Here is a 209,981-nt window from a genome sequence, read left to right on the forward strand (position 1 = left end):
AAGGCCTCAAGCTCGGCGACGGCCTGGTCGAAGGCACCAACCTCGGCCCGTTGGCCAACGCCCGCCGCCTCACGGCCATGGCCCATGTGCTGGAAGACGCGCGCAAGAAGGGCGCCACCATCGCCACCGGCGGCGAACGCGTCGGCGACACCGGCAACTTCTTCGCGCCCACCGTCATCACCGACGTGCCGCTGGACGCCGACGTGTTCAACAACGAACCCTTCGGCCCCATCGCTGCCATCCGCGGTTTCGACACGCTCGAAGAAGCCATCACCGAAGCCAACCGCCTGCCGTTCGGCCTGGCCGGCTATGCCTTCACCAAGTCGATCAAGAGCGCGCACCTGCTGAGCCAGAAGCTCGAGCTGGGCATGCTGTGGATCAACCAGCCCGCCACGCCCTCGCCGGAAATGCCGTTCGGCGGCGTGAAGGATTCGGGCTACGGTTCGGAAGGTGGCCCGGAAGCGATCGAGGCTTATCTCAACACCAAGGCTGTTTCGATCCTCGGCGTCTGAACTGGGCTCTCCCCCAGTCTTCGCGCACTTCGTGTCGCTTCGCCAACCCCCTCACCGGGGGCAACACCAGCGGCCCGGCAAAGCCGGTTCCGCGGTGTTCCTCGAACGGGCCGGAGGTCAATCCTCCGCGCTGGCGTTCCAGAAGGCTTGCTGGACGCCTTCCAGCGTTTCCAGCTCCGCGATCACCTGGTCGAGCTCTTCGGGCTCGACCGCGGTGGCGTACAGCGTTGCTGCAATCTCCGTGTCGGCCTGCCCGAAGGCGTGCTGGTCGATGTCGCGCACCGGGTAGTTCGCGGCTTCCAGCTGCACCAGCAGCTGGTCCATCACCTCGGGCCGCGCCGCGCGCGAACAGATCACACGCACCGTGTAGGTGGCCTCGCTCGATTCCTCGTGCACCGGGCGGCGGTTGATGCGGTTCACCACCGGCCGCAGCAGCGTGTTGCTCGCCAGCACGAAGAGCGCGGCGATCAACGCCTCGCCCAGCAAGTCGGCGCCCGCGCAGGCGCCCACCGCGGCCGACCCCCACAGCGTGGCGGCCGTGTTCAGGCCCGTGATGTTGGCGCCTTCCTTCATGATCGCGCCCGCGCCCAGAAAGCCGATACCCGAGACCACGTAGGCAACCACGCGCACCGCGCCGTCGGGGCCGCCCAGGCGGGCCGCCATGTCGACGAAAACGGCCGCGCCCACGGCCACCAGCGTGTTGGTGCGCAGCCCCGCGGTGCGCTGGCGCACCTGGCGCTCGAAGCCGATCAGCGAGCCCAGCAGAAAGGCCGCGCCCACGCTGACCAGGGTGTCCAGCAACGAAGGCAGGTTGATGTGGCGAATGGCTTCCATGCGTGATCCTCCTGATCCTCTGTGTGCGAAGCAGGGTAGCGGCCTTGTGTGACAGCCGCGACCCTGCGTCCGCCGGGTGGTTCTTGTCTTACTGCCAGCCGTACTTGCGCGCGTACCAGCCCTTCACGGCCTGCGTCAGCGTCGCGTAGCCGACCAGCATCAGCACCAGCCACGGGAAGTACGCGAGCGGCAGTGCCTGCAGCTTGAAGTAGTGCGCCAGCGGCCCCATCGGCAACCAGATGCCCACGGCCGCAATGGCCGCGCCCATGGCCAGCAGCGGCCAGGCCGCGCGGCTTTGCAGGAACGGAATCTTGCGGGTGCGGATCAGGTGCACGATCAGCGTCTGCGACAGCAGGCCCTCGATGAACCAGCCCGACTGGAACAGCGTCTGGTGCTCCACCGAATTGGCCGCGAACACGAACCACATCACGGTGTAGGTCAGGATGTCGAACACCGAGCTCAGCGGCCCGAAGAACACCATGAAGCGGCCCAGGTCGGCCGGGTTCCAGCGCTGCGGCGTCTTCAGGAATTCTTCGTCCACGTTGTCGAACGGGATCGCGATCTGCGACACGTCGTACAGCAGGTTCTGCACCAGCAGGTGCAGCGGCAGCATCGGCAGGAAGGGCAGGAAGGCACTGGCCACCAGCACCGAGAACACGTTGCCGAAGTTCGAGCTGGCCGTGATCTTGATGTACTTGAGCATGTTGGCGAAGGTGCGGCGGCCTTCGACCACGCCTTGCTCCAGCACCATGAGGCTCTTCTCGAGCAGGATGATGTCGGCCGATTCCTTGGCCACGTCCACTGCGCCGTCCACCGAGATGCCGATGTCGGCGGCGCGCAGCGCGGGCGCGTCGTTGATGCCGTCGCCCATGAAGCCGACCACGTGGCCGTTGGCATGCAGCGCCTGCACGATGCGTTCCTTGTGCGCGGGCGTGAGCTTGGCGAACACCTGGCGCATCTCCACCACCTGCCGCAGCTCGGCCTCGTTCATGCGCTCGACCTCATGGCCCAGCACCATGCGCCCGGCGTCGATGCCGACGTCGCCGCAGACCTTGCGCGTGACCAGTTCGTTGTCGCCGGTCAGCACCTTCACCGCCACGCCGTGCGCGGCCAGCGCCTGCAGCGCGGGCGCGGTCGATTCCTTCGGCGGATCGAGAAAGGCCACGTAGCCCAGCAGCGTAAGCCCGGCTTCGTCGGCCACGCCGTAGGCCGGCTTGCGCGCATCGGCGTGCAGCGTGCGGCTGGCCACGGCCACCACGCGCAGGCCCTGGGCATTGAGCTCCGAGGCCACGCGATGGATGCGCGCCATCACGTCGGCGTCGAGCGCGAGCACTTCGGCGCCGCGTTCGACCGAGGTGCACACCGACAGGATCTCTTCGAGCGCACCCTTGCAGATCAGCAGGTGCTCGTCCTCGCCGTGCGCCACCACCACCGACATGCGGCGGCGCGAGAAGTCGAAGGGCACTTCGTCGACCTTGCGCCAGCCGGTCTGCAGCTGCGTGTCGAGCTGCACCTCGGCGTGGCTGAGCACGGCCTTGTCGAGCAGGTTCTTCAGCCCCGTCTGGTGAAAGCTGTTGAGGTAGGCCTGCTGCAGCACGTGGTCGGAGTCTTCGCCCCAGGCGTTGGTGTGGCGTTCGAGCACGATGCGGTCCTGCGTGAGCGTGCCGGTCTTGTCGGTGCACAGCACGTCCATCGCGCCGAAGTTGTGGATGGCTTCGAGCCGCTTCACGATCACCTTGCGGCGCGACATCACGACCGCGCCCTTGGCCAGCGTGGCCGTCACGATCATCGGCAGCATCTCGGGCGTGAGGCCGACCGCGATCGACAGCGCGAACAGCGCCGCCTCCCACCAGTCGCCCTTGGTCACGCCGTTGATCACCAGCACCAGCGGCGCCATCACCAGCATGAAGCGGATCAGCAGCCAGCTCACGCGGTTGATGCCGGCCTGGAAGGCCGTGGTGCCGCGGTCGGTGGCGCTCACGCGCTGCGCCAGCGCGCCGAAGAAGGTGCGCTCGCCCGTGTGCACGATCACCGCGGTGGCGGTGCCGCTGATCACGTTGGTGCCCATGAACAGCAGGTTGTCGCGCTCCAGCACGCCGGCCTGGTGGTCGGCGGCGGTGGCTGCGAACTTCTCCACCGGCATCGATTCGCCGGTGAGCGCCGACTGGCTGATGAACAGGTCTTTCGCCGAGAGCAGGCGCGCGTCGGCCGGGATCATGTCGCCGGCCGACAGCGCGATCACATCGCCCGGAACGAGGTCGCGCATCGGCACTTCGATGCGTTGCGTGCCGGCGTGCGCGAGGTCGAAGCCGTCGTCACCCGCGCGGCCGGCCTTCTCGCCGGGCGCGGGGCGCAGCACTGTCGAGGTGTTGCTCACCATCGCCTTGAGCCGGTCGGCCGCCTTGTTGGAGCGCGACTCCTGCAGGAAGCGCAGCACGGTCGACAGCAGCACCATGCTGCCGATCACCACCGTGGCCTTTGTGTCCTCGGTGATGTAGGAGACCAGCGCCAGCACCGTCAGCAGCAGGTTGAAGGGGTTGCGGTAGCACTGCCACAGGTGGTTCCACCACGGCAGCGGCTGCTCGTGGCGCACCTCGTTGCTGCCCAGCCGCTTGCGCAGCGCCAGCGCGTGTGCCTCGGTCAGGCCTTGCGACGAGCTGTTCATGCGCACCAGCACCTCGCCCGCGTCGGTGTGCGAGGCGGCGGCCAGCGCCTTGGCGATCTCGGCCGGCATCGCGGCCGAGCCCAGGCTGCTGGGCTTGGCGCTCAGCAGCGTCTGCCAGCGCTCGAAGTGATGCCGCATATGGCGGCTGCGCAGGAAGCTTTCGAAAAAGGACTTCAGGACGTTCTTCATTGTTCTTCTCCTGTGTGAGGGCGCTCAGCGAGCGAACGCCCAGGTGAGGCCCAGCGTCCAGCCGCGCGGGCCGTCGTGGCGCAGGTCGCGGGCGTGGCTGAGATCGACGTTGACGGACGGCGTGGCCGTCCAGCGCAGGCCGGCGCGCCAGGCGTTGCGCCCGCCTTCGCGGAAGCGCTCGGCCACGAGCGACAGCGCGGGCAGGGCGGCCCATTCGAGCGCGGCGCCCGAGTGGCTGGTGCTCGGCTGCGCGCGATGGAAGTCGCGCCCCAGGTTCAGGTGGGCGCGCCAGGCGTCGTCGAACTGCCAGGTCACGGGGATCACCACGCTGCTGTCGGCCAGGCGCAGCGAGGCGTGGCCCGCGTCGCTGCGTTGCCACGAGGCCGAGGCGAGCACGCCGGTGCTCAGCGTGTCGGTGAGCGCGAAGGCCCACTTGATCTGCGGGCCGGCGCGCAGGGTGCGGCCGTCGGCGCTGCGCTCGCGTTCGAGGTTCAGGCCCAGCTCGATGGGGCCGACACGGCAGGCCGGGCCGAGGTGCACGAGGCGCTGGCCGCCCCAGGTCTCGATCTGGCACTGGCCCGGATCGAGGATGGCGGCGTCGTCCACCGAATGGTGTCCGCCGGCGGCGTGGGTCTGCGTGGCGGCCAGGCCGCAGAGGGTGGCCAGCCAGGCGCGGCTTGGCGCGGGGCGGCGAAAGGCAAAGGGGCGGGCGGTGGAACGGGCGGGCGTGGCCGTCCGCACGACACGCCGCAGGCGTTCGCGGGTCATGGGAGTTTCTCCTTCGGGTGCGGCGCGCCGCGAAGGAAGGAAACGCCCGTGACGACTTGCTTGCTTACTCAGCAGTCAGCCGGCGGGGCTCCTCCGCAGCGCGGCAGGCTGCGAGGTGAATGGGGGATCGATCGGGCAGTGAAGGCGGCGCACAGCGGCGCAAGCAAGGGTCCGGGTCCATGAGGGCCTCCTGTTCTGTGGGGGTGGCAGGGGCGGGCTTCAGCGGCGCGTGGTGCCGTGGCCGGGCTGTTCGAGCAGCAGGAAGAAGCTGCGGATGCGGCGCGTGGTCCACAGCGCGGCGGCGCGGTCCAGGGCCTGCTCGTCGTCGACGTGCGGGGCCGGGTTCACGCGCACAGGCGCACCGGCGTGCGCCGACGGGCGACCGTGCGACGGTTGCACCTGCGGATGCAGCGGACGAATCTGAAACTGGCGCATGACAAGGCTCCTTCACGCTGAAGGGCCTCGCGCACGGACGCACGCAAGCTGACTGACAAAGTCAGCGACGAAGAACAACGGGAATCGGTAGGGGGAGCCGCTTGCCCGAGGGGCAAGGGGTTCGCGCTGCGGACACGGCGGCCGCAAGCGCGGGAGCTGCCTGCGCTAGAGGGCCGGGGGTGTCACGCCTGCCGAGGCACGCGTCTTGTCACTGATCCAACTGGCACTGTCCACGCACGGGGCTCCGAAATGATGATTTCCGGATTGTTGCACCGCATCATTGGCAGCGTCAACCCTTGGCATGAAGCAACAGGCTGCGTCGGGGCTGCGTGGCGTGGAGCCGGGCCTCGTTCGCGCTGCGTTCGATAGGGGCCGGAAACCAGCGGAAGATGTTCGAGTCGCTGCGCCAGCCGTTGCTGAAGCGCACGAACAGGAAGCCCGACATCGCATTGCCCAGGTCGTCCACCGGAATGCCCGCGGCGCGCAGGGCCTCGACCTCTTGCGCGGCGCTCATGTCGAAGGGAAGTTTCAGCGTGATGCTCGCGCTGTGAAGACTGGGTCGGGGCATCGTGACCTCCTTTGCACTGACCATGGGCCGTAGTGAAGCGCAAGGAGTTGTGTCAGGCGATACCGAAGATATGGGAGCTGTCCATTGGAGAGGGGGTGCGATTCGCCCTCGCTCCCTCGTGGCATCCCCCGACCGGGGGATGCCAGGGGTAGGGTGGCCTATGCCGAATGCCTGCTCCTCGTGCCTATAGTCGACGCGCATGAAACCAAGCACCCCCGCCATCCTGTTCGTGTGCACCGGCAACATCTGCCGCTCGCCGACCGCGCACGCACTGCTGCTCCACAAGGCGCAGCGCGCGGGCTTCGCGGTGGAGGTCGACAGCGCCGCCATCTCCGACGAGGAGCGCGGCAATCCGCCCGATCCGCGCTCGGTGGCCGAGGCGCTGCGGCGCGGCATCGCGATGCCCGCGCACCGCGCACGCCAGGTGCATGTGGCCGACTTTGAACGCTTCGACTGGCTCATCGGCATGACGCAGCAGCACTGCGCCGCATTGCGCCGGCGTGCGCCCGCCGAGGCGGCGCGCAAGGTGCGCCTGCTCTCGGAGTTCGCCGATGCCATCGGCGGCGACGTGCCCGACCCCTGGTACGGCGGCCACCAGGCCTTCATCGAGGCCTTCGACCTGATCGACCTCGGCGTGGAAGGCCTGCTCGCGCAGCTGCGTCGCGACGCGGCCTGAGCCTGCAGGCGGTGGGGTTCAGCCCGTGCAGAGCGCGCGGATCGTCGGCGGAATCGGCACCGCGCGGATGCCGCCGCCTTCGCGCTTCGCCGCAAAGATGCGCACCTCTTCGCATTCGAGGATCAGGTCGTCGCCGCGCGTCACGCGGTAGGTCTGCACGAAGCTCTTGTCGCGCCATTCGGTGATGCGCACCGCGATCTGCAGCGTGTCGCCGTAGCTGGCCGCCTTGACGAAGCGCGTGTGCGTGTCGACCAGTGGCGTGCCGATCACGCCGAGCGTGCGGGCGGTGTCTTCCCAGCGCGGCACGCCGCACTCGGCGAAGAAGTGGCGCGAGGCCGCGTCGATCCAGCGGAAGAAGTTGGGAAACCAGACGATGCCGGCCGGGTCGCAGTCGCCGAACTCGACGCGTGCGGTGTAGACGACTTCCTTGCCGGAAGCGTCGGTGGGAGAGGGAGTGCTGCTCATCCGTCGATTGTCCCGGCTGCTCAGTCCGCCTTGATGCCGCGCTCGCGGATGAGTGCGCCGAAGCGTTGCGAATCGGCCGCCGCGCGGCGCTGGAAGTCGGCCGGCGTGCCCGGCGCCGGCTCGCCGCCGATGGCCGCGATGCGCTCCTTCACCGCCGGCAGCGCGAGCGCGCGGTTGACCTGCGTGTTGAGCTGCGCCACCACCTCGGGCGGCGTGCCGGCCGGTGCGTAGAAGCCGAAGACGGTGTCGGCGTCGAAGCCGCGCAGGCCGGCCTCGTCGAGCGTGGGCACGTCGGGGAACTGCGAGGAGCGGTGCGGGCTGCCCACGGCCAGCAGCTTGAGCTTGCCGGCGCGCACCTGGTTCAGGGCAATGCCGGGATCGAAGGCGTAGTCGATCTGGCCGGCCAGCAGGTCCTGCAACGCGGGCGCCGCGCCGCGGTAGGGCACGTGCAACGCGAACAGGCCGGCCTGGCTCTTGAACATCTCGCCCGCCAGGTGCGGCGAGCTGCCATTGCCCGGCGAGCCGTACGACAGCTTGCCGGGGTTGGCCTTGAGGTAGGCCATGAACGACTTCACGTCGGTCGGCGGCAGGGAAGGGCGCGTGACCAGGAACACCAGCACGCGCGCGGCGGCGGCCACGGGCACCAGGTCCTTGGCGGGGTCGAAGCTCATGCGCGCATACAGGTGCGGGTTCACCGACACCATGCCGCCCGAGCTCATGAGCAGCGTGTAGCCGTCGGCTGCCGCGCGCGCCACGGCCTCGCCGCCGACGTTGCCGTTGGCACCGCCGCGGTTCTCGATCACCACGGGCTGCTTCAGCGCCTCCTGCAGCGGCTGCGAGACGGCGCGCGCGAGCTGGTCGGCCGCGCCGCCGGCGGGGAAGTTGACGATCACCTTGATGGGCTTGGAGGGCCAGGTGTCGGCATGCACAGTGGGCGCGCACAAGGCGGTGCTGGCCAACGCGAGCGCCAGCAGCAGGCGGCGCGATGAAACGGGGGCGGAACGTGGGGTCATGGTTCTTTGTCTCCTCAGATCGTGGTCGTTGTCTTGGGCCGCTTCATCCAGCGGATGGGTTGCGCCTGCACCGGGCGCGGCGCGGCGCCGTGGCGCGTGAGCGCGGCGTCCAGTGCCTTGCCGCCTTCGTCTGCGAGCGCGGCCTCGCGGGCCGCGGCGATCGCCTCGGCGCGCGCGGCGGGCTGCAGCGTGGCGCGGCCCGCGAGCTCGTCGATCACGTGCAGCAGGTTGTGCTTGCCGCGTTCGTTGGTGCTGCCGTAGCCCTTGATGAGCCGGCCGCACAGCGCCAGCTCGCGGCCCAGCGCCCAGTGCGCGCGCGTGCCGGTCTCGACGGCGGCGAGCCAGCGTTCGATCAGCGCCTGTTCTTCGGCAAAGCGGCTGCCGCGCCGGCGCAGCCAGGTGAGCGAGGCCAGCAGCCGCAGCGAGGCCATGCCGAGCACCGAGTGGCTGCCCACCTGCAGCGGCAGCGCCCAGGGCGCAAGTCCGCGCGACTGGCGGGCGCGGTCCCAGGCGGTCACGCGGCGCGCGAGCGACGGCGGCAGCAGCGCCGCGAACTCGGGCGCGCCGGGCTTGAAGTGGTCGAAGACCTTCACGAGGTCGTCGTCGCCCGCGCGCACTTCCTGCCGCACGCGCTGCGCGCGGCTGGCGCGGCCCTTCAGCGCGGCCACGCGCACGATGTCGTCGAAGGCCATCCACAGCGCCAGCCAGCGCGCCATTTCGCGCGTGACCGCGAAGCCCTGTGCGCCCGACGGATCGGCGGCGCGCTCGGCCTCGAGAATTCGCGCGAGGCGATCGGCGTACAGCGCGGCGTAGGCGCTGTCCTGGTAGTCGCGCACCCGCGCATGACCGAGCGCCAGCATGTCGTGCACGGCCGGCGGAAAGCGGCGCGCCACGTCGTCGGGCAGGGCCTGCGGCGGCGGGGGCGCGTCGCGCGTGTCGTCGCCGGCCAGCACGCCCTGCACGAACGCGGCCTGGGCGCGCGGCGCGCGCACGGCCTCAAAGGCGGCAGCAAAGCCGCGCAGGCTGGCGGCGGCCATCTTGCCGAGCTTGTCGGGTGCGGCCTCGTCGCCGCCGCGCACCGCACGTTCGTAGGCCTCGCGCGGAAACGGGAACAGGCCGCTGCCCGCGATCGCGCCCAGCATCACGGCGCTGACCACCGTGCCGGCCTCGCGCGCCATCGCGCCCATGTCGAGCACGTGGTGCTCGCGGCTGAAGGCCTTGACCACGTCCAGCAGGCGCTGCGCGTCGGCGCGGCCGTCGCCGGGCACCATGCGCTCAGCCGTGGTGAGCACGCGCGCCGACGAGCTGATGACCAGCGTGCGCAGCGGCGCGCTCATGCCGTTGCCGATCTGGCGCGTGGTCTCCAGCAGCTCCGACGAGACGATCGCGTCGAGCGCGCCCGGCACCGGGCCCAGGCTGAACACCGGGCGCCGGCCGCCCAGCTGCGCCATCGGCACCGGGAACACTTCGAGGTAGTAGGTGGTCGCGCCGGTGCGCTGCGCCACGCCGGGGATCGACGTGCTCTGCGCCGCGTAGCCCGCATGCCGCGCGGCGTCGACCAGCCATTCGGTGAGCACGCCGCCGCCTTCGCCGCCGAGGGCGCACACGAGCAGGGTGGTGGGACGGTTCTGTTCCATGTCTCGGTTCTTTCTTCTCAGGCCGGCCGCAGGGCGCCGACGATCGCGCTGCGCAGGCCGTGCAGCAGGCGTTCGTGCCACTTCGGGTTCTGTACCACCTCGGCCCGGTAGAAGCTCGGGCACAGCGTGGCCGCGTGCGCATTGGCGCCGCACAGGCCACAGCCCACGCAGCCGTCGATGACCACGGCCACCGGGTCGACCTTCAGCGGATCGGGGTTGTCTTTCAGCGTGAGCGTGGGGCAGCCCGACAGGCGGATGCAGGCGTGGTCGCCGTTGCACACGTCCTCGTCGACGCCGTACTTCACGCGCACCACACGTTTGCCCTTTTTGAGCAGGCCGGCGATCCACGGCTTGATGCGGCGTTGCCGCTCCAGCTGGCACTCGCCCTCGGCGATCACCACCTTCAGGCCGTTGAAGTCGCTCGTGAGCGCCTCGGTGAGCGTCTTGCGCATGCGCTCCACGTCGTAGGTGGTGACGGTGCGCATCCACTGCACGCCCAGGCCCTTCAGCGTGGCCTCGATGGTCTGGTTCTTGTCGACCAGGCTCTGCTGCTTGTCGACGGCGCGTTCCTTGATCTCGTCGTCGGGCGTGGAGATGATGTCCTGCGTGCCGGTGGCCGAGGTGTAGCCGTTCTTGAAGATCAGAAGCACCGCGTCGTCGTCGTTGAACAGCGCGCTCTGCACGCCCGTGAGCAGGCCGTTGTGCCAGAAACCGCCGTCGCCCATGATCGACAGCGTGCGGCGGTTCATCATCGGCGCCACGCCCGCGCGGCTGGCCAGGCTCATGCCGTAGCCGAGGATCGAGTGGCCCATCGAAAAGGGCTCGAAGGTGCCGAAGGCATGGCAGCCGATATCGGCCGCGATGTGCACCGGCCCGGTTTCCTGCTGCGCCAGCTTGAGGGCCGAGAATACCGGCCGCTCGGGGCAGCCGACGCAGAAGCTCGGCGGGCGGTTGGGCAGCGGCGCGTCGAGCCGGCGCGCCACGGCCTCGCGGCGTTCGCGGTTGCCGGCCAGCCAGGCCTGCGCCGAGGCGGCCGCCTCGCTTGCGCCGAGGTAGCGTTCGGCAAAGGCCGCGAGGCCGCCCGACAGCACCTCCACGCCGTACTCGCCGGCCTGCGGCAGCAGGTCCTTGCCGTGCAGCGGCGTCTGGATGTCGCGGCGGCGCAGCAAGGTGGCGATGTCCTGCTCGATGTACTCGGGCTGGCCTTCTTCCACCACCAGCACCGCGCGCTTGCCCACGCAGAAGTCGGCCACCTGCTCGGGCACCAACGGGTAAGTCACGTTGAGCACCAGGATCGGGATGTCGGTGTCGCCGAAGGCATCGGCCAGGCCCTGCTGCTGCAGGCTGCGGATCAGCGCGTTGTACAGCCCGCCCTGCACCACGATGCCCAGGTCGGGGTGGCGCCGGCCGGGCATGAGCTCGTTGAGGCCGTTCGCCACGATGTGGCGGCGCGCGGCCGGCATGCGCTCGTCGCCCTTGAGCTTCTCGTGGCGGAAGGTGACGGGCGGGTGCGCCAGGCGCATGTAGTCGAAGCCCGCGGGCTCGTCCATCAGCGCGCGCGTGGACACGGCGGGCGCGATGTTGTCCTTGCAGTCGAAGCTGCCGCGCACGTGGCAGGTGCGGATGCGCAGCTCCATCAGGCAGGGCATGTTCGAGGCCTCCGACAGCTGGAAGCCCTGTTCGACCATGCGCACCATCACGCCCAGGTCGGGCCGCGGATCGAGCAGGCACATGCTCGACTTGAGCGCGTAGGCGTGCGTGCGCTCCTGGATCACGCTGGCGCCTTCGCCGTAGTCCTCGCCCACCACGATCAGCACGCCGCCGGTCACGCCCGGCGACGACAGGTTGGACAGCGCATCGGCCGCCACGTTGGTGCCGACGATCGACTTCCAGGTGACCGCGCCGCGCAGCGGGTAGTGGATGGACGCGCCGAGCATCGCCGCGGCCGAGGCCTCGTTGGAGCAGGCCTCGACGTGCACGCCCAGCTCGTCCATGTAGGCCTTGCCCTGCACCATCACGTCCAGCAGGTGCGACACCGGCGCGCCCTGGTAGCCGCCGACGTAGGCCACGCCCGACTGCAGCAGGCCCTTGGTGATCGCGAGGATGCCCTCGCCGTGGAAGGTGTCGCCCGCGCCCAGGCGCAGCATTTCCACTTCCTTGCTGAATGAAACTTCCATCGTGTCTCGTGCTTCTTGTCGTGGGGAGAACGCGGGAGTGTGGGCGGGCCTGCGTCATACTTCAATGCAATGAGCCAGCTATCGAATATGAATGGGGTGCATATTGATTCGGTCGACCTCAACCTGCTCCGGTTGTTCGACGCCGTCTACCGCACCCGCAACGTGAGCCGCGCCGCCGAGGCGCTGGGCCTCACGCAGCCGGCGGCCAGCCACGGCCTCACGCGGCTGCGCCTGCTGCTGGGCGACGCGCTGTTCACGCGCAGCCTCGGCGGCGTGGCGCCCACGCCGCGCGCCGAGCGGCTGGCGGTGCCCGTGCAGTCGGCGCTGGCCATGCTGCAGCAGGCACTGAGCGAGCCCGAGCGCTTCGACCCGGCCGCCTCGCGCAAGCTCTTTCGCATCCACATGAGCGACATCGGCGAGGGCCGCTTTCTGCCCGCGCTGATGGCGCGGCTGCGCGAGCTGGCACCGGGCGTGCGCGTGGAGACCATGCCGCTTGCGCCGGGCGAGATCGCCACCGCGCTGGACAGCGGCAGGGTCGACTTCGCCTTCGGCTTTTTGCCGCACGTGGAGGACACCCAGCGCACCCAGCTGCTGAAAGACCGCTACATCGTGCTGCTGCGCCACGACCACCCCTTCGTGAAGCGCCGGCGCAGCGGCCAGGCGTTGCTCGCCGCGCTGCACGAGCTCGACTACGTGGCCGTGCGCACCCACGCCGACACGCTGCGCATCCTGCAGTTGCTGAACCTCGAAGACCGGCTGCGCCTGACGACCGAGCACTTCATGGTGCTGCCGGCCATCGTGCGCGCCACCGACCTGGCGGTGGTGATGCCGCGCAACATCGCGCGCGGCTTCGCGGCCGAGGGCGGCTACGCCATCGTCGAGCCGCCGTTTCCGCTGCGCGACTTCACCGTGTCGCTGCACTGGAGCAAGCGCTTCGAGGCCGACCCGGGCAACCGGTGGCTCCGGCAGGTGATCGTGGCGTTGTTCTCGGAGAGAGGCTGACCGCGGCCGCCGAACACCCGCAGCGTGCCCCGTGACCAGGGCACTGGGGGCTTCCCGCAGCGAAATCAAGGAGGAGGGCGAAGCCCGGGGGACATTCGCGGAGGGAAGTACCCGGTGGCCTGGGCACGCCCCCCGGACACACGCGTTATTCTCAAACGTTCCCGCCTCGCGCCTAAGTCCCCCGATCCCCGTCCGCATGTCCGTCCCGCATCCCCTGTCCCCCGCCTTCCTTCAACGTCCTGCCAGCCTCGGCGCGCGCTGACAGCCTCCCGGTGCAAGCGATTCTTTCCGGGGCCGTCCCGGTCCTGATCTTCATGGCCTGCGTGGGCCTGGCCACCTACGCGCAGAACCTCACGGGCTTTGCGTTCAGCCTCATCCTGCTGGGCCTCGTGTCGGTGTTCGACATCGCCAGCGTGAACGACGCGGCCAATGCCGCGACCGTGCTGAGCCTCATCAACGCCTGGACCTACTTCCGCGCGCGCCCCGGCCCCGTGCCCTGGCAGCTGATGAAGCCCGCGCTCAACGGCAGCACTGTCGGCGTCATCGTCGGGCTCATGCTGCTCGTGTGGCTCAGCGGCAGCGCCGTGTCGTGGCTGCGGGGCCTGCTGGGCGTGTCGATCCTGATCTGCGCCGTGCTGCTGTTGCTGCAGGGCAAGCCGCTGCCGGCCGTGTCGGGCCGCACCAGCTTCGCCCTCATCGGCGGGCTCTCCGGCGTGCTGGGCGGGCTGTTCTCGGCCTCGGGCCCGCCCATCGTCTTCCACATGTACCGCCAGCCGCTGGACCGCGAACTCGTGCGCCGCGCGCTGCTGCTGATGTTCGCCTTCAACTCGCTCGTGCGGCTCGTCATCGTGGTGCCCACGGGCCACTTCTCGTGGCACTCGGCGCTGCTGGCCGGCTGCGCCATGCCCGTGGTCTACGCCGCGACGCGGCTGCACCACCGTCTGCCGAACAAGCTGCAGCCGCGCACCTTGCAATGGCTGGTCGCCGGGCTGCTTTTCGTGGCCGGCGTGACGCTGCTGGCCACCGCCTGGACCGCGATCGCACACGGCTGAAAAACGGCTGAAAACCCTCGGTTTCCGGCGTGGCCCGGGAATTGCAACGTCAATCCAAGGGTTTCCCCGGACGTGGCATACCGACCCTCACATACGCGTTATGGGCGTGCCCGTATGCAAGACCCCACGCAAGCCGCTAACGTCCATGACTGGCCCATGACGGGCCGCCCACGAGCCTGAAAAAGCATGAGCACCGAGAGCAGCAGTACACCGATTCAACCGATCCGTTTCTTCCATCGCGGAAAGATCGTCGACGTCAGCGGAGTCCATCCGACCCGCTCCGTTCTCGACTGGCTGCGCGAGGACGCGCGCTGCACCGGCACCAAGGAAGGCTGCAACGAAGGCGATTGCGGCGCCTGCACCGTCGTCATCGGCGAGCTGGCCACCGACGCCCACGCACCCGGCGCGGTCGACGGCCTGCAGTTGCAGACCGTCAACGCCTGCATCCAGTTTTTGCCCACGCTGCACGGCAAGGCGCTGTTCACGGTCGAAGACCTCAAGGGCCAGTGCGCGTCGCAGTGCAAGCCCAAGGCCGACGCCCCCGCCAAGCACGCCGTCCACCCGCTGCACCCCGTGCAGCAGGCCATGGTCGACTGCCACGGCTCGCAGTGCGGCTTCTGCACGCCGGGCTTCGTGATGTCGCTGTGGGCCACCTACGAACACCACCAGGCCGAGGGCACGCAGCCCACGCGCCAGCAGCTGGCCGACGACCTGTCGGGCAACCTGTGCCGCTGCACCGGCTACCGCCCCATCCTCGACGCCGGCCAGCGCATGTTCGACCTGCCGGCCGTGCGCCTGGACACCGCCCCCGTGGTGGCCGCGCTCACCGCGCTGAAGAACGACGGCCTGGACTACGCCGCCCCGCTGGGCGCCCGCATCGACCACTTCCACGCCCCCAAGACCATCGCTCAACTCGCCGCGCTGCGCGTGCAGAAGCCGCGCGCCCAGCTGCTGGCCGGCTCGACCGACGTCGGCCTGTGGGTCAACAAACAGTTCCGCGACCTCGGCGACATCATCTATGTCGGCGACGTGGCCGAGATGAAGACGGTGGAAGAGCGCGCCGACGAGCTCTACATCGGCGCCGGCGCCTCGCTCGAAGCCGCCTTCGGCGCGCTGGTGGCCCGCGTGCCCAGCCTGGCCGACGTGTGGCTGCGCTTTGCCTCGCCGCCGATCCGCCACGCCGGCACCATGGGCGGCAACGTTGCCAACGGCTCGCCCATCGGCGACTCGCCGCCGGTGCTGATGTCGCTGGACGCGCAAATCGAACTGCGCCGCGGCGACGTCGTGCGCCGCATGCCGCTGCCCGATTTCTACCTCGACTACATGAAGAACGAGCTGCAGCCCGGCGAGTTCGTGCAGGGCCTGGCCGTGCCGCTGGCCGCCATGCGCCGCCAGGTGCGCGCCTACAAGATCAGCAAGCGCTTCGACTGCGACATCTCCGCGCTGTGCGCGGGCTTCGCCATCGAACTGGAAGCCGGCAGCGACACGGTGAAGGCCGTGCGCCTGGCCTTCGGCGGCATGGCCGCCACCGTCAAGCGCGCCGCCAACGCCGAAGCCGCGCTCGTGGGCAAGCCCTGGACGCAGGCCAGCGTGGCCACCGCCAAGCTGGCGCTGGCGCAAGACTTCAAGCCGCTCTCCGACATGCGGGCCTCGGCCGATTACCGCCTGCAGGTGGCGCAGAACCTGATCCAGCGCCTGTGGCTCGAAACCCGCACGCAGGACGCGCTGTCCCTCGAGGAAACCAGCGTCTGGAGCGTGATGCCTCATGTCGTTGCCAAGGTGGCGGCGGAAGGACTCTGACCATGAACAAACCCATCGACGCCCGCCTGCTGCAGCCCGCCGAGGCCTTTGCCGACTACCTGAAGAACACTGCCGCCCGCATCGACGTGGGCGCCGAAGCGCTGGCGCACGACCGCGGCATGCGCGTGGGCATCAGCCGCCCGCACGAGTCGGCGCACCTGCATGTGGCCGGCGAAGCCACCTACATCGACGACATTCCCGAACTCGCCGGCACGCTGCACTGCGCGCTGGGCCTGTCGCCGGCCGCCAACGGCCGCGTGACGGCGCTGTCGCTCGACGCCATCCGCGCCATGCCCGGCGTGGTCGCGGTGCTCACCGCCGACGACATCCCCGGCACCAACGACTGCGGTTCGATCATTCACGACGACCCGATCCTGCTGCCCGTGAACGACGGCGGCCAGATCCGCTACCTCGGCCAGCCCGTGTTCGCCGTGATCGCAGAAACCCGCGATGCCGCGCGCCGCGCCGCCGCCAAGGCCAAGGACGCGATCACCCTCGAGGCGCAGCCGCCCGTCATCACGCCGCAGGACGCGCATGCGCGCGGCCAGTACGTGGTGCCGCCGATGCACATCGTGCGCAGCGGCGGGGCCGCCAACGAAGGCGACGAGGCCGCCGTGCGCGCCGCCATCGCGAAGGCACCGCACCGCCACCAGGCCACACTCGACGTGGGCGGGCAGGAACAGTTCTACCTCGAAGGCCAGATCAGCTACGCCATTCCGAAAGAGGGCGGCACGCTGCACATCCACTGCTCGACGCAGCACCCCAGCGAGATGCAGCACCTGGTGGCGCACGCGCTGCACCTGGCCTCGAACGAAGTGCATGTGGAATGCCGGCGCATGGGCGGCGGCTTCGGCGGCAAGGAATCGCAGTCGGCGCTGTTCGCCTGCGTGGCGGCCATTGCGGCGCGCCAGCTGCAGCGCCCCGTGAAGCTGCGCCTGGACCGCGACGACGACTTCATGATCACCGGCCGTCGCCACTGCTTCTGGTACGAGTACGACGTGGGCTACGACGACGAGGGCCGCATCCTCGGCGCCGAGATCACGATGGTGTCGCGCGCCGGCCACTCGGCCGACCTGTCGGGCCCGGTGATGACGCGCGCGCTGTGCCACTTCGACAACGCCTACTGGCTGCCCAACGTGAGCATGCACGGCTTCTCGGGCAAGACCAACACGCAGAGCAACACGGCCTTCCGCGGCTTCGGCGGCCCGCAGGGCGCCATCGCCATCGAGAACATCATGGACTCGGTGGCGCGCGAACTGAAGCGCGACCCGCTCGACGTGCGGCGCGTCAACTTCTACGGCAAGGGCGAGAACAACGTCACGCCGTACCGCCAGACCGTGACCGACAACATCGTCCACGAACTCGTGGCCGAGCTGGAGGAAACCAGCGACTACCGCCTGCGCCGCGAAGAGATCGCCGCCTTCAACGCGAAGAGCCCGGTGCTCAAGCGCGGCCTGGCGCTGGCGCCGCTGAAGTTCGGCATCTCGTTCAACGTGAAGCACTTCAACCAGGCCGGCGCGCTCGTGCACGTGTACACCGACGGCTCGATCCTCGTGAACCACGGCGGCACCGAGATGGGCCAGGGCCTGAACACCAAGGTGGCGCAGGTGGTGGCGCACGAGCTGGGCGTGAGCTTCGAGCGCGTGCGCGTCACCGCGACCGACACGACCAAGGTGGCCAACACCTCGGCCACGGCCGCCTCGACCGGCGCCGACCTGAACGGCAAGGCCGCGCAGGACGCCGCGCGCCAGATCCGCGAACGCCTGGCCGCCTGCGCCGCCGAGCGCCATGGCGGCAACGCCGCCGACGTGCGCTTTGCCAACGACCAGGTCGAAGTGAACGGCCGCACGCTGGCCTTCAGCACCGTGGTGGGCGAGGCCTACCTCGACCGCAAGCAGCTGTGGTCCGACGGCTTCTACGCCACGCCCGGCCTGAGCTGGGACAAGGACAAGATGCAGGGCCGCCCGTTCTACTACTACGCCTACGGCGCAGCGGTGAGCGAGGTGGTGGTCGACACGCTCACCGGCGAATGGAAGCTGCTGCGCGCCGACATCCTGCACGACGCGGGCAAGTCGCTGAACCCGGCCGTGGACATCGGCCAGGTCGAGGGCGCCTTCATCCAGGGCATGGGCTGGCTCACCACCGAAGAGCTGGTGTGGCATCCGCAAAGCGGCAAGCTCACCACGCACGCGCCCAGCACCTACAAGATCCCGACGGCCAACGACTGCCCGCCGGTGTTCAACGTGCGCCTGTTCGAGGGCCAGAACTTCGAAGACTCGATTCACCGCAGCAAGGCCGTGGGCGAACCGCCGCTGTTGCTGCCGTTCTCGGTGTTCTTCGCCATCCGCGATGCCGTGTCGGCCGCGGGCGGGCACCGGGTCGATCCGCCGCTGAAGGCGCCGGCCACGAGCGAATCCATCCTCCGCGCCCTGACCGCGGTGCAGGCAGCCTCTGGCGAATGAGCACCGGCCGTGCTCGCACGGTCCGAGCGTCCTTCCGTTCTCCAAATGCTGCGCTGTATAACTGTTCGCACAGACAAGAAAGGTGTGAACAGCCATGAGAGACCAGGCGCTTTTCGACAAGATCGACCTTCATCTGATTCGGGTGCTTCATACCGTGCTGACCGACCGCAGCGTCTCGCGCGCCGCCATCCGCCTGGGCATGTACCAGCCGGCCGTCTCGGCCGCGCTGAAGCGCCTGCGCGAGCTGTCGGGCGACCCGCTGCTGGTGCGTTCGGGCTCGGGCATGGTGCCCACCGACGCGGGGCTGCGCATGATCGAGCCCGCGGCCAGCATTCTTCGGGCGGCCGAGATGCTGTTCTCGGATGCGCGCGGCTTCGAGCCGCAGTCGGCGGCCACCACCTTCCGCATCGCGGCCAGCGACTACATGGACCCGCTGTTCCTGCCGATGCTGGTGGCGCAGGTCAAGCGCGAGGCGCCGCTGTGCCAGATCGAGATCCATGCGCTCTCGCCCGACTCGGACTACCACGGGCACCTGGCGCTCGGGCAGGTCGACCTGGTGATCGGCAACTGGCTCAAGCCGCCGGAAGACCTGCACATGGCGCGCCTCTTCGGCGACGAGGTGGTGTCGCTGGTCAACCAGGACCATCCGGCGGTGCGCCGCGGCTGGGATCTGGAAACCTGGCTGGCGGCCGAGCACATCGCGCCCACCCCCATGCACCCGGGCGGGCGCGGCATCATCGACCAGATGCTCGACGAGCTGGGTCGGCAGCGCAACATCACGGCGCGCTGCGCGCACTTCAGCCTCATCCCGGACATGGTGGCCTCGAGCCTGCTGGTGCTGACCACCGGGCGCCAGTACTGCGAGCGCTTTGCCGCGCGGCTGCCCGTGAAGATCCTCGAGTGCCCGGCCGCCTTGCCGCGCCTCATGTACTACCAGCTCTGGCACGAACGCACGCATTCGTCGAGCTCCGCGCGCTGGCTGCGCGAATGCATCAAGGGCGTGGCGGCGTCGCTGCGGCCCGGCTTCGATGCCGCGCCTGCCGCCACTGCCCGAGCCCTGCCGGCTGAGCCGCTTTCCGATCCTCCCTGAGCCCTCCGTCGCGCCGGCGTCGCGACCGAGGCAACGATGAACGAACCGCCACATACAACAGCTGGAGACAAGCGAAATGAACAGGTATGAAGAGGTGCCCAAGGCCACCACTCCCCGGGCCGCCGGGGCCACCGAGGCGGCGCCGTTGCGTGCGGCCACCGCACCGGCCAACGCCGGTCTGCTGGAACGCTTTTTCAAGCTGACCGAGCACAACACCACCGTGCGCACCGAAGTCATCGCAGGGCTGACCACCTTCCTGACGATGGCCTACATCATCTTCGTGAACCCCTCGATCCTCGGGGACGCGGGCATGCCCAAGGGCGCGGTCTTCGTCGCCACCTGCCTGATCGCGGCCATCGGCACGCTGATCATGGGCCTGTACGCCAACTACCCGATCGCCATGGCGCCGGGCATGGGCCTGAACGCCTACTTCGCCTACGTGGTCGTGCTCGGCATGGGCTACACGTGGCAGACCGCGCTGGGCGCGGTGTTCATCTCCGGATGCCTGTTCCTGATCGTGACGGTCACCGGGTTGCGGGAGCTGTTCATCGCGGGCATACCGCAGTCCTTGCGAACGGCGATCACCGTGGGCATCGGCATGTTCCTGGCGCTCATCGCGCTGAAGAGCGCGGGCGTGGTCGCGGCTTCGCCGGCCACCTTCGTCACGCTGGGCGACCTGCATTCGGCGCCCGTGATCCTGGCGACCATCGGCTTCCTCATGATCGTGGCGCTCGACCGGCTCAAGGTGCGCGGCGCCATCCTGATCGGCATCCTCACGGTGACGGTGCTGTCGTTCTTCTTCGGCGGCAACAAGTTCCACGGCGTGTTCGACGCACCGCCGTCCATCGCGCCCACCTTCATGCAACTGGACATCCTGAGCGCGCTCAAGGGCGGCATCCTGAACGTGGTGCTGGTGTTCTTCCTGGTCGAGATGTTCGACGCCACCGGCACGCTGATGGGCGTGGCCAAGCGCGCCGGCCTTCTGGTGCCCGGCAAGATGGAGCGCATGAACAAGGCGCTGCTGGCCGACAGCGGCGCGATCTTCGCGGGCTCGCTGCTGGGCACCTCGAGCACCACGGCCTACGTGGAAAGCGCGGCCGGCGTGCAAGCCGGTGGCCGCACCGGCCTCACGGCCGTGGTGGTGGCGGTGCTGTTCCTGGCCTGCCTGATGATCTCGCCGCTGGCGGGCTCGGTGCCGGCCTACGCCACCGCACCGGCGCTGCTCTTCGTGGGCTGCCTGATGCTGCGCGACCTGGTCGAGCTCGACTGGGAAGACACCACCGAGGTGATCCCGGCGGCCGTCACGGCGCTGGCCATGCCCTTCACCTACTCGATCGCCAACGGCCTGGCCTTCGGCTTCATCACCTACGCCGTGCTCAAGCTGTGCACCGGCCGGGCACGGGAAGTGCATGCAATGGTCTGGGTGATCGCGGCGATCTTCCTGTTCAAGTTCGCCTACATCGGCGGGCACTGAGAGGCTGAGTAGAGCGCCGTCGGGCGCCGATGGTCGCGGGGACGCTATTAAACTTATAGCTGTCCCCGCTTGTTGATGTTGAACGAGACAAACCCACGAAACCCGGCATGACAACCCCCAGACTCCAGCTGGCGCACATCACCAAGCGGTATCCCGCGGTGGTGGCCAACAGCGACATCTCCCTGGCCGTGCAGCCCGGCGAAATCCATGCCGTGCTCGGAGAGAACGGCGCGGGCAAATCGACCCTGATGAAGATCATCTACGGCTCGGTCAAGCCCGACGAAGGCACCGTCACCTTCGACGGCCAGGCGGTGAACCTGCGCAACCCGCAGCAGGCGCGCGCGCTGGGCATCAGCATGGTGTTCCAGCACTTCAGCCTGTTCGACACGCTCACCGTGGCCGAGAACGTCTGGCTGGGCCTGGACAAGTCGCTCGCGCTGGCCGAGGTGGCCCGCAGCATCACGGCCAAGGCGAGCGAGTACGGGCTGGACATCGACCCCTCGCGCCCCGTGCACACGCTGTCGGTGGGCGAGATGCAGCGGGTGGAGATCATCCGCGCGCTGCTCACCAACCCCAAGCTGCTGATCCTGGACGAGCCGACCTCGGTGCTCACGCCGCAGGCCGTGATCCGCCTGTTCGGCGTGCTGAACAAGCTGGCCTCGGAAGGCTGCAGCATCCTGTACATCAGCCACAAGCTGCACGAGATCCAAGAGCTGTGCACGGCCTGCACCGTGCTGCGCGGCGGCAAGGTCACGGGTGTGTGCAACCCGCGCAACGAGAGCACCGAATCGCTCTCGCGCCTGATGATCGGCAGCGAGCCGCCGCCGCTGCAGCACCGTCCGCTGCATGCCGGCGCGGTGGCGCTGCGCGTGCAGGGCCTGAAGCTGGCGCGCGAGGACCAGTTCGGCGTCGACCTGGACGGCATCTCGTTCGACGTGCGCGCCGGCGAGGTCGTCGGCATCGCCGGCGTCTCGGGCAACGGCCAGAAGGAACTGCTGTACACGCTCTCGGGCGAGGACGTGCGCGCCGAGCCTGCCATGGTGCGCGTGTTCGACCAGCCGGCCGGCCGGCTGCGCCCGCGCGCGCGGCGTGCGCTGGGCCTGCATTTCGTGCCCGAGGAACGGCTGGGGCGCGGTGCCGTGCCCACGCTGGGCCTGGCGCACAACCTGCTGCTCACGCGCAGCAACGCGGTGGGCAAGGGCGGGTGGATTCGCACCGCCGAGCTCGACAAGCAGGCGCGTTCCATCATCGATCGCTTCAAGGTGAAGGCCGGCGGCCCGGGCGCGGCGGCGCGCTCGCTGTCGGGCGGCAACCTGCAGAAGTTCATCGTCGGCCGCGAGATCGACGCCAACCCCAAGCTCTTCATCGTTTCGCAACCCACCTGGGGCGTGGACGTGGGCGCGGCGGCGCTCATCCACGCCGAGATCCTGGCGCTGCGCGATGCCGGCTGCGCCGTGCTCGTGATCAGCGAGGAACTGGACGAGCTGTTCAACATCTGCGACCGGCTGCACGTGATCGCCAAGGGGCGGCTGTCGCCCTCGATCGACCGCGCGGCGGCCACGCTGCCGCAGATCGGCGAGTGGATGAGCGGCCTGTGGCCGCAGGCACAGCCCCACCAGAACAACAACACGAAGGAGGGCGCGCATGCTCAAGCTTGAACCCCGCCCGGAGCTGTCGCGCTTCTGGAGCTATGGCTCGCCGATCCTGGCGCTGCTGATCACCGTGCTCATCGGCGTGGCGCTGTTCGCCGCGCTGGGCAAGGACCCGGTCAAGGGCCTGCAGGTGTTCTTCTACGAGCCGATCAAGAGCGGCTACGCCATCGGTGAGCTGATGGTGAAGGCCACGCCGCTGCTCATCATTGCGCTCGGCCTGGCCGTGTGCTTTCGCTCCAACGTCTGGAACATCGGCGCCGAAGGGCAGTTCGTCTGCGGCGCCATCGCGGCGGGCGGCGTGGCGCTGCTGGCCGACAAGAGCACCGGCAGCTGGATCGTCGTGGCCATTCTGCTGGCGGGCATTCTGGGCGGCATGGTGTGGGCGGGCATCGTCGCGTTCCTGCGCGACAAGTTCAACGCCAACGAAATCCTCGTGAGCCTGATGCTGGTCTACGTCGCCACGCTGATGCTGAGCTACCTGGTCTTCGGCCCCTGGAAAGATCCGCAGGGCTACAACTTTCCGCAGACCAAGACCTTCGAGGCGGTGACGCAGATCCCGCGGCTCATGAAGGGCTCGCGCGTGTCGATCGGGCTGATCATTGCGCTGGTCGGCGCGGGCGCGCTGTGGGTGTTCCTGTTCCGCACGCGCGCGGGCTTCGCGCAGCAGGTCGGCGGGCTGGCGCCCGCGGCGGCGCGCTATGCCGGCTTCTCGGCACGCCGCGCGGTGTGGATCGCGCTGCTCACCTCGGGCGGCGCGGCCGGCCTGGCCGGTGCGCTCGAAGTGGCGGGCCCCATCGGCCAGCTCACGCCGTACGTGCCGGCGGGCTACGGCTTCGCGGCCATCATCGTGGCCTTCGTCGGGCGGCTGCACCCGGTGGGCATGATCTTCTCGGCCATCCTGATGAGCATGTTCTACATCGGCGGCGAGCTCGCGCAGTCGCGCCTGGGCCTGCCCAAGTCGCTCACCGGCGTGTTCCAGGGCCTGCTGCTGTTCACGCTGCTGGCCTGCGATACGCTCATCGCCTACCGCATCCGCCGCAAGGCCGGCGCCAAGGCCGCGACGCTGACCACGAGTTCGCTGCAGGTCAGCACGCCGATCACCGCGCCGACCGCGCCCGTTGCGCCGACCGCGCGTGCCACCGAAGGAGGGCTCTGAACCATGGAAAGCTACGCACTCCTGCTGGGCTCGACCCTGAGCGCGGGCACCGTGCTCGCCATCGCGGCGCTGGGCCTGTTGATCAACGAGAAGGCCGGCGTCGTCAACCTCGGCGCCGAGGGCATGATGCTGTGCGCCGCCATCGCGGGCTTCGCGACGGTGGTCATCACGCACAACCCCTGGCTCGGCTTCCTGGCCGGCATGGCGGCCGGTGCCCTGCTCGCGGCCTTCTTCGGTGTGCTCGTGATCTGGCTCAACACCAACCAGTACGCGACGGGGCTCGCGCTGAGCCTGTTCGGCGTCGGCTTCTCGGCCTTCGCGGGCATCAGCTTCGTGCAGGCCAAGCTGCCCGAGAGCACGCCCTTCGCCATTCCCGTGCTGGCCGACATTCCGCTGGCCGGCCCGGCGCTGTTCCGTCACCACCCGATGGTGTACGTGGCCGTGCTGCTGACCATCGGGCTCATCTGGTTCTTGTACCGCACCCGCGCCGGCCTCGTGCTGCGCTCGGTGGGCGAGTCGCCCGAGTCGGCGCATGCGCTGGGCTACCCGGTGCGGCGCATCCGCTTCCTGGCGGTGATCGCGGGCGGCGCGTTGTGCGGGCTGGCGGGGGCGTACCTGTCGACCGTGTACACGCCGCTGTGGGTCGAGGGCATGGTCGCCGGCCGCGGCTGGATCGCGCTGGCGCTGACCACCTTCGCCACCTGGCGCCCGATCCGCGTGCTGCTCGGCGCCTACCTGTTCGGCGGCGTCTCGATGCTGGGTTTCCACCTGCAAAGCAGCGGCGTCGACGTGCCCTCGCAGTTCCTCAGCATGGCCCAGTACATCGCGCCGATCGTGGTGCTGGCGCTGATCTCGCGCAACCCCGCCTTCATCCGCATCAACATGCCGGCTTCGATGGGGAAACCGTTCTACCCCGGCTCATAATCGCGTTCTCGTTTTTTTGCCAACCCGTCCTTTTCTTCCGAGGATTTCGACAATGAATGATCTGAACAAGCGTTCCCTTCTCAAGCTCGCCGCCCTCACCGCTGTGGCTTCGGCGGCCCTCATCGGCTGCGGCAAGAAGGAAGAGGCGGCCGCCCCCGCAGCATCGCCGGCACCGGCCCCCGCGGCCGCCCCGGCCCCCGCACCGGCGGCCCCGCTGAACATCGCATTCGCCTATGTCGGTCCCGTGGGCGATGGCGGCTGGTCCTTCGCGCACGACAACGCCCGCAAGGCGCTCGAGAAGGAATTCGGCGACAAGATCAAGACCACCTTTGTCGAAAGCGTGCCCGAGTCGGCCGACGCCGAGCGCGTGTTCCGCGACTTCGTGGGCCAGGGCAACAAGCTGATCTTCGGCACCACCTTCGGCTACATGGAACCCATGCTCAAGGTCGCCAACGACAGCAAGGACGTGAAGTTCGAGCATGCCACCGGCTACAAGACCGCCGAGAACATGCGCACCTACGACAGCCGCACCTACGAAGGCGCGTACATGGCCGGCGTGATTGCCGGTTCGATGACCAAGAGCAACACGCTGGGCGTGGTCGGCTCGGTGCCGATTCCTGAAGTGCTGCGCAACATCAACAGCTTCACGCTGGGTGCGCAGTCGGTCAACCCGAAGATCACGACCAAGGTCGTGTGGGTGAACGAGTGGTTCAGCCCGCCCAAGGAAACCGAAGCCGCCACCGCCCTCATCAACGGCGGCGCCGACGTGCTGTTCCAGAACACCGATTCGCCGGCCGTGCTCAAGACCGCCCAAGAGAAGGGCAAGCGCGCCTTCGGCTGGGACTCCGACATGACCGCCTACGGCCCGAAGGCCCACCTGGGCTCGGCCATCATCAACTGGGCGCCGTACTACATCAAGACCACCCAAGACGCGCTGGACGGCAAGTGGGCCACCGGCCAGACCTGGTGGGGCGTGAAGGAAGGCGCGATCGACATCGTCTCGATCGCCGAAGACGTGCCCGCCGAAGCCAAGGCCAAGGTCGAGGAAATCAAGAAGGGCCTGAAGGACGGCAGCTTCTCGATCTGGAAGGGCCCGATCGTCGGCCAGGACGGCAAGGAGCTGATCGCCAAGGACGCGGTCGCCGACGACAAGTTCCTGTCGGGCGTGAACTTCTACGTCAAGGGCGTGGAAGGCAAGGTGCCGGGCGGCGACAAGAAGTAATCGGTCGATCGATCGCTTCGGCGATTGCCACGAGAAGGGTCGTCTGCGGACGGCCCTTTTTTCATTCAGGAAAAGGATTCACACCATGAAGCTGCAAGGGGTCATGGCGGCGGGCGTGGCACTGTTGGCCGTGTCGTTGTCGTCGGCCGCACCGCTGACGTTCTCGAAGGAGGAGCAGCGCCTGCGCAAGGCCGTGGACGACGCGGAAATGTGCTTTCACTTCGCCGGCGAATTCAACGGCGACGGCTCGGCGCACGACAAGGAAGTGGCGCGCCAGCAGCGCCAGCACTGCGGAAAGAAGAGCCAGGAACTGGTGCTGCGCGCCTACCGCAAGAACCCGCAGGATGCGCGCCTCTACCCGGCGGTGCTGCGGCTGGACGGACTGATGCCGGGGCTCACGTTGCCTGCGGCCGAGAAGGCCCGGCTGTGTGCCGTGGCCAGGACGGAACTGGCCTGCCCCTGAGCGCGTTTACTGCTGCGCAGCTGCCTGCAGCTGCGCAGCCATCTTCTGGTGGATCAGGTTCACCGCCTTCAACGGCCGCAGCATCACCTTGAACTCGGTGATCCGGCCTTCGGCGTTCCACTTCATCATGTCCACGCCGTTGATGGCGATGCCGTCCAGCTCGAGTTCGAACTCGAGCACGGCATCGGTCGGGCCCTGGAGTTCGCGCACGTAGCGGAAGCTCTCGTTGAAGAAGACCTGGAAGGCCGCGGCGAGGTACTGCTTCGTGATCGTCTTGCCGACCTGCGGCCGGTGCACCACGGGCGAGAGGAAGACGGCGTCGTCGGCCAGCAGGGCATCGAGGCCCGCCACGTCGCGTGTCTTGACGAGCCGGTGCCAGGTGGAAAGGGTGTCGATCGCCATGGGTCTCCTCGCGCGGTGGATGGATGGAAGAACGGAAAACCCAGTCTAGCGAAGCGCCCGCAGGCCCGTCGTCGCGGGCGCGACGGGGCCGGCAGGTGGCAGGCTTACGCGCCCTGCCAGCGCTTGAGCACCAGCGTGGCGTTGGTGCCGCCGAAGCCGAAGCTGTTGCTCATCACGGTGTCGACAGTGGCGTTCTCGCGCGTGGCGGTGAGGATCGGCATGTCGGCCACTTCGGGGTCGAGCGCCTCGATGTTGGCCGAGCCGGCCATGAAGTTGCCTTCCATCATCAGCAGGCAGTAGATCGCCTCGTGCACGCCGGCGGCGCCCAGCGAGTGGCCCGACAGGCTCTTGGTGGAGCTGATGGCCGGCGCCTTGTCGCCGAAGACTTCGCGCACGCCCTTCATTTCCATGACGTCGCCGACGGGTGTGGAGGTGCCGTGGGTGTTCAGGTAGTCGATGGGCGTGTCGACGGTCGACAGGGCCATCTGCATGCAGCGCACGGCGCCTTCGCCGCTGGGCGCGACCATGTCGTAGCCGTCGGAGGTGGCGCCGTAGCCGACGATCTCGGCGTAGATTTTTGCGCCGCGCGCCAGTGCATGGTCGAGCGACTCGACCACGACCATGCCGCCGCCGCCGGCGATGACGAAGCCGTCGCGCTCGGCGTCATAGGCACGCGAGGCCTTCTCGGGCGTGTCGTTGTACTTGGTGGACAGCGCGCCCATGGCGTCGAACAGGAACGACTGGGTCCAGTGCTCTTCTTCACCGCCGCCGGCGAACACGATGTCCTGCTTGCCCATCTGGATCTGCTCCATGGCGTTGCCGATGCAGTGCGCGCTGGTGGCGCAGGCCGAGGCGATGGAGTAGTTCAGGCCCTTGATCTTGAAGGGCGTGGCCAGGCAGGCGGACACCGTGCTGCTCATGGTCCGCGTCACGCGGTAGGGGCCGACGCGCTTGACGCCTTTTTCACGCAGCAGGTCGAGCGCTTCCATCTGGTTCAGCGTGGAGGCGCCGCCCGAGCCGGCGATGAGGCCGGTGCGCGGGTTCGACACCTGCTCGTCGGTCAGGCCGGCATCGGCAATGGCGTCCTTCATGGCCAGGTAGGCATAGGCCGCCGCGTGGCCGACAAAGCGGTAGAGCTTGCGGTCGATGAGGTCTTCGAGGGGAAGGTCGATGGAGCCGGCCACCTGGCTGCGCAGGCCCATTTCGGCGTAGGCCGGCTGGAACCGGATGCCGGGGCGGCTGGCGCGCAGGTTGGCGGAGACGGTCTCCTTGTCGTTGCCCAGGCACGAAACGATGCCCAGACCGGTGATGACGACGCGTCGCATGGCGAAACCCTCAGAAGTTGTCGGTGGAAGTGAACACGCCGACCCGCAGGCCCTCGGCGGTGTAGATCTGGCGGCCGTCGACGCTCACCGAGCCGTCGGCGATGGCCAGGTTCAGCTTGCCCTTGAGCACGCGCTTGATTTGGATGCTGTAGGTGACGAGCTTGGCGGTCGGCAGGACCTGGCCCGTGAACTTCACTTCGCCCGAGCCCAGGGCCCGGCCGCGGCCCGGCAGGCCCTGCCAGCCGAGGAAGAAGCCCACCAGCTGCCACATGGCGTCCAGGCCCAGGCAGCCCGGCATCACCGGGTCGCCTTCGAAGTGGCAGGCGAAAAACCACAGGTCGGGCGTGATGTCGAGTTCGGCCGTGAGTTCGCCCTTGCCGTAGGTACCGCCCTCGGCGCTGATGTGGGTGATGCGGTCCACCATCAGCATGTTCGGGGCGGGCAGCTGTGCGTTGCCGGGGCCGAACAGTTCGCCGCGGCTGCAGCGCAGCAGGTCTTCGCGGGTGAAGGCGTTTTGTAGGGTCATGCGAGTCGATCAAGGACGGCGCCAGGGGCACGAATGCACGCTGCGCGCGGATTGGAGGGAACACGCCCGATGCCGGGCCTGCCGGGGTCCAAGCCTAGCGCATCCGCCATGGCCCGATTTGACCCAGATCAGTTTGGGGGAAATGGGGCTGGCAGCGTATACGTTTTCGGGGATGCCGCGCAGGGTGTCTGCCCTTATGCTGTGCGCGATCACAACGTCGATTTTCCACGCCCCATGACCGATTCCAGCCGCCCCCTGTTCGACCCGAGCTTCGCGCAGCGCATTCCCGCCGAACGCCTGCCCGAGCTGCTGCGCGCCATGCCCAAGGCCGAACTGCACATGCACATCGAAGGCTCGCTCGAGCCCGAGCTGATCTTCGCGCTCGCGCAGCGAAACGGTGTCTCGATTCCGTATGCCAGCGTGGAAGAGCTGCGCAAGGCCTATGCCTTCACCAACCTGCAGACCTTTCTCGACATCTACTACGCCGGCGCCAGCGTGCTGCTCAAGGAGCAGGATTTCTACGACATGGCCTGGGCCTACCTGGAGCGCGCCGCCGCCGACCACGTGGTGCACACCGAGATGTTCTTCGACCCGCAGACGCACACGGCGCGCGGCGTGTCGATGGAAACGGTGGTGAACGGCCTGCACCGCGCCTGCGTCGATGCGCTGCCGAAGCTGGGCGTGAGCGCCTCGCTCATCCTGTGCTTCCTGCGCCACCTGAGCGAGGAAGAGGCCTTCGAGACGCTGGAGCAGGCACTGCCGTACCGTGACAAGTTCATCGGCGTGGGGCTCGACTCGAGCGAGGTCGGCCACCCGCCCGAGAAGTTCGCGCGCGTGTTCGCGCGCTGCCGTGAACTGGGCTTTCACCTCGTCGCGCACGCGGGTGAAGAAGGCCCGCCGGCCTACGTGTGGAGCGCGCTCGACGTGCTGAAGGTCGAGCGCGTCGACCACGGCGTGCAAAGCGCCAAGGACCCGGCGCTGATGAAGCGGCTGGCGCAGGACCGCATTCCGCTCACCGTGTGCCCGCTGTCGAATCTCAAGCTGTGCGTGTTCCCCGACCTGTCGCAGCACAACCTGGGCGCGCTGCTCGACGCGGGGCTGGTCGCCACCGTCAACTCGGACGACCCGGCCTACTTCGGCGGCTACATGAACCAGAACTTCACGCAGACCTTCGCCGCCACCGGCCTGGGCGTGCAGCAGGCCTGGCAGCTCGCGGCCAACAGCTTCGAGGGCAGCTTCATCGACGCGGCGGCCAAGCGCGCCTACGTCGACCGGCTCAACGCCGTCTTCGCGACCTTCTGAGCCAGCTCTGCCGTGCAGGCGCCGGGACCGGCGTCGCGGCGCGGCACGAGCAGCGGCATCGCCACCAGCGCACAGGCGCTGGCCGCCAGCCACACGACCGGCCAGCCCTGCAGCGCCAGCAGGTGCGGAATCGAGAAGGGCGTGACGAAGCACACGAGGAACACGCTGGTGTTCGCCATGCCCAGCGCGGTGCCGGCGCGCGCCGCGCCGGCCAGCGTGGCCAGCTCGGTGTACGCCACGCCGTGCCAGGCCGACACGCACACGCCGCTCACGGCCAGCAGCGCGATCAGCGCCAGGCGCAGCGGTGTGGAGGGCGCCTCGGTGCCCGCCGCCATCACCAGCGCGGCCAGGCCCGCGAACAGCAGCACGCTCAGTGCGCTGCAGGCGCGCAGGTAGGCCGGGCGGTTGCGGCGGCGGTCGGTCCAGCGGCCGCTCCACACGCGCATCGCCATCGCGCCGACCTGCACGAAGACCATGGCGGCGGTGATCGTGCCCAGGCCCACGTGGCCGAAGTCGTGCAGGAACACCGTGCCGAAGGACAGCACCGCGAACTGCGGCGCGCACAGGATGCCGATGCCGGCCACGATGCGCCACACGCGCACATCGCGCAGCGGGCCGGTCTTCGGCGCCGGCGTTTCCACGTTCGCATGGCGGGGCGCCACGGGCGGCTCGTGCACCCAGGCCCAGCTCATCGCCGCGCTCAGCGCGCACAGCAGCGCCAGCAGGCCGTACAGCGCGGCAAAGCCGAAGTGCAGCGCCACGAAGGGCAGCACCAGCGCGCCGATGCCGCCGCCCATCGGCACGGCGGTCTGGCGGATGCTCATGGCCAGGCCGCGCTCGCTGGCGTCGAACCAGGTCATCACTGCGCGCCCGCTGGCACCGTTCACGCTGCCGCCGAGCAGGCCCACCAGCAGCAGCCCCGCGCCCAGCACGCCGAGGCCCGGCACGTGTCCGGCGCCCGGCGCGGCCCACAGCGCCATCGCGACCAGGGCGATCGCCGTGCTGCCCAGCCCGCCCAGCAGCACGGGGCGGTCGCCCCAGCGGTCGGTCAGCAGGCCCCAGGGCAGCTCGCTCACGGCGATGCCCAGGCCCATGAGGCCGAGCACCAGGCCGAGCGCGGCGTTGTCCAGCTGGTAGCCGGTGCGCATGAGCACGGCGGTCATGGGGATGCCGCTGAAGGCGACCGAGAAGGCCGCGTTGGCGGCCACGCCGGCGGCGAGCACCTTCCAGCGGTGGCGGGGCGACAGCGGGGTGGAGGAGGGCGAATGGGTCATGTTGCAGCGCAGTGTCCGCCGCTGCAAAGGTTTTGAAAATCAGAAAATAATGAGTGGATCGTCCTGAAATTCAGGATGATCGAGAAGCCTCATGCAAGGACCCGCGATGACCCAGGTGATGTTCGATCTCGACGTGCTGCGCACTTTTTCCACCGGCATGGCGCTCGGCAGCTACGCGCGCGCGGCCGACAAGCTGGGCCGCTCGACCTCGGCCGTGAGCGCGCAGCTCAAGAAGCTGGAGTCGCAGGCCGGCACCGTGCTGTTCCGCAAGGAGGGCCGCGGCCTGGCGCTCACCGATGCGGGCGAGACGCTGCTGGCCTACGCGCACCGCATGCTCGAGCTCAACGACGAGGCCAGCGCCGCCCTGCGTGGCGCCGACCTGCAGGGCTGGGTGCGGCTGGGCCTGCAGGAAGACTTCGGCGAGACGCTGCTGCCGGCCGTGCTCGGCCGCTTCGCGCGCGCCCATCCCAAGGTGCGCATCGAGGCCAGCGTGGCGCGCAGCGGCGAGCTGCGCGAGCGGCTGGAGCTGGGCCAGCTCGACCTGGCCCTGGCATGGGACGCGGGCGACCAGCCGCTGTCGCCGCATGCCGAGCGCGTGGCGCGGATGCCGCTGCTGTGGATCGGCCCCACGGCGCCCGAGCGCGTCGATGCGCCCTGGTGGACCGAGCGCGAGCACCGCGCGGGCGTTCGCGCCGCGAAGAGCAAGGAGCCGCTGCCGCTCATCATGCTGGACGCTCCGTGCCCGCTGCGCGAGATCGTCATCACCGCGCTCGACCGCGCCGGCCTGCCGTGGCGCCGCGCCTTCGGCAGTGCCAGCCTGGCGGCGCTGTGGGCCGCGACCTCGGCCGGGCTGGGCCTGACCGTGCGCACGCCGTTCGGCTTGCCTGCGCAGGTGCGCGCGCTCGACCGTGCGGTGCTCTCGCTGCCGGCGCTGCCGCAGATCTCGCTCGTGCTGTACCGCGCGCAGGCGCGTGCCGAGGCCCCGGCGAGCCGGCTGGCCACGCTGCTGCTGGAGGCCGTGCGCCAGCATCTGCAGCTCGAGACCGTGCAACCCCGCTGAGCGCAGGCCCTTGCGCGGGCCGCCGCCGCGATGCGTGAGAATCCGCCGCTGGAGACAAGTACAAGAGACAAGACCCAAGCGAGACGGCATGACCACCACGCGGCACAACTCCCTGCACCTGTGGGACGACAGGTTCCTCTACATCACGCCGGCGATCCAGTCGGGGCTCACGGCGCGTTCGTCGGCCACGCTGCTGGCGTCGGTGAGCGGCCATCCCTTCACGCTGGAGGCGGTCGACGGCACGCGCGTGCGCTGCACCGCCGCGCTGGTGGGGCCGCACGTGTCGCGCCGGCTCGACGTCGACGGCTGCGGGCTGCTGTCGCTCAACCTCGACCCGGCCTCCAGCGCCTACCGCATGCTCTCGCGGCACCTGGGCGGCCACGGCATTCAGCCGCTCGACGCGCGCCGCTTCGGCCGTGCGCGCGACGACTTCGAACCGGCGCAGCACGGCGCGCTGTCCGACCGGCGCCTGCAGGTGCTGAGTTCGAAGCTGGTCACGTCGATCACCGAGTGCCCCGAGCTGCAGGCCGTCATCGACCCGCGCATCGACCGCGTGCTGCAGGCCATCCGCACGCATGCGGGGCAGATCCCGCTGCGCGAGCTGTCGGCGCTGGCCTTTCTTTCGCCCGACCGGCTCACGCACCTGTTCGCGCAGCAGGTGGGCGTGTCGATCAAGCGCTATGCGCTGTGGACCAAGGTGCGCCGCACGGTGCAGCAGTTCACCGCGCGCCGCCCGCTGACCGACGTGGCGTTGGTCAGCGGCTTCACCGACGCGGCGCACATGAGCCGCACCTTCCAGCGCTACTTCGGCCTGTCGCCGTCCTTCCTGTCGAACCAGGTGCGCGTGACGGCCGACGAGCAGGCCTCGCACGCGTGGGGGCGCGGGCTCGCGCACTGAGGCGCCTTCGAAGGTCTCCAGGCGCGGCGCAGGACAGCGGCTGCGTTCAAGCCCCGGCACGCCGGCGTGCCTAAGCTGTGCGGTGCTCCGCCAAGAGAGCGCCCATCCAACTGGAGACAGCATGAGACCTCGGACTTTCCTGCGCGGCGCAACGCCGCGATCACTCTGGCTTGCGCTCGTGGCCGCAGCCGCACTGACCGCCTGCGGTGGCGGCGGAGGCGGTGGCAGCAGCAGCTTTCCCTTCTTCCCCGGCACGGGCGGCAATCCGCCCGCAGAGAACAACGCCTACAAGGCCGAGATCCGCCGCACCACGATGGGCGTGCCGCACATCAAGGCCGCCGACTGGCCCGACCTGGGCTACGGCTACGGCTACGCGCAGGCCGAGGACAACCTGTGCACCATGGCCGACTCGTTCCTCACCTACCGCGGCGAGCGCTCGCAGTACTTCGGCGCCGACGCGAAGCTCGTGGCCGGCAGCACCATCGGCCTGCCGAAGAACATCGACGCCGACTTCTTCCACCGCCACGTCATCTCGCCCGACGTGCTGCAGCAGATGATCGGCGCGCAGGCCGATTACATGCAGCGACTGGTGGAAGGCTTCGCCGCCGGCTACAACCGCTACCTGCGCGACGTGAGGGCCGGCGGCAGCGCGCACGCCGCCTGCCGCACCGAAGCCTGGGTGAAGCCGATCACTGCCGAAGACATCTACCGCCGCATGTACGCGACCAACCTCGCGGGCGGCTACAGCAATTTCCTGGCGCACATCGCGAACGCGACCCCGCCCGTGCCCGCGGCGCCGACGAAGGTCGCGGCACGCAGCACCAGCAACAGCAAGAAGAAAGAGCCGCCGCTGCAGCTCGCCGCGCGCGATCTCGCCGTGCCCTTGCAGGTCGGCGGCGAAGAGGGCGTGGGCAGCAACATGATCGGCTTCGGCACCGCCGCCACCGGCGACGCGAGCCCGCTGCTGTTCGGCAACCCGCACTGGTACTGGCGCGGGCCCGACCGCTTCTACCAGGCGCAGCTCACCATTCCGGGCAAGCTCAACGTGAGCGGCACCTCGTTCCTGGGCATTCCGGTGACGCTGATCGGCTTCAACGACAACATCGCGTGGAGCCACACGGTCTCGACCGCCAAGCGCTTCGGCTTCTACGAACTGCAGCTGGCCTCGGGCGACCCCACCAGCTACATGCGCGACGGCAGCGCGGTGAAGATGCAGGCCCGCGAGATCACCGTGCAGGTGAAGCAGGCCGACGGCAGCGTGGTGCCGGTGACGCGCACGCTCTACAAGTCCGAGTACGGGCCGATCGTCAACCTGCAGTACCTCAGCGACAAGCTGCCGCCGTGGACCACCACCATGGCCTACGCGATGCGCGACATCAACGACCAGAACTTCCGCACCTTCCGCAACTGGCTGCGCTGGAGCCAGGCGAAGTCACTCGACGAGTTCATTGCCATCCAGCGCGAAGAAGCCGCCATTCCGTGGGTCAACACCGTGGCCGTGGGCCGGGGCAGCGCCAAGGCCTGGTATGCCGACATCGGCGCGGTGCCCAACGTGTCGGTGGACCAGATGGCGACCTGTTCGAGCAAGAGCCCGGTCGGCGGGGCGCTGCAGGCCGTGCCGGCCCTCGCACGCGTGCCGGTGCTCGACGGCTCGCGCAGCGCCTGCGACTGGCAGACCGATGCCGATTCGGCGCAGAAGGGCGCGCTGAGCGCCGCCCGCATGCCCAGCCTGCTGCGTGACGATTACGTGGCCAACATGAACGACAGCTACTGGCTGGCGAACCCGAAGGCGCCACTCACCGGCTTCCCGGAGATCATGGGACCGGCCGGCACCGACCCCGTGAGCTTCCGCACGCGACTGGGCCACCTGCTCGCGCAAGGCCGCATCGACGGCACCGACAGCCACGGCGCGCGGGGTGCCACGCCCGACACCGTGAAGCGCATGGTGCTCGACAGCCGCGCGCTGACGGCCGAACTCTTCAAGATGCAGGCGCTGCCGCTGGTGTGCGCGAAGTCGACCATCAACGTCGTCACCGATCCGCTGACCAGCGAGGCCATCGGCCGCGACATCGATGTCTCTGCAGCCTGCAGCGCGCTGCAGGACTGGAACGGCACCGGCGTTGCGGGTGCGCGCGGTGCGCATGTGTGGGACGAGTTCTGGAGCCGCGCCTCGCGCATTCCGGCGGCCGACCTGTACAGCGTGCCCTTCAACCCGGCCGACCCGGTCCGCACCCCGCGTGACCTGAAGCCCGCCGCCGCCCCCGCGCTGCAGCAGGCCTTCGGCGCCGCCGTGGCGCGCGTGCAGGCCAGCGGCTTCGCCGAGAACGCGGCGCGCGGCGACTACCTGTTCGCCACCCGCAGCGGCCAGAAGATCCCGCTGTACGGCGGCTGCGGCGGCCCGGGCTACTTCACCATCGCCTGTTCCGAGAACCGGCTCGACAAGGGCGGCTACACGATGGATCTCAACCCGAACGGCAACAGCTACATGCACATCGTGCGTTTCCCCGAGGGCGGCGTCGAGGCCCACACCTTCCTGACGTTCTCGCTGTCGGACGACCCGGCTTCGGCGCACAACGCCGACTACACCCGGGCCTACAGCGCGGGGCAGTGGCTGAAGGTGCCGTTCTCCGAAGCCGAGATCAAGGGCGACGCGGCCTACCGCAGCGCCGTCGTCAGCGAGTAGCCGACGACGAGGCCGCGCGCTGCGCGATCCAGTTCCACCCGGCACCTGCGGCCATGAGCACGCAGGTGCCGAGGAACACGGCGCGCATGCCGATGTGCCCGCCCGCGAAGCCGCCCAGCAGCGGGCCCGCCACCTGGCCCGCGTACTGTGCCGAGGTCGAGTAGCCGAGCATGTTGCCGGCCACGCGCTCGGGCACGTTGTGGCGGATCACGCTGGCGATGCAGGGCAGCAGCCCGCCGAGCGACAGCCCCATCAGGAAGCGCAGCACCACCAGCTGCCAGCCCGACGTGACGAAGGCCTGCGGAATCAGCAGCAGCGCCGACACCGCGAGGCAGCCGACGATCACGTTCCAGTGCCCCACGCGGTCGGCCAGCTTGCCCAGCCGCGAGGCCGAGAGGATGCTGCCGAGCGCGGCGGCCGACATCACGAGGCCGGCCATCATCGTCACGCGCTGCGGGTCGTCGATCAGCGTGGCGACGTAGACCGTGATGATCGGCTCGATCGACATGTTCGCGAGCATCAGCAGCATGCCGGTGAAGAGCATCGCGACCAGCGGGCGCTTGTCGGGCACGGCGGCCCAGCCGGTGTCGTCGGAGGCGCCGCGCTGCTTCGATGCGGAAGGCGCCTTCTTCTCTTCACGGATGAGAAAGGCCGTCGCGAGAAAGGCAACGAAGATCATCGCGCCCGCCGCGAAGAAGGTGTTGCGGATGCCGACCAGCGGCGGCAGCACCCCGCCCACCAGCGGCCCCACGAGGTTGCCCGCCATGATGGCCGACGACATCGTGCCCAGCGCCCAGCCGGTGCGGTCCTTGGGCGTCTGCGTGGCGACCAGCACCATCGAGCCCGAGGCGTACCCGCCGAGCAGCCCCGCCAGCAGCCGCAGGCCCACGAGCTGCCACACGTTGGCTGCCAGGCCGATCAGCGCCATCGCCACGGCCATGCCGAGGCTCGCGCGGATCAGCATCGGCTTGCGCCCGTAGCGATCGGCCAGCCGGCCCCACAGCGGCGCGACCAGCGCGGCGCTCAGGAAGGTGGCGCCATAAGCCGCGCCGGACCACTGCACGATGGCCGCGTGATCCTTCACGCCGAGCTGCTCGACGTACAGCGGCAGGAAGGGCAGCAGCAGTGTCATCGCGATGATGGTCGTGAAGGAGCCGAACATGCAGACGGCGAGGTTGCGCTGCCAGTGTGCGTGGGCGCCCGGTTCGGCTGCAGGGGCGCCGGCTGTCGTTGTCGTCGGGTTGGTCATGGTGGGAACGCCCATTGTGGGACGACCCGCGCGGGCTGGCGCTTGCCGATTGGTGGGGGCACCCATCGCGGCGCGGGAAGGGCGCAGGCCGTATCCCTCCCGCTGGCGCGGTGGGACGGGTTGGTCTAGCCTTGTGTCTGCTGCTTCAAACAACCCTCTTTTCAGGACATGGCCATGAAACGCATCGGCATGCTCGTCTTCCCCGGTTTCCAGATCCTCGACCTCGCTGCCATTGCCGCGTTCGAGCTCGCGAACATCCATGCCGGCAAGCCGGTCTACCAGGTCGAGCTGCTGTCGGAAGAGGGCGGCCCCGTGACCAGCTCGTCGGGCGTGGTCACCGACAGCAAGCGCTTCGGCACGGGGAAGTTCGACACGCTGGTGATGAGCGGCGCGCTCTTCATCGCGCCCACGTCCGAGAAGATGTGCCGCTTCCTGCGCGCGGGGCTGCGCAACGCGCGCCGCGTGACCAGCATCTGCACTGGCGCCTTCGGGCTGGCGGATGCGGGCCTGCTCGACGGACGCCGGGCGACCACGCACTGGTCCTTTGCGGGCGAACTGCAGAAGCGCCATCCCGCCGTCAAGGTGCAGCCCGACCGCATCTTCATCAACGACGGGCCGGTGTGGACCTCGGCCGGCATGACGGCGGGCATCGACCTCGTGCTGGCCCTGGTGGAAGAAGACCTCGGCGTGGAGGCGGCACGGTTCGCGGCGAGGAAGCTGGTCGTGTACCACCGCCGCGCGGGCGGGCAGTCGCAGCATTCCGCGCTGCTCGAACTGGCGCCCAAGTCCGACCGCATCCAGAAGGCGCTGGTGCATGCGCGCGCCAACCTGCGCGAGACGCTGTCGGTGGACGAACTGGCCGAGGTCGTGCACCTCAGCCCGCGCCAGTTCAGCCGCGCCTTCAAGGCCGAGACCGGGCAGTCGCCGGCGCATGCGGTCGAGAACCTGCGCGTGGAGGCGGCACGCGCGCTGATCGACGAGGGCAGCCTCGCGCTCGGCGTGGTCGCCCGCGAAACGGGCTTCGGCGACCCCGAGCGCATGCGCCGCGCCTTCCTGCGCACGCTGGGGCATCCGCCGCAGAGCGTGCGCCGCGTGGCCCGTCGGGAGGCCGCGACGGCTTGAGCAGCGCATGTCCTGAAAGGTGGCTTATATGACATTTACGCCATCGCCTTGCAGGAAGAGACTTCTCCCCACGGCCACACACCCGTGGCGACGAAGGAACTCCATGACTGCAACCCAAGCAAATCCGAACAAGGGCACGGCCCTCATCACCGGCGCGTCGTCGGGCATCGGCGCCGTGTACACGGACCGTCTCGCGCGACGCGGCTTCGACCTGATCCTGGTGGCGCGCAACCGCGAGCGCCTCGCCGCGCTGGCCGCGAAGCTCTCGGACGAGACCGGGCGCAAGGTCGAGGTCCTTCCGGCCGACCTGTCCGACCGGAAGGACATCGCGTCCGTGGAAGCCGTGCTGCGCACCCGCGGCGACATCACCCTGCTGGTGAACAACGCCGGCTTCGGCGCCGCCGGGCCGCTGCTCGGCTCGGACATCGACAAGATGGAGGACATGATCGAGCTCAACGTGAGCGCGCTCACGCGGCTCACCTATGCGGCCGTGCCGGGTTTCGTCGAACGTGGCGTCGGCACGCTGGTGAACATCGCCTCCATCGTGGCGATCTCGCCCGAGACGCTCAACGGCGTGTACGGCGGCACCAAGGCCTTCGTGCTGGCACTGAGCCAGTCGCTGCAGCACGAGCTGAAGGACAAAGGCGTGCGCGTGCAGGCGGTGCTGCCCGGTGCGACAGCCACCGAGTTCTGGGGCGTCGCGGGCGTGCCGATGGCGCACCTGCCCAAGGAGATCGTGATGACGGCGCAGGACATGGTCGACGCGGCCCTTGCGGGGCTCGACCAGGGCGAGCAGGTCACGATTCCGGCGTTGCCCGACCTCGCCGAGTGGAATGCGTTCGACGCGGCGCGGCGTGCGATGTCGGGCAGGTTGTCGAGCACGGCGCCGGCGGCGCGCTACCGGGCGAACGGGGCGGATGTGGCGGCGCGGGCATGACACCTGTGCCTGCGTGGCTGTGGGCGGCGAGCAGGGCTCGCTGAGCCCCGACGCTTAAAATCTCCACCCCGCAGCAGGGCGTCCCGGCCTGCTGCGGGGTTTTGCTTTTCCGGGGCCATGTAGAGGACCACCATGTACAAAAACCTCGCGGGCCGCGCCGTTCTGGCGCTGGCAGCCGCTTGCTTTTTATCTCCCGCCCTGTCCCAGACCGCGCCGCCGAAGCCTCCCCTGGCGAAGGATGCGCTGAAGGTCGGCTTTGTCTATGTCACGCCGGTCACCGATGCCGGGTGGGTGCGCCAGCATGAAGAAGGCCGCAAGGCCGTCGAGGCCGCGCTGGGCCCCCGCGTGAACACCGTCTTCGTCGAGAACGTGCCCGAAGGTGCCGACGCCGAACGCGTGATCCGCGACCTTGCGCAGCAGGGCAGCCAGCTGATCTTCACGCCCAGCTTCGGCTACATGGAGCCGACGCTGAAGGTCGCGAAGGACTTCCCCGGCGTGAAGTTCGAATCGATCACCGGCTACAAGACCGCGCCCAACGTCGCCACCGCCAACGCCCGCTACTACGAAGGCCGCTACCTCGCGGGCATCGCGGCCGGGCGCATGACGAAGACGAACGTGGCCGGCTACGTCGCGGGCTTTCCGATTCCCGAGGTGCTGCAGGGCATCAACGCCTTCACGCTCGGCATGCGCTCGGTGAACCCGAAGGCCAAGGTGATCGTGGTGTGGCTCAACGAGTGGTTCGATCCGCCCAAGGAGCGCGACGCGGCGATGGCGCTGTTCAACCAGAACGCCGACGTGCTCGCCTTCCACACCGGCTCCACCGCCGTGATGGCCGCCGCGCAGGAGCGCGGCAAGATGGCCGTGGCCTACCACTCCGACATGCGCAAGATCGCACCCGACGCGCAGATCGTCGCGGTCACGCACCAGTGGGGCGGCTACTACACGCAACGCGCGAAGGCCGTGCTCGACGGCACCTGGAAGAGCGGCAACCTCTGGGGCGGCGTGAAGGAAGGAATGATCCGCGTCGGCGACTTCGGCACGAAGGTGCCCAAGGCCGTGCAGGACGAAGTGCTGGCGCGCCAGCAGGACATCGCGGCGGGCAAGCTGCAGCCGTTCCGCGCGGTGGCGGCCGATGTGCGCGACAACGAGGGCCGCGTCGCGATCGCCAAGGGCACGCAGCTGACCGACGAACAGATCCTGCAGATGAACTGGCTGGCCGAGGGCGTGCAGGGGCGGGTGACGCGCTGAGCGCGGCCTCTTCCCCCCGCCTGAAGAGAGCGTTGCGCGTATAGCACTCATACGCGCAGGGCAATTCCCGCCGTCCGGGGCTGGATTACCCTCCGCATCCACGATGAAAAAAGCCTACCGCGCCTCCCTCCTGCGATTCGACGCCGCCGGCCTGCCTGTCTTCGACGAGGACGGCCTGCTGGTCGTCGCCCCCGACAGCACCGGCCGCCAGCGCGTGCTCGACGCCGGCAGCCATGCCGACGTGTCGCCGCGCCATGCCGGCGCCCACACCACCCACCTGCCGGGCCGCATCCTGGCGCCGGGCTTCGTGGACATGCACGTGCACTACCCGCAGACCGACATCATCGGCGCGCCCGCCGCCGGCCTGCTGCCCTGGCTCGAGAACTACACCTTCCCGGCCGAAAGCAAGTTCGCCGACCCCGCCCACTCGCGCGTGGTGGCCGACGTGTTCTTCGACGAGCTGCTGCGCAACGGCGTGACCACCTCGCTGACCTTCGCGACCTCGCACGTCGCCTCGGTCGACGCCTTCTTCGAGAGCGCGCAGCGCCGCCAGCTGCGCATGATCACCGGCAAGGTGCTGCAGGACCGCAACTCGCCCGACGGCGTGCGCGACGACACCGAGCAGAGCCTGGTCGACACCGAGGCGCTGATCCGCAAGTGGCACAACGTCGATCGCCTGGGCTACGCCATCACGCCGCGCTTCGCGCCCACCAGCACCGACGCGCAGATGCGCGGCGCCGGCGAGCTGGCCGCGAAGTACGGCGACACCTGGATCCAGTCGCACGTGGCCGAGAACCGCGACGAGGTGAAGTGGGCGCGCGAGCTGTACCCCAAGTCGCGCTCCTACCTGGACGTGTACGCCGACTTCGGCCTGCTGCGCGAGCGCGCCGTGTACGCCCACTGCATCTACCTGGACGACACCGACCGTGCGCTCATGCACGAGACCAAGACGGCCGCCGCCGTGAGCCCCACGAGCAACCTGTTCCTGGGCAGCGGCTTCTTCGACTTCGGCGCGGCCGACCGCCTCGAGCAGCCCTACGGCCTGGCCAGCGACGTGGGTGGCGGCACGAGCTTCAGCCCCTTCCACACCATGCTGGCCGCGTATTACGTCGGTCGCGAGGGTCAGACCAAGACCGGACTGAGCATCGCGCCCTCGCGGCTGTGGTGGCATCACACCGGCGGCGCCGCGCGCTCGCTGGGGCTCGACGGCGTGGTCGGCAACCTGCAGCCGGGCTGCGAGGCCGACTTCCTGGTGCTGAACCCGTCCGCCACGCCGCTCCTGGCGCGCAAGACCTCGCTGGCCAACAACCTCGAAGAGCTGCTGTTCGCGATGATCGTGCTGGGCGACGACCGGCTGGTCGAGCGCACGGTGATTTCGCAGGCGGGCTGAGCGGCGCTGGCGGGGGGAGGGCGCGCAGGGCGCCCATGCCACAATTCGGCCCCGATTTCCCCCGCAGCAGCATCAGCGAGCGCATATGAGCATCAAGAGCGACAAATGGATCCGGCGCATGGCCGAGAACGAAGGAATGATCGATCCCTTCGAACCGGGCCAGGTGCGCGAGAACGACGGCCACAAGATCATCAGCTACGGCACCTCGAGCTACGGCTACGACATCCGGTGCGCGCCCGAGTTCAAGGTCTTCACCAACATCCACAGCACCGTGGTCGACCCGAAGAACTTCGACGAGAAGAGCTTCGTCGACATGCACGGCGACTACTGCATCATTCCGCCCAACAGCTTCGCGCTGGCGCGCACCGTGGAGTACTTCCGCATCCCGCGCAACGTGCTGACCATCTGCCTGGGCAAGAGCACCTACGCGCGCTGCGGCATCATCGTCAACGTGACCCCGTTCGAGCCCGAGTGGGAAGGCTACGTGACGCTGGAGTTCAGCAACACCACGCCGCTGCCCGCCAAGATCTACGCGGGCGAAGGCTGCGCGCAGGTGCTGTTCTTCGAGAGCGACGAGGTCTGCGAGACCAGCTACAAGGACCGTGGCGGCAAGTACCAGGGCCAGCGCGGCGTCACGCTGCCCAAGACCTGACAGCCTGATACAGGCATCCTGACCGCCGGTTACGTTCCGGGCGGCCGGGCCAAGTACCATCCTGCGACGTTCCGGCAAATACACCGTTCAGCAAGCCGGCAAGGAGACTGCGATGAGATGGGAAGGCAACGAACAATCCGACAACGTCGAAGACCGCCGCGACGGCGGGGGCGGCGGCGGTGGTGGGGGCGGCCTGTTTGGCGGTCGCAGCATCGGCATCGGCACCATCGCGGTCGCGCTCATCGCAGGCTGGGTCTTCGGCATCAATCCGCTCACCGTGCTGGGCCTGCTCAGCGGTGGCGGCGATCCGGTCCAGGTGCAGCAACAGCAGCAAGGCCCGGCGCCCAAGCCGCCCACCGGCGATCGCGAGGCGGCCTTCGTCTCCACCGTGCTGAAGAACACCGAGGTGGTCTGGACCGATCTGTTCCGCAAGAACGGCGGCAACTACCAGGCACCCCGGCTCGTGCTGTTCCGCGGCGCCACGCCCACGGCCTGCGGCACCGGTCAATCGGCCATGGGGCCGTTCTACTGCCCGGGCGACAAGAAGGTCTACATCGACCTGGCGTTCTACGACACCCTCAAGAACCAGCTCGGTGCGCCCGGCGAGTTCGCGCAGGCGTACGTCATCGCGCACGAGGTCGGCCACCACGTGCAGGACGAACTGGGCATCACCGCCAAGGTCGACGGCATGCGCGGGCGCCTGAGCCAGTCGCAGAACAACGCCATCAGCGTGCGCGTCGAGCTGCAGGCCGACTGCTTCGCGGGCGTGTGGGCACACCATTCGCAGGAGTCGAAGAAGTGGCTCGACCCGGGCGACATCGAGGCCGCCATGAACGCCGCGCAGAAGATCGGCGACGACGCCCTGCAGCGCTCCGCGGGCCGCGCCGTGGTGCCCGACAGCTTCACCCACGGCTCCAGTGCACAGCGCCAACGCTGGTTCGGCACGGGCTACCAGACGGGTGAAATGAAGTCCTGCGACACCTTCAACGCGCGCAATCTGTAAAGATTGTCTCCCGAGAGCCCCGATTTCATTGAGGTCTTTGCTATTGAATAAATAGCAATTCGGCCTGCGCGGATGTTGTCGTTTCGTTGTCACTGCCGTTTTTTGCGGCAGTGCGACAATAGAAGGCTCAATGACAATGTCCTTCTCCAATCTTTCGCTGGCAGAACCGCTGGCCCGCGCCGTGGCCGAAATGGGCTACGAGACCATGACGCCCATCCAGGCACAGGCCATTCCGGTCGTGCTTTCAGGCCAGGACGTGATGGGCGCCGCGCAGACCGGCACCGGCAAGACGGCGGCGTTTTCGCTGCCCTTGCTGCAGCGCATGCTCAAGCACGAAAACGCCTCCACCTCGCCCGCGCGGCATCCGGTGCGTGCGCTGGTGCTGCTGCCCACGCGTGAGCTGGCCGACCAGGTCGCGCAACAGGTCAAGCTGTACGCCAAGTACACCAACCTGCGCAGCACGGTCGTGTTCGGCGGCATCGACATGAAGCCCCAGACGCTGGAGCTGAAGAAGGGCGTCGAAGTGCTCGTGGCCACGCCGGGCCGGCTGCTCGACCACATCGAGGCCAAGAACGCGGTCCTCAACCAGGTCGAATACGTCGTGCTCGACGAGGCCGACCGCATGCTCGACATCGGCTTCCTGCCCGACCTGCAGCGCATCCTGAGCTACCTGCCCAAGCAGCGCACCACGCTGCTGTTCTCGGCCACCTTCTCGCCCGAGATCAAGCGGCTGGCCAGCAGCTACCTGCAGAACCCGGTCACCATCGAAGTGGCACGGCCGAACGAAACGGCCTCCACCGTCGAACAGCACTTCTATAGCGTCTCCGACGACGACAAGCGCCGTGCGCTCAAGCAGATCGTCAAGCAGCGCGGCATTACGCAGGCCTTCGTGTTCGTCAACAGCAAGCTCGGCTGCGCGCGCCTCGCACGCTCGCTGGAGCGCGACGGTCTGCGTACCACCGCACTGCACGGTGACAAGAGCCAGGACGAACGCCTGAAGGCGCTCGCCTCGTTCAAGGCCGGCGAAGTCGACCTCTTGGTGTGCACCGACGTCGCGGCCCGCGGCCTCGACATCAAGGACGTGCCCGCCGTCTTCAACTTCGACATCCCGTTCAACGCCGAAGACTACGTGCACCGCATCGGCCGCACGGGCCGTGCCGGCGCTTCGGGCCTGGCCGTGAGCTTCGCCAGCGGCGGCAACGATGCGCGCCTGGTGGCCGACATCGAGAAGCTGATCAAGAAGAAGATCGAGCTCGAACCCGTCGAGTTCGAAGAAGACCGCCCGCGCGGTCGCATCAACGACGGACGCCGCCATTGGCGTGAAGAAGGCGAAGCCGGCGACGCACGCGACGTGCTCGACCAGCCGCGCGAACGCCGCGAAGCCGACACCCGCCGCAGCATGAGCGGTGGCGGCCGCCCGCACCGCGCGCCGTCCGCGCCGCGCGATCCGTTCTTCGACAAGCCCTACGAATCCGGCGAGCGCGAAGCCGCACCGGCCTGGGAAGCGTCGGCCAAGGCCGCGCCCGCACGCGGCATCTCGAGCAACATCAAGAGCAAGCGCAAGGTCGCGGCACTGTTCAAGGCGGCCGAGCCGGGTTGAGCCGGGGTCGCGCGACAGTGAAAGCAAAAAGCCGGGCATGCCCGGCTTTTTTTTGTCTGCGCTGCGCGCTCAGACCACGCGGAAGTGATGCGTGCCGTCGCGCCCCAGCTGCTCCACCAGCCCGAACTCCCAGTCCAGGTAGGCCTGCATGGCTTCTGCGGGCGCGTCGGTGCCCTCGTAGGGCCGGCGATAGCGGTCGGTGCGGGCGGTGGCCAGGCGGGTCTCGCCGGTCTCGGCTGGCAGCCCGGCGGCGAACCAGGCGGTGTTGCCGCCCGTGAGCACCTGCACCTCCACGTCGCGCTGGCCGCATGCGTCGAGCAGGGCGCGCAGGTCCGCGGCGGCGTAGCGCGCGAGCAGGCTGCTGCCGCAGGTCAGCACGTAGCGCGGCGCGGACGGAAGGGCCTGGCGGTCGATCGCCTGCGCCAGCTGCGCGCGGATCGCGTACCAGGCGCCGGGAATGTGGCGCTTCACGTAGTTGGCGCTCGTGGTCACGTCGATCACGGCGGTGGCGGGCTGCTGCTTCAGTAACTCGGCCAAGGCTTGCGGCGCGATCTCGGCGACCGTGGTCGCGACGGGCGGGTGGGCCGCCGTCGGCGTGCCGGTTTCGCTGTGCGCGGCGGCTGGCGGCACCGCATCGGGCACGTACACCTCCCAGCCCATCTGCGCGAGCCATGAGGCGCTCATCGACGCGCGCACGCCGTCGTCGTCGGCCAGCACGATGCGGGCGCCGCGCACCGGCACCTGGTGGTCGGTTTCCTGCACCAGCTGCCCGCCGGGCGCGCTCGCGAAGCCGGGCAGGTGGCCGGCGGTGTATTCCTCGGGCGTGCGCACGTCGAAGCGATACACGGTGCGGTTCGGGGCCTCGAGTGTGCCGAGCGCGTCGAGGGCGATGCGGTGCACGCCCGCGGCATCGGCCACGCGGCGCGCGTCGGCCTGTGCCTGCGCGCGGTTCGCGTCCGACACCGCGGCCGGTGCCTGCCGGCCCGCGCCGTGGTCGAGCACCTGGCCCGCGAGCTTCCACCCGATGGTGCCGTTGCGCAGCGCCGCGACCGGATTCGGGATGCCCGCGTTCACGAGCGACTGCGTGCCGATGATGCTGCGTGTGCGGCCCGCGCAGTTCACGATCACGCGCGTGGCCGGGTCGGGCGCGAGCTCGCGCACGCGCAGCACCAGCTCCGCGCCGGGCACGCTGGTGGCCGAGGGGATGCTCATGGTCTGGTATTCGTCGAAGCGACGCGCGTCGAGCACGACCACGTCGGCGCGGCTGTCGATGAGCGCCTTCACCTCGGGCGCCGACAGCGACGGCGTGTGCCGCTCGTGCTCGACCAGCTCGCCGAAGGACTTGCTCGGCACGTTGACGTCGCGGAACAGCTCGCCGCCCGCCGCGCGCCAGCCTTCGAGGCCGCCGTCGAGCAGATGCACGTTGGTGTAGCCGAGTGCGGCGAAGGTGCGTGCCGCGAGCGGCGCGAGATCGACACCGTCGTGCGCGCCGTACAGCACGATGAAGGTGTCGCGCCGCGGAATGCGCCGCCACGCTTCGATCTCGATGCGCGACAGCGGCAGGTTGGCGGCCCACAGCGGGTGCTCCTGCGCGAACGGGTCTTCCTCGCGCAGGTCGAGCAGCGCGGTCTCCTCGCGCGCGATCAGGCGTTCGCGCAGCGCGGCGAAGGGCAGCAGGGGGAAGGAAGCGGTCGTGGTCGTCGTCATGCGGCAGTGTTTCGGAGTTCGGCGGAGCGGTCCCACAGGTTGGGCAGCAGCGTGTTGGAGTAGCCGGAGACGAAGGGCTTGCGCCCGCCTTCGGCCGGATAGGTGTGGCGGCGCACGGCACCGATGTTGGCGCCGTACACGTGGATGCTGATCGACACGCGGTCGGCGTGCGCGTTGTGCACGCGGTGCAGGTCGCCCACGGTGGGCGACACGGCCTCGACATGGCCCGCATCGAGCCGCACCGGCTCGCCTTGGGGCCGCGCGGTGCCGTCGGCGTCGAGCGCGTAGGGCTGGCTGTACTCGGCGCCGCGCAGCATGCCGATGAGGCCCCACACCGTGTGGTCGTGGATCGGCGTGGCCTGGCCCGGCCCCCAGACGAAGCTCACGACCGAGAAGCGCTCGGTGCTGTCGGCATGCAGCAAAAACTGCTGGTAGTAGGTCGGGTCGGCCACGGCGAAGGCGTCGGGCAGCCAGTCGTCGCGCGCCACCAGCGTGCGCAGCAGCGCGCCGCCTTCGGACAGGATGCGCGGCTCGTCGGGCCGGCTGTCGAGCAGCCGGCCGAAGGCGCCGACGAAATCGCGCAGCGGAGCAATCATGCGGGGCGTTTCCAGAGTTGGGTGTCGGTGATCGCGCGCACATCCACGCGTGTGGGAAGGATACCGTCACGCGCCGAGCGGTCGGCCACAGTTTGTAGCGCGACGATGTCGGCCTCGCTCACGGGCCGCCCCGCCACCGAGGCGCGCGCCGTGATGAGCCGCGCCGAGGCGATCGGCAGCCGCGTGAGCTGGCTGTAGGCCTGCGCATAGGTCTCGGGGTTGGCCAGCGCCCAGTCGCCCGCGCGGGCGAGCCGCTCGAGAAACTGCACGATGGCCGCGCGCTTGGCCGCATCCGCCAGCGAATGCTCGCTCGCGGTGATGAAGCCCAGCGCCATGTTGATGCCGCGCCCGTCGCGCAGGATGCGCCCGCCCTGCTGCAGCGCGATGGCGTAGTAGGGGTCGAAGATGGCCCAGGCGTCGATCTGCTTCGACGCGAACGCGGCGGCCGCGTCCGTGGGCAGCACGAACTTCACCGTGACCTCGTCGCGCCGCACGCCGGCCTCTTCGAGCGCACCGTAGAGCTGGTACTGCGAGATGCTGCCGCGCGCCGACGAGACGACCACCGTCTGGCCGCGCAGGTCGGCCACGCGGCGCAGCGGCGAGTCGGGCTGCACCACGATGCCCAGCGACTCGGCCTTGCCCACGCGCGTGGCGACGATCTTCAGCGGCGTCTTGCCGACGGCCGCCGCGAGCACCGGCAGGTCGCCGGCCATCGCGGTGTCGACCGCGGCGCTGCGCTGCGCCTCGAACAGCGGCGCGGCGCCCTGGAAGTTGGCCCAGCGGTAGGCAAAAGGCGCGTCGTCGAGGGCCTTGGAGGCCTCGAACAGCGAGCGCAGGCCGCCGGCCTGGTCGCCGAGCACCAGCGTGGCCTGGGGTTGCGCCACCGCGCGCAGCGGGCCGGCCACGGCCAGCGACAGCGCGGCGCCTTGCGCGAGCCAGGCGCGGCGAGAAATTGGCAGCGCGCTCATGCCGCACCTCCGAAGGCCTGCAACGCACGCTGGCCCGCCGCGACCAGGATCGCGTCGTTCTGCGGCGTGTGGATGCGGCTGCACAGCACGTCGCGGTAGTGGCGTTCGAGCGGGTTCTGGCGCGTGAGGCCGTGGTTGCCGCTCAGCTGCAGCGCCAGCTCGACCACGCGGATGGCGTGCGTGGTCACGGTGTGCTTGAGCAGGCCGCTGTCGGCGGCGGGTGGCGTGTGGCCGCTGTCGACCGCGGCGGCCGCGTCGTCGAGCAGCACGCGGTTGGTGCGCAGCAGCGCCTCGATCTCGCCCAACTGCTCCTGCACGCGCGGCAGGCTGGCCAGCGGCGCGCCCAGGCTGCCGGGCGCGCGCCGGTTCAAAAAGTCGACCAGCCAGTCGCGCGCGGCGCGCGCCACGGCGTCGTAGAGGCTGCCCAGCAGCACGACCATCCAGGCCTGCTGCGCCGCATGGGCGTCGATGTCGGTCTGGCTGCCGGCGCCGGGCGCCCAGTCGGCGGGCGCGCGCAGATCGACGGCGTGGTCGGCGGCGATGGCGACGTCCTCGAACACCACCTCGTGACTGCCCGAGGCGCGCAGGCCCAGGTGGTCCCAGCTCGCGATCACGCGGATGCCAGGCGCGTCGCGCGGCACCAGGAACACGCCGGTGCGCGGCGCGGCCTCGTCGGTGCGCGCCCAGACCGCGAGCCACGACAGGCCCTCGATGCCGGTCGTGTAGAGCTTGTGGCCGTCGATGCGCCAGCCCTCGGGCGTGCGCCGCGCCACGGTGCCGGGCAGGCCGCCGCGCGCCGGCGAGCCCAGCGCGGGCTCCACGCGCAGCGCGTTGATGAGCGCGCCGTGCGCCACCGCGTCGCGTGTCACGCGCTCGCGCAGGTGCGCGGGCCAGCGGCTCTCGCGGCGCGCGAGTGCCTGGTGCTGCAGGTAGGTCATGGTGAGGATCAGGGCGGTGGCGGGCTCGCCACGCGCCACCGCCGCGATCACGCGGCGCGCCGTGGCCAGCGTGGCGCCGCCTCCGCCGTATGCGGCGGGCGCGACGAGGCCGATCAGGCCGTGGGCCTGCAGCGCCTCGAAGTTCTGGCGCGGAAAGGCGCCGCTGCGGTCGTGGTCTTCGGCCGTGGACGCGAACTGGTCCGACAGGCGGGCCAGCACGGCGGGATCGACGGAGGGCGGGGTGTCTGCTTCGGGAGCGGCCGGCGCGCGGCGCAAGGGGAGTGCACTCATGGTGCCCGCACGGTAAAGGCCCGCTGCCAGCGCGCGAAGGATGCATCGCGCATATCCAAATTCGTTTTTCTGCGTTCGTTTTCGGGGCCTGCCTCGGTACGGTCTCGCTTCTCCTCGTGAGTGAGTGAAGAAGAAAGAACACAAGGCATGACACCCGATTTCCCGCTGGACCGACGCCGCCTGCTGCAGGCCGCCGCCGCATGGGGCGTGGCGGCTTCGGGCGTGGCGCAGGCCGCCGCGCCCTCGCGCGACCTGTCGGGCGTGACGCTGCGCGTGGGCACCTACAAGGGCCTGTGGCGCCCGCTGCTCACGGCCTCGGGCCAGGCCGACACGCCCTACAAGATCGACTGGCGCGAACTCAACAACGGCGTGCTGCACATCGAGGCCATCAACGGCGATGCACTCGACCTGGGCTCGGGCAGCGAGATTCCGCCGGTGTTCGCGGCGCGGCAGAAGTCGAGCGTGCGGCTCGTGGCCGTGACGCACGAAGACCTCAACAACCAGGCCACGCTGGCGCGCAAGGACTCGGCCATCCGCAGCATCGCCGACCTCAAGGGCAAGCGCGTGGGCTACGTGCGTGCCACCACCTCGCACTACTACCTGGCCAAGCAGCTGGCCGAAGCGGGCCTGTCGTTCGCCGACATCCAGCCCGTGAGCCTCACGCCGGCCGACGGCCTCTCGGCCTTTGCGCGCGGCGACCTCGATGCCTGGGCCATCTACGGCTACAACGGCCAGCTCGCGCGCACCCAGTACGGCGCGCGCACGCTCAAGACCGGCGTGGGCTACCTGTCGGGCAACTTCCCCATCTACGCCAACCCGCGCGCGCTCGACGACACGCTGCGCCGCGCGGCGCTGGGCGACCTGCTGCAGCGCCTGCAGCGCGCGTTCGCCTGGATCAACGGCAACTTCCTGGCCTACGCCCGCGCGCAGTCGGCCGAGACGCGCGTGCCCGTGGGCGACCTGGTCGAGCTGTTCAACGGCCGCAGCGGCGACTACAGCCTGGGCCCGGTCACCGACGCCGTGGTGCGCAGCCACCAGGACGTGGCCGACACCTTCCAGAAGATCGGCGTGCTCGACGGCCCGGCCGACGTGAAGCCGCTGTGGGACCGCCGCTTCGAAAACCTGCTGCGGCTGCCCGCCGCCTGACCCCTTCATTCCATCCGCATCCACGAGGACACCATGAGCCAGAACGACGTTGAATTCATCGGCATGATCCAGGGCCAGAAGGTCTCGGAGATCCATGCCGCCAAGGGCCCGGCCATCGACCGCGACTATGTGCGCGCTTTCGCGCAGGCACACGAGAACGCCGGCTTCGACCGCGTGCTGGTGCCGCACCATTCGACCAGCCCCGACGCCACGCTCACGGTGGCCTATGCGGCCTCGGTGACCGAGCGCATCCACTTCATGCTCGCGCACCGCCCCGGTTTCGTGGCCCCCACGCTCGCGGCGCGCCAGTTCGCCTCGCTCGACCAGTTCAGCGGCGGGCGGCTCGGCGTGCACTACATCTCGGGCGGCTCCGACGAAGAGCAGAAGCGCGACGGCGACTGGCTCGACCACGACCAGCGCTACGCCCGCACCGACGAATACCTCGAGGTGCTGCACAAGGTGTGGACGGCCGAGAAGCCCTTCGACCATGAAGGCGCGCACTACCGCTTCCAGAACGCGTTCTCCGAAGTGAAGCCGGTGCAGACCCGCCACGGCAAGCCGCACGTGCCCGTGTACTTCGGCGGCGCGTCGGAGGCCGCGATCCCGGTCGCGGGCAAGTACGCCGACGTGTACGCGCTGTGGGGCGAATCGCTCGACCAGGCGCGCGAACTCACGACGCGCGTGCGCGCCGAAGCCGCGAAGCACGGGCGCAGCGTGCGCTTCTCGGTGTCGTTCCGCCCGATCCTGGCGGACACCGAAGAAGCCGCATGGGCGCGCGCCGAGAACATCCTGGCCGAGACGAAACGCCTGCGCGTGGTGCAGGGCTACAACCGCGGCGGCCCGCAGCAGAGCGAAGGCGCCAAGCGCCTGCTGGCCGCGGCCGAGAAGGGCTCGCGCCTGGACAAGCGGCTGTGGACCGCGGTCGCGCAGGAGATCGGCGGGCGCTCCAACAGCACCGCGCTGGTCGGCACGCCCGAGCAGGTGGCCGACGCACTGCTCGACTACTACGACCTGGGCGTGACCACCTTCCTGATCCGCGGCTTCGATCCGCTCGAAGACGCGACGGACTACGGCCGCGCGCTGATTCCGCGCACGCGCGAACTCGTCGCGCAGCGCCTGCAATCGCAGCGCAAGGCGGCCTGAGTCATGAGTGCCGTCCTGTCCATCGACCGCAGCGCGGCCCAGCCGCTGAAGCTGCACGCGAACCCGCAGCAGAAGCACTGGTTCGACCCCATCCCGCCGCGCCCCACCGTGCAGGCCGAGCGCCGCCACCGGCAGGAGCGCCTGGCGGGTGCCTTCCGCCTGTTCGCGCGCTTCGGCTTCGCGCAGGGCCTGGCCGGCCACATCACGGCGCGCGACCCCGAGTTGACCGACCACTTCTGGGTCAACCCGCTGGGCGTGCACTTCTCGCGCATCAAGGTGTCCGACCTGCTGCTCGTCAATTCGAAAGGCGAGACCGTCGTCGGCGACCGGCCGCTCAACAAGGCCGCCTTCGCCATCCACGCCGCGATCCACGAGCACAACCCGAACATCGTGGCAGCCGCCCACACGCACTCGACCTACGGCAAGGCCTGGTCCACGCTGGGCCGCAAGCTCGACACCCTCACGCAAGACAGCTGCGTGTTCCACGACGACGTGGCGCTGTTCGACGACTTCACCGGCATGGTGGTCGACACCAGCGAGGGCGAGCGCATCGCCCGCGCGCTGGGCGACAAGAAGGGCGCCATTCTCAAGAACCACGGCATCCTGACGGCCGGCCCCACCGTGGAGGCCGCCGCGTGGTGGTACATCGCGCTGGACAACGCCTGCCACACGCAATTGCTAGCCGAGGCGGCGGGCACGCCGCAGCCGATCGACGAGGCCACCGCGCGCCACACGCACGGCCAGATCGGCGGGCCCGAAGGCGCCATCCATTCCTTCGACAGCCTGTACGAAGGCCTGGTCGAGGCCGAACCCGAACTCCTGCTTTGACGACGACGAACCCCCGGAGCCTTTCCCCGATGAACGCATCCCTTTCCCGCCGCAGCGTGCTGCGCACCGGCGCCGCCGCCGCCGTGGTCGCCTCGGGCGGCCTCATTGCCTCGCAGGCCTTCTCGCAGCAGGCGCGCAAGCTCACCTTCGCCTGGAACGCCGCCGCCTTCTGCCTCTCGCCCGTGGTGGTGGCGCAGGAGCGCGGCTACTTCGAGCGCAACGGCCTGCAGGTGGACCTCATCAACTACACGGGTTCGACCGACCAGCTGCTCGAATCGCTCGCCACCGCCAAGGCCGACGCGGCCGTGGGCATGATCCACCGCTGGCTCAAGCCGCTCGAATCGGGCTTCGACGTGAAGATCGTCGGCAGCTCGCACGGCGGCTGCGTGCGCCTGGTGGGCGCCAAGGACGCGGGCGCCACCAGCCTGGCCAGCCTCAAGGGCAAGATCATCGGCGTGTCGGACATCGCGAGCCCGGGCAAGAACTTCTTCTCGATCCTGCTGGCCAAGAACGGCATCGACGCCGACCGCGACGTGACCTGGCGCCAGTACCCGGCCGACCTGCTCGACATCGCGGTGAAGAAGGGCGAGATCCACGCCATTGCTGACGGCGACCCGAACGTGTACCTGATCGAGAAGCGCAACCAGGGCACCTTCGTCGAGCTCGCGAGCAACCTCTCGGGCGAGTACAAGGACAAGGTCTGCTGCATCGTCGGCGCGCGCGGCGAGCTGGTGCGCAAGGACAAGGCGACCGTTGCCTCGCTGGTGCGCGCCATCGCGCAAGCCTCCGACTACGTGGCCGAGAACCCGAACGAGTCGGCCAAGCTCTTCGCCAAGTACTCGCCCAAGGTGCCGGTCGAAGACCTGCGCGCGCTGCTGGGCACGCTCACGCACAACCACCACCCGCTGGGCCGCAAGCTGCGCGACGAGGTGGAGTTCTACGCGCGCGACTTCCGCGGCGTCGGCGTGCTCAAGAAGACCACCGACCCGGTGCGCTTCGCGGAGCACGTGTCTTTCGATCCGCTGGCATGAGCGCCGTCATCGACCGGGTGCTGGAAGCACCGCCACCGGCGCCGGGGAACTGGCGCCGCCCTGGCATCGAGAAGGCCGCGCCGGCCGCCGTGTTCGCGCGTCCCGCCGAAGGCTTCTGGCGCACCGGCGCGCTCGCGAGCGCGGGCTGGGTCGCGCTGGGCCTGCTCACCGTCTACTGGCCCAACAAGGCCGTGGGCTTCAGCGACTGGGCCTACACCAACGAATTCGGCATTGCCGCCATCGCCATCGGCGCGGCGCTGCTGCTCGTGGCGCTGCTCGGCACGCGCGCGGGCCGCGTGGCGCGCACGCTGCGACCGGCCGGGCCCTGGCTGGTGGCGCTGCCGGTCCTGTTCGCGATCTGGGAGATCGCGACGGCCAAGCTCGCGCTGCTGCCCACGCCGTTCTTCGCGCCGCCGCAGAGCCTCATCGAGACCTACATCGACGACTGGCGCCGCCTCGGCGAAAGCCTGGCGCATTCGGCGCGGCTGCTTGCCCACGGCTTCGTGCTGGGTGCGCTGGCGGGCTTTCTCACGGGCGTGACCATCGGCTGGTCGCGCATCGCGGGCTACTGGGTGCATCCGGTGCTGCGCTTCGTGGGGCCGGTGCCGGCCTCGGCGCTGCTGCCGCTGGCGTTCTTCTTCTTTCCGTCGAGCTACGCGGCGGCCGTGTTCCTCATCGCGCTGGCCACGGGTTTTCCGGTGGCGGTGCTGACGTGGTCGGGCGTGGCGGGCGTCAACCGCAACTACTACGACGTGGCGCGCACCATGGGCGCGAGCGAGCGTTTCCTGGTGCTGCGCGTGGCGATTCCCGCCGCGCTGCCGCAGGTGTTCGTGGGGCTGTTCATGGGGCTGGGCGCCGCCTTCTCGGTGCTGGTGACGGCCGAGATGATGGGCGTGAAGGCCGGGCTGGGCTTCTACCTGTCGTGGGCGCAGGGCTGGGCCTCGTACTCGAACATGTACGCGGCGCTGATCGTGATGGCGCTGCTGTGCTCGGGCCTGATCACGCTGCTGTTCAAGGTGCGCGACCGCGTGCTGTCGTGGCAGAAGGGGACCGTGAAATGGTAGCCACCGTTGAAGCCAAGGTGCGCCAGGCTGGCGCGCAGATCGACATCCAGGGCGTGAGCCACTGGTTCGACGTGCCGGCGGGTCCGCTGCAGGTGCTCGACGACATCGACCTGACGGTGAAGCCCGGCGAGTTCGTCGCGCTGCTCGGGCCGAGCGGCTGCGGCAAGTCGACGCTGCTGCGCCTCGTGGCCGGGCTGGAGCCCGCCACGGCCGGGCGCATCACGCAGGACGGTGCACCCATCACGCGGCCCGACCCGTCGCGCATCGTCGTCTTCCAGGACCCGACGCTCTACCCCTGGCGCAGCGTGTGGGACAACGTGGCGCTCGGCCTGCAGGCGCGCGGCGTGCTCAAGGCGCAGCGCGGGCGCGTCGACGAGGCGCTGAAGCTCGTCGGCCTCACCGACTTCGCCAAGGCCTTTCCGCACCAGCTCTCGGGCGGCATGGCGCAGCGCGTGGCGCTGGCGCGCGCGCTGGTCAACGACCCGCAGCTGCTGGTGCTCGACGAGCCGCTGGGCAAGCTCGACTCGCTCACGCGCATCGCGATGCAGAGCGAGCTGGTCAACCTGTGGCAGCGCGCGGGCTTCTCGGCGCTGCTGGTGACGCACGACGTGGAAGAAGCGCTGTTCCTCGCCAACCGCGTGATTGTGCTGAGCGACCGGCCGGCGCGCATCGCGGCGGAGCTCGTGGTCGACTTGCCGTACCCGCGCCATCGCGGCCATGCGCGTTTGGCAGAACTCCGTCACGAGGCGCTGCGCCACCTGGGGCTCGACGCCACCTGGTAGATGTAGCTCGCCCCCAGGCTGCGCGCACTTCGTGTCGCTTCGCCAACCCCCTACCGGGGGCGGGCCGGCCGCTTCGGGCGGCCGTGCGCGGCGGCCCCCTTGAACAGATATGAACGCTCTGCCGGAAGCCGACTGGCTCAATTTCCTGATCGGCCTGCTCCAGGGCGCCCAGTTGCAGTTGCTGCGCGTGCTCGACGCGCTTGGCCTCGTGCGCCATGTGCACGGCCAGCCGGCGTGGCCGTGGGCGCACCGGCTGTCGGGCGAGAACCTGCTGATCGACCTGGGGCAGGCGCGCAGCCTCGCGTGGACGCTGGTGTGCGTCGGCGTCGCCTTGCTGCTGCTGTCGATCGCGTTGCTCTGGCGGCGCCCGCGCTGGTACCTGCTCGCGCTGGTGCCGATGCTGCTGATCGCCGCGCCCTGGCCCCACGCCAACGTCGTGCTCGTGCCTGCGACGCCGGCGAGCTTCCACGCGTCACCGACGGGCTTCACGGCCACGTCGATCGCGCAAGGCCGCGTGCTCTACGCGCAGCACTGCGTGAGCTGCCACGGCACCGACGGCAAGGGCGAAGGGCCGCTGGCCGCCTCGCTCGCCGTGTGGCCGCCGAACCTCACGGGCCCGCTGCTGTGGCGCCGGGCCGATGGCGACCTGCTCTGGCGTGTGCTTCACGGCACGGCCACCATGCCCGGCTTCGGCGGTGCGCTCGACGCGGCCGATGCCTGGGCGCTCATCGACTACATGAAGGCGCAGGGCGCGGGCCAGAGCCTGCGCGCACTGGGCCACTGGCCGCAGCCGGTCGGCCTGCCCGACATGGCGGTGCGCTGCGGCGCACAGGCGCCCCGGTCGCTCGCGCACTGGCGCGGGCAGCGCGTGCGCGTCGTGGCGGGCGCGGTCGCGCCCAGCGAAGACCCGCGCCTGGTGACGGTGCAGCTGCTGCCGCCCGGGGCGAGGGCCGCAGGCGTCACTGCCGATTGCGTCGCCGATTCACCGGCCGCGTGGGAGGCGCTGGCGCTCATCGCGGGCACTGACCAGCTCGCGGGCATGCAGCTCATCGCCGACCGCGACGGCTGGCTGCGCGTGCGCGGCCAGCCGGGACAGGCCGGCTGGTCCGACGACGACCTGCTGTGCCGCAGCGACAGCCCGCCGGCTGCCTCGGCGAAAGGCGCCGTGCTGCCACCCGATGGCCTGGGCGCGCTCATCGCGCGCATGGACGCCGAGCCGGTGCGCTTCGTCAAGGGCGGCTTCATCCACTGATTTCCTTTTCACTGCTTCCACGGAGAACGAACCCATGACCTCACACCTCGATCGATCGCGCCGCCAACTGCTTGCCGGCGGCCTTGCTGCGGCCACGACCGCCACCTTGCCCGCCTTCGTCCGCGCGCAGGGCCGCCCGGTGCTCAAGGCCGGCGACCAGAAGGGCGGGCTGCGCGCGCTGCTCGAAGCGGCGGGCGGGCTCGAAGGCCTGGGCTACGACATCCAGTGGTCGGAGTTCCCCGCCGCCGCGCCGCTGGCCGAGGCGCTCAACGCGGGCGCGGTCGATTCGGGCCCGATCGGCGATGCGCCGCTGATCTTCGCGCTCGCGGCCGGCACGCGCGTCAAGGCCATCGGCGCGAACCGCTCGGACGCCTACGGCACGGCGGTGCTGGTGCGGCCCGATTCGCCGCTCAAGAGCGCCGCCGAGCTCAAGGGCAAGAGCGTCGCGACCAACCGCGGCTCCATCGGCCACTACGTCACGCTGAAGGCGATCACCGCGGCTGGGCTGAAGCCCGAGGACGTGAACATCCGCTTCCTCGCGCCGGCCGATGCCAAGCTCGCGCTCACGCAGGGCTCGGTCGATGCCTGGGCCACCTGGGAGCCTTACACCGCGCTGGCCGAAATCAGCCGCCATGCGCGCGTGCTGGTCAGCGGACGCGGCCTGCTGCCGGGGCTGAGCTACCTCGCCGCGACCGACGCCGCCATTGCCGCCAAGCGGCCAGTGCTGCAGGACTTTCTGCAGCGCGTGGTGAAGGCGCAGCGCTGGTCGTACCGCAACGTCGATGCGTTCTCGGCCACGCTCGCACGCATCATCGGCATTCCGCCCGAGGCGGCGAAGCTGCAGTTCGAGCGCCGCCAGCAGCAGTGGGTGGCCATCGACGCGCAGGTCATCGCCGACCAGCAGGGCACGGCCGATTTCTACCGGCAGGTGGGGCTCATCAAGCAGCCGCTCGACGTGAAGGGCACGTTCGACACCGGCTTCGGCACGGCGGCCTAGAACCGCCGTTCGAGCGCCTGCACGCGGAAGTCCTGCGGCGCGATGCCGTAGGCGCGGCGAAAGGCGCGGCTGAAGTCCGAGGCGCTGCGAAAGCCGGCGCCGTAGGCGATGTCGGTCACCATCACATGCGGGTAGCGCGCCAGGTCGCTCGCCGCCTGGCGCAGCCGCAGGCTGCGGATGTAGCTGCCCAGCCCGCCTTCGTGCTGGAACATGCGGTACAGCGTGGGGCGCGGCAGCTGCAGCGCGGCCAGCACGCTCTCGGGCGTGAGGTCGGCGCGGTGCAGGTGCGTCTGCACGTGGCGGCGCACCCGGTCGAACATGGCGGCGCGTGCCGCCGCGCGCGCGTTGCCGTCGAAGCCGGCCTGCTTGCCGAAGGCCGACACCACCAGCTGCGCGCCCGTGCGCACCGCGCTCTGCGCCGCCGCCGGCGTCATGCCGCCGATGTGGCGCGCCAGCGTGATCGCGTGCCCCGCCGCCAGCCGCGCCAGCGGCGTGGTGCAGGCCAGCGTGCGCCCGTGCAGGGCCTCGGGGTCGGGGAAGCTCTCCTGCACCAGCGCGCCGGGCACGAAGAAGGTGTGGACGCGGCAGTCGTGGCGCCGCATGCGCACCGGCTGGTTCATGTCCAGCGCGAGGATCGTGGGCGTGCCCGCGGGGGCGGGCGGCGGTTCTCCCTTGCGGCGTGCACCGGGTGTGGCGCGCACCCGCAGGTCCTCCACGCCGCCTTCCTCGAACACATGGAACACGAAGTCGCGCACGCTGTCGGTCGACACGCGGGCCAGCGAGCGCTCCAGCACCAGCGTGTCGGAGCGGCATTCGGTGAAGACCAGGCCGCCCACGTCGTAGCGGTCGATCGCGGCGTGGAAGGGGTGCTCGAGCGCGTCGCGCGAGGGCAGGGCGTCCATCACATGGCCGACGCGCGCGCGCCAGGCCAGGAACTGCCGGTCGGGCGGCTCTGCGTGCACGTCGAAATGGCTGTGCGCCACGCCCGGGGGACAGAGGGGGCGTTCGGGGGCCGTGGCGGCGCTGTGCGTCATAGGGCGAGGTCGGAGCGGCGCCAAGGGGCTGGAGGGTCCATGCCCGCCAAATAGTACTAACTAAGCGTTAAAAAATCACAGATTTTGCGAAATTCTCCCAAGAACTGAGACGGAAGGTCAAGGCTGTTTACAAAGCGACCTCAGGCTCGCGAGAGGCGTCCTTGCATTGCATTTCGTGGCACAGGGACGCCGGGTTTACTTTTTTCCCCCAGCGTTGATCGACCGAGCGAGCATTGACATGTCCAAAGGAAGCGCCGAGCTGCGTGCCATTTCGGAACTGGACGACGCACCGCCCTTGAGCCCCGCCGTGGCCGCGAACGCCGCGGCGCGGCTTTTTGCCCAGGCCAACCAGCTGGACCTGGCCAACCTGATGACGGCGGTCGAGCGCGGCGACGTGTGGGCTGCTGCGCGCACGGCGCGGCAGATTCTTTGCGACATCGAGGAAGCTGCGCTGGAGGCACACGGGCTCGACAGATCGCGCGAAGCGGCCTGCGACGAGGGCCTGCTCTCGCCGCGCGAACTCAAGGTGCTGGAACTCGTGGCCCAGGGCTGGAGCAACCGGCGCGTGGCCGAGGCGCTGCACCGCTCCGACAGCACGGTCGCCAGCCAGATCAAGAGCATCTACCGCAAGCTGTCGGTCCATTCGCGCACGCAGGCCGTGCACGAGGCCACGCGGCGCGGGCTGCTGCGCCCCTCGGGCGCGACGCAGCGCCGGGTGATCCGGTTTCCGGTGTCCACCCCTGCTCGCAACTGAGCGGGGTCTGCGCGCGGCGCGAGCGCCGCGTGATCGCCATCGCGCCTGTCCACTGTCACCGTTCTGCCATCGGGCCTCAGAAGAATCGCGCCGTCAGCCAAGCTGACCACCGACTGACTTCTCCGATGAAAAGAACATGACCGACACCACGCAGCCTCGCTCGCCATTCCCCACCATTCCCCTCGACCTTCCCCAGCGCCGCGCCTTCCTGCAACGCTCCTTCGCGACCGCAGGCGCCGTGACGCTGCCGGCCTTTCTGGCTGCCTGCGGCGGCGGCGGTGGTGGCGGTGCGGTCGGCTTCCCGCCCCTGGCGGGCCTGCCGCCGAGTCCGCCGCCTGCGCCGGACGCACCGGCTCCGGCGCCCGCACCGGTCGAGCCGCCCGTCAAGAAGAGTCCGTTCGCCGAGTTCTCCGAGCTGCAGCCCGCCGATGCCAACGGCGTCATGCTGCCCAAGGGCTTCAGCTCGCGCATCGTCGCCCGGTCGGGCAGCGTGGCCGCGGGCAGCTACACGTGGCATGGCGCGCCGGATGGCGGCGCCGTGTACCCGGGTGCCGACGGCGGCTGGATCTACGTGAGCAACTCGGAAATCAAGGCGAACGGCGGTGGCGTCGGCGCATTGCGCTTCGACAAGAACGGCACGGTGGTCGATTCGTACCCGATCCTGAAAGGCACGACGACGAACTGCGCTGGCGGTCCCACGCCTTGGAATACCTGGCTGTCGTGCGAGGAATACGCCAGCGGCATGGTCTGGGAATGCAATCCCGCCAAGCCCTGGGTGGACGCCAGCAGCGCGCCCAGCCTGCCCGCGTTGGGGCTCTTCGCGCACGAGGCCGTGTGCGTCGACCCGGTCCACAAGACGCTCTACCTCACCGAAGACGCCTCGGGCGGCCGCGTCTACCGCTTCGTCTGCGACGCCACCGACTGGCCCGAGGGCGCCGACCGCGCCGCCATGAAGACCGGCCGGCTGCAGGTGCTGAAGGTCAAGGACATTGCGAACGACCTCGACCTGGCCGCACCGGCCCAGGCAGCGCTCAAGGACTTCAGCAAGCCGCAGCCCGTGGAGTGGCTGGACGTCATCAACGCCGACAAGGCGCAATCGACCGTGCGCAGCGGCATGCGCACCGCGGGCTTCACGCCGCCGGGCGCCATCTTCACCAAGGCCGAGGGCATCTGGTTCTTTGCCGGCATCGTGTACTTCGTGACCTCGTTCAATGCGCGCATCTGGGCCTACGACACGAAGAACGAGACGCTCGAAGTGATCTACGACGGCAAGGACAAGGACCCCGCCACGCATTCGATCGACGAGCCCGACAACCTGACGATCTCGGCGCTCGGCGACATCCTGGTGGCGGAGGACGCGGGCAACCTCGAGATCGGCGTGCTGCGCATCGAGGCCGGCACTTCGCAGCCGCTCATGCGCCTGGAGGGCCACGACGACAGCGAGGTCACCGGCCCGGCGCTCTCGCCCGACGGCACGCGCCTGTACTTCAGCTCGCAGCGCGGCGTCGGCAAGACCGGCCTCGGGATCACCTTCGAGATCACGCTGCCGTTCGCGGCGAAGTGAGGGGGCGCGGGGCCTGTGCGCCCCGCGTCTTCTTCACCGCTGCACTGGCACCCGGCGCCGGCAACTGCTCGCGCAGGTAGTCCAGGAAGGTGCGCACCACCTCCGGCAGCGTGCGATCGGCCAGCGTCTGCAGCTCGACCGAGCGCCCGCGCATGCCGGGCTCGCGGATCTCGGCCGCCACCAGTTCGCCGCGCTGCACGCGGTCGCGCACCGTGATCTCGCCCGTGATGGCCAGGCCGCCGCCCTGCAGCACGAAGTTGGCGAGCGCCTCGAAACGGTTGCTCACCAGCACGGGCTCGAACACCAGGCCGCGGTTGCTGCAGCCCACGTCGAACAGCTGGCGCACCGTGTTCTCGGGGCTGCCCAGTGCGATGGGAAAGGGATGCATCTGCGCCAGCGTCACGCTGCGCGACTTCGCCAGCGCATGGTCGGGCCGCATGATCGCGAACACCGAGGCCGGCTGGCGATGCTCGACCCGGATACCGCGCACCGCCGCGCGGCTGTAGGTCAGGCCGATGTCCGCTTCGCCAAGCAGCACGGCGTCGCTCACCTGCGTCGGCCCGGTGGCATCGAGCCGGAAGCGCACGCCCGGGTACTGTTCGCGGAACGCCGCGATGGTGCGCGGCAGGAACTCGTTGGCGAAGCCCGAGGAGCAGGCGATGCGCACCCGCCCGCTCAACGGCCCCTGCAGCGCCTGGATGTCCGACAGCACGCGCTCGGCCTCCAGCGCGCCGCGCAGGGCGTGCGCCGCCAGCAGCTCGCCCGCGGCGCTGGGCACCATGCCGCGTGGGCGGCGTTCGAACAGCGGTGCGCCCACCAGCGTTTCGAGCGCGGCCACCTGGCGGCTGATGGCCGAGATGCTGACATTCAGCCGCGCGGCCGCCTCGGTGAGCGAGCCCGTGCGGGCCACTTCGAGGAAGTAGCGCAGCGAGGTTTCCTGCAGGCGGCGGCTGGGCATGGGGTGATGTGAGGTTTGCAAGGAATGCAAAGGTAGCTCAAGAAAATAGCAATTGTTGAAAAGGTGCCCGCTTTTTATGCTGCGCAGATCCCCGGTTCGCCGTCCTGCTCCCTTCTGCGCTGCCATCCATGCCCACCCCTTCCCCCCGCTCATCCCGTCGCCTGTTGGCGCTGCTCCCCACGGCCGTCCTGCTGCTGGGCCACGGCCTCGCGCAGTCGGCCGAACTCTCGCCGGCCCAGGCCGAGCGCCATGCGCAGGCCACCTACCGCGAGTACTTCGAGCTGCTGGCGCTGCCCAACGACGCCACCGTGCCGGAGGACATCCGCAAGAACGTCGACTGGCTGGAGCAGGCCTTCCGCAAGCGCGGCTTCACGACGAAGCAGCTGCCCAACAGCGGCAAGCCGATGCTCTACGCCGAGTTCCCGGGCAGCGACCCCGCGCGCAAGACGGTGCTCTTCTACATGCACCTCGACGGCCAGCCGGTGATCCCCGCGCAGTGGGCGCAAAAGAGCCCGTGGACGCCTGTGCTCAAGCGCAAGACAGAGAAGGGCGAATGGGAAGAGATCGATGCGGCCCCGCTCTTCAGCGGCCCGCTGGACCCCGAGTGGCGCGTGTTCGGCCGGGCCTCGGCGGACGACAAGGGCCCGATCATGATGCTGCTGGCCGCCATCGACGCGCTGAAGGCCGGCGGCGGCCAGCCGGCGGTCAACGTGAAGGTGATCCTCGACAGCGAGGAAGAAAAGGGTTCGCCGTCGATCAGCCAGGTCATGCAGGCGCACCGCGAGCTGCTGCGCAGCGACGCCATCGTGATCCACGACGGCCCCATGCACGCGACCAACCGGCCCACGCTGGTGTTCGGCAACCGCGGCGCGGCCGATGCGCGGCTCACCGTGTACGGCGCCAAGGTGCCGCTGCACAGCGGGCACTACGGCAACTACGCGCCCAACCCGGCGCAGCGCCTGGCCAGCCTGCTGGCCACGATGAAGGACGACACCGGGCGCGTGACCGTGCCCGGCTACTACGACCGCGTGAAGATCGGCGAGGCCGAGCGCAAGATCATGGCCGCCGTGCCCGACGACGAGGCCGCGCTCAAGCGCCGCCTGGGCATCGCCCGCACCGACCGGGTCGGCGCCAACTACCAGGAGGCGATGCAGTACCCCTCGCTGAACGTGCGCGGCATGGCCTCGGCGGCCGTGGGCGACAAGGTGGCGAACATCGTCCCCGACAAGGCCGAGGCCGAGATGGACCTGCGCACCACGCCCGACTCCGACGCGCCCTACCTGGGCAAGCTCATCGAGGCGCACATCGTCAAGCAGGGCTACCACCTCGTGAAGGGCGCGCCGACCGACGAGGAGCGCGCCCGCTACGACAAGCTCGCCAGCTTCAGCTACCGCAGCGAGGGCGCCGACGCGGCGGGCTCGCCGATCAACTCACCGATCGGCCAGTGGGCCTACAAGGCGCTGACCGACACCTTCGGCACCACGCCCGAGCCGGTGCGCATCCGCATGATGGGCGGCACCGTGCCGACGGCGGAAATCGTGCGCGTGCTGCAGGTGCCGTTCGCGATCATTCCGCTGGTGAACGCCGACAACAACCAGCACGCGGCGAACGAGAACCTGCGCATGGGCAACTACGTGACCGGCGTGCAGACGGTCTACGCGCTGATGACGCACGGGTTCTGAGCCCCCGGACGGGGCGGGTGCCCGTCAGGCCCCCTTGCCGGGCTTCTGCGCCTGCTCGCAATTCACCTGGACCAGTTCGCGCTGGTCCAGCGTCGTGCCGAAGCGCACCGCGCTGAGGCAGCCGCCCCACACGCAGCCCGTGTCGGTCGACAGCAGGTCGGGCCGCGAAAGCCAGCCCAGCGTCGACCAGTGGCCGAAGGCGACCGTGGCCGCGGCGGTCTTGCGGCCCGGCACGTCGAACCACGGCAGGTAGCCCTCGGGGCCGGGAATGGCGCCGTCCTTGCTCTCGAACTCCATCACGCCCTCGGGCGTGCAGTAGCGCAGGCGCGTGAGCGCGTTGACGATCACGCGCAGCCGCGCGTGGCCCGTGAGCGCGTCGTCCCAGTGGTCGGGCGTGTTGCCGTACATCTCGTGCAGGAAGTCGCCCAGCGCGGGGCCGCGCAGCACCGACTCGACCTCCGACGCCAGCGCCAGCGTGTCGCCCACCGTCCATTGCGGCAGCACGCCGGCATGCACCATCAGCAGGTCGCCGCCGCCGACCTGCATGTGCAGCGCCATGTGCTGCTGGCGCAGCCAGTCGAGCATCGCCTCGCTGTCGGGCGCGGCCAGCAGGCCGGCCACCGTGTCCTTGCGGCCGCCCTTGCGCACGCCGTGCGCCACGCCCAGCAGGTGCAGGTCGTGGTTGCCCAGAAGGCTGCGTGCCGAGGCGCCGTAGCCCTGCAGGCGGCGCAGCACCGCGGCCGAATCGGGGCCCCGGTTGACCAGGTCGCCGAGCACCACGAGCGTGTCGCGGCTGGGAGAGAAATCGATCTTGTCTAGCAGCCGGCCCAGGGGGACATCGCAGCCCTGGACGTCGCCGATACAGTAAAGTGACATTCCCTCATTCTCTCCCCCCGTTCATGGATGTCTTCCTGCTGGCCTTGCTGACCACCCTCAATGCGGTGTTCGCAATGTCCGAAATGGCCCTTTCCACCAGCCGCCGCGCACGCCTCGCGGCCTTGGCCGAAACGGGGGACACCGGGGCGGAGGCTGCGCTGAAGCTGATGGAATCGCCCACGCAATTCCTCTCGACCGTGCAGATCGGCATCACCTCGATCGGCATGCTCAGCGGCATCGTGGGCGAGGCCGCCTTCGCGGCGCCGCTCGCGGTGTGGATGGAAGGCCTGGGCATGGGCGCCGGCACCTCCAGCATCGTGTCGACCGCGGTGGTGGTGACCTGCATCACCTTCTTCACCATCATCTTCGGCGAGCTGGTGCCCAAGCGCATCGGCCAGCTGTACCCCGAGCCGGTGGCGCGCTTCGTGTCGCGTCCCATGCGCGGGCTGGCCAAGGCGGCCAAGCCCTTCGTGTGGCTGCTGGCCGGCGCCACCGCCACCACGCTGAAGCTGCTGCGCATCGACGCCAACGCCGCGCGCTCGGTGACCGAAGAAGAAATCTCGGCCAGCCTCGAAGAAGGCGTGGACGCCGGCGTGATCGAGCAGCACGAGCACCAGATGGTGCGCAACGTGTTCCACCTGGACGACCGCCGCCTGTCGTCGCTCATGATCCCGCGCGCCGACATCGAATGGCTCGACGCCTCCAACACCGTGGCGCAGGCGCTGCAGAAGGTGGCAGACGCCGCGGCGCTCAACCTCGTGCACTCGTGGTACCCCGTGTGCCGCAACTCGCTGGACGACGTGGTCGGCGTGATCAGCGTGGCGCACCTACTGCGCCTGGGTTCCGCCCATAAGGGCGTGCTCGGCCAGGAGGCCACGCCCGCCGTGTTCGTGCCCGAGACGCTCACCGGCATGGAGCTGCTCGAGCAGTTCCGCACGCGCGCCGGCCGGCTGGTGTTCGTGGTCGACGAGTACGGCGTGGTGCAGGGCCTCATGACCCCGCGCGACCTGCTCGAGGCCATCACCGGCGAGCTGCAGCCCGGCATGCAGGCCGACGCCTGGGCCCACCAGCGCGCCGACGGCATGTGGGAGCTCGATGGCCTCATGCCCGTGTCGGAACTGCGCGCGCGCCTGGGCATCCGCGAGCTGCCCGATGAAGAGCGTGGCCGCTACAACACCGTGGCCGGCCTGCTGATGTCCGTGTCGGGCCACCTGCCCGCCGTGGGCGAGCACATCGATTGCGCCGGCTGGTGCTTCGAGGTCGTGGCGCTCGAAGGGCGCCGCATCGACCGCGTGCTGGCCTCGCCGGACCCGGCCGCGCCGCCAGAAGACTGAAGAGGAGGGTGCGGCCATGCTGTCGCTGCTTGCACTGAGTTGCCCCCAATGCTCGGCCCCGCTGACGCGCGCGGCGCGCTGGCGCACCGTCACCTGCGGCTACTGCGGCGCCACCATCACGCGCGGCACCGAAACCGTCGAGCGCGAGAGCTTTCGCGCCGCCTGGCGCCGCGCCAACGCGGCGCAGCTCGCGGACACCGGCCGGCTGCTGCAATGGCGCGGCGCGCACTACCGCGTGCTCGCGCCGCTGGGCCAGGGCGAACACAGCGAGGTGCTGCTGGCCGAACGGCTCGGCGCCGTGCCCGAGCGCGTGACGATCAAGCTCGCGCGCGACGCGGCGGGCGACGTCGTGCTGACGCGCGAGGCCGCCGTGCTGCAGGCGCTGCAAGCCCTGTCGGTGCCCGGCGCGGCCTACTTCACGCGGCGGCTGCCGCAGCCGCTGGGCCTGGGCGTGGCGCTGGGCCTGGGCGATGGCGAACGGCAGGCGCTCGTGCTGCGCCACCCGACCGGTTTCTGGGGCAGCCTGCAGGAGGTGCAGCAGGCCAATCCGCAAGGCATCGATGCGCGCCATGCCGTCTGGCTCTGGCGGCGCATGCTCGAGGTGCTGGCCTTCGTGCACGGCGCCGGCTGGACGCACCGCGCGCTCGCGCCCGCGCATGCGCTCGTGCATCCGCGCGACCACGGCGTGCTGCTCATCGGCTGGTCGCAGGCCAGGCAGGACGTGTCGGGCGGCGCCATCGGGCGCGACCTGATGGCGTCGGCGCGCAGCGTGCGCGCGCTGCTGTCCGACAGCGCCACCTCCGCGCCGCTGGCCGCCTTGCTGCGCGAGTGCAGCGACGACGCCGTGGCCTGCGAGCGCCTGGGCGCGCAGGGCATCGAGCAGGCGCTGTCGGTGGCCTCGCGCGAGGCCTTCGGGCCGCCGCGCTTCGTTCACTTCGACCCCGCGCCGGCAGGCTAGCTGCCAGCCTTTCACTTTTTCCTCACGAAGGAGCACGTCCATGGGTTACGGAAACTACTCGCACGCCGCCCACGCGGCCATCGTGGCCGACCGCGCCGCCAAGTCCGGCAGCGAGGTCTTCACGCAGACCGCCACGCACGCGCTCATGAACCCGCAGGGGCTCAAGGTGCGCGAGTCGCGCGACAACGCCGACCATCCGAACTCGCTGGGCATCGTGTTCGCGCTCGACGTCACCGGCTCGATGGGCGACATCCCGCAGACCCTCGCGCGCCGCGAGCTGCCGACCTTCATGAAGCTGCTGACCGACTGCGGCGTGGCCGACCCCCAGCTCATGTTCATGGCCATCGGCGACGCCACCTCCGACCAGGCCCCGCTGCAGGTGGGCCAGTTCGAATCGACCGCCAACCTCATGGACCAGTGGCTCACCTGGAGCTACCTCGAAGGCGGCGGCGGGGGCAGCGGCGAAGAAAGCTACGAGCTGGCTTTCTACGTCATGGCGCAGCACACCGACATGGACTGCTGGGTGAAGCGCAAGAAGCGCGGCTACCTGTTCGTCACGGGCGACGAGCTGCCGTACCCGGCCGTGTCGCGCCACCAGGTCGAGGGGCTCATCGGCGAGAAGCTCGACGAGGACATCCCCATCGAGGAAGTCATCGCCGCCGCGGCCGAGACCACGCACCTGTTCTTTCTGATCCCCGACGCACAACGCCGTCGCCGCTGCGAGCCGCGCTGGCGCGAGCTGCTGGGCGACCACGTGATCTGCATGGACTCGCCCGACGACGCCTGCGCCGTGGCCGCCGGCATCGTCGCGCTCACCGAGAAGGCCGTGCCCAGCCTCGACGCGCTGGCCCGCGTGATGGGCGCCACCGGCATGGCCAAGGAACGCGTGGGCGGCGTGCTGCACGCGCTCGACGGCTACGCCGCGCTGCTCGACCCGACCGCACCGCGCCGCGCCACGCCGGCCGCCGGCAATGGGGCACGCAGCTCGTGGTGGAAGCGGCTCTTCGGCTGACGGCCTGTCGTTGACTTCGACGCGCTACGTCTCGCTGCTCGGCCTCGGTTTCGGCGACTGCGGCAAGGGCCGCTTCACCGACTTCCTGTGCGGCGCCTGGGGCGCGCACACCGTGGTGCGCTTCAACGGCGGCGCGCAGGCCGGCCACAACGTGGTGCTGGCCGACGGCCGCCACCACACCTTCTCGCAGTTCGGCGCGGGCAGCTTCCAAGCCGGCGTGGCGACGGTGCTCGCCAGCCCGGTGGTGGTACACCCGACCGCGCTGCGCGTCGAGGCCGAGGTGCTGCAGCGCGCGGGCGTGCCCGACGCTTTCGCGCGTTTGTTCATCGACGCGCGCTGCCGCGTGACCACGCCGTTCCACCAGGCCGCCGGCCGGCTGCGAGAGTGGGTGCGCGGCGCGGCCGCGCATGGCAGCTGCGGCGTCGGCGTGGGCGAGACCGTGCGGCAGGCGCTCGCTGCACCTGAAACGACGCTGCACTACGGCGATCTCACGAACTCCGCGCGCACGCTCGACAAGCTCGAGGCCCTGCGCCTCGCGCTGCACCGCGAGTTCGCGAACGCGCTGCCTTCGTCGGCCGAGGCCGAGCAAGAGCTGTCCGTGCTCGCCGACGCTTCACTCGCACAACGCTGGCTCGACGCCGTGCAACCCTGCCTGCGCCAGTCGCCGCCCGCGAGCGCCGACGCCATCGGCGAACGGCTCGCGCGTGCCGGCACCGTGCTGTTCGAAGGCGCGCAGGGCGTGCTGCTCGACGAGTGGCGCGGCTTTCATCCGCACACGACCTGGAGCACCGTCTCCACCGCCGCCGTCGAGGCGGTGCTTCGCGATGCGGGCATCGCGGCGCCCGTGCAGCACCTGGGCGTGCTGCGCAGTCACCTCACGCGGCACGGCGCCGGTCCGCTGCCCACGCACGACCGCGCGCTCGATGCGCGGCTGGCCGAGCCGCACAACGCCGACGACGGCTGGCAGGGCGCATTCCGCCGCGGCCACCCCGACGCGGTGCTGCTGCGCTACGCACTCGCCGCCGCCGGGCCGCTCGACGGGCTGCTCGCCAGCCACCTCGATGCGCTCGCGCACGCGGACCTGCGCTGGTGCACCGGCTACCGCGATGCCGACGGGCACACGCTGTCATCGCTGCCGCTCGGCGGTGCGAGCGACCTGGATCACCAGTACGCGCTCACCCGCCTGCTGGAGGGCGCCCAGCCCCTGTACGACCCGAACCCCATCGCCAGCGCCTCCGAGTGGGTGCAGCGCGTGGAAGCCTTCAGCGGCCTGCCCGTGCGCTTCGGCGCGTTCGGCCCGGTGCGCGAGGCCGTCCGTGCGCGCGACCTGCTGCGCTGACCTGATGAGAAAGCCTGCGTGACCCCCAACCTCTTCCTGATCGCCGGTGCCGTGCTGAGCGCCATTGCCGCGCTCTTGCACATCTGCGTCATCTTTGGCGGCCCGGCCTGGTACCGCTTCTTCGGCGCGGGCGAGCGGATGGCCGCGAGTGCCGAAGCCGGCCACCTGTACCCCGTGGCCGTCACGCTGGTCATCGCCGGCATGCTGGGCGTGTGGGCCGCCTACGCGCTGGCGGGCGCCGGCGTGTTGCAGCCGCTGCCCCTGCAGGCGCTGGTGCTGCCTGCCATCACCGCCGTGTACCTGCTGCGTGGCCTTGTCGCCGTCGCGATGTGGCTGGTCGACCGGCGCCGCCTCAGTGCTTTTTGGGTGTGGAGCTCGCTCGTGTGCTTCGTGTACGGCGTGGTGCACCTCGTCGGGCTCGTGCAGGTCTGGGACACGCTCTGACGACCTCGCCGCCACGGCACTCAAGCAGAATCAGAACCGACAAGCTCCTCTCCGTTTTCCTTCCCCCACGACACACACCATGACCACTCCCGAAGACATCTACACCGAACCCCCCGCCGATCCCGACACGCTCGCCAACCTGGGCCCGCTGCGGCCGCTGGCCGGCATCTGGGAGGGCACGAAGGGCGTCGACGTCAAGCCGAAGAAAGAGGGCCCGAAGACGCAGGTCTACGTCGAGCACTACGAGCTGCAGCCCATCGACGCGCAGACCAACGGCCCGCAGCTGCTGTACGGCCTGCGCTATCACACCTACATCCACAAGCCCGGCCTCACCAAGATGTACCACGACCAGGTCGGCTACTGGCTGTGGGAGCCGGCCACCAGCACCGTGTTTCTCACGCTGGCCATTCCGCGCGGACAGGTGGCCATGGCCAGCGGCCACGTGAAGCCCGGCGACACCGAATTCACGCTCAGCGCCGAGCACGGCAGCCTGGTGAACGGCATCGTGTCGAACCCGTTCCTGGAGCGCGCCTTCACCACGGTGGCGTGGAACATCACGGTGAAGATCAACGCCGACGGCAGCTGGTCGTACGACCAGGACACCGTGATGCAGATCCTGGGCCAGGCCGAGCCCTTCCATCACACCGACCGCAACACGCTCACGCGCGTCGGCGAGCCAGGGCTCAATCCGCTGGCGAAGATGGGCTGAGGCCCTTCAAGCGGCGGGCGGCTTCGGCGTGCGCAGGCGCCGCAGCCGCACCGTGAGCTCCTTCACCAGCTGAAGCTCCCCGCGCCGCTGCGCCACCTCCAGCGCCTGCGCGAACGAGGCTTCGGCCTTCGCCGCGTCGCCGAGCGCCAGCGCGAGCAGGCCCTGCAGCCGCCACGCGGCGGTGAACTCGGGGTCGAAGACGAGCGCCTTCTCGACATGCATCAGCGCCGTGGGCGCGTCGTCGCGCCGGTGGTGCGCCAGCGCCAGGCTCATGCGCAGCAGGGCGCCGTCGCGGCCGGCGGCCAGCAGGCGCTCGAGCGCCTCGGGGGAGGGGCCGGGTGGGGTGGTGGCGGTGTTCATGGGATTCGTTCGACCTTCCTTGAGGGACTTTGAGCGCCGGCCGGCGGTTGCATCAATATCAAAGAATAATCTTTGATATTTAAGAACGCAGGCGTTCCGATGAATCTCCCTACCTCCGTCTGGCTGTTCCAGTCCCTCCACGCGCTGGGCATGGCGCTGTGGCTGTCGATTGCCGTGCGCAACAACTGGCGCGGCTTTGCGGGCTCGGTGTTCGCGGTGGGCGGCACGATGTCGATGGCGCCGTTGCGCACCGAGCCTGCCATCGACACGCCCTTGCTCACGCGCGCCATCCGCTCGGTGGCGCTGCACCGCGCGGCGTTGTGCGTGGTGCTGGCGTTGCAGCTCGGCGCGGCGCTGGCGTTCTGGGCCGGCAGCGCGATGCTGGTGGTCGGTGGCGACCTGTCGGCCGCGCGGCCGTGGCTCAACCTGGGGCTGGCCGGCTTTGCCGCCTTCCTGTTCGCGATGCACCTGGGCGGCCTGTGGTTCGGCTACTGGATCCGGCAGGAGGGCCTGCAGCTCACGCACCTCGTGCTGTTCCTGTGGGTGCTGGCGGCGTTCTTCCTGTTCAACCTGTCATGGCATTGATGCCGCCTTCGTCCTACGCGCGCGGTGAGGCCACGCCCACAGCCCGCGCGTCGCGCTGCATCCACCATCGGTCCCCATGAACAGAGTGATTCTTGCGTTCCTGGGTGGGGTTGCCTGCGCCGCCGCCGTGGCGGCCATCGCAGAGCCCGTGAGAGTGCCCGTCGACAGCGACGACAAGGGCACGGCCTACATCGCGCCCAATGTGAACTCCACCGAAACCTCGGCCCGAACGAACGGCGCCACGGTCGGCGTGCAGCGCCCCGACGGCAGCGCCCTCGAAGCCGGTACCGACACCTCGGGCAAGCGGCCCACCTATTCGGTGGGCGCCAAGACCGGCGGCGACGTCTCCTTCTCGGGCGGCGCGCATTCGGACGGCAAGGCCAACACCGGCGTGAAGGCCGGCATCACCATCAAGTACTGATCTTCAGCACGGGGTCAGACCATCGTCGCGTAGACGATGAAGCCCTCGTGCTTCGCGACCTTGTCGTAGAGCGTGCGCCCGGCCGCGTTGGTCGTGTGCGTCTGCCAGTACACGCGCTGCCCGCCCGCGCCGCGCACCGCGTCGTACACGCCCTGGATCAGTTGCCGGCCTACGCCCCGGCCGCGTTCGGACGACTGCGTGAACAGGTCCTGCAGGTAGCAGGTCGGCTCGATGCGCGTCGTGCTGCGGTGGAACAGGTAGTGCACCAGCCCCACCAACTGCCCCTCGCGCTCGGCCACCAGCGCATGCACCGGCTCGTACGGATCGAAGAAGCGCTGCCACGTGACCTGCGTGATCGCCTCGGGCAGGGCCGTGGGGCCCTCGCGGCCGTAGAAGGCGTTGTAGCCGTCCCAGAGCGGCTTCCATGCGGCGAAGTCGTCGGGCGTGGGTGGGCGGATCAGGAGCGCGGGCGTGGTCATGAGGTCAGGGGGCCTTTCCGTTGGGAGCGAGCGTGTCGCGCGCCGCGATGGCGGCGGCAGCAGCGGCGGTGGTTGCGGCGTTGGCGGGACAGGCCGGCAGCGCCACCGGCACTGCCGCGGGCATGGGTTCGGGCACCGGCCCCATCGATTTTTCAAGAAAGTCGAGCATCGCGCGCATCGCCGCGCTGTTGTGGCGGCGCTGCGAGTACGCGGCATACAGCCAGTGCTCGTGCGGCATGTGGTCGCGCAGCACCGGCACCAGCGCGCCGCGCTCCAGGTGCGACTGCGCCAGCGGCTCGGGCACGTAGGCCACGCCCACGCCGCGCAGCGCCAGCTCGATCAGCGCCACCGCGTCGTTGGCCTCCATGCGGCTGTGCACCGCCACGTCGTGCGGCTGGCCGTCTGTCTCGAACGGCAGGTGCGTGGTGGGCATCGGCGAATAGCTCAGCACGTCGTGCCGTGCCATGTCCTCGGGCACCTGCGGAATGCCGCGCTGCGCCCAGTAGGCGGGCGACGCGCACACCACCATGTCGAAGCGCACCAGCCGGCGCACGATCAGGTTCATGTCGTCGATGCGCCCGCCCGTCAGGTGGATGTCGATGCCTTCCTCGATCAGGTCGATGTCGTGGTTGGTGAAATTCAAGCTCACGTACACGTCGGGGTAGAGCTTGATGAACTCCGCGATCACGTCCGAAAGCCAGCCCGCGATGAGCCCGTGCGGCGCGCTCATGCGCAGGCGCCCGCGCGGGTGCGAGCCGTGCGCCTGCAGGTCGTTGAGCGTGTTCTCGGCCATCGTCACCAGCTCGGTGCTGCGCTCCAGCAGCACCTCGCCCGCGTCGGTGAGGCTCAGCGAGCGGGTCGAGCGGTTGAGCAGGCGCACGCCGCTGCGCGCTTCCAGTTCGGCCACATAGCGGCTGACCGTCGCCTTGGACATGCCCAGCGACAGGGCCGCGCGGGAGAAGCTGCGCCGGAACGCGACTTCGCGGAACGTTTTGATGAGATCGAGACCATCCATAGATCGGCGCATTGTTCCAGCATCGGGGGAGGGGGCACGGGTCGTAGGGGCATCCCGGTTTTGCGCTGCGAAGGGGGTGGGGGTGCGTGGCTATACTGCGGCCGTCACGTCAAAAACAGGCGTGACCGGGATTGGCGTCCCGTGTAACTGCTGCGACGAAAGCCGCAGATTTCTCCGCAGAGACTCTGTGGCTTTGTCGTTCGTGCCTCCATTTTTTTGGCGGCTCGAGCAGGGAGCCGCGAGGCTCGCCGGTTTGCGCAAGCAGTTCCCGGTACGCCAACCTGTTCGAGCTGCCGCCCTCAATTGGCGTTGGGTGCGACGGTTGTTGCAAACCGAACTGCCTGGAGGCCACGCATGGCTCTTGCCCCTTCCGTCACAGCCGAATCGCTCGCCTTGCAGGCCTGCGACGACCTCGACAGCTTTCACATGGTGCGCCGCGCGTATGCGTGCATCGAGAAACTCATCGTGCCGCAATGTGTGAACGACACCGACGATGTGTACCCGACGCGCACCGAACTCGGGGCGCTCGTGCGGCTGGTCAATGAAGAGCTGCAGCGGCGCATCGAAGCCGCCGAGGCCACGCTGCAGTCGCTGCGTGCTGCCGTGGGCGATGCCCAGCGGGGCTGACGGTTCAGGCGGGGCGCTCGCCGTTCTCCGCCGGTGGTTGCTGCTGTCGCTGCTGCAACGTCGTCGAGATGCCGTAGAGCGCCAGCATGCCGAGCACGTGCCCGATGGCAACGCCCGGCTCCCCCGATTCGATCCGCGCGATCGTCTGGACATGAACGCCCAGGCGCGCGGCAGCAGCGGCCTGGCCCTCGCCAGCCGTTGTGCGCGCCAGCTTGGCAGCAGCACCGAACGCCTTGATCGCTTCGATCGCGTCGTCTCCGATGTCGGAAGAAATTCGTTTTCCTTGGGCCATGCTTTCATTGTCCCCGGTTGCTGATGCGAGTGGAACGCGCGTCTCTGTCTTCGTGGCGCTGAAGGGGGTGTTCGGCTGAGGTGGTAGGTACTATCGGGAGCGAGCCTTGTCAGTCGCCCCAGTTTCTTGATTTGAGATGAACCCGCCACCAACTCACGTTCCCGGGAAGCCGTACCACTTCTTTTCCATCCCGCTGATGATTCAGCCCAATCTTTGGGATGAGAAGGTCTCGTTGAAATTTCGCGGGTTGCTGTTTGCTGTGCTCTATGCGATTCCCGTGCTGATCATGTCCGTCGTGATCCCCCTCGTGGTGGTATTCCCCGCCATGAGTTTCAGCTCGATCGGAGGACTTTTGGTCGCAGCGCCTTTTTGGATGCTTGCCGCGTACTTCATGTCGGCGCTCGCTGTCGGGGTACTTGTTGGTCTCTACAACTATTCAGAGTTCAAGAGATTTACGAAAGCACCGGCCAATTGATTGAAGTCGACTGTTGATGGTCAGGAGCCACCACCCTCCAAATCTTCACCTCTTGTTACCAGCTTGAGGTTGCACTCCACGGCCAGAAGCGGACCTTCAATCGCATCCTCCAATCTCTGATCTCCGACATATCCCCAGCCATGAACCTAGTCAGCCTGTCGTCACTTGCCCCCCAAGGATGTTCACGCGATCTGGCGTCTGGCTGCATCATCCGGCGCGGGCGTTCAAGGCACTGCCGCCTGGTCGTTCGAAGGAAATGGCATTCGCACGCGCACGACGTTCCTGAAGGCATTCCAGGAGCTGAAGCTGTCCGTCATCGAGCTGCCGAATCTTCTGAAGACAAGCGAACGCGTGTGCGATCTCGCAGGCTATCTCGACCCGTTCTATGACATCTACGTCATCCGGGAGTCGAACCACGAGCGCCTCGCGGAGTTTGCGGCCTCGTCTCGCAGACCCGTAGTCAACGCGATGTCGAACGCCGGCCATCCATGCGAAGTGCTTACGGACGCCTACTTCATCGAAACGATCATGGGTCCGATCCAGAGGGCGCGCATCTGCCTTTGGGGACCGCCGACCAACGTGTTTCGTTCGTGGCACGAGCTGGCCAGCGTGATGGGCTTTACGCTGGTTCATGTCTGCCATGAGAGCTTCCACGAGACCATCCCCAACGTCGCCTTTTCATCGGCTTCCCCAGAAGCAACAGACGTGGTCATCACCGATGGCTGGCCTCGGGGCACGGAGCAGTTGAGCCGTCCGCTGTCCGTTGAAGATCTGGCTCGGATGGGCAACCCCGTGCTGTTGCCGACGCCACCGTTCACTGTCGGTGGTGAACTTTCGGTGGACCCTCGTCGCTATCCGCACTTCGCCGGCTACGAGCAGAAGAAGCTCCTCTTGCCGGTGCAAAGAGCGGTGCTTCAATATCTGCTTGCAACCTGAATTGACCGGGGCCAGTCAGTCGAGTGCTGGACGGAATAGAGTCGAGAAAAGCTTGAACAGCCTATGAGCGAGGACTTCATCTCCATCAGCCGATCACTGGTCGAGGACGCATGGAACAACCCCGACAAGTGGGAAGCCAACCTTGCCTCTGCGCAAGCGTTGCTCTCGAAGGCGCTCGTTGAATCCCCCGGCAACGTCCTTGCCCTGACGTGCTTGGGCGCAGTGCTTTCCGATCAAGGCAAGCACAAAGAGGCTGCATCCGTCCTGCAGCGTGCAGTCGAACTCGGCTCCACCGATCGGAACACGTTCTTCAACCTCGGCGTGGCAACGATGAACTTCGGCTCACGCGCGAAAGCCATGTCTGCATTCCGTGGGGCCGAAGGGCTCCAGGCTTCGCCGCTGTCGTGGCCGGCATACTTTGATGCGCAGGCCCATTGAGCGCCCTCCCATCCCAAGCAAGGAGACCCGCATGAGAACGCTGAAAATCATGGAGCACATCTCGCTGGATGGCGTGATCCAGACCTCGGGCGAAGACGGCTTTCCCTACGCGGACTGGACCACGCCCTACCGCAGCCCCGCCGGCCGGGATGAAGTGCTCGCCGCGCATGGCGGGCGCTTCGATCTGCTGCTTGGGCGTCGCACCTACGACCTGTGGTCGGACTACTGGCCCAAGGCGCCGAGCGGCGCGATGGCGGATGGACTGAATGCGGCGACCAAGCATGTCGTGACCCACCGCCCCGAAAGCCTGGCATGGGGCCCGTTCGAAAGCGTGGGACCGGACGTCGTCGAGGGCGTTCGCCGCATCAAGTCTCAGGCGGGCCCGAACCTGATTCTCTGGGGCAGCTCCTCGCTGACATCGACGCTGCTGGAGCACGGCCTGGTGGATGACGTCGTGCTGCTCGTCTATCCGGTGCTGCTGGGCGCGGGAAAGCGCTTCTTCGCACAGGGCACTCCACCACGCGCCTTCGAGCTTGTCACCACGAAAGCAATGCCATCGGGCATCCTCCTCAGCGCCTACAAGGTCGTCGGCCCTTTGAAGGCCGGGTAGTCGAACCGCGAAACATCGCGAGCGAAATCACAAGGAACATCTTGATCCACCGCATCCGCACGGCCCTCGTGGCCTGCACATTGGGCGCCGCGGCACTGGCCGTTTCCGCGCAGGTCACCATCGGCTTCATCGGCACGCTCTCCGGACCTGGGGCCGCGGTCGGGCAGGAGCAGTACGACGGCTTCATGCTGGCGGTCGAGCAACGCCAAGGCATGCTCGGCGGTGTTCCCGTGGCGGTCCTCAAGGAAGACGACCAGCACAACCCCGAGCGCGGGGCGCAGCTGGTGCAGAGCCTGATCGAGAAGGAGAAGGTGAGCTTCATCACCGGCGTGACCTTCTCCGACGTGATGATGGCCATGGCCAAGCCGATGGCCCGAGCGGGCATGCTGTTCGTCGGCTCGAACGCCGGCCCCGCGCCGATCGCCGGCAAGCAGTGCAACACCCGGTTCGTCTTCGCCTCGTACCAGGACGAGTACCAGGCCGGGATCGTGGGACGCTACGCGGTCGACAAGGGCTACTGGAAGACGCTGTTCATTGCGCCCGACAACGCAGCGGGCAAAGACCAGCTGCGCGGCTTCAAGCGCTACTACTCGGGCGAGGTGGTGAGCGAGATCAACGTCAAGCCCGACCAGGCCGATTACGCGGCAGCGCTGGCGCAGATCCAGCGCGTAGCGCCCGATGCGGTGGTGGCCTTCCTGCCGGGCGACATGGGCGTGAACTTCATCCAGCAGATGAACCGCTCGGGCCTGCTGAACAAGGTGCCCTTGCTGACCGTGGGCACGGTCGATGGCACGACATTGCCGCTGCTCAAGGATGCCGCGCTTGGTGTGGTGGCCGGCGCGGTCTGGGGCCCCGACCTGCCGAGCCCGACGAGCAAGGCTTTCGTTGCCGCCTTCGAAAAGAAGCACGGGCGCATTCCCTCGCAGTACGCGGCGCAAGGTTTCGATGCGGCGCTCCTGATCGACAGCGCGCTGAAGGAGACCAAGGGCTCCGTCGCCGATCGCGGTGCCTTGCGCAACGCACTCAATGAGGCCGACTTCTCGTCGGTGCGCAGCGGCTTCAAGTTTCTGCGCAACGGTTTCCCGGTGCAGGACGGGCACATCTTCGTGGTCGCGAAGGACGCGCAGGGCCGCACGTCGCTCAAGCGGATCGCCACGCCGCTGGAGGCGAACCCGGATGGGTACTGGAACGAGTGTCGGTAGGCAGGGGCTGGCGGCATCTGGCCAAGACCCCGACGTTCGCAGCGCCTATGCTCGGCGTTCAAGAACAAACCCCGTCCCTCCCGGCCACTGCCGCGAGACCACAGCCTGACCATGCACCCGACCGGAACCCTGCGCGGCATCGCCGCGATGCTGTTGGCCTGCGCCTTCTTCGCCTGCATGGACGCGCTGCTCAAGACCCTGGCCGGGCACTACCCGCCGGTGCAGGTGATGGCGCTGCGCGGTCTCACGGCGCTGCCGCTGGTGTGCGTGTACATCGTCTGGCGGCGCGAGGCGGCCGGCGTTTTCAACCGCCGGCTGCGCTGGCGCCTGCACCTGCTGCGCACGGCGCTGAACATGACGATGCTGGTGCTCTTCGTGCACGGCCTGAAGACCCTGGGCCTGGCCGAGGCCTACACGCTCACGTTCATCGCGCCGCTGCTGATGGTGCTCATCGCCGTGCCGCTGCTGGGCGAGTCGATTCTGCCGCGGCACTGGATCGCCATCGGGCTGGGCTTTGTCGGCGTGGTGGTGGCGCTGCGGCCCGAGCAGGGGGCCTTCCTTTCGACGGGCGCGCTGGCGATCCTGGTGGCCGCCGTCTGCTATGCGCTGTCGAACATGCTGGGCCGGCTCATCAGCCGCACCGAGCCGAGCGCCGCGCTGGTCTTCTGGACCACGGCGGGCATGGCCGTCGGCGGCAGCCTGTTCGCGGCGCCGCAATGGGTGCCGCTGCAGGCCGGGCACGCTTGGGCGCTGGCAGGCCTGGCCCTCAGCGGCTTCCTGGGCCAGCTGGCCATCGCCGAGGCCTTCCGCCACGGCCAGGCCGCGGCCATCGCGCCCTTCGAATACAGCGCGCTCGCGTGGGCGCTCGTGATGGACTGGGTGTTCTGGCAGGCCGCGCCCGATGCGTGGACGCTGGGCGGCGGGGCGTTGATCGTCGCGAGCGGACTGTGGCTGGCGCGCAGCGAGGCGCCGAGGTCTGTGCAGAAGAAGCAGAAGGCCGCCTGAGCCGCTAGAGTCGGCCAGAAGCAGCCACGCGCACAAGACTTTCAATGCCTCGAACCACTTCCGAGATCGCTCACGACATCGCCAACTTCGAACCTCCGGAGGACGGCAGCTGGCGCCACCTGGACTCGCTTCTGGATGAACTCTGGAGGGCAGGCAATCCGGAGCAAGCCATGCCCGAAATGCTGAGCGTTTTCGAGCGCTACCCCGAGGAAGACGGCTACGGGGTCATGTGGACCATCGTTCACGGATTGGAGAGCTTGCCCAACTACCAGCCTGAGCTTCTTCGCTCCCTCGCGCGACAGCCCAGCGAACTCGGCATCGCCATGGTCGGTCGCATCCTGAACGCCGGCACGACAGAGATCGGCGGCGTTTCATTGCTGCAGACGCTGCACGACCTGGCGAACACGGCGGCTTCTTCCTACATCAGGGAAGAGGCGCTCCGTGTGGCGTCTCGACCGCGCTGAACGTCCGCCGCGAGGATTTCTTCCGAAGCGCTCATTCGCATCGTGCGCCGCGATGCTCCCAGGCTGCGCGGCTTAGCGATCCAAGCCCATGACCACAGACTCTCTTCCAATCACCCGGCCCGCCATCCTCTGCGTCGCATGCGCCGCCGCGGCGGGGTTCTTCTGGTGGGCGTTCCATGAGCGGTATTACAGGCACAGGGACTGCATCGAAGCATCCGCCTCCAGCTGCATCGCGCCCGACGGAGCGAATCTGATCGGCGGGGGCGCCGTCTGGTCCGTGGTCGCAGGCCTCTTCACGTGCCTCTCCATCTACTACTTTGGGGTCGTGCTTCGCCGTCGTCGGGCGAATGGCCGCTGATGAGCGGCTGAAGCGAAAGTTCAGGCCCCGCCGTCTTGCCGGGCCAAGACAGGCGCCTCATGCCGCGAGGCTGGCTCCGGCTGGCCGTCGAGCGTGGCCCGCGCCCCGGCAAAGCAATCCACGTCGGCCGGCAAGGCCACGCCGCTCTGGGCGGAGCGGGTCCAGATGTGGCTCGTGAGTTCGACCGCGTTGGGGTCGTCGTAGCACCCGCGCGAGATGGCGCGCACATCGGGCCAACGCTCGAAGGTCAGGCCCATCGTCGTGCCGCATGAGGGGCAGAAATGAACGAAGACCTGCTTGTGGCTGCCGTCCGATCGGTGCGCGTACTGCCGCAGTTCGCCTTCGTTGAACTGCACGGCGTCCATCGGAAAAAGCGACTCGGCGTAGAAGGACGTGCCGGTCATGCGCTGGCAGAACGTGCAATGGCACGCGAACGTGCGCAGCGGCGGCTGGGTCGTGCTGAATCGGACCTTGCCGCAGAGGCAACCCCCTTCAAGTACAGCTGGCATACGGCACCCGGAAAAAGAGGAGGATTCTGCCCCCTCGATCGACGGCGTTCGATGCAGCTGCCCGAACCGCGCGCTCAGGCCAGCCCCAGCTCCTTGGCCTCGGCTTCGTAGTTCGGGTACGACGCCTTCATCGTCGCGCCGTTGAGGATCATCTCGGCCACGAGCGTGCGCGACGGCATCTCGTAGACCTGGGTGCGCACCCACACGGACTCGGTGCGCGCGCTTTCGCTCAGCGCGATGATCTCGCGCTCCAGTTCGTAGTCCTGGTCGACGAAGAGCGGTCCCTTGATGAGGCGGATTTCCTGCCCGGCGAACAGGCCCACCGCCGGCTTGCGGCCACTCAGTTGCGCCTCGGCGCTGGTGGAGCCGAGCAGCACGCTGATCATCTCGGTCGGGATGATCGCCCGGCCCCACGGCGAACCCTTGCCGCCTTCGGGCGTGTACCAGTCGCAGGGCTCGGTGATGACCTTGAGCTTGTCCGCCAATGTGAAGGGGTAGTGGTCGCCCATGTGCTGGTCGAAGCCCATGCGGATCTTCTCGACGACGGCGCCGCGTTGGCCCACGCGCAGGTCGCGGTTGATGACCAGGCCCTGGGGCGGGCGCAGCTTCGCGATGCGCTGGGGCAGCTCGTGCGGGTGCTGCGCGGCATCGCCCACGGACGCGGTGCCGGTCAGCACCGGTGTGCCGTCGGCCTTCTCGGCGCGCAGGCGCACGAAGGTGGCGCCGGGCGCGGGCAGGTCGACAAAGGCGCGCACCGACTCGCCCTCGACCACCATGTTCTGGTAGTGGGCGCTGATGCAGCCGGTTTCGAACCAGGCCTGTCCGAACACATGGAACAGCAGCGGGTCGAACTGGCTGAAGTGCGTCGGCCCTTCGATCGGCCCGGCGCGCAGGCCCAGCGTTTCGGCCGTCGCGTCGTCGTGGATCGACTTGTGGTCGTCGTAGGTCTGGTCGGCCAGCATCTGGCGCGGCTGGCGCAGCGGGCCGCACAGGCCCAGGGCGGTGGTGGTGAAAGGCGAGGTCATGGGGGAGGGCTCCGTGTAGCCGGCGGCGGGCGCCAGTCGAGTTCGCGATGATGGCAAAGTCTCCGCGCCGCGCCTGTCGCCTAGGGAACGCCTGATGCGGCCGGCCACACAGTCACTGGCGGTCGGCGCACGGCAGATGCATCGGTCGTCCTTGCATGACGGTCCGGGTGGTCGCTTGCCTCATTGCGCCTCGACGCCCAGCTCGCGCATCCGCCTGGTGATCACGTTGAACTCCTCCTTGTACGACGCCGCGAACTGCTCGGGCGTGCTGTTCATCACCTCGAAGCCCCGGCCCACGAACAGCTGGCTGACGTCGGGCGAGCCGACGATGGCGCGCACTTCACGGGCCAGCTTGTCGACGATGGGCTGTGGCGTCTTCGCCGGTGCCAGCAGCCCGATCCAGACGTTGGTGTCGTAGAGCGGGTCCTTGAAGCCCAGCTCGTTCATGGTCGGAACCTGCGGGAGCGAGGTGGAGCGTTGTCGTCCCAGCACGGCCAGCGGCACGACCTTGCCCGTTGGCACATGCTGCATCGCGCTGGGCACCGACGACAGTCCGACGTCGATGGTGCCCGACAGCAGGTCGGTCACCACCGGCCCTTCGCCGCGCTGCGGCACATGCACCATGCCTGCATTCAGGCCGCGGTTGAGGCTCTCGCCGGCCAGGTGGCCCAGCCCGCCGACGCCCCAGGACCCGTAGCTCAGTTTCACGCCCTTGGCCACCTTGGCCTTCAGGTCTTCGATGCTCTTGATGCCGGTGCCGGGGTGCGTGGAAATCAGCGCCGGGCTGCGCACCACCTGCGTGACGCCGACGAAGTCCTTCTGCGGGTCGTACGCCAGGGTCTTGAACAGCGCCGTGTTGTTGATCTGCGAATCGGTGATGGTCATCAGCAGCGTGTAGCCGTCGGGCTTGGCGCGGCCGACTTCGCCGGCGCCGATGGCGCCCGCCGCACCCGCCTTGTTGTCCACCACCACCGGCTGCCCCATCGATTTCGACAGGCGATCGCCCAGGGTGCGTGCCACGAAGTCGGTCGCACCGCCGGCGGCGTAGGGCACGACGAGGCGGATCGGCCGCGAGGGGTAGCTCTCCTGCGCGGCGATGGGCAGCGCCAGCGTGATCGCTGCGCATGCGGCAGTCATTTTCTTGAACATGGTTGTCTCCAGTGGTGGGGTTGGGTTGTCTGCTTGTTGTTGGGGGCGTCAGAGATCGAGGACGAGCACGGCGCTGCGCGCGCGAGACACGCAGGGCAGGATGCAGGTGTGGCTGTCGCGCTCTTCGTCGCTGAGCACGAAGTCGCGGTGATCCGCCTCGCCCTCGAGCAGCGGCACCTCGCAGCTGCGGCACATGCCTTCGCGGCACGAGAAGGGAATGCTGACGTGGGCGCCTTCCAGTGCGTCGAGCAGGCTCTGCCGCGGTGCGACCTCGATCCTCTGGCCGCTGCGATGCAGCACCACGGTGAAGGTGCCGGCCGGCGCTGCGGGCGTGGCGGGTTCCGGCGGTGCGAAGCGTTCGAAATGGGTGGCCGCCTTGTCGATGCCGACAACGCCTGCGGCCGCACCGACCGCGTTCATCAGCCCTTCGGGGCCGCAGCAGTAGACGTGGGCGCCCGGGGCCGCACCGGCCAGCCAGCCCGCCAGGTCGGGTGGCGCGCCCGCCGCTTCCTGGTCCACGTGCAGCTGCACGCGGTCATGGTGGCGCGCCAATGTCCACGCATAGGCGGCACGGGCCCGCGTGCGCACGCAGTACAGCAGCTTCCAGGGCCTGGCGTTGGCCTCGCACCAGAGGATCATGCTCAGGATGGGCGTGATGCCGATGCCCCCGGCCACGAACAGATGCTCGGTGGCGGCCGGGTCGATGCCGAACAGGGCGCGCGGCGCGCCCACCTCGAGCACATCGCCCACGGCAAGGCGCTGGTGAACGAAGGCCGAGCCGCCGCGCGAAGCTGGCGCCAGGCCCACACCGAGCACGTAGCGGTGGCGCTCCAGCGGCGAGTTGGCCAGCGAGTACTGGCGGCGGATGTCGCCGGGCAGCAGCAGGTCCACATGGGCGCCCGAGGTGAAGGGCGGCAGCGCGGTGCCGTCCTGCGCACGCAATTCCAGGCCGAGCACATCCTGCGCCTCTTGCGTGAGGCGGGTGACGAGGAGCTTCATGGCTCAGGCCTTGACGGGTTCGGGCGCTGCTGTGGCGGCAGGGCGGGCCGCGGCTTCCTCGAGCGCTTCTTCTTCCAGCCGGCGCGAGACCATCCAGCGGAACTGGTTCAGCGCGGCGTCGATGCCGAAGGCCATCATCTTGAAGTCGGGCGCCAGCGCCAGGCTCCTTTGCTGCGCGGTGATGATGTCGCGGTCTTCATCGAAGGCATCCACCACGGCCTGGTGGATCGAGTGCGTGACTTCGGGTTGGTCGATGGCGAAGTTGTGGGGATGCGCGAAGAAGTAGTGGGTGGAGTTTTCCGTCTCGGGCGTGATGGCCTGGCAGCCACGAAATTCGATCGCACCGTCGCGGTTGCCTTCGGCAGCGCCCTGGCCGGTGGGCGCCATGCCGGAGTCCATCAGCAGGACGGCCGGGATGGTGAAGTTGTAGATGTTCCATCGATCGACCCTGCTGCCCCAGTCCTTGACCGCCTGGGCAAAAGGCGGCGGCTCGGTGTCGAGGGCCCACCGGGTGATGCGCACGCCGTTGTCGATGCGTTCGACCTTGGGCTGGGCGGCGGCGTAGTCCGCACTGCCTCCCAGCGTGGTCGGGTGCACGAAGGGCAGGTGGGAAAAGTCCAGCAGGTTGTCGCAGATCAGCAGGTAGTTGACGTCGTAGTGGATGTAGCCGTCCAGGCTGCGCCAGTGCGGGTCGTCCAGCCAGGGCGTGTCGGGGATCAGCGCAGGGTCGGCCTTGTCGGGAGCGCCCATCCAGATCCAGACCCAGCGGTGGCGTTGCACCACCGGGAAGGTGCGCACCCTGGCCTGGATGGGAATGCGCTTCTGGGCGGGCGCCTCGATGCACTGGCCCGAGGCGTCGAACTTCAGGCCGTGGTACATGCAGCGCACGCAGTCGCCTTCTCGCCGCCCCACCGACAGGGGCGCGCCGCGGTGGCAGCAGCGGTCTTCCATGGCGACGATCTCGCCGTCGTCCTTGCGGTACATGAGAACGGGCACGCCGATGATGGTGCGGGCGAACAGGCCCTGCGGCGTGAGCTCGTTGTCCCAGGCAGCCACGTACCAGGTGTTTTTGATGAACATGGGGCGTCTCCTTTGTTGTTCGCCGCGTTCGGGTCACGGCATGGGCAGAGCGTAGGACGAGGGTTCTCATGTATCAATGTCATTTCAGTCATTCCTAGAATGCGCGGCATGCATGCGGAAAACCTCGACCTGAACTTGCTGGCGGTCTTCGACGCGATGTTTCGCGAGGCCAGTGTCACGAAGGCTGCGCAGGGCCTCGGACTGACGCAGAGTGCGATGAGCCATGCGCTCAACCGGCTGCGTGCTTTTTTCGACGATCCCTTGTTCGTCAAGGTCGGCAGCCGCATGGAGCCCACGCGCAAGGCCGAGGGCATGCGCGCCGCGGTGGTGGAGGTGATGACCACCGTGCGCCAGCAGATCCTGGCGGGCGCCCGGTTCGAGCCCGCACTGGCGCGACGCACCTTCACCCTGTGCATGACCGACATGGGCGAACTGGTGTTCCTGCCGCCGCTGCTCGAGCGCTTCAAGAAGGAGGCGCCCGGATGCTCGCTGCGCACGCTGCAGGTGCCGCTCGAGCAGGTCGAAGGGCTGCTTGCGTCAGGCGAGGCCGACCTGGCGGTGGGGTCCATCCGTGCGGCGCCCGAGGGGCTGTTTCATCAGCGCCTGTTCCTGCACTCCTTCGTGACCATCGCCAGCGCGCGGAACAAGGACATCGGCGCCACCCTCACGCGCGAGCGCTTCGAGGCGATGCGGCACATCGTGGTCTCGCTCACCGGCCACTCGGCGGAGAGCTACGACAAGGTGCTGGAAGACCAGGGCATCCGCCGCACCGTGGCCGTGATGACGCCCCACTTCCTGATGGTTCCGCTCCTGATGGACCGGCACGCCGATCTGCTCGCGACGGTGCCGCGCGAACTGGCGGAGGTCTTCGCCCGCATGGGCACGGTGCGCATGTTCGAGCCGCCGGTGCCCGTGCCCCAGTTTCAACTCAACCAGCACTGGCATCCGCGCTTTCACCACGACCCGGCCGTGGTCTGGCTGCGCGACGTGATGAAACACACCTTCGAGCACTACCCGCGCATCACCACGCAGGCCAGTCCTCCGGCCAGGAAAGGGGCGCGAGCCAAGTCGCGTTGACGTGCCGGCCGGCATCGACTTTTCCTCTGCTGCGAGCCTCATCCCCCACCCGTTTCTGCGTGCCCGCTTGTTCGAGCGGCCGCGCACTGTTACAAAGGGCGTCTCCATGCGCTCCACCACCTTTCTCTTCGTTTCGCTGCTCTGGCTTGTCGTGGCCGCTCCGGCCGCGCAGGCGGAGGTGGTGCGCTGCACCGACGCCGACGGCCGCATCGTCTACACCGACGGCGCCTGCCCGCCGGGCACCAGGCAGTCGCGGCAGCTGCGCATCGACGAGCCGCCGCCTGCACCACCGCGCGCCTCCAGCGAGGAGGACACAGCGCGCCGGTCGGACTACGCGGCACCGTCCGCCCCACCGCCGCAGCCCGCGCCCTCGGGGCCGGCCATCATTCCGCGCTACCCGGTGGGCGAGGCGCCTGCGGCCGACCCGGGGCCGACCTACATCTGGGGCGGCGATCCGTACTACGGCCCGCCGCGACCGGGGTATCACCCCCGGCCGCCGCGTCCGCCGCGCGATCCGGGGCCGCCACCCGGCCAGCGGCCGTGCAATCTCGCGGGCATCAAGCGCAGCAACTGCTGAGCGCGTTCGTTCCTCGTTCCTCTGCTTCCTGTTTCTTCATGACCGTTGCCGCGCCCGAGCGCCTTTCCCCGTGGGTCGTCCATTGCGACGGCAGTGCCATGCCGAACCCCGGGCGCATGGGCGTCGGCGTCGTCATCACGCAGCCCGACGGCACCCGCCACACCTTCTCGCAGGCCACGCACACCACGGGCTGCAACAACGAGGCCGAGCTGCGGGCACTGACGCTCGCGCTGCGCGAGCTGCAGGCGCGCGGCGCCACGAGCGTGCAGGCCTTCAGCGACAACAGCACGCTGGTCGAACAGTTGAGCGGCGCTGCCGACGTGCGGCCGATCGTGCGCATGGCGCCGCTGTTCGAGGAGGCGCGCACGCTGCTGCAGGGCTTCGACGAGGCGCGCGTGCAATGGATTCCGCGCCACCGCAACGCCGAGGCCGACGCGCTCGCGCGGGCCGCGCTGGGCTTCGGGCCGAAGCCGCCGCCCAAGGCCTGGAAGAAGCGGCGCTAGCGGCGCCCGCGAAGGGGCATGCGGCAGGTTCTATCATTCGGGTCGATTCAGACACCCGTTTCCCCATGACCGAAGAAGCCACCTCCAAGCCCACGCTGCCCGACCATCTCTCGACCGATCCGCGCAGCCCGCACCACATTCCCGCCGTGTTCGAGCACCCGATCGGCATCCGCTTCAACGGCAAGGACCGCCTGGACGTCGAGGAATACTGCATCAGCGAAGGCTGGATCAAGGTGCCCGCCGGCCGCACGCTGGACCGCAAGGGCTACCCGCTGCTGATCAAGCTCAAGGGCGCTGTCGAGGTGTACTACCGCGACTGACGGAGCGGGGCACGCGCCCCACCGTTCCTGTTTTTTCTTTCAACGCCACTGCAGCAGCAGCGACCACGGCTGCCGGCTCATGTGGCGATCGACGCATGCGCTGCGGCCCGCCGTGCAGCCTTCGGGCAGGTAGCTCGGGTCCAGCAGCCGCGTGCCGGGCGCAAAGGCCAGGCGCCGCAAGGTGACCGACTGCAGCACGTTGCCGCCCACGGCATCGAAGCCCGCCCCGTCCACACCCACCACCACATCGCAGTGCATCGGCAACGGCGCGCCGCCCGTGGGGCGCGCGGCGAGCACCTCGCCGATCTTGGCGAAGCGGTCGAGCGCGGTGCCGCGCGCGCCACGTGCATGGCAGACCAGGTCGCCCGGGCGTGGCGGCGTGCGCATCAGGTCGCAGGCGCGCAGGGCCTGCGGTGTTGCGCGGCCCGCGGCCTCGTCGATGCCGGCCTGCCACGCGGCGCCGGCGTAGTCGACGTGGGCCTCGGAAAGGACGAACTCGTCGGCGCCGAGCCCGGCCTCGCGCGCGACCCAGCTGATGAACGCGGCGGACCAGGGCGTGTCGATCACCGCGACACGCTGCAGGGCCACTTCGAGGGCGCGCTGGTCCGGCGCGGCCAGCCCCTGGCCGGGGCCGACACCCAGGCCTTGCAGGCGCGCGGCGCTCGCCTGGTTCAGCGCGTCGGTCAATCGCGTGCGGTCGGCCGCGTGCGGGGCGCCGAAGCGAACGAGAGAAGGCAACCGCTCGCTCGACGGATCGACCGCGCGCCAGTAGCGCAGCACGCGTTGCCATGCGGGCAGCGCGTCGATCGGATAGCGCGTGTCTTCTGCTTCCGAATAGCCAGACTCGGTGAGCCGGCCTTCGGCGTCCATCGTCTGGCTGCCGAAGGCAACGTGCTCCTGGCGCGCCAACGCCGCCATCGCGAGGGCGCGCGGCGGTGGCGGAATGTAGGAGGCCGTGGCAAGGCAGCCGGACGCGGCCGATGCGAAGGTGGGCGCCGCCGCGAACACCAGGGCTGCGCACAGCGTGCGCGCTGCGTGGCGCAGCGGTTGTGTGAGCGCGGAGGAGGGCGCGATGACGGGCGGTGGCGACATGTGAGGCGAGCATAGCGGGGCACTGCCCGTGGCAAGCAGAATGCGGGGTGCTCCCTGAAGCGCCGGACCGTCCGGTGCAGGCGCCCCACCGTGAAGCTCAAGACCATCCTGCTGCGGATCCTCGGCGTCATCGTCGGCCTCGCGATCGTGGGCTATGCCGCGTTCCAGTGGAGCCCGTGGCCCTCGGTGTTGATGATCCGCTATGCCTTCGGCAAGGGCTCGGACGCCGCGTCGCAGTCGCTGCAGAAGCACGTGCCGACTGGCATCTCGGCGGTGCTCGATCAGCACTACGACGAGGCCGACCCGGATGCCTACCTCGACGTGTTCCGTCCGGCCTCGGCGGGCGCGCAGCTCTTGCCCACCATCGTGTGGGTGCACGGCGGCGCCTGGGTCTCGGGCCACCGGCGCGACGTGGCGAACTACGCGCGCGTGCTGGCGGGGCAGGGCTTCACCGTGGTGGCCGTCGGCTATTCGATCGCGCCGGGCCAGGGCTATCCGGTGCCGGTGCGGCAGGTGAACACGGCGCTGGGCTATCTCGTGCGTGAGGCAGCGAGGTTGGGCGTGGACCCGACGCGACTCGTGCTGGCCGGTGACTCTGCGGGGGCGCACATCGTCGCGCAGGTCGCGAACGCCGTGGCCGTGCCGGGCTACGCGAAAGCCGTCGGTCTCACGCCCGTCATCGCGCGCGAGCAGCTGCGCGGCATGCTGCTGCACTGCGGGGCCTACGACGCGGCGCAGGCCAAACTCGACGGTGCCTTCGGCGGCTTCCTGCGGACCGTGTTCTGGTCGTACAGCGGCAGCAAGGATTTCCAGAACGCGCCGGCCTTCGAGACTGCGTCGGTGCGCCGTTATGTGACCGGGGCCTTTCCGCCGTCGTTCATCACCGCGGGCAACGGCGATCCGCTCGAAGGGCAGTCGCGGTCGATGGCTGAAACGCTGATGGCGAAGGGCGTGCAGGTCGACAGCCTGTTCTTCCCCGCCGATCAAACGCCGGCGTTGCCGCACGAGTACCAGTTCAACCTCGACGATGCGCCGGGGCGGCTGGCGCTGGAGCGCTCGCTGCAGTTCTTGCGGCGCGTCACGGCGCCGTAGCTAGGTCAGCCCTGGGGCTTGCTCGGCAGGTCGCCTTCGCGCAGCTTGCGGCCGACCCACATCAGGCCGGTTTCATAGTCGGCGCTGCCGACCTGCACGCCGCCCACGGTGCGCAGTGCGCCGGTGCCGTCATCGGTGGCCGGGCCTTCGCCCGTGAGGTCGCCGGGGACCAGCAGGCGGCCGTCTTTCAGGAAGTCGGCGATGCGCAACTGGCGCATGCCGCGGCCCCAATGCCAGTGCTGCTTGAGGTCGAAGGATTTCGGCGATGGCGCGGGTTTGGATTTCTTCACGGGATGTCGGGGAGGGGCTTGCGAAGGTTCGCGTCGGCGCGATCAAACGTACAAGTGAACGCACCATGAAAAAAGCCTGCTACCTTGTGGGTAGCAGGCTTTCCAGCGTTGCCGCGATGTTGGTTGGTGGGCCCTGAGTGACTCGAACACTCGACCTACGGATTAAGAGTCCGCTGCTCTACCAACTGAGCTAAGAGCCCTTGCTTTGAAAACCGTTAGTGTTTTCTGGCAAGACCACGAGTATATACCAATCTTTTTGGGACTTCAAAAAATTTCTGCACATTTGTACGACGGCGTTAGGATGCGCGACCTTCGGGGCCCGACCCCATCCCTGTCAGAGGAGAAATTTCGATGAGCGATGCAAGCAACACCCCCCATGTCCTGATCACCGGCGCCGCGGGCGCACTGGGCCGTGCCGTGGCCCAGCACTTTCTTGACCAGGGCGCGCGGCTCGCGCTGGTCGATCACCACGCCGGTCGCCTGGCCGAAGTCTTCCCGGGCCTGGACAACTCACAGCACCTGCTGCTTGCCGGCGACGTGACCTCGGCGCCCGACATGGCCGCGCTCACCGGCCAGGTGCTGCAGGCCTTCGGCGGCCGCGTCGATGCGCTGGTGCACATTGCCGGCGGCTTCGAGATGGGCGAGGCGACGCACGCACTCACGCGTGCGAGCTGGGACCGGATGATGAATCTCAACGCCTGGTCGTTCGTCGCCGTGACGCAGGCCGTGCTGCCCTCGATGATCGAGCGCCGCGCGGGCCGCATCATCGCGGTGACGGCCAAGGTGGCGGCGCGCGGCCTGCCGGCCATGGCGGCGTACATCGCGTCGAAGAGCGCGCTGCAGCGGCTGGTGGAGTCGATGGCGGCCGAGGCTGCGCCGCACGGCGTGAACATCAACAGCGTGGCGCCCAGCGTGCTGGACACGCCGGCCAACCGCCAGGCGATGCCCGACGCGAACCCGGCCGAGTGGGTGTCGACCTCGGTCGCGGCGCAGACCATCGGCTTCCTGGCATCGCCGGGCGCCGCGGCATTGCACGGCCAGCACCTGACGCTCGACGCCTGATATTTCCCGGCCGCAGCGCACAGCTGCAAATGAAAAAGGCCTTGGCGATTGCCAAGGCCTTTTTGCTGGGTCGGTTGGTGGAGAGGAGGAGGATCGAACTCCCGACCTCCGCATTGCGAACGCGGCGCTCTCCCAGCTGAGCTACCCCCCCAACACAGGCCACATTTTATCCAGCCGCGCATTTCCATGCACGCGGCCGTGCCAAGATGCGCCCCGGAAAAACAAGGAGCAAACACCGCATGGAAGCGCACGACCCCGCCTGGCTGGAAGGCATGTACAACAACCTGGCGCGGGTGAAGGACCACCCCGCCTACTTCGCGCGCTGGGGGCGCGATTCCGCCGCGGCGCGCGACACGCTGCCGTGCCGCATCGATGTTCCCTACGGCACCGGACCGAACGAAACGCTCGATATCTTTCCGGCGCCCGTGCCCGATGCGCCGGTGCTGGTCTTCATCCACGGCGGCTACTGGCGCGCCATGGACAAGAAGGACCACTCGTTCATCAGCCCCGCCTTCCACGACCGCGGCATCTGCGTGGTGCAGCCCAACTACGCGCTGTGCCCGGGCCCGGTCGACCAGCCGGTGACGGTGCCGGGCATCCTCTTGCAGATGGTGCGGGCGCTGGAATGGACGTGGCGCCATGTGGCAGCGCATGGCGGCGACCCTTCGCGCATCACCGTCGCGGGGCATTCCGCGGGCGGCCACATGGCGGCGGCGTTGCTGGCCTGCGACTGGAAGGCGGTGGCGCCCGATCTGCCCGCGCAACTGGTGCGCAATGCGTTGTCGGTCTCGGGCCTGTTCGACCTGCGGCCGCTGCAGCGCACGCCCTTCCTCGAGCACACGCTGAAGCTCACCGATGCCGACGCGCGACGCGCGAGCCCGGCGCTGTGGCCTGCGCCGGCGCGCGGCCAGCTCTATGCGGCGGTGGGGGGCAACGAGAGTGCGGAGTTCATCCGCCACAACGCGATGATCCGCGAGGCCTGGGGCCGCCACACCGTGCCGGTGTGCGAGGTGCTGCCGGGGCTGGACCACTTCGGCGTGGTCGATGCGCTGGCCGATTCGGCGCACGCGCTGCACCGCTATGCGGTGCAACTGCTCGAGGCCTGAAAGAAAAGACGGGCGGGCAGAGGGCCGCCCGTCGCGCTCACATCAGCAGGTGTTCGCCGGCGTTGTCGCCGCCCAGCGTGACGTAGTTGACCTTGCGGATGTCCATCAGCGTGCGGCCGCCCGCGTAGCTGATCGAGCTTTGCACGTCCTGCTCCATCTCGACCAGCGTGTCGGCCAGCTTGCCCTTGATGGGCTCGAGGATGCGCTTGCCTTCGACGTGCTTGTACTCGCCCTTGTTGAAGTCGCTGGCCGAGCCGTAGTACTCCTTGAAGAGCGTGCCGTCGACGTCGACCGTCTTGCCTGGCGATTCTTCGTGGCCCGCGAACAGCGAGCCGATCATGACCATCGACGCGCCGAAGCGGATGCTCTTGGCGATGTCGCCGTGGTCGCGGATGCCGCCGTCGGCAATGATCGGCTTGGTGGCCACGCGCGCGCACCACTTGAGCGCCGACAGCTGCCAGCCGCCCGTGCCGAAACCGGTCTTGAGCTTGGTGATGCAGACCTTGCCCGGGCCGATGCCGACCTTGGTGGCGTCGGCGCCCCAGTTCTCTAGGTCGATCACGGCTTCGGGCGTGCCGACGTTGCCGGCGATCACGAACGACTTGGGCAGCTTGGCCTTGAGGTAGCCGATCATGTTCTTCACGCTGTCGGCATGGCCGTGCGCGATGTCGATCGTGATGTATTCGGGCACGAGGCCTTGGGCCACCATCTGGTCGACCGTGTCGTAGTCGGGCTTCTTCACGCCCAGCGAGATCGAGGCGAACACGCCCTTGCCCTGCATGTCTTTCACGAACTGGATGTTGTCCAGGTCGAAGCGGTGCATCACGTAGAAGTAGCCGTTTTGTGCGAGCCACAGGCAGATCGACTCGTCGACCACCGTTTTCATGTTGGCAGGCACCACCGGCAGGCGGAAAGTGCGCTCGCCGAGCGTGACGCTGGCGTCGCATTCCGAGCGGCTTTCCACGCGGCATTTGCGCGGCAGCAGAAGGATGTTGTCGTAATCGAAGATTTGCATGACCAGGCTCCTGAAAGGAATCGTTGAGTGGAACGAATGAGCGCTTGGTCCGGCCGGTTCTCGTGGTCGCGTCATGAAAATGACGGCCAAAAAAAACCGGACGCAAGAAACTTGGGCCCGGTGATTGATTTTACGGCCATGGCGATGATGCGCAAGTTGCCGGGGCGTATTGACCCTATGGGTTGCTGCGTATACCCGACGACCATGGTGCGGCTCTTCCTCAGAACCGGTAGCCGATGCCCACGCCGAACAGCCACGGGTCGACCTTCACGGTCGAAAGCTGCACGCCATTCATGTTCACGGCGCTGCGGATGCGCAGCTTCTTCACGTCGAGGTTGAGGTAGGTGTTCTTCGCCACCTCGATGTCGACGCCGGCGCCCAGCGCGAGGCCGAAGCTTTCGTTCTGCAGCTGCAGGCGGCCCACCGTCGGCACCTGCAGGTTGACGCTGCTCAGGCGCGTGTAGTTCAGGCCCGCGCCGATGTAGGGCCGGATCTTCGCGGTCGGCATGAAGTGGTACTGCAGCATCAGCGAGGGCGGCAGGTGCTTGAAGGTGCCGATGTCCACGGGCCCGCCCAGCGCGCTGCGCTGCACGGTGACCGTCTGTTTCTGCGGTACCGTCAGCACCAGTTCGGCGGCGATGTTCGGCGTGAAGAAGTAGGTGACGTCGAGCTCGGGGATGGTCTTGCTGTTGACCGTGATGGCATCGGCCGGAATCGACAGGTCGGCCACCGGCGCCGAGTGGTTCGCCGGCTTCAGGTACACGGCGCGGGCGCGCACCAGCCAGTTGCCTTGTGCTTCCTGCGCCGCGGCCGGCAGGGCGGCCATGGCGCCGAGCAGGGCGGCGAGGCAGGCGGGGGCGAATTTCTTGGGCATGGGTTCTCCAGTGACGGCCGGCGCGCAGGGCCGGCAACTGGAAGGCAGTCTCCCGTCCGACAGCGCCGTGCCGCTTGATCTGCCGCAAGCGCGGCGGGCCGGCGCATGCCCGCGGGCCCGGCCTTGATCCAGGTCATGCCCGCAGGGGCAAGCGCGTCCGCCGGGGCCCGGGGCGGGGCAGCTTTCTACAATGGCACCCATGCTCCCTCACGACCTGTTTTCCGGCGCGTCCGCAGCCGATACGGGCGGCCCTGCCTCGCCGTTGCTGAACAACCTCAACGCCGAGCAGCTTGCTGCCGTCACGCTGCCCGCGGGCAATGCCCTCATCCTTGCCGGTGCCGGCTCCGGCAAGACGCGGGTGCTCACCACCCGCATCGCCTGGCTGCTGCAGACGGGGCAGGTGTCCGCCGGCGGCATCCTGGCCGTCACCTTCACCAACAAGGCCGCCAAGGAAATGATGACGCGGCTGACCGCGATGCTGCCGGTGAACGTGCGCGGCATGTGGATCGGCACCTTCCACGGCCTGTGCAACCGCCTGCTGCGCGCGCACTGGAAGCTGGCCAATCTGCCCTCGACCTTCCAGATCCTCGACACACAAGACCAGCTCTCGGCCATCAAGCGCCTGATGAAGCAGTTCAACGTCGACGACGAGCGCTTTCCGGCCAAGCAGACCCAGTGGTTCATCGCCGGCGCCAAGGAAGACGGCCTGCGCCCCGGCGACATCGAGGCCCGCAGCGACGACGACCGCAAGAAGGTCGAGCTCTATCAGCTGTACGAAGAGCAGTGCCAGCGCGAAGGCGTGGTCGACTTCGGCGAGCTGATGCTGCGCAGCTACGAGCTGCTGCGCGACAACGAGCCCGTGCGCGAGCACTATCAGCGGCGCTTCCGCCACATCCTGGTCGACGAGTTCCAGGACACCAACCGCCTGCAGTACGCATGGCTGAAGATGCTCGCGGGCCACACGGCGATCGGCGGCCACTTCACGCCGGGCGAGCACAACAGCGTGATCGCCGTGGGCGACGACGACCAGAGCATCTACGCCTTCCGCGGCGCGCGCGTGGGCAACATGACCGACTTCGTGCGCGAGTTCGACGTGCGCCGCCAGATCGTCCTGGAGCAGAACTACCGCAGCTACAGCAACATCCTCGATTCGGCCAACGAGCTCATCAGCCACAACAAGAAGCGCCTGGGCAAGAACCTGCGCACCGATCAGGGGCCGGGCGAGCCTGTGCGCGTGTACGAATCGCCCACCGACCTCGCCGAGGCGCAGTGGATGGTCGAGGAAATGCGCCAGCTGGCGCGCGACGGCTTCGATCGCAAGGAAATGGCCGTGCTCTACCGCAGCAATGCGCAAAGCCGGGTGATCGAAACGGCGCTGTTCAATGCTTCGGTGCCGTACCGCGTGTACGGCGGCCTGCGCTTCTTCGAGCGCGCCGAAATCAAGCACGCGCTGGCCTACCTGCGCCTGCTCGAGAACAAGGACGACGACACCAGCTTCCTGCGCGTCGTCAACTTCCCGCCGCGCGGCATCGGTGCGCGCACGCTCGAAAGCCTGCAGGACGCGGCGCGCGCCGCCGGGCGTTCGCTGCACGACGCGGTGAGCGCGGTCGGCGGCAAGGCCGGCTCGAACCTCACGGCTTTCGTCGCCAAGATCGACGTGCTGCGCGAGCAGACCCAGGGTGTGAGCCTGCGCGAGATCATTGAGCTGGTGCTCGACCACAGCGGCCTCGTCGAACACTACAAGGCCGACCGCGAAGGCGCCGACCGCATCGAGAACTTGGACGAACTCGTGAACGCGGCCGAAAGCTTCGTCACGCAGGAAGGCTTCGGTCGCGACGCCGTGGCGCTGCCGGTCGACGAGCTGCGCCAGTCGCCAGCCAGCCAGGGGCTCGACCCCAGCCGGCCGGTGCTCGACGAGCCGCTGGCGCCCGACGCCGAAACCGGCGAAACGCTGAGCCCGCTTGCGGCCTTCCTGACGCACGCGGCGCTCGAGTCGGGCGACAACCAGGCGCAGGCCGGGCAGGACGCGGTGCAGCTCATGACCGTGCACGCCGCCAAGGGCCTGGAGTTCGACTGCGTGTTCATCACCGGCATGGAAGAGGGCCTGTTCCCGCACGAGAACTCGATGAGCGATTTCGAGAGCCTCGAGGAAGAACGCCGCCTGATGTATGTGGCAATCACGCGCGCACGCAAGCGCCTGTACCTGAGCCATTCGCAGACGCGCATGCTGCACGGCCAGACCCGCTACAACGTCAAGAGTCGCTTCTTCGACGAGCTGCCGGAAGGCGCGCTCAAGTGGCTCACGCCGAAGAACCAGGGCTTTGCGCCCTCGGCCTTTGGCTACGGCGGCGGCTACGGCAGCACGCGCGGCGGTGCCGGTGGCTACGGCGGTGGGGGAGGCGGCGGCAACCGCTACGGTGGAGGCGGTGGCAGCGCGAGCAAGGACACCTTCGCCAGCCCGCCCGTGCCACCGCAGAAGACCGCGCCGTCGCACGGCCTGCGTTCAGGCATGCAGGTGTTCCACAACAAGTTCGGCGAGGGCACGGTGACCGCGCTCGAAGGCACCGGCGATGATGCGCGGGCGCAGGTGAAGTTCGCGCGCCACGGCGTGAAGTGGCTGGCGCTGTCGGTGGCGAAGCTCACGCCGGTCTGAGTCCGGCGGTCCCGCTTGCCCGAAAGGGCAGCGGGCGATGCCGACTTCAGTTCGCGTCGAAGCTGTCCCGGAACGTGAACCAGGTCGAGGCCAGCGACATGGCCGCCAGCACCAGCGCCGTGCCGATCATCAGGATGTTGCCGATCGCCAGCGCCGCGCCGTCGGAGCCCATGGCGCCGACGCCGATCAGCACGGTGGCGAGCAGGCCGATGGCGATGCCCGCGAGCATGAACACGCCGAACCACGCCAGGCCGAACAGCGCGTAGGCGCCGAAGTTGCGGAACAGCGCGACGATGCTGAAGAAGACGCTCTTCACCGGCTCCACGCGGTGCCAGTGCACCAGCGCGGGCGCATGCCACATGGCCAGCGACAGCGGCAGGTTCAAGCACATCAGCAGCGTGCGCGCCGTGAGGAACTCGCTGCTCTTCATGACCTCGGGCGTCACCGCCTCGTCGAACAGGTAGGCGCGCATGAGCTGGCCGCCGTCGACCAGTGCCGTCAGCGTGACGGCCAGCACGAAGTACACGGCCGAGATCACGCCCAGCACCACCAGCGAGCGCCATTCGGTACGCATGGCGTCGAACACCGCGATGAACATGGCCGAGCCCGTGGGGCGGCCCAGGTCGCCCGCGTTGCCCAGGCCGTCGGCGTTGTCGGTTGCTGCCACCGAGGTCGCGACCATCAGGCCGAGCGTCATGAAGGGCAACAGGATCGGCGCGAGCACGCTGCCGAGCAGCGGCAGCATCGACACCGTCGAGATCATCGCCATCAGCAGGAAGAACAGCGAGATGAAGGCCAGCGGCTGGCGCCAGAAGGTCTTGAGTCCGAGGCGGACCCAGTCGAAGCCGGTGCGCGCCGGCACGAGGTGGAGTTTCATGTGGGGGGTCAGAAGGTGTGAATGAATCCGGCGTGGCCGAGCAGGCCGCCCAGACGCGCCCAATCAAGGCGCAAAGCGCAGCCATAGCTTGGGCTATGGCGAGCATTTGCAACGCAGAGTGGGTGTGTCTGGGCGGGATGAGCGGGCATGGCGGGTTCGGTCACACCTTCTTTAGGCTGCCAGCGCCGGCTCGAGGACGTGGGCGATGGCGTGCGGGTGGGTGGCGCGCTCGCGCAGCACGCGCTCGAAGTGCGTCGGGTCGTGGGGCTTGAGCATGCTGGCCTCGCGCGGCAGGTGGAAGTCCCACAGGCGCGAGATCCAGAAGCGCAGCGCGGCGGCGCGCAGCATCGCGGGCAGCAGGGCGCGCTCGGAGGCGTTCAGCCTGCGCACGCTCTCATACGCGGCGAGCAGGGCGTCGGCGCGGGCGGCGTCGTGCCGGCCGCTGGCCAGGTCGATGGCCCAGTCGTTCAGGCACACGGCCAGGTCGAACAGCCAGGTGTCGGTGCCGGCGAAGTAGAAGTCGAACACGCCCGTGAGGCGCGGCGGCACGTCGGGCTCGCCGCCAGTCGCGAACATCACGTTGTCGCGGAACATGTCGGCATGCACCGGGCCGCGCGGCAGCGCCGCGTAGGCCGACGATTCGGCGACATGGTTCTGGTAGGCCAGCTCGGCGCGCAGCAGCGCAGCTTGCGCCTCGTCCATGTAGGGCAGCACCACCGGGGCGGTCTCGTTCCACCAGGGCAGGCCGCGCAGGTTGGGCTGGATGCGCGGGTAGTCGCGCCCGGCCAGGTGCATGCGGGCCAGCATGGCGCCCAGTTCGCCGCAGTGGGCGGCGGTGGGGGCCAACTCGCTGCGGCCCGAGAGCTTCTGCACCAGCGCCGCGGGCTTGCCGGCCACGCGGTGCAGCAACTCGCAGGGTGCCTGCGCGGGGATCGACAGCGCATGGCCGGTCGGCGGCGCCACGGCCGGGTCGGCGACGGGCGCGGGCACCGGCAGGCCGGCACCGGCCAGGTGCTTCATGAGGCAAAGGTAGTACGGCAGCTGCTCGGCGCTCAGGCGCTCGAACAGCGTCAGCACGAACTCGCCCGACTCGGTGGTGGCGAAGTAGTTGGTGTTCTCGATGCCGCCCTCGATGCCGCGCAACTCGCGCAGGGCGCCCATGCCAAGGCGCTGGACGAGCGCGTCTGCCTCGCCGAACTGGACTTCGGTAAAAACTGCCATGGCGATGCTCAGCGCCGGACGGCGGCTGCGGGAGAAAAGAGGGAGGGCGGGAAGGAGAACGACAGCGTCACGGTCAGAACTTCAGCACGTTCCAGACACGCGGGCCGTTGCCGCCGCTGTTCGCGTCGCCAGTCGTGCCGGGGCGGGCGCTGCCGCCGTCGTTGGGCAGCACTTCGTAACCGGGCATGTTCGACTTGGGCTTGACGTTGATGCTCTGCGTGCGGCCGCCGTAGCGCACCTCGTCGACCGAGGCGCCGCTGTCTTCCGTGTGGATGTGCTCGACCTTCTGGTTGCGCCGGCCGTCGGCCTGCTCCTGATTTTGTAGCGGTTCCGCCGGAGCCGGCTTGGCGGCGGGCGCGGCCGGCGCCTGCGCGAGGGCGGCAACGGGGGTGGCGAAAGCCAGCGCCAGCAGGATGCGGCGGGCGACCAGGAGTGGGGAGCTAGGCATGCACGGATTGTAGGCGTGCACCCGCTGGCGGCGTGTCGGCCGCCAGCCGACCCTGGTGTCGTTCCGGACGCCGGCCCGGGCACGGCAAAATGACCCGATGACCGACAAGAAAACGCTGCTGCTCGTCGATGGCTCGAGCTACCTGTACCGGGCCTTCCACGCGATGCCCGATCTGCGCGCCGTGCCCGGCGACCCCAAGAGCCCGGCCACCGGGGCGATCCGGGGCATGATCAACATGATGACCGCGCTGCGCCGCGAGGTGCGCGCCGACTACGCGGCCTGCATCTTCGACGCCCCCGGCAAGACCTTCCGCGACGACTGGTACCCCGAGTACAAGGCCAACCGCTCGCCGATGCCCGACGACCTGCGCAGCCAGATCGACCCCATCCACGAAGTGGTCAGGCTGCTCGGTTGGCCGGTGATTACCGTGCCCGAGGTCGAGGCTGACGACGTGATCGGCACGCTCGCCAAGGTGGCGGCCGCGCAGGGCGTCGAGGTGATCGTCTCCAGCGGTGACAAGGACCTGAGCCAGCTGGTCGACGAGCACATCACCATCATCGACACGATGAACGGCAAGAAGCGCGACATCGCCGGCGTGACGGCCGAGTTCGGCGTGCCGCCCAGCCTCATGGTCGACTACCAGACGCTCATCGGCGACACGGTCGACAACGTGCCCGGCGTGCCCAAGGTCGGCCCCAAGACAGCGGCCAAATGGCTGCTCGAATACGGCTCGCTCGATGCGCTGGTCGAACGCGCCGCCGAAGTGAAGGGCGCCGCCGGCGAGAACCTGCGCCAGGCGCTCGACAAGCTGCCGCTGAGCCGCCGCCTCGTCACCATCCGCACCGACTGCGACCTGAACGGCTTTGTCGAAGGCCTGCCCTCGCTCGAAGGCCTGCCCGTTGGTGCGCCGCAGACGGCCGAGCTGAAGCCCTTCTACGAGAAGTTCGGTTTCAAGAGCCTCGTCAAGTCGCTCGAAGCCCAAGAGGTGCCGCCCGAGCTGATCGAAGAGAACGCGAAGAAGAAGGCCGCCCCCAAGGCCGACCGCGACCAGGGCGGCCTGTTCGACGAGCCCTCCGAGCTGGACGCGCAAGAGGCCGCCGCGCCCGCGAGCAACCTCAAGTACGACACGATCATGGAGTGGGCGCAGTTCGACGCCTGGCTCGCCAAGCTCGAGGCCGCCGAACTCACGGCCATCGACACCGAGACCACCTCGCTCGACGAAATGGTCGCGCAGATCGTGGGCATCAGCTTCAGCGTCACGCCGGGCGAAGCGGCCTACATTCCGCTCACGCACAACTACCCCGACGCGCCCGCGCAGCTGCCCATCGACGAGGTGCTCGCCAGGCTCAAGCCCTGGCTCGAGAACGCCGACAAGAAGAAGCTCGGCCAGCACATCAAGTACGACCGCCACGTGTTCGCCAACCACGGCATCGAGGTGCAGGGCTACGCGCACGACACCATGCTGCAAAGCTATGTGCTCGAAGTGAACAAGCCGCACGGCCTGTCGTCCCTGGCCGAGCGCCATCTGGGGCGCAGCGGCATCTCGTACGAAGACCTGTGCGGCAAGGGCGCGCACCAGATTCCGTTCAGCCAGGTCGACATCGCCAAGGCCGCCGAGTACTCGTGCGAAGACAGCGACCAGACGCTCGACGTGCACCACGCGCTGTGGCCCCTGCTGCAGAAGGAAGAAAAGCTGGCCTACATCTACCAGCTCGAAATGGATTCGAGCGAGGCGCTGTACCGCATCGAGCGCAACGGCGTGCTGATCGACGCGCCCACGCTGGCCGCGCAGAGCCACGACCTGGGCACGCGCATCATGGCGCTGGAGCAGGAGGCCTACGACATCGCGGGGCAGCCCTTCAACCTCGGTTCGCCCAAGCAGATCGGCGAAATCTTCTTCACCAAGCTGGGCCTGCCCGTGGTCAAGAAGACGCCGAGCGGCGCGCCCAGCACCGACGAAGAAGTGCTCGAGAAGCTGGCCGAAGACTATCCGCTGCCCGCCAAGATCCTCGAGCACCGTGGCCTCTCGAAGCTCAAGGGCACCTACACCGACAAGCTCGGCCAGCTGGCCAACCCGCGCACCGGCCGCGTGCACACGCACTATGCGCAGGCCGTGGCCGTCACGGGCCGCCTGAGCAGCAACGACCCCAACCTGCAGAACATCCCGATCCGCACGCCCGAAGGCCGGCGCGTGCGCGAGGCCTTCGTGGCACCGGCAGGCAGCGTGATCGCCAGCGCCGACTACTCGCAGATCGAGCTGCGCATCATGGCCCACATCAGCGGCGACGAGTCGCTGCTGCGCGCCTTCACCGACGGCGTCGACGTGCACCGCGCCACAGCCGCCGAGGTGTTCGGCACCACGCCCGACCAGGTGTCCAGCGAGCAGCGCCGCTACGCCAAGGTCATCAACTTCGGGCTCATCTACGGCATGAGCAGCTTCGGCCTGGCGAAGAACCTGGGCATCGAGACCAAGGCCGCGGCCTCGTACATCGATCGCTACTTTGCGCGCTACCCGGGCGTGAAGACCTACATGGACCAGATCGTGGAGTTCGCGCGCGACAAGGGCTATGTCGAGACCGTGTTCGGCCGGCGCCTCTACCTGAGCGAGATCAACGGCGGCAACGGCCCCCGCAAGAAGGCGGCCGAGCGCCAGGCCATCAACGCGCCGATGCAGGGCACGGCGGCCGACCTCATCAAGCTCAGCATGGTCAAGGTACAGAACGTGCTTGACGAAGAAAAGCGTGCCACCAAGATGATCATGCAGGTGCACGACGAACTGGTGTTCGAAGTGCCCGAGGCTGAGGTCGAATGGGTGCGCACCGAAATCCCGCGCCTGATGGCCGGCGTGGCGGCGCTCAAGGTGCCGCTGCTCGCCGAGATCGGCGTCGGTCCCAACTGGGACAAGGCCCACTGATCCTCCTTCGCACGACCCCCAAGAGACAAACGACAGAAAGAAGAAACACGCCCATGAAACTCCAGCCCCGCACCTTCCTGCTCGCCGCCGTCTGCGCGGCCTTCCTCGGCACCGCTTCCGCTGCCCCTGATGCCCGCATCGCCGCGCTCGCCGCCAAGGAAAAGCCCGCCCTGCTCGAGACGCTGAAGGAGCTGGTCTCCATCGAGTCGGGCAGCCGCGACATCGAAGGCCTCGAGAAGATCTCCGATCTCATCGCCGCCAAGTTCAAGGCGCTGGGCGGTGAGGTCGAGCTCATCGACCCGAGCGCCGACGCCTACCGCATGGAAGACACGCCCGAAAAAATCGGCCGCGTGGTGCGCGCCACCTTCAAGGGCACGGGCACCAAGAAGATCATGCTCATCGCGCACATGGACACGGTCTACACCGTGGGCATGCTCAACAAGCAGCCGTTCCGCGTCGACGGCGACAAGGCCTACGGCCTGGGCATCGCCGACGACAAGCAGGGCGTGGCCGTCATCACACACCTGGTGTCGATGTTGCAGGCGCTGAAGTTCAAGGACTACGGCACGCTCACCGTGCTGATCAACGGCGACGAGGAAATCAGCTCGCCCGGTTCGCGCGCATTGCTCACCAAGCTCGGCGGCGAGCACGATGCCGTGCTGTCGTTCGAGGGCGCCTCCATCAAGGACGACAAGCTCTCGCTGGCCACCGCGGGCATCGCCTCGGTCACGCTGAACGTGGCGGGCAAGGCCTCGCACGCGGGCTCCGCGCCCGAGCTGGGCGTGAACGCGCTGTACGAGCTGTCGCACCAGATCCTGCAGATGCGCGACCTGTCCGACCCGTCCACGGGCCTGAAGATGAACTGGACCATCTCCAAGTCGGGCACCAACCGCAACGTGATCCCGGCCAGCGCCACGGCGGGCGCCGACGTGCGCGTGCTCAAGGTGGCCGACTACGACCGCATCGAGCAGCAGGTGAACGAGCGCGTGAAGAAGCAACTGGTGCCCGAGGCCAAGGTCGAGTTGAAGTTCGAACGCCGCCGTCCGCCGCTCGAGGCCACCGACGCGTCGCGCGCGCTGGCCAAGCACGCGCAGGCCATCTACAAGGACGAGCTGGGCCGCCCGCTGGGCGCCGACGACAAGGCCGCCGGTGGCGGCACCGACGCGGCGTTCGCCTCGCTCAAGACCAAGGCGCCGGTCATCGAGCGCTTCGGCCTGCAAGGCTTCGGCGCGCACACGGCCGACGCCGAGTACGTGCTGATCGATTCGATCGAGCCGCGCCTGTACCTGGGCGTGCGCATGGTGATGGACATCGCCACCGGCAAGACCACCGTTCGCTGACCGCCACCGACCGCTGTCGGCCATGCGGCTGCGCCACATCGAGGTCTTCAACGCGATCATGCTCGCGGGCAGCGTGAGCGCGGCCGCGCGGCTCATCAACATCACGCAGCCGGCCGTGAGCCGCACGCTGCAGCATGCCGAGCTGCAGCTGGGCTTTCCGCTGTTCCAGCGCGCCAAGGGGCGGCTCACGCCGACCACCGAGGCGCTCACGCTGTACCCGCACATCGAGCGGCTGTTCGCGCAGCTCGACGAGGTGCAGCGGCTGGCGGCGAACCTGCGCGCGGGCAATGACACGGGCGAGCTGCGCATCCTCAGCGTGCTCGCGCTGAGCTACGAAATCCTGCCGCGCGCGCTCAAGGCCTTCCGCGAGATGCATCCGGGCTACGCGATCACGGTCGAGTCGCTGCACTCGCCGCAGATCATGTCGGCGCTGCTCTTGCAAGAGGCCGACGTGGGCTTCGCCTTCAGCCCCGCGGTACACCCCTCGCTCACGCAGGAGACGCTGGCCGACAGCCGCATGGTGTGCGTGGCGCCCAAGGGCATGCTGCCGCGCGCGCTGGTGCGCAACGGCTCGGTGGCGCTGCACGACCTCATCGACCGCCCGGTGATCGGCCTGGACGGCCGCGACCCGGTCGGCACCAGCCTGAGCCAGGCCTGCCGGCAGGCGGGCGTGGGCTTCCAGCAGGCCGTCGTCACGGTGCAGACCTACCACGCGGCGCTGGCCATGGCGCACCACGGGCTGGGCGTGGCGCTGGTCGACGGCTGCACGGCGCGCTCGGCCGACCGTGCCAAGGTCGACGTGCTGACGCTGGAGCCGCACATTCCGGTGCCGGTGCGCGCGCTGCGCTTCGCGGGCCGGCCCGATTCGGTGGCGGTGCGCGGCATCACGCGCTGCATGCGCGAAGCGATCGAGCAGACCGCCTGAGAAAGATGCGGGGCATTCGCCTCGCGCCATAATCCGCGCCCATGCACGCCCTTCGAACCTTCTGCGCAATGCACCGTCTGGTGCTGGCGTGGTTCATGGCGTCGCTGCTGATTGCGGGCGCGTCGCCGCTCGTGAACCCGCAGGCGATGGAGCTGGTGTGTTCCGCCGCCGGCACCGTCAAGCTCATCGTGCAGGGCGACGACGGCGCCACCGAAGTCGGCATGGCGGCCATGGACTGCCCGCTGTGCATGGTCTCCGGGCCGCCGCCTGCCGCCGTGCAGGTGACGCTGCCCACGCCGCTGCCGCTGGGCCGCGCGCTGCAATCGATTCCTGCTGCCCGCCTCGCGGCAGCCACGGCCTCGCCGCTGCCGGCGCGCGGGCCGCCCACGCATCTCTCCTGAGCTTCGTCGTTCCTGCACCTGACGCCGCCTGAACGGGCCGCGCGGTGCGTTCCCGGTCGTTGTGCGGCCGGCGCTGCGCTTCATTGTTTTCGCCAGCGCCGTCGCAAGAGAGATGCCATGCCCACCCTTTCCCGTGCCCCCGCTTTGGGGCTGCTTGCCTTGTTCGGCGCCGTCAGTTCGCCTGTCCAAGCCCAGACCACCGTGTCGTCGCTGCCCCCGATCGAGGTGGCCGACGACGCCCCGCGCCCCAACGGCCGGCTCGACCTCGACACGCCCGCCGACACCGCGAGCCGCCTGGGCCTCACGCCGCGCGAGACGCCCGCTTCCGTCACGGTGGTGAACCGCGCGGTGCTCGATGCGCGTGGCGCGCAGAACACGCAGGAGGCGCTGCGCGCCGTGCCCGGCGTGACCGCGCACGACGCACCCGGCAACGTCGGCGTGAGCTACCGGGGCTTCGGCAGCGGCTCGATCGCGCAGCTGTTCAACGGCATCAACCTGCAGTACTCGATCGCGGCGCGCCCGGTCGACAGCTGGATCTACGACCGCGTCGAAGCCATCGGCGGCCCGTCGAGCTTTCTGTTCGGCTCGGGTGCGCTGGGCGGCTCGATCAACTACATCACCAAGGCGCCCGAGCGCAGCGACTTCGCCGAAGCGCAGCTGCGCCTGGGCACGCAGAACCTGAAAGAGGCCTCCTTCGGCCTGAACCGCCGCATCGCCGGCGACGGCGGCGCGGGCAGCCACTACGCGCGCATCGACGTGAACCACCGCGACGCCCACGGCTGGACCGACGGCACCAAAAGCAAGTCGACACAGCTCGCGGCCTCGCTGCTGTCGGACTTCGGCGGCGGCCTGAAGCACACGCTGGCCTACGAGTACCAGGACGAGGACGTCACGCGGCCCTACTGGGGCACGCCGGTGCTGAACCCGGCGGGCGGCGAGATGCGCATCGACCGCGGCACGCGCTTCAAGAACTACAACAGCGCCGACGGCCTCTACGCGCAGCGCGTGCAGTGGCTGCGCTCGGTCACCGAATGGCAGGCCAGCGACGCGCTGCAGTTCAAGAACACCTTCTACGCCTACGACGCGCTGCGCGACTACCGCAACGTCGAGAACTACCGCTACAACGCGCGCAACACGGCCGTCATCCGCTCGGGCGCCTTGCTGCAGCGGCACGACCAGGACGTGTGGGGCAACCGCGTCGAGGGTCTCTACAAGGGGCAGCTCGGCGGGCTGAAGAGCGACTGGTCCTTCGGGCTGGACTTCAGCGTGAACCGGCAGACGCGCTTTCCCAACAGCCTGCCCGGTACCGTGAGCACGGTGAACCCGTACGTCTTTGCCACCGAGCGCTTCTTCGACGTGCCGGGCATGACGCCCGGTTTCCGTCCCGACCGCGACAACAAGGTGCGGACCACCGCGGTGTATTTGGAGAACCGCACCGCGCTGCAGCCGTCGCTGCACCTCGTGACGGCGCTGCGCCACGAGCGCATCGACCTCGACCTGGTCAACCGCCGCACCGTGGACGCGGCGAACCCGGCCACCTTCCATCGTGGCTACAAGCCCACCACCGGCCGCATCGGACTGGTGTGGGACTTCGCGCCCGGCGCCAACCTGTACGCGCAGTACGCCACCGCGGCCGATCCGCCGTCGGGTGTGCTCTCGACCGCGTCGTTCGCCGACGTGCGCAACAACAGCGAGCTCACCACCGGCCGGCAGGTCGAGGTTGGCACCAAGCTCGACTTCTGGCAGGGCAAGGGCACGGCCACGCTCGCGGCCTACAGCATCCGCCGCACCAACATCGCGACGCAGGACCCGGCCAACAGCGCGCTCACGGTGCTGGTCGGCGAGCAGTCGTCCAAGGGCGTGGAGCTGGCGCTCGGGCTGCAGCCCACGCCGCAGTGGTCGCTGCAGGGCAACCTCACCTACGTCGATGCGCGCTACGAGCAGTTCCGCCAGGGCGGCGTGTCGCTCGCGGGCCGCACGCCGACCAACACGCCGGCGGTGGTCGCGAACCTCTGGGTGTCGTACGCCATCACGCCGCGCCTGCAGGCCACGGCAGGCGTGCGGCATGTGGGCAAGGTGTACGCCGATGCGGCCAACACGATGCACTGGCCCGGCTACACGCTGCTCGACCTCGGGCTGAGCTGGCAGGTGAACCGCAACGTCACGCTGGTGGGGCGCGTGCGCAACGCGACCGACCGCGTGTACGCCGCGAACGTCGGCGCCGGCTTCGCCTACCTCGGCGCGCCGCGCACGGCCGATGTGTCGGTGCGCGTGAGCTTCTGAATCGAAGGAGCGCCGCCATGCATGCCAAACGCTGGTTGTTCCTGATCCACCGCTGGCTCGGCGTGGTCGTCTGCGCCTTCTTCGCGATGTGGTTCGTCTCGGGCGTGGTGATGATGTACGTGGGCTACCCCAAGCTCACCGAGGCCGAGCGTCTGCAGCACCTGCCGCCGCTCGATGCGAAGGCGCCCTTGCTGGGGCCGCGGCAGGCGCTCGATGCGGCCGGTATCGCGGGGCCGTTGCAGGACCTGCGACTCGCCGTGGCCAGCGGCGGGCAGTCGGTGTACCTCGCGGTGCCGGCGAGCGCGGCAGAACCCGGTGCGCGCCGATCACCGCCGGGGCGCGGCGTGGTCGTCGTCGATGCGCAGACCGGCGCCGTGCTGCGCCAGGTCGACCGCGCCCGCGCACTCGTGAGCGCGCAGGCCTATGGGGGCGAGGCCGCGGTGCTCAGGTACCGGGGCACCATCGACGAAGACGCCTTCACCCATTCGCGCGGGCTCGACGCGCACCGCCCGCTGCATGTGGTCGACCTGGCCGATGCACAGGCCACGCGGCTGTACATCTCGGGCCGGACCGGCGAGGTGGTGCGCGATGCACCGCGTGCCGAGCGGCTGTGGAACTACGCCGGTGCATGGATTCACTGGCTCTACCCTCTGCGCGGCACGGGCCTGGACCGCTACTGGGCCGACATCGTCAACTGGTTGTCGATCGTCGGCATCGCCGTCACGCTCACCGGCACCGTGGTGGGCGTGATGCGCTGGCGCTTCCGGCGCACCTACAAGAGCGGCTCGCACTCGCCATACCAGGGCTTCATGATGCGTTGGCATCACATCAGCGGGCTGCTGTTCGCGCTCGTCACGCTGACGTGGATCTTCAGCGGGCTGATGTCGATGAACCCTTGGCGCGTGTTCGACAGCGGCGCGCCGGCATTGCGCATGGCGGTGATGCAGGGCGGGCCGCTCGTTGTAGGCATGGGCGAGGCGACGCCCGCTGCATTGCTGGCTTCCACGCGTGGCGACATCCGCGAACTGCGCTGGGTGCGTGCGGCAGGGCAGACGCTGGTGCTGGCCAGCACCGCCAGCGGCCGGCCGTTGGTGCGCGACGCGGCCAGCGCGCAGCCGCGGCAGATCGACCCCGCGGCGCTGCGCACCGCCGTCGCGCAACTGCTGCCCGATCCGGTCGCGCGCATCGACGTGCTCACCGCCTACGACAGCCACTACTACACGCGCGAAGCGCACACCATGACCGGCGGCAGCGAGAAGCCGCTGCCCGTCTGGCGCGTGGTGTTCGCCGACACGCACGCCACCTGGGTCCACGTCGATCCGCAGACCGGCTCCGTGCTCGGTCGCAGCGACAGCACGCGCCGGTGGAGCCGCTGGCTGTTCGCGATGCTGCACAGCTGGGACTGGCTGCCGCTGCTCGCGCACCGCCCGCTGTGGGACGTGCTGCTGGTCGCGCTCAGCGCGGGCGGTGCGCTGCTGAGCCTGACCGGCGTGGTGATCGGCTGGCGGCGCCTGGGCCGCAAGCTCAAGCGTGCGGCGGGGCCGCGTCCAGCGCCTGCGCGATCCGCTGCGCCGAGCCGAAGGCCAGCGTGAAACCCAGCGCGCCGTGGCCGGTGTTGAACAGCATGTTCGACGGCGCGTGCGGCAGCCGCCCGATGATCGGCAGGCCCTTCGGCGTGGCCGGGCGCATGCCGGTCCAGGGGTGCAGCTCGGCCAGCCGGCTGGCGCGCGGGAACACGGCGCGCGTGGCGTCGGCCAGTGTCTCGATGCGCGTGGCGGGAATGCTCGCGTCGTGCCCCACGAGCTCGGCCATGCCGGCCACGCGCAGGCGCGAGCCGATGCGCGCGAAGACGACCTTGCGCGCGCTGTCGGTCACGTTCACGCGCGGCGCCGCACCGGGGGCGGGGTCGACGTCGACCGTGATGCTGTAGCCCTTGAGCGGGTACACCGGCAGGTAGGCGCCGAGCGCGCGACCGAGCTTGTGCGAGGCCGAGCCCAGCGCCATCACGAAGGCATCGGCTTCGATGTCGCCTTCACTGGTCTGCACGGCGGCGACACGGCCCTCGCTGCGCGCAAAGCCGTGCACGTCGGCACCGAGCATGAAGCGCACGCCGCGCGCGCTCAGTGCGCGCATCAGCTCGGCGCACACCTTGAGGCAGTCGGCCGCGCACTCGCTTGGCGTGTGGACCGCACCCGCCATCTGGCCGCGGTAGTCCGCGAGCGCAGGCTCGATGGCCACGCACTCGTCGGGCGTGACGATGCGCTGCTCGCTGCCCAGGGTGCGCTGCAGCGCGACCTGTGCGCTCGCCCCTTCGAGCGACGCCGCGCTGGCGTAGAGCACCAGCTTGCCCGTGGCGGAGAAATCGCAATCGGGTGCGATGTCGGCCTGCATGGCCTCGAAGCCGGTGCGGCTCGCGGCCGCCAGCGCAAGCAGCTGCGCGGTGGTGTCGCGCGAGGTCGCGGCGTTGCACGCGGCCAGGAAGGCCAGGCCCCAGCGCCATTGCAGCGGGTCGAGCTGCGGGCGCAGCTTCAGCGGCGAGGTGGGGGAGAACAGCAGCTTGGGCAGCTGCGTCCAGATCGACGGATCGGCCAGCGGCTGCACGTACGAGTAGCTCAGCTGCGCGCCGTTGCCGCCGCTGGCGCCCGCGCCGGGCGCCGCGCGGTCGATCACCGTGACCTGGTGGCCCTGGCGCTCGAGTTGCCAGGCGGTCGCCAGGCCCACGATGCCGGCGCCGAGCACGCACACATGCATGGAGGCAACTTTCCGGAAGTGAAGAAGAAAGGGAACAGAAGAGACAGCGTGCGACTGTAGAGGCCCCTCGCCGTGCCCGGAAATGCCAAAAGAACCCAGCCCATAACCTTTGGGCATGACCCCGGGGTTAATTGGAATTGTCCCGATGTGTCACTCCTTCTTACACTGGCTGTCTGTTCAATCCAACCGATGAAGGCTCGAATGAAACTCTCCGTTTTGATGGCGTCCCTGGCTGCCGCGGTCCTCTTCACTGCACCGGCCGCGCAGGCTGCCGACACGCTCGCCAAGATCGCCGAGTCAGGCAAGATCTCGCTCGCCTACCGCGAGTCGTCGGTGCCCTTCAGCTACCTGGACGGCCCCAACAAGCCGATCGGGTTCTCGGTGGAACTCTCCAACGCCGTGGTCGAGGCGGTGAAGAAGAAGCTGAACAAGCCCAACCTGCAGGTCTCGCTGATGGCGGTCACTTCGCAGAACCGCATCCCGCTGATCACCAACGGCACCATCGACCTGGAGTGCGGCTCCACCACCAACAACACCGCGCGCGGCAAGGACGTGGCCTTTGCGGTGAACCACTTCTACACGGGCACGCGCCTCTTGACGAAGAAGTCCTCCAAGATCAAGGACTACGCCGACCTCGCGAAGAAGACCGTGGCCAGCACCACCGGCACCACCAACGCGCTGGTCATGCGCAAGTACAACACCGAGAAGAACCTCGACATGAACATCGTGCTCGGCAAGGACCACGCCGACGCGTTCCTGCTGGTCGAGAGCGACCGCGCCGTGGCCTTCGCCATGGACGACATCCTGCTGTTCGGCCTCATCGCCAACTCGAAGAACCCGGCCGACTACGAAGTGGTGGGCGAGTCGCTGCAGGTCGAGCCCTATGCCTGCATGCTGCCCAAGGACGACCCGGCCTTCAAGAAGCTGGTGGACGACACCTTCACCGCGATGATGAAGAGCGGCGAGTTCGAGAAGCTCTACACCAAGTGGTTCATGCAGCCGATCCCGCCGAAGAACGTGCCGCTGAACCTGCCGATGAGCGACCAGCTCAAAGAAAACCTGAAGGCCTTCAGCGACAAGCCGGCCACCTGATCGAAGGCAAGAGAGAAAAGACATGGTCGCAGCCACACAGGTCGTCGGCATCCTCGGGGGCATGGGCCCCGCGGCGGGCGCCGACTTCGTCCGGCTCTTCGTGCAGGCCTGCGCGCAGCAGATGCGTGCACGCGGCGAGCCGGTGCGCGACCAGTCCTTTCCCGAACACTGGCTGGCGCAGGTGCCGGTGCCCGACCGCACCGGCGCGCTGGCCTCCGATGCGCAGGGCGCGCACCAGCCGCTCGAACCGATGCTGCAGGCGCTGGGCCGGCTGGCCGCGCTGGGCAGCCGCGCCGTGGCCATCGCCTGCAACACCGCGCATGCGTGGCACGCCAACCTGCAGGAGCGCTTTCCGCAGGTCGAGCTGCTGCACATGGCGCGCGAAACCGCGCAGCACCTGGCCGCGCAGGGCGCGAGCGAAGTGGCGCTGATGGCCACCGAAGGCACCTACCGCGTGCGGCTGTACGAGCAGGCGCTGGCCGAGGCCGGCCTGGGCTGCCATGTGCCGTCGGCCGACGAGCGCCAGACCATCATGCGCGGCATCTTCGACGGCGTGAAGGCCGGCAACCTGCCGCTGGCCGAACGCTGCTTCTCCGAGGTCGCGCTGCGGTTGGCCGAACGGCACGGCCCGGTCACGATCATCATGGGCTGCACCGAGGTGCCGCTGGGCCTGCAGGGCTCGGCCGCGGTGGCGGGGCTGCGCCTCGTCGATCCGGCGCAGGTGCTGGCCGAGGCGCTGGCACGGCGGGCCTACGGCACCTGACCTCAGCCCGAAGCGGCCCGGCTGCTTTACGGTCCGGTCACACGGCCCGGCCCGATTTCGCCTACATTGCGGCGTGCGTTTTTCTACGCCACACCCCCTTGTCAGACGATTCAACCGGAGCCCTTGCATGACCTCCTTCGACGACAACCGTTCCGAATTCGATTCGCTGCGCCCCGGCGACAGCACCGAGCAGGGGGCCACGCGCCGCACCGCGCTCAAGGCCGCCCTCGGTGTCGGCTACGCCGCCGCCGTGCTGCCGGTGGCCGCGCAGACGGCCATCACCACCCCGGCCGACGGCCTGAAGGCCGGCCCCATCAAGTACACCGTCAACGGCTTCGGGGTGCCTGCCTATGCCGCGGCGCCGGCTGGCAAGACCGGGCTGCCCGTGGTGCTGGTGATCCAGGAAATCTTCGGCGTGCACGAGTACATCGCCGACACCTGCCGCCGCTTCGCCGAGCTGGGCTACCTGGCCATCGCGCCCGAGCTGTACGCGCGCCAGGGCGATCCGCGCGGCTACACCGACATTCCCAAGCTGCAGGCCGACATCGTCACCAAGGTGCCCGACGCGCAGGTCATGGCCGACCTCGACGGCGCGCTGGCCTGGGCCAAGGCCAACGGCGGCGACACCGGCAAGGCCGGCATCACCGGCTTCTGCTGGGGCGGGCGCATCGTGTGGCTGTATGCGGCCAGCGGCAAGGTCAAGGCCGGCGTGGCCTGGTACGGCCGGCTGGTGGGGCAGGCCAGCGAACTGCAGCCGAAACACCCCGTCGACATCGCCGCCAGCCTGCAGGCGCCGGTGCTCGGCCTGTACGGCGGAAAAGACCAGGGCATCCCCCTTGACACGGTTGATAAGATGAAAGCTGCTCTGGCCGGTGGGACTCCGGCGGCCAAGGCATCGAGCTTCGTCGTGTACCCCGAAGCAGGCCACGCGTTCCACGCCGACTACCGCCCCAGCTACCTCAAGAGCGCCGCGGAAGACGGCTGGCAGCGTGCCACGGCCTGGTTCAAAGCCAATGGTGTCGCCTGACCGAAGACGGCGCCCGTAGCCACCCGCCGCCGAAGGCCGTCCGAAGTGACGGCCTTTCTCTTTTTATGAACGGAACAAGGCCGTACCGGCCGTCCCTCTTGCGCAAGCAGCTATGAATTTGATAGTAATTCTCGTGGCGACCCTGGTCGCCGGCATCGGAAGCGTCTGGCTCGCGGCCCTGCTGCTGCGCGTGGGCGTGCGCAGCGGCGGCGGCGGCGTGAACCCGCAGCACCTGCTGAGCCTGGCGGCCGGCGCACTGCTGGCCACCGCCTTCATGCACCTGCTGCCCGAGGCCTTCGAAAGCCGCATCGAACCCGCGCTGCTGTTCGCGGTGCTGCTGTTCGGGCTGGTGTTCTTCTTCCTGCTCGACAAGGCCGAGCTGTGGCACCACGGGCATGAGCACCACCATGGCGATGCCGCACCGGCGAAAGAGGGCGCGCACGACCACCACGGCCATGATCATCACGACCATTCGCACGCTCATCACCACCACGCACCCCCCACGGGCGGCGGCGGCTGGGCCGTGCTCACCGGCGACAGCGTGCACTGCTTTGGCGACGGCATCCTGATCGCCTCGGCCTTCGTGGCCGACATCCGCCTGGGCCTCGTGGCCGCGCTGGCCGTGCTCGCGCACGAAGTGCCGCACCACATCGGCGACCTCGTCGTGCTGCGCCAGAGCTCGGCCAATTCGCGCGCGGCGCTGGTGAAGGTGTCGCTCGCGGGCACGATGACCATGCTCGGCGGCATCGCGGGCTGGTGGCTGGTCGACCAGCTGCATGGCTGGCTGCCGTACTTCCTGGTGCTGGCGGGCAGCAGCTTCGTCTACGTGGCGCTGGCCGACCTGATCCCGCAGCTGCAAAAGCGCCTGCCCGCGCGCCAGACCGCGGCACAGATCGCGTGGCTCGCAGCGGGCATCCTGCTGGTCACGCTCGTGAGCCGGCTCGCGCACGGCGAGCATGGCCATGAACACGGCCACGATGAAGGGCACGGCGAGCACGGCCACGTCCACAAGGACTGACGACGGCACGCGCCTGCAGCCTGCGGTGACGGGAAACTTTCCGACACCGACGTCAGCCCGTCGATCCACCGCAAGGGGCAAAACAGGCGCACCATAGAGGGCCGTTCACCCATCTGCCGAGGAATTCGATCATGACGCCCCAAGCCGATGCCACCGCGCGCTCCGCCTCGTCGTCCGAAGACGACGATGACGACAGCACGCCTGCCGACGACTTCGATGAACTCGAAGCCGATGCGTCCGACGACCTGTCGGACGAAACGGGCATCGACCTCACCGATGCCAGCGAGCTCGATGCCGACAACGTGCCGGCCGACGAAGAGTTCGACCGCGTGATGAACGCGCCGGACTGATTCGCCTGACCCAGCCCGGTCAGGCCGGTTCAGGCCAGCGCGCCTGCGCCGGACGCACCGATTCGTAGAAGCGCGCCATCTGCAGCACGCCCAGGTCGTCGAAGCGGCGTCCCGCGATCTGCAGGCCGATCGGCAGGCCATTTTTCGCATGGCCGCAGTTGATCGACGCGGCCGGCTGTTCCGACTGGTTGAACACCGACGTGAAGTGCGAGTCCTTCAGCAGGTTTTCAGAGCCGCTGTTGATCGCGTCCGCCGCGAACGGCAACACCGGCGACACAGGCGACAGCACGTAGTCGAAGGGCCGCGTGGCCGCCACGGTGGCCGCGCGCAAGGCCTGCATGCGCGTGAAGGCGCGGAAGGTGTCTTCGGGCGTGAGCGAGGCCGCGAACTCCGCCGCCTGGTGGATGTAGCCGGCCGCGAGCTTTGCGCGCTCCGGCGGCATCGCGGCCAGGTCGACGCGGCAGCGCATGGTGAAGAAGTGGGCCATGCCCATGCGCATGTCCAGCGTGGTCCAGTCGGCCAGCGGCTCGACGATGGCGCCGGCCTGCTCGAACAGGCGGGCCGCGGCCAGCACGGCCTCCTTCACTTCCGCATCGATGGGCCAGCCGCCCATGGTCTCGGTCCACAAGCCGATGCGCAGGCCCTTCACGTTGCGCTCAAGGCGCTGCCATGCGAAGTCGTTCGGCGGCAGGCTCATGTAGTCGCGCGCGTCGGGGCGTGTCACCACCTGCATAAGCAGCGCGGCGTCGGCCACGGTGCGCGTCATGGGGCCGATCACGCGCGCCGCGGCGGGCGGGTCGACCGGGATGCGGCCCTGGCTGGGCTTGAGGCCGAACACGCCGCAGAAGCTGGCCGGAATGCGCACCGAGCCGCCGATGTCGGTGCCCAGGTGCAGCGGGCCGTAGCCCGCGGCAGCGGCGGCGCCGGCGCCCGAGCTCGAGCCGCCGGTGTTGCGCCCCAGGTCCCACGGGTTGCGCGTGAGCGCGTGGAAGCTCGACGGCGCCGCGCCGAGAAAGCCGAAGTCGGGCATCGTCGTCTTGGTCACGATCACCGCGCCGGCTTCGCGCAGGCGTGCGGCGGCGGGGGCGTCGGCTGCGGCGGGCGCCAGCACGGTGGCGGCGCTGCCGATGGGCGTGGGCGTGCCGCGCGTGGCGATGTTCTCCTTGAGCGTGACCGGCACGCCGTCGAGATCGCCCTGCGGCTTGCCCTGCGCCCAGCGTGCCTCGGAGGCGCGCGCCGATGCCAGCGCGGCTTCGGCGTCCAGCCCGTAGGTGGCGTGGATGTGCGGCTCCCAGCGCTCGATGCGCGCGAGCACGGCCTGCGTCACCTCGACCGGCGACAAGGCGCGGTCACGGTAGCGTTCGAGCAACTGGAGGGCACTGAGTTCGTACAGGGGTGTGGTCATGTCTTCGTTTCTTCTTGGGGTGGAGGGATGAAGGTGGGTTGAAAGAGAGGAAGAGGACGGCGCTCAGCCGCCTCCGAACGCATAGCCCTGGCCCGGCGCCGCGGCCAGCAGCGTGCGCGTGTAGGCCTCGCGCGGCGACAGCAGCACGTCGTGCGCGCTGCCTTGCTCGACGATGCGGCCCTTGTGCATCACGATCAGGCGGTCGCAGATCTGGCTGGCCACGCGCAGGTCGTGGGTGATGAACAGGATGCCGATCGACAGCCGCTGCTGGATCTCCGCGAGCAGCTTCAATATCTGGTCCTGCACCGACACGTCGAGCGCCGACACGGCCTCGTCGGCGATCAGCACGCGCGGCTCGCAGGCCAGCGCGCGCGCAATGCACAGCCGCTGGCGCTGGCCGCCCGAGAACTCGCTCGGGTAGCGGTGCAGCACCTCGGGCTGCAGCCGCACCAGCGCCATCAGCTCCTCGGCGCGCTGCCAGGCCCGGGCGTGCGGCACGCCGAAATTCACCGGCCCCTCGACGATCGACTGGCCCACCGTGCGGCGCGGGTTGAGCGAGCGGTTCGGGTCCTGGAACACGACCTGCACCATGCGCCGGAACGCCGAGCGCTGCGCGCCGCGCGAGCCCTCGATGCCCGGCACGCGGATGTCGCCGTCGGTGGGTTCGATCAGCCGCGCGATGCAGCGCGCCACGGTCGACTTGCCCGAGCCCGATTCGCCCACGATGCCGACCGTCTCGCCCGCATGCAGCTTCAGCGACACGTCGGCCGCCGCATGCACCGTGCGGCGCTTGCCGGGCCAGCTGCCCGTGCGGTAGACCTTGCCCACGCCGCGCGCATCGAGCAGCGGCGCCTGGGCGTCGATGGGCGCGCGCAGCACGGGCGCCAGCCGCGGCACGGCGTCGAGCAGCATGCGCGTGTAGGCCTCCTTCGGGCGGCGCAGCACCTCGTCCTTCGGGCCGCTCTCGACCTGCCGGCCCAGCTGCAGCACCACCACCTGGTCGGCGATGTCGGCCACCACGCCGAAGTCGTGCGTGATGAACAGCACGGCGGTGCCGTTCTCCTGCTGCATCTCGCGGATGAGCGCGAGGATCTCGGCCTGCGTGGTCACGTCGAGCGCGGTGGTGGGCTCGTCGCAGATCAGCAGGGCCGGGCGCAGGATCAGCGCGATGGCGATCACGATGCGCTGGCGCTGCCCGCCCGAGAGCTGGTGCGGGTAGGCGTCGTAGATGCGCTGGGGCTCGGGCAGCCGCACGCGCTCGAAGATGGCCAGCACGCGCTCGCGGCGCGCGGCGGCGCCCAGCGTCGTGTGTTCGGCCAGGATCTCGTCGACCTGCGCGCCGCAGCGCATCACCGGGTTGAGCGCGGTCATCGGCTCCTGGAACACCATCGCCATGCGCGCGCCGCGCAGGGCGCGCAGCCGCGCCGGGCTGGCCGCGAGCACGTCTTCGCCCTGCACCTCGATGCGCCCGGCCGAGGGACGCAGCGACGCGGGCAGCAGGCCCATCGCGGCCTGCGCGATGACCGACTTGCCGGAGCCCGATTCGCCCAGCAGGCACACGACCTGGCCGGGCATCACGTCGAACGAGATGCCGTGCACCGCGTGCGCGCGGTCGGCGCCGGCGGGCAGGTCGATGGCGAGGTCGCGCACCACGAGGCAGGGCGCGGCAGACGTTGTGGAAGGGGTGGATGTCATGCTCAGCCTCCGCGTGCCTTGAACTTGGGATCGAGTGCGTCGCGCAGGCCGTCGCCGAGCATGTTCACGGCCAGCACCGTGAGCGCCAGGAAGAGGCCGGGCAGCAGCACGGTCGAGGGGTGCGAGGTGAAGTGCGTGCGGCCTTCGGACATGATGTTCCCCCAGGTCGGCACCTCGGACGGCAGGCCGATGCCCAGGAAGGACATCACGGCCTCCACCAGCATCGCCGCCGCGCAGATGAAGGTGCCCTGCACGATCAGCGGTGCCACCGTGTTGGGCAGGATGTGGCGCAACATCAGCTTCCAGGTCGGCGTGTCGAGCGCGACGGCCGCTTCCACATACGGCTCTTCGCGCACCGACAGCACCACCGAGCGCACCAGCCGCGCCACGCGCGGCGTCTCGGGCACCACGATGGCCAGGATCACCGTGAGCAGGCTGGGTCGCCACACGGCCACCAGCACGATCGCGAACAGGATGCCGGGGATGGCCATCATCCCGTCCATCACCCGCATGATCACGCCGTCCAGGCGCCGGAAGTAGCCCGCCACCATGCCCACCACGAGGCCGAACGCGACCGAGCCCAGCGCCACCGCCACGCCCACCGACAGCGAGATGCGCGCCCCGTAGGCCGTGCGGCTCCACAGGTCGCGGCCCATGCTGTCGGTGCCCAGCGGGAAGAAGCGATCGAAGCTGTCGCCCGCCAGCGTGGTGAACTCGGCGCGCGCGCCGGGCGGCAGGTGCGAGTTCGCGGGGTCCATCGCGTTCGGGTCGATGGTACCGAGCCAGGGCGCGGCCACCGCCAGCAGCAGCATCGCGGCCAGCAGGACGCCGCCGATGCGCACGCCGCTGTTGGCGAGCAGGCGGCGCAGCAGCGAGCGGGCCGGGGCCCGGGGTGCAGCGGGAGGAACCGCGGCAGAGGCAGGCGCATCGTCGCGCAGGGAGATCGAAGTCATGGCTGGGCTTTCGAAAGGAGGTCAGTACCGGATGCGCGGATCGAGCAGCAGGTAGCTCAGGTCCACCAGCAGGTTGACCACCACGTACACGAGCGAGAAGAAGAGGGTGATCGCCTGGATCAGCGGGTAGTCGCGCGAGAGCACGGCGTCCACCGTGAGCTGGCCCAGGCCGGGGATCGCGTAGATCGTCTCGGTGACCACCACGCCGCCGATGAGGCCCGCCACGCTCAGGCCGATGACGGTGGCGATCGGCACGGCCGCGTTGGCCAGCGCGTGGCGCAGCAGCATGCGCCACTCGGCGATGCCCTTGGCGCGCGCGGTGCGCACGTAATCTTCGGTGAGCGCCTCCGACACCGCCGCGCGCGTGACCCGCGCGATGAGCGCCGCGTACATCACGGCCAGCGTGATGCAGGGCAGCGCCAGATGGCGCAGCCACGGGCCCACGCCGTCGCCGATGCGCTGGTAGCCCTGCGAGGGCAGCCAGCCGAGCTGCATCGAGAACAGCCAGATCATCACGTAGCCGGCCACGAACACCGGCACCGAGAAGCCGAGCACCGAGGCGCCCATGATGAAGCGGTCGAGCCGGCCGCCGCGCCGCGAGGCCGCGAGCACGCCCAGCGGCACGGCGATCAGCACCGTGAGCACCACCGTCACCGCCGCCACCGAGAGCGTGGGCTCCAGGCGCTGGCCGATCAGGTCGGTCACGCGCATCCGGTAGAAGAACGAGTAGCCGAGATCGCCGCGCAGCACCTGGCCGAGCCAGTGCACGAACTGCGTCACGATCGATGCATCCAGGCCCAGCTGGGCGCGGATGCGTGCGATGTCCTGCGCGCTGGCCGCGTCACCGGCAATGGCCGCCGCGGGGTCGCCGGGCGTCATGCGCAGCAGCAGGAAGACGATGACGGCCACGATCAGGAGCACGGGCGCGGTGGCCAGTCCGCGGCGCAACAGGAAGTGGAGCATGTGAATCAGGTCCTTGACGAGGGGCCGGGCGTGTGGCGCGGGCAAAGGAAGTCCCGCCCGGCTGCCGCGCAAGGCGCAGCCGGTCAGGGGGGCGATCAGAAAGGGGAGAGGGGCGGGCGCGCGGGCCGGCCTATGTCGCGGTCATGGCGATGGTGCGGACGTCTTGCGCACGTTCCAGTACAGCACCGCCGGCGATGGCAGCAGGCCGGTGATGGTGCCGCGGCGCACGGCCGTGGGCGCCTTGCCTTCGCCGAGCGGGGCGAGCACGCCGTGTTCGAGCACGACCTGCTGGATCTGCGTGGCGATCTCCTTGCGCTGCGCGAGGTCGGCGGTGGCGATGAACTTGGTCTTCAGCGCCTCGAGCTCGGGCACCACGGGCCAGCCGAAGTAACCCTGGTCGCCGTTGCCGGTCAGCGGGCTGTAGCCGATGGGGCTGCTCGCGTCCACGCCGCCCCAGAAAGTGATGAAGGCGTTCCAGCCGCCGTTCTCAGGCAGGTCCTTCTTGGCGCGCCGGGTCACGAGCGTCGCCCAGTCGGTGGTCTGTACGTCGACGTTGAAGCCCACTTGCTTGAGCAGCTGGCCGTACACCGCAGGCAGCTTGTTCAGCGCGGGCGCATCGCCCGGCAGCAGGATCACCACGGGCTTGCCGTCGTAGCCCGATTCCTTGAGCAGCTTGCGCGCCTCTTCGAACTGCGGCTTGCCGGTGTAGAAGCCCGTCTTGTCGCTCGCGTAGAGCGAGCCGCACAGGTAGATCGAGGCGCAGGGCTTGTAGAAGTCGCGGAAGGTGACCTGCGCGCGCAGCATCGCTTCCTGGTTGATGGCCAGCATCGCGGCCTTCAACGCCTTGGGGTTGTTGAAGGGCGGCACCTTGTGGTTGTAGAGCACCGTGAAGGGGCCCGCCGGCATCACGTCGACCAGCTCGATCTTGTCGTTGGTGCGCATGCCGGTGTAGCCCGACGAGGGCACGGTCTCGAGCATGTCGACCTCGCCGTTGAGGAGCGCGTTGGCCTGCGTCTGCGGGTCGCGCAGCATCACCCATTCGACGCGGTCCACATGCACCACCTTGCCGCCGGCCAGGCCCGAGGCGGGTTCCTTGCGCGGCACGTAGGCGGTGTTCTTGCGGTAGATGACGCGGTCGCCCGGGCGGAAGTCTTCCTTGGCGAGCGTGAAGGGGCCGGAGCCCACCATCTCGTCGATCTGCTTGTCGGCGGGCGTGTCGGCCACGCGCTTGGGCATGATGAAAGGCACCAGCGGGTTGGGCTTGCCGAGCGCGTCGAGCACCACGCCGAAGGGCTGCTTGAACGTCATGCGAAAGCCGTTGGGGCCGTCGGCGGCGATGCTGTCCATCGCCTCGTACATCTTCTGGCCCAGCGTGTCGCGCTTGGCCCAGCGCGCCAGCGAGGCGATCACGTCCTGCGAGGTGACCGGCGCGCCGTCGTGGAACTTCAGGCCCGGGCGCAGCGTGAAGCTCCACACCTTGTTGTCGGCGCTCGCGCTGTACTTGTCGACCATCTGCGGCTTGATGACGCCCTTCTCGTCCATCGCGAAGAGGGTGTCGTAGATCATCAGGCCGTGGTTGCGCGTGATGTTGGCGGTGGTCCAGATCGGGTCGACGATCTTCAGATCCGACGAGGGCACGGTGCGAAGCACGGTCTGGGCGGACGCGGTGGCGGCGAAGCACAAAGCGAGCGCCGACAGGGAAGCCGCCGCGACGCGGCGCGGTGAAAGGTGGATTGCCATGGAGCCTTACTTCTTTCGGGAGGGAGCGGAAGACGAGGGAGAGGAAGACGGGGGCGATTCCTTGCTTTCGCGCAACTGCACCAGCAGGAATTCGAAGATGTCGCGCGAGCCTTCTTCCGCGTCGATGAGCTTGTGCATGATGCGGCGCAGGTTCTCGATGTCGGCGACGCTCAGGCAGTCGAGAAAGCGCGCTTCCATCTCGTGCCCGATGGGCTCGGCGCGCAGCACCATGTCGATGCCGGCCGGGCTCAGGCACAGACGGATCTGCCGCGCGTCCTCGGCGCCGATCTGGCGCTCGACCAGCTCGCGCTGCACCAGCGAACTCACCAGCTTGGAGACCAGCGTCTTCTCGATGGCGCAGGTCTGCACCAGCTGGCCCATGGTGATGCCGGGCGCGGCGCCGATCATGCGCAGCAGCCGCACGTCGCGGATCGACAGGCCGAGCTCGATCTCGTAGATGCGCGAGCCGCGGTCGCGCGTGCGCTGCGAGGCCAGGTCGAGCAGGACGTTGAGGTAGTCGTCTTTCAGGCGAAGCGGGGCGTGCATGTCGGGTTGGTAGAAGTCTTCAATAGTTGAAATGTTCAACTATGTGGGCGAACTACGCAAGCTCCGGGCCAGCTGTCGAGGGAAATCCCCTAGGGGCGCTCTGCCAGAGGGAAAGAGCGCAAGGGAGAAAGAAAAGCCGGGCCCCTGAGGCCCGGCGTGTTCACCGATCCGGTGCTGCGCATGCACCAGGATGCGAAGGCGGGCGCCGTGCAGGCGCCGCCGAGGTGCGCGCTGTCAGGCCGCGTCCTGGCGCACGATCACCTGCCCGTTGCGCGCACCGCTGTGCACGCCGTGGCGCCAGGTGACGGCGCCGTTCACGATCACCGCGTCGATGCCTTTGGCCGGTTCGGTCGGCGTTTCGTAGTTCGCGGTGTCGCGCACGGTGGCGGCATTGAAGACCACCACGTCGGCGTGGTGCCCGACCTTGAGCGCGCCGCGCTCGTGCAGGCCGAAGTTGCGCGCCGTGAGCCCCGTCATCTTCCACACGGCCGTCTCCAGCGGGAACAGCCCCACGTCGCGGCTGTAGTGCCCCAGCACGCGCGGGAAGGTGCCCCACAGGCGCGGGTGCGGCTTGTCGCCCAGCGGAATGCCGTCGGAGCCGATCATGGTTTCGTCGAAGGCGAGCACGCGCTGCACGTCGTCCTCGTCCATCATGAAATAGATGGCGCTGCCGGGCGACAGGCGCAGCGCGGCCTCTTCGCCCGACACGCCCCATTCGGCCGCGATGTCCTTCAGGTCGCGGCCCGCGCACTCGGGGTGCGGCACGCTCGAGGCGATGAGCACGCGGCCGTCCATCATCCCGCGGTCGGTGCGGATCATGGTGGAGCCCGCGGTGTACGGGTAGCAGTCGAGGCCGATGCACTGGTGCTTCATCGCTTCCTGGATGAAGGGCAGCGTGACCTTGGTCTTGCCGAAGTTCTGTGTGTTCTGCACCTTGTGGTGCGACACCACCACCGGAATGTCGAGCGCGCGGCCGATGTGGAAGGTTTCTTCCAGCGACTCCATCACGTGGTCGCTCTCGTCGCGCATGTGCGTCACGTACAGCGCCTTGCGCGCCGTGAGCGGACGGCCGACCTCGATGATCTCCTCGGTCGTCGCCTTCACGGCCGGCGGGTAGAAGGTGCCGGTCGACAGGCCGATGGCGCCGGCCTGCATGGCTTCTTCGACCAGTGCCTGCATGGCGGCGATCTCCTGTGCGGTGGCGGGGCGGTCGAGGTCGGACATGGTCACGGCGCGCAGGGTCGAGTGGCCGACCATCGCCGCCACGTTGACCGACGAGGGCGTGGCGCGCAGCGCGTCGAGGTAGGCCGCAAACGTCGTGAAGCGGTCTTCCGGCGGCGTCTCGAGCAGGCTCAGCGGCATCGGCAGGTCCATGTCGGCGCGCAGCGGCGCGGCGCTGATGCCGCAGTTGCCCGCCACCACCGTGGTCACGCCCTGCGACACCTTGAACGGCATCTGCGCGTGCGACAGCACGGCCTGGTCGTCGTGCGTGTGCGAGTCGATGAAGCCCGGTGCGACGATGCGGCCGGTGGCGTCGAGCGTCTGGTCGGCCGTGTGGCCCGCGAGCTTGCCGATGGCGGCGATGCGGCCATTGACGATGCCCACGTCGGCGTCGAAGCGCGGGGCCTTGGTGCCGTCGATCACGGTGCCGCCGTGGATCAAGAGGTCGTAGTGGGGTGTCTTGTCGGTCATGAGGGCAATGCTTTCAACGGAAGTGGCAGGCGACCCAGTGGCCGCCCTGGGAAGTCGAGGGGCGCTCGCTCAGCTCGGGCGTCTTCTCCTTGCACGCGGCCTGCGCCATCGGGCAGCGCGTGTGAAAGCGGCAGCCCGAGGGCGGGTTGGCCGGGCTCGGCGGGTCGCCCTGCAGCAGCAGGCGGCGTGCCGGCGTGCGCGGGTTGGGCACGGGCACGGCCGACAGCAGGATCTCGGTGTACGGATGGCGCGGGGCCGAGAACAGCGTGTCGCGGTCGGCGATCTCCACGATGTGGCCGAGGTACATCACGGCCACGCGGTGGCTGATGTGGCGCACCACGGCGAGGTCGTGCGCCACGAACAGGTAGGCGATGCCGAACTCGGCCTGCAGGTCCATCAGCAGGTTGACCACCTGCGCCTGCACCGACACGTCGAGCGCCGACACGGGCTCGTCGCAGACGATCAGCTTGGGGTTCAGCGCCAGCGCGCGCGCAATGCCCAGGCGCTGGCGCTGGCCGCCCGAGAACTCGTGCGGAAACTTCTTCGCCGCCTCGGGCCGCAGGCCCACGCGCGAGAACAGCCACTGCACGCGCTCGCGCCGCTCGGCCACCGACACGTCGCCGAAGTTGCGCAGCGGCTCGGCCACGATGTCGCCGGCCGTGAGACGCGGGTTCAGCGAGGCGTAGGGGTCCTGGAAGATGATCTGCAGGTCGCGCCGGCGCTGGCGCATCGCGTTCGCGGGCAGGGTCAGCAGCTCTTCGCCGTTCAGCCGCACCGAGCCCGAGGTGGGCTCGACCAGCCGCATCACCGACTTGGCCGTGGTGGTCTTGCCGCAGCCCGATTCGCCGACCAGTGACAGCGTCTCGCCGTGCCCGACGTTGAACGACACGCCGTCGACCGCCTGGATGGCGGGCTTCGCCGGGCGCAGCCAGCGCCGCGGCGAGGTGTAGTGCTTGCGCAGTTCGCGCACCTGCAGCAGCGGCGCCTTCGTGGATGTTGTTGTGGTTGTCGTCGTCATGCGCTCACCTCGGCAGCCTCGTCGGTCCATTGTTCCTGCACCGCGAAGCATGCGACCACGTGCCCGTCGCCCTGCGTCGAGAGCGGCGGTGTCTCGCGGCGGCAGCGTTCGCGTGCCTGTGCGCAGCGTGCGGCAAAGGCGCAGCCGCGCCCGAGCTCGTGCGCGGCGGGCACCATGCCCGGAATCTCGTGCAGCCGCGCACTCGAGGTGCTCATGGCGGGCATCGAAGCCATCAGCGCGCGGGTGTAAGGGTGCAGCGGGCGGTCGAACAGGTCGACCACGTCGGCCTCTTCCACCTTCTTGCCGGCGTACATGACCACCACGCGGTCGCAGCTCTCGGCCACCACGCCCAGGTCGTGCGTGATCATCACCACGCCCATGCCCAGCTCCTTCTGCAGCCGCTTGATGAGGTCGAGGATCTGCGCCTGGATCGTCACGTCGAGCGCGGTGGTGGGCTCGTCGGCGATCAGCACCTCGGGGTTGCAGGCCAGGGCCAGCGCGATCATCACGCGCTGGCGCATGCCGCCCGAGAGCTGGTGCGGGTACTCGTTCACGCGCCGCTCGGGCTCGGGGATCTGCACCAGGCGCAGCATCTCGACCGCGCGCTGCAGCGCCTCGGCGCGGCTGGCCTTCTGGTGCAGCTGCACCGTCTCGGCGATCTGCCGGCCCACGGTGAGCACCGGGTTCAGCGAGGTCATCGGTTCCTGGAAGATCATCGAGATGCGGTTGCCGCGGATCTGCCGCATCTCGCGTTCGCTCAGCTGCATCAGGTCGGTGCCGCGCAGGCGCACGGAACCCATGTGGCGGCCGGGCGGCGTGGGCACCAGCCGCAGGATCGAGAGCGCGGTCACGCTCTTGCCGCAGCCCGATTCGCCGACCACGCCGAGCGTGCGGCCCGCGCGCACGGTGTACGACACGCCGTCGACCGAGCGCACCGTGCCCGCGAGCGTGCTGAAGTAGGTGCGCAGGTTGTCGACCTCGAGCAAGGGCTCGCCGGGGGCGAGGGTGGCCTGGGACATGGGGATCGTCATGGGGCGTTCCTCTTCACAGCTGCCGCGCCAGGCGCGGGTCGAGCGCATCGCGCAGGCCGTCGCCGAGCAGGTTGATGGCGAGCACCGTGGCTGCCAGCAGCAGGCCCGGGTACAGGATGATGTGGAACGCCACGGTCACGAAGTTGCGGCCCTCGGCCATCATGTTGCCCCAGCTCGGCGTCTGCGAAGGCACGCCCACGCCGAGGAAGGACAGCGCGGCCTCGGTGAGCACGGCGGCGGCGGCCACGAAGGTGGCCTGCACCACCAGCGGTGCGACGATGTTCGGCAGCACGTGCCGCACGAGGATCACCGGCAGCCGCGTGCCCACCGCATGCGCGGCCTCCACGAACAGCTGTTCGCGCAGCGTGAGCGCCAGCGAGCGCACCAGCCGCACCACGCGCGGAATCTCGGGCACGGTGATGGCGATGATCACGGTGGTGAGGCTGGCGCGCGTCACGGCCATGAGCGCGATCGCCAGCAGGATGCCGGGGATGGCCATGAGCCCGTCCATCACCCGCATGATCGGGCCGTCGGCCCAGCGCACGAAGCCCGACACCAGGCCCAGCGCGATGCCGAAGAAGGTGGCGAGCACGGCCACCGAGGCGCCGACGATCATCGACACGCGACCGCCCCACACGGCGCGGCTGAACACGTCGCGGCCCAGCGCGTCGGTGCCGAACCAGTGCTCGGCCGAAGCCGGCTGCATGCGCGCCAGCGGGTCGATGTCCTGCGGGTCGTGGGTAGCGATCCAGGGTGCGGCAATGGACAGCGCGGCCACCGCGAGGAGCAGCAGCGCGCCGACGATCAGCGTCGGGTGCTTGCGCACCCAGCGCCAGCGCGGCGGTACGAAAGGAGGGTCTTCGGCGGTGTCGGCGACAGCGGCGTTGGGAACCGGCGCATCGACCTCGCGCAAGGGCAGGGCAGTGGACATGGCGTCGTGGGGCTCGTTCTTTGTTCTAGTACTGGATGCGCGGATCGAACAGGCGGTAGCTCAGATCGATCAGGAGGTTGATCAGCACGTACGCGCCCGCCGACAGCAGCAGCACGCTCTGGATCACCGGGTAGTCGTGGCGCTGCACCGAATCGATGACCAGCCGGCCCACGCCCGGAATGGCGAACACCGTCTCGGTGACCACCACGCCGCCGATCAGCAGCGCAATGCCCGCGCCGATGGTGGTGGCGATGGGAATGGCCGCGTTGCGCAGCGCATGGCCCAGCACCGGCAGCACGCCCAGGCCCTTGGCGCGTGCGGTGCGGATGTAGTCCTCGTGCAGCACCTCGAGCACGGTGGCGCGCGTCATGCGCGTCACCAGCGCGATGTACACCAGCGCCAGGTTCACGCAGGGCAGCACCAGCGCGCGCAGCCAGGCGCCGGGGCCTTCGGAGAAGTTCACGTAGCCCTGCACCGGAAACCACGGCAGCTGCACCGCGAAGGTGTAGACCAGCAGGTAGCCCACGAGGAACACCGGCACCGAGAAGGCCAGCACCGCGAACAGCATCACGAGGCGGTCGATCCAGGTGCCCGCGCAGTAGGCCGCGAGCGTGCCCAGCGGCACGGCCGTCACCAGCGTGATGAGCATGGTGAGCGCCGCGATCGACACCGTGGGCTCCAGCCGCTGGCCGAGCAGCTGCGTCACCGGCACCTGCGTGAAGATCGAGGTGCCCAGGTCGCCGGTGAAGATCTTGCCGATCCACAGCCCGAACTGCTGCCACAGCGGCAGGTTCAGGCCGAGCGCGGCGCGCAGCTTGTCGATGTCCTCGGTGGTGGCGAGGTCGCCCGCGATGAGCGCGGCCGGGTCGCCGGGCGACAGGTGGATCAGCAGGAACACCACCACGGCCACCACCGCCATCACCGGCAGCGTGGAAAGAAAGCGTCGAACGATGTAGCCCATGGCGGTGCGCGTGGCTTACTTGTCGAGCACCCAGACAGTGGGCATGCCGGCCCACATCTTGTCCAGCCCCTTGATGCTGGCGCGCGCCGCGAACGCGGCCGAGTACTGGCCCGCGTTGATGTACGGCACGGCCTCGTAGGCGCGCGACTGGAAGGCGTCGAGCAGTTCCTTGCGCTTGGCCGGCACGGTTTCCTTCAGCCAGGCGGTGCGCAGCTCGTCCAGTTTCTTGTCGCAGGGCCAGCCTGGCAGCGTGTTGCCGCAGGCCGCGCCCAGGTAGGCGTTGCTGATGGGCGAGTTCACGTCGAACTCGCCGGCCACCGTGACGTACATGTTCCAGCCGCCGGCGTCGGACGCGTCGCGCTTGGCGCGGCGTGCACCGATCGAGGCCCAGTCCATGGTCTGCGCATCGACGTTCAGGCCGATGCTCTTCATGGTCTGCGCGGCCATCAGCGCCTCGGCGTTGAGGTAGGGCACGTCGCTGGGCACCATCAGCACCACCTTCTCGCCCTTGTAGCCGGCGTCGGCGAGCATCTTCTTCGCCTTGGCGACGTCGGCCTTGCGGAAAGGCTCCGCGCCGGCCGAGGTGTCGTTGGGGCTGCCGCAGATGAACCAGGTGGCGCAGTAGGCCATGCGCATGTCCAGCGGGAAGCCCATGGCGGCCACGAAGCGTTCCTGGTTCACGGCCTGCAGCAGCGCCTGGCGCACCTTCGGGTTGTCGAAGGGCGGGTGCAGCTGGTTCATCACCAGGAAGCCCTGGTAGGCGCCGCCGGAGCCGATCTTGATGTTGCTGTCGGTGCGCAGCGGTGCGATGTAGTCGGGCGCCAGCTGCTCGATGTAGTCGACCTCGCCGCGCTTGAGCGCCGAGATGGCGCTGTTGGCGTCGGGCAGGTAGAGCCATTCGACGCGGTCGAGGCTGGTCTTCTTGCTGCCGGCCAGGCCGCTCGGCGGCTCGCTGCGCGCCACGTAGTTCGGGTTGCGCACGAACACCGTCTTGTTGCCCGGCACCCATTCGTCACGCTTGAAGATGAAGGGCCCCGAGCCGACGACCTCGGTGAGGGGCGCGGTGGCCGGCAGCTTGGCGATGCGCTCGGGCAGGATCACCGGCGGAAAGCCCGAGGGCTTGGCCAGCGCGTCGAGCACCATGCCGAAGGGCTCGTTGAGCGTGAGCGTGAGGGTGCGCGCGTCGGTCGCCTTCCACTCGGCGCCGACGGCCGTCATGGCGCGGCCCAGGCTGTCGCGCGCCGCCCAGCGCTGCAGCGAGGCCACGGCGTCGGCCGAGGTCACGGCGGCGCCGTCGGAGAACTTCAGGCCGGGGCGCAGCGTGAAGCTCCACTGCTTGCCGTCCTTGGAGGTCGTGTACTTCTCGACCATCTGCGGCTGCGGCTTGCCGGTAGCATCCTGCGCGAACAGCGTGTCGTACACCATGTGGCCGAAGTTGCGCGAGATGTAGGCCGTGGTGAAGGTCGGGTCGAGGATCTTCAGGTCGGCATGCGCCACCACCTTGAGTGTCTTGGGCGGCGTCTGGGCGAGCGCGGGAAGGCTGGCGGCCGAAAGGGCCAGGGCAGCGAGGGCAGCAAGCGTTCGTCGGGTCATCGTCGGTTCTCCGGTCGGTGGGGCGAAACAAGAAAGAAGAAGAGGGAGTTCAGGCGGCGACGCCGATGGGCCACTTCGGCAGGCGAGCCTTGCGGTACGGCAGGGTGGTGAGGTCGAGCGTCACGGCGCCCGGTGCGCCGGCGTAGATCACGTGCTTGGCCACCTGCGAGTACGACGCGTAGAAGTGCTGCGACGACTTGACGACCACGATCTTCTTGGCGGCCAGGTCGCAGCCCAGCTGCGTGAACAGGTCGGTGCCCATGGCCTGGTTGCGCCGCGTGATCAGCACGATCTCGATGCCGTTCACCTCGACCAGCGCGCAGTCGCCCATGGCGGTGGGCGTGTTCGACAGGCCCGTCATCACCAGGTCTTCCTTCAGCGCCTTCACGGTGCATTCGAGGTCCAGCGGATCGCCCGACAGCGGACTGATCTTGCCGCCGATGCGCATCTGCAGCCTGGCGCCCACGCCGGCGTCGAAGGCGATGCGCACGGCGATCGGGTCCCACATCGGGCCCAGCGCGGCGTTGGTGATGCCGCGCTCCAGCATGCGACTCAGGATGAAGGTGGAGTCGCTCGCCGCGCCGCCGCCGGGGTTGTCGGCGCCGTCGGCCAGCACCACGGGGCCGCCGTCGAAGGCCAGCGCTTCGTCGAGCGAGTCGTCGATGCTCGGGTAATTGACCGTGAGGCCGTCGCGCATGGCGATGACCTCGTCGGCGAGCTGGCGTGCCAGCGCATTCGCCTTGGCCTGATCGCCGTCGGTGTAGACCAGCACCTTGGTGCCCATCTCGGGCACATCGCCCCACGAGAAGCCGTGCGTGAGCGAGACCGAGAGCACGCCGTCCTTGCCTTCGAGCGCCTGCATGCGCTGCACGAAGCTGCGCGCCGGTTCGCGCGAGGTGTGGACGGTGACGATGATGTCGCAGTCGACCATCGCGACCACCGGCTTCACCTTGCCTTCCACGGCCGCGGCGCAGATGTCGACCAGCTCCAGCCCGCGTTCGAGCACGTCGGTGTGTGGGTACTCCTTGAAGGAGACCATCACGTTGGCGTTGTCCACCATGGCGGGCGTGAGGTGGTTGTGCGGGTCGAGCTCGGCGCCGATCACCACATCAGGGCCGACGATCTGGCGCACGCGCGCCAGCATGTCGCCTTCGCAGTCGTCGTAGCCGTCGGCCACCATCGCGCCGTGCAGGCCGAGCAGCACCATGTCGACCGGCAGCGCGGCGCGCAGGTCGTTCAGCATCTCGTCGCGCAGCGTTTCGTAGGCGTGGCGCGTGGTGATGCCGCTGGGCTGCGCGCCCGCCACCATGCCTTCGAGCAGCGTCCAGCCCTTTTCCTTGCCGCGGATGCGCGCGGCCCACAGCGGGCCCGAGTAGATCGTCAGCGCGTCAGGATGCTGGCCGGCGGGAAAGTAGCCGCGGTCCTTGAAGGAGGCGATGCCGGTCGGCATCGGGCCGAAGGTGTTGGTTTCGGTCGCGAGGGAGGCACTGAAGACACGCATGGTGATTTCTCGTGGGGAAGATTGGTGGGGGAAGGAATGCGGATCAGCCGGCGGTGCGCAGGCGCTGCGGGCCGAGCATCTCGGCCGTGAGCCCGAAGCCCGCGATGCGCTCGGGCAGCGGCAGGCCGCGTGCCAGCGCGGCGCAGGCCTCGCCCATGGCGGCCGAGGTCTGGATGCCGTAGCCGCCTTGCGCCGCGACCCAGAAGAAGCCGGGCGCGTCGGGCGCGAAGCCGCCCACCAGGTCGCCGTCGGCCACGAAGGAGCGCAGGCCGGCCCAGGTGCGCGTGGGGCGGCGGATGGCGAGCGTGGTCGCTTCCTCGATGCGGTGCATGGCGATGGCGATGTCCATCTCTTCGGGCTGCACGTCCTGCGGCTCGACCGGGTCGGCGTTGGCGGGCGAGCCCAGCAACATGCCGGCGTCGGGCTTGATGTACCAGCCCTCGTCGGCGGCGAACACCATCGGCCAGTGCGCCACGCTCTGGCCCTCGGGCGGCGCGAAGATGAAGGCCGAGCGGCGGCGCGGCTCGATGCCCAGCGGGCGCACACCGGCCAGTTGCGCGATGGTGTCGACCCAGGCGCCCGCTGCGTTGAGCACCACGGGCGCTTCGTACACCGCGTCGCCGGCCGTCACGCGCCAGCGCTCGCCCACGCGTTCCATGGCCGTGACCTCGGCGTCGCACACCAGCTTGCCGCCGGCCTGGCGCATGCCGCGCAGGTAGCCCTGGTGGATGGCGTGCACGTCCATGTCGGAAGCGTCGGGTTCGTACACCGCGCCGGCCACCTGCTCGGGGCGCAGCGCCGGCACCATCTCGCGCGCCTGCTCGCCATCGAGGCGCTGGGCGCCGACGTCCATGGCGCGCAGCAGCTCCCAGTGCGCTTCGAGTTCGTGCAGGTGCTCGGTGCCCGCGACCATCATCGCGCCGCGCGGTGTGAGCAGCGGGTGCTCGGCAAAGCCTTCGGGCGGGTGTTCGAGGAAGGCGCGGCTGGCCATGGTGAGGGCGCGCACCTGCGGCGTGCCGTAGCTCTCCATGAAGAGCGCAGCCGAACGGCCGGTGGAGTGGTAGCCCGGCTGGGCTTCGCGTTCGAGCAGGATCACGCGGGCATGCGGGGCGAGCCAATGGGCCACGGAGGCCCCGGCGATGCCGCCGCCGATCACGAGGTAGTCGGCCACGACGGGAGTGGTTGTGCTTGTTGTCATCGCCGAAAAGTGTAGGTAGAAATTTGCGGATACGCAAATTGATTTGCGCCAACCAAGGGGAAACCATGGGTGCACCATCGAGGTGAAATTTGCGTACACGCAATTTGCGCATACGCAAAACGCATGCCGGAGCTGTCGCGCCGTGCGTGGCCGGCCGGGCGCGGGGCTGGCAGAATCGCCCGGCATACCTAGAGAAAGCCAAGCGTGACTCCACACACAGGGAACCGGGGCGGGGCGAAGCCGAAGGAAGAGCCGCCCACGCTGGACCGCACCACTTTCGGCCATCGCCTGCGCACCGCGCGCAAGCGTTTCGGCTGGACACTGGCGCAACTGGCCGAGCGCTCCGGCGTGTCGATCACCACCATCTCGCGCGCCGAGCGCGGCCAGCTCGCGCTCGGCTACGAGAACTTCACCGCCCTGGGCCGCGCGCTCGAGATGGACATGAACGCCATGTTCGCGGGCGCCGGCGTCAAGCCCGAGCAGCTCGACGGCCCGGTCGTCACGCGCGCGGGCAAGGGCGTGGTCTACAAGGGGCTGGCCATCGCTTACGAGTTCCTGGGCACCACCGCCGCCGGCAAGCAGATGAGCCCCATCGTCGGCACCGTGCACGCGCGCCGCATCAACGGCCCCGAGGACTTCGTGCGGCACACGGGCGAAGAGTTCGCCTACGTGCTGTCGGGCGAGATCGACGTGTACTTCGACAACGGCGAGGTGGTGCGCCTGGCGCGCGGCGACTCGCTGTACTTCGACAGTCGCCTCGGCCACGCCTACGTGAGCGTGAGCCGCCAGCTCGCGAAGATCGTGGGCATGACCTCGGGGGAGAGCGGGCACATGAAGTCGGCGCGCGAGGCGCCTGCGATGAAGCCGGCGCGCAAGACTGTGGTGGCGAAGAAGACTGCAGGTGGCCGCAAGGGCTGAGCGCCCGCGTCAGCCTGCGGCCCGACTTGAAGGAGACATGACGATGTCAGAGCACCGGATCTTCGCGATGCCGTTCGCCAAGGTGTACCCCATGTACGTCCAGAAAGCGGAGCGCAAGCAGCGCACGAAGGACGAAGTCGATCAGGTCATCTGCTGGCTCACCGGCTACGACCCCGCGGGGCTGCAGCAGCAGATCGACCAGCAGAACGATTTCAGGATCTTCTTCGCGCAGGCCCCGGCGCTGCACCCGAACCGCGCGCTGATCAAGGGCGTGGTGTGCGGCGTGCGCGTCGAGGAAGTCGAAGACCCGCTGATGCAGAAGATCCGCTACATGGACAAGCTGGTCGACGAGCTGGCCAAGGGCAAGGCGATCGAGAAGATCCTGCGAACGTAGCCCGCGCGTTGCGCGTGTCTAGCCCGTCGCCACGATGACATGCGCCTGGATCTTCCCAGCCACCGGCCCCGCGCCATGCCGGCGGGCAATCGCCTCCTCCGCGCGGTCGGTCGCAAGCTGGAGCAGGCTTGCGTCGCGCGCCTCGATCTCGTTGCGCAACGGCGTGCCCTGGCAGTAGGCCACCGCCACCTCGCGTGCCGAGGGCGAACGGCTCAGCTTCTCGTGCGTCTGGATCTCGATGTCGGTGAACCCCGCGCGGCGCAGGTCGTCGCGGATCTGTGCGACGTCGTGGTAGCCGTGCGGCGTGCGCGCGAGAAAGCGCGGCGGGTCGTCCGGGAACACGGTGGCGACGGCGCGGGTGACGTCGTCGGCGAAGGCGTTGTCTTCGATGCGGTCCCAGACGCTGAACACGAAGCGCCCGCCGGGTTTCAGCACGCGACGCGCCTCGCTGTAGCCGGCAACTCTGTCAGGGAAGAACATGGCGCCGAACTGGCACAGGACCACATCGAACGAGGCGTTCTCGAACGGCAGGGCGAGCGCATCGGCCTGCCGCCATTCGATGCGGTTGTCCCTCGCCTGCCGCGTGACGGCGTAGTCGAGCATGGCGGGGTTGAGGTCGGTCACCACGTAGCGCGCACCGGCGCCGAGCTGGGGTGCCAGCATCCGCGTGACCGCGCCGCTGCCGGCCGCCGTTTCCAGCACCGCGCCGGGCGAGAACGCAGCGACCAGGGCGGCCGCGTCGACGGCGTAGCCCTCGAAGATCAGGGGGACCATCAGCGTGTCGTAGAACTTCGGGATCGAGCCCGCGAACACCTTGTCGCTTTCGTCGGCCATGGGAACTCCTTGAAAGCTCTGAACAGAGCGGGCCTGCTCCCTTGCTCCAACGAGTCCGTTGCCTGTTCGGGCATGCGTGACGGGGACGATGGGCCATGGTGGCCCTGCCAGGCATCGTCGTCAACGCCGTTGCGCGGGCGTCCTCCCCTGTAGTGGGTACCGGAGATGTTGCCGGGCGTTTCGGGCGCGCCGATCGGTCGACCCCCTAACGGCCGCGGTCCCCGTCGCGCACCGATTCGATGGTGCCGTTGTAGATGCGCACGATGCCGAAGAAGGTGCCCGGCCCGCGGTCGTAGGTCCATTCCTCCATCGGCACGCATTGATTGGCGAGCACGGCCTCGGGGCTGCCTGGCCGATACGGCGTGAGGACCCAGCCGAGCTGCACCATCGGCACGCAGACCGCCTGCCGGTAGACCGGCTCGCCGCAGGTCTGGAGCAAGGTCGCGGGCGACGCCCCTTTTCCGACGAGGTAGCCGTTGCAGGCGAGGGACTGTGCTGCCGCGGAACTGGCGATCAGCAAGGCGGCCGCTGCGATCGAAACCCCGGTGACCAGGCGTGCGAAACGAGCCGTGCCCTGCATCGTTGACCCTCTTGAATGCTTCATGTGCGCATCACTCACTCACGAACCAGCTGGGCGTACCGCCAGAGGCCCCAGATCGCGCCGACGGTGATGCCGATGCCCACGCTCCAGACCGCCGACACATCGAATCCGAGCGCCAGGATCAGCATCAAGCCGACGCTGACCAGCGCGATGAAAGTCAGCGTGACGAAATCGAAGCGTGCGACCTCGACGGTGTCTTCCGCCACGCTGCGGTTGCGCTGACCGTGCTTGCGGCGCAGGCCCCGGAACAACAGGACATCGAGAACGAAATCGAAGATGCCGACGACAAGGTCGGCCAGGATGCTCCACATCGGGACGCTCCATTTGCGGTGACACCCTGGGTTGTCGCTGTGCGCTCAAGGGTCCGACCCGGGTGGTGCGGCGGAGCCGGGCGAAATGTTAGCGTGCTTCCGGCAAGGCAGGCCATCGTCCTCCGACCCGCTTCACGCCGGCATCTTCGGCGGCCAGTGGTGCGTCTCGCCACGGCCCTCGCTGCACCAGGCATAGAGCGCGTCGTACATCACGAGCCCGTGCTGCAGCATGGCGTGGTCGTCGGCAAACACGCGCGACAGGCCCAGCGAGATGGCGTAGAGCCCTGCCGACTGCGGCGTGAGGTCGAGCCGCGCGGTGTCCGCACCGCGCACGATGTCGGCCATCTGGTGCAGCGCAGGGTCGGCGAGCTCGTACTTCGCGAGGAAGGCGTCGAAGCTGCAGCGCTCGCCGACGTGGCTCATCTCCACGCCCGGAAGGTCGTAGGGCGTGGCGCCGGTGCTTTTCGCCGTGCTCAGCACGTCGGCCGGCGGCACGTAGAGAAACTCGGCCTCGCGGTCGATGAAGCGCAGGATCAGCCACGGGCAGGCGATGCGGTCGATCTTCGGGCGTTCGCGGGTGATCCATTTCATGGCGTGGCTCCTGGGTCGGCAGGCTTGGGCTGGAGCGGCCGGCCGGCGGCCTGCCAGCCGTCGATGCCGCCGCGCAGATAACGTGCATCCAGGCCTGCGGCGCGCAGCCGCAGGGCCGTGCTGCGTCCCACCTCGTGGCCGTACACGCAGTAGACGACCAGCGCGCGGTCGGCCGGGAGCTCGGCGGCCCAGTGCTCGACCGCCGCCGGGTCGCGCCAGCGGGCACCGGGGAGCATCGACGCGGCCTGCGCGAACACGCCGGCGCGGCGCACGTCGAGCAGCACCGAGCCGGCTACGTCGTCCTGCGCCGCGCCGAAGAGTTCGCTGGCGGCGTGCACCGCCTGCTGGTAGCGCGCGTACACCGGGGCCCAGTCGATGTTGGCCATGAAGGCATCGACATACGCACCGGCGGCGGCGCCGTGGTCCAGGTGGTAGGCGTGCTCGTACATGTCCAGCGCCAGCAGCGGCGTGCCGCCTGCCAGCGCATGGGTGTGGTCGGCGGCCCATTGGTTGACCAGCGTGCCCTCGCGCGGCTGGAAGGTGAGCAGCACCCAGCCCGAGCCGCCGCCAAGCGCCTTGCCCATCGCTGCGAATTCCTCGCGCCATCGGTCGACGCTGCCGAAGCTGGCCGCCAGGGCGAGCGCCATGGCGGGCTCCATCGACCGGCCGTCGCCGCCGAGCGATGCGAAGTACAGCTCGTGCAGCAGCATCGAGTTGCTGGCGATGAGCTCTTCGCGCTTGAGGCCGTTGAGTTCGAAGCCGGGCATGGCGGCGAAAGATGCCGTGGCGAGCTTTGCGCGGATGGCGTTGAGGCGCTTGACGGCGCCGCCATAGTTGTTCTGGTGATGGCTGTTCAGAAGTTGCGCCGACAGGCCGCGTAGCGCGGCGGGATCGAAGGGCAAGGCTTGAGTTCGGGCGTCCATGACGACTCCTTCAGCGCAGCAGCGGAAGCAACAGGGTGACTGCCAACCCGATGGCCGCGCAGGCACCGAGCAACGTCATCACGCCGACCTTGAAGCGGAACAGGGCGATGGCCGCGGCCACGGCCATCACCGCCGAGATCGCGTCGAAGCGGCCACCGAAGCCGTGCGGCCAGAGCACGTGGTACGCGAAGAACAGCGCCAGGTTCAGGATCACGCCCACCACCGCCGCGGTGATCGCCGACAGCGGTGCCGTGAAGCCCAGCCGGCCGTGCGTGGCCTCGATGGCGGGCCCGCCCGCCAGGATGAAGATGAACGAGGGCAGGAAGGTGAAGAAGGTGACGACCGTCGCGGCCAGCGCGCCGCCGAGGAACAGCGAGTCGGGCCCCAGCACCTGCGTCAGCCAGCCGCCGACAAAGCCGACGAAGGCCACGACCATGATGAGCGGGCCCGGCGTGGTTTCTCCCAGCGCCAGCCCGTCGATCATCTGCGCGCCGGAGAGCCAGTGGTACTGCTCGACGGCCCCCTGGTACACGTAAGGCAGCACGGCATAGGCGCCACCGAAGGTCAACAGCGCGGCCTTGGTGAAGAACCCGCCCATCTGCGTGAGCGTGCCATGCAGGCCCTGGGTCGCGACGAGCACGCCCATGGCCAGCAGCCACAGGCCCAGGCCGATGCCCAGGATCTTCAGCAGGTGCGCGCGGGAAAAGCGCGCGTGCGCCGGCGTGGGCGTGTCGTCGTCGATCAGCGCCGGGCCGTGGTGCTGCTGCGCGCTGCCGTGGCCGCCGCCGAGTGCGAACACCTCGGGCGCCCATCGCGCGCCGACGTGGCCGATCAGGCCGGCGGCCAGCACGATGGCCGGAAACGGCGCATCGAACGCGAAGATGGCGACGAAGGCCGCGGCGGCGATGCCCCACATCCACCGGTTCTTCAACGCGCGGCTGCCGATGCGGTGCGCCGCGTGCAGCACCAGCGCGGTGACCGCCGGCTTGATGCCGTAGAAGATGCCGGCCACCACCGGCACGTTGCCGAAGCGCAGGTAGACCCACGACAGCGCGATGAGGATGAACAGCGAGGGCAGCACGAACAGGGCGCCGGCCACGAGGCCGCCGCGCGTGCGGTGCATGAGCCAGCCGATGTAGGTGGCCAGTTGCTGCGCCTCGGGGCCGGGCAGCAGCATGCAGAAGTTCAGCGCATGCAGGAAGCGCTTCTCGCTGATCCAGCGCCGCCGCTCGACCAGCTCCGCATGCATGATCGCGATCTGTCCGGCGGGCCCGCCGAAACTGATGAAGCCGAGCTTGAGCCAGAAGCGAAGCGCTTCGGCAAAGGAAATGGGCGTGGGGGGCGCAGGAAGCGCGGAGGAGGCGTCAGGCAAGGCGGTGTCCACGGAAAACTCCGTTGAGGGTCACCAGCGCTTGGACGGGACACCGTCTTGCTTTGCAGCGCGGGAGGCTGTTTTCCCGCGGAAGGGCATCGTAGCAGTGGCAGTTCTTGCTGGCAACGTGAGGCCCTCAGGCCCTCTTCACGTTGCTGGAAAGCACCCGTGCGTCTTTTGGGTCAGCGCACCTGCGCGCACACGCGCTTGAACACGATCCCGCTCACTGTGGTCGGGCCGCCCACGGCCTTCCATTCGCTGCGACGGGCGAGGTCGATGTCGTGCACTTCCAGCGGCCCGTTGTGGCTGATGACGCGGCGCATCTTTTCGCGCCGGCCCTTGCAGTCGTAGTCGTAGAGATAGCGCGAGGTGCGAAACGGGGTCTTGCCCACGTCGGTCTGCAGCTCGTCGTAGCGGTAGAGCGTCCACGCTTCCACGGCATCGCCATGCGGCTTGATCGAGTCGCGTTGCAGCAGCACCTGCTTGCGAGGGGTGGTGGCGATTTCGGTCCAGGTGTCGGCGGCTTGTGCGGGGACTGCAGTCAGCAAGGTCGCCGCAGCGCAGGCGGAGGCGACGAGGTGGCATGCCAGCACGGCGCGGTGCTTGGGCAGACGAGGCTTCATTGGTTTCACTCCCTGTGAATCGGTGGGCAAGCAGGCGAAGAATGCCATGCATCGCCGCGAGCGAGAACCTGCGCCTCACGTCGCGATGAACGCCGAAGGCTTCTGCCCGAGCCGCTTGCGGAACATGGTGGAGAAGGCGCCCGGGCTGTCGTAGCCCAGCTGAAGCGCCACCGCGGTCACCGGCCGGCCCATCGCCAGCTGGGCCATGGCCGAGAGCAGGCAGGCCTGGCTGCGCCATTCGGCGAACGTCATCCCGGTGTGCTGGCGGAAGAACCGGCTGAAGGTGCGTTCGCTCTGGTGCAGCTGCTGCGCCCAGGCCAGGGGCGAGGTGCGCACGTCGGGCGCGTGCAGGAAGGCGATGCACAGCGCCGCCAGTCGCGGCTCGCCCGGCAGCGGCGCAAAGAAGGGCAGGGCCGCCGCGCGGCCGACTTCTTTCAGCACCAGCGACATCAACAGGCCGTCGCGGCCGCGTTCGTCGTACAGCGCCGGCACGTCGATGGCCTCGATCAACAGCTGCCGCAGCAGCGGCGACACGGCCAGCACCTCGCACTGCGGACCGCCGCGCGGCGCGGCGGCCGGCTCGATGTAGAGGCTGCGGGTGCTGACGCCCACCATCCGCACCCGGTGCGGCTTGCCGGCCGGAATCCAGACACCGCTGTGGGGCGGCACGACCCAGGCGCCGTCGTCCGTGCCCACCTCCATCAGCCCGGTCGCGCCGTAGAGAAACTGGGCGCGGCGGTGGCTGTGCATTTCGAGCAGGGTGCCGGGCGCGTAGTCGGTGCCGATGGCCAGCACGGCGCGGGGCGTGGGGTCGAGGGTGTCGAGAGACTGGTTGCGCACGGCAGCGGATCGGTGGGTTGGCCGGAACGCAAATATTGTTGACCGAACATCGCAAGCGCGCCAGCCCCTCGGACTCTAGCCTCGAGGCTTCTTTCCGTGTCGATGGAGTGCCTTGTGTCGTTGTATGTGATGTTGGTGGTGTGCGGATGCCTGACGGGCGTCACCACCGTGCTGTTCGGTTTCGGCGGTGGATTCGTCGTGGTCCCGTTGCTCTACCAGCTGCTGTCCCAGCTGAACGCGGCCGACAGCGCCGTCGGGCAGTCGGCCATGCAGATCGCGGTGGCCACCTCCACCTGCGTGATGGTCTTCGGCGCGTTGCTGGCCACGTGGCGGCATCAGCGTGCGGGGACGCTGGACTGGTCGCACATCAGGCCGCTGCTGGGCGTCATCGGTGCCGGCGCGGTGCTGGGTGCCCTGGCCGCCACGGCGGTCCACGGGGAATGGCTGCGCTGGGCATTTGCCGCGTACCTCGCGCTGACCATCGTGGACTGCTGGCTGCGCCCCGGCTTTCTTTCGCCGGCCGTGGCGAGCAGGGCGGCGCCCTCTCTTGCAGCCACGGCGCTGTCGGGCCTGGCGATCGGCTGGATTGCCGCCTTCCTCGGCGTCGGCGGCAGCGTGATGACGGTGCCCCTCATGCGCCGTCGCGGCATCGAGATGAGCCGCGCGACGGCCATGGCCAACCCGCTGTCCCTGCCGGTCGCGCTGGCGGGCACGGCCACCTACGTGGCCCTGTCCGCCACCTCGACGCCGGCGTTCGGGCCGTGGCATGTCGGGTATGTCGACGTGCGCGCGGCGGCGGCGCTCGTGGTGGGCTCGTGGATCGGCATTCGCGTCGCCGCGCTGTGGATCGGGCGCATTCCGGACCGCATCCACGCCAAGGTCTACCTGGCCTTGTTGATCGTGGTGTTCGGGGCGATGGTGGTGCGCTGAGCGCGCGGCACCGTCCGGCTTCACGCCATCGATGCGCCCAGCAGGAAGTCCGTGACCTCGTCCGAGAACACGCTGCGCCGCGCACCGATGAGCACACCATCCGCACTCTCCGGGTCGGGCCGTGCGGAAGGCATGCCGTGGGCCACAAGCGCGTGGGCGCAACCGACCCAGTCGCCGCCTTCGACGGGCTCGTTCAGCGAGGCCCACGACAAGGTGCCGCAGGCGTTGTCGCCGAAGCCGTGCGGCGCCTGCCAGTCGGCACCGTGTGCAAGCAGGAACCGGGTGAGCGCCGCATCGCCGCAGAACACGGCATGGTTGAGCGCCGAGGCGTCCCAGTCGCCGCCACGGACTTCGAGCGGCCAGCCGAGCGTGACCATCGCCTTCACCGCCTCGCTGCAGCCCTGGGCGGCGAGCTCGGGCAGCAGGCGAAGCTGCGTGGGGTCGAGCGAGCCGATGAGGCCCGGGTGCCGCGCCTGCAGCGCTCGCGCCGTGGCTTCGTCGCCGCGCGCGCATGCGGCGATGAAGGCTTCGCTGGTGGGGAGCGGTGCCTCTTCTTCGCCCGCTGCCAGCAGCAGCTGCGCGACCTCGGTCAGCCCGAAGCGCAGGGCGATGATGCGCGCGGACGTGCCATCGGGCGTGCACGCGTCCGGTCGCGCGCCGGCGGCCAGCAAGGCCTCGACGTGCGCCGGTGAACGGCGGCGGCGAAGGGCCCACATCAGCGGCGAACCCCAGTCCGAGATGGGCGGGCCCTGCGGCGGTTCGTTCGCGTCACCGCCGTGTGCGAGCAGGAGGCGCAGCGTCCCGACGTCGTCCAGGTCAAGCACCCGGTACAGCGCGTTCGAACCCGTCACGCGCGCGCCGGCTTCCAGCAGCAGCTTCGTGCAGGCGGGCTGGTCCAACGAGTGGTACAGCGATTCGCCGTCGTTCGGGTCGGCCCCGGCGTCGAGCAGCAGCTTCGTCAGTTCGGGGTCGTGGTTCTGGCCGGCCGCACCGTACAGCGCGGAAAGCCGCTCGGTGTCGGCGGGCGCTTCGAGCGATGCGGGAGGCCAGCGGTTGCCGGCCGATTGATCGGGGGACGCGCCGGCCTCGAGCAGGAACTTCGCACACGCATGCAGGCGTTCGCGATGGCCCGGCAGTCGCATCAGGCCGGAATGGGTGACGGCGACGAGCGGCGGCAGCTGCAGCGGGCCGCCCGCGCGATGGACCCATGCCGGGTCTTGCGCGGTGGCGTGGCGCAGCGCGGCTTCATCGCCGATGGCGCAGGCCACCCAAGGGTCGCCAGCCGCCATAAGGACAGGGTTCTCGTCGCGCATGCGCAAGGCCGCCGCAGGCCGTGCGCGGTTCGTGCCGCCGGCGATGTCGCCCGCGTACACGAGGCGCAGCCAATGGAGCACTGCTTGGGCCGGGTCATCGGCTTGTGCCCTGCGGGCCAGGACAAAGCCCTGCAGGTCGGCCCACGAGGCGAAGCCGTACTCGCGCGCCACACACGACTGCGCATCGTGCAGGCGCAAGCCCTGGGCTGCGAGGGCGGCATCGGACTTGCCCGACGCGGCGGGCAAGGCACTGCGAAATCGGTGAAAGGCCGTGGGGTCGTTGCTGCGGTAGAGCGCCAGCAGTTCCTTGGCTTGCTTCTTCAGGTGGCCGATGTCGGGCCGGGCGGGAATGCGCTTCATGGAAACCTCCGTGCATCAGGCGCCGATGACCCGCAAATCCGGCTGCACAAAAGGCTGTGGATCGTCATGAAGAAGGCAAGTGGGTTCAACCCTTCCCGCGGGCCCGGGCGCGGCTTGCACCGCGGCCCGGATGGTAGCGGATCGGGGCAGGGCGACGCCACGCGCCGAAGTGCAGATCACTGCTTGCGTGCCACGATGAAGGGGCGGTTCTCGCCTCCCTTCGTCGCGTGGTTCTCGCTCGCAAGCACCTCGAAGCCGGCCGCCTGCAGATGCGCCCCGAGCTCTTCCGCCCGGAACACGCCGGCATGCGGCGCCAGCCCGATCGCGCGCATCGCGGGCAGCAAGGCCAGCCGCAGCAGCGGGGTCATATCGCCGAGGCAGGGCGTCTTGGAGACGAACAGGCCCTGCGGTGCGAGCAGGGCGTGGATGCGGCGCAGCGTGCCGGGCAGGTCACGCACCAGGTGGAGGTAGTTGAAGCCCAGCACGGCGTCGAAGGGGCCTTCGTTCGGTGCCAGCGTCTCGGCGGTCGCCACGCGGAACGACAGGCCGGAGACCGGGGCGGCGGCGTGCTTCTCTTCGGCGATGGCGATCATGCCTTCGGCGATGTCCGTCGCCAGGTACGCGCGGGCGTGGCTCGCGAGGCGCAGGGCCGTCGTGCCGGTGCCGCAGCCCAGCTCGAGCACGCGCGCGTCCGGCTTGAAGAGAGCGCGGGTCCGCTCGAGCGTGCGCGCGTAGCCGGCCTCGTCCGCGATGGCGCTCTTCGCGTAGCGGCGCGAGCTGCGGTCCCAGAATCTGGCGTCGTTCGCGAGGCTCATGGTCTTGGATCGGCGGCGTGTGGAAGGATGCGGCGCACTGTAAACCGCCGCCCGGGCGCTGTCGCCGATTTGCGCCGCTTCGCCCGCCATGTCGCTATGCTGGCGCCCGCCAATCACTCCAGGAAAAGAGACTCTCATGACCATGCGTACCTCGTCTTTCTTCTCCCTGCGCTCCGTCGCCCTGGCCTGCGGCCTGGCGCTGGGCGCCGTGGCCACCGCGCAGGCGGCGCCCGATGCGAAGCTTCTCGCTGCTGCCGAGAAGGCACAGCCCGCCGTCATCGACAACCTGAAGGAGATGGTGTCCATCGAGTCGGGCAGCCTGAACGTCGAGGGCCTGATGAAGATGGCCGACGTGATCGAAGGGCGCCTGAAGGCCGCCGGCTTCAAGACCGAGCGCCGCAAGGCCTCGGCCGGCGCGGGCGCCGACATCGTCATCGGCACGATCAAGGGCACGGGCAAGCGCAAGATCATGCTGCAGGGCCACATGGACACGGTGTACGCGCCGGGCATCCTGAACAGCCAGCCCTACAAGGTGGACGGCAACCGCATCTACGGCCCCGGCATCGCCGACGACAAGGGCGGCCTCGCGGTGATGATGGCGTCGCTCAAGATCCTGGCCGACGCGGGCTGGCGCGACTACGACACGCTCACCGTGCTCGTGAACCCCGACGAAGAGGTGGGCTCGGTGGGCTCGGGCGAACTCATCGCCACCACGGCCGACCTGCACGACACGGTGCTGTCCTTCGAGCCGACGGCTGCCAAGGCGGTGGCCAAGGGCGAGTCGCTGCTGCTCGGCGCGGCCGGCATCGCGCAGGCCACGCTCGAGGTGAAGGGCCGCGCGGCGCACGCCGGCGCCGCGCCCGAGCTGGGCCGCAACGCGCTGTACGAGCTGTCGTACCAGATGCTGCAGACCAAGGACCTCGCCAAGGACATCCCCGGCGTGACGCTGAACTGGACCGTGGCGCGCGCCACCGGCCCGATCAACCAGATCACCGAGAAGGCGCAGGCGCTGGGCGACATCCGCATCACGCAGCCCGGCGCCGAGAAGAAGCTCACCGAGGCGCTGCAGGCCAAGATCGCCAGCGGCAAGCTGATTCCCGACACCGAGACCACGGTGAAGGTCGAGGTGGGCCGCCCCGCCTTCGTCGCGGGCGCCAAGGGCCGCGCGCTGGCCGAGAAGGCGCAGGCGATCTACAAGGAGCTCGACCGCGAACTGGCGCTGACGCCGATGACCGGCGGCGGCACCGACGCCGGCTTTGCGGGCCGCTCGGGCAAGGCCACGGTGGTCGAGAGCTTCGGCCTCGCGGGCTTCGGCTACCACGCACGCGACGAGTACATCGAGGTCGACTCGATCGTGCCGCGCCTGTACCTCGTGACGCGGCTGCTGACCGAGATCGGCAAGAACTGAGTTTGTAGCGCGCAGTGCGCCCGCGGCCGGGGCCGCGGGGTCACTGCGGTGCGTTGGGATCGCCCGGGCGGCGGCGATGGGCGGCAGCCGCCGCCGCTGCGGCCTGAGCCTGGGCTTGCTGCTGTTGCGCCTGCTGGCGTTGCATCTGTTCCTGCTGGTGCTGCTGCTGGCGCGCCTGGTTCTGCGCGGCCTGCTGTTGTTGCTGCATCTGCTGGCGCTGCATCTGCTCCTGTTGCTGGCGTTGCTGGGCCTGGGCGGCTTGCTGCTGTTGCATCTGCATCTGGCGCGCCTGTTCCATCTGGGCCTGGCGTTGCTGTTGCGCGGCTTGCGCCTGTGCCTGTTGTTGCTGTTGCAACTGCTGCTGGCGACGGGCCTGCTCCTGTTGAGCCTGTTGAGCCTGTTGCTGCATCTGCTGCGCGCGCCGGGCCTGTTCCTGCTGCGCCTGCCGTTGCTGTTGCTGGGCGGCCTGGGCCTGCTGCTGATCCTGCTGGCGACGTAGCTGTTCCTGTTGCGCCTGTTGCTGCTGCATCTGTTGGCGGCGGCCCTGCTCCTGCTGGTCCTGGCGTTGCTGGCGCAACGCCTGTTCCTGTTGCTGCGCCTGCTGCTGGCGACGCGCCTGCTCTTGCTGGGCCTGTTGTTGGCGCTGCTGGTCTTGCGCGGCCTGCTGTTGCTGCTGCATCTGCTGGCGACGGGCTTGGTCCTGCGGGTCCTGGCGTTGACGCAGTGCCTGCTCCTGTTGCGCCTGCTGCTGACGTCGTGCCTGTTCCTGCTGCGCCTGTTGTTGGCGTTGCTGGTCTTGCGCGGCCTGCTGTTGCTGCATCTGTTGTCGACGGGCTTGCTCTTGCGGGTCTTGCCGCTGACGCAGGGCTTGTTCCTGTTGCGCTTGCTGTTGACGTCGTGCCTGCTCCTGCTGGGCCTGTTGTTGACGCTGCGGCTCCTGCGTGGCCTGCTGTTGCTGCATCTGCTGGCGACGGGCCTGTTCCTGCTGATCCTGGCGTTGACGCAGGGCCTGGTCCTGTTGCATCTGCTGCTGACGGCGCACCTGTTCCTGCTGCGCCTGTTGTTGACGCTGCTGGTTCTGTGCCGCTTGTTGCTGCTGCATCTGCTGGCGCCGTGCCTGCTCTTGCTGGTCCTGGCGCTGGCGCAAGGCCTGTTCCTGCTGCACCTGTTGCTGGCGCCGAGCCTGTTCCTGTTGGGCCTGCTGTTGCTCGCGCAACTGGTTCTGGGTTGCCTGCTGCTGCATCAGCGCTTGTTGCTGTTGCTGCTGCTGGGCACGCGCCTGTTGTTGCAGCTGCTCTTGCTGCTGCGCCGCTTGCCATGTCGCCGCACCGGTCGGTGGGCCGCTGCGATCGCCTGCGTAGTTGTTGTTGTAGACGTTGCGCACGTTGTTGACCACCGTGGTCGAGCGCGACACATACGTGGTGTTGTTGTAGACCACCGCAGGCCGGTAGGCCGGTGGCGGCGGCGCCGCGCGGTCGCGCCAGCGCGGTGCGCCCCAGTTCATGTTCCAGGCGTTCCAGCCCCAGCCGTGGCGCTCCAGCGCCGAGCCGACGATCACGCCGCTGCCGAAGGCCAGCGCGCCCACCGCGGCCACCTGGCCACGGCTGTAGCCAGGCTCGACCACCACCGGCGGCGGTGCATAGGCATAGCCGGGGTAGACGGCCACGGGCATGTCGTACACCAGCTGCGGGTCGTAGCGCGGCACGTACACCACGTCGGGCTGCACGGGTTCGATGGTGATGAGCTCCTCGGGCGCTTCGATCACCGTGGGGCCCGCGTACATGGGCTGCATGTCGGGCGCGGGCGTGTAGTTGGGCGGCGTCGCGGCGCGCGCCACGCGCAGCTTGTCGTTGTTCTTGAGGCGACCGGCCTTCGATGCGCGCTGGCGCATCACCTGGATCGCGTTCATCACGTCGGCCGGGTCGTTGTAGTAGGCCTTGCCCAGCGAGGTGGTCCACGCGATGTTGCCGGCCATCTGGTCCATCACGGGCCGGAACGCGGTGAGCGACTTCACGCTCGGGTCCCACGGCTGCTGGTTGGCGGCGTCGGCGAGCGGGCCGGCCTTGAGCGTGGGGTTCTGCTGCAGCCAGCCGTGGGCCGCGGTGATCTGATCGGGGTAGGTGGCACCGGCCAGGATCTGCGCGACGAGCTTGTCGGGGTACAGCGCAATCGGCGCGACCAACTGGTAGAGCTGCTCGGCCGAGGGCGGCGTGTAGGCGGCCGGCACCGGCGCGGCGACGGGCGCGGGGGCCTGGGTGGCCGGTGCTTCAGCGGCGGGAGGTGGTGGTGGTGCGGGCTTGTCGCAGCCTGCAACGAACAACGCTGCGACGCACAGCGAAGCCATGAGGCGCCGCTGAAGGAGGGGGCGGTGGGGAGAGGGTGTCATCTGGCATGTCCTGAAGACGCCGGCAGGGTGCCCGGAACTCCTTCAACGGCGGGCCAGAGCAGGCGATGACACAGCCTGCGCCCCGGATGCAACGGTCTGTGTCGGCGGTGCGCCGCCTGTGCTGTCGGCGCAGGACCACGAGACCACCGGGCGACGTGGCGATCGCCCGGGGAAGAACCTCTGTCGTTACTTGGCGCCGCCCGAATACTTGGTGACGCTGCTGGCCTTCACGTGGTAACCGCTCACGCCCATCATCGAGTCGTTGCGCAGCGTCTGCAGCTTGCCGGTGACCCACACGGTGTCCATGGCGCGGAACTTGGCGCCCTTTTGCGGAATGACGTGCAGGATCTGGTTGGCCGGCGGCGGCGGCGTGTGGATGCAGGCGCCGAAGTAGGGCACGAGCAGGAACTCGGTGACCTCGCCCTTGGCCTCTTCGAGCGGCACGATGAAGCCGGGAATCTTCACTTCCACGCCGTTGAGCGCGGGGTTGGTGGGCGCGTTGTTCGACACCTCCTGCATCTTCATCAGCAGTTCGTTGGCGCGCGGGTCGCCGTCGTCGAGTGTGCTCAGGTCGATGCCCTTGAAGGCCTTGGCCGGGTCCCAGTCCTTGGGCACGAGTTCTTCCCAGCTGATCTGGCGCGGCTGGCCCGCCGTGGCCTGGGGCGTGGCGGAGGCGGCCTTGCCGCCGAGCGGGTTGGTCGCGGTCGTGTCCTTCGGTGCGGGCTCGGCGGCCCAGGCGGCGGCTGCGAGGCCGGCGCCGGCCAGCAGCATCGACAGGGCGGTGAGCACGCGGGGTGTGGAGGTCTTCGTCATGGTCAGATTCTCGGAGAAAGGCCGTCGGCCAGCGACAGTCGGTAGGCCCGGATGCCGGGCAGCAGGCTCGCGAGCCAGCCGGCGACCAGCAGGCTCGCCGTCAGCAGCCATTCGTTCAGTGTAGGTTCGGACAGGCTCAGCGTCAGCCCGAACTGCGCCTGCAGCCATGGCGAGAGCAGGGCGATGCCGAGCACCGCCATCGTCACGCCCAGCAGCACGCCCAGCACGGTGACCAGCGCGCCTTCGAGCGCCAGCAGCGCCAGCACATGGCGCAGGCCCGCGCCCACGGCGCGCAGCACGGCGAGCTCGCGGCGGCGTTCGTTCAGGCCCGCCATCACCACCGACACCAGCCCCGCCAGGCTCACGAGCGCGACCAGTGCCGACATCAGCAGCAGCGCGTTCTCGCCGATGCCGATCACGCTCCACAGTTCGTCGAGCGCCACGCCGGGCAGGATGGCCATCAGCGGCTCGCCGGTGTACGTCGAAATCCAGCGCTGCACGCCGAACACCGCGGCGCGGTTCTTCAGGCCCACGAGCGCGGCCGTCACGTTCTTGGGCGTGAGGTCGAACTTGCGCACCTGCTCGGCCGGAATCTTCACGCCCGGCATCGGCGCGCCGCCCACCCATTCGAGGTGGATGGCTTCCATCGCCGCCAGGCCGATGTGCACCGTGCGGTCGACCGGCGTGCCGGTGCGCGCGAGCACGCCCACCACGGTGAAGGGCTTGTCGGCATGCTCGGCCACGTTGAGTTCGCCGCTGCCGTGCGCCAGCGTGATCTTCTGGCCCACGTGGTAGCCGAGCTTGTCGGCCACCTCGGCGCCGACCACGGCATCGAACAGCGCGTCGAAGGGCTTGCCTTCGCGCAGCTTCAAGGTCTGGCGGTCGCCGTAGCGGAAGTGCGTGAAGTACTCGGGCGTGGTGGCGAGCACCGAGAAGCCGCGGTGCGAGTCGCCCAGCGACAGCGGCACCACCCAGTCGACACCGGGGTGCGCCTGCAGTGCCTGCACGCTCTTCCACGAGATGTTGTTGGTGGCCGCGCCGATGCGGAACACCGAGTACAGCAGGAGCTGCGTGGAGCCGGTGCGCGCGCCCACGATGAGGTCGGTGCCCGAGACCGACGACGCGAAGTTCTCGCGCAGCTCGGTGCGGATGCGCTCGACGCCCAGCAGCAGGAAGGTCGACAGCGCGATCGAGAACACGGTGAGCGCGAGCGTGAAGCGGCGGTTCCAGGCGCTGCGCCATGCGATGGAAAACAAAGCTCTCATGCGTCCACCGCCATCGCGCTCGATGCCGCACGGTTGATCTCCGGCAGAAGCACGTGCCGCGCGAAGCGTGGCGCGATGCGCTGGTCATGGCTCACGAACACGAGCGCGCTGTGGTTCACGGCGCAGGCCGTGAGCAGCACGTCGAGAAAGGCTTCGCGCCGGTCTTCGTCGAGCGCGGAGGTGGGCTCGTCGGCGATGACGACCTCGGGCTGGCCGATGAGCGCGCGCGCCGCGGCCACGCGCTGCTGCTGGCCGACGGACAGCTGCAGCGCCTGGCGCTTCCACAGCGCGCGGTCCAGGCCCATCTGGTCGAGCAGGTGCTCGGCTTCATCGCGCGAGCTGCCGTTGCGCGCGGCCTGCGCCTCGCGCCGCGCCGAGAAGCGGCAGGGCAGCAGCACGTTGTCGAGCACGCTCAGGTAAGGCAGCAGGTTGAACTGCTGGAAGATGTAGCCCACGTGCGCCACGCGGGCGCGGTCGCGCTGCGTGCCCGAGAGCTTGGCCCAGTCGTGGCCCAGCAGCGTGACGCGGCCTTCGTCGGCCACCAGCACGCCGGCCAGCAGCGACAGCAGCGTGCTCTTGCCGCAGCCGCTCGGGCCGTGCAGGAACACGGACTCACCCGCCGTGATGCGCAGGGCCTCGATGTCGATGCAGGGGGTCTTCACGCCGGGCCAGGTGAAGCGCAGGGCTTCGGCGGCGAGCACGACGCGCAAGTGCGTGGTCTCGGCCTGCGGGAGGGTGCTCACGCTGTCACTTGCCCAGCGTCAGGCGGGAAGGCTGCGCCGCCTGCGCGCCGCCCGGGCGCTTCAGCTGGCGCTTGAACTGGCCCTGCGCACTGACGATCTGCACGTCGATCTGGCGTGCGCCCTTGAAGGCCGAGAACAGGTTCAGGTCGATGAACTTCGCGGCGGCGGCCTGGGTGCAGTTGAAGGAGAAAGAGGCGTCGAGGTCGGCATGCCCGCTCGATTCGGCGGGGTCGGGGTTGCCCAGGCCGAGCGCGCCGGAGCGCAGGTCGACGGGGCCGAGCTTGCAGTTGGCGGCGGGGTCGATGGTGAAGAGCTTGTCGGCCGCGCGCAGCTGGGCGATGGCGGCTTCGACGGTCTTCTTCTCGGCGTCGGTCTTGGGCGCGCGCTCGAAGCCGACGATGTTGTCCAGCGGCGATTCCATGGCGATCACGATGGTGGGCCCGTCGATGGCCACGTCGAGCTTGAGCTGGCCGTGCACATGCGCGTGCTGTTGCTGGGCCTGTGCGGGAAGGATTGCGGCCGCGAACAGCGCGGCGGCGGTCAGTGCGAAGCCGGACGACGTGCGTCGAAGTCGGGTGTGCAGGGTGTGCATCATGGTTCTGCGCCTTGCCGGGTCGGCAGCCCCGGCGTGTTGCTCCATTCGCTCCAGCTGCCGGCATAGAGCGCGGTCGTCCCGAACCCCGCGATCTGCATCGCGAGCAGGTTGGGCACGGCGCTCACGCCGCTGCCGCACTGGTGGACGACGGTCGCCGCATCGCGCCCCGCGAGCAGCGCTTCGAACTCGGCGCGCAGTTGCGCGGCGGGCTTGAACTTGCCGTCGGGACCGATGTTGTCGGCGAAGGGCCGGTTCAGGGCCCCGGGGATGTGACCCGCGATCGGGTCCAGAGGTTCCACCTCGCCGCGGTAACGTGCACCGGCACGCGCGTCGATCAGGTTCTGGTCAGGCTGGCCGAGCCGGCGCACCACGGTGTCGGTGGTCACGAGCCTGGCGATCGGCTCGCCCTGTACGAAATTCGACTGGAAGCGCGCGGGCTCCTCGCGGTCGGTCACTTCGCCGCCCGCGGCCTGCCAGGCCTGCAGGCCGCCGTCGAGCACGGCCACGGCGTCGTGGCCCATCCACTTGAGCATCCACCACAGGCGCCCGCAGTAGTTGGCGCCGTTGCGGTCGTACACCACGGCCTGCATCGTGTTGGAAAAACCCACCGACGACAGCCAGGCCGCGAACTTCTCGCGGCTGGGCAGCGGATGGCGCCCGCCCGAGGCGGGCACGCCGTCGTCCTGCGCCACCACCACGTCGCCGCGCGCGCCGGGCAGGCCATGCTTGGCGCTGAGGTCGGTGTCGAGGTTGGCGTACTGCGCGCCCTGGATGTGCGCGGCGGCGTACAGCTGCGCGCCGGCCTCGGGCTTCATGAGGTCGAAGCTGCAGTCGAACACCATGAGGGGCGAGTCGCCCTCGCGCAGCTGCCTGAGTTGTTCGACGGAGATGAGGGTGGTGTACATGGTGAGAGCTCCTTCGAAAAATGGTTCGGCGATGGGTGCCGTGGCTGCTGCGTTCAGTGTTCCTCGGCCGGCGCCTTCGGCACGGCCCGCTGGCGCAGCACGGTGGCCGCGATGCCGCTGGCGATGATCAGTGCCATGCCGCCCCAGCCGGCGGCGTCGATGCGGTCGTCGAACAGCACCACGCTGTAGAAGGCCGCGAACACGATGCCCGAATATTGCAGGTTTGCCACCACCAGTGTGCCGGCCTGGGTCTTGGCGGTGGCGTAGGCGCGGGTCATGCACAGCTGTCCGAGGGCGGCCAAGAGGCCGATCGGCAGCAGCCACAGCGCATGCTGCCACGTCCACGAACTGCCGCCCGAAAACCCGGTCGCGGCCGTGGCGAAGGCACCGGCCACGGCCGAGCCGACCGCGAAGTAGAAGACCGTGCGCAGCTCGGGCTCGCCGATGCGCGACAGCGCCACCACCTGCATGTAGGCAAAGGCGGCCGTGACGCCCGACAGCAGGCCCAGCATGCCCGCGAAGCCGTCGCCGCCGCCCACCGTGGGCTTGAGCATGAGCACCACGCCGGCAAAGCCCGCGAGCACGGTCATCACCAGCGGGCCCTGCAGCGGCGGGCGCTCGATGCGGCCGTCGCGCCCGGGCACCGGCACCCAGGCCAGCAGCGCGCCGCCGACCAGGAAGGCCGCGACCCACACGCTGCTCATGTAGTTGAGCGTGACGGCGGTGGCCAGCGGCATGTGGGCGATGGCATAGAACCACGCGCCCAGCGACACCACGCCGATGGTGCTGCGCCAGGCATGCATGCCGGGGTATTTGGTGGCGAGCGAGGTGCCGCGGTTGCGCGCCAGCAGCCAGAGGAACACGATGCCGATGAGGCCGCGCCCCAGGACCATCTCACCGCTGTTGAACCATTCGGAGGCCACCTTCACGACCACGCTCATGGTGGCGAACAGAAAGGCCCCGAGCACCATCCACAGCGCTTGCATCGATTGACATCCAGATCAGAAAAAAGAAAGCCCCGGCGGGTGCGGGGCGGGAGAGGCGAGGGTCAGACGGGTGGTTGCTGCATGGCGTTGCGGTACCACTCGTGGAACTGCTGCATGCCGTCTTCCATGGGGCTCTGGTAGGGGCCGGTCTCGTTGTCGCCGCGCAGCATGAGCGCGCGGCGCCCGGCGTCCATGCGCTCGGCGATCTCGTCGTCTTCCACGCAGGTCTCCATGTAGGCGGCCTGCTGGGCCTCGACGAACTCGCGCTCGAAGGCGACGATTTCCTCGGGGTAGAAGAACTCGACCATGTTGAGCGTCCTGGTCGGGCTCACCGGGTGCAGCGTCGACACGGTGAGCACGTGCGGGTACCACTCGATCATCACGTGCGGGTAGTAGGTGAGCCAGATCGCGCCGTACTTCGGCGGCTTGCCGTCGCGGTACTTGAGCAGCTGCTCCTGCCACTTCTGGTAGACCGGGCTGCCGGCGCGGCCCAGGCGGTTGGCCACGCCCACCGTCTGCACCGAGAACTCGGGCTTGAACTCCCAGCGCAGGTCGTCGCAGGTGACGAAGCTGCCCAGGCCGGGGTGGAACGGGCCGACGTGGTAGTCCTCGAGGTAGACCTCGATGAAGGTCTTCCAGTTGTAGTTGCACTCGTGCAGCTCGACGCGGTCGAGCGCGTAGCCCGAGAAGTCGAGGTCGGCCTGCGGGCCCAGGCCCGCCATGTCGGCCGCTACGTCACGGCCGCTGCCGTCGGCGTTCTTCTCGAACAGAAGACCGTTCCATTCGGTGAGCGGGTAGTTGTGCAGGTTCAGGCACGGGTCCTGGTCGAAATGCGGGGCGCCGATCAGCGTGCCGGTGGTGCGCGCGTCTTTCGCTGCGTAGGTCCAGCGGTGCAGCGGGCAGACGATGTTGCCGCCGGTCTGGGCGTCGAGCTGGCCCCGGCCCTGCAGGATCAGGGCCTGGCGATGGCGGCAGACGTTCGAGATGAGCTCCACGCCCTTGGGCGTGTGGACCAGCGCGCGGCCCTGGTGTTCCTGCGGCAGGGTGTGGAAGTCACCCGGCTCGGGCACGGCCAGTCGGTGCCCGACGTAGCGGGGCCCTCGCGCGAAAAGGTTCTGCATTTCGCGGGCGTACAGGGCCTCGTCGAAATACGCGGTAACTGGAAGTTGGCTCGCGGCCTGCTGCAGTTGAAGACTTAAATCAGACATGGAGGACCTGACCAAGCTCCCCACAGGGAGAAAAAAGAAAAAAACGGAAGGCGCCGTCTGCAAGGGTGACGGCCCGAAGAGGTGTGCCGGTGCGACCGGCGGGGGAAGCGGGGATTGTACCCGGGGGGCATTTTTGCGCCCGCCGGGTTTTTGCCTCGCATGGCCGGGCGCCATACAGGGTGTTGCAAAGGGTCGCGCACACGTGCGCAGGCTGCCCGGCGGTTCGTTGCGCCCCCGCCCTAAAATGTTCCGTTTCATCCACGATTCGTTGCATGCCCAAGGTGCCTTCTCCTTCCACGACCAGCCCGGCGGCCACGCCCGACACCGGGCCGCTGCCCGCCAGCTACGAAGCCGGGCTCCAGGAACTGGAACAACTGGTTGCAGAACTCGAATCGGGCCAGCTCCCGCTGGACCAGCTGCTGGGCAGCTACCAGCGCGGCGCCGCACTGCTCGGCTTCTGCCGCGACAAGCTGCAGGCGGTCGAGGACCAGATCAAGGTGCTCGACGCGGGCAGCCTCAAGCCCTGGACGGCCGAATGAGCGCCGTCCCGATGACTTCCACCGTCACCACCCCCTGGGACGCGAAGACGCTGGCCGGCTGGGCCGAGCCCCATCTGGCCACGGTCGAAGCGGCGCTGTCGCGCTGGGTCGGCGTCGATGCGCCGGTGCTGCTGGGCGACGCCATGCGCTATGCCGTGCTCGACGGCGGCAAGCGGCTGCGGCCGCTGCTGGTGCTCGCGGCCAATGAAGCGGTCGGCGGCAACGCCCACGCCGCGCTGCGTGCGGCCTGCGCCACCGAACTCATCCACGCCTATTCGCTGGTGCACGACGACCTGCCGTGCATGGACAACGACGTGCTGCGCCGCGGCAAGCCCACCGTGCACGTGAAGTTCGGCGAAGCCGACGCATTGCTCGCGGGCGACGCGCTGCAGGCGCTGGCCTTCGAGCTGCTCGCACCCGAGGGCGACGAGGTGCCCGCCGCCATGCAGGCCCTGCTGTGCCGCCTGCTGGCGCGCGCCGCCGGCAGCCAGGGCATGGCCGGCGGCCAGGCCATCGACCTGGCCAGCGTCGGCATCGCACTGAACGAAACCCAGCTGCGCGAAATGCACCGCCTGAAGACCGGCGCGCTGCTGCAGGGCAGCGTCGAGATGGGCGCCGCCTGCGGCTCCGTGTCGCCGGCCGCGCTGGCGGCGCTGCGCGACTACGGCGCCGCCATCGGCCTGGCGTTCCAGGTGGTCGACGACATCCTCGACGTCACCGCCGACTCGCAAACCCTGGGCAAGACCGCCGGCAAGGACGCCGCGGCCGACAAGCCCACCTACGTGTCGCTGCTCGGCCTGGACGGCGCGCGCGCGCAGGCGAGCCAGCTTCTTGCCGATGCCATCGCCGCGCTGAACAAGAGCGGCCTGGCCGACACCGCCGCACTGCGCGCCCTGGCCCACATGGTGGTCGACCGCGACCGCTGAGAAGAAAAAAGAACCCACCTCCATGGCTCCGCTGCTTCCCACTCTCCACGACCCTTCGCCGATCCGCCAGTACGACCGGGCCCAGCTCAAGCAGCTGTCCGACGAGGTGCGCGCCTGCGTGCTCGACAACGTCTCGCGCACCGGGGGCCACCTGAGCTCCAACCTCGGCACGGTCGAGCTGACGGTGGCGCTGCACCATGTGTTCAACACGCCGCACGACCGGCTGGTGTGGGACGTGGGCCACCAGACCTACCCGCACAAAATCCTCACGGGCCGGCGCGAGCGCATGCCCACGCTGCGCCAGCTCGGCGGCATCTCGGGCTTTCCGCAGCGCACCGAGAGCGAATACGACACCTTCGGCACCGCCCACTCGTCGACCAGCATCTCGGCCGCGCTCGGCATGGCCATGGCCGCCAAGCAGAAGGGCGAGAAGCGCCATGCCGTGGCCATCATCGGCGACGGCGCGCTCACGGCCGGCATGGCCTTCGAGGCGCTCAACAACGCGGGCGTGTGCGACTGCAAGCTGCTGGTCATCCTGAACGACAACGACATGTCGATCAGCCCGCCGGTGGGCGCGCTCAACCGCTACCTCGCGCAGCTCATGAGCGGCAACTTCTACGCCGCCGCCAAGAGCGTCGGCAAGAGCGTGCTGCGCAATGCGCCGCCGCTGTTCGAGCTGGCCAAGCGCCTGGAGCAGCATGCCAAGGGCATGGTCGTGCCGGCCACGCTGTTCGAGCAGTTCGGCTTCAACTACGTCGGCCCCATCGACGGCCACGACATCGACTCGCTGGTGCCCACGCTCGAGAACCTCAAGCACCTGGACGGCCCGCAGTTCCTGCACGTGGTCACGAAGAAGGGGCAGGGCTACAAGCTCGCCGAGGCCGACCCGGTGGCCTACCACGGCCCGGGCAAGTTCGATCCGCAGGTGGGCCTGGTCAAGTCGACCACGGCCGCCAAGCAGACCTTCACGCAGGTCTTCGGCCAGTGGCTGTGCGACACGGCCGCGCACGACGGCCGCCTCGTGGGCATCACGCCCGCGATGCGCGAAGGCTCGGGGCTCGTGGAGTTCGAGAAGCGCTTTCCTGATCGCTACTACGACGTCGGCATCGCCGAGCAGCACGCGGTCACCTTCGCCGCCGGCCTGGCCTGCGAGGGCCTGAAGCCCGTGGTGGCGATCTACTCGACCTTCCTGCAGCGCGCCTACGACCAGCTGATCCACGACGTGGCAATCCAGAACCTGCCCGTGGTGTTCGCACTCGACCGAGCAGGCCTCGTGGGCGCCGACGGCGCCACGCACGCGGGCGCGTACGACATCCCGTTCCTGCGCTGCATTCCCAACATGAGCATCGCCTGCCCGGCCGACGAGCGCGAGTGCCGCCAGCTGCTGACGAGCGCCTACGAACAGAACCACCCGGTGGCCGTGCGCTACCCGCGCGGCGCGGGCGCCGGCACCACGCCGCACCTCACGCTCGACGCATTGCCCTTCGGCAAGGGCGAGGTCCGCCGCGAAGGCCAGCGCATCGCCATCCTTGCCTTCGGCACTCTGCTGTACCCGGCGCTCACCGCGGCCGAGTCGCTCGATGCCACCGTGGTCAACATGCGCTGGGCCAAGCCGCTCGACGTCGAGTTGCTGCTGCAGGTCGCGGGCACGCACGACGCGCTCGTCACGCTCGAAGAGGGCGCCATCATGGGCGGCGCGGGCAGTGCGGTGGTCGAGGCCCTGCAGGCCGCGGGCATCCAGAAGCCGGTGCTGCAACTGGGCCTGCCCGACCGCTTCATCGAGCACGGCGATCCGGCCAAGCTGCTCGCATCGATCGGCCTCGATGCCGACGGCATTGCCGCCGCGATCAAAAAACGCTTCGTTTGACAAGAGGTCGCAGGGTAAACCCCCGCCGGCCACCTGTAAGCGCGTTTTTACAATCAAAAGGACTCACAAAAGTCCCTGACGCGGTCACAAGCCGCGTTTTGTTTTTTCCAAAGCACTCGGAGTGAATTCAATGGATCGTCGTTCCCTCATCAAAAACGCCGGCATCGCGGGCGTTCTGGCTGCCGGCATCGCGCCCGCGGTTCACGCGCAAGCCACCGTTCGCTGGCGTCTCGCATCGAGCTTTCCCAAGTCGCTGGACACCATCTTCGGCACCGCCGAGGTGTTCTCGAAGAGCGTGAGCGACATGACGGGCGGCAAGTTCCAGATCTCCGTGCACGCGGGCGGCGAGCTGATGCCCGCCTTCGGCGTGGTCGACGGCATCCAGAGCGGCGCGGTCGAAATGGCGCACACGGCGCCTTACTACTTCTACGGCAAGGACCCGACCTTCTGCCTGGGTTGCGCCGTGCCTTTCGGCATGAACACCCGCCAGCAGAACGCCTGGATGTACGAAGGCAACGGCCTGAAGCTGATGCGCGCCTTCTACGCCAAGTACAACATCATCAACCTGCCGGGCGGCAACACGGGCGCGCAGATGGGCGGCTGGTTCCGCAAGGAAATCAAGTCGGTCGCCGACCTGAAGGGCCTGAAGTTCCGCACCAACCCGTTCGCCGGCAAGGTGCTCGAGCCCTTCGGCGTGATCCCGCAATCGATCCCCGGCGCCGACCTGTACCCCGCGCTCGAAAAGGGCACGCTCGACGGCCTGGAGTGGGTCGGCCCGTACGACGACCAGAAGCTGGGCTTCAACAAGATCGCCCCGTTCTACTACTACCCCGGCTGGTGGGAAGGCGGCCCCGAGCTCGACTTCTACATCAACACCAAGGCATGGGAAAGCCTGTCGGCCGATTTCAAGGCCGTGGTCGAAGCGGCTGCCGCACACGCCAACATCACGATGACGGCCAAGTACGACGCCAAGAACCCGATCGCGCTCAAGCAGCTCGTGGGCTCGGGCACCAAGCTGCGTCCGTTCTCGCAGGACGTGATGAACGCCGCCTTCAAGTCGGCCCAGCAGATCTACTCGGACCTGAACAACAGCAACCCCGAGTGGAAGAAGATCTACAGCGACTGGTCCAAGTTCCTGGCCGACCAGAACGCCTGGTTCCGCTACACCGAAGGCACCTTCGACCGCTTCATGCAACAGCAGAAGCTGTAAGGCACGCGGCGCCGCAACCCGGCGCTTCGCACCTCACAAGAAAAAAGCCCCGCCGGTTTCGGCGGGGCTTTTTCATTTGGACGCGGGGTCGGGGTCGGGAGAGGGCGGTGGCGCGGAGGGCAGCGTGCGCATCGCCACCTGTTCGCCGAACGCGATCAGCACCTGCGGGTCGTAGGCATGGAACCAGGTGATGCCGCCGAAGCGCCGGCGCACCAGCAGGCGCGGCGCGATCACGCGCTCGAGCATGCGGATGTGCACCAGCTTGAGCTGCGCCACGTCCTGCGCGCTCACGCGCTTGTTCCACAGCCAGGTCTGCGTCAGCACGTCGCCTTCGAGGCGGGTGCGGCTGTAGACGATCCAGTAGCCGACCCAGATCACGCACAGGCCCGCCACGCCGAAGACGAACAGGCTGGTGGCCGACCAGCTGGTGGTGCGCAGCGACGGCAGGCTCCACAGCGCGAAGGCGAAGAGATCGACCACGAGCACCACCGCCAGCGTGCGCAGCAGCGGCGGGAAGGCGGCGCTTTCGAGCGGGCCGCCTTCTTGCGTTGCGGGGTGGTCGTTCGGGGCGTCGCCGGGGCGGGCGTCGCTCACGGCTTGGAAGCTTCGCCCGCCGCCGGGGCCGCCGGCGCCGGCGTTTCCTCGGGCGTCTTCTGGTTGCCGAACGGGTCTTCCATGTTCACGCCGTTGTCGGTGGCGGGCGGCGCGTTCGGGTCGACCGGCATGTCGAGGTTGACCTTGTCGATGTCGACGACCTTTTCCTTCTCGAGGAACACGGTCACCGTCTGCGGGAAGAAGATCACGATGGCCACCAGCAGCAGCTGCATCACGACCCAGGGTACGGCGCCCAGGTAGATGTCGCGCGACTCCACCTTCTTGGGCAACGCCCCGTTCTTGAACAGGGTGTCGGCGATGCCCCGTAAATAGAACAGCGCGAAGCCGAACGGCGGGTGCATGAACGAGGTCTGCATGTTCACGCACAGCAGCACGCCGAACCACACCATGTCGATGCCCAGCTTGTGGGCCACGGGGCCCAGCAGCGGCAGGATGATGAAGGCGATCTCGAAGAAGTCGAGGAAGAACGCCAGGAAGAACACGAAGATGTTGACCGCGATCAGGAAGCCGATCTGGCCGCCGGGCAGGCCCGAGAGCATGTGCTCGATCCACTTGGCGCCGTCCACGCCCTGGAACACCAGCGAGAACACGCGCGAGCCGATCAGGATGAACACCACCATCGCCGTGAGGCGCATGGTGCCTTCCATCGCGTCCTTCATCAGCGCCCAGTTCAGGCGCCGGTGAATGAGCGCCAGCACCAGCGCGCCCACCGCGCCCATGGCGCCGGCCTCGGTCGGCGTGGCGATGGCCTTGTCCATGAAGGGCAGGCCGCCCATCGAGCCGAGCACCGCGAAGATCAGGATGGCCGAGGGAATGATGCCGCGCAGGCACTTGCCCCACAGCGCCCAGCCGTGCAGCGTGCGCGCCGTGGCGGGCAGGCCGGGCACGTAGTGCGGGCGGATGCGCGAGACCAGGAAGGTGTAGATCGCGAAGATCACCACCTGCAGGATCGACGGGCCCCAGGCGCCCTTGTACATCTGGCCGACGTCGGTGCCGAGCTGGTCGGCCATGACGATCAGCACCAGCGAGGGCGGCACCAGCTGCGTGATGGTTCCCGAGGCGGCGAGCACGCCGGTCGAGTAGCGCATGTTGTAGCCGTAGCGCATCATGACCGGCAGCGAGATCATCGCCATCGCGATCACCTGGCCGGCCACCGTGCCGGTGATGGCGCCGAGGATGAAGCCCACGATGATCACCGAGTAGCCCAGGCCGCCGCGGATCGGGCCGAAGAGCTGGCCCATCGAGTCGAGCATGTCCTCGGCGAGCCCGCATTTTTCTAACACCGCTCCCATGAGCGTGAAGAACGGAATGGCCAGCAGCGTCTCGTTCGACAGGATGCCGAACACGTTGAGCGGCAGGTTGGCCATGAAGCCGGCCGGGAACCAGCCCATCTCGATGGCGAAGAAGCCGCAGATCAGGCCGAGGGCCGAGAGCGAAAACGCGACCGGAAACCCGATCAGCATGATCACCACGAGCCCCGCGAACATGATCGGGGCGAAATTTTCCATGTGCATGATGTCTACTTGTCCTGCGGTGCGGGCGGTGTCGGGGCGGTCTGGCGAAGCGCGACGAACGCCATCACTGCACCGGCTTCTCGTAGTGCGTGTTCATCTCGATCAGTCCGCGCAGGTAGGCGATGCGCTTGATGATCTCGGCGACACCTTGCAGGAACATCGTGCAGAAACCCACGGGCATCAGCAGCGCGGCGGGCCAGCGGATCAGCCCGCCGATGTTGCCCGACATCTCGCCCGACACCCAGGTGTTCCAGAAGAACGGCCAGGTGAGGTAGGTCAGCAGGCCCATCACCGGCAGCAGGAAGAAGGTCAGGCCGAACAGGTCGACATACACCGGTCCGTGGCCCTTGAGCTTGCCGTAGATGATGTCCACGCGCACGTGCTCGTTGAAGCGCAGCACCACCGGCGCACCGAGCATCACGGTGGCGGCGAACAGATACCACTGGATCTCGAGGAAGGCGTTGTTGCTGAAGTCGAAGCCGTACCGGACGAAGGCGTTGGCGGCCGAGATGAGCGATGCGGCCAGGACCGCATAGCCGGCAAATTTGCCGAGTTTTTCGCTGACCCAGTCCATGACGGCCGCGAATTTGAGGAATACAGACAAGGGGTGTCTCCCGCGAAGCCCAAGGTGAAGCGCCGGCCCCTGGTGGGGGCTGCGCGCAAAGCCCGCAATGGTATCTCGGTGAACCTTAGTATTGCCTTGACACAAACTCGGGTTTACCCGGAATCCGCGTCGCCAGAGGGCCTGTCGGGCGGTCGCCATAATGGCCCATGTCTTCGAGCCCGCCGCCTTCGACGCCCTTCGGTGCGGCGAGCCCGCCCCTGTCGATCGACTCCCCCGACATGCGCCGCGCCGGCCGCGACCTGCTCTCGCTGGCCCTCATCGACGCGCGCAACCACACGCTGCACCTGCTGTCCCTGTTTGAACAGGCGTTGGGCGAAGCCATGCGCGTGCCGCCGCAGCCGGGCGTGGTGCCGCCGGTCTGGCTGGCGGGCCACATCGGCTGGTTCGCCGAATGGTGGATCGGGCGCAACACCCAGCGCGCCTTCGGCATCGACTGCCCCGTGCGCCCCACGCGGCTGGCCGCCATCGACCCCGACGCCGACGACTGGTGGAACCCGGCCCAGGGCGCGGCCGATCGCTGCTGGTCGCCCGACCTGCCGGGCCTGGGCCAGACCAAGGCCTACCTGCTCGAAACCCTCGAGAGCACGCTCGAGCTGCTCGAGAACGCCGCCGAGACCGATGCCGGCCTGTACTTCTACCGGCTCGCGCTCTTCCATGAAGACCTGCGCGGCGAGCAGCTCGTGGTGCTGGCGCAGACGCTGGGCCTGCCGCTGAACATCGAGCAGCCGCCCACCGCCGTCACGCGCGAGCCGCTGCTGCTGCCGGCCACGCGCTGGGAGCTCGGCCTGCCCGAGCACAGCGGCTTCCTGTTCGCGCAGGAAGGCGCGGCGCACCGCGTCGACGTGCCCGAGTTCGAGATCGACGCCCAGCCCGTCACCTGGGACCAGTACATCGAGTTCGTCGACGACGGCGGCTACGACCGCGAGGAGCTGTGGCACAGCGACGGCTGGCGCTGGCTCGCCGCGCAGACCGAAGGCCGGCGCGGGCCGCGCCATGTGGAGCAGATCGGCGTGTCGCGCAACGGCACGGGTGGCTCGGTGCTGCAGCAGCGCTTCGGCGTCACCGTGCGCGCGGCCGGGCACCACAGCGCCGTGCACCTGAGCTGGTGGGAGGCCGACGCCTGGGCGCGCTGGGCCGGCCGGCGCATCGCGACCGAGGTCGAATGGGAAATCGCCGCCCACACGGCCGCGCGGCGCGGCTTTCGCTGGGCCGACGTGCACGAGTGGACGGCAGGCACGCTGCAACCCTGGCCGGGGTTCCGGGCCGATCCCTGGAGCGCCGGTGGCGAGTTCGATCCGGTGGTCGCCTTCGGCCGTGCGCGTGTGCTGCGCGGCGCCTCGTTTGCGACGCGTGCGCGCCTGCGGTCGCCGCGCCGCCGTGGCTTTGCGCTGCCCGATGCCGACGACGGCTTCTTCGGCTTTCGCACCTGCGCGCTGTAGCCGCCTTCAGGGCCGCTCGCCGCCGGCCTCCGACGACAGCGGCGGCGCCACTTCCTCCAGCGGCTTGCGTTCTGCATCGGCCGCGTAGCGCAGCGCCAGCAGCCCCGCGACGATGACCAGCACGGCACCGATCAGGTAGCCCACCATCACCGCACCGCGGCTGCCGGTCTCGATCAGCATCCCGAACAGCACCGGCGCCGCGAAACCGCCCGCGCCCATGCCGATGGCATAGAAGATCGCGATGGCCATGGCGCGCATCTCCAGCGGGAACACCTCGCTCACCGTGAGGTAGGCCGAGCTGGCCGCCGCCGACGCCAGGAAGAACACCGCCGACCAGCACAGCGCCTGGCTGCGCGCGTCGAGCCAGCCCTGCATGAAGGCCCAGCCCGTGAGCGCCAGGCCCACGCCGGCCAGCACATAGGTCAGCGCGATCATCCTGCGTCGGCCCACGCTGTCGAACAGCGGGCCCAGCAGCAGCGGCCCGAGCACGTTGCCCAGCGCGAACGGAAAGATGTACAGCGCCACGCGGCCTTCGGCCACGCCGTAGAAGCGCGTGAGCACCAGCGCGTAGGTGAAGAAGATCGCGTTGTAGAAAAAGGCCTGCGACACCATCAGCGCCGTCGCCACCACGCTGCGCGCCGGGTAGCGCCGCAGCAGCACGCGCGCCACCTCGCGCATCGACGGGCTGTTCTGGCGCGCGGCGGTGTACATGACGTGGCCTTGCGCGGCGGGCAGCGGGCCGTGCTGCACTTCGACTTCGCGCTCGATGTTCGCGACGATGCGCTCGGCCTCATCCGCGCGTCCGTGCGCGATGAGCCAGCGCGGGCTCTCGGGCACATGGCGCCGCACCAGCAGGATGGCTACCGCCAGCACCGCGCCCAGCGCGAAGCCCGCGCGCCAGCCCCACACGGGGCCGATCACGCGCGCATCGAGCAGCACGAGGCTCAGCGCCGCACCGAGCGCCGCACCGATCCAGAAGCTGCCGTTGATCGCGAGGTTGACGCGCCCGCGCACGCGCGCCGGAATGAGCTCGTCGATGGCCGAGTTGATGGCCGCGTACTCGCCGCCGATGCCCAGCCCGGTGACGAAGCGGCACAGCGCAAAGAAGGCAAAGTTGGGCGAGAAGGCCGTGGCCAGCGTGCCGATCGTGTAGACCACGAGCGTGAGCAGAAACAGCTTCTTGCGCCCGAGCCGGTCGGTGAGCCGGCCGAACACCAGCGCGCCGATCACCGCGCCCGCGATGTAGATCGATCCCGACCAGCCGATTTCTGCCGCCGTGAGCCCGAGCGTGTCGGGCCGCTCCAGCACCGCGCCGATGGAGCCCACCAGCGTGACCTCGAGGCCGTCGAGGATCCAGGCCACGCCCAGCGCGATCACCACGCGCCAGTGCCAGCGCGACCACGGCAGGCGGTCCAGGCGGGCAGGGATGTCGCTGCGCAGAACCGTCATGCGGGGGATTATGCGAAGCGCATCCCCCCGCTTTGTAGGACCGGCGCTGCAATGCGCCGGTCTGCTCAGAGGTGCTTCAGGCCGCGACGGCCGCCGTCACCTGCCGGATGCCCATGGCTTTCAGCGTGTCGGCAATGGCCGCCACCGCGCCCGGGATGCCCGCGTCGCCGAAGTGCCCCATGCAGCCCACGCGGAAGGTCTCGACCTGCGTCAGCTTGCCGGGGTAGAGGATGTAGCCGCGCTTCTTCACCTCCTGGTAGAAGGTCTTGAAGTCGTAGTTGGCATCGTCGGGCGCATGGAAGGTGACGATGATCGGCGCCTGGATGGCCGGGTCGAGAAAGGGCCGGAAGCCCAGCGTGGCGAGGCCGTCGACCAGCGCCTTGCAGTTGCGCGTGTAGCGCCCGCCGCGCGCAGGAAGGCCGCCTTCCTCGATGTACTGCGCGATGGCGGTGTCGAGCGCGGCGACCACGTGCGTGGGTGGCGTGAAGCGCCACTGCGTGGTCTTCTCCATGTAGACCCACTGGTCGTACAGGTCCATGCTCAGCGAGTGGCAGTTGCCTTCGCACTTTTCGAGCGTGCTGCGCTTGATGACCACGAAGCCCATGCCCGGCACGCCTTCGAGGCACTTGCCCGAGGCGGCGACCACGGCGTCGAAGGGCGTCTTGCGCGCATCGATCTCCAGCGCACCGAAGGAGCTCATGGCATCGATGATCAGGCCGCGTCCGTGCTTGGCGACCACCAGCGCGATCTCGTGCAGCGGGTTGAGCACGCCGGCGCCGGTTTCGCAGTGCACGACCGCGACGTGCGTGATGCTCGGGTCGGCCGCGAGCGCGCGGTCGACATCAGCGGGCGAGACCTGTTTCTCCTCGGTGTAGTCGATGGTCGTGAGCTTGCGGCCCAGCACCTTGCAGATCTTGGCCAGGCGCTGGCAGTAGGCGCCGTTGCTCGGCACCAGCACATGGCCGTTGCGCGGCACGATGGTGCCGATGGCCGCTTCGACCGAGAAGGTGCCGCTGCCTTGCAACGGAACGCATTCGTGCGTGCCCGTGCCGTGCACGATGTTGAGCACTTCCTTGCGGATGCGCGCCGTGATCTGGTTGAAGTCGGCGTCCCATGAACCCCAGTCGCGCAGCATCGCTTGGCGGGTGCGGTCCGAGGTGGTCAGGGGGCCGGGCGTGAGCAGGATGGGGTGGGCGGCTTGACTCATGGTGTCTCCAGGCAGGGAAAGGGAATGAGGGGCGAAAGGTGAGGGGTTCGTTCAGCCGCGGCCGAGGTTGCGCCAGGCCTGCGTGCGTGCGAGCAGCACGCGCGTGAGCAGTGCGTAGGCGATGCACACCAGCGTCGAGGTGACGACGATCAGGCTGGCCAGCGCGGCGGCCGGGCCGATGTCGCCGGCGTCGTCCAGGTGCATGATCGCGACCGACGCGAGGATGGTCTCCGGCGTGTACAGGAAGATGGCGCACGACAGGCTGGCCATCGACACCACGAAGAAGTAGCGCCCGATGTCCAGGATGGCCGGCAGGCACACCGGCACCGTCACGCGCAGGAAGGTCTTGAAGAATGGCACCTTCAGCGATGCCGACACGGCCTCGAACTCGTTGTCGATCTGCTTGAGCGCCGTCACCGCCGTGAGGTGGCTCGAGGTGTAGTAGTGCACCACCATCGAGATGACCAGGATCGCCATCGTCTGGTACAAGAAGTTCAGCGGGTTGGCCGGATGGTTGAAGAACATCACGTAGCCCAGGCCGAGCACCAGGCCCGGCACCGCCATCGACAGCACCGCCATCAGGTGCATGCCCTTGCGCATGAGGCCCAGGTTGCGCGTCTTCTCGATCAGGTAGGCGCCCACGAACACGATGAGCGAGCCGGCCACCGCGGTGACCATGGCCACCAGCAGGCTGTTGCCGTAGGCGGCGGCCATGTCGCTTTCCACCAGCACGAAGTGGTAGTGCTTGAGCGTGAACGACAGGTCGTAGGGCCACAGCGAGATCGCCGAGGTGTAGATCGCCATGCCGATGGTGGCCAGCAGCAGGCTGCAGACCACGGTGCAGAACAGCGTGAGCAGCGCATCGGCCACCTTGCGCGGCTTGGGCGTGTAGGGCACTGAGCGCGCCGTGAGCTGGGCCTTCAGCTTGCGCCGCACCACGTAGTCGATCACGAAGGAGATGATCGACGGAATGAGCAGCAGCATGCCCACCACCGCGCCGATGGAGAAGTTGTGCTGGCCCACCACCTGCTTGAACACGTCGACCGACAGCACGTTGAAGTTGCCGCCGATGACCTTGGGCGCGCCGAAGTCGCTCACCACGTAGGTGAAGACCACGGTGGCCGCGCTGATCAGGCCGTACTTGCACGAGGGCAGGGTGATCGTCATGAACTGGCGCAGGGGTCGCGTGCGCAGGGCTGTGGCCGCTTCGTACAGCCGGCCGTCGGCCAGCGACAGCGCGGTGACCAGGATCATCAGCGCGTGCGGGAAGGTGTTGTAGACCTCGGCCAGGATGATCCCGGGCGCGCCGTAGATCGAGGCGCCGCCCAGCAGGAACTTGAGCGCGCCCTGGTTGCCGAACCACTGCACGAACGAGATGGCCGACAGCAGCGAGGGCGCGAGCAGCGGAATGAGCGCGATGAGCCGGAACACCGCCTTCAGCGGCGCCGGCATGCGGCTGCGCGTGAGCGCGTAGGCGAACACGAAGGCCGTGGGCACCGAGATCATCACCACCGCAGCCGACACCCAGATCGAATTCCACGCCGCGCGCAGCAGGCTCGGCGTCTGGAAGTAGGTGATGAAGTGGGCCAGGCCGACGAAGCGGCCGTTCTTGTCCTGCACCGCGTGGGCCAGGATGGTGAGCAGCGGCGCGATGAGGAACACGAACAGCATCGCCATCACCACGAACAGGATGGCGCGCGCGATGGTCTCGTCACGGCTCCAGCGCAGGGCGGGGCGTGCAGCGAGCACAGGCCGGGGATGTGCCAGCGTGTTCATGGCTTGGCGGTGCGCGCGGCAAAGGCGCGGATGCGGTTGGCGCGCAGGGCGATGTCGATCGTGTTGCCCTCGCGGATGTCCAGGTCGTGCAGCTGGTTCAGCGAGAAGTGCAGGCCCAGCGTCTGGCCGTGCAGCGCATCGGCCGTCACTTCGGCAATGCACAGGCCGCCCAGGAACTCGACCTTCGTGACCTTGGCCTGCAGGCGGTTGGGCGTGTCCTCGCGCAGGTGTTCCACCGCGCGGTCTTCGGGCCGCAGGTACAGGTTGACCGCGTCGCCGGGCTCGAAGGCGCCGTCGCAGGCGTCGCACTGCAGTTCCATGTCGCCGACCTGGAAGCGCTGGTTCCCCAGCGCCATCGCGCGCAGCACGTTGACCTTGCCCACGAAGTCGGCCACGAAGGGCGTGGCCGGCTGCTCGTAGATTTCCATCGGCGTGCCGACCTGCTCGATCACGCCGTGGTTCATCACCACGATGCGGTCGGCCATCGACAGCGCTTCTTCCTGGTCGTGCGTGACCATGATGGTCGTGATGCCGACCTGCTTCTGCAGCCGGCGGATCTCGCCGCGCAGGCGGATGCGTTCGAGCGCGTCGAGCGCCGACAGCGGCTCGTCCAGCAGCAGCAGGCCGGGCCGCGTGGCCAGCGCACGGGCCAGGGCCACGCGCTGCTGTTGGCCGCCCGAGAGCTGGCTCGGGTACTTGGCGCCCGAGGTCGGCAGGCCGACCAGCTTCAGCAGCTCGTCGACGCGTGCCTTGATCTCGCCCCGCTTCGCACGGCTGTTGACGAGGCCGTAGCCCACGTTCTCGGCGATCGACAGGTTGGGAAAGAGCGCATACGACTGGAACACGATGCCGTAGTCGCGCTTGTCTGGCGAGAGCCACGAGACGTCCTTGCCGTTTTGCAGGATCTGCCCGGCGGTCTGCGTCTCCAGGCCCGCGATGATGCGCAGCAGCGTGGTCTTGCCGCAGCCCGAGGGGCCGAGAAAGCACAGCATCTCGCCCGGGTTCACGCGCAGGTGCACATCGCGCAGCGCGCTGAAGGTCTCGAAGTCCTTGCGAACGCCGACGATCTCGAGGGCCGCGGGCGGGGCCGAGGTGGGAGTCAACTGGCTGGCGATGAAGCGGGTGTCGGTCATGTCCATTTTTCGCACTCGTCGTTGGAGGGCGTCACCAGCTGCGGCGGCACCCTTGAATTGAAAACCGGGGGATGCCGTCGGGCTTACTTGGGTTCGGCCTTGCCTTCGTAGCGCTTGCTCCATTCAGCGAGGATGCGTTCGCGGTTCTTGGCGGCCCAGTTCAGGTCGTTCTTGGCCAGCAGCTTCTCGTAGTTGTCCGGAATGCCTTCCAGCTTGGAGACCACGCCCGGGTAGGCCACCACGGCCCACCAGCGCGCGCTGATCTGGTTGGCTTCCTTGCTCGCCATCCAGTCGGCAAAGCGCTTGCCTTGCGCCAGCTTCGTGCTGGTCTTCATGAGGCTGGTGGCCTCGATGTCCCAGCCCAGTCCTTCCTTCGGGAAGATCAGGTCGACCGGCGCGCCCGACTTCTTCACCTGGTGCGCGCGGAACTCGAACGAGATGCCGATCGGGAACTCGCCCGCGCCCGCCTGCTTGCAGGGCTTGGAGCCCGAGTGCACGTACTGCGCGATGTTCTGGTGCAGCGCGTCCATGTACTTCCAGCCTTCGGCGTCGCCCATGTTCTGCAGCCAGTACGACACGTCGAGGTAGCCGGTGCCGCTGGAGGCGGGGTGCGGCATCGAGATCGTGCCCTTGTAGATGGGCTTGGTCAGGTCCTTCCAGCTCTCGGGCTTGGGCAGGCCGAGCTTCTTGGCCTCGACCGTGTTGAAGCAGATGGTGGCGGCCCACACGTCCATGCCGACCCAGGCGGGCGGGCGGGCGGCGTCGGAGTACGCGGGGTTCAGCTCCTTGAAGCCCTTGGGCTCATAAGGAAGCAGCATGCCTTCCTGCTGCAGCAGCGCCAGGCTGCTGGCGGCCAGGCCGGCCACCACGTCGGCCTGCGGGTTGGCTTTTTCGGCCAGCAGCTTGGCGGTGACGATGCCGGTGGAGTCGCGCACCCACTTCACCTCGATGTCGGGGTTGGCCTTCTCGAACGCGTCCTTGTAGAGCTTCATGGCGTCGGTCTCGAGCGCCGTGTAGACCAGGAGCGGCGTCTTTTGCGCCCACGCACTGCCGGACATGAGGCCGAGGGCCGCAACACACAGGGCGGCCGTGAGACGGCGCGTGCTTTGTTTCATCGTCATCTGTTTCTCCTGAAAGGCTGGCTGTCACTGAAGAAGGGTGAGGGCTGGCGCCGGCGCGAGGGTGGGCAACGCCATCCGGTGTTTGCAATGTAGGCTGCTGATTGATGACTGTCAATAAAAAATTGTTGACAGTTGACGATCCTTCGGGAAAATACGCCCCATGGTCACCAGCAATCACTCCGCCGCCCTCGCGTTCCTCCAGTCCAGCTCGCTGCCGATGCTGATGCAGGAAGAAATCGAGCGTTTGATCATGACGGGCGAGCTCCCCGTGGGCAGCCGCATCAACGAGAGCGAGCTCTCGCAGCGCTTCAACACCAGCCGCGGCCCGATCCGCGAGGCGCTGCGCGCACTGGAAGAAGCGGGCCTCGTGCGCAACGAGAAGAACCGCGGTGTCTTCGTGCGCGAGATCGCGTTCGAGGAAGCCGACGAGATCTACGAGCTGCGCGAGGCGCTGGAAGAAATCATCGGCCGGCGCGTGGCCCTGGCCATCCAGCCCGACGCGGTGGAGCGCCTGCGCGCCATGGTTGACGCCATGCGCTCGGCGGCCCAGGCGCAGGACGTGGAGCAGTACGCGCAGCTCAACCTGCAGTTCCACGAGATCCTGCTCGACACCGCCGGCAGCAAGAAGCTCACCGAAACCTACAAGCGGCTCGTCAAGGAGCTGCACCTTTTCAGAATGCGCGCGCTCGACAGCGGCGGCGGCCTGCGGGTCTCGGCCGACGAGCACAGCCACATCGTCGACGCCATTGCCAGCGGCAACCCCGACACGGCAGGGCGCGCACTGCGTGAACACGTGGCCGGCAGCCGCGCACGCATGCACAAGGCCTTCGGCCGCATCGACGCCGATGCGGCCACCTCCAGCAACACCACCGCTACCCCGAACCACCCACCCCAAAAGGAAGTCTGAAATGACACCGGAGACACTTGAAGTCAATGCCAGGAGCTATCGCTGGATGGCGCGTCCGATCGTGGTCGTGTGCGTGGACGGCTGCGAGCCGGCGTACCTCGACGCGGCCATCGAAGCCGGCGTGGCGCCCTACATCGCCCGCATGCGCAAGGACGGCGCCGACCTGCTCGCCGACTGCGTCGTGCCCTCGTTCACCAACCCGAACAACCTGTCGATCGTGACCGGCGCACCGCCCGCGGTGCACGGCATCTGCGGCAACTACTTCTTCGACCGCGAGCTGGGCCAGGAAGTGATGATGAACGACCCCAAGTACCTGCGCGCCGGCACCGTGCTCGCGGCCTTTGCCGACGCGGGCGCCAAGCTGGCGGTGGTCACGGCCAAGGACAAGCTGCGCAAGCTGCTGGGCCACAAGATGAAGGGCATCTGTTTCTCGTCCGAGAAGTCGGACCAGGTGACGATGGAAGAGAACGGCATCGACAACGTGCTCGACATGGTCGGCATGCCGGTGCCTTCGGTCTACAGCGCGGAGCTGTCGGAGTTCGTGTTCGCCGCCGGCGTGAAGCTCATGGAGTCGCGCCGCCCCGACCTGATGTACCTGTCGACCACCGACTACGTGCAGCACAAGGCCGCGCCGGGAAGCCCCGCCGCGAATGCCTTCTACAAGATGATGGACGGCTACCTCGCGCAGCTCGACGCGCTGGGCGCCACCATCGTGCTCACGGCCGACCACGGCATGAACGACAAGCATGGCGCGGACGGTTCGCCCAATGTGATCTACCTGCAGGACGTGCTCGACAGCTGGTACGGTGCCGAAAAAGCCCGCGTGATCCTGCCGATCACCGACCCCTACGTGGTGCACCACGGCGCGCTCGGCTCGTTTGCCACCGTGTACGCACCCGATGAAGCCAGCGTGCCGGGCTGGATCGAACGCATCAAGGGCATTCCGGGCATGGAGCTCGTGCTCTCGCGCGCCGAAGCCGCCAAGCGCTTCGAGCTGCCGCCGGACCGCATCGGCGACATCGTGGTGGTGAGCGAGCAGAGCACTGTCATCGGTACCGCCGCCAGCCGCCACGACCTGTCGGCACTCGAAGTGCCGCTGCGTTCGCACGGCGGCGTGTCGGAGCAGAAGGTGCCGCTGATCTGCAACCGACCGGTCGAAGGCATTGCCCCCGGCCGCCGGCTGCGCAACTTCGACGCGCTCGACCTCGCCCTGAACCACGCACGCTGACACCGCACGGAGCAAGCACTCATGAGCCAAGCCATCCTGAAGCCAGGCACCGTCCACCGCGAAGCCCTGCGCATCGCCGGCGAGAAAGTCCACCGCGACCGCACCATCGAGGTCACCTACCCGTACACCGGCGAGGTGATCGCCACCGTGCCCAAGGCCACGCTGGACGACGTGCGCCACGCCCTGCGCATCGCCCGCGACTACAAGCCCACGCTCACGCGCTACGAGCGCTACAAGATCCTCATGCGCGCCGGCGAGATCATCGCCTCGCGCCTCGATGAAATGTCGCGCACCATCACGCTCGAGTCGGGCCTGTCGCGCAAGGATTCGCTGTACGAAGTGGGCCGCGCCTCCGACGTGCTGCTGTTCGCCGCCAACCAGGCGCTGGTGGACGACGGCCAGGTGTTCTCCTGCGACCTCACGCACCACGGCAAGAGTCGCAAGGTCTACACGATGCGCGAGCCACTCTTGGGCGCCATCACCGCCATCACGCCGTTCAACCATCCGCTGAACCAGGTGATCCACAAGGTGGCGCCGGCCATTGCGACCAACAACCGCATCGTCTTGAAGCCCAGCGAGAAGACGCCGCTCACGGCCTTCCTGCTGGCCGACATCCTGTACGAGGCAGGACTGCCACCGCAGATGCTGTCGGTGCTCACGGGCGACCCGAAGGAAATTGCCGACGAGCTGCTGACCAATGCCGACGTCGACCTCGTCACCTTCACCGGTGGCGTGCCCATCGGCAAGTACATCGCGGGCAAGGCCACCTACAAGCGCCAGATCCTGGAGCTGGGCGGCAATGACCCGATCATCGTGATGGAAGACGCGGACATCGAGGAGGCGGCGACGCTGGCTGCCAACGGGTCGTACAAGAACTCGGGGCAGCGCTGCACGGCGGTGAAGCGCATGCTGGTGCACGAGGCCGTTGCGGATCGCTTCGTCGAGCTGCTGGTCGAGAAGACCCGCGCGCTGAAGTACGGCGACCCGATGGACCCCGACACCGACATGGGCACCGTGATCGACGAAGCAGCTGCGAAGCAATTCGAAGCCGTGGTCAACGAAGCCATCGCAGCAGGCGCCAAGCTGCTGTACGGCAACGAACGCCGCGGCGCGCTGTACTCGCCCACCGTGCTCGACCACGTCGACCCCGAGATGACCGTGGCCAAGCACGAGACCTTCGGCCCCGTGTCGCCCGTCATCCGCTTCAAGAACATCGACGAGGCGATCCGCATTTCGAACGGCACGGCCTACGGCCTGTCGTCCTCGATCTGCACCAACCGCCTGGACTACATCACGCGCTTCATCCGCGAGCTGAACGTGGGCAGCGTCAATGTGCGCGAGGTGCCCGGCTACCGCCTGGAGCTCACGCCCTTCGGCGGCATCAAGGACTCGGGCCTGGGCTACAAGGAAGGCGTGCTCGAAGCGATGAAGAGCTTCACCAACACCAAGACCTACTCGCTGCCCTGGTAACCATGAGCCTCAGCATCCCCGACATCGTCGGCCTCTTCGAGACCAAGGGCCATGCGCAGTACGACGGCGAGCCGGTCACGCAGCTGGAGCACGCGCTGCAGTCCGCGCACCTGGCCGAGCAGGAGGGCGCGGACAGTGCGCTGATCGCCGCCGCCCTGCTGCACGACCTGGGCCACCTGCTGCACGACTTCGGCGGCACGCCGACGCAACAGGGCCTGGACGACCTGCATCAGTACCGCTGCCTGCCGTTCCTGCGCGCGCTGTTCGGTCCGGCCACGCTGGAACCGATCCGGTTGCACGTGGACGCCAAGCGCTTCCTGTGCGCGCGCGTGCCCGGCTACCTGGAGGCGCTGTCGCCCGACTCGAAGCGCAGCCTGCAACTGCAGGGCGGCGTCTTCGACGAGGCACAGGCCAAGGCTTTCGAGACGCTGCCGTATGCAATGGACGCAGTGCGCCTGCGGCAGTGGGACGACACGGCCAAGCTGGCCGATGCCGACATGCCCGGCCTCGCGCACTTCGTGCGCCACCTCGAGATCAGTTCCGCCGAACACCGGCAAGCCCTCACCACCGCTTAAGGCACACGGATGCGCCCCTTCTGGATCGAACAAGCGCTCTTCAACGACGGCGATCTGGCCCCGGCGCTGCAAGGTGAAACCACCGCCGATGTCTGCATCGTCGGCGGCGGCTTCACCGGCCTGTGGACGGCCATCCAGGCCAAGCTGCAGGCGCCCACGCTCGACATCGTCATTCTCGAAAGCGACCTGTGCGGCGCCGGCGCGAGCGGGCGCAACGGCGGTTGCCTGCTCACCTGGTCGGCCAAGTTCCTGACGCTGCGGCGGTTGTTCGGCGAAGACGAGGCGGTGCGCCTCGTGAAGGCGTCGGAAGCGGCGGTGGGGCACATCGCCGACTTCTGCGCGGCGCACGGCATCGACGCCGAACTGCGGCGCGACGGCACGCTCTACACCGCGACCTCGCAGGCGCAGATCGGCACGCTCGACCCGATGATGCAGGCGCTGGAAGCGCGCGGCATCCACTCGTACCACGCGCTGCCGCCCGACGAGGTGGCGCGGCGCTCGGGCTCGGCGCGCAACCTGGCCGGCGTGTACTCGCCGATCGCCGCCACCGTGCACCCGGGCAAGCTGGTGCGCGGGCTGCGGCGCGTGGCACTGGCCATGGGCATCCGCATCCACGAGCGCACGCCGATGCTCGACTTCAGCACCGACCAGCCGGTGCTGGTGCACACACCCACCGGGCGCGTGCGCGCGAAGAAACTGGTGCTCGCGATGAACGCGTGGATGGCCAGCCGCTTCCCGCAGTTCGAGCGGACCATCGCCATCGTCTCGAGCGACATGATCATCACCGAGCGCTGCCCCGAGCTGCTGCAGCAGATCGGCCTGACCGACGGCGTGTCGGTGCTCGACTCGCGCACCTTCGTGTACTACTACCGCAGCACGATCGACGGCCGCATCATGCTGGGCAAGGGCGGCAACACCTTCGCCTGGGGCGGTCGCATGGCCAAGGTGTTCGACGAGCGTTCGCCCTACGAGGCCGAACTCACGCAGGCCCTGCATTCCTTCTTCCCGGCATTGAGTGACACGCCGATCACCGCCAGCTGGAACGGCCCGTCCGACCGCTCGGTGACGGGCTTTCCGTTCTTCGGCAAGCTCGACGGCGCGCCGCACATCTACTACGGCTTCGGCTACTCGGGCAACGGGGTGGGGCCGACCTACATGGGCGGGCAGATCCTGTCGTCGCTGGTGCTCGACCAGGACAACGCATGGACGCGCAGCCCGATCACGGGCGGGCCGCTGGGCTACTTTCCGCCGGAGCCGATGCGCTATGTGGGCTCGATCGTCGTGCGCAACGCGATCCGCCGCAAGGAACGCGCTGAGGATGAGGACCGCCAGCCATGGCTGGTGGACCGCATGCTCAGCAAGCTCGCGAACGCCGCGGGAAAAGCCGACAAGGCCTGACCCGCGGCTACCGCATCAACGGTTCGAGGGGAACGAGAACATCGTCCCTTCACGCACGCCGGCCGAGGGCCAGCGCTGCGTGACGGTCTTGCGCTTGGTGTAGAAGCGCACGGCGTCGGGGCCGTAGGCGTGCAGGTCGCCGAACAGCGAGCGCTTCCAGCCGCCGAACGAGTGGTACGCCACGGGCACCGGCAGCGGCACGTTGATGCCGACCATGCCGACCTGGATGTTGTCGCTGAACCAGCGCGCGGCCTCGCCGTCGCGCGTGAAGATGCAGGTGCCGTTGCCGTACTCGTGCGCGTCGATCAGGTCCATCGCCTCCTGCAGCGTCTTCACGCGCACCACGCCGAGCACCGGGCCGAAGATCTCTTCCTGGTAGATCGTCATGCCGGGCTTCACGTGATCGAACAGGCAGGCGCCCAGGTAGTAGCCGCCCTCGTGGCCTTCGACCTGGATGCCGCGGCCGTCGACCACCAGCTTGGCGCCGGCGGCCACGCCCGCGTCGACGAAGGCCTTGACCTTCTCGAAGTGCGGCTGGGTCACCAGCGGGCCCATGTCGTTGCCGTTGTCGGTGCCGGGGCCGACCTTCATCTTGGCGATCTCGACCTTCAGGCCCTCGACCACCGCGTCGGCCGTGGCGTCGCCCACGGCCACCACCAGCGGGATCGCCATGCAGCGCTCGCCGCACGAGCCGTAGGCCGCACCCATGAGCGCGCTCACGGCGTTGCCGATGTCGGCGTCGGGCATCACCACCGCGTGGTTCTTGGCGCCGCCGAGCGCCTGCACGCGCTTGCCGTGGGCCGTGCCCGTGGTGTAGATGTATTCGGCGATGGGCGTCGAGCCCACGAAGCTCACGGCCTTCACGCGGCGGTCGGTCAGCAGCGTGTCGACCGCTTCCTTGTCGCCGTTGACCACGTTCAGCACGCCCGGCGGCAGGCCGGCCTGCAGCGCGAGTTCGGCCATGAAAAGTGTGGAGGAGGGCGTGCGCTCCGAGGGCTTCAGCACGAAGGTGTTGCCGCAGGCCACGGCCATCGGCCACATCCACAGCGGCACCATGACGGGGAAGTTGAACGGCGTGATGCCGGCCGCGACGCCCATCGCCTGGAACTCGCTCCACGAGTCGATCGACGGGCCGACGTTCTTGCTGTGCTCGCCCTTGAGCAGCTCGGGCACGTAGCTGGCGTACTCGACGTTCTCGATGCCGCGCTGCAGCTCGCCGTGCGCGTCGGCCAGCACCTTGCCGTGCTCGGCGGTGATCAGCGCGGCGATGGTGTCGGCGTTCTCTTCGAGCAGCGTCTTCAGGCGGCTCATCACGCGGGCGCGCTTGAGCGGCGGCGTGTTGCGCCAGGCCGGGAAGGCGGCCTGCGCCGAGGCGATGGCCTGCTCGACCGTGAGCTTGTCGGCGAGCGCGACGCTCTTGGCCGACAGGCCGGTGGCGGGGTCGAACACCGGCTGCACGCGGCTGCCGCCGCCGACGTGCTTGCCGTCGATGAAGTGGCCGATGGTGGCGGTGACGTTCTTGTCGTGTTGCATGTCTGGGTATCTCGAAAGGGGATCAATTGGTTTCTGCGAGGGCGTCTGCGAGCGCATTGACCATGCGGTCGATCTCTGCCTTCTCGGCGATGAACGGGGGTGCGAGCTGGATCGTGTCGCCGCCGTAGCGCACGTAGAAGCCCTTCTTCCAGCAGTTCATGGCGATCTCGTAGGGGCGGCGTGCGGGCTCGCCCGGCAGCGCGGCGATGGTGATGCCGGCGGCCAGGCCGTAGTTGCGGATGTCGGCCACGTGCTTGCTGCCCTTCAGGCTGTGCACGGCGTTCTCGAAGTGCGGGGCCAGCGTCTGCACGCGGCCGATCATGTCTTCCTTCTGGAGCACGTCGAGCGCGGCGATGCCGGCGGCGCAGGCCACGGGGTGCGCGCCGTAGGTGTAGCCGTGCGGGAACTCGAGCATGTACTCGGGGCCGCCGGCGGCGATGAAGGTGTCGTAGATGTCCTTGCTGGCCACCACGGCGCCCAGCGGCTGCGCGCCGTTGGTGACCTGCTTGGCGATGTTCATGATGTCGGGCGTGACGCCGAAGGCATCGGCGCCCGTGAGCGCGCCGCAGCGGCCGAACCCGGTGATCACTTCGTCAAAAATCAGCAGGATGTTGTTCGCCGTGCAGATGTCGCGCAGGCGCTTCAGATAGCCCTTGGGCGGAATCACCACGCCGGCCGAACCCGCGAAGGGCTCGACGATCACGGCTGCGATGGTCGAGGCGTCGTGCAGCGCGATCAGGTCGAGCAGGCGGTCGGCCAGCTCGGCGCCGCTTTCGGGCATGCCGCGCGAGAAGGCGTTGCTGGCCAGCTGCGTGTGCGGCAGGTGGTCGGCCTCGACGCCCTGGCCGAACAGCTTGCGGTTGGCCGCGATGCCGCCCACCGAGATGCCGCCGTAGTTCACGCCGTGGTAGCCCTTCTCGCGGCCGATCAGGCGCGTCTTGCCCGCCTGGCCCTTGGTACGCCAGTACGCGCGCGCCATCTTCAGCGAGGTGTCGGCCGCTTCGGAGCCCGAGCCGGTGAAGAACACGTAGTCGAGGCCGGCGGGCGTCAGTTCCTTGATCTTGTTGGCCAGCTCGAACGAGAGCGGGTGGCCGAACTGGAAGGCGGGCGAGTAGTCGAGCTTGGCGATCTGGCGGCTCACCGCCTCGGTGATCTCGGGGCGGCCGTGGCCCAGGCCCGAGCACCACAGGCCCGACAGGCCGTCGAAGATCTTGCGGCCGTCGTTGTCCGTGAAGTAGGCGCCCTTGGCCTCCACGATGATCCGCGGATCGGCCTTGAAGTTGCGGTTGCCGGTGTAGGGCATCCAGTGCGCCTCGAGCCAGGCGGCGTCGGTGCGCGCGGTGGGCGTGGGTTCGATGGCGGGTGTGGCGAGGGTCATGGCGCATCCCGCGCAGGGCGGGCTCCGGGGGTGAAGGGATGCGCCGATTGTTCGCAACGCCTTCAGTGTGGAGAATGGCGCAATATCAATGTTCACTTGACGATCCATGCAAGTAAAGGCCAAGGCCCCGCCCGCCGACGAAACCGCTGCCCAGGGCACCCGCAACCGCGCCGTGCTGGGGCAGCTCAGCGACATGGACCTGCGCCTGCTCAAGGTGTTCAAGAGCGTGGTCGACTGCGGCGGCATGGCGGCGGCCGAGCTGGAGCTGAACATCGGCACCTCCACCGTGAGCCGCCACGTGAAAGACCTGGAAACGCGCCTGGGCCTCGTGCTGTGCCGGCGCGGCCGGGCCGGCTTTGCGCTCACGGCCGAGGGCCAGCGCGTGTACGACGAGACGCTGCGCCTGCTGGCCTCGGTCGACGCCTTTCGCGGCAGCATCGACGACATCCACAACCGCATGGGCGGGCAGCTCGACGTGGCGCTGTTCGACAAGACCGCGACCAACCCGAAGGCGCGCATCGGCGAGGCCATTGCCCGCTTCACCGAGATTGCGCCCGAAGTGAACCTGGCGGTGCACGTGGGCTCCATCAACGCCATCGAGCAGGGCGTGCTGGAAGGCAACTTCCAGATCGGCATCATCCCGGCGCACCGCAGCTCGAAGAGCCTGGTCTATGCCGACCTGTTCGACGAAACCATGCTGCTGTACTGCGGCCAGGGGCATCCGCTGTTCGACAGCCCGCACGGCAAGCTCACCTGGTCGAAACTGGGCGAGCACCATTTCGCGGGGCTGGGGTATCACTCGCCGAACATGGAGCTGAGCCACCGGGCGAGGCTGTCGCGCAAGGCGACGGGGTTCGATCAGGAGGCGATCGCGACGCTGATCCTGTCAGGGCGCTTTCTTGGGTTCTTGCCCGACCACTACGCGCAGGTGTTCGAGCAGCGCGGGCTCATGAAGGCGGTGCTGCCGGCGCGCTTCAACTATGCGTGCCGGTTCGTGAGTCTGCTGCGGCGCTCGCCGAAGCCTTCACGGGCGGTGCTGGCGTTTCAGGCGTGCCTGGAGCAGGCGCATGGCGGTGCGAAGATCTGAAGGCACCGAAACCATCCAAGATGACTGAAACACCACTGCGTATTCGCCCTGCACTTGCGTCGGAACACCGGGCACTCGAAGACTTGCAGCGGCGCGCATCGCTCGCGAACCCTGGCGATCGCGAGGCGATTCAGTCCGACCCGGACGCCATCGAACTGCCTCTGGCCCAGATCGTCGATGGCCGGGTGTTCGTGGCAGAGATCCATGGCGTGACGGCGGGGTTCGCTGTCGTGCTGCCCAACGATGACGGCAGTGCCGAACTCGATGGATTGTTCGTCGAGCCCGAGGCATGGCGTCGCGGCATCGGCAAGGCATTGGTCGCGCACTGTGTCGAGCTTTCCCGGTGCCAGGGTGCGTCGGCACTCCACGTCACCGGCAATCCGCACGCCGGGTCGTTCTACCTTCGATGCGGACTCGAGGCGAACGGCACTGTCGCCGTGCGCTTCGGCAGGGCCGAGCGGTTCCGCAAGGTCTTCTAGACCTTTGTGGTGCTATCGCTGTCCGCTCGGCAGCAACAAATGCTTCGCCCCGATGTGCGCTTCCATCTCATGCATGTGGTGCTCCGCATCCACCATGTGCTCCACCATCAGCCGCCGCACCTCGTCCGCATCTTCCTTGCGGTAGGCCGCCAGCAGCTGCGTGTGGTAGTCCACGTTGGTCTCTCCGAAGTGGTGGTGGTCCAGCGCCTTCTTGTAGACGACGAGGTCGCGCAGCAGGTCGTTGAGAAAGCGGCACATGAAGGACAGCACCGGATTGGGGCAGGCCTCGGCCAGCATCGTGTGAAAGGCCAGCTCGGCCTCGCGCTGCGTGCGCAATTCGTCCTCGTTGGTCGGCTCGACGGTGCACAGGCGCACGTTGTCTTCGAGCCGCGCGAACTGCTCGGGCGTGAGCCGCCCGACCACGCTCACGGCCAGTTCGGGCTCCAGCGCCTTGCGCAGCTGGTAGATGTGGTGGCCGTCCAGGTGGTGAAAGTGCAGGAAGTTGCGCAGCGGCTCCGACGCATGGTCGACCGACACCTGCTGCAGGTAGGCGCCGCCGCCCGGGCCGGTGCGGATCGAGATCAGCCCGCGCACCTCGAGCGCCTTCAGCGCCTCGCGCACCGTGCTCTTCGAATAGCCGAAGAGCTCGATCAGTTCCTTCTCGTTCGGTAGCCGGTCGCCGGGCTGCTTGCGCTCGGCAACGATCCATCGCTTGACGTCTTCGACGATGACGTCCGAGAGCTTTTGCCGCTTCGGAGGGTTGTGCCCCACTCTCATCAAAACGCTCCATCCATGCACATCGGGAGATGCGCGGGATGCGCAACAGCGCGCGATCTTAACGGCGTCATCGGCAGGGTCGGGTTGGGTTTGGGCACGGGGCTTGCTAACGGGTTTTTACCAACATATTAATCCTATTTATCCGCTTAAATTGCCGGCGATCGCAGGCACTGTGTTTTCTTCCCCACTTCCCACACCACGACCGGAGAACCCCATGCAACGCAGACAACTCCTTCAGCTGGCCGCCCTGTCGGCCGCCCCGGCTTCGCTCCTGATGAGCCGCTCGGCCATCGCCCAGGCCACCGACGCGATCCGATTCGGTGCGCCGGTGCCCATGTCGGGTGCCTTCGCGGCCAACGGCAAGTTCGCCGACCTGGGCACCAAGCTGGCGATCGAGCAGTACGGCAAGGTGCTGAACCGGCCGCTGGCCTACACGGTGCTCGACACCGAGGGCAAGCCGGCCACGGCCGTGCGCAAGGTGCAGGAGGCCTCGCAGCAGCAGGGCGCGAAGTTCTTCGTCGGCGGCATCCTGTCGTCCGAGGCGCTGGCCATGGGCAAGGAGGCCGAGAAGGCCGGCGGCCTGTTCATCACCACCGCGGGCGCCGACGAAATCACCGGCAAGGACTGCAACCCCGCCACCTTCCGCTGGTCGGTGCCCACCTTCGGTGCCATCGAGCAGACGGTGCGTCCGCTGATCGCGTCCATGCCCAAGGCCAAGCGCTGGTACACGATCACGCCGCAGTACGTGTTCGGCGACGGCCTGCTGAGCGCGGCCAAGACCATCTTCCAGGAGAAGGGCATCGAGCACGTGGGCAACAGCTACCACTCGCTCAACGACAAGGAGTTCAGCGGCTACCTCACCAACGCCATGGCCGCCAAGCCCGACGTGCTGCTGCTCCTGAACTTCGGTGCGCAGTCGTCCGCCGCGCTGCGCCAGGCGGTGAGCTTCGGCATGCACAAGAACATGACGATCCTCATGGCCTGGGCCTCGGGCCTGGAGCAGTTCGACGAACTGGGCGCCGACCTGTGCGACGGCGTCTACTTCGGTGCGCAGTACTGGCACACGGTCGACACGCCGCTCAACAAGGACCTGGTGAAGCGCACCGCCGACAAGCTGAAGATCGTGCCCAACTACAGCCTGGCCGGCTCGTACATCTGCACCAAGATCCTCATCGACGGCATCGTCAAGGCCGGCACGGTCGACCCGAAGGCGGTGGTCGCGGCGCTCGAAGGCATGAAGTTCGACGGCCTCACGGGCGTGGAAGAAATCCGCAAGGCCGACCACCAGGTCATCAAGGACTACTACCTGCTCAAGGGCAAGGCGAAGTCGAAGATGGCCAACCCGGCCGACTACGTGGACGTCGTCAGCTCCGGCAAGTCGTTCCTGCCGATCGACAAGACCGGCTGCAAGCTGGCCTGACGCCGCCCGGCTTCGCGCCCTTCCCGCGCCTTTTTGGGCGCGGGAAGGGCGCGTGCCGCCTGCACGTTTGCCACCCCACGACACCTATGTCCGTCTACCTGCTCCAGACCATCAACGGAATCGGCATCGGCATGCTGTATTTCCTGCTGGCCGTTGGCTTGTCCATCGTGTTCGGCCTGCTGCGCTTCGTGAACTTCGCGCACGGCGCTTTCTACCTGCTGGGCGCCTACCTGTGCTTCCAGGCCATGCAGTGGGGGCTCAATTTCTGGGCCGCGCTCGTGCTGGTGCCGCTGTTCGTCGGCGCGCTCGGCTGGCTGGCCGAGAAGCTGCTGCTGCGCCGCGTGTACGCCAAGCCGCACGAATTCCACATCCTCGTGACCGTGGGCCTGGCGCTCGCGGTGCAGGAGATCGTCATCGTGTTCTGGGGCCCGCTGGGCAACAGCGTGCCCACGCCCGACCTGCTGCAGGGCGTGGTGATGTGGGGCAGCTTCATCTACCCGAAGTACCGGCTCTTCGTGATCGGCTTCACCGCCGTGCTCGCGGTGGGGCTGTGGTGGGTGCTCGAAGGCACGCGCCTGGGCAGCGCGGTGCGCGCGGGCAGCGAATCGACCGAGATGGTCTCGCTGCTGGGCATCAACGTGTTCCGCGTGTTCAGCCTGGTGTTCGCGCTCGGCGCGGCCACGGCGGCGCTGGCCGGCGTGCTGGCCGCGCCCATCCGCGGGGCCGAGCCCTTCATGGGCGTCGAGGCGCTGGGCGTGGCCTTCGTGGTCGTGGTGATCGGCGGGCTCGGCAGCTTCAGCGGGGCGCTGGTCGGCGGCGTGCTGATCGGCATCGTGCAAAGCCTCATGAGCACCATCTGGCCGCCGGGGGCGAGCCTGATGATCTACATCGCGATGGGCGCCGTGCTGCTGCTGCGTCCGCATGGCCTGCTCGGCCGCAGAGGATGAACGCGCCATGCCAAAGAAATACACCTTCCTGCTGGCGCTGATCGTCGCGCTCGCGCTGCCGCTGTTCATGCGCTCGGGCTCGCTCGCGAGCGAAGTGCTCATCTACGCGCTCGCCGCGCTGGGCTGCAACCTGCTGCTGGGCTACACGGGGCTGCTCTCGTTCGGCCAGGGCATCTTCTTCGGGCTGGGCAGCTACACCATCGCGATCCTGCTCACGCGGCTGCAGCTGCCGATGCCGCTCGCGCTGCTCGCCGCCATCGGCATGGGCGCGCTGGGCGCGGCGGTGGTCGGCTGGGTCGCCATCCGCCAGCGCGGCACCTACTTCGTGATGCTCACGCTGGCGTTTGCGCAGATGTTCTATTTCATCGCCTACACGGCCTCGGGGCTCACGGGCGGCGACAACGGCCTGCTCGACGTGCCGCGCCCGGCCTTCATGGACACGCCGTGGAAGTACTACGCCTTCGTGGCGGTGATCTTCCTGGCCGCGTTCGCGCTGCTGCTCAAGGTGACCGACTCGGTCTTCGGCCGCACGCTGCTCGCCATCCGCGACAACGAGGACCGCGCCGCCGCCGTGGGCTACGACCTGAAGCGCTTCAAGCTGCTGGCCTTCGTGATCTCGGGCGCCGTCACCGGCCTGGCCGGCGGCCTGCACGCGATGATGACCGGCATCGCGCCGCTGTCGAACGCCGAATACCACACGAGCGAGATGATCCTGGTCATCACCGTGATCGGCGGCACCGGCAACCTGTTCGCCTCGGTGCTCGGCTCGGCCTTCTACGTGCTGCTGGCCGACTGGCTCTCCACGCTGTGGCCGCGCTGGCTGCTGCTGCTGGGCCTGCTGCTGATCGGCGTGAGCATCGGCATGCAACGCGGCCTCTGGGGCCTGGGCGAAAGCGCCTGGCGACGGGTGTTCCGCAAGACGGCGGCCGAGGCCAAGGCGCCGGCCGTGCAAGGAGAGCAGGCATGAGCGACATCCTCATCGAAGCCATCGGCGTCACCAAGCATTACGGCAAGTTCGCCGCGCTCGGCGGCGTCGATCTGAAGATCAAGCGCAACACCGTGCACTCGGTGATCGGGCCCAACGGCGCAGGCAAGACCACGCTGTTCCACATGCTCACGGGCACCGGCACCACCACGGGCGGGCGCATCGTGTTCGACGGCCACGACGTGACGCGCGAGCCCGACCACCAGCGCGTGCAGCGCGGCATGGCGCGCTCGTTCCAGGTCACGAGCCTGTTCCCCAGCCTGTCGGTGCGCGAGAACCTGCGCGTGGCGGCGCAGGGCATCGCGCCGCGCCAGGCCATGAACTGCTGGCGCGCACCCATCGGCGAGCGCGCCTGCGCCGACACGGTGGCCGAGGTGCTCGCGCGCGTTGGCCTCGAACGGCTGGCCGACACGCCCGCCAGCGTGCTCTCGCACGGCCAGCAGCGCCGCCTCGAAGTGGGCATGGCGCTGGCGGCCAAACCCAAGGCCATCTTCCTGGACGAGCCGACCTCGGGCATGGGCATCGACGACCTCGACGACATGAAGCAGCTCATCCGCGGCCTGCGCGACGCGCACACCGTGGTGCTGATCGAGCACAACATGAACATCGTGATGGACATCTCCGACACCGTGACCGTCATGCAGCTGGGCCGCGTGCTGGCCGAGGGGCTGCCGGGCGACATCCGTTCGGATGCGCGCGTGCGCACGGCGTACCTGGGCAACATGATCACGGGAGGCAAGGCATGAGCAACATCCTCGAAGTCGAAGGCCTGCACGCGCACTACGGCAAAAGCCATGTGCTGCAGGGCGTGTCGCTCACGGTGGGCGAGGCCGAACTGGTCACGCTGCTGGGGCGCAACGGCGCGGGCAAGTCGACCACGCTCAAGAGCATTGCCGGCGCCGTCACGCCCACGAAGGGGCGCGTGCGCTTCCAGGGCGCGGACATCGCGGGCCAGCCGCCGCACCGCATCGCCACGCGCGGCGTGTGCCTGGTGCCCGAGCACCGCGGCATCTTCAAGCTGCTCACGGTGGAAGAGAACCTGCTGCTCGGCCTGCGCCGCGACTCGCCCTGGCAGCTGGCCGACATCTACCGCATCTTTCCGCGTCTGAAGGAGCGCCGGCGCAACGGCGGCGGACAGCTGTCGGGCGGCGAGCAGCAGATGCTGGCCATCGGTCGCGCGCTCATGAACCATCCGCGCCTGCTGATCCTCGACGAGCCCGTCGAAGGCCTGGCGCCGGTGATCGTGGAAGAGATCGTCGCGCAGCTCAAGACCATCAAGGCCGCGGGCGTGGCCATCCTGCTGGTCGAGCAGAACCTCGAGGTCTGCGTGCAGCTGGCCGACCGCCACTACATCGTGGAGCAGGGCGTGATCGTGCACGAGGCCGGCAACGCCGCCTTCATGGCCGACCACGACGTGAAAGACCGCTATCTGGGTGTCGGCCTTGCCTGAACCCGCCCTTCATTCGTCGCAAAAATCATGAACACAACGAACGAACTTTCCACCGCAACGGACGTGCGCGCCCTGCGCGTGAACGGCCAGCGCCTCTGGGACTCGCTGATGCAGCTCGCGCAACTCGGCGCCACCGAGAAGGGCGGCGTGTGCCGCATCGCGCTCACCGACCTGGACCGCCAGGGCCGCGATCTCTTCACGCGCTGGGCGCGCGAGGCCGGCTGCGAGGTGCGCGTGGACGCCATCGGCAACATCTTTGCGCGCCGTGCGGGCCGCAACAACGCGCTGCCACCCGTCACCACCGGCAGCCACATCGACACGCAGCCCACGGGCGGCAAGTTCGACGGCAACTACGGCGTGCTCGCGGGGCTGGAGGTGGTGCGCGCGCTGAACGATGCGGGCATCGAAACCGAGGCACCGCTCGAAGTCGCGGTGTGGACCAACGAGGAAGGCTCGCGCTTCGTGCCCGTGATGATGGGCTCGGGTGTGTTCGCTGGCGCCTTCACGCTCGAACACGCGCTCGCGCAGCGCGACACCGAGGGCGTGAGCGTGGCCGAGGCCCTGTCGGCCATCGGCTATGCGGGCGCCGTGCCCGCTTCGGCGGCGGCGTCGCCGGTCGGCGCCTACTTCGAGGCGCACATCGAACAGGGCCCGGTGCTCGAAGCCAACGAACGCGTCATCGGCGTGGTCGAGGGCGCGCTGGGCCAGCGCTGGTACGACGTGGTGGTGCAGGGCATGGAAGCCCATGCCGGCCCCACGCCGATGGAGCTGCGAAAAGATGCGCTGCTGGCCGCCGCCGAACTCGTGGTCGAGGTGAACCGCATCGCGCTCGCACACGCGCCGCACGGGCGCGGCACGGTCGGCTGGATCGACAACTACCCGAACTCGCGCAACGTGATCCCGGGCCGCGTGAAGCTCAGCGTCGACCTGCGGGCGGCCGACGACGTGGTGCTGTCGGCCATGGACGCAGCCTTGAAAGAAGCCGTGCAGCGCATCGCGACCAAGGGCAAGGTCGAGGCGACGGCCGAGCAGGTCGTGTACTTCCCGCCGCAGCCGTTCACGCCCGCGCTGGTGTCGGCCGTGCGCGAGGCCGCGCAGGACCAGGGCATGACGTGGATGAACGTGATCAGCGGCGCCGGCCACGACGCCGTGTACCTCGCGCGCGTGTGCCCCGCGGCGATGATCTTCGTGCCCTGCCTGGACGGCATCAGCCACAACGAGATCGAGGACGCGCAGCCCGACCACCTCGAAGCCGGCTGCAACGTGCTGCTGCAGGCGATGCTGCAGAGCGCGGGAGTGGCCGCGTGAAGGCGGCGCTTCGCCGCGTCGGCCTTCACTGCGTGCTGGCGATGGGCATGGTCGCGGCGTCGACGGCGGCCCTGGCGGCTGGAGAGCCGATCCTGGTCGGCCAGTCCGCGGTGCTCACCGGCCCGTTCACGCCGAACAGCCTCGCGTTCATGGAAGGCCAGACGCTGTTCCTCGACCAGTTGAACAAGGCGGGCGGCGTCGGGGGCCGGCCCGTCAAGATGATCACCTACGACGACGCCTACATCCCCGAGAAGGCCGCGGCCAATGCCGAGAAGCTGCTCGGTACGGACCGCGTCGTCTGCCTGTTTGGAACCATGGGCACGGGCATCGGCGCGGCCATGGTGCCGGTGGCGGCGAAGTACGACAGCTTCATCTTCGGCGGGCTGACCGGCGCGGCGGTGCTGCGCGGGCCGAAGGTGCCGATCTTCCACGTGCGGGAGTCGTATGCCGACGAGGTCTCGCGTGTGATGAACCACCTGACGACCGTGGGCCTGACGCGCATCGCCATCGTCTCCAGCGATGACGCCTACGGCAAGGGCATCGAGAAGGACGCGCTGGCCGCGCTCGAGAAGAACAAGCGGCCGGCCCTGCTGTCGCTGCGCTTCGATCCGAAGGAAAAGGACCATCCCGCCATCGCGCAGCAGGTCATCGCGAGCGGGGCGCAGGCGGTGTACGTCATCGCGGCCGGCACGCCTGCGATCAACATCATCCGCTCGCTGGTGGCCGCGCCCATCCATCCGCAGATCTACACGAACTCGGTGGCGAGCTCGTTCCTTCTGTACAAGGAGCTCGGCGACAAGAGCCGCGGCATCGTGCTGTCGCAGGTGGTGCCGCCGTTCTGGAAGACACGCTTTCCCATCGTCGACGAATACCAGCGCGCGCGGAAGGCCGCGGGCAGCGAAGGCGAAGGCTCCTACCTGGGGCTGGAGGGCTACATCACGGCCAAGGCCTTTGCGGAATCGCTGCAGCGCGTGAAGGGGCCGATCACCACCGAATCGCTGCGCCGCAGCATCGAGAACTCGCCGCCCATGAACCTGAATGGCTTCACGGTCGCGTTCCGTCCCGACAACCGCAACGGCTCCAGCTTCGGTGACATCACCATGCTGGGCAGCGCCGGAAAGTTTGCCCAATGAAAGTCCTGATCGCGCGTCTCAACCACGAGACCAACACCTTCTCGCCCGTGCCCACGCCGCTCGCGGCCTTCGGGCCCGACGGCCCGACCTTCGGCGAACAGGCCTACACCGACAACAAGGGCATGCGCACCGCGATGTCGGCCTTCATCGACCTGGCCGAAGCGGCGGGCGCGCAGCTCGTCACGCCGGTGTCGGCTTCGGCCAACCCGAGCGGTCCGGTCGATGCGCAGGCCTACACCACGCTCACGCAATGCATCGTCGATGCGGCGCCGGGCTGCGACGCGATCCTGCTCGACCTGCACGGCGCGATGGTGGCGCAGAACAGCACCGACGGCGAAGGCGACCTGCTGGTGCGCCTGCGCGCCGCGGCGCCCGGCGTGCCGATCGGCGTGGCGTTGGACCTGCACGCCAACGTGACGCCCGCGATGGTGGAGAACGCCGACGTCATCGTCGGCTTCAAGACCTACCCGCACGTCGACATGTACGAGACCGGCGAGCACGCCGGCCGCCTGCTGTTCGACCTGCTGGCCGGGTGCAGCCAGCCGCACATGCGCTGGCGCCAGCTGCCGCTGATGGCGCACACGCTGCGCAGCGCCTCGTTCACGGGCGCGATGCAGCGGGCCATCGAGGCGGCGCGCGCGGCGGAGGAATCCGAGTCGCTGGCGGTGTCGATCCTGGCGGGCTTCTCGCTGTCGGACATCACGGCGCCGTGCATGAGCGTGATCGTGGTCGATGCGCAATCGCCCGCGCGCGCGCAGGCCACGGCCGACCGCATCGCGGCGCAGATGTGGGCCGAGCGCGAGGCCTTCATCTACCGCAGCGAACCGCTGGCCGCATCGGTCGCGCGCGCGAAACTCATCGCCGGCGGTGCCACGCGCCCGGTGCTGCTGCTCGACCACGGCGACAACTGCATGTCTGGCGGCAGCTGCGACACCATGGACGTGCTGCAGGAGGCGCTGGCGCAGGGCCTGGACGGCATCGGCGTCGGGCCGTTGTGCGACCCTGAGGCGGTGGCCGCGCTGGTCGCGGCGGGCGAGGGCGCCGAAGTGACGGTGGCGCTGGGCAACAAGGTGTCGCTGGAAGGCATCGGCCTGAAGAAGACGCCGGTGCGGCTGACCGGCATGGTGCGAACCATCAGCGACGGCGAGTACGTGATCACCGGCCCCACCTACACCGGCCAGCGCAGCAGCATGGGGCGCACCGTGCTGTTCGACATCGGCGCGGCGCGCATCGTCGTCACCGAGCGCACGCAGGAGCCGTGGGACATCGGCGTGTTCGAGTGCGCCGGGCTCGACCCACGCACCGAGCGCTTCCTGCTGCTGAAGTCGCGCATGTACTGCCGGCCGGTGTTCGAGCCGCTGTCGGCCGCGCTGGTGGAGTGCGACAGCCCGGGCGTGACCAGCTCCGACTACAGCCTGTTCCCGTTCAGCCAGGTGCGCCGGCCGGTGTTTCCGCTCGATGCGAACGCGGCGATGGATGCGCCGGCATAACCTGCCACGTCATCGACGCGCGGCGCGTGCCCCGCGACCATTCCTTCACCCCGCGCTGTTGCGGGTCGAACCCTCGAAAGGAACAGTCGCCATGAACACCGCCGCCCACGACGCCCATGCCATCGCCACGGGCTACATCGCCGTCTGGAACGAGACCGACGCCGCGCGCCGCGCCGCGCTCATCGACGCCGGCTGGACCGCCGACGCCCGCTATGTCGATCCGATGGCGCAGGCCAGCGGCCGCGAGCAGATCAGCGCGCTGGTCGGCGCGGTGCACCAGCGCTATCCGGGCTTTCGCTTCCACCTGCTGGGCAAGGCCGAGGCGCACGGCGACAACCTGCGCTTCTCGTGGACCCTGGGCCCGAGCGGTGCCGACGACCTGATCCAGGGCACCGACTTCGCGCAGGTCGACGCGGGCAAGCTGCGCGTGGTGACGGGCTTCCTCGACAAGGTGCCCGTGGGCGCCTGAAAGGGCTAGGGCCTGCTCACACTATTTCTAGCGTCGCGTTGGCTGGCAAAGGGGCTGGCTGCAAGGCGCCCGTGCGCAGCAAGGCTTCTGCCTTGCAAGCGCGGGCAACGCCGCAGACGGCCCCTTTGCCAGCCAACCCGAAGGGAAGGTCTGCCGCGGCGGGCCACTCGGCGTTGCGCTCCTTGCGTGTGCGCATGCACACGCGGCGTCACGCGCCTTGATTGGCCCGCCGCGGCAGACCTTCGCGACGCCAGAAATAGTGTGAACAGGCCCTAGGTCAGTCGCCCGCCGGCCGGCCGCGCCAGAGCTTGCGGTAGACCGTGGCGCGGCTGATGCCCAGCGTGCGCGCCGCCTCGGCCACATTGCCGCGCGCGTCGCTCACCGCCTTGCGGATCAGGGCGGTTTCCACGTCGCGCAGGCGGGGGCGGCCATCGGTGGCGTCGCCGGGCATGCCGGGCACGCCGCCATGCTCGCTGCCGCCACGCTGGGCCCGCACCTGCACCCGCAGGCCCGACCACAGCGGCACCTCGAGCATGGCGTCGCCGCGCCGGGCGGCATCGAACATCATGTGCAGCGGCAACGCGAACAGGTCGTTGAAATGCAGGCCGCCGGCATGGCAGACCAGCGGCTGGTGCAGCATCTGCCGCGCCGCCGCGTTGGCGCCGGTGACATGGCCCGCGGCGTCGATGCACAGCAGGCCCTCGGTGGTCTCGCTGCTCGGGCAGCCGGGCCAGAGCAGGCGCAGCAGCAGCTCGCAGGGCTCGCGCTGCACCAGCAGGTTCTCGATGCTGCGCGCCGACAGCGTGGCCAGGTGGCGCAGCTCGGGCCGCTCGACCACCTGCACGCCCGTGAGGTCGAGCATGCCGATGCAGTCGCCCCGGGGGCCGAAGAGCGGGGCGCCGGCGCAGCTGTACACACTGGTGTCGTCAAAGAAGTGTTCACCCCGGTGCAGCCACACCGATTCCTGCTCGGCCAGCGCCGTGCCGATGGCGCTGGTGCCGATGGCGCTTTCCGACAGGTCGACGCCGATGCGCCCGATGTCGCGCGCATAGCGGGCGGCGGGGTCGGTGCCGTCGGGCAAGGTACCCACGTCGACCACGATGCCGCGGGCGTCGGTCAGGATGGCGAAATAGCGGGTGTCGGCAATGGCGCGCGAGAGCCGTTCGATCACCGGACGCGCCGCCGTGACCAGGGCCCGGTTGCATTCCGTGACCTCGCGGCTGGCGGTGCGGCTCACGGGCTCGAAGCTCACGCGCTGCTGGGGCCGGCGGCCGGCCTCCAGGCAGCGCTGCCAGGAGCGCGTGATGCCCGGGTCGACCCGCACGCTGCCGCGCGGGCGGGGGCCGTCGCCGTCGATCAGCTCGCGGCGCGCCTGCGCAATGGCCAGCGAGCGCTCAGCAGGAGGGGGGACGGCGGAAGCGGACATCATCGTGAAAGTTCTTCTTCGCGCGGGGAGGGCTGCTTTTGCGGGCCGGCCGGTTGGCAAGCTGTTTCATTTTGAGAATTTCCCGCGCTCTGTGCAAGTGTCAAGGGTTTTTGCCTAGGATAGTGCGAAAGGGCGGCATCCAAGATGCCTCGCTGAACCAGCCATCACCTTTCACGGAGACAGCCACATGCAGGTCGCTTTCAAGGTCAACGGCCGGCCGGTCACGGTCGACGCCCCACCCAACACCTTCCTTGTGCACGCGATCCGCGAGCACCTCCACCTCACCGGCACCCACGTCGGCTGCGACACCGCCCAGTGCGGCGCCTGCACGGTCCACCTGAACGGCCGCGCGGTCAAGTCGTGCAACATCCTGGTCGCGCAGGCGGCCGGCGCCGATGTCACCACCATCGAGGGCGTGGCCGCCGCCGACGGCACCATGCACCCCATGCAGGCGGCCTTCAAGGAATGCCACGGCCTGCAGTGCGGTTTCTGCACCCCAGGCATGGTCATGAGCGCCATCGACCTGTGCACCCACCACCCCAAATCGAGCGAGTCGGAGATCCGCGAGCTGCTCGAGGGCAACCTGTGCCGGTGCACGGGCTACCAGAACATCGTCAAGGCCGTGAAGATGGGCGGCGAGGCCATGGCATCGGGCAATCCGGTGCCGACCCAGCAAACCACGGTCACGGCCTGAGGAGAGCGACATGGGCGCTTCCGACTTCTCCAACCTGCCGCACATCGGCGAGGCATTGCGGCGCAAGGAAGACTACCGCTTCCTGACCGGCGCGGGCAACTACACCGACGACATCACGCTGGCCAACCAGAGCCACGCCGTTTTCGTGCGCTCGCCGCACGCGCATGCAGTCATCAAGTCGATCGACATCGCCGAAGCCTCGAAGATGCCCGGCGTGGTCGGCATCTTCAGCGGCAAGGACATCGAAGGAAAGATGGGTGGGCTGCCCTGCGGCTGGCTCATCAACAACCCCGACGGCACCCCCATGAAGGAGCCGATGCACCCGATCCTGGCGATCAACAAGGTGCGCTACGTGGGCGACCACGTCGCCATGGTGGTGGCCGAGACGGTCGAGCAGGCCAAGAACGCGGCCGAGGCCGTGGTGGTCGACTACGACGTGCTGCCCGCGCTGGTGAGCGTGGCCGACGCCGCCAGGAAGGCCAGCGGCGTCACACTGCACGACGAGGCGCCCGACAACCAGTGCTACAAGTGGGCGCTGGGCGACAAGGCGGCGGTCGATGCGGTGTTTGCCACCGCCGCGCACGTCACCAAGCTCGACCTGGTCAACAACCGGCTCGTGCCCAACCCGATCGAGCCGCGCGTGGCCATCGGCAGCTACAGCCGCGGCACCGACGACTACACGCTTTACGTCTCGAACCAGAACCCGCACGTCGAGCGCCTGCTGATGACGGCCTTCGTGCTGGGCCTGCCCGAGCACAAGGTGCGCGTGATCGCGCCCGACGTGGGCGGCGGCTTCGGCTCCAAGATCTTCCTGTACGCCGAAGACGTGTGCCTCACCTGGGCGGCCAAGCAGCTCAACCGCAACATCAAGTGGACGGCGGAGCGCTCGGAGTGCTTCCTGTCCGACGCGCACGGCCGCGACCACGTGAGCCACGCCGAGATGGCGATGGACAAGGACGGCAAGTTCCTGGCCATGCGGGTGCACACCGACGCCAACCTGGGCGCCTACCTGTCGACCTTCTCGACGGCGGTGCCGACCATCCTGTACGCCACGCTGCTCGCGGGCCAGTACACCACGCCGCAGATCTACGTCGAGGTCGATGCCTGGTTCACCAACACCTCGCCGGTCGATGCGTACCGCGGGGCCGGGCGGCCCGAAGCCACCTACCTGCTGGAGCGCCTGGTGTCGCGCTGCGCCTGGGAAATGAACCTGGGCCAGGACGAGATCCGCAAGCGCAACTTCATCACCAGCTTCCCGTACCAGACGCCCGTGGCGCTGCAGTACGACACCGGCGACTTCCATGCCTGCATGGACAAGGCGCGGGTGCTGGCCGAGGTCGACGGTTATGCCGCGCGCAAGGCGGCGACCGAGGCCAAGGGCAAGCTGCGCGGCATGGGTTATTCGAGCTACATCGAGGCCTGCGGCATCGCGCCGTCGAACATCGCGGGGGCACTCGGTGCGCGCGCGGGCCTGTTCGAATGCGGCGAGATCCGCGTGCACCCGACCGGCAGCGTGACGGTGTTCACCGGCTCGCACAGCCACGGCCAGGGCCATGAAACCACCTTCGCGCAGGTCGTGGCCGCGCGCCTGGGCATTCCGGTCGAGAACGTCGACGTGGTGCACGGCGACACCGGCCGCGTGCCCTTCGGCATGGGCACCTACGGCTCGCGCTCCATTTCGGTGGGCGGCGCGGCCATCATGAAGGCGCTCGACAAGATCGAGACCAAGGCCAAGAAGATCGCCGCGCACCTCATGGAGGCGAGCGACGCCGACATCGAGTTCGCCAACGGCGAGTTCACGGTCAAGGGCACCGACAAGAAGATCCCGTTCGGCCAGGTGGCGCTCACGGCCTACGTGCCGCACAACTACCCGCTCGACAAGCTCGAGCCCGGCCTGAACGAAACCGCCTTCTACGATCCGACCAACTTCACCTTCCCGGGCGGCACCTACATCTGCGAGGTCGAGATCGACAAAGAGACCGGCGAGGTCAAGGTCGACCGCTTCACCGCGGTGGACGACTTCGGCACCATCATCAATCCGATGATCGTCGAGGGCCAGGTGCACGGCGGGCTGGTGCAGGGCATCGGCCAGGCGCTGCTCGAGAACTGCGTGTACGACAACGAAACCGGCCAGTTGCTCACCGGCAGCTTCATGGACTACGCCATGCCGCGCGCCGGCGACTTCCCGCAGTTCAAGCTCGACACCGTCTGCACCCCCTGCACCCACAACCCGCTGGGCACCAAGGGCTGCGGCGAGGCGGGCGCCATCGGGTCGCCGCCGGCGGTCATCAACGCCGTGCTCGATGCGCTGGCGCCGCTGGGCGTCAAGGATTTCGACATGCCCGCTTCGTCCAGCCGCGTCTGGGAAGCGATGCAGGCCGCCGCCAAGCCCTGAACGACACAAGAAATAACAGAGAAGGAATCACCCCATGTATGCCTTCACACTCGAACGGCCCGCCAGCGTGGCGGACGCGGCCCGGCTCATCGCCGCGGGCGGCAAGCCACTGGCCGGTGGACAGACCCTGCTGGCCTCGATGAAGCTGCGGCTCTCGGCGCCCGAGCAGCTCGTCGACCTCGGCGGCATCAAGGAACTCACCGGCATCAAGAAGGATGGCGGCGCGATCACCCTCGGCGCCATGTCGCGCCACCTCGACGTGGCGAACAACGCCGACGTGAAGGCCGCGTACCCGGCGCTGGCCGACCTCGCGTCGCGCATCGGCGACCGGCAGGTGCGCGCGATGGGCACCGTCGGTGGCTCGGTGGCCAACAACGACCCGGCGGCGTGCTACCCCAGCGCGGTGCTGGCCTCGGGCGCGACCATCGTCACCTCGAAGCGCGAAATTGCGGCCGACGACTTCTTCCAGGGCCTGTTCACCACGGCACTCGAAGAAGACGAACTGATCGTCGCCATCCGCTTCCCGATTCCGAAGCGTGCGGTGTACGAGAAGCTGCGCCAGAAGGCCTCGAACTTCCCGCTGGTCGGCATCTTCCTGGCGCAGTACGACAGCGGCGTGCGCGTGGCCGTCACCGGCGCGGGCAACGGCGTGTTCCGCCACGCCGGGCTCGAGGACGCGCTCAACAAGAGCTTCACCGCCGCGGCAGCTGCCGCCGTGAAGATCGACGCGAGCGACCTGAACAGCGACCTGCATGCCTCGGCCGCCTACCGCGCGAACCTGATCAGCGTGCTCACGCAGCGCGCAGTCACCAAGGCGCTCGGCTGAAGCAGCACGCCACCCACCGGAAGGCGCGACACCCTCGCGTCTTCCGCTACGCTTCGCCATGACTTTCCCGACCATCGACGCCCTTTCCGACGGTTTGATGCAGGCCGGCTACTTTGCCGACCGCCGCCTGGCCACCGCGGTGTTCCTCGCCCTCAAGCTGCAGCGCCCGCTGCTGCTCGAAGGCGAACCCGGTGTCGGCAAGACCGAGCTGGCCAAGGCGCTGTCGATCGCCCTCAACCGCGAGCTGCTGCGCCTGCAGTGCTACGACGGCATGGAGCAGCGCGAGGCGCTCTATGAATGGAACTACGCCGCGCAGCTGCTGCACATGCGCGCGGCCGAAGCCACCGGGGCGGCACGCGACGTGGAGGCGGAGGTCTACCAGCCGCACTACCTGATCCGCCGCCCGCTGCTGCAGGCGCTGCAGACGCCCGCACCTGGTGCCGTGCTGCTGATCGACGAGGTCGACCGCGCCGACGAGCCCTTCGAAGCCTTCCTGCTCGAGTACCTGGGCGAGTACCAGGTCAGCATTCCCGAGCTGGGCACCGTGCGCGCCGTGGTGCCGCCCGTGACCTTGCTCACCAGCAACCGCACGCGCGAGCTGAACGACGCCGTGAAGCGGCGCTGCCTCTACCACTGGCTCGACTACCCCGAGCGCGAGCGCGAACTCGCCATCGTGCGCGCGCAGGTGCCGCAGGCCGGCGAGGTGCTGTCGGCGCAGGTGGCGGCGTTTGTCGCGCGGCTGCGCTCGGCGCCGTTCGTCAACGCCTTCCAGCGCGCGCCCGGCATCGCCGAAAGCGTGGAGTGGGCGCGGGCGCTCATCGCGCTCGACACCGTCGAACTCGACCCCGAAGTGGTCGTCGACACCGCCGGCATCCTCTTCAAGCAGCGCGACGACGTGGCGGCGCTGACGCACGAGCTGGCCTCCGACCTGCTGAGGCCCGAGGAACCGCTCGCGAGCTGAGCGAGGCCGAGGCACCTACATGGCCGGCATCCAGCAACTCGGCGACGTCCGCAGCGGCAAGCTGGCAGGCAACATCGCCGCCTTCGGCCGCGCACTGCGCCGCGCCGGCGTGCGCACCGACGCCATGCGCATCGCACTCGCGACCGAGGCGGTCACCCTGGTCGGTGTCGAAGACAAGCTCGACCTGGGCGCCGCCATGGAAGCCGTGATGGTCAGCCGCGAGCAGGACCGGCTGGTGTTCCGCGAACTCTTCGACGCGTGGTTCCGCGACCCCGAGCTGGCCAACAAGCTGCTCGCCCAGATGCTGCCCAGCGCCGAGGGCAAGGCCGAGCCCTCCAAGCGCCGCCCGCGCGTGCGCGAAGCGCTGAGCCCGCCGCGCGATGCCGTGAAGCCCGCGGCGCCGACGAAGCCCGACGAAGAGATCAAGTTCGACGCCGCCATGACGGCCAGCGACCGCCAGCGGCTGCAGCATGCCGACTTCAACGCGCTGGGCGCGGCCGAGTACCGGCTGGTCGAGCGGCTGGCGCGCGACATCCGCTTGCCGGTGCCCGAACTGCCCGCGCGCCGACTGCGCCCGGCGGGCGATGCCGGCCGCGCGCACGCGCGCATGCACTGGCCCGGCGTGCTGCACGAGGCGGCCCGCACCGGCGGCGAGATCCTGCGCCTGCCCCGGCTGGCGCGGCGCGAGCAGCCCTTGCCGCTGCTGGTGCTGGTCGACGTGTCGGGCTCGATGGAGCGCTATGCGCGCCTGCTGCTGGCCTTTCTGCATGCCGCCACGCGGCGCGCCGGCCGGCGCGACGTGTTCGCCTTCGGCACGCGGCTGACCGACCTCACGCCGGCCTTCCGGCTGGCCGATACCGACGCCATGCTGGGGGCCGCCAGCCTGGCCATCGACGACTTCGCGGGGGGCACGCGGCTGGGCGGTTCGCTGGCCGAGCTGCGCCAGTCGCATGCGCGCCGGCTCATCGGCCGCCGCACGCTGGTGCTGGTGATCAGCGACGGCCTCGACACGGGCGAGCCCGCCTTGCTCGAGACCGAGCTGCAGTGGCTCCAGCGCCATTCGCGCCGGCTGCTGTGGCTCAACCCGCTGCTGCGCTTCGAGGGCTACGCCCCTCTGGCGCGTGGGGCCGCCGTGCTGCACCGCCATGCGGACGCGATGCTGGCGGTCCACAATCTGAATGCACTCGAACAGCTGGCCGCCAGCCTGGCCGCGCTGATGCGCGCCAGTCGCTAGGACCGGACTCAGGAAGGAACAAAGGAAACCCACCATGGAAATGCTCGGAAACCGCCGCCTCGGCGTCACCCAACAACAGGCCTGGGACGCGCTCAACGACCCCGAGACGCTCAAGAAGTGCATCCCCGGCTGCGACAAGTTCGAGCTCACGGGCGACAACACCTACAGCGTGGCGCTGGCCGTGAAGATCGGCCCGGTGTCGGCCAAGTTCAGCGGCAAGGTGATGCTGTCGGACATCGTCGCGCCCGACGGCTACAAGCTCACTTTCGAGGGGCAGGGCGGCGTGGCGGGGTTTGCCAAGGGCTCGTCGAGCGTGTCGCTCAAGCCGGTGGCCGGTGCATCGGAAGCTGCGCCCGTCGTGGCCGTGACCGACGGCGCACCCGTCGCCGAAACCACCCCCGCGGCCGCGGCCCCCGCCGGCTGCGAACTCGACTACACCGTGCAGGCCCAGGTCGGCGGCAAGATCGCCCAGCTCGGCCAGCGCCTGATCGACGGCGCGGCCAAGTCCACCGCCGACGATTTCTTCAAGCGCTTCGAGGCCGAGATGCAAAGCCGCTACGGCCCGCCGCCCGCACCGCCCGCGGAAGCGGCGGCCGAGGCGCCCGCCGAGAAGGCCGGCGTGATGTCGGGTCTCATGAAGAAGATGGGCTTCGGCAAGAAGGACGGCGAAGACGCCTCCACTCCGGGCGACGCCGCCTGACGCACAGGGTCCTGCCATGGAAAACCTCGACGTCATGGTGCTGCGCACGCTGCGCGACTGGCGGCGTGCCGGCAAGCGCGCGCTGCTGACCACCGTGGTGCGCACCTGGGGCTCGTCGCCGCGGCCCGTGGGCTCGATCATGGCGCTGGCCGAGGACGGCGCCGTGGTCGGCTCGGTCTCGGGCGGCTGCATCGAGGACGACCTCATCGCGCGCTACAGCCATGCCCACGGCAAGGGCGAAGACGTGCCGCTGGGTGCGCCGCCCGCGCTCGTCAAGTACGGCATCACGGCCGACGAGGCGCACCGCTTCGGCTTGCCCTGCGGCGGCACGCTCGAGCTGCTGCTCGAATACGCGCCCGACGCCGATGCGCTCGACACGCTGGTCGCCGAACTCGAACGCGGCAAGCTCATGCGCCGCACGGTGACGCTGGCCACCGGCGCGGTGCGGCTGGCCGAGGCGACCGCGCCCGACGAGCTCACGGTGAACGACACCGAGCTCACCAACACCTTCGGCCCCGAGTACCGCATGCTGCTCATCGGCGCCGGCCAGCTCGCCGAGTACCTGGCGACCATGGCCAAGTTCAGCGGTTTCGCCGTGACGCTGTGCGACCCGCGCGCCGAGTACCGCACCGCGTGGACGCTGTCCGGCGTGACGATCACCACCGAGATGCCCGACGACGCCGTGCTGGCCTTTAAGCCCGACCGCCGCAGCTGCGTGGTCGCGCTCACGCACGACCCCAAGCTAGACGACCTCGCGCTGCTCGAAGCGCTGCAGAGCGAGGCCTTCTACGTGGGCGCCATCGGCTCGCGCCGCAACGCCGACGCGCGGCGCGACCGCATGATCGAGCACTTCGACCAGACGGCCGAGTCGCTCGCGCGCCTGCGCGGGCCCATCGGCATCTTCATCGGCAGCAAGACGCCGCCCGAAATCGCGGTGAGCGTGATGGCGGAGATCCTGGCGGTGAAGAACGCGGTGACCTTGCCGCGCGAAGTCGAAGTGGCGCGCGCCAAGGAAATCCAGCAGCTGCAACCGAGCTGAGCTGAACCGACCTGCTGCGCGAGGCTCAGTCCACGCCCAGCAGGTCGTAGATGCGGCGCACGTACTCGCCGAACGCCGGGCTGGTCTTCACGTGCAGCTTGCGCGGCTCGGGCAGGTCGATGCGGAAGAAGTCGGCCATGCGCGCCGGCCCGGCCGTGAGCACGGCGCAGTGCGAGCCCAGGAACACCGCCTCCTGGATGCTGTGCGTGACCACGATGAAGGTCTTGCGGCTGCGCTCCCAGATGCGCAGCATCTCCAGGTTCATCTTCTCGCGCGTGAGCGCGTCGAGGGCGCCGAAGGGCTCGTCCATGAGCACCAGCTTCGGGTCGTGGATGAGCGCGCGTGCGATGGCGGCGCGCTGCTGCATGCCGCCCGAGAGTTCGTAGGGCAGCTTGTCGGCGAAGCCCGTGAGGCCGACCATGTCGAGCAGCTCGTGCGCGCGCGCCTTGGCGGCCTTGCGGTCCAGCCCGAGGATGTCGGCGGGCAGCAGCACGTTCTCGAGGATGGTGCGCCACTTCAGCAGCAGCGGCTGCTGGAACACCATGCCGACGTCGCGGCCCGGGTTGAAGCCCGTGCCGCCAGGGCCGCCGATTTCGAGCGTGCCGCCGTCGTGGCCGTGCAGGCCCGAGAGAATCTTCAGCAGCGTCGACTTGCCGCAGCCCGAGGGACCGACCAGCGAGATCATGTCGCCCGCGTGCACGTCCATCGTGACGTCGGAGACGGCGAGGAATTCTTCGTTGCGCTTGCGGTAGACCTTGCGCAGCTGCCGCATGCGGATCAGCGGCGCCGACTCCTGCGCTTGCAGCATGGCGCTCATGCCAGCCACCGTGCCAGGTTGTTGCGCACGAAGGCGTCGTCGGCCAGGTCGCCGTGCTGGCGGTAGACGCGGTCGATTTCCGCCGACTGTCCGTGGCCCAGGCCTTCTTCCGGATCGAGGCACCAGATGCCTTCGAGCAGGCCCTGGCGCCGCAGCACCTCGTGGCAGCCCGCGATGCAGCCGTGGAAGTTGTTCGCCACGTCGAAGAAGGCGGCGTTGCAGTCGGTCACGCGCGAATCGAGCGCGAGCAGGGCGGGGCTCAGTGCGCCGCCGCTGGCGGCCAGCTCGGCCTTGATCTGCTGCAGCTGGTGCACCGCACTCGACGTCCACACCGACCAGTGGCCCAGCAGGCCACCACGGAAGCGCACCTGCACGGGCGCGCCGTCGCGCATCGCGGCAAAGGGCAGCGCGAGGTCGAGCACGATGTGGTCGTCGTTGCCGGTGTAGAGGAACACGCGCTCCTCGGCGCGCGCATCGACCAGCCCGCGCACCACGTCGATGCTGCGGTAGCGGTTGAAGGGCGCGACCTTGATCGCCAGCGCGTTCGGAATGAGCGCGAAGCGGCGCCAGAAGTCGCTCGACAGGACCGGGCCGCCGACCACCGTCTGCAGGTAGAAGCCGATCAGCGGGATCTCCTGCGCCACCGCCTCGCAGTGGGCGATGAGCGCGTCTTCCGACGCGCCGGCCAGCGCCGCGAGGCTCAGCAGCCCCGCGTGATAGCCCAGGGAGACGGCGGTGCGCGCCTCGGCCTGCGCCTGCGCGGTCGGGCCGCACAGCCCGGCGATCATCGCCATCGGGCGGTCGTTCCAGGCCAGGCGGTCCTGCATCGCGGCTTCGAGTACGGTGGCGTACAGGCCGCGCTCGCGGATCGCGAACTGCGTGGTGTGCACGCCCACCGCGAGGCCGCCCACGCCGGCATCGACGTAGTAGCGCGTGAGCGCGCGCTGGCGCTGGCGGTCGAACTGGCGGTCGGCGTCGAGCGCGAGCGGGTGCGCCGGGATGACGGTGCCTTGCGACAGCAGCGCAAGCACGTCGGCGGGAAGGTCGGAGCGGTTCAGTGACATGGGCGAAGGTCCTCAGGCGAACTCGGGGCCGGCGATGGCGTGGATGAAGGCGGGGTGTCCGGTGGGCGGCTGCGCGCCCTCGCGCGTGGCCAGCGCCATGCGTGCGAAGCCGCGCTGCGGTGTGAAGCCGGCAGCGCGCAGCGCGGCGGTCATGGTCTTGCGGTCGTCGGGCACGTCGACATAGATGCGGCCGTCGATGCCGCGTGCGGCCTGCGTCAGCAGCGCGGCGGCCGTGGCCTCATCGGACGACAGCAGCGGCCCGATGTGGTGCGCGGTGCGGCCTGCGCGCACGAGGCCGAAGCCCAGGCCGTTGCGCACGCAGCGGCTGTCCTCGCGGCCGAGCAGGTCGGCGAGCACGGCGGGGCGTGCGAAGCCCAGCGCCTGTGCGTCGAGTGCGGCGAGGCTGTCGAGCGCCGGCTTGTCCGTGGTGAGCGATGCGGTGGCGGGCGCGGCCTCGCGTTGCCAGCGCGTGAGGCGCCACAGCGGCGTGAAGCCGAAGCTCGCATAGAGCGGCTCGCCCTGCGGCGTGGCGTCGAGCATGGCGACGAGGCCGGCGGCCTTCACTTGCTCAATGCAGCGCGCGAACACCGCGCGGCCCAGGCCTTGCCCGCGCGCGGCCGGCATCACGAGGATCATGCTGATCCAGGCCACGTCGTCCATCGGCAGCACTGCGCCGCTGGCGATGAGCTGGCCCTTGTCGTCACGCATGCCATGCAGCGTGCCGAGCCGCTCGAACAGCCGCCAGTCGAGCGCGGTCTGGTTCCAGCCGCTCGCGGCAACCAGCGCGTCGAGCATCGGGGCGATGCCGGGCGTGATCGACGACAGGGCTTCGACGGCGGGCATGGTCATGGGCTCAGTACTTGCCGTCGCGCGATTCGAATTTGGTCGGTTTGCCGTACTGACGCTGCTCGCGCGAGATCCAGTCGGCCACCCAGCGGATCTGCTGCGCGAGCGGCACGCGCGGGTAGCCGAACAGGCGCTCGGCCTCGCCGGTGTTCATGAGCCACGCGGTCGGTGCTTCTTGACCGGCGATCGTCACAGGCTTGTTGAACTGGCGCGCGAATTCTTCAGCAAGCCAGCGGATCGACGTCGTCTCGGGCCCGCTCACGTTCAGCGGCGAGGTCGGCACCGTGGCCGCCGCGAGGCAGCGCAGCGCCTGCGCGTTCGCGTCGCCCTGCCAGATCACGTTGACGTGGCCCATGGTCACGTCGACCGGCTCGCCGCGCCACACCTTGAGCGCCACGTCGGCGAGCACGCCGTAGCGCAGGTCGATGGCGTAGCTCAGGCGGAACAGGCGGCCCGGCGTGCCGTGGCGCTGCGAGAAGTACTCGAACATGCGCTCGCGGCCCACGCACGAGTTGGCATATTCGCCGGGCGGGTTGGGTGCGTCGCTCTCGCTCGCGCCCTGGCTGGTCACGGGCACGAAGGGGTACACGCAGGCGGTCGAGAAGGCGACGATGCGCGAGGCATGGAAGTGCTCGGCCACCAGCGCCGGCACGTGCGCGTTCATGGCCCAGGTCAGCGGGTTGTCGGCGTCCGCGCCGAACTTGCGCCCGGCCATGAAGACCACGTTGGCGCACGGCGGCAGCGCGGCGATGGCGGCGCGGTCGAGCAGGTCGCAGGCGAGGGTCTCGATGCCGTGCGCTTCGAGCGCTTCGCGCACGCCGGCTTCGCTGAAGCGGGCGACGGCGATCACGCGGCGACCGGGCATGGCGTTCTTGGCGAGGCGGGCCAGCGTGGGGCCCATCTTGCCGCCCACGCCGAGGATCATCAGGTCGCCGTCGAGGCGGGCCATGTCGCGCACGAGGTCGCGCGAGGGCGTGGCCAGGTAGTCTTCAAGCGCGGCTTCGCTCTCGAAGCGCTCGGGAAAGGGCAGGTCGTCGAGGACAGGCGTGGAGGTCATTGGATTCTTGCGTCCTGGGTGATGAAGAGGCGCTCCAGCAGAAGCACCAGCAGATAGAGCAGCACGCCCAGGCCCGTGATGAGCAGCACGGCCATGAAGACCGCGGGCGTGTCCAGCGAGGCCTGGACCTGGATCATCAGATAGCCCAGGCCGCGTTCCGAGGCGATGAACTCGCCCACCACCGCGCCCGCCACGGCGAGGATGGTGGCGACCTTCATGCCCGAGAACACGTACGGCAGCGAGCCCGGCAGCTGGATGTAGCGAAACAGCTGCCAGCGCGAACCCTTGAGCGCGCGCACGAGGTCGAGCAGCTCGGGCTCGGTCTCGTTCAGGCCGCGGATGGTGGTCAGCAGGATAGGGAAGAAGCACAGGCTGAACGTGATCAGGATGTTCGGCCCGATGCCGTAGCTGAACCACACGATCACCAGCGGCCCCATCGCCACTTTCGGGATCATGTTGAGCGTGACCAGCAGCGGGAACACCAGCAGCATCAGCCGCTTGCTGGTGATGAAGAGCAGCGCGCAAAGAATGCCGAGCACCAGCCCCAGCGCGTAGCCGCCGAACACTTCGAGCGCGGTGACGCCGGTGTTCTTGAGCCAGCTGTAGTTCGGGTTGGCCAGCGTGGCCAGCACCTTCGAGGGCGCCGGCAGGATGAAGGGCTGGATCGCGAAGACCCGCACCGCGAGCTCCCACAGCACGATGCCCGCCAGGTGCACCGCGACCACGAGGGCCCAGCGCTGCCATTCGGGGCGCTCGCCCGACAAGGGCGCAGGTGCGGGGGGCGCCAGAGCGCCATCAGGTGCCGTCATCTCAATTCCTGGGTCTAGGAAGCAATGCGGCGAATCATAGGAGTCGCCGCGACCCGAGTCAACCAACTAGTTGATAATTTTCATGCGGCGGCTTTGTCGGGTCGCAAGGCATTGAGCGCGAACTCGATCACGTGCCGGCGCCGCTGCAGCAGCGCGCCGCGCGCATCGAGCGGTTTGCCGAAGATGGCCGACAGCGTGTGGTTGTTGGAGAAGAAGAAATACGAGATGCCGGCGATCGAGATGTAGAGGTTGATCGCGTCGAAGTCGGGCCGGAACACGCCGGCCGCCACACCGCGCTCGAGCGTGGCTTCGAGCATCTCGATGAAGGGCGAGTGCATCTTCTGCAGCCGCTCCGACTCGCGCAGGTGCGCGCCGTGGTTGCGGTTCTCGTCGGCCAGCAGCGCGATGAACTCGGGGTGCTCGGCCAGGTAGTCGAACGAGAAGGCCACCAGCTGCTTCATGGCCTCGAGCGGCTCCAGCGCGTCGAGCGTGAGCTTCTGTTCCTTCTCGCGGATCTCGGCATAGACCGATTCGAGCGCGACCAGGTACAGCCCCTGCTTGCTGTCGAAGTAGTGGTACACGAGCTGCTTGTTGACCCCGGCGTTGGCGGCGATCTCGTCGACGCGCGCGCCCGCGAAGCCCTTGGTGGCGAATTCGGCCACCGCGGCGGAGATGAGTGCCTGCTTGGCGGCGACGGGGTCGCGCTCGCGTTTCGTGGCGACGGCGGTGCGGGCGGGCTTGGTGGCGGTCATGGTGTTTTTGATTCTCCCGGCAGGGGCAGCGCAGTCTGGATGATCTGGATTGCCTGTCAACCAAACAGTTGGTAATATAAATTTCAGGACCTGTTTTTACCTTCTTTTGGAGTGTTCCGCATGAAAAAGCTGTTGTCGGCCGCCGGCGCCACCGCCTTGCTCATGGCCTCGGCCCCCGCCGCGTTCGCGGCCGATGCCATGAGCCTGATGCTCAACTGGACACCCACGGCCGATCATGCGCCGATCTATTTCGCGAAGGCCAAGGGCTGGTACACCGAGGCGGGCATCGACCTGAACATCGAGGCCGGCAAGGGCTCGGCCGTGTCGGCGCAGCGCGTGGGCACCGGCGGCAGCGACCTGGGCATTTCCGACCTGCCCACCACGATCCAGGCCAAGGGCAAGGGCGCCGACGTGAAGGCCGTGATGGTCATCTATGCCAACAGCCCGCAGGGCTTCTACTGGCTCAAGTCCTCGGGCATCAATGGGCCGAAAGATTTCGCGGGCCGCAAGATCGGCAACCCGCCCGGCGACGCGGCGCGCCTCATGTGGCCGGCCTTCGCCAAAAAGGTGGGGCTCGACCCGGCCAGCGTGACCTTCGTCAACGTGAGCCCGCAGGCCAAGGTGGCGGCGCTGAAGAGCAAGTCGGTCGACATCATCAGCGACTTCTACAACGAGCACGACCTGAAGGCGCGCGAGTTCGGCGCCGACTTGGGCTTTCAGCCGTGGCGCGACGCGGGCGTGAACGTGTACGGCAACTCGCTGATCGTGAACGGCCCGTACCTCGCGAAGAACCCCGGCCAAGTGAAGAAGTTCGTGGCCGTGACGCAGCGCGCCTACGACGCCTGCGTGAAGAGCTTCGAGCCCTGCCTGCAGGCGTTGCAGGCCAGCGTGAGCGGCCTCACGCCCGACAACCAGCGCGACCAGTGGAATCGCATCAAGCAGCTGATGCGCGACGACACCACCACCAAGGTGGCGCTCGGCGCCTTCGACGGTGCGCGCGTGAAGGCCGACTACGAGCTCGTGTCCTCGCTGATCGGCATCGACAAGGCCTACGACCCCGCGACGCTGTTCACCAACGAATTCCTCGACAAGGGCGTGCGCATGGCGCCCAACTGATGGGAAGAAGCCGCTTCAGCGCGACTCGGAAGAAGGCGGCACCTTCGTGTTGCCCTTCTGCCGTTCGCGGAAGAGGGCGGCACGCATCAGGAAGATGGTGGTGATCGGTGCCGTCAGCACGATGAACAGCACGATCAGCACCGCGTGCAGGAACAGGCTGAAGCCCTGCACCGAGAAGTAGGCGATGGTGGCCACCGTCAGGCACCAGGCGCCCACCGTGGCGCCCAGCGTGGGCGCATGGATGCGGCGGAAGAAGGTGGGCATGCGCACCAGGCCGAAGGAGCCGATGGCCGCGAAGGCCGCGCCCAGCACCGCGAACACGGCGGTGATGATCTCGGCCCACAGGGGCAGGGCAGTGGCGCTCATTCGATGACCTCCCCGCGCAGCAAGAACTTGGCGATCGAGGTCGACCCCACGAAGCCGAACAGCGCCACCAGCATCGCCGCCTCGAAGTACACGCTGCTCGCGTAGTTGATGCCGAGCACCAGCATCATCAGCATGCCGTTGATGTAGAGGCAGTCGAGCGCCATCACGCGGTCCTGCGCGGACGGGCCGGCCAGCAGGCGAAAGAGCGCGCACAGCATCGCCACGGCCAGCAGGAAGAGCGCGGCCTTCAGGGCCCAGAAGAGAACAGGCGTCATGATTCGAAAATCTCCATCAGCGGACGTTCGTAGCGGGTCTTGATCAGGGCGATGAAGGCCGCCTCGTCCTCGAGGTCGAACACGTGGATCAGCAGCGTGGTGCGGTCGAACGACACCTCGCCCCAGGCCGTGCCGGGCGTGAGGCACATGATCATCGCGAGCACGGCGAGGCCGTTGGGGTCGCGCATGTCCAGCGGAATCTGCACGAAGCGCGCCGAGATGTCGGCGGTGCGGCGCGTGAGCAGCAGCCGCGCCACGTCGTACGCCGACTTCAGCATGTCGAAGGTGACGAGAAACGACAGCCGCAGCGCCACGCCGGGCCGGCGCATGCGCACGGTGGCGGGGCGCAGGCCCTTGGTGATCAGCGGCACGGCAATGGCGAGCAGCGCGGCCGACAGCAGCGTGGCCGCTTCGAGCGATTGGTTGAGCAGCAGCCAGATGACGAACAGCGCGAACGACAGCGGTGGGGAAGGCATCAAACGCTTCATGGCTTGGCCTCCTCTTTCTTTGCGGGCACCGGGTTGGGCTTCTGCTTCGCGCCGAGCACGGCCTCGCGGTACGCGGTGGGCGTGCGCAGGCCGCCGGCGGTGGCTTGCGCGTGCTGCATCACGGGCTCGGCCCAGACCGTCAGCGCGACGCAGGCTGCGAGCAGGGCGGCCACCGGCAGCACCTCGAGCGCGGGCAGCGAGGGCATGGTGGCGTGGGGCTGGGTCCAGAAATGGCGGATGCCGGTGCGGCTCAGGGCGATCAGCGAGAGAAAGCCCGAGACGATCAGCAGGCCCAGGAAGGTCCAGCCGGCCGAGGCCACGGTCCTGCCGTCGAGCAGGCCCGAGAGCATCGCGAACTTGCCGACAAAGCCCGACAGCGGCGGCAGGCCCGCCAGCAGCAGCGTGCACAGCATGAAGCTCAGGCCCAGGAAGGCCACGCCCGCCGGGATGGCGCGGCCGTAGAGCGCTTGGGCGTCGTCGTCGAGGTTCACGTCGTCGAGCGCGCGCAGGTCTTCGGCCAGGAAGGGCGCGTTGCCCGCCGCCTCGTGCGGCGCGACGCTCATGCCCGCGTTGCGCCAGCGCTCGATCATGTCGATCAGCAGGAAGAAGGCCGCCACCGCGAGCGTCGAACTCAGCATGTAGTACAGCGCGCCCGCCCAGACGGCGGGGTCGCCCAGCCCGACGGCGGCCAGCAGCGTGCCCGCCGACACCAGCACGCTGAAGCCCGCGAGGTTCGACAGCCGCTGCGTGCCGACGATGCCGATGGCGCCGACGAACAGCGTCGCCAGCCCCACGCCCACCAGCGCGGCCTGCCCGAAGGCGGCCGAGGCGCCGGTGTCGGGCGCGAACAGCACGGTCCACAGGCGCAGCACGGTGTACACGCCGAGCTTGGTGAGCAGCGCAAACACCGCGCCCACCGGCGACACGGCCGCGCTGTAGGCCGGCACCAGCCAGAAGTTCAGCGGCCACGCACCCGCCTTGGCGAAGAAGGCCGTGGCCAGGATGGCCGCGGCGGCGTGCACCAGGCCGCGGTCGCCGGGCGCCAGCTCAGCGATGCGCGCGCCCAGGTCGGCCATGTTCAGCGTGCCGGTCACGCCATACAGGATGGCCGCGCCGATCAGGAACAGCGACGAGGCCGCGAGGTTGATCGCGATGTAGTGCAGCCCGGCGCGCACGCGCAGCCGGCCCGAGCCGTGCAGCAGCAGGCCGTACGAGGCCGCCAGCATCACCTCGAAGAACACGAACAGGTTGAACAGGTCGCCCGTGAGGAAGGCGCCGTTCAGGCCCATGAGCTGCAGCTGCAGCAGCGGATGAAAGTGCACGCCCGCGCGGTCCCAGCGCGAGGTCGAATAGATCGACGCCGCGAAGGCCACCACGCCCGTGAGCGCGACCATCATGGTCGAGAGCCGGTCGGCCACCAGCGTGATGCCGAAGGGCGCGCGCCAGTTGCCCGGCAGGTACACGCCGATGGAGCCCGGGCCGCCGCCGGTGTCGGCCGCGTTCACCCAGCGCAGCAGCGCGAGCGCAGCCAGCAGGCCGACCAGGCCCGAGACCACGCTGAGGAACGACTTGGTGCGCCGGTGGTTCTCGTTCATCAGCAGCATCAGCGCCGCCGTGAGCATGGGCACGAGGATGGGCACCGCCACCAGGTGCGGCATGCTGAACTCAAGGAAGCGGTCGAGCAGGTGCAGCAGGTCGTTCATTCGACGGCCTCCCGCTCTTCACCGTCCACGTGGTCGGTACCCGACAAGCCGCGCGAGGCGAGCATCACGACGAGGAACAGCGCCGTCATCGCGAAGCCGATCACGATCGCCGTGAGCACCAGCGCCTGCGGCATCGGGTCGGCCGTGTTGGCCAGCGTGGCCTTGAAGCCTTCGACCAGCACCGGCTCGCTGTCGACCTTGAGGCGGCCCATGCTGAAGATGAACAGGTTGACCGCGTACGAGATGAGCGTCAGGCCCATGATGACCTGGAAGGTCCGCGGACGCAGCAGCAGGTACACGCCCGAGCCGGTGAGCACGCCGATGGCGATGGCCAGCACGATTTCCATCAGCGGGCCCCCCCGGTGGTGGCAGCCGCTTCTTCGGCTTCGGCGGCCGCGCGGGCCTGCGCTTCTTTCTCTTCTTGCTCGTCGGCCCAGCGGTGGCTTCGGATGGACTGGTGGGCCAGCGCGGTCAGGATCAGCATGGTGGCGCCGAGCACCAGCGCGAACACGCCGATGTCGAAGAAGAGGGCGCTGGGCACATGCATGTCGCCCAGCAGTGGCACGTGCACGTGCGCGGTGTGCGTGGTGAGGAATGGGTAGCCGAACACGATCGCGCCGCCGCCGGTGGCGAGCGCGAACAGCAGGCCGATGGCGATCCAGCGGCGTGGGTAGATGCGCAGGTGCTCTTCCACCCACTCGGTGCCCGAGACGATGAACTGCAGCACCAGCGCCACCGACATCACCAGCCCCGCGACGAAGCCGCCGCCGGGCGCGTTGTGGCCGCGCATGAAGAAGTACACCGACACCAGCACGGCCACCGGCAGCACGAGGCGCACCAGCACGGCCGGCACCATCAGGTAGCCGATGGCGGAGTCGGTGGCGCGGCGCGGGTTCAGCAGGTCGCTGCTGCCGTCGTCGACCTGCAGCCGCTGCTGGATCGGCAGCGCCATCGATTCGATGGCCGGGCGGAAGCGCCGCAGCAGCGCATACACGGTGAGCGCCACGATGCCCAGCACCGTGATCTCGCCGAAGGTGTCGAAGCCGCGGAAGTCGACCAGCATCACGTTGACCACGTTGGTGCCGCCGCCTTCGGTGAGCGCGCGTTCGAGGAAGAAGGGCGAGATGCTCTGCGGGAAGGTGCGCGTCATCATCGCCCAGGCCAGCGCCGCCATGCCGCAGCCGGCGATGGTGGCCACCAGCAGGTCGCGCCCGCGGCGGCCCCAGGGGCGCAGCCGCATGCGCGCGGGCTGCACCACGTCCTTGCTGCGCATCGGCAGCCAGCGCAGGCCCAGCAGGATCAGCACGGTGGTCACGGCCTCGACCACCAGCTGCGTGAGCGCCAGGTCGGGGGCCGAGAACCAGATGTAGGTGACGCACGAGACCAGCCCGGCGCCCGCGGCCAGCATCAGCGCCGCGAGCCGGTGGAACTTGGCCTGCCAGGCGGCGGCCACGGCGCAGGTGCAGCCGATGAGCCAGGTCATCGCGAACATCGGCGAGAACGGCAGCAGCTCGCGCGTGCCGCGCTCGGCCGGCGTGGTCCACAGCGAGGCCGCGGCGCCGGCCACGGCCACCACCACCAGCCACAGCAGCTGCCACTGCAGGCGGCGCGTGCCGAAGAGGCGGCGGCTGCGCCGGCCGGCTTCGCTCAGCAGCGCGATCAGGTGTTCGAAGATGAGCTGCCCGTCGAAGCGGTGCAGCAGCGGCGTGTGCTCCAGGCGCCCGCTGCCCAGCGGGCGGCGCAGCAGCAGGTAGAGCACGGCGCCGCCTGCCAGTGCGACGAAGCTCATCATCAGCGGCAGGTTGAAGCCGTGCCACACGGCCAGGCTGTAGACGGGCAGCGTGCCGCCGACCACCGGCGTGGCCGCGGCCGCGAGCATCGGGCCGACCGACCAGGCCGGCGCCACGCCCACCACCAGGCACACCAGCACCAGCAGCTCGACCGGCACGCGCATCCAGTGCGGCGGCTCGTGCGGCGGCTTGGGCACGTCGGGGCCGCAGGGCGGGCCGAAGAACACGTCGAACACGAAGCGCGCCGAGTACGCCACGCTGAAGATGCCCGCGAGGGTGGCGATGACCGGCAGGCTGAGGTCGATCCAGGGCGTGGCCTGGATGAAGACGGTCTCGGCGAAGAACATTTCCTTCGAGAGAAAGCCGTTGAGCAGCGGCACGCCGGCCATCGAGGCGCTGGCGATGATGGCCAGCGTGCCCGTGATGGGCATGAGGCGCATCAGGCCGCTGAGCTTGCGGATGTCGCGCGTGCCGGTCTCGTGGTCGATGATGCCGGCCGCCATGAACAGCGAGGCCTTGAAGGTCGCGTGGTTCATCACGTGGAAGACCGCCGCCACCGCAGCCAGCGGGCTGTTCAGGCCCAGCAGCAGCGTGATGAGGCCCAGGTGCGAGATGGTCGAGTAGGCCAGCAGCGCCTTCAGGTCGCGCTGGAACATGGCCGCGAAGCCGCCCAGCAGCAGCGTGATCGCACCCGCGCCGCCCACCATCCAGAACCACTGCTCGGTGCCCGAGAGCACGGGCCACAGCCGCGCCATGAGAAACACGCCCAGCTTCACCATGGTGGCCGAGTGCAGGTAGGCCGACACCGGCGTGGGCGCGGCCATGGCGCGCGGCAGCCAGAAGTGGAACGGGAACTGCGCGCTCTTGGTGAACGCGCCGAGCAGGATCAGCACCAGCGCCACCGGGTACAGCGCGTGCGCGCGGATGATGTCGCCCGAGGCCAGCACGATGTCGAGCTCGTAGCTGCCAACGATGCGGCCCAGCACCAGCACGCCGGCCAGCAGGCACAGCCCGCCCGCGCCGGTGACGGTGAGCGCCATGCGCGCACCGCGCCGCGCGTCGCGCCGGTGGTGCCAGTAGCCGATGAGCAGGAACGAGAACAGGCTGGTGAGCTCCCAGAACAGCACCATCTGGATCAGGTTGCCCGAGAGCACCACGCCCATCATCGCGCCCATGAACGCGAGGAAGAACGAGAAGAAGCGCGGCACGGGGTCGGAGGCCGACATGTAGTAGCGCGCATAGAGCACCACCAGCGCGCCGATGCCCAGCACCAGCATGCAGAACAGCCATGCGAAGCCGTCGAGGCGGAACACGAGGTTCAGGCCGAGGGCGGGCAGCCACTCGATCTCCTGGCGCAGCACGTTGCCGTGCGCGATCTGCGGAAAGAGCCAGGCGACCTGGATCGCGCAGCCCAATGCGACGAGCCCTGCGAGGGTCGACTCCCGGTTGCGCGCGTTGGACGGCATCAACGCGGCCAGCACGCTGGCAAGAAAGGGGAGTGCGACGAGAAGGGCGAGGGGCATCGGGGGTCGATTCTATCGACCGACCCTCTGGAGAGCCCCTGTCTATAACCGCAGGAGCACGGGCAGTTTTTTCGCTGTCACGAAGCCAGCACGAGCTGCACGCTGCGGATGCCCAGCCAGGTCAGCACCAGCGAGCCGCACAGGTGCAGCAGGCCGGTGCCCAGCGCCAGCAGCGGTCGTCCGCCGAGCAGCAGCGCGATCACTTCGGCCGAGAAGCTCGAGAAGGTCGTGAGCCCGCCGAGGAAGCCGGTGATGAGCAGCAGCCGCCACACCGGGTCGAGCTGCGGCAGCGCCTGGAAGACGGCCACGGCCACGCCGACGAGGTAGCCGCCGACGAGGTTGGCGGCCAGCGTGCCGTAGGGCACGGGGCCGCCGGTGTTGAGCCACAGGCCCAAGCCCCATCGCGCGAGGGCGCCGCACGAGGCGCCCACGCAGATCGCTAGAACCGGCAGCAGAGGCGGCATCCGTTCCCTTGTCGTCGTCGCACTGTCATTTCTCCTTGCCCATCACCAAATCGGGCAGGATCGTGACGATACCCGGGAACAGCGTGATCAGCGCGATGCACAGCACGAGGCAGAAGAAGAACGGAATCGCCGCCCGGGCGATCACGTTGCTGTCCTTGCCCGTCATGTTCTGCAGCACGAAGAGGTTGAAGCCCACGGGCGGCGTGACCTCGGCGATCTCGACCAGCAGCACCACGAAGATGCCGAACCAGACCAGGTCGAAGCCTGCCTTCTGGATCATCGGCAGCACCACCGCGCTGGTCAGCACGATCATCGAGATGCCGTCCAGCGCCGTGCCCAGCACCAGGTACACCACCACCAGCGCGCCGATGAGCGCATAGGGCGACAGGTGCATGCTGTCGACCCA

Annotated in this window: 199 protein-coding genes and 2 tRNA genes (1 of these 201 cut by a window edge); 103 read left to right on the forward strand and 98 right to left on the reverse strand. The window is 68.9% G+C overall.

Annotated features, from left to right (window positions below):
- Positions 1-512 carry the 3' portion of an NAD-dependent succinate-semialdehyde dehydrogenase gene (locus AC07SQ_RS12730; RefSeq protein WP_307584601.1) on the forward strand. Its footprint begins 931 nt before the window's first position, so the window shows 512 of its 1,443 coding nt (coding positions 932-1,443); its start codon lies off the left edge, out of view; the stop codon is at positions 510-512.
- Between the two features lie 117 nt (positions 513-629).
- Here AC07SQ_RS12730 and AC07SQ_RS12735 read toward each other — a convergent pair whose 3' ends face one another.
- The 5 genes from AC07SQ_RS12735 to AC07SQ_RS12755 all read right to left on the reverse strand — a co-directional run bounded on the left by AC07SQ_RS12735 (position 630) and on the right by AC07SQ_RS12755 (position 5,971).
- Positions 630-1,346, reverse strand: a complete 717-nt coding sequence (locus AC07SQ_RS12735; RefSeq protein WP_062480849.1) for an MgtC/SapB family protein — start codon at positions 1,344-1,346, stop codon at positions 630-632.
- Between the two features lie 88 nt (positions 1,347-1,434).
- Positions 1,435-4,200 (reverse strand): magnesium-translocating P-type ATPase, encoded by a 2,766-nt coding sequence (mgtA, locus tag AC07SQ_RS12740; protein ID WP_095946749.1) that lies wholly within the window; start codon positions 4,198-4,200, stop codon positions 1,435-1,437.
- A 24-nt stretch (positions 4,201-4,224) separates the two neighbouring features.
- Complete coding sequence (locus AC07SQ_RS12745; RefSeq protein WP_495271003.1) at positions 4,225-4,968, reverse strand: PA4824 family protein; 744 nt, start codon at positions 4,966-4,968, stop codon at positions 4,225-4,227.
- A gap of 219 nt (positions 4,969-5,187) precedes the next feature.
- A complete protein-coding gene (locus AC07SQ_RS12750; protein WP_495271002.1) occupies positions 5,188-5,403 on the reverse strand; it encodes a hypothetical protein in 216 nt (71 codons plus the stop codon).
- A 289-nt stretch (positions 5,404-5,692) separates the two neighbouring features.
- Positions 5,693-5,971, reverse strand: a complete 279-nt coding sequence (locus tag AC07SQ_RS12755) for a hypothetical protein (protein ID WP_240531349.1) — start codon at positions 5,969-5,971, stop codon at positions 5,693-5,695.
- A gap of 199 nt (positions 5,972-6,170) precedes the next feature.
- Between AC07SQ_RS12755 and AC07SQ_RS12760 the strand changes: the two genes are divergently transcribed.
- Complete coding sequence (locus AC07SQ_RS12760; RefSeq protein ID WP_495271001.1) at positions 6,171-6,647, forward strand: low molecular weight protein-tyrosine-phosphatase; 477 nt, start codon at positions 6,171-6,173, stop codon at positions 6,645-6,647.
- A gap of 18 nt (positions 6,648-6,665) precedes the next feature.
- Here AC07SQ_RS12760 and AC07SQ_RS12765 read toward each other — a convergent pair whose 3' ends face one another.
- The 4 genes from AC07SQ_RS12765 to AC07SQ_RS12780 are packed head-to-tail and all read right to left on the reverse strand — an operon-like array spanning position 6,666 to position 11,939.
- Positions 6,666-7,112, reverse strand: coding sequence for an acyl-CoA thioesterase (locus AC07SQ_RS12765; protein ID WP_139702701.1), 447 nt, complete (start codon positions 7,110-7,112; stop codon positions 6,666-6,668).
- Positions 7,113-7,132: 20 nt separating this feature from the next.
- Positions 7,133-8,125: a Bug family tripartite tricarboxylate transporter substrate binding protein gene (locus AC07SQ_RS12770; RefSeq protein ID WP_495271000.1), complete on the reverse strand. Its 993-nt coding sequence runs from the start codon at positions 8,123-8,125 to the stop codon at positions 7,133-7,135.
- A gap of 14 nt (positions 8,126-8,139) precedes the next feature.
- Positions 8,140-9,762: an indolepyruvate oxidoreductase subunit beta family protein gene (locus AC07SQ_RS12775; protein WP_495270999.1), complete on the reverse strand. Its 1,623-nt coding sequence runs from the start codon at positions 9,760-9,762 to the stop codon at positions 8,140-8,142.
- Positions 9,763-9,779: 17 nt separating this feature from the next.
- Positions 9,780-11,939, reverse strand: coding sequence for a thiamine pyrophosphate-dependent enzyme (locus AC07SQ_RS12780; protein WP_095946756.1), 2,160 nt, complete (start codon positions 11,937-11,939; stop codon positions 9,780-9,782).
- Between the two features lie 87 nt (positions 11,940-12,026).
- Between AC07SQ_RS12780 and AC07SQ_RS12785 the strand changes: the two genes are divergently transcribed.
- From AC07SQ_RS12785 to AC07SQ_RS12835, 11 genes are all read left to right on the forward strand, one after another.
- Complete coding sequence (locus AC07SQ_RS12785) at positions 12,027-12,941, forward strand: LysR family transcriptional regulator (RefSeq protein ID WP_492729055.1); 915 nt, start codon at positions 12,027-12,029, stop codon at positions 12,939-12,941.
- A gap of 272 nt (positions 12,942-13,213) precedes the next feature.
- Entirely contained in the window at positions 13,214-13,993 is a 780-nt protein-coding gene (locus tag AC07SQ_RS12790; protein WP_083259231.1) for a sulfite exporter TauE/SafE family protein, read from the forward strand.
- Positions 13,994-14,179: 186 nt separating this feature from the next.
- Complete coding sequence (xdhA, locus tag AC07SQ_RS12795; protein WP_495270998.1) at positions 14,180-15,793, forward strand: xanthine dehydrogenase small subunit; 1,614 nt, start codon at positions 14,180-14,182, stop codon at positions 15,791-15,793.
- A 2-nt stretch (positions 15,794-15,795) separates the two neighbouring features.
- Positions 15,796-18,255 (forward strand): xanthine dehydrogenase molybdopterin binding subunit, encoded by a 2,460-nt coding sequence (gene xdhB / locus AC07SQ_RS12800; RefSeq protein WP_495270997.1) that lies wholly within the window; start codon positions 15,796-15,798, stop codon positions 18,253-18,255.
- 94 nt (positions 18,256-18,349) lie between these two features.
- Positions 18,350-19,345, forward strand: a complete 996-nt coding sequence (locus AC07SQ_RS12805; RefSeq protein ID WP_159274497.1) for a LysR family transcriptional regulator — start codon at positions 18,350-18,352, stop codon at positions 19,343-19,345.
- A 76-nt stretch (positions 19,346-19,421) separates the two neighbouring features.
- Entirely contained in the window at positions 19,422-20,819 is a 1,398-nt protein-coding gene (locus AC07SQ_RS12810; RefSeq protein ID WP_062477503.1) for an NCS2 family permease, read from the forward strand.
- 107 nt (positions 20,820-20,926) lie between these two features.
- On the forward strand, positions 20,927-22,477 hold the full coding sequence (locus AC07SQ_RS12815; protein ID WP_495270996.1) for an ABC transporter ATP-binding protein: 1,551 nt from the start codon (positions 20,927-20,929) through the stop codon (positions 22,475-22,477).
- Complete coding sequence (locus AC07SQ_RS12820) at positions 22,464-23,627, forward strand: ABC transporter permease (RefSeq protein ID WP_062477508.1); 1,164 nt, start codon at positions 22,464-22,466, stop codon at positions 23,625-23,627. Before AC07SQ_RS12815 ends, AC07SQ_RS12820 begins: the two co-directional genes overlap by 14 nt.
- 3 nt (positions 23,628-23,630) lie before the next feature.
- A complete protein-coding gene (locus tag AC07SQ_RS12825; RefSeq protein WP_070061710.1) occupies positions 23,631-24,551 on the forward strand; it encodes an ABC transporter permease in 921 nt (306 codons plus the stop codon).
- A gap of 52 nt (positions 24,552-24,603) precedes the next feature.
- A complete protein-coding gene (locus AC07SQ_RS12830; RefSeq protein ID WP_062477516.1) occupies positions 24,604-25,773 on the forward strand; it encodes a BMP family ABC transporter substrate-binding protein in 1,170 nt (389 codons plus the stop codon).
- A gap of 85 nt (positions 25,774-25,858) precedes the next feature.
- Entirely contained in the window at positions 25,859-26,236 is a 378-nt protein-coding gene (locus AC07SQ_RS12835; RefSeq protein WP_495270995.1) for a hypothetical protein, read from the forward strand.
- 6 nt (positions 26,237-26,242) lie between these two features.
- Here AC07SQ_RS12835 and AC07SQ_RS12840 read toward each other — a convergent pair whose 3' ends face one another.
- From AC07SQ_RS12840 to fabA, 3 genes are all read right to left on the reverse strand, one after another.
- A complete protein-coding gene (locus tag AC07SQ_RS12840; protein WP_495270994.1) occupies positions 26,243-26,638 on the reverse strand; it encodes a nuclear transport factor 2 family protein in 396 nt (131 codons plus the stop codon).
- 104 nt (positions 26,639-26,742) lie between these two features.
- Positions 26,743-27,963, reverse strand: a complete 1,221-nt coding sequence (gene fabB, locus AC07SQ_RS12845) for a beta-ketoacyl-ACP synthase I (RefSeq protein WP_495270993.1) — start codon at positions 27,961-27,963, stop codon at positions 26,743-26,745.
- A 10-nt stretch (positions 27,964-27,973) separates the two neighbouring features.
- Positions 27,974-28,489 (reverse strand): 3-hydroxyacyl-[acyl-carrier-protein] dehydratase FabA, encoded by a 516-nt coding sequence (gene fabA, locus AC07SQ_RS12850; RefSeq protein ID WP_056574156.1) that lies wholly within the window; start codon positions 28,487-28,489, stop codon positions 27,974-27,976.
- Between the two features lie 234 nt (positions 28,490-28,723).
- Between fabA and AC07SQ_RS12855 the strand changes: the two genes are divergently transcribed.
- Positions 28,724-29,791: an adenosine deaminase gene (locus AC07SQ_RS12855; protein ID WP_095744207.1), complete on the forward strand. Its 1,068-nt coding sequence runs from the start codon at positions 28,724-28,726 to the stop codon at positions 29,789-29,791.
- Here the strand turns inward: AC07SQ_RS12855 and AC07SQ_RS12860 are convergent.
- The gene (locus AC07SQ_RS12860) at positions 29,752-31,065 is read right to left on the reverse strand and encodes an MFS transporter (RefSeq protein ID WP_495270992.1); all 1,314 of its coding nucleotides are present in this window, start codon (positions 31,063-31,065) and stop codon (positions 29,752-29,754) included. The two genes, AC07SQ_RS12855 and AC07SQ_RS12860, sit on opposite strands and share 40 nt — an antisense overlap.
- A gap of 106 nt (positions 31,066-31,171) precedes the next feature.
- On the opposite strand from AC07SQ_RS12860, the gene AC07SQ_RS12865 reads away from it, so the two are divergent.
- From AC07SQ_RS12865 to AC07SQ_RS12875, 3 genes are all read left to right on the forward strand, one after another.
- Entirely contained in the window at positions 31,172-32,125 is a 954-nt protein-coding gene (locus tag AC07SQ_RS12865; protein WP_495270991.1) for a LysR substrate-binding domain-containing protein, read from the forward strand.
- An 88-nt stretch (positions 32,126-32,213) separates the two neighbouring features.
- The gene (locus AC07SQ_RS12870) at positions 32,214-33,023 is read left to right on the forward strand and encodes a helix-turn-helix domain-containing protein (RefSeq protein ID WP_369631878.1); all 810 of its coding nucleotides are present in this window, start codon (positions 32,214-32,216) and stop codon (positions 33,021-33,023) included.
- A gap of 121 nt (positions 33,024-33,144) precedes the next feature.
- Positions 33,145-35,706: a penicillin acylase family protein gene (locus tag AC07SQ_RS12875; RefSeq protein WP_495270990.1), complete on the forward strand. Its 2,562-nt coding sequence runs from the start codon at positions 33,145-33,147 to the stop codon at positions 35,704-35,706.
- Here the strand turns inward: AC07SQ_RS12875 and AC07SQ_RS12880 are convergent.
- Positions 35,696-36,955: an MFS transporter gene (locus AC07SQ_RS12880; RefSeq protein ID WP_495270989.1), complete on the reverse strand. Its 1,260-nt coding sequence runs from the start codon at positions 36,953-36,955 to the stop codon at positions 35,696-35,698. The two genes, AC07SQ_RS12875 and AC07SQ_RS12880, sit on opposite strands and share 11 nt — an antisense overlap.
- A 174-nt stretch (positions 36,956-37,129) precedes the next feature.
- Between AC07SQ_RS12880 and AC07SQ_RS12885 the strand changes: the two genes are divergently transcribed.
- From AC07SQ_RS12885 to AC07SQ_RS12915, 7 genes are all read left to right on the forward strand, one after another.
- Positions 37,130-38,077, forward strand: a complete 948-nt coding sequence (locus AC07SQ_RS12885; RefSeq protein ID WP_495270988.1) for a GlxA family transcriptional regulator — start codon at positions 37,130-37,132, stop codon at positions 38,075-38,077.
- 103 nt (positions 38,078-38,180) lie between these two features.
- Positions 38,181-39,014: an SDR family NAD(P)-dependent oxidoreductase gene (locus AC07SQ_RS12890; RefSeq protein ID WP_495270987.1), complete on the forward strand. Its 834-nt coding sequence runs from the start codon at positions 38,181-38,183 to the stop codon at positions 39,012-39,014.
- A 132-nt stretch (positions 39,015-39,146) separates the two neighbouring features.
- Positions 39,147-40,262, forward strand: coding sequence for a BMP family ABC transporter substrate-binding protein (locus tag AC07SQ_RS12895; RefSeq protein WP_495270986.1), 1,116 nt, complete (start codon positions 39,147-39,149; stop codon positions 40,260-40,262).
- A gap of 103 nt (positions 40,263-40,365) precedes the next feature.
- Positions 40,366-41,652 (forward strand): guanine deaminase, encoded by a 1,287-nt coding sequence (guaD, locus tag AC07SQ_RS12900; protein WP_495270985.1) that lies wholly within the window; start codon positions 40,366-40,368, stop codon positions 41,650-41,652.
- A gap of 85 nt (positions 41,653-41,737) precedes the next feature.
- Entirely contained in the window at positions 41,738-42,304 is a 567-nt protein-coding gene (gene dcd / locus AC07SQ_RS12905) for a dCTP deaminase (protein ID WP_062477547.1), read from the forward strand.
- 112 nt (positions 42,305-42,416) lie between these two features.
- A complete protein-coding gene (ypfJ, locus tag AC07SQ_RS12910; protein WP_495270984.1) occupies positions 42,417-43,307 on the forward strand; it encodes a KPN_02809 family neutral zinc metallopeptidase in 891 nt (296 codons plus the stop codon).
- A gap of 130 nt (positions 43,308-43,437) precedes the next feature.
- Entirely contained in the window at positions 43,438-44,907 is a 1,470-nt protein-coding gene (locus AC07SQ_RS12915) for a DEAD/DEAH box helicase (RefSeq protein WP_062477554.1), read from the forward strand.
- Positions 44,908-44,976: 69 nt separating this feature from the next.
- Here the strand turns inward: AC07SQ_RS12915 and AC07SQ_RS12920 are convergent, their stop codons facing one another.
- The 4 genes from AC07SQ_RS12920 to AC07SQ_RS12935 are packed head-to-tail and all read right to left on the reverse strand — an operon-like array spanning position 44,977 to position 49,407.
- On the reverse strand, positions 44,977-46,614 hold the full coding sequence (locus AC07SQ_RS12920) for a rhodanese-related sulfurtransferase (protein ID WP_495270983.1): 1,638 nt from the start codon (positions 46,612-46,614) through the stop codon (positions 44,977-44,979).
- Positions 46,611-47,210, reverse strand: coding sequence for a cysteine dioxygenase family protein (locus AC07SQ_RS12925; protein WP_062477560.1), 600 nt, complete (start codon positions 47,208-47,210; stop codon positions 46,611-46,613). Before AC07SQ_RS12925 ends, AC07SQ_RS12920 begins: the two co-directional genes overlap by 4 nt.
- Entirely contained in the window at positions 47,207-48,178 is a 972-nt protein-coding gene (locus AC07SQ_RS12930) for an ABC transporter substrate-binding protein (protein WP_495270982.1), read from the reverse strand. The genes AC07SQ_RS12925 and AC07SQ_RS12930 overlap by 4 nt, the downstream gene beginning before the upstream one ends.
- Positions 48,175-49,407, reverse strand: coding sequence for an acyl-CoA dehydrogenase family protein (locus AC07SQ_RS12935; RefSeq protein ID WP_495270980.1), 1,233 nt, complete (start codon positions 49,405-49,407; stop codon positions 48,175-48,177). The genes AC07SQ_RS12930 and AC07SQ_RS12935 overlap by 4 nt, the downstream gene beginning before the upstream one ends.
- A gap of 147 nt (positions 49,408-49,554) precedes the next feature.
- On the opposite strand from AC07SQ_RS12935, the gene AC07SQ_RS12940 reads away from it, so the two are divergent.
- The 8 genes from AC07SQ_RS12940 (at position 49,555) to AC07SQ_RS12975 (ending at position 57,650) form a co-directional block, all read left to right on the forward strand.
- Positions 49,555-50,553: an ABC transporter substrate-binding protein gene (locus AC07SQ_RS12940; protein WP_062482537.1), complete on the forward strand. Its 999-nt coding sequence runs from the start codon at positions 49,555-49,557 to the stop codon at positions 50,551-50,553.
- A gap of 33 nt (positions 50,554-50,586) precedes the next feature.
- Positions 50,587-51,696: an LLM class flavin-dependent oxidoreductase gene (locus tag AC07SQ_RS12945; protein ID WP_062482534.1), complete on the forward strand. Its 1,110-nt coding sequence runs from the start codon at positions 50,587-50,589 to the stop codon at positions 51,694-51,696.
- A 3-nt stretch (positions 51,697-51,699) separates the two neighbouring features.
- The gene (locus tag AC07SQ_RS12950) at positions 51,700-52,524 is read left to right on the forward strand and encodes a class II aldolase/adducin family protein (protein WP_495270979.1); all 825 of its coding nucleotides are present in this window, start codon (positions 51,700-51,702) and stop codon (positions 52,522-52,524) included.
- A 29-nt stretch (positions 52,525-52,553) separates the two neighbouring features.
- Positions 52,554-53,555: an ABC transporter substrate-binding protein gene (locus tag AC07SQ_RS12955; RefSeq protein WP_062482528.1), complete on the forward strand. Its 1,002-nt coding sequence runs from the start codon at positions 52,554-52,556 to the stop codon at positions 53,553-53,555.
- On the forward strand, positions 53,552-54,619 hold the full coding sequence (locus AC07SQ_RS12960) for an ABC transporter permease (RefSeq protein WP_495270978.1): 1,068 nt from the start codon (positions 53,552-53,554) through the stop codon (positions 54,617-54,619). The genes AC07SQ_RS12955 and AC07SQ_RS12960 overlap by 4 nt, the downstream gene beginning before the upstream one ends.
- Positions 54,613-55,401 (forward strand): ABC transporter ATP-binding protein, encoded by a 789-nt coding sequence (locus AC07SQ_RS12965; RefSeq protein WP_495270977.1) that lies wholly within the window; start codon positions 54,613-54,615, stop codon positions 55,399-55,401. Before AC07SQ_RS12960 ends, AC07SQ_RS12965 begins: the two co-directional genes overlap by 7 nt.
- A 109-nt stretch (positions 55,402-55,510) precedes the next feature.
- Positions 55,511-56,653 (forward strand): c-type cytochrome, encoded by a 1,143-nt coding sequence (locus AC07SQ_RS12970; protein WP_495270976.1) that lies wholly within the window; start codon positions 55,511-55,513, stop codon positions 56,651-56,653.
- Positions 56,654-56,687: 34 nt separating this feature from the next.
- Entirely contained in the window at positions 56,688-57,650 is a 963-nt protein-coding gene (locus tag AC07SQ_RS12975; protein ID WP_495266097.1) for an ABC transporter substrate-binding protein, read from the forward strand.
- Here the strand turns inward: AC07SQ_RS12975 and AC07SQ_RS12980 are convergent.
- Positions 57,647-58,684, reverse strand: a complete 1,038-nt coding sequence (locus AC07SQ_RS12980; protein ID WP_495270975.1) for an AraC family transcriptional regulator — start codon at positions 58,682-58,684, stop codon at positions 57,647-57,649. The two genes, AC07SQ_RS12975 and AC07SQ_RS12980, sit on opposite strands and share 4 nt — an antisense overlap.
- Positions 58,685-58,922: 238 nt before the next feature.
- Here AC07SQ_RS12980 and AC07SQ_RS12985 point away from each other — a divergent pair, with 238 nt between their 5' ends.
- Both AC07SQ_RS12985 and AC07SQ_RS12990 read left to right on the forward strand, forming a co-directional pair.
- On the forward strand, positions 58,923-59,438 hold the full coding sequence (locus tag AC07SQ_RS12985; RefSeq protein ID WP_495270974.1) for a response regulator transcription factor: 516 nt from the start codon (positions 58,923-58,925) through the stop codon (positions 59,436-59,438).
- Positions 59,439-59,574: 136 nt separating this feature from the next.
- A complete protein-coding gene (locus AC07SQ_RS12990; protein WP_095744229.1) occupies positions 59,575-61,002 on the forward strand; it encodes an alkaline phosphatase PhoX in 1,428 nt (475 codons plus the stop codon).
- On the opposite strand, the gene AC07SQ_RS12995 is transcribed toward AC07SQ_RS12990, so the two are convergent.
- Positions 60,977-61,960 (reverse strand): LysR family transcriptional regulator, encoded by a 984-nt coding sequence (locus AC07SQ_RS12995; RefSeq protein ID WP_095744230.1) that lies wholly within the window; start codon positions 61,958-61,960, stop codon positions 60,977-60,979. The genes AC07SQ_RS12990 and AC07SQ_RS12995 overlap by 26 nt on opposite strands.
- Positions 61,961-62,088: 128 nt before the next feature.
- Between AC07SQ_RS12995 and AC07SQ_RS13000 the strand changes: the two genes are divergently transcribed.
- Entirely contained in the window at positions 62,089-63,642 is a 1,554-nt protein-coding gene (locus AC07SQ_RS13000) for a M20/M25/M40 family metallo-hydrolase (RefSeq protein ID WP_495270973.1), read from the forward strand.
- A 24-nt stretch (positions 63,643-63,666) separates the two neighbouring features.
- Here AC07SQ_RS13000 and AC07SQ_RS13005 read toward each other — a convergent pair whose 3' ends face one another.
- Complete coding sequence (locus AC07SQ_RS13005) at positions 63,667-64,518, reverse strand: symmetrical bis(5'-nucleosyl)-tetraphosphatase (protein WP_495270972.1); 852 nt, start codon at positions 64,516-64,518, stop codon at positions 63,667-63,669.
- Between the two features lie 23 nt (positions 64,519-64,541).
- On the opposite strand from AC07SQ_RS13005, the gene AC07SQ_RS13010 reads away from it, so the two are divergent.
- The 6 genes from AC07SQ_RS13010 (at position 64,542) to AC07SQ_RS13035 (ending at position 70,314) form a co-directional block, all read left to right on the forward strand.
- A complete protein-coding gene (locus AC07SQ_RS13010) occupies positions 64,542-65,852 on the forward strand; it encodes a hemolysin family protein (protein WP_495270971.1) in 1,311 nt (436 codons plus the stop codon).
- 16 nt (positions 65,853-65,868) lie between these two features.
- Entirely contained in the window at positions 65,869-66,810 is a 942-nt protein-coding gene (locus AC07SQ_RS13015) for a protein kinase family protein (RefSeq protein ID WP_495270970.1), read from the forward strand.
- Between the two features lie 40 nt (positions 66,811-66,850).
- Positions 66,851-67,822 carry a VWA domain-containing protein gene (locus tag AC07SQ_RS13020; protein WP_495270969.1) on the forward strand — a complete coding sequence of 324 codons (972 nt, stop codon included), beginning with the start codon at positions 66,851-66,853 and terminating at the stop codon, positions 67,820-67,822.
- A 10-nt stretch (positions 67,823-67,832) separates the two neighbouring features.
- A complete protein-coding gene (locus tag AC07SQ_RS13025; RefSeq protein ID WP_495270968.1) occupies positions 67,833-69,161 on the forward strand; it encodes an adenylosuccinate synthetase in 1,329 nt (442 codons plus the stop codon).
- Between the two features lie 18 nt (positions 69,162-69,179).
- The gene (locus AC07SQ_RS13030) at positions 69,180-69,605 is read left to right on the forward strand and encodes a hypothetical protein (RefSeq protein ID WP_495270967.1); all 426 of its coding nucleotides are present in this window, start codon (positions 69,180-69,182) and stop codon (positions 69,603-69,605) included.
- 79 nt (positions 69,606-69,684) lie between these two features.
- Positions 69,685-70,314 (forward strand): FABP family protein, encoded by a 630-nt coding sequence (locus AC07SQ_RS13035; protein WP_495270966.1) that lies wholly within the window; start codon positions 69,685-69,687, stop codon positions 70,312-70,314.
- Between the two features lie 6 nt (positions 70,315-70,320).
- On the opposite strand, the gene AC07SQ_RS13040 is transcribed toward AC07SQ_RS13035, so the two are convergent.
- Positions 70,321-70,674: a hypothetical protein gene (locus tag AC07SQ_RS13040; RefSeq protein ID WP_495270965.1), complete on the reverse strand. Its 354-nt coding sequence runs from the start codon at positions 70,672-70,674 to the stop codon at positions 70,321-70,323.
- Between the two features lie 99 nt (positions 70,675-70,773).
- Here AC07SQ_RS13040 and AC07SQ_RS13045 point away from each other — a divergent pair, with 99 nt between their 5' ends.
- The gene (locus tag AC07SQ_RS13045) at positions 70,774-71,259 is read left to right on the forward strand and encodes a DUF2165 family protein (protein ID WP_495270964.1); all 486 of its coding nucleotides are present in this window, start codon (positions 70,774-70,776) and stop codon (positions 71,257-71,259) included.
- Between the two features lie 76 nt (positions 71,260-71,335).
- Positions 71,336-71,680, forward strand: coding sequence for a hypothetical protein (locus AC07SQ_RS13050; RefSeq protein WP_070061747.1), 345 nt, complete (start codon positions 71,336-71,338; stop codon positions 71,678-71,680).
- A gap of 14 nt (positions 71,681-71,694) precedes the next feature.
- Here AC07SQ_RS13050 and AC07SQ_RS13055 read toward each other — a convergent pair whose 3' ends face one another.
- Positions 71,695-72,159, reverse strand: a complete 465-nt coding sequence (locus AC07SQ_RS13055) for a GNAT family N-acetyltransferase (RefSeq protein WP_495269291.1) — start codon at positions 72,157-72,159, stop codon at positions 71,695-71,697.
- 4 nt (positions 72,160-72,163) lie between these two features.
- Complete coding sequence (locus AC07SQ_RS13060; protein ID WP_495270963.1) at positions 72,164-73,174, reverse strand: LysR family transcriptional regulator; 1,011 nt, start codon at positions 73,172-73,174, stop codon at positions 72,164-72,166.
- 354 nt (positions 73,175-73,528) lie between these two features.
- On the opposite strand from AC07SQ_RS13060, the gene AC07SQ_RS13065 reads away from it, so the two are divergent.
- On the forward strand, positions 73,529-73,801 hold the full coding sequence (locus tag AC07SQ_RS13065) for a hypothetical protein (RefSeq protein ID WP_492745099.1): 273 nt from the start codon (positions 73,529-73,531) through the stop codon (positions 73,799-73,801).
- 4 nt (positions 73,802-73,805) lie between these two features.
- Here the strand turns inward: AC07SQ_RS13065 and AC07SQ_RS13070 are convergent, their stop codons facing one another.
- Complete coding sequence (locus AC07SQ_RS13070; RefSeq protein WP_369644255.1) at positions 73,806-74,093, reverse strand: helix-turn-helix domain-containing protein; 288 nt, start codon at positions 74,091-74,093, stop codon at positions 73,806-73,808.
- Between the two features lie 136 nt (positions 74,094-74,229).
- Between AC07SQ_RS13070 and AC07SQ_RS13075 the strand changes: the two genes are divergently transcribed.
- The 7 genes from AC07SQ_RS13075 to AC07SQ_RS13105 all read left to right on the forward strand — a co-directional run bounded on the left by AC07SQ_RS13075 (position 74,230) and on the right by AC07SQ_RS13105 (position 79,223).
- Positions 74,230-74,568 (forward strand): hypothetical protein, encoded by a 339-nt coding sequence (locus tag AC07SQ_RS13075; RefSeq protein WP_235944267.1) that lies wholly within the window; start codon positions 74,230-74,232, stop codon positions 74,566-74,568.
- Between the two features lie 165 nt (positions 74,569-74,733).
- A complete protein-coding gene (locus tag AC07SQ_RS13080; RefSeq protein WP_495270962.1) occupies positions 74,734-75,504 on the forward strand; it encodes an ornithine carbamoyltransferase in 771 nt (256 codons plus the stop codon).
- Positions 75,505-75,567: 63 nt separating this feature from the next.
- A complete protein-coding gene (locus AC07SQ_RS13085) occupies positions 75,568-75,942 on the forward strand; it encodes a tetratricopeptide repeat protein (RefSeq protein ID WP_492745109.1) in 375 nt (124 codons plus the stop codon).
- A 31-nt stretch (positions 75,943-75,973) separates the two neighbouring features.
- Entirely contained in the window at positions 75,974-76,552 is a 579-nt protein-coding gene (locus AC07SQ_RS13090) for a dihydrofolate reductase family protein (protein WP_492745111.1), read from the forward strand.
- 41 nt (positions 76,553-76,593) lie between these two features.
- Complete coding sequence (locus tag AC07SQ_RS13095; protein WP_495270961.1) at positions 76,594-77,754, forward strand: ABC transporter substrate-binding protein; 1,161 nt, start codon at positions 76,594-76,596, stop codon at positions 77,752-77,754.
- A gap of 111 nt (positions 77,755-77,865) precedes the next feature.
- Positions 77,866-78,759: a DMT family transporter gene (locus AC07SQ_RS13100; RefSeq protein WP_495270960.1), complete on the forward strand. Its 894-nt coding sequence runs from the start codon at positions 77,866-77,868 to the stop codon at positions 78,757-78,759.
- Positions 78,760-78,803: 44 nt separating this feature from the next.
- Positions 78,804-79,223, forward strand: a complete 420-nt coding sequence (locus AC07SQ_RS13105) for a hypothetical protein (RefSeq protein WP_495270959.1) — start codon at positions 78,804-78,806, stop codon at positions 79,221-79,223.
- Positions 79,224-79,601: 378 nt separating this feature from the next.
- On the opposite strand, the gene AC07SQ_RS13110 is transcribed toward AC07SQ_RS13105, so the two are convergent.
- The 5 genes from AC07SQ_RS13110 to AC07SQ_RS13130 all read right to left on the reverse strand — a co-directional run bounded on the left by AC07SQ_RS13110 (position 79,602) and on the right by AC07SQ_RS13130 (position 84,343).
- A complete protein-coding gene (locus tag AC07SQ_RS13110; protein ID WP_495270958.1) occupies positions 79,602-80,090 on the reverse strand; it encodes a GFA family protein in 489 nt (162 codons plus the stop codon).
- Between the two features lie 74 nt (positions 80,091-80,164).
- Positions 80,165-81,115, reverse strand: coding sequence for a hypothetical protein (locus tag AC07SQ_RS13115; RefSeq protein WP_495270957.1), 951 nt, complete (start codon positions 81,113-81,115; stop codon positions 80,165-80,167).
- A 180-nt stretch (positions 81,116-81,295) separates the two neighbouring features.
- A complete protein-coding gene (locus AC07SQ_RS13120; protein WP_495270956.1) occupies positions 81,296-82,264 on the reverse strand; it encodes a Bug family tripartite tricarboxylate transporter substrate binding protein in 969 nt (322 codons plus the stop codon).
- 48 nt (positions 82,265-82,312) lie between these two features.
- A complete protein-coding gene (locus AC07SQ_RS13125) occupies positions 82,313-83,263 on the reverse strand; it encodes a PDR/VanB family oxidoreductase (RefSeq protein ID WP_495270955.1) in 951 nt (316 codons plus the stop codon).
- Between the two features lie 3 nt (positions 83,264-83,266).
- Positions 83,267-84,343 (reverse strand): aromatic ring-hydroxylating dioxygenase subunit alpha, encoded by a 1,077-nt coding sequence (locus AC07SQ_RS13130; protein WP_495265351.1) that lies wholly within the window; start codon positions 84,341-84,343, stop codon positions 83,267-83,269.
- Positions 84,344-84,451: 108 nt separating this feature from the next.
- On the opposite strand from AC07SQ_RS13130, the gene AC07SQ_RS13135 reads away from it, so the two are divergent.
- From AC07SQ_RS13135 to AC07SQ_RS13150, 4 genes are all read left to right on the forward strand, one after another.
- Entirely contained in the window at positions 84,452-85,420 is a 969-nt protein-coding gene (locus AC07SQ_RS13135; RefSeq protein ID WP_139701919.1) for a LysR family transcriptional regulator, read from the forward strand.
- Positions 85,421-85,526: 106 nt separating this feature from the next.
- Positions 85,527-85,997 carry a DUF4124 domain-containing protein gene (locus tag AC07SQ_RS13140; protein WP_495270954.1) on the forward strand — a complete coding sequence of 157 codons (471 nt, stop codon included), beginning with the start codon at positions 85,527-85,529 and terminating at the stop codon, positions 85,995-85,997.
- Positions 85,998-86,035: 38 nt separating this feature from the next.
- The gene (locus tag AC07SQ_RS13145; protein WP_495270953.1) at positions 86,036-86,500 is read left to right on the forward strand and encodes a ribonuclease HI family protein; all 465 of its coding nucleotides are present in this window, start codon (positions 86,036-86,038) and stop codon (positions 86,498-86,500) included.
- Between the two features lie 65 nt (positions 86,501-86,565).
- Entirely contained in the window at positions 86,566-86,820 is a 255-nt protein-coding gene (locus AC07SQ_RS13150; RefSeq protein ID WP_062468964.1) for a DUF3297 family protein, read from the forward strand.
- 39 nt (positions 86,821-86,859) lie between these two features.
- Here AC07SQ_RS13150 and AC07SQ_RS13155 read toward each other — a convergent pair whose 3' ends face one another.
- On the reverse strand, positions 86,860-87,912 hold the full coding sequence (locus AC07SQ_RS13155) for a DUF2272 domain-containing protein (RefSeq protein WP_495270952.1): 1,053 nt from the start codon (positions 87,910-87,912) through the stop codon (positions 86,860-86,862).
- A gap of 90 nt (positions 87,913-88,002) precedes the next feature.
- Here AC07SQ_RS13155 and AC07SQ_RS13160 point away from each other — a divergent pair, with 90 nt between their 5' ends.
- Positions 88,003-89,004, forward strand: coding sequence for an alpha/beta hydrolase (locus tag AC07SQ_RS13160; RefSeq protein ID WP_495270951.1), 1,002 nt, complete (start codon positions 88,003-88,005; stop codon positions 89,002-89,004).
- A 5-nt stretch (positions 89,005-89,009) separates the two neighbouring features.
- Here AC07SQ_RS13160 and AC07SQ_RS13165 read toward each other — a convergent pair whose 3' ends face one another.
- Together AC07SQ_RS13165 and AC07SQ_RS13170 are read right to left on the reverse strand one after the other, a co-directional pair.
- On the reverse strand, positions 89,010-89,294 hold the full coding sequence (locus tag AC07SQ_RS13165; protein ID WP_062468955.1) for a hypothetical protein: 285 nt from the start codon (positions 89,292-89,294) through the stop codon (positions 89,010-89,012).
- Positions 89,295-89,418: 124 nt separating this feature from the next.
- Positions 89,419-89,494 (reverse strand) — tRNA-Lys (locus AC07SQ_RS13170).
- Between the two features lie 151 nt (positions 89,495-89,645).
- Here AC07SQ_RS13170 and AC07SQ_RS13175 point away from each other — a divergent pair.
- Positions 89,646-90,356 carry an SDR family NAD(P)-dependent oxidoreductase gene (locus tag AC07SQ_RS13175; protein WP_495270950.1) on the forward strand — a complete coding sequence of 237 codons (711 nt, stop codon included), beginning with the start codon at positions 89,646-89,648 and terminating at the stop codon, positions 90,354-90,356.
- Positions 90,357-90,431: 75 nt separating this feature from the next.
- On the opposite strand, the gene AC07SQ_RS13180 is transcribed toward AC07SQ_RS13175, so the two are convergent.
- Positions 90,432-90,507 (reverse strand) — tRNA-Ala (locus AC07SQ_RS13180).
- A gap of 88 nt (positions 90,508-90,595) precedes the next feature.
- Between AC07SQ_RS13180 and AC07SQ_RS13185 the strand changes: the two genes are divergently transcribed.
- Positions 90,596-91,462 (forward strand): alpha/beta hydrolase, encoded by an 867-nt coding sequence (locus AC07SQ_RS13185; RefSeq protein WP_495270949.1) that lies wholly within the window; start codon positions 90,596-90,598, stop codon positions 91,460-91,462.
- Positions 91,463-91,499: 37 nt separating this feature from the next.
- Here the strand turns inward: AC07SQ_RS13185 and AC07SQ_RS13190 are convergent, their stop codons facing one another.
- Positions 91,500-92,477 (reverse strand): GMP reductase, encoded by a 978-nt coding sequence (locus AC07SQ_RS13190; RefSeq protein WP_095744259.1) that lies wholly within the window; start codon positions 92,475-92,477, stop codon positions 91,500-91,502.
- A 220-nt stretch (positions 92,478-92,697) separates the two neighbouring features.
- Positions 92,698-93,351, reverse strand: coding sequence for an OmpW/AlkL family protein (locus AC07SQ_RS13195; RefSeq protein ID WP_495270948.1), 654 nt, complete (start codon positions 93,349-93,351; stop codon positions 92,698-92,700).
- 199 nt (positions 93,352-93,550) lie between these two features.
- Here AC07SQ_RS13195 and AC07SQ_RS13200 point away from each other — a divergent pair, with 199 nt between their 5' ends.
- The gene (locus AC07SQ_RS13200) at positions 93,551-96,004 is read left to right on the forward strand and encodes a UvrD-helicase domain-containing protein (protein ID WP_495270947.1); all 2,454 of its coding nucleotides are present in this window, start codon (positions 93,551-93,553) and stop codon (positions 96,002-96,004) included.
- A 46-nt stretch (positions 96,005-96,050) separates the two neighbouring features.
- Here AC07SQ_RS13200 and AC07SQ_RS13205 read toward each other — a convergent pair whose 3' ends face one another.
- From AC07SQ_RS13205 to AC07SQ_RS13215, 3 genes are all read right to left on the reverse strand, one after another.
- Complete coding sequence (locus AC07SQ_RS13205) at positions 96,051-96,881, reverse strand: BPSS1780 family membrane protein (RefSeq protein WP_062468943.1); 831 nt, start codon at positions 96,879-96,881, stop codon at positions 96,051-96,053.
- A gap of 171 nt (positions 96,882-97,052) precedes the next feature.
- Positions 97,053-98,102: a homoserine kinase gene (locus AC07SQ_RS13210; protein ID WP_495270946.1), complete on the reverse strand. Its 1,050-nt coding sequence runs from the start codon at positions 98,100-98,102 to the stop codon at positions 97,053-97,055.
- Positions 98,103-98,175: 73 nt separating this feature from the next.
- Positions 98,176-98,550 (reverse strand): hypothetical protein, encoded by a 375-nt coding sequence (locus tag AC07SQ_RS13215; protein ID WP_062468938.1) that lies wholly within the window; start codon positions 98,548-98,550, stop codon positions 98,176-98,178.
- A gap of 97 nt (positions 98,551-98,647) precedes the next feature.
- Between AC07SQ_RS13215 and polA the strand changes: the two genes are divergently transcribed.
- The 6 genes from polA to AC07SQ_RS13245 all read left to right on the forward strand — a co-directional run bounded on the left by polA (position 98,648) and on the right by AC07SQ_RS13245 (position 108,005).
- The gene (gene polA / locus AC07SQ_RS13220; RefSeq protein WP_495270945.1) at positions 98,648-101,464 is read left to right on the forward strand and encodes a DNA polymerase I; all 2,817 of its coding nucleotides are present in this window, start codon (positions 98,648-98,650) and stop codon (positions 101,462-101,464) included.
- A 53-nt stretch (positions 101,465-101,517) separates the two neighbouring features.
- Entirely contained in the window at positions 101,518-102,804 is a 1,287-nt protein-coding gene (locus AC07SQ_RS13225) for a M20/M25/M40 family metallo-hydrolase (RefSeq protein ID WP_095744265.1), read from the forward strand.
- A 22-nt stretch (positions 102,805-102,826) separates the two neighbouring features.
- Positions 102,827-103,729 (forward strand): LysR family transcriptional regulator, encoded by a 903-nt coding sequence (locus AC07SQ_RS13230; protein ID WP_062468929.1) that lies wholly within the window; start codon positions 102,827-102,829, stop codon positions 103,727-103,729.
- Positions 103,730-103,770: 41 nt separating this feature from the next.
- Entirely contained in the window at positions 103,771-104,130 is a 360-nt protein-coding gene (locus tag AC07SQ_RS13235) for a hypothetical protein (protein ID WP_390345649.1), read from the forward strand.
- A 117-nt stretch (positions 104,131-104,247) separates the two neighbouring features.
- Positions 104,248-106,413 (forward strand): TonB-dependent receptor, encoded by a 2,166-nt coding sequence (locus AC07SQ_RS13240; RefSeq protein ID WP_495270944.1) that lies wholly within the window; start codon positions 104,248-104,250, stop codon positions 106,411-106,413.
- Positions 106,414-106,430: 17 nt separating this feature from the next.
- The gene (locus AC07SQ_RS13245; RefSeq protein WP_495270943.1) at positions 106,431-108,005 is read left to right on the forward strand and encodes a PepSY domain-containing protein; all 1,575 of its coding nucleotides are present in this window, start codon (positions 106,431-106,433) and stop codon (positions 108,003-108,005) included.
- Here the strand turns inward: AC07SQ_RS13245 and AC07SQ_RS13250 are convergent.
- Entirely contained in the window at positions 107,938-109,164 is a 1,227-nt protein-coding gene (locus AC07SQ_RS13250) for a D-amino acid dehydrogenase (protein WP_495270942.1), read from the reverse strand. The two genes, AC07SQ_RS13245 and AC07SQ_RS13250, sit on opposite strands and share 68 nt — an antisense overlap.
- Positions 109,165-109,365: 201 nt before the next feature.
- Here AC07SQ_RS13250 and AC07SQ_RS13255 point away from each other — a divergent pair, with 201 nt between their 5' ends.
- The 5 genes from AC07SQ_RS13255 to AC07SQ_RS13275 all read left to right on the forward strand — a co-directional run bounded on the left by AC07SQ_RS13255 (position 109,366) and on the right by AC07SQ_RS13275 (position 113,414).
- Positions 109,366-110,256, forward strand: a complete 891-nt coding sequence (locus tag AC07SQ_RS13255; RefSeq protein ID WP_062468917.1) for a transporter substrate-binding domain-containing protein — start codon at positions 109,366-109,368, stop codon at positions 110,254-110,256.
- Positions 110,257-110,278: 22 nt separating this feature from the next.
- Positions 110,279-111,019: an aspartate/glutamate racemase family protein gene (locus tag AC07SQ_RS13260; RefSeq protein ID WP_307584776.1), complete on the forward strand. Its 741-nt coding sequence runs from the start codon at positions 110,279-110,281 to the stop codon at positions 111,017-111,019.
- A gap of 127 nt (positions 111,020-111,146) precedes the next feature.
- Complete coding sequence (locus AC07SQ_RS13265; protein ID WP_495270941.1) at positions 111,147-112,046, forward strand: dienelactone hydrolase family protein; 900 nt, start codon at positions 111,147-111,149, stop codon at positions 112,044-112,046.
- Positions 112,047-112,158: 112 nt separating this feature from the next.
- Positions 112,159-113,064: a ZIP family metal transporter gene (locus AC07SQ_RS13270; RefSeq protein ID WP_139701903.1), complete on the forward strand. Its 906-nt coding sequence runs from the start codon at positions 112,159-112,161 to the stop codon at positions 113,062-113,064.
- A gap of 131 nt (positions 113,065-113,195) precedes the next feature.
- On the forward strand, positions 113,196-113,414 hold the full coding sequence (locus AC07SQ_RS13275; protein ID WP_062468907.1) for a hypothetical protein: 219 nt from the start codon (positions 113,196-113,198) through the stop codon (positions 113,412-113,414).
- 19 nt (positions 113,415-113,433) lie between these two features.
- Here the strand turns inward: AC07SQ_RS13275 and AC07SQ_RS13280 are convergent, their stop codons facing one another.
- The 14 genes from AC07SQ_RS13280 to AC07SQ_RS13345 form a co-directional block, all read right to left on the reverse strand.
- Complete coding sequence (locus AC07SQ_RS13280; RefSeq protein WP_495270940.1) at positions 113,434-114,819, reverse strand: amidase; 1,386 nt, start codon at positions 114,817-114,819, stop codon at positions 113,434-113,436.
- Between the two features lie 63 nt (positions 114,820-114,882).
- Positions 114,883-116,514 (reverse strand): dipeptide ABC transporter ATP-binding protein, encoded by a 1,632-nt coding sequence (locus tag AC07SQ_RS13285; RefSeq protein WP_495270939.1) that lies wholly within the window; start codon positions 116,512-116,514, stop codon positions 114,883-114,885.
- Positions 116,515-116,516: 2 nt separating this feature from the next.
- Positions 116,517-117,467, reverse strand: a complete 951-nt coding sequence (locus tag AC07SQ_RS13290) for an ABC transporter permease (RefSeq protein WP_495270938.1) — start codon at positions 117,465-117,467, stop codon at positions 116,517-116,519.
- 21 nt (positions 117,468-117,488) lie between these two features.
- Positions 117,489-118,430: an ABC transporter permease gene (locus AC07SQ_RS13295; protein ID WP_307694464.1), complete on the reverse strand. Its 942-nt coding sequence runs from the start codon at positions 118,428-118,430 to the stop codon at positions 117,489-117,491.
- A gap of 141 nt (positions 118,431-118,571) precedes the next feature.
- Positions 118,572-120,170 carry an ABC transporter substrate-binding protein gene (locus tag AC07SQ_RS13300; protein ID WP_495270937.1) on the reverse strand — a complete coding sequence of 533 codons (1,599 nt, stop codon included), beginning with the start codon at positions 120,168-120,170 and terminating at the stop codon, positions 118,572-118,574.
- 6 nt (positions 120,171-120,176) lie between these two features.
- Positions 120,177-120,716 carry a MarR family winged helix-turn-helix transcriptional regulator gene (locus AC07SQ_RS13305; RefSeq protein WP_095744276.1) on the reverse strand — a complete coding sequence of 180 codons (540 nt, stop codon included), beginning with the start codon at positions 120,714-120,716 and terminating at the stop codon, positions 120,177-120,179.
- A 234-nt stretch (positions 120,717-120,950) separates the two neighbouring features.
- The gene (locus AC07SQ_RS13310; RefSeq protein ID WP_495270936.1) at positions 120,951-122,408 is read right to left on the reverse strand and encodes an N-acyl-D-amino-acid deacylase family protein; all 1,458 of its coding nucleotides are present in this window, start codon (positions 122,406-122,408) and stop codon (positions 120,951-120,953) included.
- Positions 122,409-122,421: 13 nt separating this feature from the next.
- Entirely contained in the window at positions 122,422-123,426 is a 1,005-nt protein-coding gene (locus AC07SQ_RS13315) for an ABC transporter ATP-binding protein (RefSeq protein ID WP_495270935.1), read from the reverse strand.
- Positions 123,423-124,457 (reverse strand): ABC transporter ATP-binding protein, encoded by a 1,035-nt coding sequence (locus AC07SQ_RS13320; RefSeq protein WP_492686086.1) that lies wholly within the window; start codon positions 124,455-124,457, stop codon positions 123,423-123,425. Before AC07SQ_RS13320 ends, AC07SQ_RS13315 begins: the two co-directional genes overlap by 4 nt.
- Positions 124,458-124,470: 13 nt before the next feature.
- Positions 124,471-125,388: an ABC transporter permease gene (locus AC07SQ_RS13325; protein WP_495270934.1), complete on the reverse strand. Its 918-nt coding sequence runs from the start codon at positions 125,386-125,388 to the stop codon at positions 124,471-124,473.
- Positions 125,389-125,413: 25 nt separating this feature from the next.
- A complete protein-coding gene (locus AC07SQ_RS13330) occupies positions 125,414-126,349 on the reverse strand; it encodes an ABC transporter permease (protein ID WP_495270933.1) in 936 nt (311 codons plus the stop codon).
- Positions 126,350-126,364: 15 nt separating this feature from the next.
- Positions 126,365-127,942 (reverse strand): ABC transporter substrate-binding protein, encoded by a 1,578-nt coding sequence (locus AC07SQ_RS13335; RefSeq protein ID WP_495270932.1) that lies wholly within the window; start codon positions 127,940-127,942, stop codon positions 126,365-126,367.
- 49 nt (positions 127,943-127,991) lie between these two features.
- The gene (locus tag AC07SQ_RS13340; protein ID WP_495270931.1) at positions 127,992-129,443 is read right to left on the reverse strand and encodes a M81 family metallopeptidase; all 1,452 of its coding nucleotides are present in this window, start codon (positions 129,441-129,443) and stop codon (positions 127,992-127,994) included.
- 43 nt (positions 129,444-129,486) lie between these two features.
- The gene (locus AC07SQ_RS13345) at positions 129,487-130,641 is read right to left on the reverse strand and encodes an NAD(P)/FAD-dependent oxidoreductase (protein WP_095744282.1); all 1,155 of its coding nucleotides are present in this window, start codon (positions 130,639-130,641) and stop codon (positions 129,487-129,489) included.
- A 204-nt stretch (positions 130,642-130,845) separates the two neighbouring features.
- Here AC07SQ_RS13345 and AC07SQ_RS13350 point away from each other — a divergent pair, with 204 nt between their 5' ends.
- The gene (locus AC07SQ_RS13350) at positions 130,846-131,559 is read left to right on the forward strand and encodes a helix-turn-helix domain-containing protein (protein WP_307584806.1); all 714 of its coding nucleotides are present in this window, start codon (positions 130,846-130,848) and stop codon (positions 131,557-131,559) included.
- A 43-nt stretch (positions 131,560-131,602) separates the two neighbouring features.
- On the forward strand, positions 131,603-131,953 hold the full coding sequence (locus tag AC07SQ_RS13355; protein ID WP_495270930.1) for a DUF2200 domain-containing protein: 351 nt from the start codon (positions 131,603-131,605) through the stop codon (positions 131,951-131,953).
- Between the two features lie 18 nt (positions 131,954-131,971).
- On the opposite strand, the gene AC07SQ_RS13360 is transcribed toward AC07SQ_RS13355, so the two are convergent.
- The 8 genes from AC07SQ_RS13360 to AC07SQ_RS13395 all read right to left on the reverse strand — a co-directional run bounded on the left by AC07SQ_RS13360 (position 131,972) and on the right by AC07SQ_RS13395 (position 138,048).
- Positions 131,972-132,787 (reverse strand): class I SAM-dependent methyltransferase, encoded by an 816-nt coding sequence (locus tag AC07SQ_RS13360; protein WP_495270929.1) that lies wholly within the window; start codon positions 132,785-132,787, stop codon positions 131,972-131,974.
- Positions 132,788-132,992: 205 nt separating this feature from the next.
- Positions 132,993-133,367, reverse strand: coding sequence for a DUF2845 domain-containing protein (locus AC07SQ_RS13365; RefSeq protein WP_062468861.1), 375 nt, complete (start codon positions 133,365-133,367; stop codon positions 132,993-132,995).
- Positions 133,368-133,402: 35 nt separating this feature from the next.
- Positions 133,403-133,699, reverse strand: a complete 297-nt coding sequence (locus AC07SQ_RS13370) for a hypothetical protein (RefSeq protein WP_495270928.1) — start codon at positions 133,697-133,699, stop codon at positions 133,403-133,405.
- Between the two features lie 132 nt (positions 133,700-133,831).
- The gene (locus AC07SQ_RS13375) at positions 133,832-134,290 is read right to left on the reverse strand and encodes a chromate resistance protein ChrB domain-containing protein (protein WP_495270927.1); all 459 of its coding nucleotides are present in this window, start codon (positions 134,288-134,290) and stop codon (positions 133,832-133,834) included.
- Complete coding sequence (locus AC07SQ_RS13380) at positions 134,287-135,213, reverse strand: Fe-Mn family superoxide dismutase (protein ID WP_492734504.1); 927 nt, start codon at positions 135,211-135,213, stop codon at positions 134,287-134,289. Before AC07SQ_RS13380 ends, AC07SQ_RS13375 begins: the two co-directional genes overlap by 4 nt.
- A 10-nt stretch (positions 135,214-135,223) precedes the next feature.
- A complete protein-coding gene (chrA, locus tag AC07SQ_RS13385; protein WP_495270926.1) occupies positions 135,224-136,597 on the reverse strand; it encodes a chromate efflux transporter in 1,374 nt (457 codons plus the stop codon).
- 170 nt (positions 136,598-136,767) lie between these two features.
- The gene (locus AC07SQ_RS13390) at positions 136,768-137,208 is read right to left on the reverse strand and encodes a surface-adhesin E family protein (protein ID WP_495270925.1); all 441 of its coding nucleotides are present in this window, start codon (positions 137,206-137,208) and stop codon (positions 136,768-136,770) included.
- A 75-nt stretch (positions 137,209-137,283) separates the two neighbouring features.
- A complete protein-coding gene (locus tag AC07SQ_RS13395) occupies positions 137,284-138,048 on the reverse strand; it encodes an AraC family transcriptional regulator (RefSeq protein ID WP_495270924.1) in 765 nt (254 codons plus the stop codon).
- A gap of 102 nt (positions 138,049-138,150) precedes the next feature.
- On the opposite strand from AC07SQ_RS13395, the gene AC07SQ_RS13400 reads away from it, so the two are divergent.
- The gene (locus tag AC07SQ_RS13400; RefSeq protein WP_495313009.1) at positions 138,151-138,978 is read left to right on the forward strand and encodes a sulfite exporter TauE/SafE family protein; all 828 of its coding nucleotides are present in this window, start codon (positions 138,151-138,153) and stop codon (positions 138,976-138,978) included.
- A gap of 20 nt (positions 138,979-138,998) precedes the next feature.
- Here AC07SQ_RS13400 and AC07SQ_RS13405 read toward each other — a convergent pair whose 3' ends face one another.
- Both AC07SQ_RS13405 and AC07SQ_RS13410 read right to left on the reverse strand, forming a co-directional pair.
- Positions 138,999-140,651 carry an ankyrin repeat domain-containing protein gene (locus AC07SQ_RS13405; protein WP_495270923.1) on the reverse strand — a complete coding sequence of 551 codons (1,653 nt, stop codon included), beginning with the start codon at positions 140,649-140,651 and terminating at the stop codon, positions 138,999-139,001.
- A 176-nt stretch (positions 140,652-140,827) separates the two neighbouring features.
- On the reverse strand, positions 140,828-141,466 hold the full coding sequence (locus AC07SQ_RS13410) for a class I SAM-dependent methyltransferase (RefSeq protein WP_495270922.1): 639 nt from the start codon (positions 141,464-141,466) through the stop codon (positions 140,828-140,830).
- 136 nt (positions 141,467-141,602) lie between these two features.
- Here AC07SQ_RS13410 and AC07SQ_RS13415 point away from each other — a divergent pair, with 136 nt between their 5' ends.
- Entirely contained in the window at positions 141,603-142,874 is a 1,272-nt protein-coding gene (locus AC07SQ_RS13415; RefSeq protein WP_062468836.1) for a M20/M25/M40 family metallo-hydrolase, read from the forward strand.
- Positions 142,875-142,914: 40 nt separating this feature from the next.
- Here AC07SQ_RS13415 and AC07SQ_RS13420 read toward each other — a convergent pair whose 3' ends face one another.
- From AC07SQ_RS13420 to AC07SQ_RS13455, 8 genes are all read right to left on the reverse strand, one after another.
- Positions 142,915-145,260, reverse strand: a complete 2,346-nt coding sequence (locus AC07SQ_RS13420; RefSeq protein ID WP_495270921.1) for a DUF3300 domain-containing protein — start codon at positions 145,258-145,260, stop codon at positions 142,915-142,917.
- A 186-nt stretch (positions 145,261-145,446) separates the two neighbouring features.
- On the reverse strand, positions 145,447-146,073 hold the full coding sequence (locus AC07SQ_RS13425; protein WP_495270920.1) for a DUF3299 domain-containing protein: 627 nt from the start codon (positions 146,071-146,073) through the stop codon (positions 145,447-145,449).
- A gap of 2 nt (positions 146,074-146,075) precedes the next feature.
- Positions 146,076-147,338 carry an ABC transporter permease gene (locus AC07SQ_RS13430; RefSeq protein ID WP_070061815.1) on the reverse strand — a complete coding sequence of 421 codons (1,263 nt, stop codon included), beginning with the start codon at positions 147,336-147,338 and terminating at the stop codon, positions 146,076-146,078.
- On the reverse strand, positions 147,335-148,081 hold the full coding sequence (locus AC07SQ_RS13435; RefSeq protein ID WP_095946849.1) for an ABC transporter ATP-binding protein: 747 nt from the start codon (positions 148,079-148,081) through the stop codon (positions 147,335-147,337). The genes AC07SQ_RS13430 and AC07SQ_RS13435 overlap by 4 nt, the downstream gene beginning before the upstream one ends.
- A 4-nt stretch (positions 148,082-148,085) precedes the next feature.
- On the reverse strand, positions 148,086-148,676 hold the full coding sequence (locus AC07SQ_RS13440; protein ID WP_495270919.1) for a DUF2796 domain-containing protein: 591 nt from the start codon (positions 148,674-148,676) through the stop codon (positions 148,086-148,088).
- Complete coding sequence (locus AC07SQ_RS13445; RefSeq protein WP_495270918.1) at positions 148,673-149,581, reverse strand: sulfurtransferase; 909 nt, start codon at positions 149,579-149,581, stop codon at positions 148,673-148,675. Before AC07SQ_RS13445 ends, AC07SQ_RS13440 begins: the two co-directional genes overlap by 4 nt.
- A 53-nt stretch (positions 149,582-149,634) precedes the next feature.
- Positions 149,635-150,567, reverse strand: coding sequence for a DMT family transporter (locus AC07SQ_RS13450; protein ID WP_235926703.1), 933 nt, complete (start codon positions 150,565-150,567; stop codon positions 149,635-149,637).
- A gap of 62 nt (positions 150,568-150,629) precedes the next feature.
- Positions 150,630-151,775 (reverse strand): aromatic ring-hydroxylating oxygenase subunit alpha, encoded by a 1,146-nt coding sequence (locus AC07SQ_RS13455; protein WP_056582780.1) that lies wholly within the window; start codon positions 151,773-151,775, stop codon positions 150,630-150,632.
- Positions 151,776-152,047: 272 nt separating this feature from the next.
- Between AC07SQ_RS13455 and xseB the strand changes: the two genes are divergently transcribed.
- From xseB to AC07SQ_RS13475, 4 genes are all read left to right on the forward strand, one after another.
- Positions 152,048-152,314, forward strand: a complete 267-nt coding sequence (gene xseB, locus AC07SQ_RS13460; RefSeq protein ID WP_062468817.1) for an exodeoxyribonuclease VII small subunit — start codon at positions 152,048-152,050, stop codon at positions 152,312-152,314.
- An 11-nt stretch (positions 152,315-152,325) separates the two neighbouring features.
- Positions 152,326-153,240 carry a polyprenyl synthetase family protein gene (locus AC07SQ_RS13465; protein ID WP_495270917.1) on the forward strand — a complete coding sequence of 305 codons (915 nt, stop codon included), beginning with the start codon at positions 152,326-152,328 and terminating at the stop codon, positions 153,238-153,240.
- Positions 153,241-153,262: 22 nt separating this feature from the next.
- Positions 153,263-155,107 (forward strand): 1-deoxy-D-xylulose-5-phosphate synthase, encoded by a 1,845-nt coding sequence (dxs, locus tag AC07SQ_RS13470; protein WP_070061821.1) that lies wholly within the window; start codon positions 153,263-153,265, stop codon positions 155,105-155,107.
- A gap of 130 nt (positions 155,108-155,237) precedes the next feature.
- Positions 155,238-156,317: a TRAP transporter substrate-binding protein gene (locus AC07SQ_RS13475; protein WP_062468808.1), complete on the forward strand. Its 1,080-nt coding sequence runs from the start codon at positions 155,238-155,240 to the stop codon at positions 156,315-156,317.
- Positions 156,318-156,389: 72 nt separating this feature from the next.
- Here AC07SQ_RS13475 and AC07SQ_RS13480 read toward each other — a convergent pair whose 3' ends face one another.
- From AC07SQ_RS13480 to AC07SQ_RS13490, 3 genes are all read right to left on the reverse strand, one after another.
- A complete protein-coding gene (locus AC07SQ_RS13480; RefSeq protein WP_159274600.1) occupies positions 156,390-156,911 on the reverse strand; it encodes a hypothetical protein in 522 nt (173 codons plus the stop codon).
- The gene (locus tag AC07SQ_RS13485) at positions 156,908-158,446 is read right to left on the reverse strand and encodes a TRAP transporter large permease (protein WP_062468805.1); all 1,539 of its coding nucleotides are present in this window, start codon (positions 158,444-158,446) and stop codon (positions 156,908-156,910) included. The genes AC07SQ_RS13480 and AC07SQ_RS13485 overlap by 4 nt, the downstream gene beginning before the upstream one ends.
- 64 nt (positions 158,447-158,510) lie before the next feature.
- On the reverse strand, positions 158,511-159,050 hold the full coding sequence (locus AC07SQ_RS13490; protein ID WP_070061823.1) for a TRAP transporter small permease subunit: 540 nt from the start codon (positions 159,048-159,050) through the stop codon (positions 158,511-158,513).
- Between the two features lie 167 nt (positions 159,051-159,217).
- Here AC07SQ_RS13490 and AC07SQ_RS13495 point away from each other — a divergent pair, with 167 nt between their 5' ends.
- Complete coding sequence (locus AC07SQ_RS13495) at positions 159,218-160,510, forward strand: SUMF1/EgtB/PvdO family nonheme iron enzyme (protein WP_095946852.1); 1,293 nt, start codon at positions 159,218-159,220, stop codon at positions 160,508-160,510.
- A 6-nt stretch (positions 160,511-160,516) separates the two neighbouring features.
- Here the strand turns inward: AC07SQ_RS13495 and AC07SQ_RS13500 are convergent, their stop codons facing one another.
- The 5 genes from AC07SQ_RS13500 to AC07SQ_RS13520 all read right to left on the reverse strand — a co-directional run bounded on the left by AC07SQ_RS13500 (position 160,517) and on the right by AC07SQ_RS13520 (position 167,196).
- Complete coding sequence (locus AC07SQ_RS13500) at positions 160,517-161,959, reverse strand: MFS transporter (RefSeq protein ID WP_495270916.1); 1,443 nt, start codon at positions 161,957-161,959, stop codon at positions 160,517-160,519.
- A gap of 76 nt (positions 161,960-162,035) precedes the next feature.
- Positions 162,036-163,166 carry a 2-aminoethylphosphonate--pyruvate transaminase gene (locus AC07SQ_RS13505; RefSeq protein ID WP_070061826.1) on the reverse strand — a complete coding sequence of 377 codons (1,131 nt, stop codon included), beginning with the start codon at positions 163,164-163,166 and terminating at the stop codon, positions 162,036-162,038.
- Positions 163,167-163,217: 51 nt separating this feature from the next.
- Positions 163,218-164,942, reverse strand: coding sequence for a putative 2-aminoethylphosphonate ABC transporter permease subunit (locus tag AC07SQ_RS13510; protein ID WP_495270915.1), 1,725 nt, complete (start codon positions 164,940-164,942; stop codon positions 163,218-163,220).
- A complete protein-coding gene (locus AC07SQ_RS13515) occupies positions 164,939-166,081 on the reverse strand; it encodes a putative 2-aminoethylphosphonate ABC transporter ATP-binding protein (protein WP_070061828.1) in 1,143 nt (380 codons plus the stop codon). The genes AC07SQ_RS13510 and AC07SQ_RS13515 overlap by 4 nt, the downstream gene beginning before the upstream one ends.
- A 77-nt stretch (positions 166,082-166,158) precedes the next feature.
- Positions 166,159-167,196 carry a putative 2-aminoethylphosphonate ABC transporter substrate-binding protein gene (locus AC07SQ_RS13520; protein ID WP_095946855.1) on the reverse strand — a complete coding sequence of 346 codons (1,038 nt, stop codon included), beginning with the start codon at positions 167,194-167,196 and terminating at the stop codon, positions 166,159-166,161.
- Between the two features lie 160 nt (positions 167,197-167,356).
- Between AC07SQ_RS13520 and AC07SQ_RS13525 the strand changes: the two genes are divergently transcribed.
- Genes AC07SQ_RS13525 through AC07SQ_RS13545 form a run of 5 tightly spaced genes read left to right on the forward strand, consistent with a single transcriptional unit; the run spans position 167,357 to position 172,774 of the window.
- Complete coding sequence (locus tag AC07SQ_RS13525) at positions 167,357-168,103, forward strand: phosphonate utilization associated transcriptional regulator (RefSeq protein WP_070061830.1); 747 nt, start codon at positions 167,357-167,359, stop codon at positions 168,101-168,103.
- Position 168,104: 1 nt separating this feature from the next.
- Entirely contained in the window at positions 168,105-169,331 is a 1,227-nt protein-coding gene (gene phnA, locus AC07SQ_RS13530) for a phosphonoacetate hydrolase (RefSeq protein ID WP_495270913.1), read from the forward strand.
- Between the two features lie 21 nt (positions 169,332-169,352).
- Positions 169,353-170,801: a phosphonoacetaldehyde dehydrogenase gene (gene phnY, locus AC07SQ_RS13535; RefSeq protein WP_390345567.1), complete on the forward strand. Its 1,449-nt coding sequence runs from the start codon at positions 169,353-169,355 to the stop codon at positions 170,799-170,801.
- 2 nt (positions 170,802-170,803) lie between these two features.
- Positions 170,804-171,376, forward strand: a complete 573-nt coding sequence (locus tag AC07SQ_RS13540) for a phosphonate degradation HD-domain oxygenase (protein ID WP_070063972.1) — start codon at positions 170,804-170,806, stop codon at positions 171,374-171,376.
- A gap of 9 nt (positions 171,377-171,385) precedes the next feature.
- Positions 171,386-172,774, forward strand: coding sequence for an FAD-dependent oxidoreductase (locus tag AC07SQ_RS13545; RefSeq protein WP_495270912.1), 1,389 nt, complete (start codon positions 171,386-171,388; stop codon positions 172,772-172,774).
- 15 nt (positions 172,775-172,789) lie between these two features.
- Here AC07SQ_RS13545 and AC07SQ_RS13550 read toward each other — a convergent pair whose 3' ends face one another.
- Positions 172,790-174,307 (reverse strand): CoA-acylating methylmalonate-semialdehyde dehydrogenase, encoded by a 1,518-nt coding sequence (locus AC07SQ_RS13550; protein ID WP_095744313.1) that lies wholly within the window; start codon positions 174,305-174,307, stop codon positions 172,790-172,792.
- Between the two features lie 22 nt (positions 174,308-174,329).
- Positions 174,330-175,685 (reverse strand): omega-aminotransferase AptA, encoded by a 1,356-nt coding sequence (gene aptA, locus AC07SQ_RS13555; RefSeq protein ID WP_495270911.1) that lies wholly within the window; start codon positions 175,683-175,685, stop codon positions 174,330-174,332.
- 106 nt (positions 175,686-175,791) lie between these two features.
- Between aptA and AC07SQ_RS13560 the strand changes: the two genes are divergently transcribed.
- Positions 175,792-176,772: a LysR family transcriptional regulator gene (locus AC07SQ_RS13560; RefSeq protein WP_159274609.1), complete on the forward strand. Its 981-nt coding sequence runs from the start codon at positions 175,792-175,794 to the stop codon at positions 176,770-176,772.
- A gap of 20 nt (positions 176,773-176,792) precedes the next feature.
- Positions 176,793-177,251 carry a GNAT family N-acetyltransferase gene (locus tag AC07SQ_RS13565; protein ID WP_495270910.1) on the forward strand — a complete coding sequence of 153 codons (459 nt, stop codon included), beginning with the start codon at positions 176,793-176,795 and terminating at the stop codon, positions 177,249-177,251.
- A gap of 12 nt (positions 177,252-177,263) precedes the next feature.
- On the opposite strand, the gene AC07SQ_RS13570 is transcribed toward AC07SQ_RS13565, so the two are convergent.
- Positions 177,264-178,028, reverse strand: a complete 765-nt coding sequence (locus AC07SQ_RS13570; protein ID WP_062468755.1) for a FadR/GntR family transcriptional regulator — start codon at positions 178,026-178,028, stop codon at positions 177,264-177,266.
- Positions 178,029-178,242: 214 nt separating this feature from the next.
- Here AC07SQ_RS13570 and AC07SQ_RS13575 point away from each other — a divergent pair, with 214 nt between their 5' ends.
- From AC07SQ_RS13575 to AC07SQ_RS13615, 9 genes are all read left to right on the forward strand, one after another.
- On the forward strand, positions 178,243-179,448 hold the full coding sequence (locus AC07SQ_RS13575; RefSeq protein ID WP_369631970.1) for an ABC transporter substrate-binding protein: 1,206 nt from the start codon (positions 178,243-178,245) through the stop codon (positions 179,446-179,448).
- Positions 179,449-179,534: 86 nt separating this feature from the next.
- Complete coding sequence (locus AC07SQ_RS13580; protein WP_062468750.1) at positions 179,535-180,395, forward strand: branched-chain amino acid ABC transporter permease; 861 nt, start codon at positions 179,535-179,537, stop codon at positions 180,393-180,395.
- A gap of 7 nt (positions 180,396-180,402) precedes the next feature.
- On the forward strand, positions 180,403-181,362 hold the full coding sequence (locus AC07SQ_RS13585; protein WP_062468748.1) for a branched-chain amino acid ABC transporter permease: 960 nt from the start codon (positions 180,403-180,405) through the stop codon (positions 181,360-181,362).
- The gene (locus tag AC07SQ_RS13590) at positions 181,359-182,126 is read left to right on the forward strand and encodes an ABC transporter ATP-binding protein (RefSeq protein WP_495270909.1); all 768 of its coding nucleotides are present in this window, start codon (positions 181,359-181,361) and stop codon (positions 182,124-182,126) included. Before AC07SQ_RS13585 ends, AC07SQ_RS13590 begins: the two co-directional genes overlap by 4 nt.
- Entirely contained in the window at positions 182,123-182,830 is a 708-nt protein-coding gene (locus AC07SQ_RS13595) for an ABC transporter ATP-binding protein (protein WP_070063982.1), read from the forward strand. Before AC07SQ_RS13590 ends, AC07SQ_RS13595 begins: the two co-directional genes overlap by 4 nt.
- Before the next feature lie 27 nt (positions 182,831-182,857).
- Entirely contained in the window at positions 182,858-184,138 is a 1,281-nt protein-coding gene (locus tag AC07SQ_RS13600) for a Zn-dependent hydrolase (RefSeq protein WP_495270908.1), read from the forward strand.
- Positions 184,135-185,271, forward strand: coding sequence for an ABC transporter substrate-binding protein (locus AC07SQ_RS13605; RefSeq protein ID WP_492684890.1), 1,137 nt, complete (start codon positions 184,135-184,137; stop codon positions 185,269-185,271). Before AC07SQ_RS13600 ends, AC07SQ_RS13605 begins: the two co-directional genes overlap by 4 nt.
- The gene (locus AC07SQ_RS13610) at positions 185,268-186,761 is read left to right on the forward strand and encodes a M81 family metallopeptidase (protein ID WP_495270907.1); all 1,494 of its coding nucleotides are present in this window, start codon (positions 185,268-185,270) and stop codon (positions 186,759-186,761) included. The genes AC07SQ_RS13605 and AC07SQ_RS13610 overlap by 4 nt, the downstream gene beginning before the upstream one ends.
- Positions 186,762-186,852: 91 nt before the next feature.
- The gene (locus AC07SQ_RS13615; protein WP_095946865.1) at positions 186,853-187,230 is read left to right on the forward strand and encodes a nuclear transport factor 2 family protein; all 378 of its coding nucleotides are present in this window, start codon (positions 186,853-186,855) and stop codon (positions 187,228-187,230) included.
- 277 nt (positions 187,231-187,507) lie between these two features.
- Here AC07SQ_RS13615 and AC07SQ_RS13620 read toward each other — a convergent pair whose 3' ends face one another.
- Positions 187,508-188,656 carry a helix-turn-helix domain-containing protein gene (locus tag AC07SQ_RS13620; RefSeq protein ID WP_447748668.1) on the reverse strand — a complete coding sequence of 383 codons (1,149 nt, stop codon included), beginning with the start codon at positions 188,654-188,656 and terminating at the stop codon, positions 187,508-187,510.
- A gap of 187 nt (positions 188,657-188,843) precedes the next feature.
- Between AC07SQ_RS13620 and AC07SQ_RS13625 the strand changes: the two genes are divergently transcribed.
- The 7 genes from AC07SQ_RS13625 to AC07SQ_RS13655 are packed head-to-tail and all read left to right on the forward strand — an operon-like array spanning position 188,844 to position 196,505.
- Positions 188,844-189,350 (forward strand): (2Fe-2S)-binding protein, encoded by a 507-nt coding sequence (locus AC07SQ_RS13625; protein ID WP_062468730.1) that lies wholly within the window; start codon positions 188,844-188,846, stop codon positions 189,348-189,350.
- Positions 189,351-189,360: 10 nt separating this feature from the next.
- The gene (locus tag AC07SQ_RS13630) at positions 189,361-191,745 is read left to right on the forward strand and encodes a xanthine dehydrogenase family protein molybdopterin-binding subunit (protein WP_495273626.1); all 2,385 of its coding nucleotides are present in this window, start codon (positions 189,361-189,363) and stop codon (positions 191,743-191,745) included.
- 34 nt (positions 191,746-191,779) lie between these two features.
- Positions 191,780-192,571: an FAD binding domain-containing protein gene (locus AC07SQ_RS13635; RefSeq protein ID WP_159274620.1), complete on the forward strand. Its 792-nt coding sequence runs from the start codon at positions 191,780-191,782 to the stop codon at positions 192,569-192,571.
- A 58-nt stretch (positions 192,572-192,629) separates the two neighbouring features.
- Positions 192,630-193,532 (forward strand): AAA family ATPase, encoded by a 903-nt coding sequence (locus tag AC07SQ_RS13640; protein ID WP_495273627.1) that lies wholly within the window; start codon positions 192,630-192,632, stop codon positions 193,530-193,532.
- Positions 193,533-193,551: 19 nt separating this feature from the next.
- Positions 193,552-194,766: a vWA domain-containing protein gene (locus tag AC07SQ_RS13645; protein ID WP_495273628.1), complete on the forward strand. Its 1,215-nt coding sequence runs from the start codon at positions 193,552-193,554 to the stop codon at positions 194,764-194,766.
- 34 nt (positions 194,767-194,800) lie between these two features.
- Positions 194,801-195,466, forward strand: coding sequence for an SRPBCC family protein (locus AC07SQ_RS13650; protein WP_495273629.1), 666 nt, complete (start codon positions 194,801-194,803; stop codon positions 195,464-195,466).
- A 16-nt stretch (positions 195,467-195,482) separates the two neighbouring features.
- Positions 195,483-196,505, forward strand: a complete 1,023-nt coding sequence (locus AC07SQ_RS13655) for an XdhC family protein (protein WP_062468715.1) — start codon at positions 195,483-195,485, stop codon at positions 196,503-196,505.
- 25 nt (positions 196,506-196,530) lie between these two features.
- Here the strand turns inward: AC07SQ_RS13655 and AC07SQ_RS13660 are convergent, their stop codons facing one another.
- The 6 genes from AC07SQ_RS13660 to AC07SQ_RS13685 form a co-directional block, all read right to left on the reverse strand.
- Complete coding sequence (locus AC07SQ_RS13660; protein WP_495273630.1) at positions 196,531-197,322, reverse strand: ABC transporter ATP-binding protein; 792 nt, start codon at positions 197,320-197,322, stop codon at positions 196,531-196,533.
- Complete coding sequence (locus tag AC07SQ_RS13665) at positions 197,319-198,386, reverse strand: dihydrodipicolinate synthase family protein (RefSeq protein WP_495273631.1); 1,068 nt, start codon at positions 198,384-198,386, stop codon at positions 197,319-197,321. Before AC07SQ_RS13665 ends, AC07SQ_RS13660 begins: the two co-directional genes overlap by 4 nt.
- A 12-nt stretch (positions 198,387-198,398) precedes the next feature.
- Positions 198,399-199,235, reverse strand: a complete 837-nt coding sequence (locus tag AC07SQ_RS13670) for a GNAT family N-acetyltransferase (protein ID WP_495276200.1) — start codon at positions 199,233-199,235, stop codon at positions 198,399-198,401.
- A gap of 4 nt (positions 199,236-199,239) precedes the next feature.
- Complete coding sequence (locus AC07SQ_RS13675; RefSeq protein ID WP_495273633.1) at positions 199,240-200,289, reverse strand: NAD-dependent epimerase/dehydratase family protein; 1,050 nt, start codon at positions 200,287-200,289, stop codon at positions 199,240-199,242.
- A complete protein-coding gene (locus tag AC07SQ_RS13680; RefSeq protein ID WP_495273634.1) occupies positions 200,286-201,098 on the reverse strand; it encodes an ABC transporter permease in 813 nt (270 codons plus the stop codon). The genes AC07SQ_RS13675 and AC07SQ_RS13680 overlap by 4 nt, the downstream gene beginning before the upstream one ends.
- Before the next feature lie 80 nt (positions 201,099-201,178).
- Positions 201,179-201,850, reverse strand: coding sequence for a TetR family transcriptional regulator (locus tag AC07SQ_RS13685; protein WP_095946876.1), 672 nt, complete (start codon positions 201,848-201,850; stop codon positions 201,179-201,181).
- A gap of 120 nt (positions 201,851-201,970) precedes the next feature.
- Here AC07SQ_RS13685 and AC07SQ_RS13690 point away from each other — a divergent pair, with 120 nt between their 5' ends.
- The gene (locus AC07SQ_RS13690) at positions 201,971-202,966 is read left to right on the forward strand and encodes an ABC transporter substrate-binding protein (protein ID WP_167394993.1); all 996 of its coding nucleotides are present in this window, start codon (positions 201,971-201,973) and stop codon (positions 202,964-202,966) included.
- A 15-nt stretch (positions 202,967-202,981) separates the two neighbouring features.
- Here the strand turns inward: AC07SQ_RS13690 and mnhG are convergent, their stop codons facing one another.
- The 8 genes from mnhG to AC07SQ_RS13730 all read right to left on the reverse strand — a co-directional run.
- Positions 202,982-203,332 (reverse strand): monovalent cation/H(+) antiporter subunit G, encoded by a 351-nt coding sequence (gene mnhG, locus AC07SQ_RS13695; protein WP_062468694.1) that lies wholly within the window; start codon positions 203,330-203,332, stop codon positions 202,982-202,984.
- The gene (locus tag AC07SQ_RS13700) at positions 203,329-203,607 is read right to left on the reverse strand and encodes a K+/H+ antiporter subunit F (protein ID WP_062468691.1); all 279 of its coding nucleotides are present in this window, start codon (positions 203,605-203,607) and stop codon (positions 203,329-203,331) included. Before AC07SQ_RS13700 ends, mnhG begins: the two co-directional genes overlap by 4 nt.
- On the reverse strand, positions 203,604-204,095 hold the full coding sequence (locus AC07SQ_RS13705) for a Na+/H+ antiporter subunit E (RefSeq protein ID WP_062468688.1): 492 nt from the start codon (positions 204,093-204,095) through the stop codon (positions 203,604-203,606). Before AC07SQ_RS13705 ends, AC07SQ_RS13700 begins: the two co-directional genes overlap by 4 nt.
- Positions 204,092-205,798: a monovalent cation/H+ antiporter subunit D gene (locus AC07SQ_RS13710; protein WP_159274629.1), complete on the reverse strand. Its 1,707-nt coding sequence runs from the start codon at positions 205,796-205,798 to the stop codon at positions 204,092-204,094. Before AC07SQ_RS13710 ends, AC07SQ_RS13705 begins: the two co-directional genes overlap by 4 nt.
- Positions 205,795-206,145, reverse strand: a complete 351-nt coding sequence (locus AC07SQ_RS13715) for a Na+/H+ antiporter subunit C (RefSeq protein WP_056582686.1) — start codon at positions 206,143-206,145, stop codon at positions 205,795-205,797. The genes AC07SQ_RS13710 and AC07SQ_RS13715 overlap by 4 nt, the downstream gene beginning before the upstream one ends.
- Positions 206,145-209,111 carry a monovalent cation/H+ antiporter subunit A gene (locus tag AC07SQ_RS13720; protein WP_495273635.1) on the reverse strand — a complete coding sequence of 989 codons (2,967 nt, stop codon included), beginning with the start codon at positions 209,109-209,111 and terminating at the stop codon, positions 206,145-206,147. The genes AC07SQ_RS13715 and AC07SQ_RS13720 overlap by 1 nt, the downstream gene beginning before the upstream one ends.
- 77 nt (positions 209,112-209,188) lie before the next feature.
- The gene (gene crcB / locus AC07SQ_RS13725) at positions 209,189-209,575 is read right to left on the reverse strand and encodes a fluoride efflux transporter CrcB (RefSeq protein WP_495273636.1); all 387 of its coding nucleotides are present in this window, start codon (positions 209,573-209,575) and stop codon (positions 209,189-209,191) included.
- Positions 209,576-209,600: 25 nt separating this feature from the next.
- On the reverse strand, positions 209,601-209,981 hold a 381-nt coding region (locus tag AC07SQ_RS13730; protein WP_495273637.1), incomplete at its 5' end, for a TRAP transporter large permease subunit.

The organism is Variovorax sp. GW821-FHT06D12 (assembly GCF_059419205.1).

Bases quoted from the DNA above. Each gene is read 5' to 3' on its own strand.
- AC07SQ_RS13625 (WP_062468730.1), top strand. From the start codon at position 188,844: ATGCAGGTCGCTTTCAAGGTCAACGGCCGGCCGGTCACGGTCGACGCC.
- xseB (WP_062468817.1), top strand. From the start codon at position 152,048: ATGCCCAAGGTGCCTTCTCCTTCCACGACCAGCCCGGCGGCCACGCCC.
- AC07SQ_RS13020 (WP_495270969.1), top strand. From the start codon at position 66,851: ATGGGTTACGGAAACTACTCGCACGCCGCCCACGCGGCCATCGTGGCC.
- AC07SQ_RS13005 (WP_495270972.1), bottom strand. From the start codon at position 64,518: ATGTCACTTTACTGTATCGGCGACGTCCAGGGCTGCGATGTCCCCCTG.
- AC07SQ_RS12760 (WP_495271001.1), top strand. From the start codon at position 6,171: ATGAAACCAAGCACCCCCGCCATCCTGTTCGTGTGCACCGGCAACATC.
- AC07SQ_RS12950 (WP_495270979.1), top strand. From the start codon at position 51,700: ATGAGTGCCGTCCTGTCCATCGACCGCAGCGCGGCCCAGCCGCTGAAG.
- AC07SQ_RS13040 (WP_495270965.1), bottom strand. From the start codon at position 70,674: ATGAACACCGCCACCACCCCACCCGGCCCCTCCCCCGAGGCGCTCGAG.
- AC07SQ_RS13685 (WP_095946876.1), bottom strand. From the start codon at position 201,850: ATGACCGCCACCAAGCCCGCCCGCACCGCCGTCGCCACGAAACGCGAG.
- AC07SQ_RS13400 (WP_495313009.1), top strand. From the start codon at position 138,151: ATGGAGTGCCTTGTGTCGTTGTATGTGATGTTGGTGGTGTGCGGATGC.
- AC07SQ_RS12890 (WP_495270987.1), top strand. From the start codon at position 38,181: ATGACTGCAACCCAAGCAAATCCGAACAAGGGCACGGCCCTCATCACC.
- AC07SQ_RS13650 (WP_495273629.1), top strand. From the start codon at position 194,801: ATGGAAATGCTCGGAAACCGCCGCCTCGGCGTCACCCAACAACAGGCC.
- AC07SQ_RS13125 (WP_495270955.1), bottom strand. From the start codon at position 83,263: ATGAAGCTCCTCGTCACCCGCCTCACGCAAGAGGCGCAGGATGTGCTC.
- AC07SQ_RS13000 (WP_495270973.1), top strand. From the start codon at position 62,089: ATGCCCACCCCTTCCCCCCGCTCATCCCGTCGCCTGTTGGCGCTGCTC.
- AC07SQ_RS12920 (WP_495270983.1), bottom strand. From the start codon at position 46,614: ATGACGACGACCACGACCGCTTCCTTCCCCCTGCTGCCCTTCGCCGCG.
- AC07SQ_RS12835 (WP_495270995.1), top strand. From the start codon at position 25,859: ATGAAGCTGCAAGGGGTCATGGCGGCGGGCGTGGCACTGTTGGCCGTG.
- AC07SQ_RS13690 (WP_167394993.1), top strand. From the start codon at position 201,971: ATGAAAAAGCTGTTGTCGGCCGCCGGCGCCACCGCCTTGCTCATGGCC.
- AC07SQ_RS13700 (WP_062468691.1), bottom strand. From the start codon at position 203,607: ATGACGCCTGTTCTCTTCTGGGCCCTGAAGGCCGCGCTCTTCCTGCTG.
- AC07SQ_RS13375 (WP_495270927.1), bottom strand. From the start codon at position 134,290: ATGAAATGGATCACCCGCGAACGCCCGAAGATCGACCGCATCGCCTGC.
- AC07SQ_RS13665 (WP_495273631.1), bottom strand. From the start codon at position 198,386: ATGTCACTGAACCGCTCCGACCTTCCCGCCGACGTGCTTGCGCTGCTG.
- xdhB (WP_495270997.1), top strand. From the start codon at position 15,796: ATGAACAAACCCATCGACGCCCGCCTGCTGCAGCCCGCCGAGGCCTTT.
- guaD (WP_495270985.1), top strand. From the start codon at position 40,366: ATGAAAAAAGCCTACCGCGCCTCCCTCCTGCGATTCGACGCCGCCGGC.
- AC07SQ_RS13450 (WP_235926703.1), bottom strand. From the start codon at position 150,567: ATGCAAGCGCTGTGGATGGTGCTCGGGGCCTTTCTGTTCGCCACCATG.
- AC07SQ_RS12745 (WP_495271003.1), bottom strand. From the start codon at position 4,968: ATGACCCGCGAACGCCTGCGGCGTGTCGTGCGGACGGCCACGCCCGCC.
- AC07SQ_RS12780 (WP_095946756.1), bottom strand. From the start codon at position 11,939: ATGGAAGTTTCATTCAGCAAGGAAGTGGAAATGCTGCGCCTGGGCGCG.
- AC07SQ_RS13340 (WP_495270931.1), bottom strand. From the start codon at position 129,443: ATGCGTGTCTTCAGTGCCTCCCTCGCGACCGAAACCAACACCTTCGGC.
- AC07SQ_RS13330 (WP_495270933.1), bottom strand. From the start codon at position 126,349: ATGGGCTACATCGTTCGACGCTTTCTTTCCACGCTGCCGGTGATGGCG.
- AC07SQ_RS13525 (WP_070061830.1), top strand. From the start codon at position 167,357: ATGGTCACCAGCAATCACTCCGCCGCCCTCGCGTTCCTCCAGTCCAGC.
- AC07SQ_RS13365 (WP_062468861.1), bottom strand. From the start codon at position 133,367: ATGCAGGGCACGGCTCGTTTCGCACGCCTGGTCACCGGGGTTTCGATC.
- AC07SQ_RS12765 (WP_139702701.1), bottom strand. From the start codon at position 7,112: ATGAGCAGCACTCCCTCTCCCACCGACGCTTCCGGCAAGGAAGTCGTC.
- AC07SQ_RS13475 (WP_062468808.1), top strand. From the start codon at position 155,238: ATGGATCGTCGTTCCCTCATCAAAAACGCCGGCATCGCGGGCGTTCTG.
- AC07SQ_RS12815 (WP_495270996.1), top strand. From the start codon at position 20,927: ATGACAACCCCCAGACTCCAGCTGGCGCACATCACCAAGCGGTATCCC.
- AC07SQ_RS12830 (WP_062477516.1), top strand. From the start codon at position 24,604: ATGAATGATCTGAACAAGCGTTCCCTTCTCAAGCTCGCCGCCCTCACC.
- AC07SQ_RS13405 (WP_495270923.1), bottom strand. From the start codon at position 140,651: ATGAAGCGCATTCCCGCCCGGCCCGACATCGGCCACCTGAAGAAGCAA.
- AC07SQ_RS13225 (WP_095744265.1), top strand. From the start codon at position 101,518: ATGAAACTCCAGCCCCGCACCTTCCTGCTCGCCGCCGTCTGCGCGGCC.
- AC07SQ_RS13445 (WP_495270918.1), bottom strand. From the start codon at position 149,581: ATGTACACCACCCTCATCTCCGTCGAACAACTCAGGCAGCTGCGCGAG.
- AC07SQ_RS13370 (WP_495270928.1), bottom strand. From the start codon at position 133,699: ATGTGGAGCATCCTGGCCGACCTTGTCGTCGGCATCTTCGATTTCGTT.
- AC07SQ_RS13415 (WP_062468836.1), top strand. From the start codon at position 141,603: ATGACCATGCGTACCTCGTCTTTCTTCTCCCTGCGCTCCGTCGCCCTG.
- AC07SQ_RS13670 (WP_495276200.1), bottom strand. From the start codon at position 199,235: ATGACCATGCCCGCCGTCGAAGCCCTGTCGTCGATCACGCCCGGCATC.
- phnA (WP_495270913.1), top strand. From the start codon at position 168,105: ATGACACCGGAGACACTTGAAGTCAATGCCAGGAGCTATCGCTGGATG.
- AC07SQ_RS13060 (WP_495270963.1), bottom strand. From the start codon at position 73,174: ATGGATGGTCTCGATCTCATCAAAACGTTCCGCGAAGTCGCGTTCCGG.
- AC07SQ_RS12880 (WP_495270989.1), bottom strand. From the start codon at position 36,955: ATGACCAACCCGACGACAACGACAGCCGGCGCCCCTGCAGCCGAACCG.
- AC07SQ_RS12945 (WP_062482534.1), top strand. From the start codon at position 50,587: ATGAGCCAGAACGACGTTGAATTCATCGGCATGATCCAGGGCCAGAAG.
- AC07SQ_RS13310 (WP_495270936.1), bottom strand. From the start codon at position 122,408: ATGACCGACAAGACACCCCACTACGACCTCTTGATCCACGGCGGCACC.
- AC07SQ_RS12965 (WP_495270977.1), top strand. From the start codon at position 54,613: ATGGTAGCCACCGTTGAAGCCAAGGTGCGCCAGGCTGGCGCGCAGATC.
- AC07SQ_RS13485 (WP_062468805.1), bottom strand. From the start codon at position 158,446: ATGCACATGGAAAATTTCGCCCCGATCATGTTCGCGGGGCTCGTGGTG.
- AC07SQ_RS13295 (WP_307694464.1), bottom strand. From the start codon at position 118,430: ATGCTCCACTTCCTGTTGCGCCGCGGACTGGCCACCGCGCCCGTGCTC.
- AC07SQ_RS13715 (WP_056582686.1), bottom strand. From the start codon at position 206,145: ATGGAAATCGTGCTGGCCATCGCCATCGGCGTGCTCACCGGCTCGGGC.
- AC07SQ_RS13150 (WP_062468964.1), top strand. From the start codon at position 86,566: ATGACCGAAGAAGCCACCTCCAAGCCCACGCTGCCCGACCATCTCTCG.
- AC07SQ_RS13325 (WP_495270934.1), bottom strand. From the start codon at position 125,388: ATGTCCACTGCCCTGCCCTTGCGCGAGGTCGATGCGCCGGTTCCCAAC.
- ypfJ (WP_495270984.1), top strand. From the start codon at position 42,417: ATGAGATGGGAAGGCAACGAACAATCCGACAACGTCGAAGACCGCCGC.
- AC07SQ_RS13185 (WP_495270949.1), top strand. From the start codon at position 90,596: ATGGAAGCGCACGACCCCGCCTGGCTGGAAGGCATGTACAACAACCTG.
- AC07SQ_RS12785 (WP_492729055.1), top strand. From the start codon at position 12,027: ATGAATGGGGTGCATATTGATTCGGTCGACCTCAACCTGCTCCGGTTG.
- mnhG (WP_062468694.1), bottom strand. From the start codon at position 203,332: ATGAGCGCCACTGCCCTGCCCCTGTGGGCCGAGATCATCACCGCCGTG.
- AC07SQ_RS13270 (WP_139701903.1), top strand. From the start codon at position 112,159: ATGAATTTGATAGTAATTCTCGTGGCGACCCTGGTCGCCGGCATCGGA.
- AC07SQ_RS13430 (WP_070061815.1), bottom strand. From the start codon at position 147,338: ATGAGAGCTTTGTTTTCCATCGCATGGCGCAGCGCCTGGAACCGCCGC.
- AC07SQ_RS13070 (WP_369644255.1), bottom strand. From the start codon at position 74,093: ATGGCCCAAGGAAAACGAATTTCTTCCGACATCGGAGACGACGCGATC.
- AC07SQ_RS12860 (WP_495270992.1), bottom strand. From the start codon at position 31,065: ATGACCCATTCGCCCTCCTCCACCCCGCTGTCGCCCCGCCACCGCTGG.
- AC07SQ_RS13455 (WP_056582780.1), bottom strand. From the start codon at position 151,775: ATGTCTGATTTAAGTCTTCAACTGCAGCAGGCCGCGAGCCAACTTCCA.
- AC07SQ_RS13645 (WP_495273628.1), top strand. From the start codon at position 193,552: ATGGCCGGCATCCAGCAACTCGGCGACGTCCGCAGCGGCAAGCTGGCA.
- AC07SQ_RS13500 (WP_495270916.1), bottom strand. From the start codon at position 161,959: ATGACGGTTCTGCGCAGCGACATCCCTGCCCGCCTGGACCGCCTGCCG.
- AC07SQ_RS13590 (WP_495270909.1), top strand. From the start codon at position 181,359: ATGAGCGACATCCTCATCGAAGCCATCGGCGTCACCAAGCATTACGGC.
- AC07SQ_RS13720 (WP_495273635.1), bottom strand. From the start codon at position 209,111: ATGCCCCTCGCCCTTCTCGTCGCACTCCCCTTTCTTGCCAGCGTGCTG.
- AC07SQ_RS13105 (WP_495270959.1), top strand. From the start codon at position 78,804: ATGCCTCGAACCACTTCCGAGATCGCTCACGACATCGCCAACTTCGAA.
- AC07SQ_RS13495 (WP_095946852.1), top strand. From the start codon at position 159,218: ATGTCTTCGAGCCCGCCGCCTTCGACGCCCTTCGGTGCGGCGAGCCCG.
- AC07SQ_RS13705 (WP_062468688.1), bottom strand. From the start codon at position 204,095: ATGAAGCGTTTGATGCCTTCCCCACCGCTGTCGTTCGCGCTGTTCGTC.
- polA (WP_495270945.1), top strand. From the start codon at position 98,648: ATGACCGACAAGAAAACGCTGCTGCTCGTCGATGGCTCGAGCTACCTG.
- AC07SQ_RS13045 (WP_495270964.1), top strand. From the start codon at position 70,774: ATGAATCTCCCTACCTCCGTCTGGCTGTTCCAGTCCCTCCACGCGCTG.
- AC07SQ_RS13260 (WP_307584776.1), top strand. From the start codon at position 110,279: ATGGTCGCAGCCACACAGGTCGTCGGCATCCTCGGGGGCATGGGCCCC.
- AC07SQ_RS13380 (WP_492734504.1), bottom strand. From the start codon at position 135,213: ATGGACGCCCGAACTCAAGCCTTGCCCTTCGATCCCGCCGCGCTACGC.
- AC07SQ_RS12870 (WP_369631878.1), top strand. From the start codon at position 32,214: ATGACCACCACGCGGCACAACTCCCTGCACCTGTGGGACGACAGGTTC.
- AC07SQ_RS13710 (WP_159274629.1), bottom strand. From the start codon at position 205,798: ATGAACGACCTGCTGCACCTGCTCGACCGCTTCCTTGAGTTCAGCATG.
- fabA (WP_056574156.1), bottom strand. From the start codon at position 28,489: ATGACCCTACAAAACGCCTTCACCCGCGAAGACCTGCTGCGCTGCAGC.
- AC07SQ_RS13515 (WP_070061828.1), bottom strand. From the start codon at position 166,081: ATGGACATGACCGACACCCGCTTCATCGCCAGCCAGTTGACTCCCACC.
- AC07SQ_RS13595 (WP_070063982.1), top strand. From the start codon at position 182,123: ATGAGCAACATCCTCGAAGTCGAAGGCCTGCACGCGCACTACGGCAAA.
- AC07SQ_RS13235 (WP_390345649.1), top strand. From the start codon at position 103,771: ATGCACGCCCTTCGAACCTTCTGCGCAATGCACCGTCTGGTGCTGGCG.
- AC07SQ_RS13425 (WP_495270920.1), bottom strand. From the start codon at position 146,073: ATGACGAAGACCTCCACACCCCGCGTGCTCACCGCCCTGTCGATGCTG.
- AC07SQ_RS13620 (WP_447748668.1), bottom strand. From the start codon at position 188,656: ATGTCCGCTTCCGCCGTCCCCCCTCCTGCTGAGCGCTCGCTGGCCATT.
- AC07SQ_RS13175 (WP_495270950.1), top strand. From the start codon at position 89,646: ATGAGCGATGCAAGCAACACCCCCCATGTCCTGATCACCGGCGCCGCG.
- AC07SQ_RS13345 (WP_095744282.1), bottom strand. From the start codon at position 130,641: ATGACAACAAGCACAACCACTCCCGTCGTGGCCGACTACCTCGTGATC.
- AC07SQ_RS13465 (WP_495270917.1), top strand. From the start codon at position 152,326: ATGACTTCCACCGTCACCACCCCCTGGGACGCGAAGACGCTGGCCGGC.
- AC07SQ_RS13275 (WP_062468907.1), top strand. From the start codon at position 113,196: ATGACGCCCCAAGCCGATGCCACCGCGCGCTCCGCCTCGTCGTCCGAA.
- AC07SQ_RS13140 (WP_495270954.1), top strand. From the start codon at position 85,527: ATGCGCTCCACCACCTTTCTCTTCGTTTCGCTGCTCTGGCTTGTCGTG.
- AC07SQ_RS13300 (WP_495270937.1), bottom strand. From the start codon at position 120,170: ATGGCAATCCACCTTTCACCGCGCCGCGTCGCGGCGGCTTCCCTGTCG.
- AC07SQ_RS13610 (WP_495270907.1), top strand. From the start codon at position 185,268: ATGAAAGTCCTGATCGCGCGTCTCAACCACGAGACCAACACCTTCTCG.
- AC07SQ_RS13195 (WP_495270948.1), bottom strand. From the start codon at position 93,351: ATGCCCAAGAAATTCGCCCCCGCCTGCCTCGCCGCCCTGCTCGGCGCC.
- AC07SQ_RS12810 (WP_062477503.1), top strand. From the start codon at position 19,422: ATGAACAGGTATGAAGAGGTGCCCAAGGCCACCACTCCCCGGGCCGCC.
- AC07SQ_RS13120 (WP_495270956.1), bottom strand. From the start codon at position 82,264: ATGTTCAAGAAAATGACTGCCGCATGCGCAGCGATCACGCTGGCGCTG.
- AC07SQ_RS13580 (WP_062468750.1), top strand. From the start codon at position 179,535: ATGTCCGTCTACCTGCTCCAGACCATCAACGGAATCGGCATCGGCATG.
- AC07SQ_RS13115 (WP_495270957.1), bottom strand. From the start codon at position 81,115: ATGACCTCGCCTTTCACCACCACCGCCCTGGGCCTGTGCGGCCCGCTG.
- AC07SQ_RS13050 (WP_070061747.1), top strand. From the start codon at position 71,336: ATGAACAGAGTGATTCTTGCGTTCCTGGGTGGGGTTGCCTGCGCCGCC.
- AC07SQ_RS12985 (WP_495270974.1), top strand. From the start codon at position 58,923: ATGTCCAAAGGAAGCGCCGAGCTGCGTGCCATTTCGGAACTGGACGAC.
- AC07SQ_RS12935 (WP_495270980.1), bottom strand. From the start codon at position 49,407: ATGAGTGCACTCCCCTTGCGCCGCGCGCCGGCCGCTCCCGAAGCAGAC.
- AC07SQ_RS13100 (WP_495270960.1), top strand. From the start codon at position 77,866: ATGCACCCGACCGGAACCCTGCGCGGCATCGCCGCGATGCTGTTGGCC.
- AC07SQ_RS13600 (WP_495270908.1), top strand. From the start codon at position 182,858: ATGAACACAACGAACGAACTTTCCACCGCAACGGACGTGCGCGCCCTG.
- AC07SQ_RS13265 (WP_495270941.1), top strand. From the start codon at position 111,147: ATGACCTCCTTCGACGACAACCGTTCCGAATTCGATTCGCTGCGCCCC.
- AC07SQ_RS12925 (WP_062477560.1), bottom strand. From the start codon at position 47,210: ATGATTGCTCCGCTGCGCGATTTCGTCGGCGCCTTCGGCCGGCTGCTC.
- AC07SQ_RS13655 (WP_062468715.1), top strand. From the start codon at position 195,483: ATGGAAAACCTCGACGTCATGGTGCTGCGCACGCTGCGCGACTGGCGG.
- AC07SQ_RS13320 (WP_492686086.1), bottom strand. From the start codon at position 124,457: ATGACGATCCCCATGTCCCAGGCCACCCTCGCCCCCGGCGAGCCCTTG.
- AC07SQ_RS13255 (WP_062468917.1), top strand. From the start codon at position 109,366: ATGAAACTCTCCGTTTTGATGGCGTCCCTGGCTGCCGCGGTCCTCTTC.
- AC07SQ_RS13205 (WP_062468943.1), bottom strand. From the start codon at position 96,881: ATGAAACTCCACCTCGTGCCGGCGCGCACCGGCTTCGACTGGGTCCGC.
- AC07SQ_RS13280 (WP_495270940.1), bottom strand. From the start codon at position 114,819: ATGACCACACCCCTGTACGAACTCAGTGCCCTCCAGTTGCTCGAACGC.
- AC07SQ_RS13630 (WP_495273626.1), top strand. From the start codon at position 189,361: ATGGGCGCTTCCGACTTCTCCAACCTGCCGCACATCGGCGAGGCATTG.
- AC07SQ_RS13565 (WP_495270910.1), top strand. From the start codon at position 176,793: ATGACTGAAACACCACTGCGTATTCGCCCTGCACTTGCGTCGGAACAC.
- AC07SQ_RS12805 (WP_159274497.1), top strand. From the start codon at position 18,350: ATGAGAGACCAGGCGCTTTTCGACAAGATCGACCTTCATCTGATTCGG.
- AC07SQ_RS13090 (WP_492745111.1), top strand. From the start codon at position 75,974: ATGAGAACGCTGAAAATCATGGAGCACATCTCGCTGGATGGCGTGATC.
- AC07SQ_RS12735 (WP_062480849.1), bottom strand. From the start codon at position 1,346: ATGGAAGCCATTCGCCACATCAACCTGCCTTCGTTGCTGGACACCCTG.
- AC07SQ_RS13010 (WP_495270971.1), top strand. From the start codon at position 64,542: ATGGATGTCTTCCTGCTGGCCTTGCTGACCACCCTCAATGCGGTGTTC.
- AC07SQ_RS13215 (WP_062468938.1), bottom strand. From the start codon at position 98,550: ATGCCTAGCTCCCCACTCCTGGTCGCCCGCCGCATCCTGCTGGCGCTG.
- AC07SQ_RS13305 (WP_095744276.1), bottom strand. From the start codon at position 120,716: ATGCACGCCCCGCTTCGCCTGAAAGACGACTACCTCAACGTCCTGCTC.
- AC07SQ_RS13355 (WP_495270930.1), top strand. From the start codon at position 131,603: ATGTCAGAGCACCGGATCTTCGCGATGCCGTTCGCCAAGGTGTACCCC.
- AC07SQ_RS12940 (WP_062482537.1), top strand. From the start codon at position 49,555: ATGACACCCGATTTCCCGCTGGACCGACGCCGCCTGCTGCAGGCCGCC.
- mgtA (WP_095946749.1), bottom strand. From the start codon at position 4,200: ATGAAGAACGTCCTGAAGTCCTTTTTCGAAAGCTTCCTGCGCAGCCGC.
- AC07SQ_RS12885 (WP_495270988.1), top strand. From the start codon at position 37,130: ATGAAACGCATCGGCATGCTCGTCTTCCCCGGTTTCCAGATCCTCGAC.
- AC07SQ_RS13440 (WP_495270919.1), bottom strand. From the start codon at position 148,676: ATGATGCACACCCTGCACACCCGACTTCGACGCACGTCGTCCGGCTTC.
- AC07SQ_RS13130 (WP_495265351.1), bottom strand. From the start codon at position 84,343: ATGTTCATCAAAAACACCTGGTACGTGGCTGCCTGGGACAACGAGCTC.
- AC07SQ_RS13190 (WP_095744259.1), bottom strand. From the start codon at position 92,477: ATGCAAATCTTCGATTACGACAACATCCTTCTGCTGCCGCGCAAATGC.
- AC07SQ_RS13145 (WP_495270953.1), top strand. From the start codon at position 86,036: ATGACCGTTGCCGCGCCCGAGCGCCTTTCCCCGTGGGTCGTCCATTGC.
- AC07SQ_RS12775 (WP_495270999.1), bottom strand. From the start codon at position 9,762: ATGGAACAGAACCGTCCCACCACCCTGCTCGTGTGCGCCCTCGGCGGC.
- AC07SQ_RS12895 (WP_495270986.1), top strand. From the start codon at position 39,147: ATGTACAAAAACCTCGCGGGCCGCGCCGTTCTGGCGCTGGCAGCCGCT.
- AC07SQ_RS12875 (WP_495270990.1), top strand. From the start codon at position 33,145: ATGAGACCTCGGACTTTCCTGCGCGGCGCAACGCCGCGATCACTCTGG.
- AC07SQ_RS12990 (WP_095744229.1), top strand. From the start codon at position 59,575: ATGACCGACACCACGCAGCCTCGCTCGCCATTCCCCACCATTCCCCTC.
- AC07SQ_RS13560 (WP_159274609.1), top strand. From the start codon at position 175,792: ATGCAAGTAAAGGCCAAGGCCCCGCCCGCCGACGAAACCGCTGCCCAG.
- AC07SQ_RS12975 (WP_495266097.1), top strand. From the start codon at position 56,688: ATGACCTCACACCTCGATCGATCGCGCCGCCAACTGCTTGCCGGCGGC.
- AC07SQ_RS13240 (WP_495270944.1), top strand. From the start codon at position 104,248: ATGCCCACCCTTTCCCGTGCCCCCGCTTTGGGGCTGCTTGCCTTGTTC.
- aptA (WP_495270911.1), bottom strand. From the start codon at position 175,685: ATGACCCTCGCCACACCCGCCATCGAACCCACGCCCACCGCGCGCACC.
- AC07SQ_RS12855 (WP_095744207.1), top strand. From the start codon at position 28,724: ATGACCGATTCCAGCCGCCCCCTGTTCGACCCGAGCTTCGCGCAGCGC.
- AC07SQ_RS13615 (WP_095946865.1), top strand. From the start codon at position 186,853: ATGAACACCGCCGCCCACGACGCCCATGCCATCGCCACGGGCTACATC.
- AC07SQ_RS13155 (WP_495270952.1), bottom strand. From the start codon at position 87,912: ATGTCGCCACCGCCCGTCATCGCGCCCTCCTCCGCGCTCACACAACCG.
- crcB (WP_495273636.1), bottom strand. From the start codon at position 209,575: ATGCCGCCTCTGCTGCCGGTTCTAGCGATCTGCGTGGGCGCCTCGTGC.
- AC07SQ_RS13335 (WP_495270932.1), bottom strand. From the start codon at position 127,942: ATGACCCGACGAACGCTTGCTGCCCTCGCTGCCCTGGCCCTTTCGGCC.
- AC07SQ_RS13545 (WP_495270912.1), top strand. From the start codon at position 171,386: ATGCGCCCCTTCTGGATCGAACAAGCGCTCTTCAACGACGGCGATCTG.
- AC07SQ_RS13540 (WP_070063972.1), top strand. From the start codon at position 170,804: ATGAGCCTCAGCATCCCCGACATCGTCGGCCTCTTCGAGACCAAGGGC.
- AC07SQ_RS12865 (WP_495270991.1), top strand. From the start codon at position 31,172: ATGACCCAGGTGATGTTCGATCTCGACGTGCTGCGCACTTTTTCCACC.
- AC07SQ_RS13065 (WP_492745099.1), top strand. From the start codon at position 73,529: ATGGCTCTTGCCCCTTCCGTCACAGCCGAATCGCTCGCCTTGCAGGCC.
- AC07SQ_RS13420 (WP_495270921.1), bottom strand. From the start codon at position 145,260: ATGACACCCTCTCCCCACCGCCCCCTCCTTCAGCGGCGCCTCATGGCT.
- AC07SQ_RS13390 (WP_495270925.1), bottom strand. From the start codon at position 137,208: ATGAAGCCTCGTCTGCCCAAGCACCGCGCCGTGCTGGCATGCCACCTC.
- AC07SQ_RS12750 (WP_495271002.1), bottom strand. From the start codon at position 5,403: ATGCGCCAGTTTCAGATTCGTCCGCTGCATCCGCAGGTGCAACCGTCG.
- AC07SQ_RS12960 (WP_495270978.1), top strand. From the start codon at position 53,552: ATGAGCGCCGTCATCGACCGGGTGCTGGAAGCACCGCCACCGGCGCCG.
- AC07SQ_RS13550 (WP_095744313.1), bottom strand. From the start codon at position 174,307: ATGCAACACGACAAGAACGTCACCGCCACCATCGGCCACTTCATCGAC.
- AC07SQ_RS12825 (WP_070061710.1), top strand. From the start codon at position 23,631: ATGGAAAGCTACGCACTCCTGCTGGGCTCGACCCTGAGCGCGGGCACC.
- AC07SQ_RS12755 (WP_240531349.1), bottom strand. From the start codon at position 5,971: ATGCCCCGACCCAGTCTTCACAGCGCGAGCATCACGCTGAAACTTCCC.
- AC07SQ_RS13570 (WP_062468755.1), bottom strand. From the start codon at position 178,028: ATGAGAGTGGGGCACAACCCTCCGAAGCGGCAAAAGCTCTCGGACGTC.
- AC07SQ_RS12820 (WP_062477508.1), top strand. From the start codon at position 22,464: ATGCTCAAGCTTGAACCCCGCCCGGAGCTGTCGCGCTTCTGGAGCTAT.
- AC07SQ_RS13360 (WP_495270929.1), bottom strand. From the start codon at position 132,787: ATGGCCGACGAAAGCGACAAGGTGTTCGCGGGCTCGATCCCGAAGTTC.
- AC07SQ_RS12930 (WP_495270982.1), bottom strand. From the start codon at position 48,178: ATGAGCGCGCTGCCAATTTCTCGCCGCGCCTGGCTCGCGCAAGGCGCC.
- AC07SQ_RS12980 (WP_495270975.1), bottom strand. From the start codon at position 58,684: ATGACGCACAGCGCCGCCACGGCCCCCGAACGCCCCCTCTGTCCCCCG.
- AC07SQ_RS12915 (WP_062477554.1), top strand. From the start codon at position 43,438: ATGACAATGTCCTTCTCCAATCTTTCGCTGGCAGAACCGCTGGCCCGC.
- AC07SQ_RS13575 (WP_369631970.1), top strand. From the start codon at position 178,243: ATGCAACGCAGACAACTCCTTCAGCTGGCCGCCCTGTCGGCCGCCCCG.
- AC07SQ_RS13250 (WP_495270942.1), bottom strand. From the start codon at position 109,164: ATGCATGTGTGCGTGCTCGGCGCCGGCATCGTGGGCCTGGCGACCGCC.
- AC07SQ_RS13410 (WP_495270922.1), bottom strand. From the start codon at position 141,466: ATGAGCCTCGCGAACGACGCCAGATTCTGGGACCGCAGCTCGCGCCGC.
- AC07SQ_RS12840 (WP_495270994.1), bottom strand. From the start codon at position 26,638: ATGGCGATCGACACCCTTTCCACCTGGCACCGGCTCGTCAAGACACGC.
- AC07SQ_RS13245 (WP_495270943.1), top strand. From the start codon at position 106,431: ATGCATGCCAAACGCTGGTTGTTCCTGATCCACCGCTGGCTCGGCGTG.
- AC07SQ_RS12995 (WP_095744230.1), bottom strand. From the start codon at position 61,960: ATGCCCAGCCGCCGCCTGCAGGAAACCTCGCTGCGCTACTTCCTCGAA.
- AC07SQ_RS13035 (WP_495270966.1), top strand. From the start codon at position 69,685: ATGACCACTCCCGAAGACATCTACACCGAACCCCCCGCCGATCCCGAC.
- AC07SQ_RS13210 (WP_495270946.1), bottom strand. From the start codon at position 98,102: ATGGCAGTTTTTACCGAAGTCCAGTTCGGCGAGGCAGACGCGCTCGTC.
- xdhA (WP_495270998.1), top strand. From the start codon at position 14,180: ATGAGCACCGAGAGCAGCAGTACACCGATTCAACCGATCCGTTTCTTC.
- AC07SQ_RS13505 (WP_070061826.1), bottom strand. From the start codon at position 163,166: ATGAGTCAAGCCGCCCACCCCATCCTGCTCACGCCCGGCCCCCTGACC.
- AC07SQ_RS13660 (WP_495273630.1), bottom strand. From the start codon at position 197,322: ATGAGCGCCATGCTGCAAGCGCAGGAGTCGGCGCCGCTGATCCGCATG.
- AC07SQ_RS13110 (WP_495270958.1), bottom strand. From the start codon at position 80,090: ATGCCAGCTGTACTTGAAGGGGGTTGCCTCTGCGGCAAGGTCCGATTC.
- fabB (WP_495270993.1), bottom strand. From the start codon at position 27,963: ATGCGACGCGTCGTCATCACCGGTCTGGGCATCGTTTCGTGCCTGGGC.
- AC07SQ_RS13285 (WP_495270939.1), bottom strand. From the start codon at position 116,514: ATGACATCCACCCCTTCCACAACGTCTGCCGCGCCCTGCCTCGTGGTG.
- AC07SQ_RS13680 (WP_495273634.1), bottom strand. From the start codon at position 201,098: ATGACGGCACCTGATGGCGCTCTGGCGCCCCCCGCACCTGCGCCCTTG.
- AC07SQ_RS13290 (WP_495270938.1), bottom strand. From the start codon at position 117,467: ATGACTTCGATCTCCCTGCGCGACGATGCGCCTGCCTCTGCCGCGGTT.
- AC07SQ_RS13230 (WP_062468929.1), top strand. From the start codon at position 102,827: ATGCGGCTGCGCCACATCGAGGTCTTCAACGCGATCATGCTCGCGGGC.
- AC07SQ_RS13510 (WP_495270915.1), bottom strand. From the start codon at position 164,942: ATGAACACGCTGGCACATCCCCGGCCTGTGCTCGCTGCACGCCCCGCC.
- AC07SQ_RS13585 (WP_062468748.1), top strand. From the start codon at position 180,403: ATGCCAAAGAAATACACCTTCCTGCTGGCGCTGATCGTCGCGCTCGCG.
- AC07SQ_RS13315 (WP_495270935.1), bottom strand. From the start codon at position 123,426: ATGACGACGACAACCACAACAACATCCACGAAGGCGCCGCTGCTGCAG.
- AC07SQ_RS12955 (WP_062482528.1), top strand. From the start codon at position 52,554: ATGAACGCATCCCTTTCCCGCCGCAGCGTGCTGCGCACCGGCGCCGCC.
- AC07SQ_RS13085 (WP_492745109.1), top strand. From the start codon at position 75,568: ATGAGCGAGGACTTCATCTCCATCAGCCGATCACTGGTCGAGGACGCA.
- AC07SQ_RS13055 (WP_495269291.1), bottom strand. From the start codon at position 72,159: ATGACCACGCCCGCGCTCCTGATCCGCCCACCCACGCCCGACGACTTC.
- AC07SQ_RS13675 (WP_495273633.1), bottom strand. From the start codon at position 200,289: ATGACCTCCACGCCTGTCCTCGACGACCTGCCCTTTCCCGAGCGCTTC.
- AC07SQ_RS12770 (WP_495271000.1), bottom strand. From the start codon at position 8,125: ATGACCCCACGTTCCGCCCCCGTTTCATCGCGCCGCCTGCTGCTGGCG.
- AC07SQ_RS13075 (WP_235944267.1), top strand. From the start codon at position 74,230: ATGAACCCGCCACCAACTCACGTTCCCGGGAAGCCGTACCACTTCTTT.
- AC07SQ_RS13015 (WP_495270970.1), top strand. From the start codon at position 65,869: ATGCTGTCGCTGCTTGCACTGAGTTGCCCCCAATGCTCGGCCCCGCTG.
- AC07SQ_RS13135 (WP_139701919.1), top strand. From the start codon at position 84,452: ATGCATGCGGAAAACCTCGACCTGAACTTGCTGGCGGTCTTCGACGCG.
- dcd (WP_062477547.1), top strand. From the start codon at position 41,738: ATGAGCATCAAGAGCGACAAATGGATCCGGCGCATGGCCGAGAACGAA.
- AC07SQ_RS13635 (WP_159274620.1), top strand. From the start codon at position 191,780: ATGTATGCCTTCACACTCGAACGGCCCGCCAGCGTGGCGGACGCGGCC.
- AC07SQ_RS12970 (WP_495270976.1), top strand. From the start codon at position 55,511: ATGAACGCTCTGCCGGAAGCCGACTGGCTCAATTTCCTGATCGGCCTG.
- AC07SQ_RS13640 (WP_495273627.1), top strand. From the start codon at position 192,630: ATGACTTTCCCGACCATCGACGCCCTTTCCGACGGTTTGATGCAGGCC.
- AC07SQ_RS13520 (WP_095946855.1), bottom strand. From the start codon at position 167,196: ATGACGATGAAACAAAGCACGCGCCGTCTCACGGCCGCCCTGTGTGTT.
- AC07SQ_RS13200 (WP_495270947.1), top strand. From the start codon at position 93,551: ATGCTCCCTCACGACCTGTTTTCCGGCGCGTCCGCAGCCGATACGGGC.
- phnY (WP_390345567.1), top strand. From the start codon at position 169,353: ATGAGCCAAGCCATCCTGAAGCCAGGCACCGTCCACCGCGAAGCCCTG.
- dxs (WP_070061821.1), top strand. From the start codon at position 153,263: ATGGCTCCGCTGCTTCCCACTCTCCACGACCCTTCGCCGATCCGCCAG.